The 230,686-nt window shown below is 58.9% G+C and carries 197 protein-coding genes, 3 tRNA genes, 1 other RNA gene and 4 pseudogenes (2 of these 205 only partly in view); 88 read left to right on the top strand and 117 right to left on the bottom strand.

Features of this window, described 5'->3' with window-relative positions:
- Positions 1-186: the end of a SirB1 family protein gene (locus ACZZ0A_RS01225; protein ID WP_007950287.1), read on the top strand. It extends 618 nt beyond the left edge of the window; the window shows 186 of its 804 coding nt (coding positions 619-804); its start codon lies beyond the left edge, outside the window; it ends in the stop codon at positions 184-186.
- A gap of 87 nt (positions 187-273) precedes the next feature.
- On the opposite strand, the gene ACZZ0A_RS01220 is transcribed toward ACZZ0A_RS01225, so the two are convergent.
- From ACZZ0A_RS01220 to hmgA, 4 genes are all read right to left on the bottom strand, one after another.
- Positions 274-1,629, bottom strand: coding sequence for an MFS transporter (locus ACZZ0A_RS01220; RefSeq protein ID WP_463542412.1), 1,356 nt, complete (start codon positions 1,627-1,629; stop codon positions 274-276).
- Positions 1,630-1,771: 142 nt separating this feature from the next.
- Complete coding sequence (maiA, locus tag ACZZ0A_RS01215) at positions 1,772-2,407, bottom strand: maleylacetoacetate isomerase (protein ID WP_463542411.1); 636 nt, start codon at positions 2,405-2,407, stop codon at positions 1,772-1,774.
- A gap of 12 nt (positions 2,408-2,419) precedes the next feature.
- Complete coding sequence (gene fahA, locus ACZZ0A_RS01210; RefSeq protein ID WP_447783680.1) at positions 2,420-3,724, bottom strand: fumarylacetoacetase; 1,305 nt, start codon at positions 3,722-3,724, stop codon at positions 2,420-2,422.
- A 3-nt stretch (positions 3,725-3,727) separates the two neighbouring features.
- Positions 3,728-5,032 carry a homogentisate 1,2-dioxygenase gene (hmgA, locus tag ACZZ0A_RS01205; protein ID WP_007914207.1) on the bottom strand — a complete coding sequence of 435 codons (1,305 nt, stop codon included), beginning with the start codon at positions 5,030-5,032 and terminating at the stop codon, positions 3,728-3,730.
- A 164-nt stretch (positions 5,033-5,196) separates the two neighbouring features.
- On the opposite strand from hmgA, the gene ACZZ0A_RS01200 reads away from it, so the two are divergent.
- Positions 5,197-5,976 carry an IclR family transcriptional regulator gene (locus tag ACZZ0A_RS01200; RefSeq protein WP_007914208.1) on the top strand — a complete coding sequence of 260 codons (780 nt, stop codon included), beginning with the start codon at positions 5,197-5,199 and terminating at the stop codon, positions 5,974-5,976.
- A gap of 41 nt (positions 5,977-6,017) precedes the next feature.
- Here ACZZ0A_RS01200 and ACZZ0A_RS01195 read toward each other — a convergent pair whose 3' ends face one another.
- The 4 genes from ACZZ0A_RS01195 to ACZZ0A_RS01180 form a co-directional block, all read right to left on the bottom strand.
- Complete coding sequence (locus ACZZ0A_RS01195; protein ID WP_463542410.1) at positions 6,018-9,482, bottom strand: dermonecrotic toxin domain-containing protein; 3,465 nt, start codon at positions 9,480-9,482, stop codon at positions 6,018-6,020.
- Positions 9,483-9,636: 154 nt separating this feature from the next.
- Positions 9,637-12,192, bottom strand: a complete 2,556-nt coding sequence (locus tag ACZZ0A_RS01190) for a LuxR C-terminal-related transcriptional regulator (RefSeq protein WP_463542409.1) — start codon at positions 12,190-12,192, stop codon at positions 9,637-9,639.
- Positions 12,193-12,331: 139 nt separating this feature from the next.
- Positions 12,332-13,699: a DUF1329 domain-containing protein gene (locus ACZZ0A_RS01185; RefSeq protein ID WP_007914212.1), complete on the bottom strand. Its 1,368-nt coding sequence runs from the start codon at positions 13,697-13,699 to the stop codon at positions 12,332-12,334.
- Between the two features lie 23 nt (positions 13,700-13,722).
- Positions 13,723-15,516, bottom strand: coding sequence for a DUF1302 domain-containing protein (locus ACZZ0A_RS01180; RefSeq protein ID WP_123375740.1), 1,794 nt, complete (start codon positions 15,514-15,516; stop codon positions 13,723-13,725).
- Between the two features lie 722 nt (positions 15,517-16,238).
- Here ACZZ0A_RS01180 and ACZZ0A_RS01175 point away from each other — a divergent pair.
- Both ACZZ0A_RS01175 and ACZZ0A_RS01170 read left to right on the top strand, forming a co-directional pair.
- Complete coding sequence (locus ACZZ0A_RS01175) at positions 16,239-18,377, top strand: S-type pyocin domain-containing protein (RefSeq protein ID WP_463542408.1); 2,139 nt, start codon at positions 16,239-16,241, stop codon at positions 18,375-18,377.
- Positions 18,374-18,631 (top strand): hypothetical protein, encoded by a 258-nt coding sequence (locus tag ACZZ0A_RS01170; RefSeq protein ID WP_016987012.1) that lies wholly within the window; start codon positions 18,374-18,376, stop codon positions 18,629-18,631. Before ACZZ0A_RS01175 ends, ACZZ0A_RS01170 begins: the two co-directional genes overlap by 4 nt.
- A 44-nt stretch (positions 18,632-18,675) precedes the next feature.
- Here ACZZ0A_RS01170 and ACZZ0A_RS01165 read toward each other — a convergent pair whose 3' ends face one another.
- The 5 genes from ACZZ0A_RS01165 to ACZZ0A_RS01145 all read right to left on the bottom strand — a co-directional run bounded on the left by ACZZ0A_RS01165 (position 18,676) and on the right by ACZZ0A_RS01145 (position 22,667).
- On the bottom strand, positions 18,676-19,587 hold the full coding sequence (locus ACZZ0A_RS01165) for an SDR family oxidoreductase (protein WP_095112658.1): 912 nt from the start codon (positions 19,585-19,587) through the stop codon (positions 18,676-18,678).
- Between the two features lie 201 nt (positions 19,588-19,788).
- Positions 19,789-20,691, bottom strand: coding sequence for an alpha/beta fold hydrolase (locus ACZZ0A_RS01160; protein WP_463542407.1), 903 nt, complete (start codon positions 20,689-20,691; stop codon positions 19,789-19,791).
- Positions 20,691-21,473, bottom strand: coding sequence for a class II aldolase/adducin family protein (locus ACZZ0A_RS01155; protein ID WP_007950070.1), 783 nt, complete (start codon positions 21,471-21,473; stop codon positions 20,691-20,693). Before ACZZ0A_RS01155 ends, ACZZ0A_RS01160 begins: the two co-directional genes overlap by 1 nt.
- A 131-nt stretch (positions 21,474-21,604) precedes the next feature.
- Positions 21,605-22,291 carry an LrgB family protein gene (locus ACZZ0A_RS01150; protein ID WP_463542406.1) on the bottom strand — a complete coding sequence of 229 codons (687 nt, stop codon included), beginning with the start codon at positions 22,289-22,291 and terminating at the stop codon, positions 21,605-21,607.
- Positions 22,281-22,667: a CidA/LrgA family protein gene (locus tag ACZZ0A_RS01145; protein WP_007914242.1), complete on the bottom strand. Its 387-nt coding sequence runs from the start codon at positions 22,665-22,667 to the stop codon at positions 22,281-22,283. Before ACZZ0A_RS01145 ends, ACZZ0A_RS01150 begins: the two co-directional genes overlap by 11 nt.
- 95 nt (positions 22,668-22,762) lie before the next feature.
- Here ACZZ0A_RS01145 and ACZZ0A_RS01140 point away from each other — a divergent pair, with 95 nt between their 5' ends.
- Positions 22,763-23,650 carry a LysR family transcriptional regulator gene (locus tag ACZZ0A_RS01140; protein WP_007914245.1) on the top strand — a complete coding sequence of 296 codons (888 nt, stop codon included), beginning with the start codon at positions 22,763-22,765 and terminating at the stop codon, positions 23,648-23,650.
- Here the strand turns inward: ACZZ0A_RS01140 and ACZZ0A_RS01135 are convergent.
- A complete protein-coding gene (locus tag ACZZ0A_RS01135; protein ID WP_007914247.1) occupies positions 23,640-24,095 on the bottom strand; it encodes a flavodoxin in 456 nt (151 codons plus the stop codon). The two genes, ACZZ0A_RS01140 and ACZZ0A_RS01135, sit on opposite strands and share 11 nt — an antisense overlap.
- Positions 24,096-24,248: 153 nt before the next feature.
- Between ACZZ0A_RS01135 and ACZZ0A_RS01130 the strand changes: the two genes are divergently transcribed.
- Complete coding sequence (locus tag ACZZ0A_RS01130; RefSeq protein ID WP_123375743.1) at positions 24,249-24,725, top strand: PAS domain-containing protein; 477 nt, start codon at positions 24,249-24,251, stop codon at positions 24,723-24,725.
- A gap of 54 nt (positions 24,726-24,779) precedes the next feature.
- Positions 24,780-25,385, top strand: coding sequence for a hypothetical protein (locus ACZZ0A_RS01125; protein WP_007914250.1), 606 nt, complete (start codon positions 24,780-24,782; stop codon positions 25,383-25,385).
- Between the two features lie 3 nt (positions 25,386-25,388).
- Here the strand turns inward: ACZZ0A_RS01125 and ACZZ0A_RS01120 are convergent, their stop codons facing one another.
- Positions 25,389-26,348 (bottom strand): MerR family transcriptional regulator, encoded by a 960-nt coding sequence (locus ACZZ0A_RS01120; protein ID WP_007914252.1) that lies wholly within the window; start codon positions 26,346-26,348, stop codon positions 25,389-25,391.
- A 213-nt stretch (positions 26,349-26,561) separates the two neighbouring features.
- Here ACZZ0A_RS01120 and ACZZ0A_RS01115 point away from each other — a divergent pair, with 213 nt between their 5' ends.
- The 6 genes from ACZZ0A_RS01115 (at position 26,562) to ACZZ0A_RS01090 (ending at position 29,622) form a co-directional block, all read left to right on the top strand.
- A complete protein-coding gene (locus ACZZ0A_RS01115; RefSeq protein ID WP_007914254.1) occupies positions 26,562-27,128 on the top strand; it encodes an antibiotic biosynthesis monooxygenase in 567 nt (188 codons plus the stop codon).
- Positions 27,129-27,261: 133 nt separating this feature from the next.
- Positions 27,262-27,972 carry a dihydromonapterin reductase gene (folM, locus tag ACZZ0A_RS01110; RefSeq protein WP_463542405.1) on the top strand — a complete coding sequence of 237 codons (711 nt, stop codon included), beginning with the start codon at positions 27,262-27,264 and terminating at the stop codon, positions 27,970-27,972.
- 21 nt (positions 27,973-27,993) lie between these two features.
- The gene (gene folE, locus ACZZ0A_RS01105) at positions 27,994-28,554 is read left to right on the top strand and encodes a GTP cyclohydrolase I FolE (RefSeq protein WP_007914261.1); all 561 of its coding nucleotides are present in this window, start codon (positions 27,994-27,996) and stop codon (positions 28,552-28,554) included.
- Positions 28,555-28,926 (top strand): dihydroneopterin triphosphate 2'-epimerase, encoded by a 372-nt coding sequence (folX, locus tag ACZZ0A_RS01100; RefSeq protein ID WP_007914273.1) that lies wholly within the window; start codon positions 28,555-28,557, stop codon positions 28,924-28,926.
- 68 nt (positions 28,927-28,994) lie between these two features.
- Positions 28,995-29,291 (top strand): DUF1244 domain-containing protein, encoded by a 297-nt coding sequence (locus tag ACZZ0A_RS01095; protein WP_007914276.1) that lies wholly within the window; start codon positions 28,995-28,997, stop codon positions 29,289-29,291.
- Positions 29,284-29,622, top strand: coding sequence for a HopJ type III effector protein (locus tag ACZZ0A_RS01090; RefSeq protein WP_007914278.1), 339 nt, complete (start codon positions 29,284-29,286; stop codon positions 29,620-29,622). The genes ACZZ0A_RS01095 and ACZZ0A_RS01090 overlap by 8 nt, the downstream gene beginning before the upstream one ends.
- 186 nt (positions 29,623-29,808) lie before the next feature.
- Here ACZZ0A_RS01090 and trxB read toward each other — a convergent pair whose 3' ends face one another.
- Positions 29,809-30,771, bottom strand: coding sequence for a thioredoxin-disulfide reductase (gene trxB, locus ACZZ0A_RS01085; protein WP_007912350.1), 963 nt, complete (start codon positions 30,769-30,771; stop codon positions 29,809-29,811).
- Between the two features lie 311 nt (positions 30,772-31,082).
- Between trxB and cysZ the strand changes: the two genes are divergently transcribed.
- Both cysZ and ACZZ0A_RS01075 read left to right on the top strand, forming a co-directional pair.
- Complete coding sequence (gene cysZ, locus ACZZ0A_RS01080; protein WP_095112665.1) at positions 31,083-31,835, top strand: sulfate transporter CysZ; 753 nt, start codon at positions 31,083-31,085, stop codon at positions 31,833-31,835.
- Between the two features lie 40 nt (positions 31,836-31,875).
- Positions 31,876-33,075: a glycosyltransferase family 4 protein gene (locus ACZZ0A_RS01075; RefSeq protein WP_095112666.1), complete on the top strand. Its 1,200-nt coding sequence runs from the start codon at positions 31,876-31,878 to the stop codon at positions 33,073-33,075.
- A gap of 135 nt (positions 33,076-33,210) precedes the next feature.
- Here the strand turns inward: ACZZ0A_RS01075 and ACZZ0A_RS01070 are convergent, their stop codons facing one another.
- From ACZZ0A_RS01070 to ACZZ0A_RS01060, 3 genes are all read right to left on the bottom strand, one after another.
- Positions 33,211-34,314, bottom strand: a complete 1,104-nt coding sequence (locus ACZZ0A_RS01070; RefSeq protein WP_007912361.1) for an NADH:flavin oxidoreductase — start codon at positions 34,312-34,314, stop codon at positions 33,211-33,213.
- 195 nt (positions 34,315-34,509) lie between these two features.
- On the bottom strand, positions 34,510-34,992 hold the full coding sequence (locus ACZZ0A_RS01065; protein ID WP_007912363.1) for a glutathione peroxidase: 483 nt from the start codon (positions 34,990-34,992) through the stop codon (positions 34,510-34,512).
- A gap of 123 nt (positions 34,993-35,115) precedes the next feature.
- A complete protein-coding gene (locus ACZZ0A_RS01060; protein WP_007912368.1) occupies positions 35,116-35,601 on the bottom strand; it encodes an FKBP-type peptidyl-prolyl cis-trans isomerase in 486 nt (161 codons plus the stop codon).
- Between ACZZ0A_RS01060 and ACZZ0A_RS01055 the strand changes: the two genes are divergently transcribed.
- The 3 genes from ACZZ0A_RS01055 to ACZZ0A_RS01045 are packed head-to-tail and all read left to right on the top strand — an operon-like array spanning position 35,570 to position 38,959.
- Entirely contained in the window at positions 35,570-35,896 is a 327-nt protein-coding gene (locus ACZZ0A_RS01055; RefSeq protein ID WP_081498742.1) for a DUF3565 domain-containing protein, read from the top strand. The genes ACZZ0A_RS01060 and ACZZ0A_RS01055 overlap by 32 nt on opposite strands.
- 60 nt (positions 35,897-35,956) lie before the next feature.
- Positions 35,957-38,056, top strand: a complete 2,100-nt coding sequence (pta, locus tag ACZZ0A_RS01050) for a phosphate acetyltransferase (RefSeq protein ID WP_007912369.1) — start codon at positions 35,957-35,959, stop codon at positions 38,054-38,056.
- Positions 38,057-38,959: an acyltransferase gene (locus ACZZ0A_RS01045; protein WP_463542404.1), complete on the top strand. Its 903-nt coding sequence runs from the start codon at positions 38,057-38,059 to the stop codon at positions 38,957-38,959. It abuts the gene before it with no gap.
- Between the two features lie 179 nt (positions 38,960-39,138).
- Here the strand turns inward: ACZZ0A_RS01045 and cysN are convergent, their stop codons facing one another.
- The 3 genes from cysN to ACZZ0A_RS01030 form a co-directional block, all read right to left on the bottom strand.
- A complete protein-coding gene (gene cysN, locus ACZZ0A_RS01040) occupies positions 39,139-41,037 on the bottom strand; it encodes a sulfate adenylyltransferase subunit CysN (protein WP_095112669.1) in 1,899 nt (632 codons plus the stop codon).
- A 9-nt stretch (positions 41,038-41,046) separates the two neighbouring features.
- A complete protein-coding gene (gene cysD, locus ACZZ0A_RS01035; protein ID WP_007912374.1) occupies positions 41,047-41,964 on the bottom strand; it encodes a sulfate adenylyltransferase subunit CysD in 918 nt (305 codons plus the stop codon).
- 246 nt (positions 41,965-42,210) lie between these two features.
- Entirely contained in the window at positions 42,211-42,969 is a 759-nt protein-coding gene (locus ACZZ0A_RS01030; RefSeq protein ID WP_095112670.1) for a Nif3-like dinuclear metal center hexameric protein, read from the bottom strand.
- A gap of 103 nt (positions 42,970-43,072) precedes the next feature.
- Here ACZZ0A_RS01030 and algW point away from each other — a divergent pair, with 103 nt between their 5' ends.
- From algW to ACZZ0A_RS01015, 3 genes are all read left to right on the top strand, one after another.
- On the top strand, positions 43,073-44,230 hold the full coding sequence (gene algW, locus ACZZ0A_RS01025; RefSeq protein WP_007912377.1) for a Do family serine endopeptidase AlgW: 1,158 nt from the start codon (positions 43,073-43,075) through the stop codon (positions 44,228-44,230).
- Positions 44,231-44,318: 88 nt separating this feature from the next.
- Positions 44,319-46,424, top strand: a complete 2,106-nt coding sequence (locus tag ACZZ0A_RS01020; RefSeq protein ID WP_463542403.1) for a TonB-dependent siderophore receptor — start codon at positions 44,319-44,321, stop codon at positions 46,422-46,424.
- A gap of 12 nt (positions 46,425-46,436) precedes the next feature.
- Positions 46,437-47,156 (top strand): DUF4198 domain-containing protein, encoded by a 720-nt coding sequence (locus tag ACZZ0A_RS01015; RefSeq protein WP_463542402.1) that lies wholly within the window; start codon positions 46,437-46,439, stop codon positions 47,154-47,156.
- 192 nt (positions 47,157-47,348) lie between these two features.
- Here the strand turns inward: ACZZ0A_RS01015 and hisC are convergent, their stop codons facing one another.
- From hisC to ACZZ0A_RS00965, 10 genes are all read right to left on the bottom strand, one after another.
- Positions 47,349-48,401 (bottom strand): histidinol-phosphate transaminase, encoded by a 1,053-nt coding sequence (hisC, locus tag ACZZ0A_RS01010; RefSeq protein ID WP_414916142.1) that lies wholly within the window; start codon positions 48,399-48,401, stop codon positions 47,349-47,351.
- Positions 48,402-48,404: 3 nt separating this feature from the next.
- Positions 48,405-49,742, bottom strand: a complete 1,338-nt coding sequence (gene hisD, locus ACZZ0A_RS01005) for a histidinol dehydrogenase (protein WP_007912383.1) — start codon at positions 49,740-49,742, stop codon at positions 48,405-48,407.
- A 124-nt stretch (positions 49,743-49,866) separates the two neighbouring features.
- Positions 49,867-50,502 (bottom strand): ATP phosphoribosyltransferase, encoded by a 636-nt coding sequence (gene hisG / locus ACZZ0A_RS01000; protein WP_007912384.1) that lies wholly within the window; start codon positions 50,500-50,502, stop codon positions 49,867-49,869.
- Positions 50,503-50,626: 124 nt separating this feature from the next.
- Positions 50,627-51,892 carry a UDP-N-acetylglucosamine 1-carboxyvinyltransferase gene (gene murA / locus ACZZ0A_RS00995; RefSeq protein WP_007912385.1) on the bottom strand — a complete coding sequence of 422 codons (1,266 nt, stop codon included), beginning with the start codon at positions 51,890-51,892 and terminating at the stop codon, positions 50,627-50,629.
- A 22-nt stretch (positions 51,893-51,914) separates the two neighbouring features.
- Positions 51,915-52,154, bottom strand: coding sequence for a BolA family protein (locus ACZZ0A_RS00990; RefSeq protein WP_007912386.1), 240 nt, complete (start codon positions 52,152-52,154; stop codon positions 51,915-51,917).
- Between the two features lie 115 nt (positions 52,155-52,269).
- Positions 52,270-52,575, bottom strand: coding sequence for an STAS domain-containing protein (locus tag ACZZ0A_RS00985; protein WP_042704933.1), 306 nt, complete (start codon positions 52,573-52,575; stop codon positions 52,270-52,272).
- Positions 52,572-53,219 (bottom strand): MlaC/ttg2D family ABC transporter substrate-binding protein, encoded by a 648-nt coding sequence (locus ACZZ0A_RS00980; RefSeq protein ID WP_038357539.1) that lies wholly within the window; start codon positions 53,217-53,219, stop codon positions 52,572-52,574. Before ACZZ0A_RS00980 ends, ACZZ0A_RS00985 begins: the two co-directional genes overlap by 4 nt.
- 11 nt (positions 53,220-53,230) lie before the next feature.
- Positions 53,231-53,698, bottom strand: a complete 468-nt coding sequence (gene mlaD, locus ACZZ0A_RS00975) for an outer membrane lipid asymmetry maintenance protein MlaD (protein WP_007912400.1) — start codon at positions 53,696-53,698, stop codon at positions 53,231-53,233.
- Positions 53,698-54,495, bottom strand: coding sequence for a lipid asymmetry maintenance ABC transporter permease subunit MlaE (gene mlaE, locus ACZZ0A_RS00970; RefSeq protein ID WP_007912402.1), 798 nt, complete (start codon positions 54,493-54,495; stop codon positions 53,698-53,700). Before mlaE ends, mlaD begins: the two co-directional genes overlap by 1 nt.
- Positions 54,495-55,304: an ATP-binding cassette domain-containing protein gene (locus tag ACZZ0A_RS00965; RefSeq protein WP_007912403.1), complete on the bottom strand. Its 810-nt coding sequence runs from the start codon at positions 55,302-55,304 to the stop codon at positions 54,495-54,497. Before ACZZ0A_RS00965 ends, mlaE begins: the two co-directional genes overlap by 1 nt.
- A gap of 275 nt (positions 55,305-55,579) precedes the next feature.
- On the opposite strand from ACZZ0A_RS00965, the gene ACZZ0A_RS00960 reads away from it, so the two are divergent.
- From ACZZ0A_RS00960 to ACZZ0A_RS00915, 10 genes are all read left to right on the top strand, one after another.
- Positions 55,580-56,554 (top strand): KpsF/GutQ family sugar-phosphate isomerase, encoded by a 975-nt coding sequence (locus tag ACZZ0A_RS00960; protein WP_007912405.1) that lies wholly within the window; start codon positions 55,580-55,582, stop codon positions 56,552-56,554.
- Positions 56,554-57,078: a KdsC family phosphatase gene (locus tag ACZZ0A_RS00955; protein ID WP_007912407.1), complete on the top strand. Its 525-nt coding sequence runs from the start codon at positions 56,554-56,556 to the stop codon at positions 57,076-57,078. The genes ACZZ0A_RS00960 and ACZZ0A_RS00955 overlap by 1 nt, the downstream gene beginning before the upstream one ends.
- Positions 57,079-57,086: 8 nt before the next feature.
- Positions 57,087-57,659 carry an LPS export ABC transporter periplasmic protein LptC gene (lptC, locus tag ACZZ0A_RS00950; RefSeq protein WP_007912413.1) on the top strand — a complete coding sequence of 191 codons (573 nt, stop codon included), beginning with the start codon at positions 57,087-57,089 and terminating at the stop codon, positions 57,657-57,659.
- Positions 57,646-58,191 carry a lipopolysaccharide transport periplasmic protein LptA gene (gene lptA, locus ACZZ0A_RS00945; protein ID WP_007912414.1) on the top strand — a complete coding sequence of 182 codons (546 nt, stop codon included), beginning with the start codon at positions 57,646-57,648 and terminating at the stop codon, positions 58,189-58,191. The genes lptC and lptA overlap by 14 nt, the downstream gene beginning before the upstream one ends.
- Positions 58,191-58,916: an LPS export ABC transporter ATP-binding protein gene (gene lptB / locus ACZZ0A_RS00940; protein WP_007912415.1), complete on the top strand. Its 726-nt coding sequence runs from the start codon at positions 58,191-58,193 to the stop codon at positions 58,914-58,916. The genes lptA and lptB overlap by 1 nt, the downstream gene beginning before the upstream one ends.
- A 187-nt stretch (positions 58,917-59,103) precedes the next feature.
- On the top strand, positions 59,104-60,597 hold the full coding sequence (locus tag ACZZ0A_RS00935) for an RNA polymerase factor sigma-54 (RefSeq protein ID WP_042704934.1): 1,494 nt from the start codon (positions 59,104-59,106) through the stop codon (positions 60,595-60,597).
- Positions 60,598-60,670: 73 nt separating this feature from the next.
- A complete protein-coding gene (gene hpf / locus ACZZ0A_RS00930) occupies positions 60,671-60,979 on the top strand; it encodes a ribosome hibernation-promoting factor, HPF/YfiA family (protein ID WP_007912419.1) in 309 nt (102 codons plus the stop codon).
- Positions 60,980-60,991: 12 nt separating this feature from the next.
- The gene (gene ptsN / locus ACZZ0A_RS00925) at positions 60,992-61,456 is read left to right on the top strand and encodes a PTS IIA-like nitrogen regulatory protein PtsN (RefSeq protein WP_007912426.1); all 465 of its coding nucleotides are present in this window, start codon (positions 60,992-60,994) and stop codon (positions 61,454-61,456) included.
- Between the two features lie 2 nt (positions 61,457-61,458).
- Complete coding sequence (gene rapZ / locus ACZZ0A_RS00920; RefSeq protein ID WP_007912427.1) at positions 61,459-62,316, top strand: RNase adapter RapZ; 858 nt, start codon at positions 61,459-61,461, stop codon at positions 62,314-62,316.
- A 15-nt stretch (positions 62,317-62,331) separates the two neighbouring features.
- Positions 62,332-62,607: an HPr family phosphocarrier protein gene (locus ACZZ0A_RS00915; protein ID WP_007912428.1), complete on the top strand. Its 276-nt coding sequence runs from the start codon at positions 62,332-62,334 to the stop codon at positions 62,605-62,607.
- 94 nt (positions 62,608-62,701) lie between these two features.
- On the opposite strand, the gene ACZZ0A_RS00910 is transcribed toward ACZZ0A_RS00915, so the two are convergent.
- From ACZZ0A_RS00910 to pmbA, 6 genes are all read right to left on the bottom strand, one after another.
- Positions 62,702-63,595, bottom strand: coding sequence for a ZIP family metal transporter (locus ACZZ0A_RS00910; RefSeq protein WP_007912429.1), 894 nt, complete (start codon positions 63,593-63,595; stop codon positions 62,702-62,704).
- A gap of 30 nt (positions 63,596-63,625) precedes the next feature.
- A complete protein-coding gene (locus tag ACZZ0A_RS00905; protein ID WP_042704935.1) occupies positions 63,626-64,237 on the bottom strand; it encodes a superoxide dismutase in 612 nt (203 codons plus the stop codon).
- 1 nt (position 64,238) lies between these two features.
- Complete coding sequence (locus ACZZ0A_RS00900) at positions 64,239-64,679, bottom strand: hypothetical protein (RefSeq protein ID WP_007912432.1); 441 nt, start codon at positions 64,677-64,679, stop codon at positions 64,239-64,241.
- A gap of 30 nt (positions 64,680-64,709) precedes the next feature.
- A complete protein-coding gene (locus ACZZ0A_RS00895; protein WP_463542400.1) occupies positions 64,710-66,086 on the bottom strand; it encodes a class II fumarate hydratase in 1,377 nt (458 codons plus the stop codon).
- Positions 66,067-66,474 carry a FagA protein gene (locus ACZZ0A_RS00890; RefSeq protein ID WP_447783619.1) on the bottom strand — a complete coding sequence of 136 codons (408 nt, stop codon included), beginning with the start codon at positions 66,472-66,474 and terminating at the stop codon, positions 66,067-66,069. The genes ACZZ0A_RS00895 and ACZZ0A_RS00890 overlap by 20 nt, the downstream gene beginning before the upstream one ends.
- Positions 66,475-66,725: 251 nt before the next feature.
- Positions 66,726-68,072, bottom strand: coding sequence for a metalloprotease PmbA (gene pmbA, locus ACZZ0A_RS00885; RefSeq protein ID WP_095112677.1), 1,347 nt, complete (start codon positions 68,070-68,072; stop codon positions 66,726-66,728).
- Between the two features lie 108 nt (positions 68,073-68,180).
- Here pmbA and yjgA point away from each other — a divergent pair, with 108 nt between their 5' ends.
- A complete protein-coding gene (yjgA, locus tag ACZZ0A_RS00880) occupies positions 68,181-68,705 on the top strand; it encodes a ribosome biogenesis factor YjgA (RefSeq protein WP_007915377.1) in 525 nt (174 codons plus the stop codon).
- A 51-nt stretch (positions 68,706-68,756) separates the two neighbouring features.
- Here yjgA and tldD read toward each other — a convergent pair whose 3' ends face one another.
- The 8 genes from tldD to mreB form a co-directional block, all read right to left on the bottom strand.
- Positions 68,757-70,199 (bottom strand): metalloprotease TldD, encoded by a 1,443-nt coding sequence (tldD, locus tag ACZZ0A_RS00875; RefSeq protein WP_007915374.1) that lies wholly within the window; start codon positions 70,197-70,199, stop codon positions 68,757-68,759.
- 4 nt (positions 70,200-70,203) lie between these two features.
- The gene (locus ACZZ0A_RS00870; protein WP_414894717.1) at positions 70,204-71,064 is read right to left on the bottom strand and encodes a carbon-nitrogen hydrolase family protein; all 861 of its coding nucleotides are present in this window, start codon (positions 71,062-71,064) and stop codon (positions 70,204-70,206) included.
- 125 nt (positions 71,065-71,189) lie between these two features.
- A complete protein-coding gene (locus tag ACZZ0A_RS00865) occupies positions 71,190-74,996 on the bottom strand; it encodes a YhdP family protein (RefSeq protein WP_447783614.1) in 3,807 nt (1,268 codons plus the stop codon).
- A 75-nt stretch (positions 74,997-75,071) separates the two neighbouring features.
- The gene (gene rng / locus ACZZ0A_RS00860) at positions 75,072-76,529 is read right to left on the bottom strand and encodes a ribonuclease G (protein WP_007915369.1); all 1,458 of its coding nucleotides are present in this window, start codon (positions 76,527-76,529) and stop codon (positions 75,072-75,074) included.
- A gap of 58 nt (positions 76,530-76,587) precedes the next feature.
- Positions 76,588-77,184: a Maf family protein gene (locus ACZZ0A_RS00855; RefSeq protein ID WP_463542399.1), complete on the bottom strand. Its 597-nt coding sequence runs from the start codon at positions 77,182-77,184 to the stop codon at positions 76,588-76,590.
- Between the two features lie 37 nt (positions 77,185-77,221).
- The gene (gene mreD / locus ACZZ0A_RS00850) at positions 77,222-77,713 is read right to left on the bottom strand and encodes a rod shape-determining protein MreD (protein WP_077571118.1); all 492 of its coding nucleotides are present in this window, start codon (positions 77,711-77,713) and stop codon (positions 77,222-77,224) included.
- The gene (gene mreC / locus ACZZ0A_RS00845) at positions 77,713-78,855 is read right to left on the bottom strand and encodes a rod shape-determining protein MreC (protein ID WP_081498748.1); all 1,143 of its coding nucleotides are present in this window, start codon (positions 78,853-78,855) and stop codon (positions 77,713-77,715) included. Before mreC ends, mreD begins: the two co-directional genes overlap by 1 nt.
- Before the next feature lie 141 nt (positions 78,856-78,996).
- Entirely contained in the window at positions 78,997-80,034 is a 1,038-nt protein-coding gene (gene mreB, locus ACZZ0A_RS00840; protein ID WP_002555108.1) for a rod shape-determining protein MreB, read from the bottom strand.
- 211 nt (positions 80,035-80,245) lie between these two features.
- Between mreB and gatC the strand changes: the two genes are divergently transcribed.
- The 6 genes from gatC to ACZZ0A_RS00810 all read left to right on the top strand — a co-directional run bounded on the left by gatC (position 80,246) and on the right by ACZZ0A_RS00810 (position 85,459).
- Positions 80,246-80,533 (top strand): Asp-tRNA(Asn)/Glu-tRNA(Gln) amidotransferase subunit GatC, encoded by a 288-nt coding sequence (gatC, locus tag ACZZ0A_RS00835; RefSeq protein ID WP_007915356.1) that lies wholly within the window; start codon positions 80,246-80,248, stop codon positions 80,531-80,533.
- 16 nt (positions 80,534-80,549) lie between these two features.
- Complete coding sequence (gatA, locus tag ACZZ0A_RS00830; protein ID WP_007915354.1) at positions 80,550-82,001, top strand: Asp-tRNA(Asn)/Glu-tRNA(Gln) amidotransferase subunit GatA; 1,452 nt, start codon at positions 80,550-80,552, stop codon at positions 81,999-82,001.
- A 10-nt stretch (positions 82,002-82,011) separates the two neighbouring features.
- Complete coding sequence (gene gatB / locus ACZZ0A_RS00825; protein WP_007915352.1) at positions 82,012-83,457, top strand: Asp-tRNA(Asn)/Glu-tRNA(Gln) amidotransferase subunit GatB; 1,446 nt, start codon at positions 82,012-82,014, stop codon at positions 83,455-83,457.
- Between the two features lie 145 nt (positions 83,458-83,602).
- On the top strand, positions 83,603-83,977 hold the full coding sequence (locus tag ACZZ0A_RS00820) for a septal ring lytic transglycosylase RlpA family protein (RefSeq protein WP_007915349.1): 375 nt from the start codon (positions 83,603-83,605) through the stop codon (positions 83,975-83,977).
- Between the two features lie 46 nt (positions 83,978-84,023).
- Entirely contained in the window at positions 84,024-85,085 is a 1,062-nt protein-coding gene (locus tag ACZZ0A_RS00815) for a calcium/sodium antiporter (protein ID WP_095112683.1), read from the top strand.
- Positions 85,082-85,459: a carboxymuconolactone decarboxylase family protein gene (locus ACZZ0A_RS00810; protein WP_007915345.1), complete on the top strand. Its 378-nt coding sequence runs from the start codon at positions 85,082-85,084 to the stop codon at positions 85,457-85,459. Before ACZZ0A_RS00815 ends, ACZZ0A_RS00810 begins: the two co-directional genes overlap by 4 nt.
- A gap of 83 nt (positions 85,460-85,542) precedes the next feature.
- Here the strand turns inward: ACZZ0A_RS00810 and ACZZ0A_RS00805 are convergent, their stop codons facing one another.
- From ACZZ0A_RS00805 to kdgD, 5 genes and pseudogenes are all read right to left on the bottom strand, one after another.
- A complete protein-coding gene (locus ACZZ0A_RS00805) occupies positions 85,543-86,484 on the bottom strand; it encodes an AEC family transporter (RefSeq protein WP_007915344.1) in 942 nt (313 codons plus the stop codon).
- A 252-nt stretch (positions 86,485-86,736) separates the two neighbouring features.
- Entirely contained in the window at positions 86,737-88,290 is a 1,554-nt protein-coding gene (gene garD, locus ACZZ0A_RS00800; RefSeq protein ID WP_077571106.1) for a galactarate dehydratase, read from the bottom strand.
- Positions 88,291-88,301: 11 nt separating this feature from the next.
- Positions 88,302-89,693, bottom strand: a pseudogene (locus ACZZ0A_RS00795) (MFS transporter); the annotation flags it as partial.
- Between the two features lie 117 nt (positions 89,694-89,810).
- On the bottom strand, positions 89,811-91,256 hold the full coding sequence (locus ACZZ0A_RS00790) for an aldehyde dehydrogenase family protein (protein WP_123375760.1): 1,446 nt from the start codon (positions 91,254-91,256) through the stop codon (positions 89,811-89,813).
- A 75-nt stretch (positions 91,257-91,331) separates the two neighbouring features.
- Positions 91,332-92,243, bottom strand: a complete 912-nt coding sequence (gene kdgD / locus ACZZ0A_RS00785; RefSeq protein WP_463542398.1) for a 5-dehydro-4-deoxyglucarate dehydratase — start codon at positions 92,241-92,243, stop codon at positions 91,332-91,334.
- Positions 92,244-92,540: 297 nt separating this feature from the next.
- Here kdgD and ACZZ0A_RS00780 point away from each other — a divergent pair, with 297 nt between their 5' ends.
- Both ACZZ0A_RS00780 and ACZZ0A_RS00775 read left to right on the top strand, forming a co-directional pair.
- Positions 92,541-92,921, top strand: a complete 381-nt coding sequence (locus tag ACZZ0A_RS00780; protein WP_463542397.1) for a hypothetical protein — start codon at positions 92,541-92,543, stop codon at positions 92,919-92,921.
- Positions 92,922-93,128: 207 nt separating this feature from the next.
- The gene (locus ACZZ0A_RS00775; protein WP_463542396.1) at positions 93,129-93,491 is read left to right on the top strand and encodes a hypothetical protein; all 363 of its coding nucleotides are present in this window, start codon (positions 93,129-93,131) and stop codon (positions 93,489-93,491) included.
- Between the two features lie 6 nt (positions 93,492-93,497).
- Here the strand turns inward: ACZZ0A_RS00775 and ACZZ0A_RS00770 are convergent, their stop codons facing one another.
- The 4 genes from ACZZ0A_RS00770 to ACZZ0A_RS00755 form a co-directional block, all read right to left on the bottom strand.
- Positions 93,498-94,244 carry a FadR/GntR family transcriptional regulator gene (locus ACZZ0A_RS00770; protein ID WP_176472316.1) on the bottom strand — a complete coding sequence of 249 codons (747 nt, stop codon included), beginning with the start codon at positions 94,242-94,244 and terminating at the stop codon, positions 93,498-93,500.
- Positions 94,245-94,435: 191 nt separating this feature from the next.
- On the bottom strand, positions 94,436-96,163 hold the full coding sequence (locus tag ACZZ0A_RS00765; RefSeq protein ID WP_007915329.1) for an ABC transporter ATP-binding protein/permease: 1,728 nt from the start codon (positions 96,161-96,163) through the stop codon (positions 94,436-94,438).
- 96 nt (positions 96,164-96,259) lie between these two features.
- The gene (locus ACZZ0A_RS00760) at positions 96,260-96,820 is read right to left on the bottom strand and encodes a response regulator transcription factor (RefSeq protein WP_003221630.1); all 561 of its coding nucleotides are present in this window, start codon (positions 96,818-96,820) and stop codon (positions 96,260-96,262) included.
- Positions 96,813-98,075, bottom strand: coding sequence for an ATP-binding protein (locus tag ACZZ0A_RS00755; RefSeq protein ID WP_038357512.1), 1,263 nt, complete (start codon positions 98,073-98,075; stop codon positions 96,813-96,815). The genes ACZZ0A_RS00760 and ACZZ0A_RS00755 overlap by 8 nt, the downstream gene beginning before the upstream one ends.
- Positions 98,076-98,392: 317 nt before the next feature.
- Between ACZZ0A_RS00755 and ACZZ0A_RS00750 the strand changes: the two genes are divergently transcribed.
- Positions 98,393-99,109: an SIMPL domain-containing protein gene (locus tag ACZZ0A_RS00750; protein ID WP_463542395.1), complete on the top strand. Its 717-nt coding sequence runs from the start codon at positions 98,393-98,395 to the stop codon at positions 99,107-99,109.
- A gap of 121 nt (positions 99,110-99,230) precedes the next feature.
- Here the strand turns inward: ACZZ0A_RS00750 and ACZZ0A_RS00745 are convergent, their stop codons facing one another.
- Together ACZZ0A_RS00745 and ACZZ0A_RS00740 are read right to left on the bottom strand one after the other, a co-directional pair.
- The gene (locus ACZZ0A_RS00745; RefSeq protein WP_007915314.1) at positions 99,231-99,392 is read right to left on the bottom strand and encodes a hypothetical protein; all 162 of its coding nucleotides are present in this window, start codon (positions 99,390-99,392) and stop codon (positions 99,231-99,233) included.
- Positions 99,393-99,733: 341 nt separating this feature from the next.
- Positions 99,734-100,090, bottom strand: coding sequence for a DUF6124 family protein (locus tag ACZZ0A_RS00740; protein ID WP_463542394.1), 357 nt, complete (start codon positions 100,088-100,090; stop codon positions 99,734-99,736).
- Between the two features lie 1,090 nt (positions 100,091-101,180).
- Here ACZZ0A_RS00740 and ACZZ0A_RS00735 point away from each other — a divergent pair.
- The 9 genes from ACZZ0A_RS00735 (at position 101,181) to ACZZ0A_RS00695 (ending at position 113,813) form a co-directional block, all read left to right on the top strand.
- Entirely contained in the window at positions 101,181-102,782 is a 1,602-nt protein-coding gene (locus ACZZ0A_RS00735; RefSeq protein ID WP_095114531.1) for an ABC transporter substrate-binding protein, read from the top strand.
- A gap of 260 nt (positions 102,783-103,042) precedes the next feature.
- On the top strand, positions 103,043-104,668 hold the full coding sequence (locus ACZZ0A_RS00730; RefSeq protein ID WP_095114532.1) for an ABC transporter substrate-binding protein: 1,626 nt from the start codon (positions 103,043-103,045) through the stop codon (positions 104,666-104,668).
- A gap of 300 nt (positions 104,669-104,968) precedes the next feature.
- Complete coding sequence (locus ACZZ0A_RS00725) at positions 104,969-106,567, top strand: ABC transporter substrate-binding protein (RefSeq protein WP_007917614.1); 1,599 nt, start codon at positions 104,969-104,971, stop codon at positions 106,565-106,567.
- Positions 106,568-106,742: 175 nt separating this feature from the next.
- Positions 106,743-108,158, top strand: a complete 1,416-nt coding sequence (locus tag ACZZ0A_RS00720; protein WP_007917616.1) for an OprD family porin — start codon at positions 106,743-106,745, stop codon at positions 108,156-108,158.
- A 78-nt stretch (positions 108,159-108,236) separates the two neighbouring features.
- The gene (locus ACZZ0A_RS00715; RefSeq protein WP_095114534.1) at positions 108,237-109,832 is read left to right on the top strand and encodes an ABC transporter substrate-binding protein; all 1,596 of its coding nucleotides are present in this window, start codon (positions 108,237-108,239) and stop codon (positions 109,830-109,832) included.
- A 73-nt stretch (positions 109,833-109,905) separates the two neighbouring features.
- A complete protein-coding gene (locus ACZZ0A_RS00710; protein WP_007917620.1) occupies positions 109,906-110,916 on the top strand; it encodes an ABC transporter permease subunit in 1,011 nt (336 codons plus the stop codon).
- A gap of 11 nt (positions 110,917-110,927) precedes the next feature.
- Positions 110,928-111,854, top strand: a complete 927-nt coding sequence (locus ACZZ0A_RS00705) for an ABC transporter permease subunit (RefSeq protein WP_414893475.1) — start codon at positions 110,928-110,930, stop codon at positions 111,852-111,854.
- Between the two features lie 10 nt (positions 111,855-111,864).
- Positions 111,865-112,833, top strand: coding sequence for an ABC transporter ATP-binding protein (locus ACZZ0A_RS00700; RefSeq protein ID WP_463542393.1), 969 nt, complete (start codon positions 111,865-111,867; stop codon positions 112,831-112,833).
- Entirely contained in the window at positions 112,833-113,813 is a 981-nt protein-coding gene (locus tag ACZZ0A_RS00695) for a peptide ABC transporter ATP-binding protein (RefSeq protein ID WP_007917625.1), read from the top strand. Before ACZZ0A_RS00700 ends, ACZZ0A_RS00695 begins: the two co-directional genes overlap by 1 nt.
- Positions 113,814-114,022: 209 nt before the next feature.
- On the opposite strand, the gene ACZZ0A_RS00690 is transcribed toward ACZZ0A_RS00695, so the two are convergent.
- Both ACZZ0A_RS00690 and ACZZ0A_RS00685 read right to left on the bottom strand, forming a co-directional pair.
- Entirely contained in the window at positions 114,023-114,286 is a 264-nt protein-coding gene (locus tag ACZZ0A_RS00690) for a hypothetical protein (protein WP_414893474.1), read from the bottom strand.
- 160 nt (positions 114,287-114,446) lie between these two features.
- The gene (locus tag ACZZ0A_RS00685) at positions 114,447-115,643 is read right to left on the bottom strand and encodes an MFS transporter (protein ID WP_463542392.1); all 1,197 of its coding nucleotides are present in this window, start codon (positions 115,641-115,643) and stop codon (positions 114,447-114,449) included.
- A gap of 269 nt (positions 115,644-115,912) precedes the next feature.
- On the opposite strand from ACZZ0A_RS00685, the gene ACZZ0A_RS00680 reads away from it, so the two are divergent.
- A protein-coding gene (locus ACZZ0A_RS00680; protein ID WP_202949549.1) for an IS3 family transposase occupies positions 115,913-117,096 on the top strand; the annotation gives its coding sequence in 2 pieces (ribosomal slippage) (positions 115,913-116,177 and positions 116,177-117,096; 1,185 coding nt in all).
- 657 nt (positions 117,097-117,753) lie between these two features.
- Here ACZZ0A_RS00680 and ACZZ0A_RS00675 read toward each other — a convergent pair.
- Positions 117,754-119,337 carry a peptide chain release factor 3 gene (locus ACZZ0A_RS00675; protein ID WP_007915312.1) on the bottom strand — a complete coding sequence of 528 codons (1,584 nt, stop codon included), beginning with the start codon at positions 119,335-119,337 and terminating at the stop codon, positions 117,754-117,756.
- 358 nt (positions 119,338-119,695) lie between these two features.
- On the opposite strand from ACZZ0A_RS00675, the gene ACZZ0A_RS00670 reads away from it, so the two are divergent.
- The 5 genes from ACZZ0A_RS00670 to ACZZ0A_RS00650 all read left to right on the top strand — a co-directional run bounded on the left by ACZZ0A_RS00670 (position 119,696) and on the right by ACZZ0A_RS00650 (position 124,933).
- Positions 119,696-120,385, top strand: a complete 690-nt coding sequence (locus ACZZ0A_RS00670; protein ID WP_169844036.1) for an ABC transporter permease — start codon at positions 119,696-119,698, stop codon at positions 120,383-120,385.
- A gap of 20 nt (positions 120,386-120,405) precedes the next feature.
- Positions 120,406-121,299 (top strand): glycine betaine ABC transporter substrate-binding protein, encoded by an 894-nt coding sequence (locus ACZZ0A_RS00665; protein WP_463542391.1) that lies wholly within the window; start codon positions 120,406-120,408, stop codon positions 121,297-121,299.
- 12 nt (positions 121,300-121,311) lie between these two features.
- Positions 121,312-121,965 carry an ABC transporter permease gene (locus ACZZ0A_RS00660; RefSeq protein WP_007915307.1) on the top strand — a complete coding sequence of 218 codons (654 nt, stop codon included), beginning with the start codon at positions 121,312-121,314 and terminating at the stop codon, positions 121,963-121,965.
- The gene (locus ACZZ0A_RS00655; protein ID WP_034154441.1) at positions 121,962-123,119 is read left to right on the top strand and encodes an osmoprotectant ABC transporter ATP-binding protein OsmV; all 1,158 of its coding nucleotides are present in this window, start codon (positions 121,962-121,964) and stop codon (positions 123,117-123,119) included. The genes ACZZ0A_RS00660 and ACZZ0A_RS00655 overlap by 4 nt, the downstream gene beginning before the upstream one ends.
- A 650-nt stretch (positions 123,120-123,769) precedes the next feature.
- On the top strand, positions 123,770-124,933 hold the full coding sequence (locus ACZZ0A_RS00650) for a type III PLP-dependent enzyme (RefSeq protein WP_007915304.1): 1,164 nt from the start codon (positions 123,770-123,772) through the stop codon (positions 124,931-124,933).
- Positions 124,934-125,186: 253 nt separating this feature from the next.
- On the opposite strand, the gene ACZZ0A_RS00645 is transcribed toward ACZZ0A_RS00650, so the two are convergent.
- Positions 125,187-125,939 carry a tetratricopeptide repeat protein gene (locus tag ACZZ0A_RS00645; protein ID WP_463542390.1) on the bottom strand — a complete coding sequence of 251 codons (753 nt, stop codon included), beginning with the start codon at positions 125,937-125,939 and terminating at the stop codon, positions 125,187-125,189.
- Positions 125,936-126,616: a Fe2+-dependent dioxygenase gene (locus tag ACZZ0A_RS00640; protein ID WP_007915302.1), complete on the bottom strand. Its 681-nt coding sequence runs from the start codon at positions 126,614-126,616 to the stop codon at positions 125,936-125,938. The genes ACZZ0A_RS00645 and ACZZ0A_RS00640 overlap by 4 nt, the downstream gene beginning before the upstream one ends.
- A 207-nt stretch (positions 126,617-126,823) precedes the next feature.
- Between ACZZ0A_RS00640 and ACZZ0A_RS00635 the strand changes: the two genes are divergently transcribed.
- On the top strand, positions 126,824-129,139 hold the full coding sequence (locus tag ACZZ0A_RS00635; protein ID WP_463542389.1) for a TonB-dependent receptor: 2,316 nt from the start codon (positions 126,824-126,826) through the stop codon (positions 129,137-129,139).
- Between the two features lie 214 nt (positions 129,140-129,353).
- A pseudogene (locus ACZZ0A_RS00630) lies at positions 129,354-131,881 on the top strand (PepSY domain-containing protein).
- A gap of 224 nt (positions 131,882-132,105) precedes the next feature.
- On the opposite strand, the gene ACZZ0A_RS00625 reads toward ACZZ0A_RS00630, so the two are convergent.
- The 4 genes from ACZZ0A_RS00625 to ptsP form a co-directional block, all read right to left on the bottom strand.
- On the bottom strand, positions 132,106-133,647 hold the full coding sequence (locus tag ACZZ0A_RS00625; RefSeq protein ID WP_463542388.1) for an alkaline phosphatase D family protein: 1,542 nt from the start codon (positions 133,645-133,647) through the stop codon (positions 132,106-132,108).
- 185 nt (positions 133,648-133,832) lie between these two features.
- Positions 133,833-135,566: a PTS fructose-like transporter subunit IIB gene (locus ACZZ0A_RS00620; protein ID WP_095114226.1), complete on the bottom strand. Its 1,734-nt coding sequence runs from the start codon at positions 135,564-135,566 to the stop codon at positions 133,833-133,835.
- Between the two features lie 11 nt (positions 135,567-135,577).
- Entirely contained in the window at positions 135,578-136,519 is a 942-nt protein-coding gene (gene pfkB, locus ACZZ0A_RS00615) for a 1-phosphofructokinase (protein ID WP_095114225.1), read from the bottom strand.
- Complete coding sequence (ptsP, locus tag ACZZ0A_RS00610) at positions 136,519-139,380, bottom strand: phosphoenolpyruvate--protein phosphotransferase (protein WP_095114224.1); 2,862 nt, start codon at positions 139,378-139,380, stop codon at positions 136,519-136,521. Before ptsP ends, pfkB begins: the two co-directional genes overlap by 1 nt.
- Positions 139,381-139,688: 308 nt before the next feature.
- Between ptsP and cra the strand changes: the two genes are divergently transcribed.
- Complete coding sequence (gene cra / locus ACZZ0A_RS00605; protein WP_095114223.1) at positions 139,689-140,684, top strand: catabolite repressor/activator; 996 nt, start codon at positions 139,689-139,691, stop codon at positions 140,682-140,684.
- A gap of 3 nt (positions 140,685-140,687) precedes the next feature.
- Positions 140,688-141,467 carry a TatD family hydrolase gene (locus tag ACZZ0A_RS00600; RefSeq protein WP_007915283.1) on the top strand — a complete coding sequence of 260 codons (780 nt, stop codon included), beginning with the start codon at positions 140,688-140,690 and terminating at the stop codon, positions 141,465-141,467.
- 226 nt (positions 141,468-141,693) lie between these two features.
- Here the strand turns inward: ACZZ0A_RS00600 and ACZZ0A_RS00595 are convergent, their stop codons facing one another.
- From ACZZ0A_RS00595 to ACZZ0A_RS00570, 6 genes are all read right to left on the bottom strand, one after another.
- Positions 141,694-142,155 carry a hypothetical protein gene (locus tag ACZZ0A_RS00595; protein ID WP_463542387.1) on the bottom strand — a complete coding sequence of 154 codons (462 nt, stop codon included), beginning with the start codon at positions 142,153-142,155 and terminating at the stop codon, positions 141,694-141,696.
- A gap of 340 nt (positions 142,156-142,495) precedes the next feature.
- Positions 142,496-142,885, bottom strand: a complete 390-nt coding sequence (locus ACZZ0A_RS00590; protein WP_463542386.1) for a hypothetical protein — start codon at positions 142,883-142,885, stop codon at positions 142,496-142,498.
- Between the two features lie 245 nt (positions 142,886-143,130).
- Positions 143,131-145,161, bottom strand: coding sequence for a methyl-accepting chemotaxis protein (locus tag ACZZ0A_RS00585; RefSeq protein WP_463542385.1), 2,031 nt, complete (start codon positions 145,159-145,161; stop codon positions 143,131-143,133).
- Positions 145,162-145,358: 197 nt separating this feature from the next.
- Positions 145,359-146,198: a regulatory signaling modulator protein AmpE gene (ampE, locus tag ACZZ0A_RS00580; RefSeq protein ID WP_007915275.1), complete on the bottom strand. Its 840-nt coding sequence runs from the start codon at positions 146,196-146,198 to the stop codon at positions 145,359-145,361.
- Positions 146,195-146,755 (bottom strand): 1,6-anhydro-N-acetylmuramyl-L-alanine amidase AmpD, encoded by a 561-nt coding sequence (ampD, locus tag ACZZ0A_RS00575; RefSeq protein ID WP_007915273.1) that lies wholly within the window; start codon positions 146,753-146,755, stop codon positions 146,195-146,197. Before ampD ends, ampE begins: the two co-directional genes overlap by 4 nt.
- A gap of 64 nt (positions 146,756-146,819) precedes the next feature.
- Positions 146,820-149,000, bottom strand: a complete 2,181-nt coding sequence (locus ACZZ0A_RS00570) for a DUF1631 domain-containing protein (protein ID WP_463542384.1) — start codon at positions 148,998-149,000, stop codon at positions 146,820-146,822.
- A 389-nt stretch (positions 149,001-149,389) separates the two neighbouring features.
- Between ACZZ0A_RS00570 and nadC the strand changes: the two genes are divergently transcribed.
- Positions 149,390-150,238 carry a carboxylating nicotinate-nucleotide diphosphorylase gene (nadC, locus tag ACZZ0A_RS00565; protein ID WP_007915269.1) on the top strand — a complete coding sequence of 283 codons (849 nt, stop codon included), beginning with the start codon at positions 149,390-149,392 and terminating at the stop codon, positions 150,236-150,238.
- Between the two features lie 51 nt (positions 150,239-150,289).
- On the opposite strand, the gene ACZZ0A_RS00560 is transcribed toward nadC, so the two are convergent.
- The gene (locus tag ACZZ0A_RS00560; RefSeq protein ID WP_064119459.1) at positions 150,290-150,589 is read right to left on the bottom strand and encodes a DUF6388 family protein; all 300 of its coding nucleotides are present in this window, start codon (positions 150,587-150,589) and stop codon (positions 150,290-150,292) included.
- A gap of 275 nt (positions 150,590-150,864) precedes the next feature.
- On the opposite strand from ACZZ0A_RS00560, the gene ACZZ0A_RS00555 reads away from it, so the two are divergent.
- Positions 150,865-151,359, top strand: a complete 495-nt coding sequence (locus tag ACZZ0A_RS00555; protein ID WP_007915265.1) for a hypothetical protein — start codon at positions 150,865-150,867, stop codon at positions 151,357-151,359.
- Between the two features lie 6 nt (positions 151,360-151,365).
- On the opposite strand, the gene ACZZ0A_RS00550 is transcribed toward ACZZ0A_RS00555, so the two are convergent.
- The 16 genes from ACZZ0A_RS00550 to rlmE form a co-directional block, all read right to left on the bottom strand.
- A tRNA-Thr gene (locus ACZZ0A_RS00550) sits at positions 151,366-151,441 on the bottom strand.
- 129 nt (positions 151,442-151,570) lie between these two features.
- Positions 151,571-153,676, bottom strand: coding sequence for a polyribonucleotide nucleotidyltransferase (pnp, locus tag ACZZ0A_RS00545; protein WP_007915263.1), 2,106 nt, complete (start codon positions 153,674-153,676; stop codon positions 151,571-151,573).
- A 193-nt stretch (positions 153,677-153,869) separates the two neighbouring features.
- Positions 153,870-154,139: a 30S ribosomal protein S15 gene (gene rpsO / locus ACZZ0A_RS00540; RefSeq protein WP_003177875.1), complete on the bottom strand. Its 270-nt coding sequence runs from the start codon at positions 154,137-154,139 to the stop codon at positions 153,870-153,872.
- A gap of 142 nt (positions 154,140-154,281) precedes the next feature.
- Positions 154,282-155,199, bottom strand: a complete 918-nt coding sequence (gene truB, locus ACZZ0A_RS00535) for a tRNA pseudouridine(55) synthase TruB (protein ID WP_007915261.1) — start codon at positions 155,197-155,199, stop codon at positions 154,282-154,284.
- Between the two features lie 4 nt (positions 155,200-155,203).
- Complete coding sequence (rbfA, locus tag ACZZ0A_RS00530; RefSeq protein WP_007915259.1) at positions 155,204-155,605, bottom strand: 30S ribosome-binding factor RbfA; 402 nt, start codon at positions 155,603-155,605, stop codon at positions 155,204-155,206.
- Positions 155,606-155,765: 160 nt separating this feature from the next.
- On the bottom strand, positions 155,766-158,297 hold the full coding sequence (infB, locus tag ACZZ0A_RS00525; protein WP_007915253.1) for a translation initiation factor IF-2: 2,532 nt from the start codon (positions 158,295-158,297) through the stop codon (positions 155,766-155,768).
- 27 nt (positions 158,298-158,324) lie between these two features.
- Positions 158,325-159,806, bottom strand: coding sequence for a transcription termination factor NusA (gene nusA / locus ACZZ0A_RS00520; protein ID WP_007915252.1), 1,482 nt, complete (start codon positions 159,804-159,806; stop codon positions 158,325-158,327).
- 47 nt (positions 159,807-159,853) lie between these two features.
- Positions 159,854-160,312, bottom strand: a complete 459-nt coding sequence (gene rimP / locus ACZZ0A_RS00515) for a ribosome maturation factor RimP (protein ID WP_007915250.1) — start codon at positions 160,310-160,312, stop codon at positions 159,854-159,856.
- A gap of 139 nt (positions 160,313-160,451) precedes the next feature.
- A tRNA-Met gene (locus tag ACZZ0A_RS00510) sits at positions 160,452-160,528 on the bottom strand.
- A 97-nt stretch (positions 160,529-160,625) separates the two neighbouring features.
- Positions 160,626-160,711, bottom strand: a tRNA-Leu gene (locus ACZZ0A_RS00505).
- A gap of 21 nt (positions 160,712-160,732) precedes the next feature.
- Complete coding sequence (gene secG / locus ACZZ0A_RS00500; RefSeq protein WP_016986497.1) at positions 160,733-161,119, bottom strand: preprotein translocase subunit SecG; 387 nt, start codon at positions 161,117-161,119, stop codon at positions 160,733-160,735.
- 4 nt (positions 161,120-161,123) lie between these two features.
- A complete protein-coding gene (gene tpiA / locus ACZZ0A_RS00495; RefSeq protein ID WP_007915248.1) occupies positions 161,124-161,879 on the bottom strand; it encodes a triose-phosphate isomerase in 756 nt (251 codons plus the stop codon).
- 65 nt (positions 161,880-161,944) lie between these two features.
- Positions 161,945-163,282 (bottom strand): phosphoglucosamine mutase, encoded by a 1,338-nt coding sequence (glmM, locus tag ACZZ0A_RS00490; RefSeq protein ID WP_007915247.1) that lies wholly within the window; start codon positions 163,280-163,282, stop codon positions 161,945-161,947.
- 16 nt (positions 163,283-163,298) lie between these two features.
- Positions 163,299-164,150 (bottom strand): dihydropteroate synthase, encoded by an 852-nt coding sequence (gene folP / locus ACZZ0A_RS00485; RefSeq protein ID WP_007915246.1) that lies wholly within the window; start codon positions 164,148-164,150, stop codon positions 163,299-163,301.
- A gap of 8 nt (positions 164,151-164,158) precedes the next feature.
- Positions 164,159-166,066, bottom strand: coding sequence for an ATP-dependent zinc metalloprotease FtsH (ftsH, locus tag ACZZ0A_RS00480; RefSeq protein ID WP_016986501.1), 1,908 nt, complete (start codon positions 166,064-166,066; stop codon positions 164,159-164,161).
- 202 nt (positions 166,067-166,268) lie between these two features.
- Positions 166,269-166,898, bottom strand: a complete 630-nt coding sequence (gene rlmE / locus ACZZ0A_RS00475) for a 23S rRNA (uridine(2552)-2'-O)-methyltransferase RlmE (RefSeq protein ID WP_007915237.1) — start codon at positions 166,896-166,898, stop codon at positions 166,269-166,271.
- A gap of 101 nt (positions 166,899-166,999) precedes the next feature.
- On the opposite strand from rlmE, the gene ACZZ0A_RS00470 reads away from it, so the two are divergent.
- Positions 167,000-167,308 carry a YhbY family RNA-binding protein gene (locus ACZZ0A_RS00470; protein ID WP_007915235.1) on the top strand — a complete coding sequence of 103 codons (309 nt, stop codon included), beginning with the start codon at positions 167,000-167,002 and terminating at the stop codon, positions 167,306-167,308.
- A gap of 9 nt (positions 167,309-167,317) precedes the next feature.
- Here ACZZ0A_RS00470 and ACZZ0A_RS00465 read toward each other — a convergent pair whose 3' ends face one another.
- From ACZZ0A_RS00465 to grpE, 8 genes are all read right to left on the bottom strand, one after another.
- Positions 167,318-167,722 carry a hypothetical protein gene (locus tag ACZZ0A_RS00465; RefSeq protein WP_007915233.1) on the bottom strand — a complete coding sequence of 135 codons (405 nt, stop codon included), beginning with the start codon at positions 167,720-167,722 and terminating at the stop codon, positions 167,318-167,320.
- A 28-nt stretch (positions 167,723-167,750) separates the two neighbouring features.
- Positions 167,751-168,227, bottom strand: a complete 477-nt coding sequence (greA, locus tag ACZZ0A_RS00460) for a transcription elongation factor GreA (protein WP_003221530.1) — start codon at positions 168,225-168,227, stop codon at positions 167,751-167,753.
- Positions 168,224-171,445 (bottom strand): carbamoyl-phosphate synthase large subunit, encoded by a 3,222-nt coding sequence (gene carB / locus ACZZ0A_RS00455; protein ID WP_007915231.1) that lies wholly within the window; start codon positions 171,443-171,445, stop codon positions 168,224-168,226. The genes greA and carB overlap by 4 nt, the downstream gene beginning before the upstream one ends.
- Before the next feature lie 126 nt (positions 171,446-171,571).
- Positions 171,572-172,708, bottom strand: a complete 1,137-nt coding sequence (carA, locus tag ACZZ0A_RS00450) for a glutamine-hydrolyzing carbamoyl-phosphate synthase small subunit (protein ID WP_463542383.1) — start codon at positions 172,706-172,708, stop codon at positions 171,572-171,574.
- A gap of 257 nt (positions 172,709-172,965) precedes the next feature.
- Positions 172,966-173,772, bottom strand: coding sequence for a 4-hydroxy-tetrahydrodipicolinate reductase (gene dapB / locus ACZZ0A_RS00445; protein WP_007915223.1), 807 nt, complete (start codon positions 173,770-173,772; stop codon positions 172,966-172,968).
- A 9-nt stretch (positions 173,773-173,781) separates the two neighbouring features.
- Positions 173,782-174,906, bottom strand: coding sequence for a molecular chaperone DnaJ (dnaJ, locus tag ACZZ0A_RS00440; protein ID WP_007915222.1), 1,125 nt, complete (start codon positions 174,904-174,906; stop codon positions 173,782-173,784).
- 297 nt (positions 174,907-175,203) lie between these two features.
- On the bottom strand, positions 175,204-177,120 hold the full coding sequence (gene dnaK, locus ACZZ0A_RS00435; protein WP_007915221.1) for a molecular chaperone DnaK: 1,917 nt from the start codon (positions 177,118-177,120) through the stop codon (positions 175,204-175,206).
- Between the two features lie 102 nt (positions 177,121-177,222).
- Positions 177,223-177,789 carry a nucleotide exchange factor GrpE gene (gene grpE / locus ACZZ0A_RS00430; RefSeq protein WP_007915219.1) on the bottom strand — a complete coding sequence of 189 codons (567 nt, stop codon included), beginning with the start codon at positions 177,787-177,789 and terminating at the stop codon, positions 177,223-177,225.
- A 240-nt stretch (positions 177,790-178,029) separates the two neighbouring features.
- Between grpE and recN the strand changes: the two genes are divergently transcribed.
- On the top strand, positions 178,030-179,703 hold the full coding sequence (gene recN / locus ACZZ0A_RS00425; protein WP_007915217.1) for a DNA repair protein RecN: 1,674 nt from the start codon (positions 178,030-178,032) through the stop codon (positions 179,701-179,703).
- A 75-nt stretch (positions 179,704-179,778) separates the two neighbouring features.
- Here the strand turns inward: recN and fur are convergent, their stop codons facing one another.
- Positions 179,779-180,183 carry a ferric iron uptake transcriptional regulator gene (gene fur / locus ACZZ0A_RS00420; protein WP_007915216.1) on the bottom strand — a complete coding sequence of 135 codons (405 nt, stop codon included), beginning with the start codon at positions 180,181-180,183 and terminating at the stop codon, positions 179,779-179,781.
- A gap of 97 nt (positions 180,184-180,280) precedes the next feature.
- Between fur and ACZZ0A_RS00415 the strand changes: the two genes are divergently transcribed.
- On the top strand, positions 180,281-180,808 hold the full coding sequence (locus ACZZ0A_RS00415) for an outer membrane protein assembly factor BamE (protein WP_007915215.1): 528 nt from the start codon (positions 180,281-180,283) through the stop codon (positions 180,806-180,808).
- 60 nt (positions 180,809-180,868) lie between these two features.
- Here ACZZ0A_RS00415 and ACZZ0A_RS00410 read toward each other — a convergent pair whose 3' ends face one another.
- Genes ACZZ0A_RS00410 through ACZZ0A_RS00400 form a run of 3 tightly spaced genes read right to left on the bottom strand, consistent with a single transcriptional unit; the run spans position 180,869 to position 183,021 of the window.
- Positions 180,869-181,183: an RnfH family protein gene (locus ACZZ0A_RS00410; protein ID WP_414893457.1), complete on the bottom strand. Its 315-nt coding sequence runs from the start codon at positions 181,181-181,183 to the stop codon at positions 180,869-180,871.
- Positions 181,176-181,610 (bottom strand): type II toxin-antitoxin system RatA family toxin, encoded by a 435-nt coding sequence (locus ACZZ0A_RS00405; protein WP_007915213.1) that lies wholly within the window; start codon positions 181,608-181,610, stop codon positions 181,176-181,178. The genes ACZZ0A_RS00410 and ACZZ0A_RS00405 overlap by 8 nt, the downstream gene beginning before the upstream one ends.
- Before the next feature lie 7 nt (positions 181,611-181,617).
- The gene (locus tag ACZZ0A_RS00400) at positions 181,618-183,021 is read right to left on the bottom strand and encodes a sodium-dependent transporter (RefSeq protein WP_463542382.1); all 1,404 of its coding nucleotides are present in this window, start codon (positions 183,019-183,021) and stop codon (positions 181,618-181,620) included.
- Positions 183,022-183,140: 119 nt separating this feature from the next.
- Between ACZZ0A_RS00400 and smpB the strand changes: the two genes are divergently transcribed.
- Positions 183,141-183,623 (top strand): SsrA-binding protein SmpB, encoded by a 483-nt coding sequence (smpB, locus tag ACZZ0A_RS00395; protein WP_007915208.1) that lies wholly within the window; start codon positions 183,141-183,143, stop codon positions 183,621-183,623.
- A 120-nt stretch (positions 183,624-183,743) separates the two neighbouring features.
- On the opposite strand, the gene ACZZ0A_RS00390 is transcribed toward smpB, so the two are convergent.
- Positions 183,744-184,511, bottom strand: a complete 768-nt coding sequence (locus ACZZ0A_RS00390) for an FCD domain-containing protein (protein WP_007915207.1) — start codon at positions 184,509-184,511, stop codon at positions 183,744-183,746.
- Positions 184,512-184,772: 261 nt separating this feature from the next.
- On the opposite strand from ACZZ0A_RS00390, the gene ACZZ0A_RS00385 reads away from it, so the two are divergent.
- From ACZZ0A_RS00385 to ACZZ0A_RS00320, 14 genes and pseudogenes are all read left to right on the top strand, one after another.
- The gene (locus ACZZ0A_RS00385) at positions 184,773-186,467 is read left to right on the top strand and encodes a lactate permease LctP family transporter (protein ID WP_122595216.1); all 1,695 of its coding nucleotides are present in this window, start codon (positions 184,773-184,775) and stop codon (positions 186,465-186,467) included.
- A 150-nt stretch (positions 186,468-186,617) separates the two neighbouring features.
- Entirely contained in the window at positions 186,618-187,442 is an 825-nt protein-coding gene (locus ACZZ0A_RS00380; RefSeq protein ID WP_007915202.1) for a (Fe-S)-binding protein, read from the top strand.
- Complete coding sequence (locus tag ACZZ0A_RS00375; protein ID WP_463542381.1) at positions 187,439-188,893, top strand: LutB/LldF family L-lactate oxidation iron-sulfur protein; 1,455 nt, start codon at positions 187,439-187,441, stop codon at positions 188,891-188,893. The genes ACZZ0A_RS00380 and ACZZ0A_RS00375 overlap by 4 nt, the downstream gene beginning before the upstream one ends.
- Entirely contained in the window at positions 188,893-189,564 is a 672-nt protein-coding gene (locus tag ACZZ0A_RS00370; protein WP_007949611.1) for a LutC/YkgG family protein, read from the top strand. Before ACZZ0A_RS00375 ends, ACZZ0A_RS00370 begins: the two co-directional genes overlap by 1 nt.
- Positions 189,561-192,371: an FAD-binding and (Fe-S)-binding domain-containing protein gene (locus ACZZ0A_RS00365; protein ID WP_463542380.1), complete on the top strand. Its 2,811-nt coding sequence runs from the start codon at positions 189,561-189,563 to the stop codon at positions 192,369-192,371. Before ACZZ0A_RS00370 ends, ACZZ0A_RS00365 begins: the two co-directional genes overlap by 4 nt.
- Positions 192,372-192,501: 130 nt before the next feature.
- Positions 192,502-192,780 (top strand): hypothetical protein, encoded by a 279-nt coding sequence (locus ACZZ0A_RS00360; protein WP_463542379.1) that lies wholly within the window; start codon positions 192,502-192,504, stop codon positions 192,778-192,780.
- Between the two features lie 96 nt (positions 192,781-192,876).
- Positions 192,877-193,265: a transfer-messenger RNA gene (gene ssrA / locus ACZZ0A_RS00355) on the top strand.
- Positions 193,266-193,452: 187 nt separating this feature from the next.
- On the top strand, positions 193,453-194,709 hold the full coding sequence (locus ACZZ0A_RS00350; RefSeq protein ID WP_463542378.1) for an integrase domain-containing protein: 1,257 nt from the start codon (positions 193,453-193,455) through the stop codon (positions 194,707-194,709).
- A 949-nt stretch (positions 194,710-195,658) separates the two neighbouring features.
- A complete protein-coding gene (locus ACZZ0A_RS00345; RefSeq protein ID WP_463544071.1) occupies positions 195,659-196,639 on the top strand; it encodes an integrase domain-containing protein in 981 nt (326 codons plus the stop codon).
- A pseudogene (locus ACZZ0A_RS00340) lies at positions 196,636-196,902 on the top strand (hypothetical protein); the annotation flags it as partial. The gene ACZZ0A_RS00345 and the pseudogene ACZZ0A_RS00340, both read left to right, overlap by 4 nt.
- A gap of 793 nt (positions 196,903-197,695) precedes the next feature.
- A complete protein-coding gene (locus ACZZ0A_RS00335) occupies positions 197,696-199,273 on the top strand; it encodes a class I SAM-dependent DNA methyltransferase (protein WP_463542377.1) in 1,578 nt (525 codons plus the stop codon).
- Positions 199,263-200,519, top strand: coding sequence for a restriction endonuclease subunit S (locus tag ACZZ0A_RS00330; protein ID WP_463542376.1), 1,257 nt, complete (start codon positions 199,263-199,265; stop codon positions 200,517-200,519). Before ACZZ0A_RS00335 ends, ACZZ0A_RS00330 begins: the two co-directional genes overlap by 11 nt.
- 56 nt (positions 200,520-200,575) lie before the next feature.
- Positions 200,576-201,262, top strand: coding sequence for an abortive infection family protein (locus ACZZ0A_RS00325; RefSeq protein ID WP_259639071.1), 687 nt, complete (start codon positions 200,576-200,578; stop codon positions 201,260-201,262).
- A complete protein-coding gene (locus ACZZ0A_RS00320) occupies positions 201,262-204,468 on the top strand; it encodes a type I restriction endonuclease subunit R (RefSeq protein WP_463542375.1) in 3,207 nt (1,068 codons plus the stop codon). Before ACZZ0A_RS00325 ends, ACZZ0A_RS00320 begins: the two co-directional genes overlap by 1 nt.
- 338 nt (positions 204,469-204,806) lie before the next feature.
- Here the strand turns inward: ACZZ0A_RS00320 and ACZZ0A_RS00315 are convergent, their stop codons facing one another.
- On the bottom strand, positions 204,807-205,847 hold the full coding sequence (locus tag ACZZ0A_RS00315; RefSeq protein ID WP_414893448.1) for a DMT family transporter: 1,041 nt from the start codon (positions 205,845-205,847) through the stop codon (positions 204,807-204,809).
- A gap of 216 nt (positions 205,848-206,063) precedes the next feature.
- Between ACZZ0A_RS00315 and ACZZ0A_RS00310 the strand changes: the two genes are divergently transcribed.
- The 4 genes from ACZZ0A_RS00310 to ACZZ0A_RS00295 all read left to right on the top strand — a co-directional run bounded on the left by ACZZ0A_RS00310 (position 206,064) and on the right by ACZZ0A_RS00295 (position 209,945).
- The gene (locus ACZZ0A_RS00310; RefSeq protein WP_463542374.1) at positions 206,064-206,987 is read left to right on the top strand and encodes a hypothetical protein; all 924 of its coding nucleotides are present in this window, start codon (positions 206,064-206,066) and stop codon (positions 206,985-206,987) included.
- Between the two features lie 239 nt (positions 206,988-207,226).
- Positions 207,227-207,601, top strand: coding sequence for a DUF6124 family protein (locus ACZZ0A_RS00305; protein WP_463542373.1), 375 nt, complete (start codon positions 207,227-207,229; stop codon positions 207,599-207,601).
- 248 nt (positions 207,602-207,849) lie between these two features.
- Positions 207,850-208,437 (top strand): ribosomal protein S5-alanine N-acetyltransferase, encoded by a 588-nt coding sequence (gene rimJ, locus ACZZ0A_RS00300; protein ID WP_447783517.1) that lies wholly within the window; start codon positions 207,850-207,852, stop codon positions 208,435-208,437.
- 68 nt (positions 208,438-208,505) lie between these two features.
- Entirely contained in the window at positions 208,506-209,945 is a 1,440-nt protein-coding gene (locus tag ACZZ0A_RS00295) for an ArnT family glycosyltransferase (protein ID WP_463542372.1), read from the top strand.
- 62 nt (positions 209,946-210,007) lie between these two features.
- Here ACZZ0A_RS00295 and ACZZ0A_RS00290 read toward each other — a convergent pair whose 3' ends face one another.
- Positions 210,008-210,829, bottom strand: a complete 822-nt coding sequence (locus ACZZ0A_RS00290; protein WP_463542371.1) for a phosphatase PAP2 family protein — start codon at positions 210,827-210,829, stop codon at positions 210,008-210,010.
- Positions 210,826-211,497 carry a lipopolysaccharide core heptose(II)-phosphate phosphatase PmrG gene (pmrG, locus tag ACZZ0A_RS00285; protein WP_463542370.1) on the bottom strand — a complete coding sequence of 224 codons (672 nt, stop codon included), beginning with the start codon at positions 211,495-211,497 and terminating at the stop codon, positions 210,826-210,828. The genes ACZZ0A_RS00290 and pmrG overlap by 4 nt, the downstream gene beginning before the upstream one ends.
- Positions 211,498-211,750: 253 nt before the next feature.
- Between pmrG and ACZZ0A_RS00280 the strand changes: the two are divergent.
- Together ACZZ0A_RS00280 and ACZZ0A_RS00275 are read left to right on the top strand one after the other, a co-directional pair.
- Positions 211,751-212,812: pseudogene (locus ACZZ0A_RS00280) on the top strand (methyl-accepting chemotaxis protein); the annotation flags it as partial.
- Positions 212,807-213,670 (top strand): methyl-accepting chemotaxis protein, encoded by an 864-nt coding sequence (locus ACZZ0A_RS00275; protein ID WP_371748303.1) that lies wholly within the window; start codon positions 212,807-212,809, stop codon positions 213,668-213,670. The pseudogene ACZZ0A_RS00280 and the gene ACZZ0A_RS00275, both read left to right, overlap by 6 nt.
- Positions 213,671-213,817: 147 nt before the next feature.
- Here the strand turns inward: ACZZ0A_RS00275 and ACZZ0A_RS00270 are convergent, their stop codons facing one another.
- The 8 genes from ACZZ0A_RS00270 to ACZZ0A_RS00235 form a co-directional block, all read right to left on the bottom strand.
- Positions 213,818-214,291 (bottom strand): helix-turn-helix domain-containing protein, encoded by a 474-nt coding sequence (locus tag ACZZ0A_RS00270; protein WP_463542369.1) that lies wholly within the window; start codon positions 214,289-214,291, stop codon positions 213,818-213,820.
- A gap of 53 nt (positions 214,292-214,344) precedes the next feature.
- Positions 214,345-214,698, bottom strand: coding sequence for a type II toxin-antitoxin system HigB family toxin (locus ACZZ0A_RS00265; protein ID WP_228759094.1), 354 nt, complete (start codon positions 214,696-214,698; stop codon positions 214,345-214,347).
- A gap of 156 nt (positions 214,699-214,854) precedes the next feature.
- Complete coding sequence (locus tag ACZZ0A_RS00260) at positions 214,855-216,228, bottom strand: DUF1329 domain-containing protein (RefSeq protein ID WP_123375801.1); 1,374 nt, start codon at positions 216,226-216,228, stop codon at positions 214,855-214,857.
- A gap of 163 nt (positions 216,229-216,391) precedes the next feature.
- Positions 216,392-218,350: a DUF1302 domain-containing protein gene (locus tag ACZZ0A_RS00255; protein WP_463542368.1), complete on the bottom strand. Its 1,959-nt coding sequence runs from the start codon at positions 218,348-218,350 to the stop codon at positions 216,392-216,394.
- Between the two features lie 46 nt (positions 218,351-218,396).
- Positions 218,397-219,686, bottom strand: coding sequence for a phospholipase (locus tag ACZZ0A_RS00250; RefSeq protein ID WP_463542367.1), 1,290 nt, complete (start codon positions 219,684-219,686; stop codon positions 218,397-218,399).
- Positions 219,687-219,914: 228 nt separating this feature from the next.
- Positions 219,915-221,483: an FGGY-family carbohydrate kinase gene (locus tag ACZZ0A_RS00245; RefSeq protein WP_463542366.1), complete on the bottom strand. Its 1,569-nt coding sequence runs from the start codon at positions 221,481-221,483 to the stop codon at positions 219,915-219,917.
- Between the two features lie 20 nt (positions 221,484-221,503).
- Positions 221,504-223,096: a glycerol-3-phosphate dehydrogenase/oxidase gene (locus ACZZ0A_RS00240; RefSeq protein WP_463542365.1), complete on the bottom strand. Its 1,593-nt coding sequence runs from the start codon at positions 223,094-223,096 to the stop codon at positions 221,504-221,506.
- A 5-nt stretch (positions 223,097-223,101) separates the two neighbouring features.
- The gene (locus ACZZ0A_RS00235; RefSeq protein ID WP_463542364.1) at positions 223,102-224,697 is read right to left on the bottom strand and encodes an FAD-binding oxidoreductase; all 1,596 of its coding nucleotides are present in this window, start codon (positions 224,695-224,697) and stop codon (positions 223,102-223,104) included.
- Positions 224,698-224,907: 210 nt separating this feature from the next.
- Between ACZZ0A_RS00235 and gliR the strand changes: the two genes are divergently transcribed.
- Together gliR and ACZZ0A_RS00225 are read left to right on the top strand one after the other, a co-directional pair.
- A complete protein-coding gene (gene gliR, locus ACZZ0A_RS00230) occupies positions 224,908-225,924 on the top strand; it encodes an AraC family transcriptional regulator GliR (RefSeq protein WP_463542363.1) in 1,017 nt (338 codons plus the stop codon).
- 516 nt (positions 225,925-226,440) lie between these two features.
- Positions 226,441-226,806, top strand: coding sequence for a DUF6124 family protein (locus ACZZ0A_RS00225; RefSeq protein WP_077570959.1), 366 nt, complete (start codon positions 226,441-226,443; stop codon positions 226,804-226,806).
- A 395-nt stretch (positions 226,807-227,201) separates the two neighbouring features.
- Here ACZZ0A_RS00225 and ACZZ0A_RS00220 read toward each other — a convergent pair whose 3' ends face one another.
- The 4 genes from ACZZ0A_RS00220 to ACZZ0A_RS00205 form a co-directional block, all read right to left on the bottom strand.
- Positions 227,202-227,570, bottom strand: a complete 369-nt coding sequence (locus ACZZ0A_RS00220) for a glyoxalase superfamily protein (protein WP_007911550.1) — start codon at positions 227,568-227,570, stop codon at positions 227,202-227,204.
- A 118-nt stretch (positions 227,571-227,688) separates the two neighbouring features.
- Positions 227,689-229,146 (bottom strand): N-acyl-D-amino-acid deacylase family protein, encoded by a 1,458-nt coding sequence (locus ACZZ0A_RS00215; RefSeq protein WP_007911552.1) that lies wholly within the window; start codon positions 229,144-229,146, stop codon positions 227,689-227,691.
- A gap of 1 nt (position 229,147) precedes the next feature.
- Complete coding sequence (locus tag ACZZ0A_RS00210) at positions 229,148-230,008, bottom strand: MurR/RpiR family transcriptional regulator (protein WP_095191405.1); 861 nt, start codon at positions 230,006-230,008, stop codon at positions 229,148-229,150.
- Positions 230,009-230,024: 16 nt separating this feature from the next.
- Positions 230,025-230,686, bottom strand: partial view of a GntP family permease gene (locus ACZZ0A_RS00205; protein WP_401394546.1) — the final stretch only. Its footprint extends 688 nt past the window's final position; 662 of the gene's 1,350 nt are visible here — the last part of the coding sequence; its start codon lies off the right edge, out of view; it ends in the stop codon at positions 230,025-230,027.

The following is a 230,686-nucleotide window of genomic DNA, read 5'->3' as shown; positions in this document are numbered from 1 at the left end:
CTCGAACTGGGTGACGCTGGCGCCGCTGATTACCTGGCCCGAGCCAGTCTTTATCAGCGGCTCGACTGCCCGAATGCCGAGCGCTTTGATCTGGAACACGCGCTGATGCTCAGCGATGACCCGATTCAGCGTCTGCGGCTGACTGAACGCCTCGGACACCTGCCGCCCAACTCAGTCGTCCATTAAAAGCAAAAGATCGCAGCCTTCGGCAGCTCCTACATTGAAATATGCATTCCCATGTAGGAGCTGCCGAAGGCTACGATCTTTTGCTCTTCAGGATTTGACAGATATCCCCACTCCAACTGCCGAATTTCCTTCGGAAGGCGAACGCACCTGAATAATCAGCAGCGCGGCGATGACCGCCGGGATCGCACAGAAGAAGAAAATCTGCGTCACTGGAATGTGCATCGCCAGCAGCAGGCTGCCAAACAGCGGCCCGAGAATCGAACCGAAGCGACCCACGCCCAATGCCCAACCGGTGCCGGTCGCACGCACATGCGCCGGGTAGAAATTGCTGGCAAACGCATTCAGCGTCAGTTGCCCGCCGATGATGCAGAACCCGGCGGCGAACACGCAGGCGACCAGATAACGCGGGTTGTCGTGATTTAGCCCGAGCAGAATCGTGCACAGCGCCGCACCGGCCAACACTGCGGACAACAATCGCACCTTGCGCTTCAAGCGGTCAGCGAACCAGGCCATGCAGATCGCGCCCAAGGTGCCGGCGAACAGAAACATCGACGTCACCAGATTGGCTTCGTTGAGTTTCAAGCCACTTTCCAGCAGCAGCGTCGGCAGCCAACTGATCATGAAATACAGCAGAATCAGGCTGACGAAAAACGTTGCCCAGATCAGCAAGGTCGGACGCGCGTAGCCATTACGGAACAATTCGACCACGGTCAGTTTGCTGCCCTGCTCACGTTCGCTCTGCTCGGCAGTCGCCAGCGGTGGTTGCCAGTCCGGCAGCATGCGCGCGGTGACTTTGCGCAGCCGCGTATACGGCGGTTCATCACGCAGCAAACGTGGCAGCGACTCCGGCAGCATCCACCAGAGAAACGGAAACAACAGCAACGGCGTAACGCCACCGGCGAGAAACACTGCTTGCCAGCCGAACTGGTCGATGAACCCGGCGGCGACGAAACCACCCGCCGCGCCACCGAACGAAAAACCACACGCCGCCAGCGTTACCATCAAGGTGCGCAAACGCGGTGGCGAATATTCCGACATCAATGCCATTGCACTGGGCATCGCCCCGCCCATGCCGATGCCACAAATAAAGCGCGCGATCATCAGCGTGTTCAACGAGTCGGCGAAGACCATCAGCACCGTCAGCGTGGCGTAGATCAGTACGCAGGCGAGCAGAATCCGGCGCACGCCAAAGCGGTCAGCCAGCGGCGTGACCGCCAAGGAACCGAGGGTAAGGCCTAGCAGGTTGGCACTGAACACAGGCCCGAACGCAGACTTTTCCAGGCCCCAGTCCTGCGCCAGCGCAGGCACGACGTAACCGAGCACCTGAGCGTCATAACCGTCGGTGACCAGCAGCAAGGCGAGCAGGATCAAGAGCAACCACTGATAGCGGGACACAGGACGGGCGTCGAGTGCCGCCCGAAAGCTGGCAATCTGGTTGTGCATCGCAAGGTACCTGTTTTGTTTTTATGATTATGCGAATGGCGATATTCCCTTGTAGGAGTGAGCCTGCTCGCGATAGCGGTGGGTCAGTCAGAAACTGAGTGACTGACACTCCCTCATCGCGAGCAGGCTCACTCCTACAGGGTTATGGGGTGTCTGGTTGATTGGCAGGATGCGCCTTGATGAACGCGGGATGTTCAGCCGCCAGTGTGGCGACCCGACGAATGTTCGGATACGCCTCAAGGCTGACATTGAACCGCTCAGCCGCATACAACTGCGGAATCAGGTACACATCAGCCACGCACGGCCACTCGCCGAAACAGAAACCCTCATCGCCAATCAACTGCTCCACCGTCGCCAGCCCTTGGCTGATCCAGTGACTGATCCACTCCACCACCTGCGCCTCATCGTGCCCCAACTGACGCAGGCGATTGAGCACACTGACGTTGTGCAGCGGATGCACATCGCAGCCGATCACCGCCGCCACACCCCGCACCTGCGCACGGGCAAGCAGATCTTCAGGCAGCAACGGCACCTGTGGATAACGTTCTTCCAGGTACTCAATGATGGCCGGCGACTGAATCAGCAAACCGCCTTCGTCAGTGCGCAAGGCCGGCACCCGGCCCTGTGGATTGATCGCCAGATACGCCGCTTGGCGATGCTCGCCACCCGGCGGTGCGATCAGATTGACCGGCAACGCCTGATAGTCGAGCCCCTTCAGCGCCAGCGCGATTCGCACCCGGTACGACGAGGTCGAACGGTAATAGGTATAGAGATCCATATGCCGCTCCTGTCAGCGCGCCGGCAACACTTTGCCGCGGCACTCGCCGAAGCCGATCGAAGCAAAACCATCGCGAGCGCAACGAGCGCGCAGAATGATTTCGTCACCGTCCTCGAGGAATTTACGCACCTCGCCAGACGCCAGTTCAATCGGCTTTTTACCGCCCTCGGTGATTTCCAGCAGGCTACCGAACTGACCGCTCTCAGGGCCGGACAAGGTGCCCGAACCGAACAGGTCACCGGCCTGCAACTGGCAGCCGTTGACGCTGTGGTGCGCGACCATTTGCGCGACGGTCCAGTACATGTAACGGGTGTTGCTCAGCGTCAGGCGATGAGCCGGCAGGTTCTGCTCGCGCATGGCTTCGGTGAGCAGCAACACTTCCAGTTCGATGTCGAAGGCACCGCCGTCCTGATCGCGCTTGTCGAACAGGTACGGCAGCGGCTGCGGATCACCTTCAGGACGCTTCGGTTGCGCGGTGCGAAATGGCTCCAGCGCTTCAGCGGTAACCACCCACGGCGAGACGCTGGTGATAAAACTTTTCGACAGGAACGGACCCAGCGGCTGGTATTCCCAAGCCTGGATATCGCGTGCCGACCAATCGTTGAGCAGGCAGAAACCGGCGATGTGATCAGCCGCGTCAGCGATGGCGATCGAATCGCCCATCTCGTTGCCCTGACCGATCCAGATGCCCAGCTCCAGCTCATAGTCCAGGCGTGCGCACGGACCAAACGTCGGCTCGGTCTGACCGGCCGGCAAGGTCTGGCCTTTCGGACGCCGTACGTCAGTGCCCGACGCACGCACGGTGGAGGCACGACCGTGATAACCGATCGGCACGTGCTTGTAGTTCGGCAGCAGCGGGTTATCCGGACGGAACAGTTTGCCGACGTTCTGCGCGTGCTCGATGCCGACGTAGAAGTCGGTGTAATCGCTGATGCGTGCCGGCAGATGCAGCTGGCAATCGGCGGCCAGTGGCAGCAATTTCGCGCCTTGGGCTTCGATGTTGCCACGGTGAGTGCTGCCTTCGCTGAACAGTTCCAGCAGACGCGAACGCAGAGCCACACGTGCCTCGCGACCGAGTTCGAAGAACGCGTTCAACTGGCCGCCGTGCATGGCTTCGACCGCACTGCGCGCGACGCCGTCGAACAGCCCGGCTTCCAGCGCCACTTGCAGATCGAAGATGTGTTCACCAATCGCCACGCCAGCGCGCGGCGCCGCACCGTTGCTGCTGAACACACCCAGCGGCAGGTTCTGCAGCGGGAAATCAGCGTGGCCGTTGGCCGAGGCAACCCAACTGCGGGTAATGGAAGTCTGAGTCATGGGTTATCTCCGGGTCGGGTCGAACGTCGCGGGCAGCGTGGCCCAGCAAGCGTCGTAAGTGGATTGCAGTTGCGGGCAGTCGAGGGCGAAGCGGCTTGGGCGCAGCACCTGGCTGGTCTCGAACATGAAGGCCATGGTGTTGTCGATTTTTGCCGGTTTGAGTTCGGCGTTGATCGCTTTGGTGCAGGTCTCGCCATCCGGGCCGTGGGCGCTCATGCAGCTGTGCAGCGACGCACCGCCGGGCACAAAACCTTCGGCCTTGGCGTCGTATTCGCCCTGGATCAGGCCCATGAATTCGTTCATCAGATTGCGGTGGAACCACGGCGGACGGAAGGTGTTCTCGGCGACCATCCAGCGTGGCGGGAAGATCACGAAGTCGAGGTTGGCCAGACCGTGCACGCTGGTCGGCGAGGTCAGCACGGTGAAGATCGACGGGTCCGGGTGATCGAAGCTGACGGTGCCGATGGTGTTGAAACGGCGCAGATCGTATTTGTACGGCACGTTATTGCCGTGCCAGGCGACCACGTTCAGCGGCGAGTGATTGAGTTCGGTGGCCCATAGCTGGCCGAGGAATTTCTGCACCAGCGTGGTCGGCTGCTGGAGGTTCTCGTAAGCGGCGACCGGGGTGAGGAAGTCGCGCGGATTGGCCAGACCGTTGCTGCCGATCGGCCCCAGATCCGGCAGGCGCAACGGCGCGCCATGGTTCTCGGCGACGTAGCCGCGTGCTTGCGGGTCGAGCAATTCGACACGGAATTTGAGGCCACGCGGCAGCACGGCGATTTCCAGCGGCGCCACTTCCAGCACACCGAGTTCGGTGGCGATGCGCAATCGACCGAGTTGCGGCACCAGCAGCAGTTCGCCGTCGGCGTTGAAGAACACCCGTTCCATCGAACGGTTGGCGACGTAGTTGTAGATGCTGATGCCGGACGGCTTTTCCGCGCCAGCGTTGGCGACCATGCTCACCAGACCGTCGATGAAATCGGTTGGCTCGGCCGGGATCTCCAGCGGATTCCAGCGCAGGCGATTGGGCGTCACTTCGCCCAAAGGACCGCCGGCCAGTTGTCTTTCCAGTTTGACGAAGGCCGGGTGATTGGCCGAAGGCTGAATCCGGTACATCCAAGTGCGCCGCGCTTCACTGCGGGTCATGGTGAACGCGGTGCCGGAGAACAATTCGGTGTAGAGACCGTACGGCGCTTTTTGCGGGGAATTCTGGCCGACGGGTAGCGCGCCGGGCAACGCTTCAGAGCTGAATTCGTTGCCGAAACCGGACTGATACGCCAGCGCCTGAGCGGTTGAATCGAGGTTCATGGAGCCTCCTGAACAGGGAGTCGGCAGTGGCCCATCGCTCTGGCTCAGAGGTTTCGGCACGCCGGGGTTGTTATTATCGTAATTCGATTACGCATAACGTAATTTGCTCGCTATCCAGCGTCAAGCTATAAAGACGCCCATTCGTTTCGGAACCCGGCCGCACCATGGAAAAAACCAGCGACAGCAACGGCAAACAGAAAGTCCGCTCCGCCGAAGTCGGCACCGACATCCTCAAGGCCCTGGCCGAGTTGTCGCCGTCCACTTCGTTGTCGCGTCTGGCCGAACATGTGCAAATGCCGGCGAGCAAGGTTCATCGCTATCTGCAGGCGTTGATCGCCTCAGGATTTGCCGAGCAAAACACCGCGACCAACCATTACGGCCTCGGCCGCGAAGCCTTGCGTGTAGGCCTCGCCGCACTCAACAGTATGGACGTGCTGAAAGTCGCCGCCCTGCCGTTGGCCGAACTGCGCGACGAACTCAACGAAACCTGCTTTCTGGCGGTGTGGGGCAACCAAGGCGCAACCGTTGTGCACATCGAGCCGGCGGTGCGTGCAGTGACGGTGGTGACGCAATTGGGTTCGGTATTGCCGTTGCTCAGTTCATCAACCGGGCTGGTATTCAGCGCTTATCTGCCACATCGCGAAACCGATGATTTGCGCGTTCAGGAGATTGCCGCTGCCGATCATCCGCTGAAGGACGAGAAGACTTACGTATCACTGTGTGAACAGATCCGCGAACGCGGTCTGCATCATGTGCATGGTTTGCTGATGCCGGGTGTGGATGCGTTGTCCGCACCGGTGTTCAACGCTGTCGGCCAGGTCGCCGCCGTGCTGACCATTGTCGGCCCGACCTCACTGTTCCACGCCGACGAAAACGGCCCGGCGGCGCAGCGGTTGCTGGCGGCGACGCGGGCCGTGAGTTGGCGGATGGGTTATGAACGATAAACGCTTTACGCATTGAGCGAGCAGCAAGTGCTCAAAAGCGGTCAATGAACGGTTGTTTTACTCAGTCCGGAACTGGCACTTTCCATCAATGTGTTGAAGAACTCGACCAGCATCTCTTTCAACTCTTCCTGGCCTGTGTAGTAAGTGACCAGCTCCGCGACCGTCCGCGCATCTTCGAACAAACTGAGCAAGGACCGTTGTGCATGGGTGATTTCCTTGACGGGGGCACCCGCAGCTGCGGCCTGGCCCAACGTCATCAGCCCGGTCAGCGCTTCCTGGACATGTCCCAGGGCAGCGCGGTAGTCACCTCGCTTGTCCGACTGTGAGGCGTCGTAGATGCTTTTCATCATCTGCACAGCCACCACGACAGTGCCCACGGGAGGCACCAGCAGGCTCACGATGTTCGCGGCCTTCAACAGGTTGTCATAAATAATACCGGTGATTATTTCATTGAGACTGGTGGTGCGTTCGTCGATATCGCTCAATACACGGCGCACTCGCTCGTCATGGAAAGTGAACAGATCAGGCAATAACGAACGCTGCTGCGTGCGAATGACCGGTTTGTTATCGGCGGTTGCAACCAGATTGTCGAAATAGTCGTTGATCACCTTTTGGTCGACCAGCAATATCCGCTGGCTGTAGTAATTCCTGAACGGGCCGTATCGAAAACGAATCGAAGGAATGAAATCAGCGATGGGCCGGAAGCTGACCAGATCCGGCGCGTCAGGCGTATAGAGCAAATCGAGCAACCCTGAAGACATCTTCAGTCGGAAAATATAAACGCCGCCAACCGTGCGGTCCCAGGCAGCCGTCAAACCCGGCTCGACGATGTTGAACTTATACAATCCGACGTCACCTTCGGCGACGCTATTCACAACTGACTGATAACCGCCACTTTCTTTCAGATTATCGATAGTCCGCTGGATAGCAGAGAAAGACTCTACTGACAGTCTGCCATTGGTAAAGTCGGCAAAAGCATTGCGGTACATTTCACAGCGGATTCTTCGGGCGTGTACCGCGCGCTTGAACGCGTAGTCAGGATGAGCGCTGTTCTGGTATTGCGCTTTCAGCATGGCGGTATATCTGTCGCCGGGACGGAAAGTTTTCGACAGTGAGGACAGGTCTCGGATATCCAGTTTTTCAATGCTGGGATGGCCATTCACCAAATAGTATTTCGGGCTGAATTTCGTTTCGTAGCCCGGATGCACGGCCTCAAAGGCGAGTCCCTCAAGCAAAACGTCAGTAACGCTCTTACGAAACTCTTCGGTTTGAATAATGATCTTGTCGGGATTGACCGAAACCTTGCTGCCACGAGTACGCAAAATGTCTTCTATCTGAGCTTTCACCGAGTCATAAGTGAACTGCTCGAATGTCGGAAAACCATTGTCTCGCGCATCAACTGTAGACAGTGCCTTGAGTTCGGTGGTCAGACGCGAATAGCGCTTGCGGCCTTCGATGCCCAGTGCTCGATAACCAGCCGGAGCAATGGCCTTGTGCAGGGCAACTTCGGCTCGGTAAGCGATATTTACGTAGTCTGCCAACGGAGCCTTGAGATTCAGGCCAAGATCGACCGGCCGGCCATCGAGCGTGTAGCGGTAGTTCAGTTTTGTGGGAGCGCTGCCGAGCAACTTACCTGCTTCGTGCAGGTAGTCTGGATGGATCAGCAATGCAGCGTATTCACGATCTGCGGACAATGCCGACTCCAGCCAGACGTTCGCCGCATAAACATCGGAAAATTTTTGCAGTTCAAATTCACCGCCAGGCGTTTTGACCAACATCAGCGACGGTACATATTCTCTGGCCGAAATGATCAGGACATCTTTCAACGCTGGTACTTGTGATTTGATTCCCAATCCCTGAATAGTCACCGTGGCGTCATTGGCCATGGCTCGCGCGATGATATTCGCATCGGTGGAGTCCAGCTTTCCAGAGTGGCGAGCAACAAAAACTGCAAACGCCATCTGGCTGAAGAGGTAGTTGCGATAAGCCTCTTGGTAACCAACCGAGGGCGAGGATGCAAGGCTGCTGGTAAATTCCAGTCGCAGGTTGCGACTCTCCAACCACTGCTCAAGCGCCACCGTCGTCAGCCGACTTGCGTCGGGAACGCCGATGATAGTCAGGGCGGCTTTATAACCATTGTCATGCAGACCGAAAACGATAAATTCTGTCAGCGTGCGGGTTTCTTCCTGTTCGATAGTACGTCCGGCAACTTGCAGAGTATACGAGCTATGGACACTTATCGCTTCTGGATCCAGGTGCTCACCGAGAACCCTGTCCGCCCATTCAGCGAACGTACGCACCACATAATCCTTAAACGAAAAACACGCATCGAACGCGCTTGAAAACGCAGCCTGGTATTGATCCTTGGATTCTTCAAGCTCGTTATATCGTTGTTGAATATCGCTACCAGCGCCATGGAGCCAAACCGGCCAGTCGGTGCGTTTCAACGCAGTCCGAAGCAGATAGAAGCGGGTGTTGATACCGTAGCGCAGAACATGCAGGCCTTGATTGTCCTGCAACACCGAGGTAAGCGGATTTTCCAGTTGTTCCCGACCACTGAACAAGGATGACACGCTTTCAAGCTGGCCTTTGAGATGAGTCTCTACACAAAAGGCGTGAGGACTTCGCGTACCCTTCAGGTATCTGATCTGGTCACTACCCAAGGACAATCGCTGCTGAAGTTTGCTGTGCAAATCGGTATTTTTTTCAAAAAACTCAAAGCCGTATTCCGGCGTGTGCACGAGATAGGACGTCGACTCGTTGAGCAGCGGCATTTCTGCATCCGGACGCTCGGCGTTGTCCAGAACGAAACAGGGCTGACGCGACAGAAGGTAATCCTGCGTCGGGCGCAGGTTGACTTCAAACGCTGCGCGACCGGAGTCTGCGTCAAGAAGATGAGCGAATCTCTCACCCAACAGGGCATCAAAATTGTTGGCCATGACCGACAGGGACAGCTCTGCACTCGTGACCACGGCGTACGCTTCGATGAAAGTCTGCTTATTCGACAGAGGTGCAGTGTCCGGGCGAATGGTTTTCGCTGGCGCCGCCCAGAACTTTGCGATCTCGGTTCGCAACGTTTTTTCCAGTCCTGCAGCTACAGCCGCGATCAGATCCTCGACAATAAACGTATTCAGAACATTGACTTTGAATTGCTCACTGAACGTGTCCGGCAGAAAAAACACACCATCGCCGCCCACTATGTAAGCGGGGCTGACGTTGTTATCCAGACAATGAACAGTGACGTCCCAAAGAGTGCCCGAAGGCCGGTTTTCATTGGCGGGAAAAGCAGGATCCGTATTGATATAGACTTTGTCGATATCGACCGTTTTACCCAAGCGCTTTAACTCACTCCCAAGCAAGTTGCGAAGAATATCCAGCACGCTTGGCATGGCGTCGATGATCTTGAATAGACCTGCTTTTGCCTGGCTGGCCTTTTTCCACTCTTCAGCCCACGTAACTTGCTCACCCAACGAACCACGCATCAAACTTTTAAATAACTTGGCCACAACACTTCCTTACTTGACTATTCAGAGCTGCGAGTGCAGCTATGCAGAGGGTCGCAAGGTAGTTTCTTTTTCAATCAACATGAAGTTCGAACAATTTACAAAACATGCCAACAAACAACCAAAATCATTTTCACCAGCAAAAAAAATTAAAACACTAAGCCAATATCCCCATCAACTTTGCTTTCGCCACCGCCTGAGTTCTGCGCTCCACCCCCAACTTCCCATTAATTCGTCTCGCATGTGTTTTTACTGTATGTAACGAAATAAAAAGTTGTTCTGCAACTTGCTGATTCGAAGCACCTTGAGCAATCAACATCAGCACTTCGCGCTCACGCCGACTGAGGCCCGACGCCAGATCAGGGTTATCGCATTGCCTGGCAGGAATCTGCTTGGCAGACACTGTTCCGAGACTGCCCCGGCGTAATTCCCACTCCCGCATGGCATGCTGCAATTGACAGCGCTCCACCAGCATTCCGGCGCGCTGGAAAGCTTGCTGCGCTGCCTCTGTGTCACCGTTCGATTCGGCCAACTGGGCGAAGGCCAGCAGCAACTCCGTTTCCGCCGTCAACATGCCTCTGGCCTGCGCCTGATTGAGCAATCGTTCAATGGTTGGCAGACAGCTTTCATCCGGATTCAACTGCGTATGCGCGCAGGCCAGCAGGTATTCAATGCGGATAATCAGCTCGAAAGTGGCGGGCGGCGCCTGGAGTGCAGAGGGTCCACGGTAATGCCTTAACAGCCGGCCCAACGCCTCTTGCACCAATTGCGGTCGCCCCTGCTGCAACCAGAACTGGCTGCTGACCTGAAGCACGACACCGCGATAGACCGTATTGGGAATCTGCCGCTGCTGCATGACCCTTTCGGCCTCGCGCAGGCGCTCGAAAGCGCAGGCATAATCGCCTCGATTGCCGGCCAGTTGAGCCTGCCCGAGGTAGCCATACAAGACCCGCTTGTCTTCACTGCGCAAACAATCTTCAAGGCCTCGGCTGAACAGATCCGCAGCCCGCTCTTCCAGACCCATGCACAGCGCCAGCCGACCTCGTCGCAGGGCAATTCGGCCCAGCAGCGGCGTGGGCACCAGGGTGCGCTGACGCAGCAAATGCTCAATGTCCACCAGCAGACTTTCGGCACGCGCGGGCGCTCCTCGCTGCTCGAGCCATTGCGCATGATCAAGCTCCAGCAACCCTTCGAACAACAGGGAGCCATGCGCGCGCGCCAGGCACAGCGCCTCGCGGTTGAGAGCATGGGCCTGATCGAGTTCACCGCACAGTAACGCCTGCTGCGTCAGTCCCGACAGACACATCAGACGGGCTTGCCAGGCATCGTCGGTCAACGCTGACAATGCCTCCTGAAAACAGGCGCGCGCCGGCTCCATTTGCCCCTGCAAGTGGCAGAGCCAACCTTGTTGCGCCTGCCAACGTGCCAGCAGTTGCTGCTCCAGATGCTTCGTCGGCTGCGGCATGAAGCGGACGAGATGAGCCATGCATTGCGCGGCCTGTTCGAATCGGCCGGCGAACAGCAATGCCCCCGTGACCAGCCCGATCAATTGCGGTGTCATCAAGGTCAGCTCGCAACTTTGCTGCTCATGCAAGCGCAACAGCAGGACGACCGTCTGGTCTTCCAGCAGATCCTCGAAGCTCAAATGCTGCAACAGGCTTACGGCCGTTTCGTACTCTTCGGCCAACAACGCTTGCTCGAACGCTGCTCGCCAATCCTGCACCGCAGTGAACCACTGACAGGCGCGCCGATGCCACGAACGCGCACACGGCCAATGCGACTCCTGCATGATTCGCGACAGCGGGCGAAAAACCTGCAGCCAATCGACGGACTCCTGCCAAGGCTCGATAAAGCAGCCCAGCACTTGCAGGTCATGCAACAGCTGTGCGCCTTCGCCGGGGCCGAACAAATGCTCGCATAATGGCGCGTTGAACCGCGGCAATTGGGCCAGAACACGCCATGCCTCATCCTGCTCTGGCGTCAGGTTGCTGAAGAGTTCGTGCTGCAGATAATCGAGCAGGGTGTCGACACGCTGTTGTGGCTGCAGCTTTTGCGACCAGTCGCACTTTTGCAGGAGCGCCATGCGCGCACCCGCGCACCAACCGCCGGTACGCTGGATGATACCGGCGGCGACACGGTCCGCCTGGTCTGGCGGCAAATGGCGCAACACCGGTACAAGCTCATCGTGGGTCAGTGCCAGGCTGGCGCGCTCGGATTCGTAGAGTTCGTCATCGAGCAACAGGCGCGGCCAGTTGCACTGTGGCCGGCGGCGAGTGCTGATCCACCAGGTGAGCGCCGGGCTGCTGACCGCCAACAAGCGATCCAGTAAAGCATCCAGAGCCGGATCCGGCAGACGGCTGTAATCGTCGATAAACAGCGAAGTTGTCCTGGACCAACGTGCCAGCTCCGCCATCAGTTGCGCAACGTCAAGGTCCTCGACCAGCCCGAGCACCTGAGTCAGACGCAGGCAAAACTCCTCGCAGCTGAGCGCTGCTCCCGCCAGCGGCAGCCAAATCGTCTCGCAGTCTGCACGCACCTGCAGAAGACATTCGCTGAGCAGTGCGGTTTTGCCACTGCCAGCGGGTGCGCACAACAGCCTGACCCGCGCGTTCGAAGCCAGAAGAGGCGCACTCAAGCGAGGGCGAGGCTGATGATGTGAAGAAAGTCTGGGCAGAAATCCGGGTCGATCCAGGCACGGGGTCATGGCGGTCATCGGGTGAGCCTTCTTATCGTTGTGCGCTCACCCTAGCCCTCTCCCGTGCGCTTGTTGACGAGTATTCAGCACGCTGATTGACGACCATAAAAAAGGCGACCATGCGGTCGCCTTTTGCGCTGCCGATGTATCAGAACCGTTACCGCACGCCCTCTGCACGCAAGGCCGATGGCGTGTAGTCAGCTGCCTTGGCTTCGAAGCCGAACTCGAAACTGTGCTTCTCTTCGTTCTTCATTCCCAGGGCAATGTAGCGACCGGCGATGATGTCGTAGAGCGCTTCGAGGGTATAGGCCTGCGCCTGGTGATCGTAGTAGTACTGAGCATGCCCTTCGGCGACACGCCACAGTTGCCCGCGACCGTCGTAGTGATCGGCGAGCGCCACCTGCCAGCTGTCCTCGTCGATGTACATGTGGCGCTTGGCGTAGATGTGCCGCTCGCTCGGTTTCACCGTGCCGATCACTTCCCAGACGCGGTGCAGTTCATAGCGGGTAAGGTCCTGATTGATGTGGCCAGCCTTGACGATGTCGTCGTATTTCAGGCTCGGCGAATCGAGTTTGTAGCTGTTGTAAGGAATGTACATTTCCTTTTTGCCGACCAGTTTCCAGTCATAGCGATCCGGTGCGCCGGAGAACATGTCGAAGTTATCCGACGTGCGCAGACCATCGGCGGCGGTACCCGGGCCGTCATAGGCCACTTGCGGCGCACGACGCACCCGGCGCTGGCCGGCGTTGTAGATCCAGGCCAGACGCGGCTCTTTCACCTGATCGAGCGTTTCATGCACCAGCAGCACGTTACCGGCCAGCCGCGCCGGCGCGGTCACCGACTGTTTGAAAAAGGTCAGCACGTTGGCGGCTTTTTCCGGATCGAGATCCTTCATCAGTTGCGGCACGGCGATCTCTTCTTCAAAGCGGATCGGCGTGTAGCTGCCGTTAGTCTGCGGCGTCACCTGGGTGATGATGCGCCGCAGGTTACCGCCGTGATATCGGGTGATGTGGTTCCACAACACCTCCACACCGTTCTTCGGAATCGGGAATGCGTAGTAGCGGTTGCCTGTGAAGTTGGCCAGGCCATTACCATCGTTGATACTGGTGACATTCAGCGCGCTGCGTTTGGCCGACTCATAGATCTCCGCTGGCACGGCGACGGTGCGATGGGTCGGGTAAACCGGGATTTTGTAGGTTTCGGGGTAACGTTTGAACATCGCCACCTGACCGTCGGACAGCTTGTCCTTGTACTTGTCGACGTTGGCCGCGGTGATCGTGAACAGCGGTTTCTCGTTGGCGAACGGGTCGGCGAGGAAGCCTTTGCTGTCCACCGCACCGGCGTTTTTCGGGATGCCACCGGTCCATGCCGGAATCGAACCGTCAGCGTTGCCAGCCTTCTCGGCGCCGAGTGGCGTCAGGCTGGTGCCAAGTTTGTTGGCTTCATCCGGCGACACCGCCGCCATCACATTGGCCGCCAGCAGACTCAGCGCCAGCACACCACATTGCAGAATCGTTTTGCGCATTGCAGTCATCCTTCTCGGGCAGATCAGAAGTTCACGCCGAAGCTCAGAGCCACGAAGTCACGGTCTTCGAGGACGTTGTAATCGCCACCGAAAAAGTCGGTGTAACTGAGGCTCGCGGTGTAGGTGTTGCGGTAGTCGGCATCGACGCCGACGCTGATCGCTTTCGCGCCTTCGTTGAACAGGCCGTTGGGGCCGTAACCGGCGACGTCATGCGACCACGACAGGTTGGGTTTGAGGTTGATACCGCCGATCACGTTGGCGTAATCGAGGATCGCCCGGGCGCGGTAACCCCACGAGGTCGAGGTGACGAAACCGTCGGTGTCGCCACCAAAACCGTACTGCCCGTAAACCGAATCACGGCCATAACGCAGCTTGTCGCGTGACTCCAGTCCGCCGACCCGCACCACAGCGGCTTCACCGACCAGGGTCAAGCGCTGAGCGCCCCAGACCTGATCGAAGAAGTGTGTGAGGGTGCTCTGGATTTGCGTGACTTCTTTGCGCCGATAGCCTTTGTTGTCCGCTCCCGGTGACGTCGCAAGTGGAGACGCCGTGCCACCCGCAATCGGGTTGAGCAGCGCCAGTGTCAGGTCGTTGGTGTTGACCTGCACCGGAGCGTTCGGACGGTAGCTGATCTCGCCGGTCCACGCGGTACCGGTGGGCAATGTGGTGGAGAAACTCGCGCCGTAGAGGCGAATGTCTTCCGGGTATTCAAGGTAATACCCACCGCGTCCGAGCATCACGCTCTGCGCCAGTCCGGAACCGCTGCCGGGTGCCAGGCCATTGGCGATCCCGACCATACCCGGCAATGCCGCCAGCGTCGACAGGCCGGCCGTGGTGGTGCCGACGGTCGGCGTACGACTGTGGTAGTTCATGAAATAGAGACCGTACTCGGTGTCGTCGCCGAGCCAGCGCAACGCCGTCCCCCACTGCCCGGAATCCCGCGCATCACGGTCACCACCACGAGGAATCACCACACCCTCACGGGTCACCTGAATCCCTTGGCCAAAGGCCTGGGTCAGCGGCACAAACGGCGCGATCGCCGGGTTGCCGACGGTGTAGCCGTTGTTGCAACCGTCCGCCGCCACATCGACACCGAAGAAGGTGCCGCAGTTGTCGAGAACGGTCTGGTCCCATTCCAGTTGGTAGAAGCCTTCAACGGTCAGTTGATCGGTCAGGCCTTGCGAGCCAAACAACATGTTGACCGGAATCAGGCCTTCCTTGATCTCCGCACCGGGACGACGAAACGCTGAAACGTCGATCGGGTTGATGCTGTTGATCGAGTTGCCGATGAAGGTACTTTCGCCCCAACTCACCACCTGTTTGCCCGCGCGCACGGTGCCCGGCAGGTCGGCGATGGAATAGTTGTGATAGACGAACGCATCAAGAATCTGCGCGCCGGAGGACTTCGCACCTTCCTTGCGTCCGCTGTCGCTGATCGGCTTGAACTCGCGGTCTTCGTCCTTCAGCTCAAAGTCATACCAGTATTTGCCACGCACGAAGACACCAGTGTCGCCGTACTTGAGTTCAAGGTCGTGAATACCTTTGAAGATCTTCGAGAAGGTCTCACCCTTCTTGAAATTCAAACGCCCGTCATCACCGGTCGAGGATTGCCCGGTCCCGCCATTGACCGTGCCGACCAGCGACTTGTCGGCATCGCGCATGCCCCAGCTCGCACCGATCGACAGCGACGAGTCGAAGGTGCCCTCGATCTCGCCAATGTTGAACGCAACCGCTTGCGCCTGGGCGCAGCAACCCAGAGCTACCGCGGCTGCCAGCGCCTGCGGTGTGAAGATGGCGCGCATTGTTGTTTTTGTCATGCGTCTTCCCCGGTGAGTGACAGAAGGCCCCACCCTACTGCCGGGCACCCGCGTCGATAAGCGCACCAAGGAGGTATTCGTGTTGTCGCTCGAAAGAATGAATGGCCTTGAACGACGGAGCTTTGCGCCGTTCATGGATCGGCTGGATGGAAGATCATCAGTGCCGCGCATGGTGCACATCAGCACATGGGACTGTTACGTGCCCCGCAACAGTGCATGTCCGGAATCGGTATTTTTCCTACGTGTTCAACACCTTATTCTGAACGCGCTTTCACGGGACACGCCGCAAAGCACGAAGCACTGGCCTTTGAGCGACTCAGGCCATTGCTGACAGATTTCAGATGAATCGAAGACTTCGGTTTATCGCCCCGGTGTTCACTGACGTTGATTTGTAGCTCCTTGATCCAACGTCTTACCTTGGCCGCTGCGTTTGCAGCGGCCTTTTTTATGGGCGTTGAAAACGTATTCCCTACTGCCTGCAAACACTTTCCGAGAACAACGTAGGACCTTTCCTGCGGCGCAGAAGAATTCTCCCTACTTTGTTATTAGCCTGCGAAACCCCTCTCGAAACAACGCCCTGTTACTTACGGGTTTCTCAGATTTTGTAACCGCAAGTCTGATGTAACTTGAAACACCTCAACCCCTCGCTGGTGACACGGACGTCACTATCGGCCGCGCTAACTTGCCAGCGAGCTATCACGCACATTCAAAAGGACATGAATATGCAAAGACCTCCATTCTTAGAACTGGATGAAACACGTATCGAGGCACCCGCCCCCGATAATTACGAGCCATTCAAAGAAAGCAATGTGGGTTACACCTACAGTGGAACGTTCGGACCTGCCGGCGCCAATGCGCAAACCCGCCAATTGATGTTCGAGACGCAAACCACCGTTGAACAAGAGTTCAACGCAAAATCCGTCTCAATACCTCAGTCCATCGAAGTGGAACTGGCGGCAATCAGACTGGAAGGCCCGACAAATCCTCTTCCGCCCGCTGCTGCACTGGCCCGCGAAGTGGGCGTCAGGAATACGCTGATTCACCGTAAGAGCGCAGAGTTTCAGAGGCAGACCGCGATCGCAAACCGCTTTTTTGGCAGCGACCCGCTGGGGAAAACCTTCCAGGATTACCTGAATCAGGCCTCCGCTATCCGCCGAATCAGCGGCGCGGGGGCGAGGAGTAGAGCGTTGTGGAGCGAGTCCTTCCGAGCGGCTCACGAAGCGCGTTTGCTTGGCCAGACACTGGCGCTTCTCAACCAGCAACAGGCCGACGTACTCAATTGGCTGGCCACCGTGCAGGCTCAGGATCAAGCTCAGGCGGCAGCGGCTGAGGCCCAGCGTTTGGCTGCAGAACACGCACGGATTGCCGCAGAACAGCAACGTCAAAGAGAAATTGCTGAAGCTGCACGTCAAGAGCAGGAGCAAATTCGTGCCCGTGAACAGGCGCGACTTGCCACGCTGGCGAAAAAGCAGGATCTGGATGCATACCTGGCAAAATACTCCGCCCAGTTGGCACGCATTCTTGCTGAAATGAGAGCTGAAGCTCAGGAACAAGCGCGAATCGCGGCATTGAAGAGCGCTTTAGCCGAAGCACAAGCAAAAGCTGAAGCAGCCGCACAGGCGTTTGCTGCCGAGCAGGCTCGTCTTCAAGCGCAAATGGAGCAGCGTGTAGAAGCGAACCAGCAGGAAGGTCATTCAGCAGAGATCCAGCATGTATATCCGGCTTCAGGAGCCGTGGCTTCAACTAGTCCGGTTTTGTCTTTTGCCTCCAAAACCATTCGTCTTCCTCCGGCATCGTCGTCCGGGATTCTCAGCGCAATGCGCACAGGATTACTGGCCGTGAGGGCGGCAGGCGCTGCGCTGATGAGCGGTCCGGTGCTGGTAGGTTTCGCGGCACTGTTAATGCCATCACGCTTGGGCAACGGCGAACGCTTTTCCATGAGCGTTCCACTTGCGGAGTTGTCGCCGGAGTCTCCTCAGACATTGCGCGAAATAGCGGATCGGCAAGGCACATTAGAGCTGCCCGTGGGATTGGGCGTAAGGCGGGTCGGGGCTGGCGCGGAAATCTTCGTCGCCACAAGCGATGACTTCCATATCCGCTCGAGTGTGCTGGTTCTGAATGCGGCCTATGACTTGCTGAATGATGTTTATGAAGTAGCGCTACCAGATTCGCCGACGGACTTTCTGACCTGGACACCCGCTATCTCGCCGGGTGACAGCTCGACTGAATCGCCCGCGGTTGATGCGGATTATCCAGCGTATTCAGGCGTTCCAATTGTTCCGATTGAAGGACGACTGGATCTACATCCCGTGCTGATTGAGGGCTGGGAACGATTTATCATCGTCTTTCCCGATGACTCAGGGATTGCTCCGCTTTATGTGGTGTTCAGCAGTCCTTATGCGGGGGCAACCACCAAGGGTGAATACAGTGGCCGCGATTTCAATCCAGAGCAGGCTGGTGGGCCAATACTTGACCTGGATTGGCGAACGGCTGTAATCACTCAAGCCGGAATTGATGCTGTGAAACTGCATATCGCGAGGCTTGACCAATCAGATGCCAACGAAATCATGATTCAACGCTTGGAAAAAATTCTAAGCGGGCACTGGGAGTTCACCGATACGGATTTACGCTATTACACTCATGAAGTACGCGAACTCGAGAGGTTTCGCGCGCTGGGACTGGGTGACGATTTCAAGCCAGACAGAGAGTCGCCTCTTTGGAACAATGCGCATACGGCCACGCTAGAAGATTTCAAGCTTCGCGACGATGAGTCTTTGCTCTATTCCCAAGACGCCATTGCCGCTGCAGACAAACAAGATGAACTGTTTTTCAAGAATCTGTTGAAAGGAGGTAAGCAATGAGCATCGTCGAGCAAATAGTAAAAAATGAATCTGTAGAAGATGTACTAACCGTGTTCGCACTCGGCTCCGCCATACCTTCCCTAGACAGAATGTTTGGGCGCTACAGGTACGAAGTTATTGCAAGCGGCGAACTTCTTGAAACCTATGCACGACTCTTCGAGCAAGGCGTTTTGGCCAATGGCAGCGGACCAGTTGCCGTCAAAGGGCCTAACTGGCGAGCGCCTAGGTTTATGACTGACAACACGTATTCTTAAGTAGCAATGCAGGCCACCAAGCCCAAGCTTGGTGGCCTCGTCACTTAAAGCGAATACTTCTGCAAATTCGCCATCATTTCCTTCAGCGCCTCAATATTGTCCTTCGGATGCGCCGCGCCTTCGAAATCGCAAATCTGCTGCCAGTGCGCCGCGACATCCTCCGGCGAGAAGCCCACTCGTGGATCAAACCCTGCACCGAGGCTGCGCTCCCAGCGTACCTTGCCCATCCAGCCGCCACCGACCTCAAACAGTCCGGAGGTTTCCTGGCATTGCTCGCTGGCCAGATACACCACCAACGGGCTGACCAGCTCCGGTTTGAGTTGCTCGAACACTTGCGGCGGAATGAGGCCCTCGGTCATGCGCGTGCCGCCGGTAGGCGCGATGGCGTTGACGAGGATGTTGTTCTTGCGACCTTCTATGGCCAAGGTGCGGGTCAGACCGTAAAGGCCCAGCTTGGCCATGCCGTAGTTGGACTGGCCGAAGTTGCCGTAGATGCCTGAGGTCGAGGCGGTGAAGATCACCCGGCCGTAGTTTTGCTCGCGCAGGTGCGGCCACGCGGCGCGGGTAACTTTGTAGGCGCCTTCGACGTGGACGCGGTAAACCAGATCCCAGTCGGCGTCGTCCATTTTGTGGAAGGTCTTGTCGCGCAGGATTCCGGCGTTGTTGACGACGACATCGACCCGGCCGAAGACGTCGAGGGCGTTTTGTACCAGTTTGTCGCCGTCGGTGACCGAGTCGTGGTTGGCTTCGGCGATACCGCCAGCCCCACGAATTTCCGCAACCACGCGATCAGCGGCGGAGGCATTGGCGCCTTCGCCCTGAGTCGAGCCGCCAAGATCATTGACCAGCACTTTGGCGCCCTGTTTGGCAAACAACAATGCGTGGGCGCGTCCGAGGCCGCCACCGGCTCCGGTGACGATGACGACTTTATCTTCGAAACGCACAGACTCATTCATCGCAGCAACTCCAGCAGGCCAGTATTGATCCTGAGTGTCAGGCACAGGGCTTTGGGTCACAACGAACACGGCTGAGGCTGAATGGTGCGCGATAAGGTTGGGGGATGATGAAGGCGTCAAAAGATCAAAAGATCGCAGCCTGCGGCAGCGCCTACATTGAATTTGTGTAGGCGCTGCCGCAGGCTGCGATCTTTTAACCTTTCAGGAGCAGGCCACTTTGCGCGGCGGCAGCACAAAACGATCGCGAAACGCCAGATAGTGCTTGAGCACCTGCACCGGCGCCTCGGTCTGGGGATAGTGACCGATCCCCGGCAACAGTACCGTGTCCGCGTCCGGGATCAACTCGCGATAGCGCTCGACCATGTGCGCCCCGGAAATCGGATCGACTTCGCCATCGATCACCCGCAGGGGGATTTCGCCACGCTGCATCGCGCTCACCCAACGATCACGCTGCACCCGGCGCTCGGGAATGTAGCTGATCAATTTGTGCATGATCCGTGGCCCGCGATTGCTGTCGACCAGGCTCCAGAAATCGTCCAGCTCGCTTTCGCTCGGCCGGGTTTGCGGGCCGAAGATCTGCCGGAAGCTTTTCACCAGAGCATCGCGAGTGAACGCACGACCGATCATCCAGCCCAACGGGCTGAGCAGCAGTTTCTGCATCAGCACCGGGCGATGGGTTTCCGGAAACAATCCTCCGTTGAGAAACACGCAACTGGCGATCTCGATCTTGTCTTCGTAGTGTCGGGCAAGCAGTTCTTGCGCAACGCTGTCACCGTAATCATGCGCCAGCACATGCACCGGTTGTTCGACCTGCAAATGCGCGAGCAAGGCCTGTTGCAGGTCAGCCTGTTCCAGCAGGCTGTAGGTGTGATTGAGCGGTTTGGCCGAATCGCCAAAACCGAGCATGTCGCAGGCAATCACCCGATAACGCTGGGCAAGTGGCTGCCACAGGTAGTGCCAATCCCAACTGGCGGTCGGAAAACCGTGGATCAACAACAGCGGCTCACCCTGCCCGGCCGTCCAGTAGCGAATCGGCTGGCCACGAAAGACAAACGTCTGGCTGCGTTTACGCCAGACACACAGAGGAATCTCGGCAAGAGGCATTAGAGTTTATATCCGGGGTCTTGTTTATCGAGTTTGCGCAGCAACGCCGGCCAGGCCAGCGCGCCACCCATGCCTTGAGCACTTTTGGTGACGCCAGCGATCATCGCTTTGGCGCCTGCCAGAATCTGCGGTTCGATAGCGATGAGTTCCGCGCCACCGGTTTGCGCCATGACCTGAATGTCGCACGCGCGCTGGAAGGTAAACATCATCAGAAAGGTATCGGCGATGGTGCCGCCACAGGTCAGCAGACCGTGGTTGTGCAGCATCAGGAAATTGTTCTCGCCCAGATCCGCCTGAAGGCGCGCCTTCTCTTCATGGTTCAGCGCCACGCCTTCATAGGCGTGATACGCCAGGCTTGACAGCACGAACAGCGACTGCTGGCTGATTGGCAACACGCCCTGCTTTTGCGCCGATACCGCGACACCTGAGGCGGTGTGCGTATGCAGCACGCAAACCACATCGTGCCGCACTTCGTGCACGGCGCTGTGGATGGTGTAGCCGGCGGGGTTGATCTCGTAAGGGCTGTCCATGAGTTTGTTGCCGGCCTGATCGACTTTCACCAGGCTCGACGCGGTGATCTCATGGAACATCAGACCGAACGGGTTGATCAGGAAATCTTCGGTGCCCGGCACCTTGGCGGAAATATGCGTGAAGATCAGATCGTCCCAGCCATGGGCGGCGACCAGACGATAACAAGCGGCGAGATCGACTCGGGTCTGCCATTCCGCAGCACTGACCTGGTCTTTGACATTAAGGGACGATTGGACGGGGGCTACGCTCACTGTATGCACCTCTGCGTTCTTATTGTTCTGCACGTGTCAGCAGTCTAGTCAGGCGCAGAGCATCGCGTAGTTGCATTAGCAGCCAGCTTGATGACTGAGCGGGTCAGCCAGGCAAACTCCTTGGATCCATGTCAAAGTAACGACGCCAACAAAGGCGCGGCAAACAGATTGAGCAATCCGGTCAGCACCATCACCAGCCCGGCAACAGAGCCTTCTTCGCCGCCGACCTCATGGGCCCGGCTGACCCCGGCACCGTGCGCGCCAACCCCGAACAACGCACCCCGCGCCAAAGCACTGCGCAACGGCAACCACTTCAACAACACGCCGCCAAGCATCGCGCCAAACACCCCGGTGAACATTACAAAAACCGCCGTCAACTCCGGCACGCCCCCCAGGTTCTGTGCCAGCGGCATGGCGAACGGTGTGGTGATCGAACGTGGCACCAGCGACATCGTCACCGAACTGTCGAGCGCCAGCGCCCTGGCCAGTCCGAACGAGGTGCCGATCGAGGCAGCACTGCCGGCAACCATGCCCAACAGCAGTGCCGACCAGTGCCGCATCAGCAAGCGCCGTTGCTGCCAGATCGGCACGGCGAAAGCCACGGTGACCGGGCCCAGCACCAGCATCAGCCAGTGGGTATTGCTGGAGTATTCGGCATAAGCCGTGTGCAACGGCACCGCGAGCGCCAGCAGTAACGCCGGCACCAGAATCAGTGGCGACAAAATGTAGCGCCCGGTGCGCCGATACAACCAGCGGCTGAACAGGTACGCCAACAGGGTGAAGGCCAGCCAGAACATCGGCATCCATTCAAGCTTCATGGGACCGCCTCATGCGCACGGCAAGCTCGACTGTGAAAGCCGTTACCAACATCACCATCAAGGTGCTGGCGGCAATCACCAACAAGATCCGCCAGCCGTCATTGCGCAACAGCGCGCCGTAGTCGAGCAGACTCATCAGCGCCGGAATGAAAAACAACAACATCTCGGCCATCAGCAAGCCCGCGCCCAATTGCAGCGCCGCCGGTTTCACCCAGCCAAAGGCAAATGCCAGCAGCAACAGCGCCATGCCGACTACGCCACCGGGAATCGGCCACGCCAGCCAGGCCGCCACTTGGCAACCGAGCAGGTAAAGGCCGAGCAATACCGCGAGTTCGGCGAGAAGACGAGACAGATGTTTGAGGGTGACGACGTTCATGATTTTGCTCCTGACAGGGGCATATTTTACGAAGCGCGCTGCCATCCCCGAAGCGAATTGTTAGACTCAATGCCATTCCAAAATGGAATCAGGCTATGGAACTCAAACAGCTGCGCAGTTTTGTCGAAGTCATGCATCAGGGCGGCTTCACCCAAGCCGCAAAAACCCTGCACATCAGCCAGTCAGCGGTGAGCAAACAAATCGCGCAACTGGAACAGAGCCTCGGCACGCCATTGCTCGAACGGCTCGGTTCGCAACTGCGCCTGACCGCCGCGGGCGGCGTGGTGCTGCAACGGGCCGAGAGCATGCTGCGCTTGCGCAATGAATTGCTCGCAGAACTGGATGATCTGAGTCATCTGGTGCGTGGAGAACTGCGCCTCGGACTGCCACTGCTGGGCAGTGACGCGCTGTTCGCCGGGCTGTTTGCCGAATACCGACGACGCTATCCGAATATCAACATTCAGTTGCTTGAGGGTGGCAGCCGCAATGTTGAACAAGCGGTGCTCAGCGGTGAACTGGAGTTGGGCGGCAGTCTGTTACCGAAGGATCCGCAATTCGACTGTCAGCCGTTCTGTGATGAGCCTCTCGACGCCCTGCTGCCGGCAGATCATCCGCTGGCAGGTCGGGGTGAGATCGGCCTGGAAGAATTGGCCGAGACGCCATTCCTGCTCTATCAACGCAGCTTCGTGCTCAACGACCGCTTGCTGCAGGCATGCCAGCAATTGGGCTTCACGCCGAAGGAAGGCGGACGCAGCGGTCAGGCGGATTTTCTTGCGGCGCTGGTGGCCGCCGGGCAAGGCGTGGTGCTGTTGCCCAGCGTGGTTGCACGCGGCCTGGTGCGGCCAGGCGTGGTGCGTCTGACCTTGCGAGCGCCGGATTATCTGCGTTGGGATATCGCGTTTATCTGGCGTCGCGGTGCGTATCTGTCGAAAGCCGCACAGGCGTGGCTGAGCCTGCTGCGCGAGCGGGCGATCAACCCTTGAGCGTGTCGATCAACTGCGCCAGCCAAGGCTCGGCATCGGTTTCCGGGGTGACGCTTTCGCTGGCGTCGATGCGCAGCATTTCTTGCACTTCACGCACACCCAGTTCGCCGAACAGCTCTCGCATTTGCTCGCCACCGCCGCAGAAGGTGTCGCCGTAACTGGCGTCGCCCAAGGCAATCACTGCGCCCGGCAAACCGCGCCATGCGGCTGGCAACTGGTCGCGAATCGCCGAATACAGCGGTTGCAGGTTGTCGGGCAATTCGCCCATGCCGGTGGTTGAGGTCACCGCGAGTAACGCTTCGGGGCCAAACGCCTGAAGGTCGGCGAGGCTGGCGCGCGAGTTGTAGAAGGTTTCAAAGCCAGCGTCTTTCAACAGGTTCTGGGCGTGGCGGGCGACTTCTTCGGCGGTGCCGTAGACCGAACCGGAGAGGATGGCGACTTTCATCAATCTGATCCTGAAACTGAAAAAAAGAGCGGCGATAGTAACAGCCTCCAATGCAAAGCTGCGACTGGATCTCAATTGGCGGTAATGGCCAGTAGACAGCGCCTACGGTTCTTCTAGAATGCGAGCCACTGACAACTCTGAAAGGATTCAAAGATGATCAACGCAAGCTTGTTGCAAATGGTGATCAACGCGTCGAACGACGGCATCGTGGTCGCCGAAAAAGAAGGTGAGCAGGACAACATCCTGATTTATGTGAATCCGGCCTTTGAACGTCTGACCGGCTATACCAGCGAAGAAATCCTCTATCAGGACTGCCGTTTCCTGCAGTCCGGGGATCGCGACCAAGAGAGCCTGGAACTGATTCGCGACACGTTGCGCGGCGGCGGATCGTGCCGGGAAATCCTGCGCAACTATCGCAAGGACGGCACGCCGTTCTGGAATGAACTGTCGCTTTCCACAGTAAAAAACGCCGATGACGGGCAGACTTATTTCGTTGGCGTGCAGAAGGACGTCACTGTTCAGGTCAAGGCTCAGCAACGCGTGGTGCAGCTGGAAGCGCAAGTCGCCGCACTCGAAGCCGAACTGGCTACGGTGAAAGCGACAAACGGTCAAAACAAAATCGCGAACTAAGTGTCATTAACTACAATCACCAATGACTTTGTAACTATATCTTTTGAGTTAGCCATGCAGCGCGACGCCCTCCTCACTCAGGATGAGCTGGATTTCATCCAGACCATGCAGCACAACCCGCAACTGAACGTGCGGGATGCGACGTCGAGTCTGCTGGTTAACGGCGGTTCACAGATCCGCGATTTGCTCACGCGCCTGGCCGCGCACGAGCAAGTGACCATTCAGGCCAACTTCGAAAACCAGCAGATGACCTTCCCGTTGCACCTGGTGGAAGATGAGTTTCACGCACTGCATCTGCGCCTCGGCGTGCCGAGTATTTACGAAGACGGCCCGATGGTACGGCCATGGCGCTTGACGCTCGAAGAGCCGGTAGCCCTGGAAAACGCCAAAGGTCAGCCAGGAATGTTGTGGGTACACGAGGTTTCGCACAAAGGTGTGCTGCTGGAAGTGCGCAACAAGACCAAACCGCCCAAACATTTCGCGTTGTGGTTCAGCCCTTCGGGTTACGAGCGGATTTCATTGCGCGGTAATTTCGAACGGGAAACCGAAAGCGGGTTCTACGCCTACGAGTTGAGCCAGACCGATACCGACGAAACCGAACGTCTGCGCCAGTTCATCCTGCAGCAACACCGCCTCACGCATCCTGCCCTTCACACCTGAGTTTCAGGTATCCAGATTGCCGGCCAGAAATTGCAGCATGCGTTGACGCATGTTTGCGCCTTCATTGCCCAGACAGGCAACAGAGGATCCGGCCAGGCTGTCCTGCGCCAGATCCGAAGCGTCGCCCGCCAGCATCAACTGACAATCGAGACTCAATGCCAACCGGTTCAAACGTCGAGGCAATTCGGTGCTGGGCGCGTGATTGGAAAACAGCACGAGTGCATCAGGTTTGATCTTTTCGCACACCAACGTCAGCTCATCGAACGGCTGACCTGTCGTCAGCACCCGAACACCGGAATTGCTATCGCTGAGAAACAGCGCCGCCACCAGCAATTCCAGCTCTCGACATTGCCCGGCCAGCGCGCTGACGATCACACGACGCGGTTGAGTGCCACGCAGCATGACGATCCGTTGCAACACCCGCGCTCGCAGGAACCCGTCGAAGAACAGCCACTCGCTGGTCTGCCCGAAAGCGTCTTGGCGCTGCAGCAATTGCAGCCACAGCGGCATGAGGATGTCCTGAAACACCACCGGCAATGAGTATGAAGAGAAAATCTGACCATAGACGCGGTCCAGTTGCTGGTCGTCGAACGCACTCACCGCCTGCTGGATCTGCTCCTGCCATTGCAGGTAATCGGCTTGCACCAAATCATCGGGGATGATGTGCGCCAGCACTTTCTTCGGTTCGGTTTTAGCCAGGATCTTGCCGACTTTACTCACGGCAACACCACGATCAATCCAGTCAACGATGCCGCGCACGCGCTCGATATCGGTCATCGAGTAGAGCCGGTGCCCACTTTCGGTGCGTGTCGGCTGAATCAAACCATAGCGTCGCTCCCAGGCGCGCAAGGTCACCGGGTTGACACCGGTGAGGCGCGCAACCTCGCGGATCGGGAACAGATCGGCGCGCTCGAGCGCAACAGATGCCTCCAAAGCAGGGCTTGCGTCGGTGATCACAGGCATATGGCGCTCAACTTCCATGTCGGTTCAATTGGATCCCATTCTAACGCTTATGTCCCATTGGGTTTCAAGTGATGAAATGCGACGAAAGTCGCTGGTTTATTCGCGAAAAAACGGAATAATCCTTGCTTGCTGAAAAACGCAGGCCTCTACCCCGGTCCTGCGTCAGGCGAAATTCCTACCCGGAGTGACGCACTCGAAATACGGAGATACAAAATGTCTACTTCCCCCGTCACGCTGATGGTTGCCCGTCGCGTCGCCGACGGCCGTTATCAGGATTTGATCGCCTGGCTGCGCGAAGGCGAACAACTGGCCACTGATTTCCCCGGTTACCTGGGCTCTGGCGTGCTCGCTCCGCCCCCCGGCGACAACGAATTCCAGATCATTTTCCGCTTTGCCGACGAACACACGCTGCATGCGTGGGAACATTCGGCGTCCCGCACCGCGTGGTTGAGCCGTGGCAGCGATCTGTTTGCCCACCCGAAAGAGCATCGGGTCAGCGGTATCGAAGGCTGGTTCGGCGCGGCCGGTCAGCGTCCACCGCGCTGGAAGCAGGCCGTCGCGATCTGGCTGGCGTTCTTTCCAGTGTCACTGCTGTTCAACTTTGTCCTCGGCCCGTTGCTTGCCGACATGAGTTTGTTGCCGCGCGTGCTGATCAGCACGGCGTGCCTGACGCCACTGATGGTTTACTTCTTTATTCCGCTGTCGACCCGCTTGCTGGCGAACTGGCTGAACAGCACGCCGGTGCGACTGCCTGTTTCGGCAGCACCTCAGAAACATTAAAGATCGCAGCCTCGTTGCACTCGACAGCTCCTACAGGACTGAATACAGACCAGAGTAGGAGCTGCCGAAGGCTGCGATCTTTTCAGGCTCGTCGCTGTTATAGTTTTTGCTCCAGCCGCGACGCGAGCCGTTCATGACCCTTTCTTCCGCTCCGATCCTCATCACCGGTGCCGGCCAGCGTGTCGGCCTGCATTGCGCGCAACGGTTACTCGAAGACGGCCATCGCGTCATCTTCACCTACCGCAGCGAACGCCCCGGCGTGCAAACGCTGCGTGATCTGGGCGCCATCGGCCTGTTCGCCGACTTTTCCAGCGAGGCCGGGATTCTCGCCTTTATCGAAGCACTGAAAACCCACACCGAGAGCCTGCGCGCCATCGTGCACAACGCTTCCGAATGGCTGGCCGAAACTCCGGGCAGCGAGGCCGAAGCCTTCACGCGCATGTTCAATCTGCACATGCTCGCACCGTATCTGATCAACCTGCACTGTGGCGAATTGCTGCAACGCTCGACGCCCGCCGACATCATCCACATCAGCGACGATGTCACCCGCAAAGGTAGCAGCAAGCACATCGGCTATTGCGCGACCAAGACCGGGCTCGACAGCCTGACCCTGTCCTTCGCCGCCCGCTATGCGCCGGCCATCAAGGTCAACGGCATCGCGCCAGCCCTGCTATTGTTCAATCCTGACGACGACGCGGCGTACCGCGCCAAGGCCCTGGCCAAATCCGCGCTGGGCATCGAGCCCGGCAGCGAAGTGATCTATCAGAGCCTGCGCTATCTGCTCGACAACCCTTATGTCACCGGTACGACCCTGACCGTCAACGGCGGAAGGCACGTCAAATAACACCTGCCTGCGAGGCTGCCCATGAGCCGCTCACTGCCCGAGAACTACCGCGAAATCCTCATCGGCCTCGGTGAAGATCCCGACCGCGAAGGACTGCTCGATACGCCAGTGCGCGCGGCCAAGGCCATGCAATACCTGTGTCACGGTTACGAACAGAGCGTCGATGAGATTGTTAACGGCGCGCTGTTTGCCTCGGACAGTGACGAAATGATCATCGTCGCCGACATCGAGTTGTACTCGTTGTGCGAACATCACCTGTTGCCCTTCATCGGCAAGGCCCATGTGGCTTATATTCCGACAGGTAAGGTGCTGGGCCTGTCGAAAATCGCGCGACTGGTGGACATGTTCGCCCGGCGCCTGCAGATTCAGGAAAACCTCACCCGGCAAATTGCCGATGCGGTGCAACAGGTCACCGATGCTGCCGGCGTCGCCGTCGTCATTGAGGCCAGACACATGTGCATGATGATGCGCGGTGTCGAAAAACAGAATTCGACCATGAACACCTCGGTCATGCTCGGCGCGTTCCGCGAGTCGAGCAACACCCGCCAGGAGTTCCTGCAATTGATTGGACGGAGCAAGTAAATGCCACAACTTCAGCCGGGAATGGCGCGCATCCGGGTCAAGGATCTGCGCTTGCGCACCTTTATCGGGATCAACGAGGACGAAATCCTCAACAAGCAGGATGTGCTGATCAACCTGACCATTCTGTATGCCGCGCAGGAAGCGGTGCGTGACAACGACATTGATCACGCACTGAATTACCGCACGATCACCAAAGCGATCATCGCCCACGTCGAGGGCAATCGCTTTGCGCTGCTTGAACGCCTGACTCAGGAATTGCTCGATCTGGTGATGAGCAACGGTTCGGTGCTGTACGCCGAAGTCGAAGTCGACAAGCCCCATGCGTTGCGATTTGCCGAGTCGGTTTCGATCACACTCGCCGCCAGCCGCTGAGTGCGTCTGGCGCATTGGCCGTCAGACTTTTATCATCCGCGCCACGAATTGACTGCACAGAGCCCATCATGACCGAGCAACAACGCCTCGAACTCGAAGCCGCCGCCTTCCGCCGGCTGGTCGCCCACCTGGACAGCCGCAAGGACGTACAGAACATCGACCTGATGAACCTCGCCGGGTTCTGCCGCAACTGCCTGTCGAAGTGGTACAAGGCCGAAGCCGACGAGCGCCAGATCGAGGTCAGCCTCGACGATGCTCGCGAAGTGGTTTACGGCATGCCATACGCCGAGTGGAAAGCCCAATATCAGCAAGAAGCCAACGCCGACCAGCAAGCGGCGTTCGCCAAAGGAAAAACCCATGAGTGATCTGAACACCCTGCGCACCAGCCTCAAAAGCGGCGAACACGCTTTCGCCGACACCCTGGCGTTCATCGCCGCCGGTTACGATTATCAGCCGCAAGCCTTCAACAACGGTGGTGTGGAAAACGCCGCCGGACAGAACGAAGGTTCGTGCAAGACTTTGGGTCTGGCGTTGCTGGAAGGTCTGAGCGATGAAGAAGCGCTGTTGGCGTTCGGCGAGCATTATCGCTCGGTAGTGGCGACGCCTGAGGGCAGTGATCACGGCAATATTCGCGCGTTGATCAAACACGGTCTGGCCGGCGTCAAATTCACCGCACAGCCCCTGACTCGCCGCTGATTCCAGCTGCAACGCCCCCCCCCCTGTAGGAGTGAGCCTGCTCGCGATAGCGGTGTATCAGTCGACTCATATGTTGACCGGTACACCGCTATCGCGAGCAGGCTCACTCCTACAATGAATTGCGTTGGAGCAGGAGTAACGGGCACAAAAAAACCGGCCGAAGCCGGTTTTTTTATGCCTGCGATCTTAGAACGAAGCGTTCTGCAGACCGTCCAGGTAACGCTCGGTGTCCAGTGCCGCCATGCAGCCAGCGCCGGCCGAGGTGATCGCCTGACGGTAAACGTGGTCAGCCACGTCACCGGCGGCGAAGATGCCTTCGACGCTGGTCGCAGTCGCATTGCCTTCACGGCCGCCGTGCACCACCAGATAACCGTCTTTGAGGGTCAACTGGCCTTCGAACAGCGAAGTGTTCGGAGTGTGGCCGATGGCAATGAACACGCCGTCAACGGTGATTTCATCGAAACTGCCGTCGTTGTTCTTCAGACGCGCACCGGTCACGCCCATGTTGTCGCCCAGGACTTCGTCGAGGTTGGCGTTCAACTTGAGGATGATCTTGCCTTCGGCGACGCGAGCGTTGAGCTTGTCGATCAGGATTTTCTCGGCGCGGAAGGTTTCGCGACGGTGGATCAGGGTTACGGTGCTGGCGATATTGGCCAGGTACAGTGCCTCTTCAACAGCGGTGTTGCCGCCGCCGACCACTGCAACAGGCTTGTTGCGGTAGAAGAAACCGTCGCAGGTCGCGCAGGCCGAAACGCCTTTGCCCATGAACGCTTCTTCCGAAGGCAGGCCCAGGTAACGCGCGCTGGCGCCGGTGGCGATGATCAGGGCGTCGCAGGTGTAGGTCGCGCTGTCGCCGGTCAGAGTGTAAGGCTTGGCAGCGAAGTCGACGGCGTTGATGTGATCGAAAACGATCTCGGTTTCAAAACGCTCGGCGTGCTCGCGCATGCGTTCCATCAGGGCTGGACCGGTCAGACCGTGGACATCGCCCGGCCAGTTGTCGACTTCGGTGGTGGTGGTCAGTTGACCGCCAGCCTGCATGCCGGTGATCAGCAGTGGCTTGAGGTTGGCACGGGCCGCGTATACCGCAGCGCTGTAACCGGCAGGGCCGGAACCGAGAATAATCACTCGCGAATGACGGACTTCAGACATGACCTGCTCCTGTTGACCGGGCCGAAAAACGGGCACGGATCGCCGGACTGCCGGCGGGAATAAAAAAGGACCGTGGAAAACCTTGGGGAAGGCTTGAGCTCGACAGTCCTGTAAAAAGTTGGGTGCAGCGTATCGAGGGGGGCAAGATTAAGGAAATACGGTTTAACAATCCAGCTCATAGGTGGTCTCTATGCCGTCACACTGACGAGATGGACGTCTTTGTTACAGTGAATGTCGATCGCTCTGCCGCGCTTTCACAGGCGTTGCAAAGTCGGTAAGGTCGGCGCGTTTTCCCTTGCTCGGAGCACCTTATGCCCGCCCCTGTTCTGTCCGGCCCGCAATACCTGCGCGAAGGCCTGAAACTGGTCCTCAGCCCAGGCCTGCGCCTGTTCGTATTGTTGCCGCTGGTGATCAACCTGGTGCTGTTCGTCGGATTGATCTATCTGGCCGGCCACCAGTTCAGCCTGTGGGTCGATACGCTGATGCCGTCGCTGCCGGAATGGCTGAATTTCCTCAGCTACATCCTCTGGCCACTGTTTGTCGTGCTGGTGGCGCTGATGGTGTTTTTTACCTTCACCATGCTGGCCAACGTGATCGCCGCACCGTTCAACGGCTTTCTTGCGGAAAAAGTCGAAGTGGTGGTGCGTGGCACCGATGATTTCCCGGCGTTCAGCTGGGGTGAACTGATTGCGATGGTCCCGCGCACCCTCGCCCGGGAAATGCGCAAGCTCGGCTACTTTCTGCCCCGCGCCATCGGTCTCTTCATCCTGTCGTTCATCCCGGTGGTGAACATCATCGCCGCACCGCTGTGGTTGTTGTTCGGCGTGTGGATGATGGCGATCCAGTACATCGACTACCCGGCGGACAACCACAAACTGGGCTGGAACGAAATGCTCGCCTGGCTGCGCCAGAAGCGCTGGCAGAGCATGAGTTTTGGCGGGATCGTCTATCTGGTGCTGCTGATTCCGGTGGTCAACATTCTGATGATGCCGGCGGCGGTGGCCGGGGCGACGTTGTTTTGGGTGCGTGAACGCGGTGCTGAGAATCTCGTCACTCAACGCTGAGCACGTCACAAATCCATCATCCGAACGTCACAAGCACGACATGGCCTCAGTCGACACTGAGGCCATGACGACAGCTCTACACATCACCCTGATCAGCGAAACCTTTCCACCGGAAATCAACGGGGTGGCCAATACTCTTGGCCGCTTGTGCGATGGGCTGCGCGCGCGCGGCCACCAAGTGGAACTGGTGCGCCCGCGTCAGGCCGGCGATCCGCAGCGCAGTGAAGACGACGCGTTGCTGTTGTGCCGTGGCTGGCCGTTGCCGGGATATCCGGGGCTGCAATGGGGGCAATCGTCGATGCACAAACTGCTGCGACGCTGGAAACGTCAGCGTCCCGATGTGCTGTACATCGCCACGGAAGGCCCACTCGGCTTATCGGCCCTGCGTGCGGCGCGGCGTTTGGGCATTTCGGTGGTTAGCGGGTTTCACACCAACTTTCAGCAATACACCAGTCAGTACGGCCTCGGACTGCTGACGCGAATGCTGACGCATTATTTGCGCTGGTTTCACAATCGCTCGGCCATGACTCTGGTGCCGAGCGTCAGCCAGCGACTGGAACTGGAGCGACGCCATTTCGAGCGCTTGGCGCTGTTGTCGCGCGGTGTCGACAGCCAGCTATTTCATCCAAGCAAACGGCTGAATGCCTTGCGTGAGCAATGGGGCCTGTCCGAGCAGGACATTGCGGTGATCCACGTAGGACGACTCGCGCCGGAGAAGAACCTTGGCCTGCTCAAACGCTGCTTCGAAAAACTGCGGGACACTTATCCACAGCGCAATCTGAAACTGATCGTGGTCGGCGACGGGCCGCAACGGCTAGCGCTGGAAAAGGATTTGCCCGAGGCGATTTTCTGCGGCTCACAGCGTGGTGAAGCGTTGGCGGCGCACTACGCGTCCGGCGATATATTTCTGTTTCCCAGCCTGACCGAAACCTTCGGCAATGTCGTGCTGGAGGCACTGGCCTCGGGGCTGGGTGTGGTGGCTTACGATCAAGCTGCAGCGGCGCAGCATATTCGCCATGGTTACAACGGCGTGCTGGCGATGCCCGGTGATGAACAGGCGTTCTGCGAGGCGGCGGCGTGGTTGCTGGAAGAGGATGAGGCGTTGCGCTGCGTGCGTTTGAATGCGCGGCAGCATGCGAGCCGCCAGGGATGGCCGGCGGTTATCGAGCAGTTTGAAAAGCATTTGCGCGGGGCTTGTGTGGGGGAGCAAGTGGTGCCGAATGCGCAGACATTGCCTTGAATTATTGTTGCGTTTGAAACCGCCATCGCTGGCAAGCCAGCTCCCACAGGGATTTCCAGTGACCACAGGTCGTGTGAACACCCATGAAACCTGTGGGAGCTGGCTTGCCAGCGATAGCGTCAGTAGGGGCGCTGGTTAAACCAGCGTCATCAACGCCTCACGGCTGAACGGCAAAATATCCTGTTCACGCCCTTCGCGGACTTTTTGCGCCCAATCCGGATCGACCAACAGCGCGCGCCCAACCGCCACCAGATCGAATTCCTCTTTGTTCAAACGCTCCAGCAGGTTCTCCAGACTGGCCGGTTGCGCGACCTTGTCGGTGTTGACCATGAACTGCAGGAACTCGCCATCGAGACCGACGCTACCGACGGTGATGGTCGGCTTGCCGGTGAGCTTGCGGGTCCAGCCTGCCAGGTTCAGCTCGGAACCATCGAACTCCGGCTCCCAGAAACGCCGCGTCGAGCAGTGGAAAATATCCACACCGGCGTCGGACAACGGCTTGAGGAATTCGCCCAGTGCTTCTGGGGTTTGCACCAGACGCGCGGTGTAATCCTGCTGCTTCCACTGCGAGAAACGGAAGATGATCGGGAAACCTTCGCCAACGGCCGCACGCACCGCTTGAATCAGTTCGATGGCGAAGCGCGAACGGTTGGCCAGGCTGCCGCCGTATTCGTCGCTGCGCTGGTTGCTGCCTTCCCAGAAAAACTGGTCGATCAGGTAACCGTGCGCACCGTGGATTTCCACGCCGTCCATGCCGATGCTTTGTGCGTCTTTGGCCGCTTGAGCGAAGGCTGCGATCACGTCCTGGATGTCTTGCTTGGTCATGCCGTGCACCACGACCTGACCGTCCTTGAGTTTTTCCGACGGGCCGTAAGCCGGCACGCTAGCGTCCGGCTCGGTGCCGATGCGGCGTACGCTGCCCACATGCCACAGCTGCGGAACAATCTTGCCGCCTTCAGCGTGAACGGCGTCGACGACTTTCTTCCAGCCGGCCAATGGCGCGTCACCAAAGAACTGCGGCACGTTCGGGTAACCGTTGGAGGCGATGTGGCCGACGGTGGTGCCTTCGGTGATGATCAGGCCGACACCGGCCGCTGCGCGACGACGGTAGTACTCGATGACTTTCGAATTAGGCACGCCGCCCGGGGAGAAGGAGCGAGTCATCGGCGCCATGACCACGCGGGTCGGCAGTTCGAGGGCACCGAGGTGGAACGGTTTGAACAAGGCTTGAACGGGCATCGATGGGCTCCACAGAGAAGGCTTTATGACGGCGATAATATGGAGACGTGAACCCTTTGAACAGCACTATTGATTTGGGTGATTAAGGATTAAAAGACGCAAAGCAAAAGATCGCAGCCTTCGGCAGCTCCTACATGGGGTTTTGAGGTCACCTGCAGGAGCTGCCGAAGGCTGCGATCTTTTGATCTTGCTGTTTCAGCTCAGCGCTTTTTCAATCGCATGCACAATGGTCGGATCATCCGGCGCCGTACGCGGCGAGAACCGCGCCAACACCCGGCCGTCCTTGCCGAGCAAAAACTTTTCGAAATTCCAGGTAATGTCACCGGGAAACTCCGCGCCCTCGCCCGCCAACAGACGGTAGAGCTGATGACGCTCGTGGCCGTTGACTTCGAGCTTGCTCGACAACGGAAACGTCACGCCATAGTTAAGGCTGCAGAAGTCCTGAATTTCTTTTTCAGAACCGGGTTCCTGACCGGCAAACTGGTTGCACGGCAGGCCCAGCACACTGAAGCCTTTGCCTTTGAATTGCTGATGGAGGTTTTCCAGCGCCGCGTACTGTGGGGTCAAGCCGCACTTGGAGGCGACGTTGACCACCAGCACGACTTGGCCCTTGAACGGCGCCAGCGGTAGCTCCTGGCCATCCAGGGCTGTCAACTTAAGGTCGTGAAAAGCACTCATGACGAACTCCAGGATTCCCATGTTCTACTCGAAACAGCCACTTGGCGAGGCCACCAAGGACAGCCGCGGACTAAAAAGGCGCCCGCAGGCGCCTCTCCAGTACTCGAAGCTTAGCGCAGAAAATCAGTGGTGATGGCCACCTTCGCCATGGACGTGGCCATGAGCGATTTCTTCCTGGCTGGCGTCACGGATGTCAACGATCTTCACTTTGAAGTTCAGGCGCTGACCGGCCAGTGGGTGGTTGCCGTCGACTGTTACGTCGTCGCCGTCGAGGTCACGGATGGTGACGATTTGCATCTGGCCGTCCGGCGCCGAAGCGTGGAACTGCATGCCGACTTCCAGCTCGTCAACGCCTTCGAACATGCTGCGGCTCAGGGTGCTGACCAGCTCAGCAGCGTATTCACCGTAAGCGTCTTCCGGCTCAACGGAAACTTCCAGCTCGTCACCAACAGCTTTGCCTTCCAGCGCTTTTTCCAAGCCTGGAATGATGTTACCTGCGCCTTGCAGGTAGACCAGCGGAGCGCCGCCGGCGGAGCTGTCGATGACCTCACCAGCGTCGTTGGTCAGGGTATAGTCGATGGAGACAGCCTTATTGGCGGCGATCAGCATGGGGCGAGACCTTTTGCATAAGAATATAGAAAGGCCAAGTTTAGCGAAGCAAACGCGCGAAAGCGAACACAACCCGGACAAACGGGTTTCAACGATCGCAGGCTTCCATCAAGACGAAGAAGGCCATTGGGTGGCCGAGCTTTCCTGTGGCCACACCCAACACCTGCGCCATCAGCCGCCCTGGCAATCACGTGCCTGGGTGCTCGACCCGGCGCAACGTATTGAAAAAATAGGCCAACCCTTTGCCTGCGGTTGGTGCGCACAAGGCTCGGTTAGCGATAACCTTGGCGACTGAATTTCGGCAGATTGTCAGTAAAAGATGATCGCCATTGCCATGCACCCTTAGAGAATTCGCATGCAAACTTTTTTTATCGCGCCCACCGATTTTGGCGTGGGTCTGACCTCCATCAGCCTCGGGCTGGTGCGTACGCTGGAGCGAGCGGGCCTGAAAGTCGGCTTCTTCAAACCGATTGCGCAGCCGCACCCCGGCGACACCGGCCCTGAACGTTCCACCGAACTGGTGGCGCGCACACATGGCCTGAAACCACCGCAGCCGCTGGGCCTGGCCCACGTCGAGCGGATGCTTGGCGACGGTCAGCTCGATGAGTTGCTCGAAGAAATCATCACCCTGTATCAGCAAGCCGCCATCGGCAAAGACGTGCTGGTCGTCGAAGGCATGGTGCCGACCCGCAGCGCCAGCTACGCCGCGCGAGTCAACCTGCACCTGGCCAAGAGCCTCGATGCCGAGGTGATTCTGGTTTCGGCGCCGGAAAACGAAGTACTTGCCGAGCTGTCCGGTCGCGTCGAGTTGCAGGCGCAATTGTTCGGTGGGCCGAAAGACCCGAAAGTCCTCGGCGTGATCCTCAACAAGGTCAAGACCGACGAGAGCATGGACGCCTTCGCCACGCGTCTGAAAGAGCATTCGCCGTTGCTGCGCAGCGGTGATTTCCGTCTGCTTGGCTGCATTCCGTTCCAGCCTGAACTCAACGCACCACGCACCCGTGACGTCGCCGACCTGATGGGCGCGCAAGTGCTCAATGCCGGTGACTACGAAACCCGGCGCATGACCAAAATCATCATTTGCGCACGGACCATGCGCAACACCGTCGAGCTGCTCAAGCCCGGCGTGCTGGTGGTGACACCGGGTGATCGCGACGACATCATCCTCGCCGTCAGCCTGGCGGCGATCAACGGCGTGCCGCTGGCCGGTCTGCTGCTGACCAGCGACACCTTGCCTGATCCACGCATCATGGACTTGTGCCAAGGCGCGTTGCAGGCCGGTTTGCCGGTGTTGTCGGTGAGCACCGGCTCTTACGACACCGCCAACCTGCTCAACGGCCTGAACAAGGAAATCCCCATCGACGACCGCGAGCGTGCGGAAATCATCACTGATTTTGTCGCCAGCCATCTCGACGCCAAGTGGCTGCACCAGCGTTGCGGCACGCCACGGGAAATGCGCCTGTCGCCCGCCGTATTCCGCTATCAGTTGATTCAGCGCGCGCAGGCGGCGAACAAGCGCATCGTCCTGCCCGAAGGCAGCGAGCCGTTCACCGTGCAAGCGGCGGCGATCTGTCAGGAACGCGGGATTGCCCGTTGCGTGTTGCTGGCCAAACCTGCAGACGTCGAAGCGGTCGCTCGCGCCCAAGGCATCGTGCTGCCGCCGGGGCTGGAGATTCTCGATCCGGATTTGATCCGCGAGCGCTACGTCGAGCCGATGGTCGCCCTGCGCAAAACCAAAAGCCTCAATGCACCAATGGCCGAGCAGCAGCTGGAAGACACCGTGGTGATCGGCACCATGATGCTTGCACTGGATGAAGTCGACGGCCTGGTCTCGGGCGTGATCAACACCACCGCCAATACCATCCGCCCGGCCCTGCAGTTGATCAAGACTGCCCCGGGCTGCACGCTGGTGTCGTCGGTGTTCTTCATGCTCTTCCCGGAGGAAGTGCTGGTTTACGGTGACTGCGTGATGAATCCGCACCCGAGCGCCAGCGAACTGGCCGAGATCGCCCTGCAAAGCGCTGACTCGGCGGCGGCATTCGGCATCACTCCGCGTGTGGCGATGATCAGCTACTCCAGCGGCGAATCGGCCACCGGCGAAGAAGTCGAGAAAGTCCGCGAAGCCACCCTGCTCGCCCACGAACAACAGCATTCACTGCTGATCGACGGCCCGCTGCAATACGACGCTGCTGCCAACGCCGACGTGGCCCGGCAACTGGCGCCGAACAGTCAGGTGGCCGGCCGCGCCACGGTGTTTGTGTTCCCCGATCTGAACACCGGCAACACCACGCACAAAGCCGTGCAACGCAGCGCCGATTGCGTCAGCCTCGGGCCGATGCTGCAAGGCCTGCGCAAACCAGTGAATGACTTGCCGCGCGGCGCGCAGGTCGATGACATCGTCTACACCATCGCCCTCACCGCGATTCAAGCCGCCAACCGACCTATGGATGTGTAAATGCTGGATTTTCTACCTGCACCGTTGCGCGGCGTGATTGCCTCGCTGCTGTTGGCACTTAATACGATTCTGCTGTGCTCGTTTCTGTTCTGCGTGGCGCTGATCAAAGTGTTGCCGTTCGATTTCGCCCGGCGAGCTTCGCTCTGGCTGATGAGCCATACCCATGAAGCGTGGATCAGCAACAACAAGGGCTGGATGAACCTGGTGCGCCGCACGCGCTGGCACATCAGCGGTTTGCAAGGCCTCGACTATCAACACTCATATCTGATCACCAGCAACCACCAGAGCTGGGTCGATATTCTGGTGCTGCAATACGTGCTCAACCGCCGTATTCAGCCGCTGAAATTCTTCCTCAAACAGGAACTGATCTGGGTACCGGTGATCGGTCTGGCCTGGTGGGCGCTGGGCTTTCCGTTCATGAAACGCTACTCCAAGGCGTACCTGGCCAAGCACCCGGAGAAGAAAGGCAAAGACCTGGAAACCACCCGTAAGACTTGCGCGAAGTTTCGTAATAACCCGGTGGGAATTTTCAACTTCGTCGAAGGTACGCGGTTCACTGAAGGTAAGCATGCGCAGCAGCAGTCGCCGTTCAAATACCTGCTCAAGCCCAAGGCTGGCGGAATTGCGTTTGTGCTGGATGCGATGGGTGAACAGCTGGAGTCGATCGTCAACGTGACGATCCACTACCCGGCCGGGCGTCCCGGGTTCTGGGACCTGCTGTGCGGCAATGTGCGCGATGTACTGGTGCACTTTGAGGAGCTGAAGATTCCGCAGCAGTTCATTGGCAAGAATTACGATCAGGACGGCGAATATCGATTGCAGTTTCAGGGCTGGATCAATCAGCTGTGGCTGGACAAGGATGCGCTGCTGGAACAGATGCACCGCGAATATCCAGCGAATTAAAGATCAAAAGATCGCAGCCTTCGGCAGCTCCTACAGGGTGTACGCCGATCCAATGTAGGAGCTGCCGAAGGCTGCGATCTTTTGACACTCTCAAAGCGACAAAAAAGCCCGCCGATGATCACTCATCGGCGGGCTTTTTCTTGCAGCTTGAAGCTAGAAGCCAGTCGCTGCTTCAGTGCTTAGATCGCGCCACGCTTGCGCAGCAGATCCAGCACTTGCTTGACGCTCTCTTCCACACTCAGCGTCTGCGTGTCGATCACCAGATCGGCATTCAGCGGTACGTCGTACGGGAAGGATTCGCCCGGGATGTTGTCGCCAGCGGCGGCATACAGACCTTGCGGATCACGCTCGGCGCACACGGCCGGCGAGGCCTGTACGTAGACCGTCAGCAGACGATCCTTGCCGATCAGATCCTTGGCTTGCTCACGCCCTTCAGCGCTTGGCGCGACGAACGAGGCCAAGGTCAGCAGACCCGCTTCGTTGAACTGACGCGCGACGTGCGCGGCACGACGCCAATTCTCGGTGCGACCGGCGCGATCCTGTGGCAGGCCTTTGTTCAGGTCCTGACGCAGGTTCTGGCCATCCAGCACAAACACCGCACGGCCCATGTCGAACAGCTTGCGCTCGACCGCGTAAGCCAGCGTGCTCTTGCCCGCGCCCGACAGGCCGCTGAACAGCACAGTGGCCGGTTGCTGACCGAAGCGCTGAGCGCGTTCTTCAGTGGCAACATGCGCCAGTTTGCCGTGATGGGTGGCGGTACCGTGGGTCACTGGCTGCGCGACGATCATGCCGGCGCCAACGGTACCGTTGGTCAAACGGTCGATGATGATGAACGCGCCGGTGGTGCGGTTGCTTTCGTAACCGTCGAGGGCGATCGGCGCGTCGAGCGCGATCTTCACCTTGCCGATTTCGTTGAGCTGCAACGCGCTCGCCGGGCCTTCTTCGAGGGTGTTGACGTCGACCTTGTTGACGATGCTGGCGATCGAGCCCGGCACGTAACTGGTGGCGCGTTTGATGTCGTATTTCTTGCCAGGCAGCATCGGCTCTTCAGCCATCCACACCAGCATCGCTTCGAAGCTGTCGGTGACCGGCGGCACGTTGTCGGCATGCACCAGCAGGTCGCCACGGGAGATGTCGATTTCGTCTTCCATGGTCAACGTTACCGCCTGACCTGGACCTGCGTGCTCCAGCTCACCTTCGAAGGTAACGATGGATTTCACGCGGCTACTCTTGCCCGACGGCAGCACCACGACTTCGTCGCCCTTGTGCACGATGCCGCTGGCCAGGGTGCCGGCGAAACCACGGAAGTTCAGGTTCGGACGGTTGACGTACTGCACCGGGAAACGCAGATCGGTGAAGTTGCGGTCGCCCGCGACTTCCACGGTCTCGAGGATTTCCATCAGCGACTGGCCGGTGTACCACGGCGAGCGCTCGGACTTGTTCACCACGTTGTCGCCCTTGAGGGCAGACATCGGCACGAAGTGCATGCTGGTCGGCTTCATCTTCAAGCCTTCGGCGAACTTCAGGTAGTCAGCCTTGATCGACTCGAACACGCCTTCATCGAAGTCCTTCAAGTCCATCTTGTTGATGGCGACGACGATGTGTTTGATCCCCAGCAGGGAGGCGATGAAGCTGTGGCGACGGGTCTGGGTCTGCACGCCGTAACGCGCGTCGACCAAAATGATCGCCAGGTCACAGGTGGAGGCACCGGTGGCCATGTTGCGGGTGTACTGCTCATGGCCGGGCGTGTCGGCGATGATGAATTTGCGTTTGGCGGTGGAGAAATAGCGGTAGGCGACATCGATGGTGATGCCCTGCTCACGCTCGGCCTGCAGGCCGTCAACCAGCAACGCCAGGTCGATGTCATCACCGGTGGTGCCGACTTTCTTCGAATCGCGGGTAATCGCTTCGAGGTGATCTTCGTAGATCATCTTCGAGTCGTGCAGCAGGCGCCCGATCAGGGTGCTCTTGCCGTCATCGACGTTACCGCAGGTCAAAAAGCGCAGCAGTTCCTTACGTTCGTGCTGGCCCAGGTAGGCGAGGATGTCCTCGCTGATCAAATCAGATACGTGCGACATGACAGCCCCTTAGAAATAGCCTTGACGTTTTTTATCTTCCATCGAGCCGGCGCCATCGTGGTCGATGACTCGGCCCTGGCGCTCGGAAGTTCGCGTCAGGAGCATTTCTTGAATGATGTCCGTGAGGCTTTCGGCCTCGGACTCCACGGCGCCCGTCAACGGGTAGCAGCCAAGGGTGCGGAAACGCACTTTCTTTTTGACGATGCGCGCTTTGTCTTCATCGGACAGGTGCTCGAGGATGCGCTCGTCGTCGATCATGATCAGCGTGCCGTTCTTCTCGATCACTTCGCGTTCGGCGGCGAAGTACAACGGCACAATCGGGATGCCTTCGAGGTAGATGTACTGCCAGATGTCCAGTTCGGTCCAGTTCGACAGCGGGAATACGCGGATCGATTCGCCCTTGTTGACCTTGCCGTTGTAGACGTTCCACAGCTCGGGACGCTGATTTTTCGGGTCCCAGCGGTGCTTGCTGTCGCGGAACGAGTACACGCGCTCTTTGGCACGGGATTTCTCTTCATCGCGACGGGCGCCGCCGAAGGCTGCGTCGAAACCATGCTTGTCGAGTGCCTGTTTCAGGCCTTCGGTTTTCATGATGTCGGTGTGCTTGGCACTGCCGTGGGTGAACGGGTTGATGTTCTGCGCCACGCCATCGGGGTTGATGTGGGTGATCAGGTCCAGGCCCAGTTCTTCGACCATCTTGTCGCGGAACTTGTACATCTCCTGGAATTTCCAGCGGGTGTCGACGTGCATCACCGGAAACGGCAGTTTGCCCGGAAAGAACGCCTTGCGTGCCAGGTGCAGCATCACGGCGGAGTCTTTACCGATGGAGTACAGCATCACCGGGTTATCGAACTCGGCGGCCACCTCGCGGATGATGTGGATGCTTTCCGCCTCCAGCTGTTTCAGATGCGTCAGTTTGTCGACCATGGCTACTCACGAAAACTTTCTTATGAACGGCCAGCGGGCCGTGTTCGAGCGGGGAATCCTAGCACAGCGGCCTCTTCTAATCAGGACGCCAACTAGATCGAAAGGGTATATGAATATGCCCACTCGTTTGGGCGCCGCCCCCTGTAGGCGCTGCCGAAGGCTGCGATCTTTTTGATCTGGTCTGTTAAAAAACAAGATCAAAAGATCGCAGCCTTCGGCAGCTCCTACACACGGAACGGCGTGAAATCAGATCGGGTTGGGGCAGTCGATGAAGATGTGTTCGACGGCAAAGCGTTTTGCCAGGTAGTCGCCCAGCGCCTGTACGCCATAGCGCTCGGTGGCGTGGTGGCCGGCGGCAATGAAGCTGATGTCGTTCTCGCGGGCACTGTGGAAGGTCTGTTCGGAAGCCTCACCGCTCAGATAGAGATCGACGCCTGCGGCGACGGCTTGATCGATATAGCCCTGACCGCCGCCGGTGCACCAGCCGACCCGGCGGATCATCGGATTACCTTCAATCAGCAACGGTTCGCGGCCCATGACTTCTTGCACCTTGCGGGCGAAATCGCGCGCGGTCATCGGCTCTTTCAAAGACCCGACCAGACCAACGATTTTAAGATTATCCGGATCCAGCGGGCCTTCAACAGTGATGTCCAATTGCCGAGCAAGCTGCACGTTATTGCCGACATCAGGATGCAAATCCAGCGGCAAGTGGTAAGCGAGCAGACTGATGTCGTGCTTGAGCAAGGTCTTCAGTCGACGCTGCTTCATGCCAGTGATGCAAGGGTTCTCGCCCTTCCAGAAGTAACCGTGGTGCACCAGCACCAGATCGGCCCCGGCCTCGACGGCGGCATCCAGCAAGGCCTGACTGGCCGTGACGCCACTGACGATGCGCATCACTTGCGGACGGCCCTCAACCTGCAATCCATTCGGGCAATAATCGGCAATTTTCGCACTGCCGAGGTAACGGTCGGCTTCTTCGACGAGGGTGCTGAGGGCAACGGCCATGAAAGACTCCTAAATATCCCGTTCAGAGGCGCGCGCGGCCTCGTATAATGCGCGACATTATGGGCGGTCTGACCCCGCCTGCAACTCTTCCAGGACGTGCTTAATGCTCAAGGCGCTGCGTTTTATGGGCTGGCCACTGTTGGCCGGCGTGCTTATCGCTCTGTTGATTATTCAGCGTTACCCGCAGTGGGTCGGGCTGCCGAGCCTCGACGTCAACCTGCAACAGGCCCCGCAAACCACCAGCGTGCAGCAGGGGCCGGTGTCCTATGCCGATGCGGTAACTATCGCAGCGCCCTCGGTGGTCAATCTGTACACCACCAAAGTCATCAACAAACCGGCGCATCCGCTGTTTGAAGATCCGCAGTTCCGCCGCTTCTTTGGTGATAACTCGCCAAAGCAGAAACGCATGGAATCGAGCCTCGGCTCCGGCGTGATCATGAGCCCGGAAGGCTACATCCTCACCAACAACCACGTGACCAGCGGCGCCGATCAGATTGTGGTCGCCCTGAAGGACGGCCGTGAAACTCTCGCCCGCGTGATCGGCAGTGATCCGGAAACCGACCTCGCGGTGTTGAAGATCGACCTGAAAACCCTGCCGGCGATCACGGTCGGCCGTTCCGACAACATCCGCATCGGCGACGTCGCGCTGGCCATCGGTAACCCGTTTGGCGTCGGCCAGACCGTGACCATGGGCATCATCAGCGCCACCGGGCGTAATCAGTTGGGCCTGAACAACTACGAAGACTTTATCCAGACCGACGCGGCGATCAACCCGGGCAACTCCGGCGGCGCACTGGTCGATGCCAACGGCAACCTCACCGGCATCAACACGGCGATTTTCTCCAAGTCCGGCGGCTCGCAAGGCATTGGCTTTGCGATCCCGGTGAAACTGGCGATGGAAGTGATGAAGTCGATCATTGAGCACGGTCAGGTGATTCGTGGCTGGCTGGGGATTGAAGTGCAACCGCTGACGCAGGAACTGGCCGAGTCGTTCGGTTTGTCCGGGCGCCCGGGGATTGTCGTCGCGGGGATCTTCCGCGATGGCCCGGCGCAGAAGGCAGGCCTGCAGTTGGGTGACGTGATTCTGAGTATCGATGGCGAGCCGGCCGGCGATGGTCGCCGTTCGATGAACCAGGTCGCGCGGATCAAGCCGACCGACAAAGTGACGATTCAGGTGATGCGCAACGGCAAAGAGATCAAGCTCACCGCTGAAATCGGCCTGCGTCCGCCACCGGCACCGGTGAAAGAAAAAGAAGAATAAAACTTTGCTCGCGCGGAATGCGCGGATAAAAGACATTCTCAACAGGCATGTTATATTGTTTCAATTCTAAGAATTGGAACAACATAACATGTCGTCTCGAACAAAGGTTTCCCTGCTCGGCCTGAGCCTCGGCTTGCTGGTCGATCCCGCCTTCGCCGAAGAACCCGAACCGATTGAACTCGACGCCATCAGCGTCATTTCCGACTATGAATCGCCGACCGGACCGGTCAAGGGATACCGCGCTACGCGCTCATCCAGCGCGACCAAGACCGACACCGCGATCCGCGATATCCCGCAGGCGATCAGCGTGGTGCCCGCCAGCGTGCTCAAGGATCTGGGCAGCACCAGTGTCGAGCGCGCACTGGATTTTGCCGGCGGTGTATCGAAGCAGAACAACTTCGGTGGCCTGACGCTATACGAATACAGCGTGCGCGGCTTCACCACTTCGGAGTTCTACAAGGACGGTTTCAGCGCCAATCGCGGTTATCCGAGCACACCCGACGCGGCCAGCATCGAGCGCATCGAAGTGCTCAAAGGCCCCGCCGCCAGTCTGTATGGCCGAGGCGATCCCGGCGGCACGGTAAACATCGTCACCAAGAAACCGCAGCCCGAAGCGTTCACCACCCTGCAAACCAGCGCCGGCAGTTGGGACCGTTATCGCACCGCACTGGACGTCAACACGCCGCTGGATGATCAGGGTGATGTGCTGTCGCGGATCAATCTCGCGGTCGAAGATAACAATAGCTTTCGCGATCACGTCGACAGCAAACGCGTGTTCGTTGCGCCCTCGATCAGTTGGCAATTGAACCCGGACACGTCGCTATTGGTGGAAAGCGAAATCGTCCGTCACAGCTCGACGTTCGATCGCGGCATCGTCGCGCCCAACAACAAATGGAGCGGTGTTTCGCGTTCGACTTTCCTCGGCGAACCCAATGACGGCAACATCGACAATCACAACAATCTTCTTCAAGCCACGCTGGAGCATCATCTCAACGACAGCTGGAAACTGCGCCTGGCCAGCCACTACAAGGAAGGCAAACTCTGGGGCGACGCCTCGGAACAACGGGCGCTGAACGCCGACGGCCACACAGTCAACCGTCGCTTGCGCGAACGCGATACAAGTTGGCACGACAGCATCACCCAACTGGAATTGCGCGGTCTGTTCGACCTCGGTCCTTGGCAGCATGAACTGCTGATCGGCACCGAGTATGAAAACTTCCGCAAGAACGAACGCGTCACCACCATTGCCGGCGGCCCTTACGCCATCGACATCTATAAGCCGATCTACGGCCAGCCAAAACCCAATGGCGCACGCTCGGGCACTGACTTCTTCGAACAGGTCGAAAGTCATGCGCTGAACCTGCAGGATCAGATCATCTTCACCGACAAATTGCGCGGAATGATCGGCGCACGTTTCGAACATTTCGACCAGCACATCGACGATCACAGCCGTAACGCCAAGACCAGTCAGCGCCATGACGCCCTCACCCAGCGCGCCGGCCTGCTCTATCAACTGACGCCGAACACCGGCCTGTTCGTCAACGCCTCGACCTCGTTCAAACCGAACAATGGCCTAGATGCCTCCGGCAAATCCTTCGATCCGGAAGAAGGCGTCGGTTACGAAGTCGGGATCAAGAACGAGCTGTTTGACGAGCGCCTGAGCAGCACCCTCGCCTTCTTCCACATCGACAAGGAAAACGTCCTCGCCCTCGACCCGGCCAGCGACACCAGCCGCGCGATGGGCAAGGCGCGCAGTCGCGGCTTCGATCTGCAAATCACCGGGCAAGTGACTGACGCAGTGCGGGTGATCGGCGCGTTCGCTTACATCGACGCCGAAGTGACCCAGGGTGACGCGGCAATTCCCACCGGCAGCCGCATCCTCGGCGTGGCCAAGCGCAGCGGCAGCCTGCTCGGGGTTTACGAGTTTCAGGATGGCCATTTGCGCGGCTCGGACGTCGGCGCAGCGTTTACCTATGTCGGCGACCGCTCGGGAGAGTCCGGCAGCGACTTCGAACTTCCGGCGTATCACACCGTCGACCTGCTCGCGCATTACAAGGCCAGCGACAAGGTCACCGTCGGCCTCAATCTGAACAACCTTTTCGACGAAAAGTATTACGAGCGCTCCTACAGCAACTACTGGGTCAACCCCGGCGAGCCGCGCAACTTCACCGTCAGCCTGACACTCAATCTGTAAAAGGACGTCACCATGCAATACGGCAAAACCCTTGTGCTCATCGCCGCGCTGTTCGCAGGCGAAGTCTCGGCTCATGGCCTATGGACCGAAGAGCGTCGCGGCAATATCGAAGTGGTCTATGGTCACGGCGCTGAGGACAACGCGTTCAAAGCGCAGAAGATCAGCGGCGCCTGGGCTTACGACGTTGCCGGCAAGATGATTCCGGTGAGCGTCGAGCGCCTGGCGGATCATGCTCGCCTGGAACCTTTGAAGTCGCCGGCGGTGATGGCCGTGGCATTGAACAATGGCATGTGGTCGCAAACGGCCGACAAGAAGTGGGTCAACGAAGGCCGCAGCAAAGTGCCGGGCGCTGTCGGGGCAACGGAGACGTTCAAGTACAGCCTGGCGATTTATCAGCCGGGGGCGAAGTTGCCGAAACTCGATCAGATCAAACTGCTGATTCTGCCGGAGGTTGATCCGCTGACGGTTGGGCCGGGCAAGTCATTACCGGTGCGGGTGTTGCTCGATGGCAAACCGGCGGCTGGGGTGAAGTTGATTGGTGATTACCGCAGCGCGCCGAACACATTGAGCACCGAGACTGACAAGGATGGTCGGGCGCAGGTGTTGGTGAGGAATGAAGGGTTGAATGTGATTGCGGCGCAGGTTGAGGTGCCGGTGAAGGACAGTGTGGATGTGGATAGTCGTGGGTTGTTCAGTTCGCTAACATTCCTTGGCGAACCGCATCACGAATAAAAGCACACCCTCACCCAGCCCTCTCCCAGAGGGAGAGGGAGCCGACCGATGTGCAGGGCGTCATGCATCGACCTGGAAGACCGAGTCGATTATGGATTCGGTAAAGCAGCATCAGGTCGGTGCAGTTCAACAGCATCCCCCATTCAGTCCCCTCTCCCTCCGGGAGAGGGCTAGGGTGAGGGGCTCTTGCTTTTATAGATCGCCAAGCCCATCGATCAGCGCCTGATTCTGCTCCGGCGTGCCAATCGAAATCCGCAGGAACTGCGCAATCCGCTCCTGCTTGAAGTGCCGCACAATCACACCCTGCTCGCGCAATTTAGCCGCCAGCCCCGCCGCATCATGCTGCGGGTGCCGGGCGAAGATGAAGTTGGCCGCCGACGGCAGTACTTCAAAACCCTTGGCCTGCAACTGTGCAATCACCCACTCACGGCTCTCGATCACCAGACGGCAAGTCTTGCCGAAATGCTCGCGATCTTCGAACGCCGCTGCCGCACCGACAATCGCCAGACGATCCAACGGATAGGAGTTGAAGCTATTCTTGATCCGCTCCAGTGCCTCGATCAGGTCCGGATGCCCCACCGCAAAGCCCACACGCAAACCCGCCAGCGAACGCGACTTGGACAGGGTTTGCGTCACCAGCAGGTTCGGATAACGGTCCACCAGACTGATCGCGGTTTCGCCGCCGAAGTCGATATAGGCCTCGTCTACGACCACCACCGAATCCGGGCTGGCCTTGAGGATTTGCTCGACCGCGTCCAGCGCCAGCAGGCATCCGGTGGGCGCGTTCGGGTTAGGGAAGATGATCCCGCCATTCGGCTTGGCATAGTCTGCCGGGTCGATCTGGAACTGCGCATCCAGCGGGACCGCATCAAACTCGATGCCGTACAAACCGCAATACACCGGATAGAAGCTGTAGCTGATGTCGGGGAACAACAGCGGCTTATCGTGTTGCAGCAAGCCGTGAAAAATGTGCGCGAGCACTTCATCCGAACCGTTGCCGAGGAACACCTGATTGCTCTGCACACCGTAATACTGGGCGACGGCGGTTTTCAGCAGGTCGCTGTTCGGGTCCGGGTACAGACGCAGGTTGTCATTCAGTTCGGTCTGCATCGCTGCCAAGGCTTTTGGCGACGGGCCGTACGGGTTTTCATTGGTGTTGAGCTTGACCAGTTTGGTCAGCTTCGGTTGTTCGCCCGGCACGTAGGGCACCAGATCCTTGACGAACGGGCTCCAGAATTTACTCATCGCTCAGTTCCCCTGCCCTTTTAGAAAGTCTTCGTCTTTGATGCGGTATTCGGCACTGCGTGCGTGGGCGCTCAGCGATTCTCCACGGGCCAATACCGATGCCGTTTTACCCAGCTCGGAAGCGCCGGCCTCGGAGCAGAAAATGATCGACGAACGCTTCTGGAAGTCATACACACCCAGCGGCGAGGAGAAGCGCGCGGTGCCGGAGGTCGGCAGCACGTGGTTCGGGCCAGCGCAGTAGTCGCCCAGCGCTTCGGAGGTGTGACGGCCCATGAAGATCGCGCCAGCATGGCGGATCTGCGGCAGCCAGGCCTGTGGGTCGGCAACCGACAGCTCCAGGTGTTCCGGGGCGATGCGGTTGGCGACTTCAATCGCTTGCGCCATGTCCTTCACGTGAATCAGCGCACCGCGGCCATTGATCGAGGTTTCGATGATGGTCGCGCGGTCCATGGTCGGCAGCAGTTTATCGATGCTCGCGGCGACCTTGTCGAGGAACTCGGCGTCCGGGCTGACCAGAATCGCCTGGGCGTCTTCGTCGTGCTCGGCTTGCGAGAACAGGTCCATGGCGATCCAGTCCGGATCGGTCTGGCCGTCGCAGACCACGAGAATTTCCGAAGGGCCGGCGATCATGTCGATGCCGACCTGACCGAATACGTGACGCTTGGCCGTGGCGACATAGATGTTGCCCGGGCCAACGACTTTGTCGACTTGCGGCACGCTTTCGGTGCCATAGGCCAGCGCCGCAACGGCTTGCGCGCCGCCGATGGTGAACACCCGGTCGACGCCGGCGATGCACGCAGCCGCCAGCACCAGCTCATTGATTTCACCGCGTGGCGTCGGCACCACCATGACCACTTCGGTCACGCCGGCGACCTTGGCCGGAATCGCGTTCATCAATACCGACGACGGATACGACGCCTTGCCCCCCGGCACGTACAAACCGGCGCGATCCAGCGGCGTGACCTTCTGGCCCAATACCGTGCCGTCAGCTTCGGTGTAGCTCCAGGAATCCTGCTTCTGTTTTTCGTGGTAGCTGCGCACACGAGCGGCGGCTTTTTCCAGTGCTTCGCGCTGTGCCACGGTGATGCGCGTCAGCGCCAGTTCCAGGCGCTCACGCGGCAGAATCAGATCGGCCATCGAAGCGACTTCGAGGCCGTCGAACTTCTGGGTGAACTCGACCAGCGCCGCGTCACCGCGTTCGCGCACAGCCTTGATGATGTCCAGCACGCGCTGATTGACCGAGTCGTCAGACACACTTTCCCAGCTCAGCAGATGATCCAGATGATGCGCGAAATCCGGGTCAGCAGCGTTGAGTCGGCGAATTGCAGTCGGTGCGGTCATAGCGAGAGCCTCATAGGAATGGCAAAAACTCAGGCGCCCGAAACTATCATTCGATCCGCTTGGGCACCTGAGAATTCTGGCTATGAGGCGGATAGACGGCGCGACTTGGGGTCGCGCAGGTAAATCAGCCGCGGTGTCGCGATTCCACTGCGTTGCGCAGGGTATCGATCAACGCCTGGATTCGGGCGTGTTGCATTTTCATCGAAGCCTTGTTGACCACCAGGCGCGAGCTGATCGTGGCGATCAGTTCCTGAGGTTCCAGGCCGTTGGCGCGCAGGGTGTTGCCGGTGTCGACCACGTCGATGATCTTGTCAGCGAGACCGATCAGCGGTGCCAGCTCCATCGAGCCGTACAGCTTGATGATGTCGACCTGACGGCCCTGCTCGGCGTAGTAGCGCTTGGCGACGTTGACGAACTTGGTCGCCACGCGCAGACGGCCCTTGGGCTCAGGCGCGCCGATCTTGCCGGCGGTCATCAGCTTGCACTGGGCGATCTGCAGATCCAGTGGCTCGTAGAGGCCCTGGCCGGTGTATTCCATCAACACGTCTTTACCGGCAACGCCGAGGTCAGCCGCGCCATGCTCGACGTAAGTCGGCACATCGGTGGCACGCACGATCAGCAGACGAACGTCGTCTTGCGTCGTGGGGATGATCAGCTTGCGGCTCTTGTCCGGATTCTCGGTCGGCACGATGCCCGCTTCGGCGAGAAGCGGCAGGGTGTCGTCAAGGATGCGGCCCTTGGACAGTGCGATGGTCAACATGGGAAACGTCAGTCCTTATCAAGGTACTCATGTCCGGTCGCAATCGGCGGCGGACACACATCGAGCCGGAAACCGGCTCGACTCTTAAAATCAGTGGACACGTCCCTGTGTCCCAATCCAGCAATCAGCCCGGAACGCGACGGATCTTGGCGCCCAGCATCTGCAGTTTTTCTTCGATGCACTCGTAACCACGGTCGATGTGGTAGATGCGGTCGATCAGCGTGTCACCTTCGGCAACCAGTGCCGAGATCACCAGGCTGGCCGAAGCACGCAGGTCGGTGGCCATTACTGGCGCGCCCTTGAGGACTTCAGTACCGGTAACGATGGCAGTGTTGCCTTCGACCTGAATCTTGGCGCCCATGCGGTGCAACTCGTACACGTGCATGAAACGGTTTTCGAAGATCGTCTCGATTACCGCACCGGTGCCTTCGGCAATGGCGTTGAGCGAGATGAACTGCGCCTGCATGTCGGTCGGGAATGCAGGGTACGGCGCGGTGCGCACGTTGACTGCTTTCGGACGCTTGCCGTGCATGTTCAGCTCGATCCAGTCTTCACCGCAGGTGATTTCTGCGCCGGCTTCACGGAGTTTTTCCAGAACGGCTTCGAGGATGGTCGGATCGGTGTCCTTGACCTTGACGCGGCCGCCGGTCACAGCGGCAGCGACCAGGTAGGTACCGGTTTCGATACGGTCAGGCATGACTTTATAGAAAGCCGAACCCAGACGCTCGACGCCATCGATGGTGATGGTGTCGGTACCGGCGCCGGAAACCTTGGCGCCCATGGCGTTGAGGAAGTTCGCCAGGTCAACCACTTCTGGTTCACGGGCGGCGTTCTGCAACACGCTGCGGCCCTTGGCCAGAGCGGCGGCCATCATGATGTTCTCGGTACCGGTCACACTGACGGTGTCGAAGAAGAAGTGCGCACCGCGCAGGCCACCTTCAGGGGCCTTGGCCTTGATGTAGCCGCCTTCGACGTCGATGACCGCGCCCATGGCTTCGAGGCCACGGATGTGCAGGTCGACCGGACGCGAACCGATGGCGCAACCGCCAGGCAGTGCCACTTCGGCTTCACCGAAACGGGCTACCATCGGGCCCAATACCAGGATCGAGGCACGCATGGTTTTCACCAGTTCGTACGGCGCGATCAGGGTCTTGATGGTGCGCGGGTCGATTTCGACGCTGAGCTTCTCGTCGATCACCGGCTCAATGCCCATGCGACCGAACAGCTCGATCATGGTGGTGATGTCGTGCAGGTGCGGCAGGTTGCCAACGGTCACCGGGCCATCGCACAGCAGGGTGGCAGCCAGGATCGGCAGGGCAGAGTTTTTTGCGCCGGAAATGCGGATCTCGCCATCAAGACGAGCGCCACCGGTAATAATCAATTTATCCATAAGAATCTCGACGCCCTTAGGCTCAGGTGCGCTCGGCCCAGGCCGCGCTGCTGAAAAATTTCATAGTGACCGCATGGATGCTGCCATCGGTGATCCATGGGTTCAAATGGGCATAGATCTGCTGCTGACGCTTCACCGGGCTCAACGCCGCCAGTTCATCGCTAATCACGTTCAGCTGGAAATTGCAGCCTTCGCCCTCAACTTCTACCAACGTTCCGGGCAGCTTTCCTTCAAGGAAGCTCTTCACTTCTACGGCCTGCATGCTCAACCTCAATCGGCGCCCTGTGCGCACGGGTCGGACATCATACAAAAAAGCCCCGCGCCTGCGAACCCCGCATGGCAGGACTCTGACGGGGGGCTTCTTTATAGATGTGGGTTCAGGGGTGCGCCAACAGTTCGGTCAGTTCACTGACCTGAGCAATTTCGCGCATGTCTTCGGGCATCGCACGGATGCTAACAGCCTTGCCGGCCGCATTCGCATCGCGCATGAAGCACAGCAGCAACGACAAACCGACGCTGCTGGACTTCTTCACCGCCGAGCAATCGATCACCAGCGAAGCAGCCTTGCTGGACTTGATCAGCGCCTGGCCTTCCTTGCGCAGGTCGGCACCGGTGCGATAGTCCAGCACGCCACTGAGCAGAAGCTCGTCGACATCACTCATACGAACTGCGGCCTCATTCATTGCGCGGGGTTCTTTTCGGTGGCTTCCTTGGCCTTGGCCACTTCCCCGGCCCAACCATTGATGGTCTTGTCCAGATCGTTGCCATTGCGCTGCATCGCGTCGGCGAACTGATCACGGAACAGCTTGCCGATGTTGATGCCGTTGATGATCACGTTGCGCAGTTTCCACTCGCCGTTGATCTTCTCGAGCGTGTACTGCACAGGATAGATCGCGCCGCTGCTGCCCTTGACGGTCATGTTGACGCTGGTGCGATCGCCCGATTCGTCCTTGGCAGGATCAACGGTAATGCCCTGATTGTTGTACTCAAGCAAGGCGTTACCGTAGAACTGAAACAGGCCTTTCTTGAAGTTTTCCTGAAAGGTCTGCATCTGCGCCGGAGTGGCCTTGCGCGAATACTTGACCGTCATGATGCTTTTGGAAATGCCTTCGGCATCCACTACCGGCCCGACGATGGTGTTGAGCGCCGCGTAGAAATCAGTCGGATCCTGCTTGTATTTCTCTTTGTTGGCAGCCAGGTCGGCCAGCAACCGGGTGGTCGTGTCCTGAACCAGATCATGTGCCGAAGTCGCAGCAGCCACGGCGTTACCCATCAACGGCAAGGCCGCCAACAGCACCAACAGGCTGCGTCGCAAGATAGAGATCATTCAAAAGCTCCTCATTTGGCGTCTTTGCTAACGGTATTGAGCAGGAATTTACCGATCAGGTCTTCCAGTACCAGTGACGACTGGGTGTCGTGGATGGTTCCGCCATCCTTCAGCGGCTTGTCTTCACCACCTACGCTGATACCGATGTACTTCTCGCCCAGCAGACCAGCGGTCAGGATAGACGCTGTGGAGTCGGTCGGCAGGTTGTCGACCTTTTTATCCACTTGCAGGGTGACCCGACCGGTGAAGCTGTCGCGATCCAGATCGATTGCCGTTACCTTGCCGATGGTCACACCGGCCATGGTCACTTTGGCTCTGACCGTCAAACCGGCGATATTGTCAAAGTAGGCATACAGTTTATAGGTGTCGGTGGTCGACGTCGGAGACAGACCACTGACCCGCAAAGCAAGCAGCAACAAAGCCAGGATCCCTGCCAGCAGGAACAGGCCGACACCGATTTCCAGGGTGCGGTTTTGCATCAGAAATCTCCAAACATCAAAGCGGTCAGAATAAAGTCCAGGCCGAGCACTGCCAGCGAGGCAAACACCACGGTCTTGGTGGTGGCACGGCTGATCCCCTCGGAAGTGGGCTCACAGTCGTAGCCTTGGAATACGGCGATCCAGGTCACTACAAAGGCGAAAACAATACTTTTGATCACGCCATTGAGCACGTCACTGGTGAAATTCACGCTGTTCTGCATGTTTGCCCAATAAGAGCCTTCATACACACCCAGCCAGTCGACAGCCACCCACGAACCGCCCCAGATGCCCACCACGCTGAAAATCATCGCCAGCACTGGCAGAGAAATGAAGCCGGCCCACAGGCGCGGGGCAATGATGTACTTGAGCGGATCGACGCCGATCATTTCCAGGCTGGAAAGCTGTTCGGTGGACTTCATGTTGCCGATCTCTGCCGTCAACGCCGAACCGGCACGACCGGCGAACAACAGCGCTGTCACCACCGGGCCGAGCTCACGCAACAGGGTCAGCGCAACCATCTGCCCCACGGCCTGTTCCGAACCGTAGCTCGACAGAATGCTGAAGCCCTGCAGCGCCAGCACCATGCCGATGAAGATCCCGGAAACGACGATGATCACCAGCGACATCACGCCGACTGAATGCAGTTGCTTGACCAGAAGGCTGAAGCCACCGCTGATCCCGCCACGCCCCAGCAAGGCATGAAACAGAAACAGCGTCGCACGACCGAACACCGCGACGGCGTCGATCGCCGCCTCGCCGAACCGGCGCACGCGTTCTATTAATGAAATTCTGCGCATCAGCGCTTCCCCAGAAGATCTGCGCGGTAATCCGTCGCTGGAAAATGGTACGGCACCGGGCCATCGGGATCGCCGGTCATGAACTGGCGGATCCGCGGCTCGTCCGAGTTCATCAACTCGTCCGGCGTACCCTGACCCAGCACCTGACCATCACCGACGACATAGATATAGTCAGCGATGCTCGCGGTTTCAGCCAGATCGTGGGACACCACGATACTGGTGATCCCCAGAGCATCATTGAGCAGACGGATCAGACGGACCAACACGCCCATGGCGATCGGATCCTGCCCGACGAACGGTTCGTCGTACATGAGGATCTGCGGATCGAGCGCAATCGCCCGCGCCAGTGCGACACGGCGCTTCATGCCACCCGACAGCTCATCCGGCATCAATTCGATGGCACCGCGCAGACCGACCGCCTGCAATTTGAGCAGGACGATGTCGCGGATCATTTCTTCCGGCAAATCGGTATGAACACGCAGTGGGAAAGCGACGTTCTCGAACACATCGAGATCGGTGAACAGCGCGCCGCTTTGAAACAGCACACCCATGTGCTTTCGCGCATCGAACAGATCGCTGCGCGAAAGCGCAGGCAGGTTCTGGCCGTTGACCCAGACTTCGCCGCTGGCAGGGCGCAATTGTGCACCCATCAATCGCAGCAGCGTGGTCTTGCCACACCCGGAAGGTCCCATGATGCCGGTGACCTTGCCGCGCGGGATGCGAATATCGACGTTATTGAAAATGCTGCGCGCACCGCGCTTGAAGGAGACTCCCTTCAGCTCGACCGCGTAGGCGTTATCGGCACTCATCTAAACTCCTTGCGATGCAGCCTCTCACTCGGACGCCTGTCTTTACTTAAAAAGCACGTACATCCCGGGCAGGCCGAACTGGCGGCGAACTATATCACTGCAAAGGCTAAGCGCCCAAGGCTTGTACCAGCCTGTGTTCGGCGATATGACAGGTGCGCAGGCTCTTTTGCCGGCTTTTGGTAACGAGGAATGACAAAGCACGACGAACTTGCGTGAGCCTTTGCAACATAACCGCTATAATCGCCGCCTTTTCATCGGGCTATACGATTTCTGACATGAGCCAATCCAGCGACCTGATTCAATCGGCACAACGCACCATCCAACTCGAAGTGGAAGCCGTACAAGGCTTGCTGCCCCATATCGACGCCGATTTCGTACGTGCTTGCGAGATGATTCTGGCCAGTAAAGGCCGTGTGGTCGTGGTTGGCATGGGCAAATCCGGGCACATCGGCAACAAGATTGCCGCGACCCTGGCCAGCACCGGCACCCCTGCATTTTTCGTGCACCCGGCCGAGGCCAGTCATGGCGACATGGGCATGATCACCCGCGACGACGTGATCCTGGCCCTGTCGAATTCCGGCTCGACCAATGAAATCGTGACTTTGCTGCCATTGATCAAACGTCTGGGCATCCAGTTGATCAGCGTCACCGGCAACCCGCAATCGCCGCTGGCCAAGGCGGCCGAAGTCAATCTCAACGTTCACGTCGAACACGAAGCCTGCCCGCTGAACCTGGCACCGACCTCGTCGACGACCGCAGCACTGGTCATGGGCGATGCGCTGGCCGTGGCACTGCTGGAAGCACGCGGCTTCACCGCCGAAGATTTCGCTTTCTCGCACCCGGGTGGCGCCCTCGGCCGTCGCCTGCTGCTGAAAGTGGAAAACGTCATGCACGCCGGACAAGAGTTGCCGCAAGTCCAACGCGGCACGCTGCTCAAAGACGCATTGATGGAAATGACCCGTAAAGGTCTGGGCATGACCGTTATCCTTGAAACGGACGGTAAACTCGCCGGGATCTTCACCGACGGCGACTTGCGCCGCACGCTGGATCGCAGCATCGACATCCGCAGCGCCACCATCGACCAGGTAATGACGGCCCACGGCAAGACTGCCCGCCCGGAAATGCTGGCCGCCGAAGCCCTGAAAATCATGGAAGATCACCGAATCAACGCATTGGTAGTCGTAGACGAGGAAGATCGCCCGGTCGGCGCCTTTAACCTCTCCGATCTGCTGCGCGCAGGAGTCATGTAATGAGCAACGATCTGCTGCAACGCGGCAAAGCGATCAAACTGGCGGTTTTCGACGTCGACGGCGTTCTCACCGACGGTCGCCTGTACTTCCTTGAAGACGGCAGCGAGTTCAAGACCTTCAACACCCTCGACGGTCAAGGCATCAAAATGCTGATGAACGCCGGCGTGCAGACCGCTATCATCAGCGGCCGCAAGACACCCGTCGTTGAACGTCGAGCGAAAAACCTGGGGATTCCCCACCTGTTTCAGGGCCGCGAAGACAAATTGGTTGTTCTCGACGGTCTGCTTGAGCAACTGGGCCTAAGCTATGAAGAAGTCGCTTACCTCGGTGACGATCTGCCCGATCTGCCGGTGATTCGCCGTGTTGGTCTGGGCATGGCCGTAGCCAACGCCGCCGATTTCGTCCGCGAACACGCCCATGGCGTAACCCGCGCCCGTGGTGGCGAAGGGGCCGCCCGCGAATTCTGCGAATTGATCCTGCGCGCCCAGGGCCGCCTCGATGCGGCCAACGCCGCGTACCTGTGAGCCAAACCATGTTTAGCAAAAAATTTCGCAACTTCCTGCTGTTCGGCTGTATCGCGGCGATATTTGCCGCGGTGGGCTACTGGAACATCAGTCCGGAACGCTTCCTCGACAAGCCACCGGTGACGTCGGTCGAAACGCCTATCGACTGGTATGCAACCAACACGCACACCCTGCAATACCTGCCGGACGGCAAAGTGCAGTATGAAATGACCTCCGACAAGGCCGAGCACGTCAAGGCTACCGATGTCACCCTGGTCACAAAGCCGGACCTGAACATGTATCGCGGCACCGACTTCCCTTGGCACGTAACCAGCGAACGCGGCGAAGTGAACTCGGGCGGTACCGAAGTTGAACTGATCGATTCGGTACGCGTACAGCGCACCGATGAGAAAAAACGCGGCACTCTGATCACCAGCACCCGCATGACCGTGTTCCCGCAGCAAGAATATGCGCAGACCGAGCAACCCGTTAGAATCGAGGGTGCTGGCGGTGTATCGACTGGCGTCGGAATGAAAGCGTACCTGAAGGAAAGCAGGATACACCTGCAATCGAACGTAAGAGGACAGTATGAGGCTCGTTAAAACCCTCCCTATTTTGCTCAGTCTGGGCGCAGCACTGGGAAGCGTGAGCGCCTGGGCTCTGCCGAACGATCAGCAGCAACCTATCCGCATTCAGGCCGACGACGCCCAACTGGATGACAAGAACGGCATCGCCACCTACAAAGGTGATGTGATCATCACCCAAGGCTCGATGATCGTTAAAGGCAACACGGTGACCATCACCCGTACGCCGGCTGGCGATATCGACGTCGTGACGTCGGTGGGCAACCTCGCCTACTTCGAACAGTTGCAGACTCAAGGTGATGCCAAGCCTGTACAGGGCTGGGGCGTAACGATCCAGTACCACGCCGCGCAAAACCGCGTTGTACTGATCGACAAGGCCAAGGTTGTCGACAAGGACAACAACACGACGCAAGGCGAGAAAATCGTCTATGACACCGTGAAGAAACTGGCCAGCGCCGGTCGCGCTACCGGCAGCAAGGTTACCGAGGCGCGTCCGCGCATCGACATGGTGATCCAGCCGAAGAAGAAAACCGACGAGAAAACCCAGTAATGGCAACTCTGAAAGCTCAGCACCTGGCCAAGGCCTATAAAAGCCGCCAGGTCGTGCGTGATGTCAGCCTGTCGATCGACAGCGGCCAGATCGTCGGCCTGCTCGGCCCGAACGGCGCCGGCAAGACGACCTGCTTCTACATGATCGTCGGCCTGGTACAGGCCGATCAGGGTCGCGTGCTGATCGATGATCTGGACGTCAGCCACCAGCCGATGCACGGTCGTGCCAAGGCCGGTATCGGCTATCTGCCGCAAGAAGCGTCGATCTTCCGCAAACTGTCGGTGGCCGACAACATCATGGCCATCCTCGAGACCCGCCAGGAGCTCGACAAGGCCGGCCGTCGCAAAGAGCTGGAAAACCTGCTGCAGGAATTCCACATCAGTCACATCCGCGACAACCTCGGCATGAGCCTGTCCGGTGGTGAACGCCGCCGTGTGGAAATCGCTCGCGCGCTGGCAACGGCACCGAAATTCATCCTGCTCGACGAACCGTTCGCCGGTGTCGACCCGATTTCGGTCGGCGACATCAAGCAGATCATCCACCACCTCAAGGCCAAGGGCATTGGTGTACTGATCACCGACCACAACGTCCGTGAGACGCTGGACATCTGCGAAACCGCTTACATCGTCAACGACGGTCAGTTGATTGCCGAGGGCGATGCAGAAACCATCCTGGCCAACGATCTGGTCAAGGAAGTGTATCTGGGCCACGAGTTCCGCCTGTAAGCGCAACAGTGCCCGGTGCGCCGCCCGGGCGCTGTATCGATTCAAGCAGGATTTAATACGCTTTAATTGTTACAGCGCTCTAGGCAAACACTTCAGTTTCAGGCATATAATTTGCTTAAGTTTGGCGCTTCGGCGCCCTGTAGTGGATGGCGCATAGCGCCGGCGAATAAGGTGTTAAGCCCCTGCCATGAAACCATCGCTAGTCTTGAGAATGGGCCAGCAGCTGACGATGACACCGCAGCTGCAACAGGCCATCCGTCTGCTCCAATTGTCGACCCTGGATCTGCAACAGGAAATCCAGGAGGCTCTGGAATCCAATCCGATGCTCGAACGCCAGGAAGAAGGCGACGACTTCGACAATTCCGACCCCATGGCCGACAACGCCGAACAGAAGCCCGCCACCGAAATCCAGGAACCGTCCTATCAGGAAACTGCCCCGACGGTGGACAACCTCGAGGAGGGCGAATGGAACGAGCGCATCCCCAACGAGCTTCCGGTCGACACCGCCTGGGAAGACGTCTACCAGACCAGTGCCAGCAGCCTGCCGAGCAGCGACGATGACGAGTGGGACTTCACCACACGCACCTCCGTCGGCGAGAGCCTGCAAAGCCATCTGCTGTGGCAACTGAACCTTGCACCGATGTCCGACACCGATCGCCTGATCGCCGTCACCCTGATCGATTGCATCAACAATCAGGGCTACCTGGATGAAACCCTCGAAGAGATCCTCGAGGCGTTCGATCCGGAACTGGACATCGAACTGGACGAAATCGAAGCCGTCCTGCACCGCATTCAACAATTTGAACCAGCCGGCATCGGCGCCCGCAACCTCGGCGAATGCCTGCTGCTGCAATTGCGCCAGCTGCCAGCCAAGACGCCTTGGCTGGCTGAAGCCAAGCGTCTGGTCAGCGATTACATCGACCTGCTCGGCGGCCGCGACTACAGCCAGTTGATGCGTCGCATGAAGCTCAAGGAAGACGAACTGCGTCAGGTCATCGAACTGGTGCAGAGCCTGAATCCGCGCCCAGGCTCGCAAATCGAGTCGACTGAAGCCGAATATGTTGTCCCTGACGTTATCGTGCGCAAGGACAACGAGCGCTGGCTGGTCGAGCTCAATCAGGAGTCGGTGCCACGCCTGCGCGTCAATGCCCAGTACGCCGGTTTCGTGCGTCGCGCCGACACCAGCGCCGACAACACCTTCATGCGCAATCAGTTGCAGGAAGCCCGCTGGTTCATCAAGAGCCTGCAGAGCCGCAACGAAACCCTGATGAAAGTTGCCACCCAGATCGTCGAGCATCAGCGCGGTTTTCTGGAGTACGGCGACGAAGCCATGAAGCCGCTGGTCCTGCATGACATCGCCGAAGCGGTCGGCATGCACGAATCAACGATTTCACGGGTGACCACACAGAAATTCATGCATACCCCGCGCGGTATTTATGAGTTGAAATACTTTTTCTCCAGCCACGTCAGCACCTCCGAAGGCGGCGAATGCTCGTCCACAGCGATCCGCGCGATCATCAAAAAACTGGTTGCAGCGGAAAATCAGAAAAAGCCGTTGAGTGACAGCAAGATCGCTGGTTTACTGGAGGCACAAGGCATTCAGGTGGCTCGCCGCACCGTCGCCAAGTACCGCGAATCCCTCGGGATCGCGCCTTCGAGCGAACGCAAGCGGTTGATGTAAGCCACGTTACAGCGTTCCAGTGGCAGGCTTTTCGGCCTGCCGCTTTATGCACTGGCAACGAAGGAGAAGCTGTATGCAAGTCAACATCAGTGGACACCAACTGGAAGTGACCCAACCTCTGCGTTCCTACATCGAGGAAAAACTCCAACGACTGGAGCGACATTTCGACAAGATCACCAACGTGCAAGTCACGATGTGCGTCGAAAAGCTGAAGCAGAAAATTGAAGCCACCTTGCATATACCCGGCAGCGAAGTGGTCGCTAACGCAGAAGATACTGATATGTATGCTGCGATCGACTCACTGACCGACAAGCTGGATCGCCAACTCAAAAAGCATAAGGAAAAGACCCAGAGCCTCCTTCAGGGCGCTACCGGTCGTTAACATCCCTAATCCATGATCCGACTTGAAACCATCCTGACCCCCGGCCGTTCCCTCGTGAACGTGCCGGGCGGCAGTAAAAAGAAAGCCCTCGAACAAATTGCCAACCTGATCGCCCGCGAAGTGCCGGATCTGGAGATGCAAGATGTCTTCGAGGCGTTGATTGCCCGTGAAAAACTCGGCTCCACCGGTTTTGGTAACGGCATCGCCATTCCTCACTGCCGTCTCAAGGGTTGCCAGTCGCCTATCAGCGCCTTGATGCACCTTGATACGCCAATCGATTTCGACGCCATTGATGGCGCTCCGGTTGACCTGCTGTTCGTACTGCTGGTCCCGGAAGCCGCCACCGATGCGCACCTGGAGTTGCTGCGTCAGATCGCCAGCATGCTCGACCGCAAGGACGTGCGCGATAAGCTGCGCAGCGCCGCGAGCAACGAAGCCTTGTATCAGGTTGTCCTGGACGAGCAGAACGGGCATTAATCATGCGCTTGATCATCGTCAGCGGCCGTTCCGGCTCGGGTAAAAGTACGGCTCTGGATGTCCTTGAGGACAACGGCTATTACTGCATCGACAACCTTCCTGCAGGCTTGCTGCCGGAACTGGCCGAACGCGCGCTGATTCACACTGAGCTGGCGCAACCGCTGGTGGCCGTGTCCATCGATGCGCGCAACCTGCCGAGCCACCTGACGCGCTTTCCGGAGCTGCTTGAAGATGTCCGGGGAAAGCACATCCAGTGCGACGTTCTGTATCTGGACGCCGACGAAGAAACCCTGCTCAAGCGTTTCTCCGAGACTCGCCGTCGCCATCCACTGAGCAACGCCAACCGCTCGCTGGCCGAGGCGATCCAGGATGAAACCGCCCTGCTCGGCCCGATTGCCGACCTCGCGGACCTGAAGATCAACACCACCAATCTGAACCTGTATCAGCTGCGCGACAGCATCAAGCTGCGCCTGCTGAACCAGCCGGAGCCGGGGACCGCATTTCTGGTCGAGTCCTTCGGCTTCAAGCGCGGCATGCCGGTCGACGCGGATCTGGTATTCGATGTGCGCTGCCTGCCCAATCCGTACTGGAAGCCGGAACTGCGCGCGCAATCAGGTCTCGATGCGCCGGTGGCTGAGTACCTCGCGGCGCAGCCAGAGGTCGAAGAAATGTTCCAGGACATTTTCACTTACCTGCACAAGTGGCTGCCGCGCTTCGCCGCGAGCAACCGTGCCTACGTCACCATTGCCATTGGCTGCACCGGCGGGCATCACCGCTCCGTCTACCTGACCGAACGCCTGGGTCAGGCCCTGCAGAAAACCCTGAAGAACGTCCAGGTTCGCCACCGCGACCTCACTTAAAGGATTCACACCGCGATGCCTGCTCTGGAAATCGAAATCATCAACAAGCTGGGCCTGCATGCCCGCGCATCGGCCAAGTTTGTTGGAGTGGCCGGGCAGTATCCGGATTGCACGATCAGAGTGGGTCGTACACCAGAGACCACGATTGATGGCAAAAGCATCATGGCGATGATGATGCTGGCGGCTGGCAAGGGCACCAAAATCTATCTGAGTACTGAAGGGCATCAGGAACAGGAAGCCCTGGATGCGCTGGTGGCGTTGATCAACAACTACTTCGACGAAGGCGGCTGACAGCCAAAATCATAAAGTCGCAGCCTGCGGCAGCTCCTACACTGGAATGCGTTCCCTGCAGGAACTGCCGCAGCCTGCGATCTTTTGCTCTGCTTCAACCCAACGCCGTATCCATCACCATCATCAGACAAAACCCGATCAGCAAACCAAGACTGGCCAGCTTGTCATGACCATTGCGTCGCGACTCGGGAATCACTTCGTGGGTCACTACCAGCAACATCGCCCCTGCCGCGAGCGCCAGACCTAACGGCAACAACACCTGCGCCAGACTGACCAGCCAGGCACACAACAGTGCAAACACCGGTTCAACCAGACCAGACGCCGCGCCGATCAGAAACGCCTTGATCCGCGACATCCCCGCCCCGGCCAGCACCAAGGCAATCACCAGACCTTCCGGTACATCCTGCAAAGCGATGCCCATGGCCAGACTGTCCGCATCCGGCATGCCGCCGCCGGCGGAAACGCCGACGGCCATACCTTCCGGGATGTTATGGGCAATGATGGCGAACACGAACAGCCAGATACGCGGCGCAATTACCGGATGCTCAGGTGTGCCGACCAACATTTCCGGCGAAGCTCCGGATAACTGACGATCAACCAAATACAGACCGAATGCACCGAGCATGATGCCGAAGCAAATCAGGCCGCTGGATGACCAAGGTGTCAGACCCAGATTTTCGGCGGCGGCAATGCCCGGCACGATCAGCGAAAACGCCGTCGCCGCCAGCATCACCCCCGCGCCAAATCCCAGCAAGGTGTCACTGAGTGCCTGCGGCATGCGCCGAATCACCAGCACCGGAACAGCGCCAAGCGCCGTGCCGAGGGCGCAGATCGCGCCGCCCTGAAGCGCCCGTGACAGTCTCGGTTCCAGATTCAGCCATTCCAGTCCGTGGGCAACCAGCAAGGTCATGCCCGCCAACAGCAATAGCGAGCCCACTGCGTAGCGAAACATACGCCCACTTCCGATCGCCAGTGTTTCAGTGCCCATAGTCAGCCTTGGATTGTTTTTATAAAAGACTTAAACCAGTGCGGCGTGATAGCGCGCAGCAACTTCAGGCCAATTGATCACGTTGTAGAACGCGCTGATGTATTCCGGACGACGGTTCTGATAACGCAGGTAATAGGCGTGCTCCCACACGTCGAGACCGAGAATCGGCGTGTTGCCGTTCATCAGCGGACTGTCCTGATTGCCGCTGCTCTCCACGATCAGCTTTTTCTCGGGCGTCACACTGAGCCAGGCCCAGCCGCTGCCGAATCGGGTCAGTGCGGCTTTGGTGAAGGCTTCCTTGAAGCTGTCGAGACCACCCAGTTGCTCATCAATCGCCTTGGCCAGCGCGCCATCCGGTTTACCGCCGCCGCTCGGCACCATCACTTCCCAGAACAGCGAGTGGTTGGCGTGACCGCCGCCCTGATTGATCACGGCCGCACGGAGTTTTTCCGGCAGATCCTTAACGCTGGCGACCAGTTTTTCTACCGGCCACTCCGCATATTCAGTGCCTTCTACGGCGGCGTTGAGGTTGTTGATGTAGGTCTGGTGATGCTTGGTGTAGTGAATCTCCATGGTCTGCGCATCGATATGCGGTTCGAGGGCGTCGTAGGCGTAAGGCAAGGCAGGCAAGGTAAAAGCCATTTCAATGGACTCCATGGTGATGTGGGACAGGCGCGCGGCGCGCATTGCCGGTATCCGGGTGCAGCAGGCGCTGGGTGCGCGGGTATTCGCCGTGTTCACTGATGAAATTCAGCAGCTCGACGTAGGTCTTGCTGCTCTGGCGCAGCGCCGCTTCACGTAATGCAAGGCGCTGACGTTCGTCCTGCATGGTCTGCAACAGCCGTTGGTGGATGGCGCAGAGGTATTCGGCACTCTCCTCCGGCTGGTTCAGGCGCAAGTGCAGATCCGCCAGGTTGTGATGGGAGATGACGCAGGCCGCCACCGCTTCGTCGGCATCGGCCCAGCGTTCGAACAACACTTGCGCCAGGGCCAGAGCTTGCAGATAAGCCTCACGGGCGTCGATCAATTCGCCCAGCATGAAGCAGCGATTGGCCCGTTCGATCGTGCGTTTCCAGTGCTCCATGGTGAGCCTCCTCCAAAGCGGTTGCAGGGTTTACACGCCGCCGGCGGTGAGTTTCTCGGGGTTGAGCAACTCTTCCAGTTGGCTGCGCGACAGGTCGGTGTGTTCCAGTGCGACGTCGATCACCGCGCGGCCTTCCTTGTAGGCCTGCTTGGCGATCTCGGCGGCTTTCTGGTAACCGATAATCGGGTTGAGCGCGGTGACCAGAATCGGGTTGCGTGATAGCGCCTCTTTCAGGCGCGACTCGTTGACCTTGAAGCTGGCGATGGCCTTGTCGCCGAGCAGACGGCTGGAGTTGGCCAGCAGTTCGATGCTGCTCAACAGGTTTTGCGCGATGATCGGCAGCATCACGTTGAGTTCGAAATTGCCCGACTGGCCGGCGACAGTGATCACCGAATCGTTACCGATGACTTGCGCGGCGACCATGGCGGTGGCTTCCGGGATCACCGGATTGACCTTGCCCGGCATGATCGACGAGCCCGGTTGCAGGGCTTCCAGTTCGATTTCGCCGAGACCGGCGAGCGGGCCGGAATTCATCCAGCGCAGGTCGTTGGCGATTTTCATCAACGACACAGCGGTGGCTTTTAGCTGACCGGAGACGGCGACGGCGGTGTCCTGCGAGCCAATCAGCGCGAACAGATCCTTGCCCGAGGTGAATTGCACGTCGGTCAGTTGGCTGAGCTGACGACTGAAACGCGCGGCGAATTCAGGATGTGCGTTGATCCCAGTGCCGACCGCCGTGCCACCCTGCGCCAGGGATTGCAGGCTTGGCAGCAAATCCTGCAGGTGAGCGATGTTGGCTTTGATTTGCTGCGCCCAGCCGTTGAGCACCTGGCTCATGCGCACCGGCATGGCGTCCATCAAATGCGTGCGGCCGGTTTTGACGTGATGATGCACTTGCCCGGCTTTGCGCTCGATCACTTGCACCAGGTGCAGCAGCGCCGGCAGCAATTGTTCGTGCAGGGCCAGCGCGGCGCTGACGTGGATGGTGGTCGGGATGATGTCGTTGCTGCTCTGGCCGCAGTTGACGTGATCATTGGCATTCACTGGCTCATCGAGCAGGCGACTGGCGAGAGTGGCAATCACTTCATTGGCGTTCATGTTGGAACTGGTGCCGGAACCGGTCTGGAAGATATCCACCGGGAAATGCCGCATGAAATCGCCTTCGAGCAGGCCTTGCGCGGCGTCGCTGATGGCTTTGCCCTGCGCGGCTGTGATCTGGTTGAGTTCAACGTTGGCGCGCGCGGCGGCGGCTTTGGCGAGGATCAGTGCGCGAATGAATTGCGTCGGCATCGGTTTGCCGCTGATCGGGAAGTTATCCACTGCGCGCTGGGTTTGCGCACCGTAGAGAGCGTCCACCGGCACCTGCAGTTCGCCCATGCTGTCGCGCTCAATACGTGTCTTGTTCATCTGAAAATCCTTGCACCAGTTCAATAAGAGGAATCGAGGGAAGCAGTTCGCAAGTGGCGAGCTGCCAGGTATAGCGTTGCCAGCGTTTGAGCCGGCATTTGCACAGGGACAGGCGTTCCATTTCACGCAATGGGCGCCAGGCTTGATCGAGACAGAGGCTACGCCAGTGCCACGGCAAGGCGATGTCGGTGGCCGTGTCGAGCAGAAGGCGGAAGGAGGTTTCAGCGATGGTCCAGGGAGAAGTGGCCGTACAACAGGCCAGATACCGGCCTTCGGCCAAGTAATGTTCGATCACGCGCGGCTCGTCAGGATCCATCGCGCAACGGATCTGGCGACTCATCCAGCGCCAGCTTTCGAGATACGGCTGCTCGTGCAAGGCAGAACTCATGATCCGGGGCTCATCCGATAATGAGATTTATTATTAGATGATAATGAGAACCAAAACAAGAGCTCCGATTTACGCAGAGTTCATTGTGGGAGCGAGCCTGCTCGCGAAGGCGTCCCGTCAGTCACCGCTGCGGTCGGCTGTTAAATCGCTTTCGCAAGCAGGCTCGCTCCCACAGGTTTTTGTGTGGAGCCAATAAAAAAGGCGCGCCACCCGGTGGGGTGGCGCGCCTTTTTAGTTCTGACGAATGAGGTTTAGCTGCCCGCCACCGTCATCCGCTCGATCAACACAGAGCCGGTGCGGATGTTGCTACGCAGTTCCAGGTCATTACCCACCGCAACGATCTGCTTGAACATGTCGCGCATGTTGCCGGCGATCGTCACTTCCTGCACGGCGAACTGGATTTCACCGTTCTCGACCCAGAAGCCTGCCGCCCCACGCGAATAATCGCCAGTGACCATGTTCAAGCCATGGCCCATCAATTCAGTAACCAACAAGCCACGCCCCATACGCTTCAGCAGCGCCGCCTGGTCTTCATCACCATGGGTAACGAACAGGTTATGCACCCCACCAGCGTTCGCCGTGCTTGGCATGCCGAGTTTGCGCCCGGAGTACGTGCCGAGGATGTACGACACCAACTCGCCCTTTTCGACGAACGGTTTGGCATACGTCGCCAGACCATCACCGTCGTACGAAGCACTGCCCATTGCGCGCATCAGGTGCGGACGCTCGTCGATGGTCAGCCACTCCGGAAACAACTTCTGCCCCAGGGTGCCTTCAAGGAACGACGACTTGCGATACAGACTGCCGCCCGACACCGCCGAGAGGAAACTGCCGAACAAACCGCCCGCCAGCTCTGCGGAAAACAGCACCGGCACCTCGCACGTCGGTACCGGGCGCGCGCCCAAGCGGCTCGCCGCCCGTTGCGCGGCACGCTGGCCGATGCTCACCGGATCGGCCAGAAGACTGCCCTGACGGTTCACGTCGTACCAGTAATCACGCTGCATCTGGCCGTCGGCCTCAGCGATCATCACGCAGCTCAGGCTGTGTCGGGTCGACGCATAACCGCCGATAAAGCCGTGGCTGTTGCCGTAAACGCGACAGCCCTGATGAGTGCTCAGCGTGGTGCCGTCGGCGTTCTTGATCCGCGCATCGGCGTCGAAGGCCGCTGCTTCACAGAGCAGGGCCTTCTCGATGGCCTGCTCCGGGGTGATGTCCCATTCGTGGAACAAATCGAAATCGTGCTGCTCCTTGGCCATCAACGCCGCATCGGCGAGACCCGAGGCTTCGTCTTCGGAGGTGTGTTTAGCGATGGCCAGTGCCGCTGCGACGGTCTCGCGAATCGCATCCGGGCCGGTTGCCGAGGTGCTGGCCGAGCCTTTGCGCTGGCCCACGTACAGCGTGATGCCAAAGCCCTGATCGCGGTTGAATTCAACGGTTTCGACTTCGCGCTGGCGCACCGACGTCGACAGGCCCTGCTCCAGCGACACCGCTACTTCACAGGCACTGGCGCCCTGACGCTTGGCTTCGGCGATGATCTGCTCGACTTGTTCTTGCAGTGCCGGCAATGCCTGCGGGCCGACGCTTTCAACTGCACTCATGCTCATCTCCACTCAAATTCTGCTTTCGGCTGGGGTCATCGAGCGACCGGGCCGGACAAGCGGCCCCCGACTGGTTATCATGGCGGCGTTTCTTTGCGGACTGCCACCATGGTTGATTCTTACGACGACTCCCTCGATACGGGAGAAAAAAGCAAATCTCAGGTCAAACGCGAGCTGCATGCTCTGGTTGACCTCGGCGAGCGCCTGACAACACTCAAGCCAGACTTGATCGCAAAACTGCCGCTGACCGACGCTATGCGCCGGGCTCTGGCCGATGCGCCCAAGCACACCGCGAACATCGCGCGTAAACGGCACTTGCAGTTCATCGGCAAACTGATGCGCGATCAGGACACTGACGCGATTCTGACCTTGCTCGATCAACTCGATGCCTCGACTCGTCAGTACAACGAGCGTTTCCATAACCTGGAACGCTGGCGTGATCGCCTGATTGCAGGCGACGATGCCGTGCTGGAGAAATTCGTCGTCGAGTACCCGGACGCCGATCGCCAGCAACTGCGTTCCCTGATCCGTCAGGCTCAGCATGAGGTTGCGCAAAACAAACCTCCTGCTTCCAGCCGCAAGATCTTCAAGTACATCCGTGAGCTGGACGAGACTCAACGCGGCCTGCGTTGATATTCGCCACCGGGTGGCCGCCCTGCGCGCCACCCGAAGCTCCACCTCTTCTTATGCGCCCGTGCCACCCACGGTGATCGCATCGATTTTCAGCGTCGGCTGACCCACACCTACCGGCACCGATTGCCCATCCTTGCCGCACGTGCCCACACCGCTGTCCAGCGCCAGATCGTTACCGACCATCGACACCCGGCTCATCGCCTCGGGGCCGTTGCCGATCAACGTCGCGCCTTTGACTGGCGCGGTGATCTTGCCGTCTTCGATCAGGTACGCCTCGCTGGTGGAGAACACGAACTTGCCGCTGGTGATGTCGACCTGACCACCGCCAAGGTTGGCGCAGTAGATGCCCTTCTTCACAGAGGCGATGATTTCTGCCGGATCGCTTTCGCCGCCGAGCATGTACGTGTTGGTCATGCGCGGCATCGGCAGATGCGCATAGGACTCCCGACGACCGTTACCGGTGCGAGCAACGCCCATCAAGCGCGCATTGAGTTTGTCCTGCATGTAGCCTTTCAGTACGCCATTTTCGATCAGCGTGGTGCACTCGGTCGGCGTGCCTTCGTCGTCGACGCTCAGCGAACCGCGACGGCCGCTCAAGGTGCCGTCATCAACGATGGTGCAAAGCTTCGAGGCAACCATTTCACCCATGCGACCGCTGTACGCCGAGCTGCCCTTGCGGTTGAAGTCACCCTCCAGACCGTGGCCGACCGCTTCGTGCAGCAGCACGCCAGACCAGCCCGAACCCAATACCACCGGCAAGGTGCCGGCCGGCGCCGGAATCGCTTCCAGATTTACCAGCGCCTGGCGCAGCGCTTCACGGGCATAGCCCATGGCGCGGTCTTCGGCGAGGAAATAACGATAGTCGGTACGCCCGCCGCCGCCATGCCCGCCGCGCTCGCGACGACCATTCTGCTCAACGATGACGCTGACGTTGAAACGCACCAGTGGCCGCACATCCGCCGCCAGGCCGCCGTCGGTGGATGCCACCAGAATGCGTTCCCAGACACCGGCCATGCTGACGCTGACTTGCTGGATACGCGGGTCGAGGGCACGGGTAGCCACATCGATGCGCTTGAGCAGCTCGACTTTCTCGGCACGAGTCAGCACTTCCAACGGGTTATCCGGCGCGTATAACTGTGCGACATCCTGCGTGGTGAACGCCTGCACCGTGCCATTCTGCCCGGCCCGGGAGATCGAACGCGCGGCACGGGCCGCTGCGCCGAGCGCTTCGAGGGTGATCGCGTTGCTGTAGGCAAAACCGGTTTTCTCACCGGACTGCGCACGCACGCCCACACCCTGGTCTAGGTTGAAGCTGCCTTCCTTGACGATGCCGTCTTCCAGCGCCCACGACTCGGAGATCTGGCCCTGGAAATACAGGTCGGCCGCATCGATACCAGGACCGGCCAGATCACCGAGCACGCCTTGCAGGCTCTCGATCGTCACGCCACCGGGCGCCAACAGGTGATCACTGACTGAGGACAACAACTCGCTCATAGGTTTACGCCTTAAATTCGTGTTCTGAAGCAGGCCGCTGTGCGCCCTGCGAGAAAAACCGCCGATGGCTCACCACCGGCATTCGCGCCCTGATGGACGCTTGTTCAATACTGTCGCGTTCGGCCAACAACACCGCTTCGCCTTGATCCTGACTCGCCAGCACGCGCCCCCACGGATCGATAATCGCCGCATGACCGAAGGTTTCTCGCGGTCCTGGATGGCTCCCGCCCTGCGCTGCGGCCAGCACATAACACTGGGTCTCGATGGCCCGGGCGCGAATCAGCACATCCCAATGCGCTGCTCCGGTTACCGCAGTAAAGGCCGACGGTGCGGTAATCAACTCGGCACCGGCGGCGCGCAACTCGCTGTAAAGCTCGGGAAAGCGCAAGTCGTAACACACGGTCAGACCAAGTCGGCCTACCGGCGTGTCGGCAACCACCACGCCACTGCCATAAGCATAGTCATCGGATTCGCGGTAACGGCCGCGATTGTCCGCCACATCGACGTCGAACAGATGCAACTTGTCATAGCGTGCAACGATTTCACCCTGATCATCGACCAGCAGCGAGCAGGCATTGGCCTTGGCCGTCGGTTGATCCACCGGCGGCAACGGCAAGGTGCCGGCCACTATCCATAACTTGAGGTCGCGGGCGGTCTGTTTCAACCATGGCAGGATCGGTCCTTCGCCCAATGCTTCGGCGCGGCCGATGTCAGCGATGTCGCGACGGCCCATGGCGGCGAAGTTTTCCGGCAGCACCGCCAGCTTCGCGCCGCCAGCAGCAGCCTGTTCGAGCAGGCGTCGGGCCTGAGCCAGATTGGCCAGCACGTCGCTTTGGCTGACCATTTGAATCACCGCTAAAGACATGGCCGCTCCTCGGAATCTGCACATAAATCTGTAGGAGCTGCCGCAGGCTGCGATCTTTTGATCTGACTCTTAAAACAAAAGATCGCAGCCTTCGGCAGCTCCTACCAAGGCGTAGTGTCTGCTAGTTAAAAAGGCTTGTCGAAGGTGATTTTCGGCTCTTTCCAAGGGCCTTTGACGGTGTACTTCACACTGGCGAAGCGCGCCACACGATCACCGATCAACTTGTCGATAAGGAACAATGCACCGCCAACCGCTGGTGCGCCAACGATCAGCGCAGCAATCGGCAGGTTGTTGGTCACCGGCAAGGTCACCAGCAACTTGGCGTCAACCTTGTCGCCGACCAGATCCAGCGTACCGTCCAGCTCAAGGTTGCTGGAAGGACCGGTCAGGCGAATCGGCTCGCGGGTGACATACACACCGTTGTTTGCCACCAGCAAACCTTTGACCCGGTCGTAGCTCAAGCCTTTGCCGAACAGATCAGAGAAGTCCAGACGCAAACGCCGGCCGATAGAGTTGAAGTTGAGCAGGCCGAACACCCGCAACGCCTGCGCGCCGCCCTCCACTTCAACGAACTGGCCTTTGTTCAGCGACGCATCGAGTGTGCCGGAGAAACGCTTGGTCGCCAGCCACGCCGGCGAGCCCGGCCAACGGCCATCGACGTCCATGTGGAATTCTTCGCTGGTTACGCTCGGGGCAAAGCCCCAGCCCTTGAGGACGTCGGCGAGGTTCTTGCCACCAATGCGACCTTTGAACCAACTGTTGGTCGCACCCGGCGCACCTTCCCAGCCACCATTGCCCTGCAACAGGATGCCTTTTAGACCCATGTCGAGGTTGTTCAGGGCGATGCCTTTGGCGGTCGGACGCACCTTGAGCGACCAGCCGCCGACCAGATCCGGGCCGAGGAACAGTTGATTGATGGTGATATCCAGTGCCGGAATCTTCGTCGGATCGACAGAGACCAAAGGGTCCGGCGAATTCTCGTCAGCCTGCACCGTCGGGTCCGGCGCCGGCAGTTTCACGTATTGCAGATTGACCGCGATCGGCACGCCCTTGGCGTCCGGCAGACTGGCCGAGCCTTTCGCCTGCTGGCTGTCGAGCGCCAGATTCCACGCGCCCGGCTTGCGGTTGAGCTGTACCGACGCCTGATCCAGCGTGGTCCCGAATGCGGTGAGCTTGCCGACCTTGAAATCAGCACTGTTGAGTAATTGCTTGGCGCTGCCGCCCGGATCCTGCCCGGCATATTTGTTGACCAGGTCCTGCCACGGTGCGACGTCCAGTTCCGAGAGCACACCGCGAATCCGCAAACCCTTGGCGCCCGGCAGCACTGCTTCGCCGGCTCCGAGGAACAGCTCGCCACGGCCCTCGGCGAAATTGGTCGGCGGTGCCGCAAAGGTGAAGTTGGCCAATTGGTCGTAATTGACCCAATAACGCCGTTCCTGCCCCTGCAATGTCATGCGGAACACGGTATCGCGCCCGACATCCGCCGTCATGCCGAACGGTGCCGGCAGATCCACGGCAACGCCTTTGAGATTGGAGCTGACCATCAACTGACTGTCGGCGCCATCCAGATTCAACTGCAGTTGATACGGAATCACCCCCGACACTGGCAATGGCTGCGTGACACCCAACCAGTCGGTGAGTTTCTTCACTTCGACCTGCCCGGATGCCGCCACCCGAGTCTTGAGCTTGCCGGGACTGCCATCGGCGAAGATCTGCGCAGTCACCGGTTTGTCGAATGCGCGCGCGGCGATGTTCTGCCCGCTCAGCCCTTTGGCGCTGTCAAAGCGGAAATCGCCCTTGAGCTGAGTCAGCTCCAGCTTCGGCTCAGCCAGCTTCAGGCGCCCATTGGCGGTTTTGAAGTCGACGAGGATTTTCGGCTGGTCGCCACCCTTGTCCAGCGGGATATCGAGCTTGAGCTTGCCTTGCAGATCCCCGGCCCCTTCCCAACCGGCAAAGGTTTCACCTGTGCCGATCGGTGCGTCCTGAAGAATTTTCAGTCCATCACCGAGGCCGCCGGCAAAGCCGCCATCGAGATACATGTGCGTGTGTTGTCCAGCCGGCACATGCGGGATATTGACGAACACATCGCTGACCTGAGTGTCGAGCAACTGCCCCTTGTCAGCCCAGATCCGCACGCCACTGTCTTCGATGAACACGTCACCACTGACCTTGCTGACGTGCGGCCAGCCCGGCTGGAAGGCCAGTTCAGCGTCATGCACTTTGAAGAACAGACTGATGCTGCGGTCGGCCTCACCGGCATTCTTGCTCAGCGAGCCCTGATACTGGAAGAAACCCTGGTCGACTGCACCTTTGAGGATTGCTGTACGCAGCCACTCGTCGAGCGCCGGGCTCAAGACTTCGGGCAGGTATTTGGCCGTGTAGCGACCATCGCCCTCGACCAGACCGACCCGCAGGTCCATGTAGTCTTCCTGGCTATGGTCGAAATGCAGGCGAATCAGGAAGTCGCCGGCAATCTTGCCCTCTTCGCCGAGCACCTTCAGGTACGGAGCGATCAAGGTGAAACCGTCTTTATCGAGTTTCCAGGTCAGACGGGCGTTGGCCTGAAGGTACTGCCATGGCTTGGCGAAAATCGGGTCGAGGTGCAGGACAAAATCCTTGCTGTCCATGCGCAGTTCGCCACCGTCGAGGTTGCCGCTGAGGCTGCCGCTGACATTTCGTGCCGCCGGCGCGCCGTGATAGGCGTCGAAACCGACGTTATCCAGGTTGGTGGCGAAACTGAATTTGTTGCCGTCGGTAGCGTTGGGGCGAAAATCCAGCAACACATTGCGCAGACCACCGGTGACTTTCAAATGATCAACGGCCGTAGCGAAACCTTGCGGTAACGGCCCCAACGCATTCAGCAGTGGCGTGATCGGGGTCAGATCGAGACGATCCGCCTGCAAGTGCCAGAGCTCGTCCACCTTGTCGGTCGCGCGCGTCTGCTTGAGCTGTACATGCGACTCCCAACGTTTTTCAGCGAAATTCATCGCCAGCGAATCGAGGGTGAGAGTCGCGCCCTCGGCACTGTTCTCGTAGTAGGCATTCAGCGCCAGATTATTGATCTGGATCGGCTTGCGATCGGCATAGGCGCCGGTCAGTTGCGGCGCGTTCAAACGGAGCGCTGCACTTTGCAGCGTGCCCTTGGCCCAATTGACCCAGAGCTCACCGCCGGCCTTGATCTCGGAAAAATTCCATTGTTGGGTCAGACGCTCCGGCAGCCACTTCGACCAATCGCTCTGCGGCAGGCTGGCGTAACCCTCCACCACACTGTCCTGCCATTGATCAGGACGAATTCGCGTGCGCAGGCTCAGCGCAACGGGCTGGCCGTCCGGCAGGGTCAGACGGGCATCGAGCCGCTGGCGGCTGGCGCCGGTTTTCAGATTGAGGCCGACATAGGTGAGCGTCAGCGGCGCGTGATCCTGCGGCTGCAAAGTCACCTGACTGTCGAGCACCGACAGTTGTTGAATCATCTGCGAGCGATTGAACAACTGCTGCGGATCGAGCGGCTGATCGTTCTGCACCGGCAAGCCTTCCAGTGCCCAACTGCCGTCTTCGGCCTCTTTCAGGCTGATCTTCAGACCATTGAGTTCCAGGTGGGCAATGCGCACCTCGCGAGCCAACAGACTGGCCCACAAATCCGGCACTACCCGCACGTGATCAAGACGCAATGCATTGGTACCGGCCCCGACCATCACGTCATGAGCCAGCAGGATCGGCGCAAAACCGCTCCAGTTCCCTTCCAGTTCACCAATCTGCAACGGCATGCCAAGGGCGGCGCTGGCCTTGTCCTCGATGTCGGCGCGATATTCGGCCACCAGCGGGGTCAGCTCACGGCCAAGACTGACGTACAACGCCATCAACACCAGAACCAACGCGCACAGGCCCAGCCCCCAGCGGGTGAGTGCGGCCAGAATGCGTGTCAGACGCTCCATGTCAGATGGCTCCCATGGCAAAAATACTGCGAAAAGCTGAGGCCAGCCGCGGTGGAATAAACGTGACGCAGGGGATCAGAGCAACACCACGTCATATTGTTCCTGGGAATACATGGTTTCCACCTGGAAGCGTATGGTGCGCCCGATAAACCCTTCAAGTTCGGCGACGTTACCGGATTCTTCGTCAAGCAGGCGATCGACCACTTTCTGGTTCGCCAGCACCCGATAACCCTCGGCCTGATAGGCCCGCGCTTCACGGAGGATCTCGCGGAAAATCTCGTAACAGATGGTTTCCGCGGTTTTCAGTTTGCCGCGCCCCTGACAACTGCTGCACGGCTCGCATAGCACTTGCTCGAGACTTTCGCGGGTGCGCTTGCGGGTCATCTGCACCAGACCCAACTCGGTGATGCCGATGATGTTGGTCTTGGCGTGGTCACGCTCCAGCTGTTTTTCCAACGTGCGCAGCACCTGGCGCTGGTGTTCTTCATCTTCCATGTCGATGAAGTCGATGATGATGATCCCGCCCAGATTGCGCAGGCGCATTTGCCGGGCAATGGCGGTGGCCGCTTCGAGATTGGTCTTGAAGATGGTTTCTTCGAGGTTGCGATGACCGACGAAAGCGCCAGTGTTTACATCGATGGTGGTCATGGCTTCTGCCGGATCCACCACCAGATAGCCGCCGGATTTCAGCGGCACCTTGCGTTCGAGGGCTTTCTGGATTTCGTCTTCGACGCCGTACAGGTCGAAAATCGGCCGTTCACCCGGGTAATGTTCCAGACGATCGGCGATTTCCGGCATCAATTCGGCAACGAACTGCGTGGTTTTCTGGAAAGTTTCCCGGGAATCGATGCGAATCTTCTCGATTTTCGGGTTGACCAGATCACGCAGGGTACGCAACGCCAGACCGAGGTCTTCGTAAATTACGCTCGGTGCGGCGATGGTTTTGATCTGCTCGTTGATCTGATCCCACAGGCGACGCAGATATCGGATGTCCATGAGTATTTCGTCGGCGCCAGCACCTTCTGCGGCGGTGCGCAGAATGAAACCGCCCGCCTCTTTGATGCCTTCTTTGGCCACGCAATCGCTGACAACCTGTTTGAGGCGCTCACGCTCGGCTTCGTCTTCGATTTTCAGGGAAATGCCGACGTGGGCAGTACGCGGCATGTACACCAGATAGCGCGACGGGATCGACAGTTGTGTGGTCAAGCGCGCGCCTTTGGAGCCAATCGGGTCCTTGGTGACCTGCACCACAAGACTTTGGCCCTCGTGCACCAGCGCGCTGATGCTTTCCACCGCAGGGCCTTCGCGCAGGGAGATTTCGGCAGCGTGAATGAACGCCGCGCGATCCAGACCGATGTCGACGAATGCGGCCTGCATGCCCGGCAATACCCGAACAATCTTGCCTTTATAGATGTTGCCGACGATCCCGCGTTTTTGCGTGCGCTCAACGTGGACTTCTTGCAGCACACCGTTTTCGACCACCGCCACGCGCGATTCCATCGGCGTGATGTTGATCAGAATCTCTTCACTCATGGCAGGATCTCGTTCAGGCATGTTCACGATAATGGCCGCATCTGGATTCGTACGACGCTCATTGCGCGTTCAGGTTTTGCCAACAGGGTATGCCGAAATGGCCTAACAGTTCTGCGGTTTCGCAAACAGGCAACCCGACCACAGCCGAGTAACTGCCATTGAGGCCGGCGACAAACACCGCGCCGCGCCCCTGAATGCCATAACCGCCGGCCTTGTCCCGTGGCTCGCCACTGGCCCAATAGGCGGCGGCTTCTTCACTGCTGATCGGGCGAAACCGCACCAGACTGCGCACCACCCGCGACTCGCAGCGCTCGTCTTCCAGCACAGCGATGGCGGTCAGCACTTCATGCTCCTTGCCGGACAACATCATCAGCATGGCGCATGCGTCGGCTTCGTCCACCGGTTTGCCAAGAATTTTGCCGTCCAGTACCACGGCGGTGTCGGCACCCAGCACGCAGAATGGCTGAGCAGACACGACGCTACGGCGCCCGGCCTCGGCCTTGCCGCGCGCCAAGCGCTCGACATAGGCCGACGGCGATTCTTCGGGTAATGGGGTTTCGTCGATATCCGCACTGATGGCGGAAAACGGAACGCCGATCTGCGTGAGCAATTCACGGCGACGCGGCGATCCGGAGGCGAGGTAAAGCGGCTTCATCAAAACATCTCCCTGTTCAGTGCCCTGCTTCACCGGCTCAATTGATTTTGTAGCGTCGGCGCAATCCGCGTAGGGCAAAGCTGACCCAAGGCCAGAGCAAGGCACTGACCAGCGCCGGAAGTACCAGCGCCAGGGTCGGCTGACGATTACCGGTCAACGCGCTGAGCCACAATTGCACCAGCTGCGCGAGGCCGAAAATCACCAGAATTACCAGGCATTGCTGCCACATCGGGAACATTCGCAGGCGTTGTTGCAATGAGAGCACGAGGAAGGTGATCAGTGTCAGGATCAATGCGTTCTGCCCAAGCAGCGTGCCGTAGAGCACATCTTCAGCCAGTCCGAGGCAAAACGCTGTGACCATGCCGACCGTTTGCGGCATGTACAGTGCCCAGAATGTCAGGAGCAGCGCCAGCCACAGCGGACGCAGAATTTCCATGAATTGCGGCAACGGCGAGACACTGAGCAACATGCCGATGAGAAACGTCAGCCAGACAATCCAGCCGTTTCGCGATGCGGTAGCCCCGACCATTATTCTTGTCTCCCGGTTGTCGCCGGTGCACTGACAGGCGGTTTGACCGCAGGTCGCGCAGCAGGCTGGGCAGCTGGAGGTTTGGTTGCCGCCGGCGTAGCTGCCGGTGGTTTAGCAGGCGCAGGCGGTTTACTGGCAGCGGGTTTGGCCGGTGTGGCGCTGGCTGCAGCGGTCGGTGCGGCAGGTGTTGCGGGCGTCGGAGCAGCCGCCGCAGGCACAGTCACGGACTTCGGCACAGTGGCCGGAATAATCGGACCACCGCCAAAGGCATCAAGATTTTCCTGCGCTTGCGCGGCATCGTTGGCGCGCTCTTCGGCGGTGCGGTTGTCGCTGAATACCAACAACAGGTAACGGCTGCGGTTGAGTGCGGCAGTCGGCACGGCGCGGACAATCGCGAACGGCTGGCCGGAATCGTGGATCACTTCCTTCACCGTGGCGACCGGGTAACCGGCCGGGAAGCGCTGGCCAAGGCCGGAGCTGACCAGCAGATCGCCCTCTTTGATATCGGCCGTGTCAGCGACGTGACGCAACTCCAGACGCTCCGGGTTGCCGGTGCCACTGGCAATCGCCCGCAGACCGTTGCGGTTCACCTGCACAGGAATGCTGTGAGTGGTGTCGGTCAACAACAATACACGGGAGGTGTAAGGCATCAACTCGACCACTTGCCCCATCAGACCGCGTGCATCGAGCACCGGCTGCCCCAGCACCACGCCATCACGCTCACCTTTATTGATGATGATGCGATGAGTGAAAGGGTTGGGGTCCATGCCGATCAACTCGGCCACTTCGACCTTTTCATTGACCAGCGCAGAGGAATTGAGCAACTCGCGCAGCCGAACGTTCTGCTCGGTAAGGGCGGCAAGCTTCTGCATGCGACCCTGATACAGCAGGTTTTCGGTCTTGAGTTTTTCGTTTTCGGCGACCAGTTCGGTGCGACTGCCGAATTGACTGGCAATCCCTTCCCAGAGCCGTCCGGGCAGGTCGGTAATCCAGTAGGCGTCCATCAACACCAGCGACGCTTGTTTGCGCGCGGGCTTGAGCAAGTCGAAGCGGGCATCGACCACCATCAGCGCGACCGACAGCACGGCCAGCACCAACAGGCGCACACCCAACGAAGGGCCTTTGGCGAAAAGCGGTTTAATAAGCCGCTCCTCCCAGGCAAATGTTCTGTTTATTCATACGGCATCAAACCGGCCTGGATGAAGACTGACAGAAGATAAACGCCAACAGGCAGCACTGCAAAGTGCTGCCTGCGCGCTCACCCACGTATTGCACTCGGCGACTTATTCGCTCGAGAGCAGATCCATGGTGTGCTTATCCATCATTTCCAATGCACGGCCACCGCCGCGAGCAACACAGGTCAGCGGATCTTCGGCAACGATGACTGGCAGACCGGTTTCCTGGGCCAGCAACTTGTCGAGATCACGCAGCAGCGCGCCACCACCGGTCAGCACCAGGCCACGCTCGGCGATGTCGGAAGCCAGTTCCGGCGGCGATTGCTCCAGCGCGCTTTTCACGGCCTGAACGATGGTAGCCAGAGACTCTTGCAGAGCTTCCAGCACTTCGTTGGAGTTCAGGGTGAATGCGCGTGGAACGCCTTCGGCCAGGTTGCGACCGCGAACGTCGACTTCGCGAACTTCGCCGCCCGGGTAGGCCGTGCCGATTTCCTGCTTGATGCGCTCAGCGGTGGATTCACCGATCAGGCTGCCGTAGTTACGACGCACGTAGGTGATGATCGCTTCGTCGAAGCGGTCGCCGCCAACGCGCACGGATTCGGCATAGACCACACCGTTCAGGGAGATCAGCGCGATTTCAGTGGTACCACCACCGATATCCACGACCATCGAACCGCGTGCTTCTTCGACCGGCAGGCCGGCACCGATCGCAGCAGCCATCGGCTCTTCGATCAGGAACACTTCACGGGCACCGGCACCGAGGGCCGATTCACGGATGGCACGACGCTCAACCTGAGTGGATTTGCATGGAACGCAGATCAGCACACGAGGGCTAGGCTGCAGAAAGCTGTTTTCGTGAACCTTGTTAATAAAGTATTGCAGCATCTTTTCGCAGACGCTGAAGTCGGCGATCACGCCGTCCTTCATCGGACGAATGGCAGCAATGTTGCCCGGCGTACGGCCGAGCATGCGCTTGGCCTCGGTGCCGACAGCAACGACACTTTTCTGGTTACCGTGTGTCCGAATGGCCACAACCGATGGCTCATTCAGGACGATACCGCGCTCGCGCACGTAAATAAGGGTGTTGGCAGTGCCCAGGTCAATGGAAAGATCGCTGGAAAACATGCCACGCAGTTTCTTGAACATGGGAAAGGGACCCTAGGCAACGCGTGGGTAAAAAAGTGCGGCAAACTCTAACAACGACAGGGATTTTGGGCAAGGCGCCAATATGTTAAATTGGCCGCTTTTCTGTGCACCAAGCCCCACAATCGCGGCCTTATGACCGTAGAAGTGCGGTAGTGTTCCGACAATCTAACACACGGACGCCGTCCGTTCTGTTTTCCACAGGAGAATCCCGATGGCGCTAGAACGCTCCGACGTGGAAAAAATCGCTCATCTGGCCTGCCTTGGCCTCAATGATGCCGATCTTCCACACATTACTTCCGCTCTCAACAGCATTCTCGGTCTGGTCGACGAAATGCAGGCTGTTAATACCGACGGAATCGAGCCTCTGGCCCACCCGCTGGAAGCCAGTCAGCGCCTGCGCGCCGACGTCGTGACCGAGAGCAATCACCGCGAGGCCTACCAGTCCATCGCACCAGCGGTCGAAAACGGCCTGTATCTGGTTCCGAAAGTCATCGACTAAAGGGAAAGAGCCTGCAATGCATCAAATGACTCTGGCCGAGATCGCCCGCGGTCTCGCCGATAAAAAGTTTTCCTCCGAAGAGCTGACCAAAGTCCTGCTGGCGCGCATTACCCAGCTTGATCCGCAGCTCAACAGTTTCATCAGCCTCACCGAAGAGCTGGCCATCGAGCAGGCGAAAGCCGCCGATGCCCGCCGCGCCAACGGTGAGAGCGGCGCCCTGCTCGGTGCGCCGATCGCTCACAAAGACTTGTTCTGCACCCAGGGCATTCGCACCAGCTGCGGCTCGAAGATGCTCGACAATTTCAAAGCCCCGTACGACGCTACTGTCGTCGCGAAGCTGGCCGCTGCCGGTGCCGTGACCCTGGGCAAGACCAACATGGACGAATTCGCCATGGGTTCGGCCAACGAGTCGAGCTGGTACGGCGCGGTGAAAAACCCGTGGAACCTGGAACACGTACCGGGCGGTTCGTCCGGCGGTTCGGCGGCGGCGGTTGCTGCTCGTCTGTTGCCAGCGGCGACGGCCACCGACACTGGCGGTTCGATTCGTCAGCCGGCGGCATTCACCAACCTCACCGGCCTGAAACCGACCTACGGTCGCGTTTCGCGCTGGGGCATGATCGCTTACGCCTCCAGCCTCGATCAGGGTGGCCCGTTGGCGCGCACGGCCGAAGACTGCGCAATTTTGTTGCAAGGTATGGCCGGCTTCGATCAGAACGACTCCACCAGCATCGATGAGCCGGTGCCGGATTACTCCGCAAGCCTCAACGAATCGCTGCAAGGCCTGCGCATCGGCGTACCGAAGGAATACTTCAGCGCCGGTCTCGACCCGCGCATCGCCGAGCTAATTCAGAACAGCATCAAAGAGCTGCAGAAGCTCGGTGCGGTGATCAAGGAAATCAGCCTGCCGAACATGCAGCACGCGATTCCTGCCTACTACGTGATCGCGCCGGCAGAAGCCTCCTCGAACCTGTCGCGTTTTGACGGCGTGCGTTTCGGTCATCGCTGCGAGCACCCGAAAGACCTGATCGACCTGTACAAGCGCTCCCGTGGCGAAGGCTTCGGCGCGGAAGTCCAGCGCCGGATCATGGTCGGTGCCTACGCGCTGTCCGCCGGTTACTACGACGCCTACTACCTGAAAGCGCAGAAGATCCGTCGCCTGGTGAAGAACGATTTCATGGCTGCCTTTAATGAAGTCGACATCATCCTCGGCCCGACCACGCCGAACCCGGCCTGGAAGCTTGGCGCCAAGAACAGCGACCCGGTCGCTGCCTATCTGGAAGACGTCTACACCATCACCGCCAACCTCGCCGGCCTGCCGGGTCTGTCGATGCCGGCCGGTTTTGTCGACGGTCTGCCGGTTGGCGTGCAGCTGCTCGCGCCGTATTTCCAGGAAGGTCGCCTGTTGAACGTTGCCCACCAGTATCAGCTCAACACTGACTGGCACACCCGCACCCCAACCGGCTTCTGAGGAGACACACATGCAATGGGAAGTCGTGATCGGGCTGGAGATTCACACTCAGCTCACTACCCGGTCGAAAATCTTTTCCGGTAGTTCCACCACATTCGGTTCCGAGCCGAACACCCAGGCCAGCCTGATCGATCTGGGCATGCCTGGCGTGTTGCCGGTGCTGAACCAGGAAGCGGTGCGCATGGCGGTGATGTTCGGTCTGGCGATTGACGCCGAGATCGGTCAGCACAACGTGTTCGCGCGTAAAAACTATTTCTACCCGGATCTGCCGAAGGGCTACCAGATCAGCCAGATGGAATTGCCGATTGTCGGCAAGGGTCACCTGGACATCGCCCTCGAAGACGGCACGGTCAAACGTGTCGGCATCACCCGCGCGCACCTGGAAGAAGACGCCGGCAAGAGCCTGCACGAAGAGTTCAACGGTGCCACCGGCATCGACCTGAACCGTGCTGGCACGCCGCTGCTGGAAATCGTTTCCGAGCCGGACATGCGCAGCGCCAAGGAAGCCGTGGCTTACGTCAAGGCGATTCACGCGCTGGTACGTTATCTGGGTATTTGCGACGGCAACATGGCCGAAGGCTCGCTGCGTTGCGACTGCAACGTGTCGATCCGTCCGAAAGGCCAGGTTGAATTCGGCACGCGCTGCGAGATCAAGAACGTCAACTCGTTCCGCTTCATCGAGAAGGCGATCAACTCCGAGATCCAGCGTCAGATCGAGCTGATCGAAGACGGCGGCAAAGTGATCCAGCAGACCCGTCTGTACGATCCGAACAAGGACGAGACCCGTCCGATGCGTTCGAAAGAGGAAGCCAACGACTACCGTTACTTCCCCGATCCGGACCTGCTGCCGGTGGTCATCGAAGAGTCGTTCCTCGGCGAGGTGCGCGCCACCCTGCCGGAACTGCCTCCGCAGAAACGCGAGCGCTTCCAGAGCCAGTTCGGTCTGTCGGCGTACGACGCCAACGTGCTGGCCACCAGCCGTGAGCAAGCGGACTACTTCGAGAAAGTCGCAGCCATCGGCGGCGACGCCAAACTGGCGGCGAACTGGGTGATGGTCGAGTTGGGCAGCCTGCTCAACAAGCAAGGCCTGGACATCGACGAGTCGCCGGTTTCCGCTGAACTGTTGGGCGGCATGCTGCAACGCATCAAGGACAACACCATCTCCGGCAAGATTGCCAAAGTGGTGTTCGAAGCGATGGCCAACGGCGAAGGCAGCGCGGACGAGATCATCGAAAAACGCGGCCTGAAGCAAGTGACCGACAGCGGCGCGATCTCGGCGGTACTGGACGAAATGCTCGCGGCTAACGCCGAGCAGGTTGAACAGTATCGTGCGGCGGATGAAGCCAAACGCGGCAAGATGTTCGGCTTCTTCGTCGGCCAGGCGATGAAAGCGTCGAAAGGCAAAGCCAACCCGCAGCAGGTGAACGAACTGCTGAAAAGCAAGCTCGAAGGCTGATTCCGGCCCGGCGCTCGGGGATCGTTCCCACGCTCTGCGTGGGAATGCCGCCCCGGACGCTCCGCGTCCATTGCGGTGTGACGCAGAGCGTCACGGGATGCATTCCCACGCTGGAGCGTGGGAACGATCACTTTGGAGTATCTGAATGAAACGTCTGCTCGGCGCCTGCGCCCTGCTCTCCTTGCTGGCCGGTTGCGCCAGCACCGACACCATCGACCCGCACGGTTACGACCAGACCGGCGTCGCCTCCTATTACGGTGCCAAGCACCACGGTAAACGCACCGCCAGTGGCGAGCCGTTCAACCAGAATTCCCTGACCGCCGCCCATCGCCAGTTACCCTTCGGCACACGGGTGAAGGTCACCAACCTGAAAAACGATGAATCCGTCGTGGTCCGCATCAATGACCGTGGCCCGCATACCCGTGGACGCCTGATCGACGTGTCCCGCGAGGCTGCCGAACAACTCGGCATGCTGCGCAGCGGCACCGCACGGGTTCGCGTGCAAGCCCTCGACGACTGATGGAGCGCTGACCATTTTCGGATTAGCCGACTTACCCCTGATCAGCGTGATCGAACTGCTCGCCGGCCTGTGCCTGCTGATCTTCGGCGCAGAGCTGATGGTGCGTGCGGCGGTGCGTCTGGCGGCGCGTCTGCATGTGCGGCCGCTGATCATCGGTCTGACCATCGTCGCCCTCGGCAGCAGTGCGCCGCAAATGGCCGTCAGTCTTCAAGCGGCACTGGCGCATAACCCGGACATTGCCGTTGGCAGCGTAGTCGGCAGCAGCATCTTCAACATCCTTGTCACCCTCGGCCTTTCCGCGCTGATCATTCCTCTGCGCGTTTCGCGGCAATTGGTGCGCCTCGATATTCCGCTGATGATCGGTGCCAGTCTGCTGGTGTTCGTATTGGCCTGGAACGAAGAGATCGGTCGCTTCGACGGCATCCTGCTGTTGGCCGCATTGGCGCTGTATCTCGGCTTGCTGCTGCGCCAGTCACGACACTCGACGCGGCCGCACACGGAGCGCATTGAAACAAGCCAAGCGTCGTGGATCGGCAGTTCGCTGATGATCATCGTCGGTTTGGCGATGCTGGTATTTGCCGGGCACCTTTTGCTCGGAGCTGCCGTGGTGGTGGCAACTGATCTTGGATTTTCCGAGCGTGTCATTGGCCTGACCGTTGTCGCTGTCGGCACCTCGCTGCCGGAACTGGCGACCTCGCTGATCGCCGCACTGCGCGGGCAACGGGATATTGCCGTCGGCAACGTGATCGGTGCCAACCTGTTTAATCTGCTCGGGGTACTCGGCCTGACCGCATTGATCGCGCCGACGCCGCTGTCGGTGTCGCCGAACGCACTGGATTTCGATCTGCCGGTGATGCTCGGCGTCGCCGCGCTGTGCCTGCCGGTGTTTTATTCCGGTTACCGCGTGACGCGAGCCGAAGGTCTGCTGCTGCTCGGTTTGTATCTGGCGTACGGGCTGCACGTGGTGTCGTTCACCACCGGCATGCCCCTGGCCGGCAAGCTTGAGCGAATGATGTTGTTTTATGTCCTGCCAACGCTGCTGACGTTCTTGTTGTTCACGTCGATACGCGCCTGGCGCCGCCAGCACCACAAGAGGGATATGCCATGACCGAATCGAAGAAGTCCGGGGTTGAAGTCCGCCGTCAGGTAATGGGCGATGCGTTTGTTGATCGCGCCTTGGGCAACGCCACCGAGTTCACTCAACCGTTGCAGGATTTCGTCAATGAACACGCCTGGGGCGGTGTGTGGAATCGCGAAGGTCTGCCGCTGAAAACCCGCAGCCTAATTACTCTTGCAGCGCTGACCGCATTGAAGTGCCCGCAAGAACTGAAAGGCCATGTGCGCGGTGCGCTGAACAATGGCTGCACGGTGGACGAGATTCGTGAGGCGTTGCTGCATTGCGCGGTGTATGCCGGCGTGCCGGCGGCGATTGATGCGTTTCGCGCGGCGCAGGAAGTGATCGACAGTTACGAGAAAAGCTAAAAGATCGCAGCCTGCGGCAGTTCCTACATGGAAATGCGGTCTCCTGTAGGAGCTGCCGCAGCTGCGATCTTTTGATCTTGCCTTTATATCCACCCACCCCACTGCAAAACAAAGATCCCGACATTGGTGGTGATCGCCGCCATCAACGTGGTCATCACGATAATCGCCGCCGCCAGTTCATGATTGCCCTGCGCCGCCCGGGCCATGACAAAACTTGCCGCCGCTGTCGGGCTGCCGAAGTACAAAAACAGAATCCCCAATTCCGCGCCGCGAAAACCCCACAACCACGCCCCTAACGTCGCCAGCACCGGCAACCCGATCATCTTCACCAGGCTGGAACTGAGCGCCATGCTGCCGCTCTTGCGCAACGCCGCCAGCGACAGCGTGCCGCCAATGCAGATCAACGCCAGCGGCAAGGTGGTCTGCGCCAGATACTGACCGGAGGTCTCCAGCCATCCCGGCAAACCGATCTTGAAATAGGCAAACGGCGCCGCCGCAATCACGCTGATGATCAGCGGATTGCTGAACACGCTTTTGCAGATGCTCCACGGATCGGACTTGATCACCGGGCTGTACACCGCCAACACGATGGTCGATAGCGTGTTGTAGAACAGGATCACCAGCGCCGCGAGAATCGCCCCGAGGGAAATCCCGTAATCGCCATACATGCTCGCCGCCAGTGCCAAACCAATGACGCCGTTGTTGCCGCGAAACGCGCCTTGGGTATAGATGCCGCGATCTTCGCGCGGGCAACGGAAAATCGCCCAGCCCCAGGCCAGGGCAAAGCTCACCAGCGTGGCGAGGGAGAAGTAGATCAGCAAGGACGGTTGCAACGCGGCGTGCAGATCGGCATGCAGAATGCCGAGGAACAGCAGCGCCGGCATGGTGACGTTGAACACCAGCGACGAAGCGGTGTGAATGAAGTTGTCGTTGATCCAGTCGATGCGCTTGAGCAGCACACCGAGAAACAGCATGGCAAACACCGGCGCGGTGATGTTCAGGGTTTCGAGGAAGATTGCCAGCATGCCGGGGAGCCTTGGGTGAGCGTCGTTAGGGGGCTAATGATAAGCCAAAAGCTTGAAAAGCCCCTCACCCTAACCCTCTCCCCGAGGGAGAGGGGACTGACCGAGGTGTTTTGCGGCATACATCGACCTGCAAGACCGAGTCGATTATGGATTCGGCAAAGCACTTTCAAGTCGATGTACTTCTAAAATATCTCCGGATCGGCCCCCTCTCCCCCGGGAGAGGGCTGGGGTGAGGGCCGAGCCGGTCACGCATCAAGTAATCGGCGCCGGGTTAAACAACGTAATGTCGTTATGCAGCTTGTGCTTCTCCGCCCACGTCTGCTGTTTGCCGCTGGCAACATCCAGGTAGTAGTGGAACAACTCCCAACCCAGTTCCTCGATCGTCGCGCGCCCGGTCGCAATCCTTCCGGCGTCGATATCAATCAGATCAGGCCAGCGCTGCGCCAATTCCGTCCGCGTCGATACCTTCACCACCGGCGCCATCGCCAAACCATACGGCGTACCCCGCCCGGTGGTGAACACATGCAAGTTCATCCCCGCCGCCAACTGCAACGTCCCGCAAACAAAATCACTCGCCGGCGTTGCACAGAAAATCAAACCCTTCTGCTTGAACCGCTCGCCCGGGCCGAGCACGCCGTTGATTGCGCTGCTGCCGGATTTGACGATCGAACCCAGCGACTTCTCGACAATGTTCGACAGCCCGCCCTTCTTGTTGCCCGGCGTGGTGTTGGCGCTGCGATCCGCTTCACCCTTGGCCAGGTAACGGTCGTACCAGTCCATCTCGCGCACCAGTTCCTCGGCGACGGTTTTGCTTTCGGCGCGTGAAGTCAGCAGGTAAATCGCATCGCGCACTTCGGTGACTTCGGAAAACATCACCGTCGCCCCTGCACGCAACAACAAGTCCGAGGCATAACCCAGCGCCGGGTTGGCGGTGATCCCGGAGAACGCATCGCTGCCGCCACACTGCATGCCGAGAATCAGCTCGGATGCCGGCACGGTTTCGCGGCGACGCTGGTCGAGCTTCTTCAAACGGACCTCAGCCAGTTCCATGATCTGTTCGATCATCTCGGTGAAGCCGTGACTGGAATCCTGCAAGCGATACAGCCACGGATCGCTGAGATCCACCGACGCATCGTCTTCGTGCATCACCTGCCCGGCCTGCAATTTCTCGCAACCGAGGCTGATCACCAACGCCTCGCCACCGAGGTTCGGATTACGCGCCAGATTGCGCACGGTGCGAATCGGGATGTAAGCGTCGGTGGCAGTAATCGCCACGCCGCAGCCATAACTGTGGGTCAGCGCCACGACGTCATCGACATGCGGGTACTTCGGCAGCAGCTCTTCCTTGATGCGTTTTACCGCGTGATCAAGCACGCCGGTGACGCACTGCACGGTCGTAGTGATCCCGAGAATATTGCGCGTGCCGACGGTGCCGTCAGCGTTGCGATAGCCCTCGAAGGTGAAGCCTTCCAGCGGTGCCTGCGCGTCCGGCACCTCGGTGGACAGCGGCAAGCTGTCCAGCGGCGGCGCGGTCGGCATGCGCAGTTGATCTTCCTTGACCCAACTGCCACGGCGAATCGGCTGCAATGCGTAGCCGATCACCTGACCGTAGCGAATCACCTGGCCGCCCTCGGGAATGTCTTCGAGGGTGACCTTGTGGCTCTGCGGCACAAATTCCAGCGTCACCAGGCCATCGGCAAACTCAGTGCCGGCCGGTGCGCCCTGGTCGTTGACCACGACCACCACATTGTCCCGCTCGTGCAGGCGGATGTGGCGCGGCGAGTCGGAATGTTCAATCAACTGCATGACGCCGCTCCTCAGGAATGCGCTTGGGACAATTTACCGCTGGCTTCAACACCGCCGTTGGTTGGCGGCTCTTTGAGTACCACACGTTTGATCGGGCCAACGATGACCAGATAGCTGAACACCGCGACCAGTGCGTTGGCACCGACGAACACCAGCGCCCATTTGAACGAACCGGTGGAGCTGATGATGTAGCCAATCACGATCGGCGTGGTGATCGAAGCAATGTTGCCGAAAGTATTGAACAGGCCACCGCTCAGACCGGCGATCTGTTTTGGCGAAGTGTCGGAAACCACCGCCCAACCCAGCGCGCCAACGCCTTTGCCGAAGAAGGCCAGGGCCATGAAGCCAACCACCATCCATTCCACTTCAACATAGTTGCAGGCAACGATGCTGCTGGAAACCAGCAGGCCGGCAATGATCGGCGCTTTGCGCGCGAAGGTCAGCGAGTGGCCCTTGCGCAACAGGTAGTCGGAAATCACCCCGCCGAGCACCCCACCGATAAAGCCGCAGATTGCCGGCAACGAGGCGATGAAACCAGCCTTGAGAATGGTCATGCCACGCTCTTGCACCAGATACACCGGGAACCAGGTCAGGAAGAAATAGGTGATGCCGTTGATGCAGTACTGGCCCAGATACACGCCGAGCATCATGCGATTGGTCAGCAGTTGACGGATGTAATCCCACTTCGGACCGTCGGACTTTTTGCCCTTCTGATCCATGTCGACCATGCCGCCGTTTTCAGCGATGTGTTTGAACTCGGCTTCGTTGATACGCGGGTGTTCACGCGGGCTGTAGATCACTTTCAGCCAGACCAGCGAGAAGATGATCCCGAGAATCCCCATAACGATAAACACGTGCTCCCAACCGAAGGAATACACGATCCAGCCCATCAGCGGTGCGAACAACACGGTGGCAAAGTATTGCGCCGAGTTGAAGATCGCCGAAGCAGTGCCGCGTTCAGCGGTCGGGAACCATGCGGCGACGATACGCGCATTGCCGGGGAACGAAGGCGCTTCAGCCAGACCGACGAGGAAGCGCAGCATGAACAGCGCAACGATGGCGGTGGACATGCCGAACTCACCGACAAAGCCTTGCAGCACGGTGAACAGCGACCAGGTGAAAATGCTCAGGGCATAGACTTTTTTCGAGCCGAAGCGATCGAGCAACCAGCCACCGGGAATTTGCCCGGCCACGTAGGCCCAACCGAATGCGGAAAAGATATAGCCGAGGGTGACTGCGTCAATGCCCAGATCTTTTTGCAGGCTGGAGCCGGCAATGGCGATCGTGGCACGGTCGGCGTAGTTGATCGTGGTCACCAGAAACAGCATGAGCAGGATCAAATAGCGGACGTGAGTCGGCTTGGACGATTGCATGTAGAGGTACTCCCACTGATTATTTTTATGCGCGGGTGAATCTTCTTTGGTCTTGCATCTATTCCCTGTAGGAGCTGCCGAAGGCTGCGATCTTTTGATCTTAAAAGATCGCAGCCTTCGGCAGCTCCTACAGGGTTATTGCGTTTATCAGGAACCGATGTAACTGGTCTTCACGACCGTGTAGAACTCTTGCGCATAACGGCCTTGCTCACGTGATCCATAGGATGAACCTTTACGGCCACCGAACGGAACGTGGTAATCGACGCCAGCGGTCGGCAGATTGACCATGACCATCCCGGCTTGCGAATGACGTTTGAAGTGGTTGGCGTACTTCAGCGAAGTGGTCGCAATACCCGCCGACAGACCGAACTCGGTGTCGTTGGCCATCGCCAGCGCCGCGTCGTAATCGGCCACGCGAACAATGTTGGCCACCGGGCCAAAGATCTCTTCGCGGCTGATGCGCATCGACGCTTCACTGTCGGCAAACAGCGTTGGTGCGAGGAAGTAGCCTTCGGTATCGCACGTCACCAGACCACCACCGCTGACCAGACGCGCACCTTCGGACTGGCCGATGTCGATGTACTTCATGTCCTGTTCAAGCTGTGCTTGCGAAACCACTGGACCGATGTCGGTGCCGGATTTCAGTGCGTGGCCGACCTTGATCGACTTCATGCGCTCGGCCATGGCTTCAACGAACTTGTCGTGAATCCCGGCGGTGACGATCAAGCGGCTCGACGCTGTGCAACGCTGGCCGGTGGAGTAGAACGCGCTCTGCACCGACAGCTCGACCGCTTGCTTGAGGTCGGCGTCATCGAGAATGATCTGCGGGTTCTTGCCGCCCATTTCCAGCTGAACCTTGGCTTGGCGCGAGACGCAGTTGACCGCGATCTGACGACCCACGCCCACCGAACCGGTGAAGCTGATGCCGTCGACTTTCGGGCTCTGCACCAAGGCATCACCGACCACACGGCCGCTGCCCATCACCAGATTGAACACGCCGGCCGGGAAGCCTGCGCGGGAGATGATTTCCGCCAGTGCCCAGGCGCAACCCGGCACCAGATCGGCGGGCTTCAACACCACGCAGTTGCCGTAGGCCAACGCCGGAGCAATCTTCCACGCCGGAATCGCAATCGGGAAATTCCACGGGGTGATCAGACCGACCACGCCCAGTGCTTCGCGGGTCACTTCGACGTTGACGCCCGGACGCACCGACGGCACGTAGTCGCCGGACAGACGCAGGCATTCACCAGCGAAGAACTTGAAGATGTTACCGGCGCGGGTCACTTCGCCGATGGCTTCGGGCAGAGTCTTGCCCTCTTCGCGGGCCAGCAAGGTGCCGAGTTCTTCGCGACGGGCGAGAATTTCCGTGCCGACTTTATCCAGCGAATCGTGACGGGCTTGAATGCCCGAAGTCGAGTACGCCGGGAATGCCGCGCGAGCAGCGTCGATGGCGGCGTGAACCTGAGTCAGGTCAGCCTTGGCATAGTCGCCGATGGTATCGCTCAGTTCCGATGGGTTGATGTTGGCCGAGTAGTCGGCACCGGCAACCCATTCGCCGTTGATGTAGTTGTCGTAGCGTTTTGCAGTTGTCACAGGGGCAGCCCTCAAATCTCAAAGCCTTCACGCAAAAAGCCGCTGATTGCTCAGCGGCCTCGCTTTTATCGGGTGTTACTGCGCACCTTGCTTGTCGATCAGCGCGGCGAGCATTTCGTACTCTTCGCCAGTCAGGTCGGTCAGCGGTGCCCGCACCGGGCCTGCGTCATAGCCGGCGATTTTCGCGCCTGCCTTGACGATGCTCACGGCATAACCGGCCTTGCGGTTGCGGATGTCGAGGTACGGCAGGAAGAAGTCGTCGATGATCTTGCCGACGGTGGTGTGATCTTCACGAGCGATCGCGTGGTAGAAGTCCATCGCGGTTTTCGGGATGAAGTTGAACACCGCCGAGGAGTAAACCGGTACGCCCAGCGCCTTGTAGGCTGCGGCGTAGACTTCGGCGGTCGGCAGACCACCCAGGTAGCTGAAGCGATCACCGAGGCGGCGACGGATCGACACCATCAACTCGATATCGCCCAGACCATCCTTGTAGCCGATCAGGTTCGGGCAGCGCTCGGCCAGACGTTCCAGCAGCGGTGCGTTGAGGCGGCAAACGTTGCGGTTGTAGACGACCACGCCGATGTTGACCGATTTACACACGGCTTCAACGTGAGCGGCAACACCATCCTGGCTCGCTTCGGTCAGGTAGTGCGGCAGCAGCAACAGACCTTTGGCGCCCAGACGCTCGGCTTCTTGAGCGTATTCGATGGCCTGACGAGTCGAACCACCGACACCGGCTAGGATCGGCACACTCGTTGCGCAAGTGTCGACGGCAGTCTTGATGATTTCCGAGTATTCGCTGGCGGCGAGGGAGAAGAACTCACCAGTGCCACCGGCGGCGAACAAGGCTGAAGCGCCATACGGAGCCAGCCATTCCAGGCGTTTGATATAGCCCGCGCGGTTGAAATCGCCCTGCGCGTTGAAATCGGTCACCGGGAAAGACAGCAGGCCGGCAGAGAGGATGGACTTCAGTTCTTGTGGATTCATTATTCGAACACCCTGGTAGCAACGTTTTTTGTGAGTTGATCGTTCAGCCTTCGCTGAAGTTGTAGGTCATCGTACAACTTAAAAGATAACCGTCAACTGCATTTCATCGTTGTGGGTGGTTTTTTGTCGGACAAAAGTGTTCGGGGCGTTGCCGAACTCGTCGCAAAGCCACGATTTTAAAGGGTTATAGCGCGGAAATGTCTGGTCAAGATTCGTTTACTGAGCGCTGGAGAAGCGCCGGGTAAGGTGTGACGGACTGCCACGAAGGATCGTGGCGGACCTTCGAAGGAAACCGAAATGTTTTTGAATTATGCTGCACCAACGCTCGCGCAAATCGCCTCTTCTGCCTCTGACACCCTCACCCTTCAGCTATCCGCGCTACCCGATGTATTGATCGTACAAGTCCCGGATTCCAGCGATTTTCCGGCGAACTGGAGCGTCTACCCGATTCTCGGCGGCGACCCGGAACAGCCGGAATGGATTGGTGAAGAAGTGGACACGGGCACTTGGGACGATGCCGAGGACGAGATGGAAAAGCTCACGGGGATCGAGTTGCAGATACCTAAAGAGGCGCTGCGGCCGTACCTGAACAGGGTGGTTGAACTGCGCTACAAGTTTTGCGACGAGTCGAGCATGGAGCCGTTTTCGCAAGTGTTGAGGTTGCGGATCGAAACTTGATCATGATTTTCGATTGACCAGCTCACAACGCTTTGGCACAGGCGCTTCGCGTGATAACCGTTCGTCGAGACTGGTATTTCTTACAGGTGCGTAAGAATGGGTATTCCTGAGCTAATGACTTCAGGAGATAACAAACCGACTCCGATCGTAGTGTGTCATCACTACGCGATTGCAAAGGTTTGATTGGTTATAAAAGGAATTTCGATCATGAATGTTCAAGTAAAAGCCCTCGCTACCCCCCGCCTCCGCGAAGCCATCGAGCACAATGGAGAGTTCACACTCTATGTTCACAACCTGGTTGATCCTGCCCACGGCGAAGTCCAGTCATATCCAAATGTTAGCAAGGGAGACAAGATCACATTCAAGGTCAGCACTTCCACAGGGAATGAATACAGCTGGGAACTTGCCGTAGGGTCACCCGCCGATGCTCCATTTGTATTCGAGATCCCGAAAAAGATATTTGCAGAAAAGCTCGTACCAAGTGCCACCGCTAAATTGAGTTATAGCGTGCAGACATCGTCAGGTAATACGGCTGAGTCTCCGGAGCTGCGGGTTTACCTCAAACACTAATAAATACTAACCCTGCGCCTGCGCCTCTTCATGGGCCTGGCGCAGTCTTTCACGGCTGTTGGTCAGGTGCAGACGCATCGCCGCACGCGCTGCATCGGAATCCTGACGGGCAATCGCGTCGTAGATTTCTTCGTGCTCACGGCTCAGGCGACTCATGTAGTGCTGTTGATCATCATGGGCCAATCGCGCCGAATTCAGCCGCGTACGCGGAATGATGCTGGTGCCCAGGTGGGTCATGATGTCGGTGAAGTAGCGGTTGCCGGTGGACAGGGCGATTTCCAGGTGGAAAGCAAAGTCCGACGCCACAGCATCACTGGCATGGGCAGCGCTTTCATTAAGCGCATCGAGCGCGGCGCGCATGGTCGCCAGTTGCTCGGCGCTGCGACGTTGCGCGGCAAGGCCGGCAGATTCGACTTCGAGGCTGATGCGCAATTCGAGGATGGCCAGCACATCACGCAGGGTGACGACGGTGGCCGGATCGATACGGAAACCGCTCGGACTTGGCGTGTCGAGTACGAAGGTGCCGATGCCGTGGCGAGTTTCCACTTGGCCGGCTGCCTGCAAACGGGAAATCGCCTCGCGCACCACGGTGCGGCTGACGCCATGGGCTTCCATGATCGCCGACTCGGTAGGCAATTTGTCACCGCGTTTAAGCAGGCCATCGCGGATCTGCTCGCTCAGCACCGTCACCAGTTCCTGGGCCAGGCTGCGGCGCTTGCGCGGGAGACGCGGGGTGTCGATCAGGTTTTCCATGGTGTGCATCTAGTCTCGAAAATTCGGCTTGTGGGCATCATAGCTCAAGCGGGTTGTACGATCACTTTCCATTTCCATACAAAACCTGTGGGAGCTGGCTTGCCAGCGATGAGGCCATACCTGTCGATGAAGATGTCGACTAAACCGACGCCATCGCTGGCAAGCCAGCTCCCACATGGGATGTGTGTTGATCAGGCAGTCACGGTCTGTTCAACCAAATGCCCGCTCTCGATCCGCACATGCCGTGGATGGAAGCGTTTCAAACTGCTGCGATGGCCGACGCTGACAATGCTCAGCCCCGGTATCTGATCAATCAACGCCTGATACAGCGTCGCTTCGTCTTCCTCGTCCATCGCCGAAGTCGCTTCGTCCATGTACAACCACTGCGGTGCGTAAAGCAGCGCACGGGCGAAGGCCAAGCGTTGCTGTTCACCCGGCGAGAGCATGCGTTGCCAGTGATTGGCCTCGTCCAGCCGCGCGACCAGATGCGGCAAACGGCAGGTTTCCAGCACTTGTGCATAACGTTCAGACGCGTAGGTGTCACCCGGTTGTGGATAACTCAGTGCCTCGCGCAGGGTGCCGATCGGCAGATACGGCTTTTGCGGCAGGAACAGATACCGCGCCGCCGGCAAGCGGATGTTGCCGTGCCCCGCCGGCCACAAATGCCCCATCGCCCGCAACAGCGTCGACTTGCCGCTGCCGGAACGGCCGCTGAGCATGACCCGATCACCCGGCTCCACGGTCATGTCGGCATTGGTCAACAGATGACGACCATCGGCCAGGTCCAGACCAAGGTTATGCACCTGCAGTTCGCTGCCCTGATTCTGCACGTCGATCGCCGGGGTGCGCTCTTCGTTGTCGGTCATGGCCTGGCGGAAACTCAGCAAACGATCACAGGTTGCGCGCCACGCGGCCAGATCCGAATACGCACTGATGAACCAGCTGAAATTCTCCTGCACGTTGCCGAATGCCGAGTTGATTTGCATCAGCTCACCCAGTTCGATCTTGCCCGCCAGATAACGTGGGGCCGCGACGATGAACGGGAAGATGATTGCGATCTGGCCGTAGCCGGAAGTGAAGAACGTCAGGCGCTTGGATACGCGCATGATGTCCCAGAAGTTGTGCCAGACCAGCCCGAAACGGCTGCTCAAACGACGATTTTCGTTCGGTTCACCGTTATACAAGGCGATGCTTTCAGCGTTCTCGCGCACGCGCACCATGGAGAAACGCAGGTCTGCTTCGAAACGTTGTTGCTGGTTGTTCAGGCCGATCAAGCGTCGACCGATCAGGTGCGTCAGCCAACTGCCGACGGCGGCATAAATCAGCGCACACCAGAACATGTAGCCGGGAATCTCGATGCCGAACACTTCGATGCTGCCGGAAACGCCCCACAAAATGATCGAGAACGACACCAGACTGACCACCGTGCGAATCAGCCCGAGGCCAAGGCTCAGGGTGTTGGCGGTAAAGGTGTTGAGGTCTTCGGAAATCCGCTGGTCGGGGTTATCGGTGTAACCGCCCTGCTCCAGCTGATAGTAGTTCTTGTGGCCGAGCCAGCGCTTGAAGTGGTTCTCGGTCAGCCACGCCCGCCAGCGAATCGTCAGCATCTGCGTCAGGTACAGGCGATACACCGCGCCGAGAATCGCCACCGTGGCGATGCCGCAGAAATACAGGATCAACTGCCAGAACGCCGCTTCGTCCTTCTTTTGCAGAGCGTTGTAAAAATCCTTGTACCAACTGTTGATCCACACCGAGATCGCCACGCTGAACAGCGACAACGCGATCACGGCAATCAGCAATGTCCAGGCCTTGCCCTTCTCTTCGCTGCGCCAGTAAGGCGTGGTCATCGCCCACACTTTACGAAAAAACTGCCCGCGCACAGCATCGTTGACCGCGGAATATTCAGCGTTCTGATTCATGGATAAGGCTCGATATAGAAAAGAACAGACACGCACCGATCATAGATGATCGGTGCGTTTTATCGCGAGGGCTGGCGATAGTCGTTCAGCGCAGGTTCAGCGACGAACCGGGCGCTTCTGCAGTTTGCGCTGCAGGGTGCGGCGGTGCATGCCCAGGGCACGGGCAGTGGCGGAGATGTTGCCTTCGTGTTCGGTGAGCACACGCTGGATGTGTTCCCATTGCAGGCGGTCAACCGACATCGGGTTTTCCGGCACCAGACTGTCGAGATCAGCATGCTCGGAGAGCAACGCGGCCAGCACGTCGTCGGCGTCGGCCGGTTTGCACAGGTAGTTGCAGGCGCCGCGCTTGATCGCTTCGACTGCGGTGGCAATGCTCGAATATCCGGTGAGAATCACCACGCGCATTTCCGGGTCCAGCTCCAGCAGCTTGGGCAGCAGCACCAGACCGGAATCGCCGTCCATTTTCAGGTCGAGCGCAGCGTAATCAGGCAGATCGGCCTGGGCGATGGTCAGGCCTTCTTCGGCGGAACCGGCGGTGCTGACGCGAAAGCCACGGCGAGCCATGGCACGGGCCATGACGCGGGTGAAGGTTGCGTCGTCGTCGACCAGCAGCAAATGCGGCAGTTCTTCGCCTTCGACTTGGATTTCGTCACTCATGTTGGTCTCCTCGGGCGCCGTGGGGCAGGCGCAGCTCGGTGAGCGTGCCGCCTTCCTCATGACTATAGAGTTTCACTGAGCCGCCGGCGCGTGTCACGCTGGCCTTGCTCAAAAACAGGCCCAGGCCGAAACCTTTGCCCTTGGTGGTAAAAAACGGTTTGCCGATCTGCTCGGCGATGGCCAGCGGCACACCGGCGCCGTGGTCACGAATGCTGATGGTCACCGTTTCCGCGTCCCAGTCCAGGGTCACCTTGAGGTTTTCCGGGCAGGCGTCGGCGGCGTTGTTGAGCAGATTCAACAGCGCCTGAGTCAGATCCGGCGGCGGCGCCATGCGCGGCACGGTGCCTTGGCCGAGCCGGTGGAAGCGGTAACTGGCTTCCGGACGCATCAGGTGCCAGCGGTTCAGCGCTTCGTCGAGCCAGTCGGTGACGTCCTGCATCTCGACGGCCAGACGCCGGTTGGCCTCGGCGGCCCGCACCAATTGCTGCAAGGTCTCCTTGCAGAGTTTGACCTGATCCTGCAGCACTTTCAGATCGTCCTGCAGCATTGGGTCGGGGTGATCCTGCTGCATTTCCTTGAGCAATACGCTCATGGTCGCCAGCGGTGTACCGAGCTCATGGGCGGCGCCGGCGGCCTGGGTGGCGACAGCGAGCAACTGCTGATCGCGCAGGCCTTCTTCACGGCGGATCGCACGCAATTCTTCCTGACGGCGCAACTCTTCAGCCATTCGTGCCGCGAAGAAGGTGATCACCGCCGCCGCGAGCGCGAAGCTCAGCCACATGCCGTAGATCTGCAGATTCTCGCGGGCGACCGGCAGGGTTTCCAGCGGATAGAAACGCGTCAGCATCACCGTGTACAGCGCCAGCGCGATGCCAGACAGGATCACCGAATAGCGCCACGGCAGTGTCACCGCAGCGATGGTCAGCGGTACCAGATAATAGGAAACAAACGGGTTGGTCGAACCGCCGGAGAAGTACAGCAGCGCACTGTGGATCACCAGATCGCAGGCCAGTTGCAGCGCATATTCGAGTTCGGTCACTGGCCACGAGGTACGCAAACGCACCGCGGTAAACACGCAGAGCAGCGTCGAGCAGCCAAGGGTCATTGCCAGTTGCACCCACGGCAACGGCAGCAGTTGCAGCCAGTAGGCCAAGCCTACAGAACCGGCCTGCGCGGCGAGCACCAGGGTGCGAATAAAAGTCAGCCGCCAGAGGTTCTGGCGAGTGGCGGAAGTCAATTGTACGGGGGCGAGCATGAGCTCTCCTGATGAGCGCTCCAGGCGGATCGCACGGAGTATAACCAAGCCACGGCCTTGAGAGGCGAAAGTGCGGCAAACGACCACATGGCGAAGACATCTTCGGCGGCTATAAGGGCCTCTTCGCGAGCAAGCTCGCTCCCACAGGGGGGAATGCATTTCAAAGGTGGCAGCGAGCCTGCTCGCGAAGGGCTGCACAGCTGACCCGCCGATGTGTATAGAAGTTGTAACTGGGCGAACCGGATCATAAAAGCTAGAGTCTGATGGTTTCACGCAGGCCCCCGAACCATCACCTGCGCCCTCATCAAGGAGCTTTCATGCACACATTCCGCCGCAGCGCCGCCCTTCTCGCCCTGACCGTCGGCAGCATTGCCAGCATTCCGGCCCTGGCCGCCGATGAGCTGCACTACAACCAGATTTCCCTGCGCGCCGAAGTCAGCACGGAAGTGGCCCGCGACCTGATGATTGTCACCCTCTACACCGAAGAGCAAAACACCGACCCGGCCAAACTCGCCGCCGACGTCAGCACCACCATGAACAAGGCATTGGCCCAGGCCAAGCAAGTCAAAGACATCACCTTGCGCCAAGGCAGCCGCAACAGTTACCCGATCTACGACACCAAAGGCCAGAAGATCACCGGCTGGCGTGAACGCGCCGAACTGCGCCTGGAAAGCGCCGACTTCGCCGCCCTGTCCAAACTCACCGGCGAACTGCTGGGCGACCTGAAAATGGGCGGCATGGACTTCGCCATCGCCGACCCGACCCGCAAGGCCAGCGAAGACCAGTTGCTCAAAGAAGCCGTGACCGCCTTCAAAAACCGCGCACAACTGGCCACCGATGCACTGGGCGGCAAGGGTTACAAAATCGTCAACCTGAACCTCAACAGCAACGGTTATCCACAACCGTACCTGCGCGCACCGATGATGATGAAAGCGGCGGCGATGGACTCGGCGCCAGTGACGCCGGAAGTTGAAGCGGGCACCAGTCAGGTCAGCATGACCGCTGATGGCTCGATTGAAGTGTTGATGCAGTGATCTGAAGAGGGCTGAATGAAAAACCGGCGATCAGAGCATGGTCGCCGGTTCCACCCTACAACCCCCGCAAAGCAGGCGACAACGTTGATAGGTCAGACAAGACTTCTACTGTTCTAGAGGTTTAAGTCCCAATCTCATCGACGATGCGCTGTGCATCTTCCCTCGTAGCGCATAACTGTGAATAAGGGGTTCCGTCCTTATAAAAAACTTGAAAGCGGGAGAAGCCCCATTCATATTCGTAAATCCTGAAGGCTTTGTAGTCAGTAATAATCGGATAACTCATGGTCAAGTCCTTATGTGTTTTCGTTCAAGCCTCGAAGTCGCTCCTTGCAGTAGCGAAACGTACTCGGCTTGAAGAAATACTCAGGCGCATTGGAAAGATTATCTACTGTCATAAATTACAGGTTTGCGGTGAGCTTCATATCGAATTGAAATAAGCCATTGAATCAAGCATTCATCTGCTTATGAAACCAAAAAACCGGGCCGTTACCGGTGATAATCACCATTCTTGTACCTGGATTTTTGGTGCATGAACCTGCTCCATAGCGAGCACGCTCGCGCCTACAAAGGGAACGCGTCCCAAATGTGGGAGCGAGCCTGCTCGCGAAGAACGATAACGCGGTCTCAGGTCTGCGGATCAACCCGATCCAGCGCCCGATTCACCGCCAACTCGGCCAGCATGATGATCTGCTGAATCGCCAACGCCGTACTACGCTCGGGCCGGCCCAACTGATCGGCAAAGTTACCGATAAGGGTGTTCGCCGACGCCAGTGATTCACAGGCATGCGCCAGCAGGCTTTCGGTGTCGATGTTTGGCTGGATCAGGAACATCGTGCTGGGTTGCCGGGGCTTGACCGGGTCGGGGCTGAGATAGAAATCCAGGGCGCGTTTGATGGCTTCGCGGGTTTTGATCTGGTCGTCGGCGCGGATGGCGTCTTCGAGTGGGGTATCGAGGGGTGGGTCAGGTATCAATTTATCCATGGAAAATTTCCTTGTTAACTGACGCCATTCATTTCCGATCTCACTCGAGAAATGAGGTGGCAACTATGTACGGAGTGAGATTACCGGTAAGGAAACCAACCCGGCCGGACAAAGTCCGCCCGTACATAGCCGCCATAAAAACTGCTGACAGCATGAGCTGGCGGCGATTATGGGGTGGCTTGTGCAGGTTTCCAAATTCAATAACCGGGAATCTCACCTCCCGATCGCCGAGTCTTCAGCGACGCCCAAAGACTAGAGAGCCCACGTCCGACGGACAACCTGAAAACCTTGTGGGAAGGTTCTGGTTATCTGACACAGATTTAAACAGCCAAAAGCCAACCCTCACCCTAGCCCTCTCCCAGAGGGAGAGGGGACTGACCGTGGTGTTGGGAGAGTTACGCCGACGTGCGATTGCCGTGTTGAACTCAGATTCTGAAACAGATCAAAAGCCCCTCACCCTAGCCCTCCCGAAACGTCGGAACGCCCGTAGGGAGAGGGGACTGACCGAGTTGTTTGGGAGAGTTACGCCGACGTGAAATACCGAGTCGAACTCAGATTTTGAAATGCCCAAAAATCGGCTCCCTCTCCCTCGGGAGAGGGCTGGGGTGAGGGGGAGCCACAACACAAATCAACAGCCGAACACCGCTTGGCTCTTCACCACTCAACAGGATGAGCGTTAGCTCGGCTGCAGCTCTTGATCTGTAGGGCGACGTCGGAAGGCTGAGTGGAGGGATTGATCCGGGCGAGGGAGCGCAGCGACCGTTTGGCGCAGCCAAACACAGCGAGAGGAGGTGCAGCGAAGCAAACCGTAGGCGCTGCGCCCGGATCGATCCCGCAGCGAAGGAACCCCGAGCCCTAGCGAGCGGGCCGTACGTAGGAGCAAGCGTTTTTGGTTACTTTTGAGGCGTTTGTCAAAAGTGACCCGCCGTAAGGGCGGAACCCTAAGCAGCCGTTACCGCAGCAACGGATATACACACAAGTGCTAGATATACCGAGATAGACGCTTCAACAGGAAAAACGATATTTCCGCCACCCCCCCCCGCCCCAGCTACTCTTCCACGATTACCACCGCCGATTCCCCGGGGACCCCATGCCAAGATCCACCCTAAAACCGCTCTTGATCTCCCTCGCACTAACCGCCATAGCCCCGATCGCCAACGCCGCCACAACCCTGGTCTACTGCTCCGAAGCCAGCCCCGCCGGCTTCGACCCCAGCCAATACACCAGCGGCACCGACTTCGACGCCTCCGCCGAAACCGTCTTCAACCGCCTCACCCAATTTAAACGCGGCGGCACCGACATCGAACCCGGCCTGGCAACAAAATGGGATATCTCCCCGGATGGCCTGCAATACACCTTCCACCTGCGCCAAAACGTAAAATTCCACACCACCGACTACTTCACCCCCACTCGAGACTTCAACGCCGACGACGTCCTCTTCACCTTCCAGCGCCTGCTCGACCCGGAAAACGCCTTCCGCAAGGCCTACCCCGCCGAATCCCCATACTTCACCGACATGGGCCTCAACACTACGATCAAATCGGTAGAAAAACTCGACGAGCAAACCGTGCGCTTCAACCTCAACAACGTCGACGCCGCGTTCGTGCAAAACCTCGCCATGAGCTTCGCCTCCGTGCAATCAGCCGAATACGCCAACCAACTGTTGAAAGAAGGCAAAGCCGCCGACCTCAACCAGAAGCCGATCGGCACCGGCCCATTCGTGTTCAAGCGCTACCAGAAGGACTCACAAATTCGCTACGCCGCCAACACGGCCTACTGGAAACCCGAAGACCTCAAAATCGATAACCTGATTTTCTCCATCACCCCGGACGCCGCCGTGCGCCTGCAAAAACTCAAGGCCGGCGAATGCCAGGTCAGCGGCTACCCACGCCCGGCCGACATCGAAGTGATGGAAAAAGACCCGAACCTGCGCGTGCTCAAACAGGCCGGTTTCAACCTCGGCTTCCTCGCCTACAACACCACCCACGCGCCACTCGACCAGCTCAAAGTGCGGCAGGCGTTGGACATGGCCATCGACAAACCGGCAATCATCAAAGCCGTCTACCAAAGCGCCGGCCAGTTGGCGCAAAACGCCTTGCCGCCGGCGCAATGGTCGTATGACCCGAACATCAAGGACGCACCCTACGACCCGGCAAAAGCACGGGTGCTACTGAAAGAAGCAGGGGTTGCGCCGGGTACAACCATCAACCTCTGGGCGATGACAGTGCAGCGCGCCTCGAACCCGAACGCGCGGATGTCGGCGCAGATGATCCAGCAGGATTGGGAGAAAATCGGCATCAAGGCCAACATCGTCAGCTACGAATGGGGCGAGTACATCAAGCGCGCGAAAAATGGCGAACACGACGCGATGATCTATGGTTGGACAGGTGACAACGGTGACCCGGACAACTGGCTTGGCGTGCTCTACAGCTGCGCGGCGGTAAAAGGCAGCAACTACGCCAAATGGTGCGATCCGGCCTACGACAAACTGGTGCAACAGGCCAAGTTGTCCACCGACAAAGCACAGCGGGTAAAACTGTATCAACAGGCGCAACTGATCCTTAAACAGCAAGTGCCGATCACACCGATTGCCAACTCCACGGTGTTTCAGCCGCTGCGCAAGGAAGTTACTGACTTCCGGATCAGCCCGTTCGGTCTAACCCCCTTCTATGGCGTGGGTATAAATAAGTAACACCGAGCCCCAAGGCGGCGCGCACAACGTGACCAACGCACCGTTTTGGGGCTTCATTTGCACCGTAAAAACCACCCGCAAACGGTCAAATGCGTCAGAAGTTATACAGATGCGACATTAAGGTACGTTCGTGCCACGCTTTGAGGCCGGCAGTCACTCTGGATCTTGCAATGGGTATGGCCCCTGCATAAGTATCCGCAGGCACGACTCACGAGGTCGTACCTCACAACTAAAAAATGACAACAAATCATGAGGCCAACATGCTTAAACACGCGGTCATTCCGTTTTTAGTCGGCGCAGGCTTGTTAGCCTCCGCACCTTTCGCATCCGCTGCGACTAACCTGGTGTTCTGCTCCGAAGGCAGCCCGGCCGGTTTCGACCCAGGCCAGTACACCACCGGAACCGACTTCGACGCCTCAGCCGAAACCATGTTCAACCGTCTGACCCAGTTCGAGCGCGGCGGCACCGCCGTGATTCCTGGTCTGGCGACCAAGTGGGACATTTCCGATGACGGCCTGACGTACACCTTCCACCTGCGTGAAGGCGTCAAGTTCCACACCACCCCGTATTTCAAGCCGACTCGTGAGTTCAACGCCGACGACGTACTGTTCACCTTCAATCGCATGATTAACAAGGATGACCCGTTCCGTAAGGCGTACCCGACCGAATTCCCGTACTTCACCGACATGGGGATGGACACCAACATCACCAAGATCGATAAAGTCGACGATCACACCGTCAAGTTCACTTTGAAAGAAGTGGATGCCGCGTTCATCCAGAACATGGCCATGAGCTTCGCCTCGGTACAGTCCGCCGAGTACGCTGCCCAGCTGCTCAAGGAAGGCAAGGCTGCCGACATCAACCAGAAGCCGATCGGCACTGGCCCGTTCGTGTTCAAGAGCTACCAGAAAGACTCCAACATCCGTTACACCGGCAACAAGGACTACTGGAAGCCTGAAGACGTGAAGATCGACAACCTGATCTTCGCCATCACCACCGACCCGTCGGTACGTATTCAGAAGCTGAAAAAGAACGAGTGCCAGGTCACCCTGTTCCCGCGTCCGGCCGACCTGAAAGCGCTGAAAGAAGACAAAACCCTGAAAATGCCTGACCAGGCTGGTTTCAACCTGGGTTACATCGCCTACAACGTGATGGACAAGGTCAAGGGCAGCAACGAGGCGAACCCGCTGGCAGACCTGCGCGTTCGTCAGGCGCTGGACATGGCCGTGAACAAGCCGCAAATCATTGATTCGGTTTATCAGGGCGCAGGCCAACTGGCCGTCAACGCCATGCCGCCGACCCAATGGTCTTACGACACCACCATCAAAGATGCCAAGTACGATCCTGAGAAAGCCAAACAGCTGCTCAAGGAAGCCGGCGTCAAGGAAGGTACCGAGATCGTGCTGTGGGCGATGCCGGTGCAGCGTCCGTACAACCCGAACGCCAAACTGATGGCTGAAATGCTCCAGTCCGACTGGGCCAAGATCGGCTTGAAAGTGAAGATCACTAGCTACGAGTGGGGCGAGTACATCAAACGCTCCAAAGGTGGCGAGAACCAGGCCATGATCATTGGCTGGAGCGGTGACAATGGTGATCCGGACAACTGGCTGAACGTGCTGTTCGGTTGCGACTCGCTCAGCGGCAACAACTTCTCCAAGTGGTGCGACAAGAAGTTCGACGGCCTCGTCAAAGAAGCCAAACGCACGACCGACCAGGCCAAGCGCACCGAACTGTACAAACAGGCGCAACACGTCCTCAAAGATGCAGTCCCGATGACACCTATCGCTCACTCGACGGTGTACCAACCCATGCGCGCCAACGTGCAGGATTTCAAGATCAGCCCATTCGGCTTGAATTCCTTCTACGGCGTCAGCGTCAGCAAATAAGGCACTGCAACGGCGACGTTTATAACGTCGCCGTTGTTTTACCTGCCGGGAAGTTAGGAAATTGCCTACAGCCAATTCCACTGTGGATTACCGCAGCGGTATAGGACGCGTCGCCTTTTCCTACGAGCTTTAAGGCATTTACGCATTTACTGCCAGAACCGCGGCCCCTACCGTCGGGTACTGACCAGTGTCTGCGTGGGCCACCGGTTTGCCGTACGCACTGGATTGAGCTCGATGCAGCCAAAACGTCTCCGGATGAGACGACGGCGCATTGAACAACACTAAAAAAGAGGGAGCGTCATGCGCCATACCTTGATTTATTCCGCATTGCTGGGGGCCGGCCTGTTGGCCGCCTCGTCCGCCAGTTTCGCCGCCAGCAAAAGTCTGGTGTTCTGCTCTGAAGGCAGCCCGGCGGGCTTTGATACCGCGCAATACACGACGGCCACCGATAACGACGCCGCCGAACCGATCTACAACCGACTGGTCGAGTTCGAAAAAGGCGCGACTAATGTCGTCCCGGGCCTGGCAACCACGTGGGATATTTCCGAGGATGGTCTCAAGTACACCTTTCACCTGCGTGAAGGTGTGAAATTTCATACAACGCCGTACTTCAAGCCGACCCGCGACTTCAACGCCGACGACGTGTTGTTCACGTTTAATCGCATGCTCGATGCACAGCAACCTTTCCGTAAGGCTTATCCCACCGAATTCCCGTATTTCAACGGGATGAGCCTGAACAAGAACATCGCCAAGGTCGAGAAGACCGGGCCGCTGACCGTGGAGTTCACGCTCAACAGCGTCGACGCAGCGTTCATTCAGAATATCGCCATGAGCTTCGCCGCCATCCTGTCCGCCGAATACGCCGACAAACTGCTGGCCGAAGGCAAGCCGAGCGACATCAACCAGAAACCGATCGGCACCGGGCCGTTCGTGTTCAAGAGTTATCAGAAAGACTCGAACATTCGTTACACCGGTAATAAACATTACTGGGATCCGAGCCGGGTCAAACTCGACAACCTGATCTTCGCGATCAACACCGACGCCTCGGTGCGCGTGCAGAAGCTCAAGGCTGGCGAATGCCAGATTACCCTGCATCCGCGCCCTGCCGATGTTGAAGCGTTGAAGGCCGACCCGAAACTGCAACTGATTTCCAAACCGGGTTTCAACCTCGGCTACATCGCCTATAACGTCCGCCACAAGCCCTTCGACCAGCTCGAAGTGCGCCAGGCGCTGGACATGGCGGTGAATAAACAAGGAATTCTCAACGCTGTTTATCAGGGCGCCGGTCAACTGGCCGTCAACGCCATGCCGCCGACCCAGTGGTCCTACGACGACAGCATCAAAGACGCCGCCTACAACCCGGAAAAAGCCAAAGAGCTGCTCAAGGCTGCCGGCGTTAAAGAAGGCACCGAGATCACCCTGTGGGCGATGCCGGTGCAGCGCCCGTATAACCCGAACGCCAAACTGATGGCCGAAATGCTCCAGGCGGACTGGGCCAAGATCGGTCTGAAAGTGAAGATCGTCAGCTACGAATGGGGCGAGTACATCAAGCGCACCAAAAATGGCGAGCACGACATCAGCCTGATCGGCTGGACCGGTGACAACGGGGATCCGGACAACTGGCTCGGCACGCTGTACAGCTGCGATGCCATCGGCGGCAACAACTACTCCATGTGGTGCGACCCGGCTTACGACAAGCTGATCAAACAGGCCAAGGTCGTCACCGACCGCGACCAACGCACCGTGCTCTATAAACAGGCCCAGCAATTGCTTAAACAGCAAGTGCCGATCACGCCTGTCGCCCACTCGACGGTCAACCAGCCGTTAAGCGCGAGGATCGAAGGGTTCAAAGTCAGCCCGTTCGGTCGCAACGTGTTCTCGGGTGTCGGTATCGATTAAACCAGATGATTAGCCGCAACGCTGGGGGGCGCTGTCTAGCCCCTCACGCAAGCGCTTTGCCGAAATTCGCCAATCCGGCTTTTTGCAAACGTTTGCGATGTGTGAACGAGTTCTAAACCAATAACCGGCATACCAAAAAAAGCCGGCATAAAAAGAAAGTAAAGGAGCTTCACCCATGAAACTGAGCAGCACCGCGATACTGGCTCTGGCCATCAGCAGCGTCACCGCCACGGCGTACGCAGAAACCCAAAGCCAGGCGTTCACTCCAGTAACAGTCAACGAGAAGAGCGCCCAGGCCGAGGCCACCGGCTTCCTCGAAGGTCAATCGATCAGCGGCTCGACCCGCAACTGGTACGCCAACGAGCAACTCAAGCGCGGCGGCAAGTTCGCCTATCGCAAGAACGGCCAATCGACCGAAACCGACCGCCGCATCAACTGGGTGCAAGGCACGATCATCAAGTACAACTCGGGCTTCACCGAAGGTACTGTCGGTTTCAGCACCGAAGTGGCGGCCTACAACGCCATCGCTCTTGAGCGTGACCGCGAGAACCTCGCCTCCAACAACGGCGGCGCACCGGGCACTCGTCCAGGCGCAGGCAACAACCGTACGCTGACCAAAGAAGGCGGTGACGCTCAAGGTCAATGGAGCAAAGTGGGCCTGGCCAACATCAAGGCACGTATCTCCAATACCACCCTGACCGCCGGCCGCATGAACTTCAGCAGCCCGCAGGTCGACGTGATCGGCAACCGTCCGCTGCCGTCGAGCTTCGAAGGTATCGCGATCCACAGCGAAGAGCTGAACAACCTCTCGTTCGACCTGGCAACGTTCGACCGCGTCTCGCCTCGTACCGAAGAGAGCCTCAGCAAGTTCCGCTCCGAATACGGCAACATCGACGCCGAAGCTGACCACGTGAATACCGCCGGTATCTCGTACCAGCCGTTCGCCAGCCTGACCACCAGCCTGTGGGGCACCCAGGCTGAAGACCTGTGGAACCAGTACTACTTCGGCGCCACCCACGTGCTGGGTGACAGCTCGATCCTCAGCCTGACCACCGGCCTGAACTACTACAAGACTGTCGACGAAGGCAAAAAACTGCTGGGCGACATCGACAACGACACCTACTCGCTGTCGTTCGGCCTGACTCACCTGGCACACACCCTGACCTTCTCGTATCAGGAAGTGAACGGTAACGAGTACTTCGACTACCTGCACGAAACCAACGGTATCTACCTGGCCAACTCCCTGCTCTCGGACTTCAACGGCCCGAACGAGAAGTCCTTCCAGGTTTCCTACGGCATCAACATGGCCGAATACGGTGTACCGGGCCTGAAGTTCAACATCTACCAGGCGCGCGGCTGGGGCATCGACGGCACTCACTACAAAGGTGGCGGCTACGACGGTGTGCAATCGATGGACGGCGAGCACCACTATGAATACGGCATCGGTGCAACCTATGCCGTACAGAGCGGGCCACTCAAAGCCACCACGATTCGCGGCACTTACACCGCTCACCGCGCCAGCGAAAACCAGGCTGACGGCAGCATCAACGAGTTCCGTCTCGTGACCACGATTCCATTCAACATCCTGTAAAAAACGCCAACCGACGGCTGACTCATGATGAGTCGGCCGTTCGGTTTTTTGTCTTCAACCGATTGCAGAGGGTTATCGATGAAAATGCTTCCCCTACGTGCGGCCATCGCGGCTGCGTTGCTGAGTGTCGCTGTTGGCGTCTCGGCCAAACCCTTGGTGGTCTGCACCGAAGCCAGTCCGGAAGGCTTCGATATGGTCCAGTACACAACTGCAGTCACGGCGGACGCTGTGGCCGAAACCATCTTCAACCGCCTGGCTGACTTCAAGCCCGGCACCACTGAAGTGATCCCGGCTCTCGCCGAGTCCTGGGACATCAGCGAAGACGGCCTGACCTACACGTTCCACCTGCGCAAAGGCGTCAAGTTTCACACCACCGAATATTTCAAGCCAACCCGCGACATGAACGCTGACGACGTGGTCTGGAGCTTCCAGCGTCAACTGGACCCGAATCACCCGTGGCACAAACTGTCGAGCGTGGGCTTCCCGTACTTTGAAAGCATGGGCTTCAAGGAACTGCTGAAGAATGTCGAGAAAGTCGACGACAACACGGTCAAGTTCACCCTGACCCGCCGCGAAGCGCCGTTCCTGGCCGACATCGCGATGGCGTTCTCCTCGATCTACCCGGCCGAATACGCCGACCAATTGCTCAAAGCCAACAAGACCGGCGACCTCAACAACAAGCCGATCGGCACCGGCCCGTTCATCTTCCAGCGCTACGCCAAGGATGCGCAGGTGCGCTTCAAGGCCAACCCGGAGTATTTCCGTGGCAAGCCGCCAGCCGATGCGTTGATCCTGGCGATCGCCACCGACAACAACGTGCGCCTGCAGAAGCTCAAGGCCAACGAATGCCAGATCGCGCTGTATCCAAAACCGGATGACATCCCGAGCATCAAGAAAGACGCCAAGCTCAAGGTCGATGAACTGAACGCGATGACCGTTTCGTACATCGCCATGAACACCCAGCACAAATACATGAGCGACGTGCGCGTGCGTAAGGCGATCGATATCGCCTTCGACAAAGCCGCTTACGTCAACGCGCTGTTTGGCCCGGGCAATGCGACCGTCGCGGTCAACCCGTACCCGGACACGCTGCTGGGCTACAACCACGACCTGAAGAACCCGCCGCGCGACCTCGACAAGGCCCGCGCCCTGCTCAAGGAAGCCGGGGTTCCGGAAGGCACCGTGTTTACCCTGTTTACCCGCAACGGCGGCGGCCCGACCAACCCCAACCCGATGCTCGGCGCACAAATGATGCAGGCTGACCTGGCGAAAGTCGGGATCAAGATCGACATTCGCGTGATGGAATGGGGCGAAATGCTCAAACGCGCCAAGGCCGGTGAGCACGATATGGTCTCGGCCGGATGGGCGGGCGACAACGGCGACCCGGATAACTTCCTGACGCCTATGCTCAGTTGCGAAGCTGCCAAGAACGGCGAAAACTACGCGCGCTGGTGCAACGAGAAATTCCAGGCACTGCTCGACGAAGCACGGGCTAAAGTAGATCCGGCCGAACGCGCGAAACTCTACGAGCAGGCTCAGGTCCTGTTTAATCAGGATCAACCGTGGATCAGCATGGCCCACACGCGGATGTTTACTGCAATGCGCAACAACGTAGAGGGCTATCACATCAGCCCTCTCACCACTAATAACTTCGCCACCACCCAGGTGAAGTAGATAAGAAACTCCCGGTGTTCCTGACCCCAGGGACACCGGGCACGCCTAACCGGCTGATGAGGTACCACACAAGATGTTTAGTTTTATTGCCCGCCGACTGGGGTTATTGATCCCCACGTTTTTCGGCATCACCTTGCTGACTTTCGCGTTGATTCGCATGATTCCGGGCGACCCCGTGGAAGTGATGATGGGCGAACGTCGGGTCGACCCCGAAATGCACGCTCAGGCAATGGAACGCCTAGGTCTGAACAAGCCACTGTATGCCCAGTATCTGGACTACATCGGCAAACTGGCTCAAGGCGACCTCGGCGAATCCCTGCGTACGCGCGAAAGCGTGTGGACCGAGTTCACCTCTCTCTTCCCGGCGACCCTGGAACTGTCCATGGCCGCCCTGCTGTTCGCCGGCATTCTGGGCCTTCTGGCCGGGGTGATCGCGGCACTCAAGCGAGGATCGCTGTTCGACCACGGGGTGATGGGCATCTCCCTCGCGGGGTATTCGATGCCGATCTTCTGGTGGGGCCTGATCCTGATCATGTTCTTCTCGGTGAGCCTGGGCTGGACCCCGGTTTCCGGACGGATAGACCTGCTCTACGACATCGAGCCGCGCACCGGTTTCATGCTCATCGACACGCTGCTGGCCGATGACGTCGGTGCGTTCTTCGATGCCCTGCATCACCTGATCCTGCCGGCCATCGTGCTCGGCACCATTCCGCTGGCAGTGATCGCGCGGATGACCCGTTCGTCGATGCTCGAAGTGCTGCGCGAAGACTACATCCGCACCGCCAAGGCCAAGGGCCTGTCGCCGTCGCGCGTGGTGTTCGTCCACGGCCTGCGTAACGCGCTGATTCCGGTACTCACCGTGGTCGGTCTGCAAGTCGGCACCCTGCTGGCCGGTGCGGTCCTGACCGAAACCATCTTCTCCTGGCCCGGCATCGGTAAATGGCTGATCGAAGCCATCGGCGCCCGGGACTACCCGGTTGTGCAAAACGGCATCCTGTTAATCGCCTGCCTGGTGATTCTGGTCAACTTCGTAGTGGACATCCTCTACGGCTTTGCCAACCCACGCATCCGTCATCAGCGCTGAGGTCAATAACCATGAGCACTCCAACATCCTCAGTAGCCACCGCCGCCGCCAACGCGGATCAAAGCCTGCTGTACCCGTCGCCGTACAAAGAATTCTGGCAAGCCTTCTCGAAGAACAAGGGCGCAGTTGCTGGCCTGCTGTTCATGCTGCTGATCATTTTCTGCGCGCTGTTCGCGCCGTGGGTCGCGCCGCATAACCCGAGCGAGCAATACCGTGACTTCCTGCTGACGCCGCCGGCGTGGCTGGAAGGCGGGCAGATGCAATTCCTGCTCGGCACCGATGAACTGGGTCGTGACCTGCTATCGCGCCTGATCCAGGGTTCGCGCCTGTCGCTGCTGATCGGTTTGTCGTCGGTAGTCATGTCGCTGATTCCGGGGATCCTCCTCGGTCTGTTCGCCGGGTTCTTCCCGAAGATGATCGGCCCGACCATCATGCGTCTGATGGACATCATGCTGGCCCTGCCGTCGCTGCTGCTGGCTGTGGCGATTGTCGCCATCCTCGGCCCTGGCCTGATCAACACCGTGATCGCCATTGCTGTGGTTTCGCTGCCGTCCTACGTGCGTCTGACCCGTGCCGCCGTGATGGGCGAGCTGAACCGCGACTACGTGACCGCCGCGCGCCTGGCCGGTGCCGGTCTGCCACGCCTGATGTTCATCACCGTGCTGCCGAACTGCATGGCGCCGCTGATCGTTCAGGCGACCCTGAGCTTCTCTTCGGCGATTCTCGATGCCGCCGCGTTGGGCTTCCTCGGCCTTGGCGTACAACCGCCAACCCCTGAGTGGGGCACCATGCTGGCCTCGGCCCGCGACTACATCGAACGCGCCTGGTGGGTGGTGAGCCTGCCTGGTTTGACCATTTTGCTCAGCGTGCTGGCAATCAACTTGATGGGCGACGGTCTGCGCGATGCGCTCGACCCGAAACTCAAGAACGCCGCCTGAGGAGATTCCCATGTCACTGCTAGAAATCAAGAATCTCAACGTTCGCTTCGGCGACAAGACCGCGACCCCGGTGGTCGACGGCCTCGACCTGAAAGTCGACAAAGGCGAAGTACTGGCCATCGTGGGCGAGTCGGGTTCGGGTAAATCCGTGACCATGATGGCGCTGATGGGCCTGATCGAGCACCCCGGCATCGTCACCGCCGACTCGCTCAGCTTCGACGGCAAAGACATGCTCAAGCTGAGCAACCGTCAGCGTCGGCAAATCGTCGGCAAAGACCTGTCAATGGTCTTTCAGGACCCGATGACCGCACTGAACCCGAGCTACACCGTCGGTTTCCAGATCGAAGAAGTGCTGCGTCTGCACCTGAAAATGTCCGGCAAGCAAGCGCGCAAACGTGCGATCGAGCTGCTGGAAAAAGTTGAAATCCCGGGCGCCGCGAGCCGTATGGACGCCTACCCGCACCAACTGTCCGGCGGTATGAGCCAGCGTGTTGCGATTGCCATGGCGATTGCCGGCGAGCCGAAACTGCTGATCGCCGACGAACCGACTACTGCGCTGGACGTGACGATTCAGGCACAGATCATGGATCTGCTGCTGGCGTTGCAGAAAGAACAGAACATGGGCTTGGTGCTGATCACTCACGACCTCGCGGTCGTGGCGGAAACCGCCCAGCGCGTCTGCGTGATGTACGCAGGGCAAGCCGTTGAAGTCGGTCAGGTACCGCAACTGTTCGACGTCCCGGCGCACCCGTACAGCGAAGCGTTGCTCAAGGCGATTCCCGAGCACAGCCTCGGCGCCTCACGCCTGTCGACCCTGCCGGGTATCGTTCCGGGCCGCTACGACCGTCCGCAGGGTTGCCTGCTGTCACCGCGCTGCCCGTACGTGCAGGACAGCTGCCGCACGCAGCGTCCAGGCCTTGATCCGAAAAGCAACAGCCTCGCGCGCTGCTTCTTCCCGCTGAACCAGGAGGTGGCGTAATGGCCGTCGTACTTACCGCCCGCGACCTGACCCGTCACTACGAAGTCTCCCGTGGTCTGTTCAAGGGCCACGCGACCGTGCGCGCACTCAACGGTGTGTCGTTCGAACTGGAAGCCGGCAAGACCCTCGCCGTGGTAGGCGAGTCGGGCTGCGGCAAATCCACCCTCGCCCGCGCGTTGACGCTGATTGAAGATCCGTCGTCCGGATCCTTGAAAATCGCCGGCCAGGAAGTCGCCGGCGCCGACAAAGCCCAGCGCAAGCAACTGCGCAAAGACGTGCAGATGGTCTTCCAAAGCCCATACGCCTCGTTGAACCCACGGCAGAAAGTCGGTGACCAGCTCGGCGAACCGCTGCTGATCAACACCAACCTCTCCGCCGCTGAGCGTCGCGAGAAAGTCCAGGCGATGATGAAGCAGGTCGGCTTGCGCCCTGAGCATTATCAGCGCTATCCGCACATGTTCTCCGGCGGTCAGCGCCAGCGTATCGCCCTGGCCCGGGCGATGATGTTGCAACCGAAAGTGCTGGTGGCGGATGAACCGACTTCGGCATTGGACGTGTCGATTCAGGCGCAGGTGCTGAACCTGTTCATGGATCTGCAGCAGGAGTTCAACACCGCGTACGTGTTCATCTCGCACAACCTCGCGGTGGTGCAACACGTGGCCGATGACGTGATGGTGATGTACCTCGGTCGCCCGGTGGAACTGGGTCCGAAGAACGACATTTACGAGCGTCCGCTGCACCCGTATACCCAGGCGCTGCTGTCGGCAACCCCGACCATTCACCCGGACCCGAACAAGCCGAAAATCAAGATCGTCGGTGAACTGCCTAACCCGCTGAACCCGCCACCGGGCTGTGCTTTCCACAAGCGCTGCCCGTATGCGACCGAGCGTTGCAGCACGGAAGAGCCAGCGTTGCGCCAGCTCGACAGCCGGCAGGTGGCTTGCCACTACGCCGAGCAGTTCCTCGACGGCGCGGCATAAGCAAATCTGGAGAGCGACACGAAACCTGTAGGAGCTGTCGAGTGAAACGAGGCTGCGATCTTTTCATTGTCAGAATCAGAATCAAAAGATCGCAGCGTGCCGCAGCTCCTACAGGGATCATGTTTATTCAGGGATAAAGTGTTGAGCAAACCCCTTCCACCTCGATTGCGCATCAGTCGAGGCCGAAGGGGTTTTCTTTTGCCTGCGATTTACGTTTGGCTATCGCCTTCGTCGTCCGGATCATCAGAGTCCGGCTCATCGGTGGTCGAGTCGTCGTCATCGGCGCTGCCACCCTGCCCCTGATCGCCCGGCTCGGATTCAGACTTGGCGAGCATCAAACCGCTATGCCCGGCCTGCCCGTTGAACGCCTGAGAATCGTGATCCTCGCACTCGGCCCAGGCCGTCGCGGTGCCGAGGGACAGCATGACCATCACTTTCAACAGCAATAAAACCCGTAGCAACCTGCTTTTCATAGCCGACTCCATCCATTTTCAGGTGAGACATTCGTGCCTGACTGGCGCTGTGTGAAATCTAGTTCCGATCCATCGGGTTCACCAGATAGGACGCTAACGAGCGCGCAGAAATGCCCTCGGCAGACAGATTGCTTTCGAATAATGCCAATAGCTGGATCAGCTAAGCGACCGGGCGCACGCGCGTGGCCTGCCAAGTCAGCGGGATGGAAATCAACACCATCAGCGCACTCGCCAGCCACACACTGTGGCCCCCGAATTGACCATACAACTGGCCACTAAGCACCGGTGACAACATCGCACTGGCGCTCCAGCTCATAAAGAACAGGCCGAAGTACTGACCGCTTTTGCCGCCCTGGGCAAAACGCATCGCCAGCACATTCAGCGGCGGCATGAAAAACGCCTCGCCCAAGGTCCAGATCAGCGTCGACAGGCAGACGTAAAACAGCCCGGAACCGAACGGCAACATGCCGAGCCCGCAGGCCAGCAACACACTGCCGAGCAGCATTTGTCGACGCATGCCCCATCGCTCGCCCCAATGCGACAACGGAATCTGCAGGGCGATCACCAACAACGCATTGAGGCCAAACTGCCAACCGATCGCTTCGGTGCTCAAGTGATAGTAATCACGCAGATAATTGCCCAGGGTGCTGTAGACCGTGTCGAACGCGATGCCAAGCACAGCCGTCGCCGCCAGCAACCAGAGGAACGGTTTGTCGCGATACGGCCCCCCGGAACCTGCGTCATCCGTGGGCCTTTCGTCATTGATCAGCACCGGACGCTGCCACGTGGTGCGGACAAACCACAGCAAGGCCAGCAACGTCATTGCCGCACTGGCGAAAAATACCCAGCGAAAATCAGCCTGCGCCAAAACCCCGCCCGCCACCCCGGCAGCGGCCATCCCGAGGTTGCGCGCCACCCGGCTCAAGGCCTGCGCACGCGAGCGCTGCGCCACCTCGCAATATTCCATGATCAGGCGCTGATGCAGCGTGCGAATGGCCCCATCGAGGGTTCCGCTGAGCAACAACAATGCCGCCAGCAACGGCACCTGCGTCACCAGCCCCAGCAGCAACAGCACCCACACCGAAACAAAGAACAACGCCGCCGTCAGCCGCGCCGTGCGCACATGATCACTGAGCCAGCCACCGAGCATCGAACCGACCAGCAAACCCGCACCGTACGCCGACAGCAACCAGCCAACCGTCTCGATCGCCAGCCCCAGCTCCTGACGCAGGTACAGTGCCATGAACAGCTTGACCATGCTGCTCAAGCGATTGATGAACAACAGCGCCGCGAGCACCCAGGCCATTACGCTGAAATAACCGTTGAGCCGCAGCAGTTGAGTCAGTCGACTCGTCATTCCATTGACCTCTCAAAGCGACTTGCGTGGAGCTGGAACACTAACGGCCAGCAGGCTGGTTGTCGCGTTCGAGAACAGCGAGATCACAAAAAACGGAGTCGTACTACAGCCATTGCGCACGATAAAACCGTGCCGAAGATCAAAAGCCCCTCACCCTATCCCTCTCCCAAAGGGAGAGGGGACTGACCGAGGTGTTTGGGAGAGCTGCAGTGGTCTAATTTCCCCGGACACCCCGATAGGTGGAAAATACATCTATCGAGGAGTTATTCATGACTAAAAAACGCAGGGCATTCGACGACAGCTTCAAGCTGCAAGTCGTGAAGATGATCAAGGATCAAGGACTGACCGTTACGCAGGTTTGCCAGGATCTGAACATTGGTGAGACAGCCGTTCGACGCTGGGTTCAGCAATACGAGGCAGAGCAACTGGGGCAGGCCGGAATCGGCAAGCCATTAACGGCAGAGCAACAGCGCATCCGGCAATTGGAACAGGAAAATCGTCAGCTCAAGGTGGACAACGACATCTTAAAAAAGGCTACCGCCTTCTTTGCCCGCGAGCTGAAGTAAGGTATCGACTGGTTCGGCAGCTGCAACAGAAGGCTTACTCAGTGGCACATGTCTGTCGGTTGCTGAGCATCAGTCGTTCAGGCTTCTATGAGTCTCAGAAGCGTGCTGATGCGCCTGTTCGGCAGAGTTGTCCTGTTCTTGTGCAACTCAAGGCGTCTTTCGCCGAGAGTGGAGGCTGCTACGGCAGCCGCCCTTTGCGCGACGCTTTGCGCGGTAAAGGCATGCTTGTCGGGCTGTATAAAATCCGTCGATTGATGCGGGCTAACGGACTGCGTTCAGCCTGGAAGCGCAAGTTTGTACACACAACCGATAGTAATCATGACCTGCCGATTGCAGAGAATGTACTGAGCAGAAATTTTGACCAAGTGGCGCCAAACAAGGCTTGGGTAGCCGACATCACCTATATCCGCACCCGCAGTGGCTGGTTGTATCTGGCCGTGGTATTGGACTTGTTTTCACGCAAGATAGTGGGCTGGTCGATGGCTCCGAACATGCCGGCAGAGCTGGTGTGCACTGCGATGCAACTGGCTATCGCGCAACGTCAACCGCCACCAGGCTTGATTGCCCACTCAGATCGGGGTAGCCAATATGCGAGTGCAGCTTACAGAGAATTACTGGCAAGAAACGACATGCAGCAGAGCATGAGCCGTAAAGGTAATTGCTGGGACAATGCAGTGATGGAGCGCTTCTTTTTGAGTTTGAAAATGGAGCGGGTATGGCGACGTGACTACGCGAACCACGCTGAAGCGATCCGCGACATTACCGAATACATCGTTGGGTTTTACAACAACGAACGGCTGCACTCGAAACTGGGATATCTGCCACCGACCGTTTATGAACGAGCGATGGCGTCAAAACCACCTATCGAGGTGTCCGGAATTAGTTGACCACTGCAAGCTACGCCGACGTGAAATACCGAGTTGAGCGCAGGTTCTGAAACAGGTCAAAAGCCCCTCACCCTAGCCCTCCCGAAACGTCGGACCGCCCGTAGGGAGAGGGGACTGACCGCGTGGGCTGGAAGAGATACGCCGACGTGAAATACCGAGTCGAACTCAGATCTTGAAAAGCCCACAAATCGGCTCCCTCTCCCTCGGGAGAGGGCTGGGGTGAGGGGTAGCCACAACACAAATCAACAGCCGAACACCGCTTGGCTCTTCACCACTCAACAGGATGAGCGTTAGCTCGGCTGCAGCTCTTGATCTGTAGGGCGACGTCGGAAGGCTGAGTGGAGGGATTGATCCGGGCGTGGGAGCGCAGCGACCGTTTGGCACAGCCAAACACAGCGAGAGGAGGTGCAGCGAAGCAAACCGTAGGCGCTGCGCCCGGATCGATCCCGCAGCGAAGGAACCCCGAGCTCCAGCCAGCGGGCCGCACGTAGGAGCAAGCCTTTTGGGTTACCTTTTCGGCGTTTGGAAAAGGTGACCCGCCGTAAGGGCGGAACCCTAAGCCGCCATCACCCAAAAAACGGATATACCCCCAAAACCAAAGCAAAAAAAGCCCCCTAGGCACACACCGAGGGGGCTTCGGACAAACCAACTCAGAGCTTAGTGATGCTCACGCGTCGCGCGGAATTTCACATCCGGCCAACGCTCTTCCATCAACGCCAGGTTAACCCGCGTCGGCGCAAGATAGGTCAGGTGCCCACCGCCATCGACCGCCAGGTTCTCCACAGCCTTGTTGGAAAACTCCTCAAGCTTCTTCTTGTCGCTGCACTCAATCCAGCGCGCGGAATACACAGTAATCGGCTCATACGAGCACTCAACCTTGTATTCCTCCTTCAAACGGCTGGCGACCACATCAAACTGCAGCACACCCACAGCGCCAAGAATGATGTCGTTGCTGCGCTCCGGGAAAAACACCTGCGTCGCGCCCTCTTCAGCCAACTGCTGGAGACCCTGACGCAACTGCTTGGATTTCAGCGGATCACGCAGGCGCACACGACGGAACAGCTCCGGCGCAAAGTGCGGAATGCCGGTGAAACCGAGGGTTTCACCTTCACTGAAGGTGTCGCCAATCTGGATGGTGCCGTGGTTGTGCAAACCAATGATGTCGCCGGCAAAGGCTTCTTCAAGCTGCTCACGCTCTGAGGAGAAGAACGTCAGGGCGTCGCCGATACGCACGTCCTTGCCGGTACGCACGTGGCGCATCTTCATGCCTTTCTCGTACTTGCCGGAGCAAATGCGCATGAAGGCGATGCGGTCGCGGTGCTTCGGGTCCATGTTCGCCTGGATCTTGAAGATGAAGCCCGAGAACTTCTCTTCCACCGGCTCGACGGTACGCTCGTTAGCGACACGGGCCAGCGGACGCGGTGCCCAATCAACGACGGCGTCGAGCACATGATCAACACCGAAGTTGCCCAGTGCGGTACCGAAGAACACCGGGGTCAACTGACCGTCGAGGAATTCCTGTTGGTTGAATTCGTGGCAGGCACCCTGAACCAGTTCCAGCTGCTCGATGAAACGCTCGTACTCGTCCCCCAGATGCGCACGCGCTTCGTCGGAGTCGAGCTTCTCGATGATCTTGGTTTCGGTGCGTTCGTGACCGTGACCGGCGGTGTAGACAATGATGTAGTCATCGGCCAGGTGGTACACGCCCTTGAAGTCGCGGTAGCAACCGATCGGCCAGGTGATCGGCGCGGCCTTGATCTTCAGCACGGCTTCGATCTCGTCGAGCAGTTCGATCGGGTCGCGGATGTCACGGTCGAGTTTGTTGATGAAGCTGACGATCGGCGTGTCACGCAGACGGCAGACGTCCATCAGCGCAATGGTCCGTGGCTCTACACCTTTACCGCCGTCGAGAACCATCAATGCCGAGTCCACCGCGGTCAGGGTGCGGTAGGTATCTTCGGAGAAGTCTTCGTGGCCCGGGGTGTCGAGCAGGTTGATCATGTGTTCGCGATACGGGAACTGCATGACCGACGTGGTAATGGAAATACCCCGTTGCTTCTCCATCTCCATCCAGTCGGATGTCGCATGGCGATCGGATTTACGGGATTTCACCGTACCGGCCACTGCAATCGCCTTGCCCATCAACAGGAGCTTTTCGGTGATCGTGGTTTTACCGGCATCGGGGTGGGAAATAATGGCGAAAGTGCGGCGTTTCGCGACTTCGGCGGCCTGGTTGGTCATGGGAAATCGCCTGGCGGTGATTCAAAAAAGGGCCGCGATTATAGCCCAACTCGATGCAATAACCGAACCGTTGAGCACATTAAGGGTGGCCAAATGCTGCCGCAGATGGGAACCTTTTGAAGCACGGAGACGTCCATCCCCTGTTACGAATTTTCGTCAGGGGCTGAAAAATCAGCAAGTTAGCCTGACGAGGCTGCGCTCATGGCTCGCTTTCAGACCGCTTTTTGCCGGTGCTGAGGGAGCTGCTTCTCGCGAACGTTTATTCCCGGCAGCCATGTATGGCATGCCACACGGGAGGGCGTTCGCCGACTACAAAAAAAGGAGTCCGCCTGTGGCTATCCGCTATGGCAAAGGGCTGATGGGAGGTGCGGTGGTGATCGCGCTCCTGGCCCTGCTGGTCCACTGGATCGGCATCAACACGATCGAACACTACCGCGACGATTTGTTGTTTTACCTGCAAGCTCATCTGATTCTCGTCCTCGCTTCAATGCTGGCCGCCCTGGTCGTGGGCATCCCCGCCGGCATCTTCCTCAGTCGCCCGACCATGGTCGGCCGCGCTGAACGCTTCATGCAGATCTTCAATATCGGTAACACCGTGCCTCCGCTGGCCGTGCTCGCGATTGCCCTGGGCGTCCTCGGCATCGGCAGTGGCCCGGCGATCTTCGCGTTGTTCCTCGCTTCCTTGTTGCCGATTGTGCGCAACACCTACGAAGGCCTGAAAAATGTCCAGGGCTCGCTGAAAGAGGCGGCCGTCGGCATCGGCATGACCCCGCGCCAGGTGCTGTGGAAAGTCGAATTGCCCAACGCTGTGCCGATCATTGTCGGTGGTGTGCGCGTGGCTTTGGCAATCAACGTCGGCACCGCGCCGCTGGCGTTCCTGATCGGTGCCAACAGCCTCGGCAGCCTGATCTTCCCTGGCATCGCCCTGAACAATCAGCCGCAACTGCTGCTCGGCGCCGCGTGCACCGCGCTGCTGGCCTTGCTGCTCGATGGCGTCGTCACCCTCGCCAGCCGTCTCTGGCTGGAACGCGGTTTGCGCCCGTCTTAAGGCTTTGTGAAGGAATACCTATGAAACGATTGAGCTTGATTCTGGGCTGTATCCTGCTGTTCGCAGGCGTCGCCCAAGCCGCTGAAAAACCGGTTATCCGCCTCGGCGCACGAGTATTTACCGAGCAGACCCTGCTCGCGGAAATCACCGCGCAGTACCTGCGCAGCAAAGGCTACGACGCGCAGATCACCGGTGGCCTGGGCAGCAACCTCGCCCGCAGCGCCCACGAAAGCGGGCAGTTGGACATGCTCTGGGAATATACCGGCGTGTCGCTGGTGGCTTACAACCATGTCACGGAAAAACTCGACAGCGCCCAGTCCTACGCCCGGGTGAAAGAACTCGACGCGAAAAAAGGTCTGGTCTGGCTGACCCCGTCGAAATTCAGCAACACCTATGCCCTCGCCCTCCCTAAAAAGGTCGCCGAGGAATATCCGCAGATCAACAACATCAGCCAGTTGAACGACGTGCTGCGCGCCGAGGCCAAGACCAATCACTTGGTGGCTTTGGATACCGAGTTTGCCAACCGCTCCGACGGTCTGATCGGCATGGTCGATCTCTACGGCATGAACCTGACCCGCAAAAATATCCGCCAGATGGACGCGGGCCTGGTCTACACCGCGTTGCGCAACGGCCAGGTGTTTGCCGGTCTGGTCTACACCACCGACGGTCGCCTCAACGCCTTCGGCCTGAAACTGCTGGAAGACGACAAGCACTACTTCCCCGACTACACCGCCGCGCCGGTAGTGCGTCAGGCCTACCTCGACGCGCACCCGCAATTGGCCGAGCAACTCAAGCCGCTGGCCGAACTGTTCGACGACGAAACCATGCGCCAGCTCAACGCGCGGGTCGACGTCGATCACGAAAGCCCTTCGAAAGTGGCCGCCGATTTCCTGCGCCAGCACCCACTTAACTAAGGAGGAAAAGTCATGGAATTTCTGAACGCCTTTTCCCACCTCGACTGGCAGCAGGTGATGCACCTGACCTGGCAGCACATCACCCTCGTCGGCATTGCCGTGACCCTGGCGATTGTCGTTGGCGTGCCGTTGGGCATTCTGATGACGCGGTTTCCGACTCTCGCCGGCCCATTGCAAGCCAGCGCCACGGTGCTGCTGACGGTGCCGTCGATTGCCCTGTTCGGTTTGCTGCTGCCGTTCTACTCCAAGTTCGGCCAGGGCCTCGGCCCGATGCCGGCGATCACCGCCGTGTTCCTTTATTCACTGTTGCCGATCATGCGCAACACCTACCTCGCCCTCACTGGCGTGGAACCGGGCATCCGTGAAGCCGCGCGCGGCATCGGCATGACCTTCGGCCAGCGTCTGCGCATGGTCGAGTTGCCGATCGCCGTGCCGGTGATCCTCGCCGGCGTGCGTACCGCCGTGGTGATGAACATCGGCGTGATGACCATCGCCGCGACCATCGGCGCCGGCGGCCTCGGTGTGTTGATCCTCGCTTCCATCAGCCGCAGTGACATGTCGATGCTCATCGTCGGCGCACTGCTGGTCAGTCTTCTGGCCATTTTCGCTGACCTGTTTCTCCAATGGCTGCAACGCTCGTTGACTCCAAAAGGACTGCTCAAATGATCGAACTTCAAAACCTCAGCAAAACTTTCCAAAGCAACGGCAAAGACGTCAAAGCCGTCGACTCGGTAAGCCTGACCGTCAATGAAGGCGAAATCTGTGTGTTCCTCGGGCCATCGGGTTGCGGTAAAAGCACCACGCTGAAGATGATCAATCGCCTGATCAAACCGACCTCGGGCAAGATCCTCATCAACGGCGAAGACACCACCGACCTCGACGAAGTGACCCTGCGCCGTAACATCGGTTACGTGATCCAGCAGATCGGCCTGTTCCCGAACATGACCATCGAAGAGAACATCGTTGTCGTGCCGAAACTGCTCGGCTGGGACAAACAGAAATGCCACGACCGCGCCCGCGAGTTGATGAGCATGATCAAGCTGGAGCCCAAGCAATATCTGCATCGCTACCCGCGTGAACTGTCCGGTGGCCAGCAACAGCGCATCGGCGTGATCCGCGCACTGGCCGCTGATGCACCGTTGCTGTTGATGGATGAGCCGTTCGGTGCGGTCGACCCGATCAACCGCGAGATGATCCAGAACGAGTTCTTCGAGATGCAGCGCGCGCTGAACAAGACTGTGATCATGGTCAGCCACGACATCGACGAAGCGATCAAACTCGGCGACAAGATCGCGATCTTCCGCGCCGGCAAACTGCTGCAGATCGATCACCCGGACACGCTGCTCGCGCACCCGGCGGACGACTTTGTCAGCAACTTCGTCGGCCAGGACAGCACGCTCAAGCGTCTGTTGCTGGTGAAGGCAGAAGATGCGGCGGACAACGCGCCGTCGGTGAGCCCGGAGACGCCGGTGGCTGATGCGCTGGAATTGATGGACGAGCATGACCGTCGCTACGTGGTGGTCACCTGTGCCGAGAACAAGGCGCTGGGTTATGTGCGCCGTCGTGATCTGCACCGTCAGACCGGCACCTGCGCGCAGTTCCTGCGCGAGTTCAATGCCACGGCAGCGTACGACGAACATTTGCGCATCCTGCTGTCACGCATGTACGAGTTCAATCGTTCGTGGCTGCCAGTGATGGATGCCGAACGGGTGTTCCTCGGTGAGGTGACGCAGGAGTCGATTGCGGCTTATCTGAGTTCGGGGCGTTCACGTGGGATGAAGACCAGTATTGTCTCGCCGGCTGAGGCGGTGGTCGCCTGATTAACCGGTAAAAACACAAAACCCTGTAGGAGTGAGCCTGCTCGCGATAGCGCAATATCAGTCAATGAAGATGTCGGCTGAAAAAAGTCATCGCGAGCAGGCTCACTCCTACTGGACCGGGGGTGTTACCAAGTCATTCACAAGGCGGAAAAGAATCTCAACACCTGAGAACCAGACAGCATGCGCTGGACAGCCGTCCAAACAGCCAAAATCCCCCTCACCCCCATCTCTCGCGGCCATCGTCGCCGATGTTGCGCCCATCACACTTACCCGCGAATTCGCCGACAAAATCCGCGAACGTGCAGGTATTTTTAACACTGGAAAATTCTCGGGGAACATCTGCCCGTCATCTCGGTCGGCTACAAAGAGTGATGAACGCGACGCACGTCAGAAGCGTGCAAAAACGCGACATTTTTAGTTGATCTCACGCCCCTCACGCCCTAAAGTTCGCGCCGAACGTCCATGCTGGAAACGATCCATCCGGCTCAAGTACTGACGACGAGACAGCAAGGCCAAGGGAAAGCTGCACATCACATGGCCTTTTTGCTTTCGGCGACATGCCTTGGGAAGTAGGCGAACCAAAGTGGGGATACGGAGGACGTTCATTTGCACCCATTGTTAATTTCAGTTTGCCAGTAGGAGTTCCCAGCATGTCGATCCAGGTCGAAGACTATTTCGCGCGCGCTACATTCGACAAAATGAAGGCGTTCGCCGACAAACAGGAAACCCCGTTCGTGGTGATCGACACCGCGATGATCGCCCAGGCCTACGATGACCTGCGCGCCGGTTTCGAATTCGCCAAGGTCTACTACGCGGTCAAGGCCAACCCGGCCGTCGAGATCATCGACCTGCTCAAAGAGAAAGGTTCGAGCTTCGACATCGCCTCGATCTATGAGCTGGACAAGGTGATGGATCGTGGCGTCAGCCCGGACCGCATCAGCTACGGCAACACCATCAAGAAATCCAAGGACATCCGCTACTTCTACGAGAAGGGCGTGCGTCTGTTCTCCACCGACTCCGAAGCCGACCTGCGCAACATCGCCAAGGCTGCCCCGGGTTCGAAAGTCTATGTGCGCATCCTCACCGAAGGCTCGACCACGGCTGACTGGCCACTGTCGCGCAAATTCGGCTGCCAGACCGACATGGCCATGGACCTGCTGATCCTCGCTCGCGACCTCGGCCTGGTGCCTTACGGCATCTCCTTCCACGTCGGTTCGCAGCAACGCGACATCAGCGTCTGGGACGCGGCGATCGCCAAGGTCAAAGTGATCTTCGAGCGCCTGAAAGAAGAAGACGGCATTCACCTGAAGCTGATCAACATGGGCGGTGGCTTCCCGGCCAACTACATCACCCGCACCAACAGCCTGGAAACCTACGCCGAAGAAATCATCCGTTTCCTCAAGGAAGACTTCGGTGATGACCTGCCGGAAATCATTCTCGAGCCGGGCCGTTCGCTGATCGCCAACGCCGGGATTCTGGTCAGCGAAGTGGTGCTGGTTGCACGCAAGTCGCGCACCGCTGTTGAACGTTGGGTTTATACCGATGTGGGCAAATTCTCCGGCCTGATTGAAACCATGGACGAAGCGATCAAGTTCCCGATCTGGACCGAGAAGAAAGGCGAGATGGAAGAAGTCGTCATCGCCGGCCCGACCTGCGACAGCGCTGACATCATGTACGAGAACTACAAATACGGTCTGCCGTTGAACCTGGCGATCGGTGATCGTCTGTACTGGCTGTCGACCGGGGCGTACACCACCAGTTACAGCGCGGTTGAGTTCAATGGCTTTCCGCCGTTGAAATCGTTTTACGTGTAAGCGCAGCTGCGAGTTTCAAGCTGCTAGCTGCAAGTGAAAAGCCCATGACGTGTCATGGGCTTTTTTGTGTCTGGCTTTGAGATTTGTGGTGTGCTTTCGATCTATCCCCCTCACCCCAGCCCTCTCCCCCAAGGGGGCGAGGGGGAAAGGGAGTAGATCGGGGGCCTTTCAAAAGCTGAGTTCGACCGGATATCTCAGGTCGGTGTATCCGGAACATCCAACTCGGTCAGTCCCCTCTCCCTCTGGGAGAGGGTTAGGGTGAGGGCTCTTGGCACCGAAGCGCATACCGCTCAGCCAACGCCTGAATCTTCGGATCTACAGCACTCGCCAGCGTCTGACTCGCCACCCGCAGAAAATTCAGATTGCCGCCGGCCAATGCTTTCTCAAGCCAAACAACCGCTTCATCAATCCGCCCCTCATCCGCTAAAACTGCAGCGAAACTGAACTGCCCACGAAAATCCCCACCCTCGGCCGAACGCCGATACCAATCGCGCGCCGCAACCGGATCCGCCGGGCACACCTGCCCTTCCTCCAGATACCGCCCCAGCAGATTCATCGACTTCGCATGGCCCAATTCAGCCGCGCGCCGATACAGCGCCAGCGCCTGTTGATGATCCACCGCCACTCCCCGCCCGGTCGCCAGCAGATTGGCGAGGTTGTACATCGCCCAATCCAGCCCCGCCTCCGCTGCGATCCGGTAATGCTGCGCAGCAACCGACGCATCCGCAGCAATGCCCCAACCATGCTCATGACAACGCCCGAGCATATTGCGCGCCATCAGATGCCCGCGCCCGGCGGCGATGCCGAACCAGCGCAGCGCCAGCGCTTGATCCTGGGCGATGCCTTGGCCGTCGAGCAGGATTTGTCCGAGCAACGCCTGCGCTTCAACTTCGCCCTCCCCCGCCGCCAGCAAAATCGCCTGCGCAGCACGGGCCGGACTTTCGCCGAGCATGACGCTGAGTTGTTCGCCGTCGAGGACTTCCTCGCGGCGCAGCTGGAAACTCATACCTCGACCCAGCGCCGCAGCAAGTTGTGATAGGTGCCGGTGAGGCGGATCAGCGAAGGGTGATCAGGCAGGTCTTGAGTCAGTTGCTGAATCGCCCCGTCCATCTCGAACAGCAACGCGCGCTGGCTGTCCTCACGCACCAGGCTTTGGGTCCAGAAGAACGATGCATAGCGAGCACCCCGCGTGACCGCATTGACCTTGTGCAGGCTGGTGCCCGGGTACAAGACCATGTCGCCGGCCGGCAACTTCACCCGCTGGGTGCCATAGGTGTCCTGGATTTCCAGCTCGCCGCCGTCGTAATCCGCAGGCTCGCTGAAAAACAACGTCGCCGACAGATCGGTGCGCACGCGCTCGATGCTGCCCTTGGGCTGGCGCACGGCGTTGTCGATGTGGAAATCGAAGCTGCCACCGGCCGTGTAACAGTTCACTAACGGCGGGAAGACTTTGTGCGGCAGCGCGGCGGACATGAACAGCGGGTTTTTCCACAGCCGTTCAAGCATTGCCGCGCCGATTTCCTTGGCCAGCGGATGACCTTCTGGCAGTTGCAGATTGTGCTTGGCCTTGGCCGATTGAAAGCCGGCGGTGATCTTGCCATCGGCCCAATCGGCCTGCTCCAGTGCCTCGCGGATGCGCTGCACTTCGTCTTTCGCGAACAGCCCGGGGATGTGCAACAGCATGGCAATGACACCTGATGGCAAAGAGGCGGCAATGGTATTGATTCTTATTGTCTCTGTAAAACCCGAGAGACGAATGAACTGGCAAAAACCGTAAGGTTAAATTGTAAAGAATGTAAATTCAGTGCGAATAACAATGTTTCGCAATTGATACGAATACCTGTTTACCCTATATTCCGCCGCCTCAAATCCTTGGGGAGGGGAATAAAAATGGCACGTCAATACGCACAATTACCGGTCAGTTCACCACGTCTGCTCGCCTCTGCAATCGGTGTGGCAATCACCGCCGGCTCCGCTGGCCAGATGGTCTTCGCCGCGGAAAAAACCGACAGCAAAGCCGCCGGCAATGCCATCGCCCTGGACGCCACCGCCATCACCGGCGAAGCCCAGGACTCGACGTCCTACCAGGTCGAAAAAGCCTCCTCGCCCAAGTACACCGCGCCGCTGGTCGACACGCCGCGCTCGGTCACCGTTATTCCGCAACAAGTGCTCAAAGACACTGGCGCCCTGAATATGCAGGACGCGCTGCGCACCGTGCCGGGCATCACCTTCGGCGCCGGTGAAGGCGGCAACCCACAGGGCGACCGTCCGTTCATTCGTGGTTTCGACGCGCAGGGCGACACCTACCTCGACGGCGTGCGCGACACCGGTTCGCAGAGCCGCGAGATCTTCGCCGTGGAAAACATTGAAGTCAGTAAGGGCCCGAACTCTGCCATCGGCGGTCGCGGCGCGGCAGGCGGCAGCATCAACCTGGTGAGCAAGAAAGCCCACCTGGGCAACTCGTTCGATGGTGGTTTCACCTGGGGTTCCGATCAGACCCAGCGTTACACCCTCGACGGCAATTACCAGTTCAGCGACACCGCCGCCGGCCGTCTGAACCTGATGAGCCACGAGAGCAACGTCGCCGGTCGCGACAAAGTCGATTACGACCGCTGGGGCATCGCCCCGTCCCTGGCCTTTGGCCTGGGCACCGACACCCGCGTCAACCTCGACTACTACCATCTCGAAAGCAACGACACCCCGGATTCGGGCGTGCCGTACACCATTCCTGCTGGCGGCTCCGCTGCACGCACCAAGTCCAATCCGGACAAGCCGTACGCCGGCGGTGACCACAGCAATTTCTACGGTCTGGATCGCGACTTCCGCAAGGGCCGCACCGACACTGCGACCTTCGCCATCGAGCATGACCTGAGCGATTCGCTGACGATCAAGAACACCCTGCGCCACGGCACCAGCATGCAGGATTACATCCTGACCCAGCCGGACGACAGCAAGGGCAACGTCAACAATGGCAGCCTCTGGCGTCGTGCCAATACGCGGGTGAGCAACACCGAAACCACCACCAACCAGACTGACCTGTTCGGCAATTTCTACGTCGCCGGCTTCAAGAACAGCTTCTCCACCGGCGTCGAGTACACCCGTGAGGAAAGCCAGAAGTCTTCGTATAACGTCAACACCGACACCACGCCGCGCACCAGCGCAGTGACCACTAACTGCAACCCGGGCCTGATCGGCGCAGCCAGTGGCTACAACTGCACCTCGCTGTCGAACCCGAACCCGAACGATCCGTGGAACGGCGCAATCTCGCGCAACTACGCCGGCACCGACACCCAGGCCAACACCTACGCGCTGTATGTGTTCGACACCCTGGAGCTGAACGAGCAGTGGCTGGTGAACATGGGCCTGCGTTACGACCACTTCGACACCGACTACAAGACCTACAACGCCGCTGGCACCACCACGTCCAAGGGCGATGACACCAGCGAGTTCGTCACCGGTCAGTTCGGCGTCGTCTACAAGCCTGCGGAAAACGGCAGCATCTACGCTTCCTACGCCACCTCGGCCACGCCACCGGGCAACACCTTGGGCGAAGGTCAGGAAGGCAACCCGTTGGGCGGCACCCCGGATCGCAGCGGCAACCTGCTGAGCAGCGACATGGAGCCGGAAACCACCAAGAACTATGAAATCGGCACCAAGTGGGATCTGCTCAACGATCGCTTGTCGCTGACCGCTGACATCTTCCGCACCGAGAAAGAAAACGCTCGTGTGCAAGTCGACACCACCTCGTACGAAAACGCCGGCAAGACCCGTGTGCAAGGTGTCGAGCTGTCGGCCAGCGGCAAGATCACCGACAAGTGGCAAGTGTTCGCCGGTTACGCCTTCATGGACAGCGAACAAGTCGATGGCGGTCCACTGGGCCGGGCCAACGATGGCAACGAGCTGCCTAACACGCCGAAAAACAGCGCCAGCCTGTGGACCACTTACCAGGTCACGCCGAAGCTCACTATCGGTGGCGGTGCGTTCTACGTCGACGACGTGTACGGCAGCGTGGCCAACACCACCATGGTTGACTCGTATGTTCGCTACGACGCGATGGCGGCTTACAAGCTGACCAAGAACGTCGACCTGCAACTCAACGTGCAGAACCTGACCAACGAAACCTACTACGACAAAGCCTTCTCGACCCACTTCGCCAACCAGGCGGCGGGCCGTACGGCATTGTTGAGCACCAACTTCCACTTCTGACCCTGTAGGAGCTGCGGCACGCTGCGATCTGTTGATCTTGCTTTTGATTCTGAAAAAAAATCAAAAGATCGCAGCCTTCGGCAACTCCTACAAAAAACAGCGGGCCCCGTTCATTCAATTGAACGGGGCTTTTGTGCGTAAGAAAGAACGCTTCTCGATAACCCACGGCATAATGCGCGCCGTGAAGACAATTTCCGAATGGACGGCGAGTGACGTGTTGAAGAAAACCCTGTTCCAGTTGCACTGGTTTTTTGGCATCACCGCAGGCCTCGTGCTGGCGTTGATGGGCATCACCGGCGCGGCCTATTCGTTTCAGGACGAAATCCTGCGGGCGCTGAATCCTTCCGTTCTGCAGGTGGAAAAACAAGTCGCCGGCGTGCTGCCGCCCGTCGAACTGGTCGAGCGCATCGAAGCCACGTCGGGCAAAAAGGTTTCGATGCTCTGGGTCGAAACCGACAGCGGCAACGCGGCGAAAGTCTTCTTCACCCCGCCCAAGGGTGAACGTCGCGGTGAGATGCGCTATTTCGATCCGTACACCGCCGACTTCATGGGCGATGCCGTCGGCCAGGATTTCTTCGGCCTGATGCTGCAACTGCATCGCTTCCTCGCCATGGGCGACACCGGTCGCAACATCACCGGCGCCTGCACGCTGATCCTGCTGTTCTTCTGCCTCTCCGGCCTGTACCTGCGCTGGCCGCGTCAATGGAACAGCTGGCGCGTGTGGCTGACGCTGGACGGGAAGAAAAAGGTCGCGCCTTCAACTGGGATCTGCACTCGGTGGCCGGCACGTGGTGTCTGCTGGTCTATCTGCTGCTGGCGTTGACCGGGTTGTCCTGGTCGTATGAGTGGTACAACAAAGGCCTGACCAAATTGCTCTCCGACGCGCCGCAAAACGAGCGCGTGCGCGGTGGTCGCGGCCCGGCGCCGGAAGGCCCGGCACCGACCGCCGATTACGCAGCGATGTGGAGCAGCATCTACAGCGCTGCCGGCCCGGGTCTGGCCGCCTACAACATCCGTATGCCGGCCGTCGCGGGCCAACCGGCAACGGTGTTCTACCTGCTTGACAGCTCGCCGCATGATCGCGCGCTGAACCAGATCACCCTCGACCCGGCCACCGGCATCGTCAAACGCCTCGACCGCTACGCCGACAAGAGCTTCAAGGCGCAACTGTTGACCAGCATTTATGCGCTGCACGTCGGCAGTTATTTCGGTCTGGTCGGGCGGATCATCATCACGCTCGCGGCGGTGTGCATGCCGCTGTTTTTCATTACCGGATGGCTGCTGTACCTCGATCGTCGACGCAAGAAAAAGCAGATCAAGGATGCGCGCAAATGTCTCGCTCAACCGGCGGGCGATGCGTCGGCCTGGCTGATCGGCTTCGCCAGCCAGAGCGGTTTTGCCGAGCAACTGGCGTGGCAGACCGCCGGGCAATTGCAGGCCGCCGGATTGCCGGTGAAGGTACAGCCGCTGGCGAATGTCAGCGAGCAGGATTTGCGTGAATCGAACAACGCGCTGTTTGTGGTCAGCACGTTTGGCGACGGCGAAGCACCGGACAGCGCGCGCGGGTTCGAGCGCAAAGTGCTGGGCAAGGCGGCAACGCTCGATAGCCTGAATTACTCGGTGCTCGGCCTCGGTGATCGTCAGTATCAGCACTTCTGCGGCTTCGCCAAGCGACTGCATCAGTGGCTGAGCGAGCACGGCGGCAAGACCCTGTTCGCGCCGGTGGAAGTCGACAGTGGCGACCCGTACGCGCTGCGCCATTGGCAAACCCAACTCGGCCTGCTCACCGGGCAAGCCCCCATCGATACCTGGCAAGCGCCGAACTACGACAACTGGACGCTGACACGCCGCGAACTGTTGAACCCGGACAGCAGCGGTGCGCCGGTTTACTTGTTGGGCCTGAGCGCACCGAACACCAGCAGTTGGCTGGCCGGCGACCTGGTCGAAGTACTGCCACGCAACTGCCCGTGGGCCATCGAACACTTCCTCGACGGCCTCGGCATTCGTGGCGAGACCACAGTAAAAATCAACGGCCTCGACGAACCTCTGGAAGTCGCGCTGGCGTCGCGGCAATTGCCCGAGCACCGCGCACATCTGGTGGGTTTGCATGCGCAATCGCTGGTCGATGCGATGGTGCCGCTGGCCATGCGCGAATACTCGATCGCCTCGATTGCCGCCGACGGTGTGCTGGAGTTGATCGTGCGTCAGGAACAGCATGCCGATGGCACCCTTGGCATCGGTTCCGGTTGGCTGACCGAGCATGCGCCGGTGGGCGGCAGCATCAGTTTGCGGGTGCGGCGCAACAGTGGTTTCCATCTGCCGAACGAACCCGTGCCGATGATTCTGCTGGGCAACGGCACCGGTCTGGCCGGGTTGCGCAGCTTGCTCAAGGCGCGGATTGCCGATGGTCAACAGCGCCAGTGGTTGCTGTTTGGCGAGCGTAATCGCGAACATGATTTCCTCTGCCGCGCGGAGCTGGAAGAGTGGTTGATCAATGGCGATCTGGAACGGCTGGATCTGGCGTTTTCGCGGGATCAGGTGGAGAAGGTTTATGTGCAGGATCGTTTGCGTGAATCGGCTGATGAGCTGAAGAGATGGCTGGCGGAGGGGGCGGTTATTTATATCTGTGGCAGCTTGCAGGGGATGGCTTCGGGGGTTGATCAAGTGCTCAACGATATCCTCGGCAGCGCCGAAGTGGAGCGGTTGATTGAGCAGGGTCGATATCGGCGTGATGTCTATTAAAGAGCCCCTCACCCTAACCCTCTCCCGGAGGGAGAGGGGACTGATTGGGGGAGATTCACGCAATACGCCGACCTGAACGTCCCTCACCGAATCCATAATCGAGAAAGGCTTTGTGCTGATCTCATAATCAACTCGGTCTTTCAGGTCGACGTACCTCTTCAGACACCTCGATCGGCTCCCTCTCCCTCCGGGAGAGGGCTGGGGTGAGGGTTAGCTTTTGATCTTCAAGCGGGCTGCAATTTTTTCTCAAAAACCGCCACCCCATTCAAATCCCGCAACACCACACTCATCTCCCCACTCCCCCCTTCAATATTCACCTCGCCAAAAAACTGAAACCCGGCAAACGGCGAAGTGTTCTGCGCTGGCGGTGCCTTCTCGAACACCACTTCCGGGCCAAAGGTTTTATCCAGCGGATTAGGCCCAAAGCTCCCGGCATTCAACGGCCCGGCGACAAACTCCCAGAACGGCTCGAAATCCTGAAACGCCGCGCGATCCGGGTGATAGTGATGGGCCGCGCAGTAATGCACATCTGCCGTGAGGAAGACAAAATTGCGCACCTGCTGCGCACGCAGATAGCCGAGCAACTCGGCGATTTCCACCTCGCGCCCCTGCGCCGGTCCCGGATCACCGTTAGCCACCGCTTCCCAACGCGCGACGCCCGGGCTGACCTCGCCATCCGGCACGCCAAGGCCGATCGGCATGTCGGCGGCGATGACCTTCCACTGGGCTTTGGATTTCTTCAAACCGCGCTTGAGCCAGTTCAGTTGCTCACGCCCCAGGAACGGTTTCGCCGCGCCGAGGTTGTCGTCATTGGCGCCGCGATAACTGCGCATGTCGAGCACGAACACATCGAGCATCGGGCCGTAACTGATCTTGCGATAAATCCGCCCGCCGCCGTCGGCAGCCTGCAAACGCATCGGCGAGTATTCCAGCCACGCCTTGCGTGCGCGCCCGACCAGGGTGTGGATATCTTTCTCCTGATAGCGCTCGTCGAGCTGCTTGCCCGGCGACCAGTTGTTGACCACTTCATGGTCGTCCCACTGCCAGATCTGCGGCACTTCGGCGTTGAAGCGACGGATGTTTTCGTCCATCAGGTTGTAGCGGTAGTTGCCGCGATAATCGTCGAGGGTCTGTGCGACTTTGCTCTTGGCTTCGGTGGTGAGGTTGCGCCAGATGCGACCGTTTTCAGTCGTGAGCTGCGCGGGTACGGGGCCGTCGGCATAGATGGTGTCGCCGCTGTGGATAAAGAAGTCCGGCAGGCGCAGACGCATGGCTTCATAGATGCGCATGCCGCCGATGTCCGGGTTGATGCCGAAGCCCTGGCCGACGGTGTCACCGCTCCAGACGAAACGAATATTGCGCCGCGCCATCGGAGCGCTGCGCAGATGACCCAACCATGGTTCGCTGGCGACGCCGGTGCGGGCGTCCTTGAAATACACGCGATAGAAAATCGCCTGATCGGCGGGCAGCCCGGTGAGCTCGACCCGAGCGGTGAAATCTGTGCGCGCATCGGCGAGCGCCGAGACCACTCGGCGGGGATGGCGAAACTGGCTGCGAGTGTCCCACTCGACCACCATATGCGCCGGGCGATCGCTGCGGCTCCAGATCATCGCGCGGTCGCCTTGCAGGTCGCCGGACTGCACGCCGTCGGTCAACTGCGGGCGATCCTTGACCGAGGCAATCACCGCCGGCGCCAGGCTTGGCATCAGCAGACCGGCACCAACGACTTGCATGACACGCCGTCGACCGGGGTTGAAATCGCTCATGGTGTTCTCCCTGAAAAAAGGAAAACTTAAGCACGCAATCATGAAACACACATGACACCAGACACACCGCAGAACCAATTGTAGGAGTGAGCCTGCTCGCGATAGCGGTGTATCAGCCGACACTCATGTCACTGACAGACCGATATCGCGAGCAGGCTCACTCCTACAGGGGTTTGCGGTGTCAGTCAGGCCTTGGCGGGTTCCAGCGCCAGCTCGACGGCTTCCGGGCGTTTGACCGTCGCATAGACCACAGCGGTCAACAAACTCCCCGCGACAATCGCCAGCAAATACAACAACGCATGGTTGATCGCATTCGGAATCGCCAACACAAACAAGCCACCGTGCGGCGCCATTAGTTTGCAGCCGAAATACATCGACAGCGCACCGGTCAGCGCACCACCGGCAATGCTCGCCGGAATCACCCGCAACGGATCTTTCGCGGCAAACGGAATCGCCCCTTCGGAGATAAAGCACAGCCCCAGCACCAGCGCTGCTTTACCGGCTTCGCGCTCAGTCTGAGCGAACTTGCGCCGCGCAATAAACGTGGCGATACCAAGCCCGATTGGCGGCACCATGCCCGCGGCCATGGTCGCGGCCATCGGCGCATAACTCTGCGACGCCAACAGTCCTACCGAGAACGCATACGCGGCTTTGTTGATCGGCCCGCCGAGGTCGACGCACATCATGCCGCCGAGCAACACACCGAGCAGAATCGCGTTGGTGGTGCCCATGCTGTCGAGGAAATGCGTGAGCGCCCCAAGCATGCCGGCGACCGGTTTGCCGACCACGTAAATCATCACCAGACCGGTGAACAGACTGGCGAACAACGGGATGATCAGAATCGGTTTCAGTGCTTCGAGACTTTGCGGCAAGGCGACATATCGACTGATCGCCTTGGCCGCATAACCGGCGATGAAACCGGCGACGATGCCACCGATAAAACCAGCACCCAACGTACTCGCGAGCAAGCCGCCAATCATCCCCGGCGCCAGGCCCGGACGGTCGGCGATCGAGTAAGCGATGTATCCGGCCAGCAGCGGCACCATCAATTTGAACGCGGTCTCGCCACCGATCTGCATCAACGCAGCGGCCAGCGTGCCTTCTTCCTTGAACGCGGTGATGCCGAACACAAACGACAGCGCGATCATCAAACCGCCGGCCACCACCATCGGCAGCATGAACGACACGCCGGTCAGCAGGTGTTTGTAGATGCCGGTCTTCTCTTGCTTCGCCGGAGCTTTGCCGTCAGCCGCCGCGCTTTCCACCGCACCTTCGGCCAAGGCTTTTTTCAGTGTGGCTTCGGACTGCTTCAAGGCGATCCCGGTGCCGCAACGATAGATTTTCTTGCCGGCGAAACGCTCGGTGGCGACTTCGATGTCCGCTGCCAGCAACACCACGTCTGCGTCGGCAATTGCCGCTGCACTCAACGGGGTTTTCGCGCCCACCGAGCCTTGGGTTTCGACCTGCAGTTCGTAACCCAGACGCTTGGCGGTTTGCTGTAGGGCTTCGGCCGCCATGAAGGTGTGGGCGACACCGGTCGGGCACGCGGTGATGGCGACGAGACGTGGCGCGCGCGGCGCATCAGCAACCGGTTCAGCAGCGCCGGCGACGTAAACTTCAGCCTCTTCAGCTCCACGACGCAGCACCGCTTCGACATCCTGCAGCGCTTGTGCCGGGGCAATCTGGAAAACCCGTTTACCGACAAAACGCGTCATGTCGACCGCGCCTGTGGCGACCAGCAAAACCCACTCGGCCGCTGCAATGGTCGCCGCCGACAATTCGCGTTCGGGGTGCGCCGCATCGACCACTTCAACGCTGGTGCTCCAGCCCTGACGCTGCGCCGCCGCATCGAGCAAACGCGCGCACAGCACACTGGTGACCATGCCGTTCGGGCAAGCCGTAACAATGGCTAATTTCATGACAAACCCTCTTATTGTTCTGTCAGGGGGCGCACGCGCACGCCCTGTTCGAGCTGCGCCAGTTGCGCAGCGTCGTTGATGCCAAAACCGATCTGGGTCACCGCCATCGCCGCAATCGCGGTGGCGGTGCGCAGGGTTTGTTCAGGCGTGTCGGCGCTGAGCAAACCGTGAAGCATGCCGGCCAACAGCGAATCACCAGCACCGACCGTGCTGGCGACGCTGACCTTCGGCGGCGTGGCGTGCAGTGCCGAACCGACGCTGAACCAATTCACACCGTCAGCACCGTGGGAAATCACCACGTGCTCGATGCCTTGGGCATGCAAACGCGCCGCCGCTTGCGCTTCCGCTGCGTGTGAAACCACGTCACAACCGAGTGCATCGGCGAGCTCTTCAGTGTTCGGTTTGATCAGCCATGGACTGGCTTTCAAAGCTTCGCGCAACGCTTCGCCGCTGGAGTCGAGGGCGACTTTCAGACCGAGCTGGTTGAGCCGTTCGATCAGTTCACGCAACCACTGCGCCGTGACGCCACGCGGCAAACTGCCGGCGACCACCACCGCATCGTGACCCGGTGCGATCTGCACCAGACGCTCCAGCAACGCCTGCTGCGCGGCGGCATCGACCACCGGTCCCGGGCCGTTGATGTCGGTGATGCGCCCACTCTGCTCCGCCACTTTGATATTGCTGCGCGTCTCGCCCGGCACACGGATAAACGCGTCGACAAATCCGCGTTTGGCGAACAGGGTTTCGAACGCTTGCAGATTGTCTTCGCCGAGAAAACCGCTGACCGTCAGTTGATGACCAAGGTCGGCCAGCACTTGCGCGACGTTCACGCCTTTGCCGGCGGCGTGGGTGTGCATCTCGTCGCTGCGATTGACCTGACCGGCCTCCAGGCGTGGCAGTTCGACGGTGAGGTCGAGCGCCGGGTTGAGGGTCAGGGTAAGAATCTTGGCCATTACAGGGCCTCCACTAATGCGCGCACTTCGTTCGCGCTGCCCACGGCCAGGGCATGTTGAGCAAGGGTTTGCGCCTGGGTCAGGCTGAGTTCGCGGATGCGCGCTTTCACTTCAGCAATGCTGCGCCCGGAGACACTGAGTTCGTCGACACCGAGACCGACCAGCACCGGCACTGCCAGCGGATCTGCCGCCAGTTCGCCACAGACGCCGACCCATTTGCCATGGGCATGGGCCGCGCGCACGGTGATGTCGATCAGTTGCAGCACCGCCGGGTGCAAGCCGTCCGCCTGTGCCGACAGGGTCGGGTGACCACGGTCGATCGCCAGGGTGTATTGCGTGAGATCGTTGGTGCCGACGCTGAAGAAGTCGACTTCCTTGGCCAATACCGGCGCGAGCAACGCGGCGGACGGCACTTCGATCATGATCCCCAGTTGCAGATCGGCGACCGGAATTTCCAGACGCAGACGTTCGGTCATGTCGCGGGCCTGACGCCATTCTTCGACGCTGCCGACCATCGGGAACATGATCCGCAACGGACGGTTATCCGCCGAACGCAGCAAGGCGCGCAGTTGCGCTTCCATGATCTGTGGACGCTGCAAGGTCAGGCGAATGCCGCGCACGCCGAGGAACGGGTTTTCTTCCTTGGCAATCGGCCAATACGGCAGCGGTTTGTCGCCACCGACATCCAGCGTACGCACCACCAGCGGTCGACCGGCGAGGCCATCGAGGACGCGGCGGTATTCGGCTTCTTGTGTGGCTTCGTCCGGTGCTTGCGGATGGGCCATGAAAATCAGTTCGGTACGCAGCAGACCGATGCCTTCGGCGCCCTGCTCCACCGCGCTGATCACGCCAGCGCTTTCGCCGATGTTGGCAAAGACTTCGACGGCGTGACCGTCGGTGGTGTGTGCCGGTTGATGGCGTTGTTCGGCGGCAATCTTCAGCCGTTGTTCGCGGGTATCGCGTTCTTCGGTGGCGCGTTGCAGAGTCGCGGCATCGGCGTCGACGTGCAGGCGACCGCGTTGGCCGTCGAGCAGCAATGGCGTGCCCGGTTGCAGCAGCAACACTGCCGCGCCAGCGCCAACCAGCGCCGGAATCCCGAGCGCTCGCGCAACGATTGCACTGTGCGCGGTGGCGCCGCCGCGTGCGGTGAGAATCCCCGCGACACGCGCCGGGTCCAGCCGCGCGACGTCGGACGGGCCGACTTCGTCCATCACCAGAATGTACGGTTGTTCAGGCTCGCTCGCGGTCTGCACGCCACACAGTTGCGCCAGCACGCGGCGACCGATGTCACGCAGATCCGCCGCACGCTCGGCGAGCAAGGCGTCCTGCAACGATTCCTGCTGTTTGGCCGCCGCTTCGATCACCGCCATCCATGCCGCTTCGGCGCTTTCGCCTTGTTTGAGGCGGGTGTCGACTTCGTCGGTGAGGTCCGGGTCGTCGAGCATTTCCTGATGGGTGATGAAGATCTCGCGGATGGCTTTGGCTTTGCTGCGCTCGATCAGGCCCTGAATATCGCTGCGCACATCGCTGAGCGCTTGCTTGAGACGTTCGCGTTCGATGGCAGCGGACTCGCCCCGCAGCGGATAATCGATGGTTTGCTGCACTTGGATGTGTGCCGGGCCGATAGCGATGCCGGGTGCCGCCGGGATTGCTTGCAACTGGCTGCCGGAGGCCGGGGCGAGCAGCACTTCGGCGATGTCGGCGATGACTTCGCGTTGCTGGCTCACCGCTGGCAGCGGCTCGACTTCTTCGCCGAGACCCTCTTCGATAGCGGCCAAGAGTGCCGGCAAAGCGTCGGCGGCAATGCTCGGCTCGGCGATCAACTCCAGCACCTGACCACGACGGGCGCCAAGGCTGAGCAGTTTGCTCAGACTCTTCACCGACACGGCGCTGTCCTGACCGTCGACGATGCGCACGCGAATCTCGCCATCAAAACTCTTCGCCAGTTGCGCGAGGATCTTCGCCGGGCGCGCGTGCAGACCGTGGGCGTTGGCCAGGGCAATACGCGCGCTCGGCCAGTCGGCGGGCAATTCACCGCCGAGCACTTCGAGAACTTTGCGACTGCTGGTAGCGCGGCCCAATTCATGGCCGCGACCTTCGATCAGCAACGCACACAGGCGTTCAAGCAACGCTTGATGTGCCTCGCCGAGGCTGGCCAGGCAGAACAGACCGCTAAGCGGCTGACCGAGGTAGCGCATCGGTTTGTCCGGCGTAACAAACGCCAGGCCCGGACGCTTCACCGTTTGCTCGCTGTGCAGCCACCACAAACCATCGCCCAGCGGCAGCGCTTCGACCTGCTGCAACACACCGGCAAAACCGTTGCTCACACAATCGGCCTGACGCAGCAGACGCGCGCCACGCCAGACCAGTTCTTCGAAATCGTCGGCCGAGACACCGAGGCCAATCATCTGCGCATCGAGCGCCAGTTCCTGCGGCGCGCCTTGCAGCAATTTCAGCAGCGCCTCAGGTGAACTGGCGCGACGCAGGGCCTGGCCCAGATCGGTCTCGCCGAGGGCACGGGTCAGCAGTTGCAGCAGGCGCAGGTGTTCGTCGGATTTGGCGGCAATGCCAATCGCCAGATAAACGATCTGGCCATCGCCCCAATCCACGCCTTCCGGGAACTGCATCAGGCGCACGCCAGTGGCGAACACCTGATCGCGGGTTTCCGGGGTCCCGTGGGGAATGGCAATACCTTGACCGAGAAAGGTCGAGCCCTGGGCTTCCCGTGCCTGCAATCCAGCGAGGTAACCGTCGGCAACCAGACCATCGGCCACCAGGTGATTGGCGAGCAGTTGCAGGGCAGCGGGTTTATCCACAGCCGATTGGCCCATGGATATCTGCTCTATAGTGAGCTCGAGCATGCGATCTCCTTTTTGGCGCTTTATGAGTGCCAGGTATTGTTTTGGATGGTTTGCAGCTTAGGCGCTTTACCGCTTTGCTTTTCAGCGGCAGTTTTGGCGGTTTCACGGCAGAACCGGCCAAAGACGTCTAAAACGTAGAAAATACGCTTGCTGAAACGTTTAATCTAGATTGATCGGCACGTTACTCGATAATGTCCCATCCTTGAAGTCCAACTTGTCGGATGCGCTGCGACAATAGTCGCCTGCCCTAATCGGGTAGGATTGGCGAAAATGTCGCGGCAAGCTCGAAAAAACAAGGAAATCCCGGGTTGAAACTCAGTGATATCGCGCGGTTGGCCGGAGTGTCCGTGACCACCGCCAGCTACGTCATCAACGGCAAGGCCGAACAGCAACGCATCAGCAACGCCACCGTCGAGCGGGTGCGGGCGGTGGTCGATCTGCACGGCTTCACGCCAAACCCTCAAGCGGCCGGGCTGCGCAGTCGGCATACGCGCACGCTGGGCTTTATTCTGCCGGATCTGGAAAACCCCAGTTACGCGCGGATCGCCAAGCTGCTCGAACAAGGTGCGCGAGCGCGCGGCTATCAATTACTGATCGCCAGCTCCGACGATGCGCCGGACAGCGAGCGGCAGTTGCTGCAACTGTTCCGCGCGCGTCGTTGTGATGCGTTGATCGTCGCCAGTTGCCTGCCCGCCGGCGATGACAGCTATCGGCAGTTGCAGGCCAAAGGGCTGCCGATCATCGCCATCGACCGGGTCATGGAGCCGGAACATTTCTGCTCGGTGATCAGTGACGACCGCGAAGCCAGCCTGCACCTGACCCAGAGCCTGCTCGATCCGCAACCGAAGCAGATTGTGCTGCTCGGCGCGCGCCCGGAACTGAGCATCAGCCAGGAACGTGCCGCCGGTTTCAAAGAGGCGCTGGTCGACTTCAAAGGCGAAGTGCTGGTCGAACACGCCGAATCCTTCAGCCGTGAGTGCGGCAAGCAACTGATGGAAGAACTCCTGCAACGTCTGGGACATTTGCCCGACGCGTTGGTGACGACTTCCTACGTGCTGCTACAAGGCGTGTTCGATGCGCTGCATGACTTCCCGCTGAAATCGCGGCCGCTGCGCCTCGGCACCTTCGGCGATACGCAGTTGCTGGATTTCCTGCCGCTGCCGGTCAACGCCATGGCCCAGCAACACCAGTTGATCGCCGACAAGGCGCTGGAACTGGCGCTGGCCGCTGTCGAGCAGTCGGAGTACAAGCCTGGCGTGCAGGCCATTGCGCGCACCTTCAAGCAGCGTATTCACCGGGACTGAGCCGTGGAGCTGATCGACAGCCACACCCACCTCGACTTCCCCGACTTCGACGCCGACCGCTCGGCGTTGCTCGCCGAAAGCCGCGCCCTCGGGGTGCGGCGGATGGTGGTGTTGGGTGTCCATGAGGGTAATTGGCAACGGGTGTGGGATCTGGTGCAGAGCGATGCGGATTTATACGCGGCATTCGGTCTGCACCCGGTGTATCTCGATCAGCATCGCCCCGAAGATTTGTCGGCACTCGGAGATTGGCTGACGCGATTGCGCGGTCATCGGCAGTTGTGTGCGGTGGGCGAGATCGGTCTGGATTACTTCATCGAAACCCTCGACCGCGAGCGGCAACAGGCGCTGTTCGAGGCGCAGCTACAACTGGCCGCGGATTTCGAATTACCGGCATTAATCCACGTTCGCCGTAGTCATGCGGCAGTGATCTCAACGCTCAAACGCTTCAAGCTCAAACGCGCGGGAATCATCCACGCCTTTGCCGGCAGCCGTGAAGAAGCGCGGGAGTACATCAAACTGGGTTTCAAACTGGGTCTGGGCGGCGCGCCGACCTGGCCACAGGCGTTGCGCATGCATCGAGTGATTGCGCAATTGCCGCTGGAGTCGATCGTGCTGGAAACCGATTCGCCGGACATGGCGCCCGCGATGTTTCCCGGTCAGCGCAACAGCCCGGCGCATTTGCCGGCGATTTGTGAGGTGCTGGCCGAGTTGATGAGCATCACAACCCAGCAATTGGCCAGACAAAGTACCGCTAATATCGAGGAATTATTTGATTGGCATTAGACCATATCGGGTTCAGCTCTTGTAAACGCGAATAGCCTTGAATGCCCCAACCATTAACCTTAAAAGGCCCGCGACTCTAACAAAAACTTTATAAAAATAAAAAACAAAACGAACGACTGCTTCGACACCACAAACCCAACAACAGCCGCTCGCATACCTGACTGCTTCCTTACATATCGAGCAAGACAACCAGACTTCGACTTACCCCTCACACAGTATATTGCTGTCAAGGGTACGTATAATAAATGGAGTTTTCTCCACTCACATCTGCGAAGGGAAGGTCAAAAACGAATCTGACATAAACGCGGGCTCGTCTATTTGCCCCTATATAACCTCCGACGCGCCAAGGATTCCATTGATTGTCTTGGCGCATGCTGTCTGGAGAGTCGATTCCCCACCACTGGTTTGAATCAAAACTGAAATGGATGTTCGCCTTATGCCGGCTAAAACCGTCTGGATCATTAATGGTGTAGTGGGACGCATAGCAATAAAACATTCCGCCGTCATTACCCCACCAGTAAGTATATTTAATTTGCCCACGATAGACTCTATTATCCGCAATCAAAACCCCCTCGTAGGTTTTTGCACCTTTGGATAACTTATCAATCTCCTCGCTCGTGAGAATATTTTTCTCAGTGACGTTCTCGATGTTTTTTGTAGAGCCGGGAGTAGCATCTTTATCTTTCATGATCGCTCCATGGATCGGGATCAACAATAGTCGAAATATAAGTGCAGCCTTTGTTAGGCCAACATTAGTAAATCTGACTATTTCATCATGCTCTACTGTCAAACCTGACAGTCCCGACAAACGGCTATCGCTGATCTTGCGGTGTTTTTTATACCTGATCACATAGCGTTCAACTGTTCCCGTTGCCAATTATTTCCTGCCGATAACATTCACTCAGCCCACCGATAGCGTTGAGGTGGCCGCAGGCGTTACGCATGCATCGAGTGATTGCTCTTTTGATCCTGGCTTGAAGAAAAGATCAACAGATCGCAGCCTCTTTTCACTCGACAGCGCCTACAAATCAGTCGGCGTGCGCCTTGGCGGCCTCCAGAACCAGCGTCAGATGCTGACGCTGGCGCGCGTAACGGACGACCACGAAGTACACGAAGATCGTGATCAGTGATGCGTTCAGTTGCTCGGTGACGCTAAGCAATCCCACCCATTCCATCACCAACGCCATCAGCAGCGCGGTGCAGACTGTTACTGAAGCGCTGAAACGCAGTAGCGCCAGTGAATCGAGGGACTTGAAGCGCTTGATCTGTTGCGGGCAACGCAGCTCCAGCGCTTGGTGGCAATGCTCGCAGCTGAACGGTTCATTGATCGAGATGGCATTGAGTTGCCACGGTTTGAGCAGCAGCGTGGCCTGGCAATGAGCACAACGGCCCTGGACTCCCAGAGTTGCGGCAGACATGAGCGGCCTCCTCTACCGAACGATTGGGTATGGATACTGGCTCATTGCAGGGGAAATGCCAGAGTCTGCAGAGAAACAGGATTGGGCTTACGGGCCGAAGTGAAAAAGTACTACAAAAGGTTCTGATAAAACCCAGAACCCGGTGGGAGCGGGCCTGCTCGCGAAGGCGATGTGTCAGGTGACAGAGATGTCACTGACAGATTGCATTCGCGAGCAGGCTCGCTCCCACAGGTTTCGTGCGTGCCTCAGACGCGGAAGGCGCTGATCAGCTGTTTGAGTTCTACCACCTGGGCCGACAACGCCCGGCTGGCATCTTCGGTCTGGTGCGCACCTTGCGCCGTACGTTCGCCGGCGCGGTTGATCTCGACAATGTTCTGGTCGATGTCGTGGGCCACCGCCGTTTGCTGTTCAACCGCAGCGGCGATCTGCTGGTTCTGATCGACGATCATGCCGACCGCACCGAGGATGTTTTCCAGCGCCTGCTGGACCTTCTCCGACTGCCCGACCGTGCCATTGGCCATCTGATGGCTGACGCCCATGGCTTTCACCGCCGCGCCGACACCGCCGTGCAGTTTGGCGATCATCTGTTCGATTTCTTCGGTCGATTGCTGGGTGCGTCTGGCCAGGGTGCGCACTTCGTCGGCAACCACAGCAAAACCGCGTCCCTGCTCGCCAGCACGGGCTGCTTCGATCGCGGCGTTGAGCGCGAGCAAGTTGGTTTGTTCGGCGATGCTCTTGATCACTTCCAGTACGCGACTGATCGCCTGGCTGTCACTGGCCAACTGGTTGATCACCAACACCGACTGATCGATTTCGCTGGCCAGCGCGGCAATGCTGCCCTGTTGTGATTCGACCAGACCGCGACCGCTGATAGTCTCGTCATTCACACTGTGGGCACTGCTCACCGCTGCGGCGGCACTGCGCGCCACCTCCAGTGAGGTTGCCGACATCTGATTCATCGCCGTCGCCACTTGCTCAATCTGCGTGCGCTGTCCGGCGACCGCCTGGTTGCTTTGCGCCGAGACGTTTTCAACCTGCCCGGCCTGGCGCTCCACCTCGGCGACGGTCTGCCCCACGCGCTCGATCAAGTCATGAATCTTGCGCACCGTGCCATTGAACACTTCGCCCAACTCACCCAATTCATCGCGACTGTTGGCCTTGAAGTTGACCGTCATGTCGCCGGCCGCGACCTTGTCCATCATCGCGCCCAAGCGTTTCAGCGTGGTGCGGGTCGAGGCGTAGAAACCACCATAGAGGTAGAAAATCAGCACAAACACCACCGACAGCGCCACCGCCTGCAAGACCATGTGCGTGCGGTTTTGCGCCAGACGTTGCTGCAATTGAGTGTCGAGGAATTTCAACGTGGCTTCGTTGAGCTGGTAAGTCCGGTCGATCAGCCCGGTGACCTGATCGTAAAACGCCTGCCACGGTGCATCGAGCGTGTCAGCCATCACCACTTGTTCTTCGAACAGTTCGCTGGCCTGTTTCAGCGAGCCCTTGCTGCTCTCGGCCGCCGCGCTGAGGTTTTCCCGCGCGGCTTTGCTGGAGCCGAGGGCGTCCTGCAGCTTCAGGCCGTATTCGGCCTGGAGTTTTTCGATCTGCACCATCAGCTCATCAAAACGCGTGCTCGACGAACTGTTAAGAAAACCCTGGCCCAATGAATACGAACCCATGGCCCGGCCTTCGCCGAGGGTTTGCGTGACGGTCGGCGTGATCAGGGTGACCAGTTCGCTGAGCTGACGGATATCGCTCTGATTATCGCGGCTGAGTCCGGCCTGACTGCTGATGATCTGGCTGAAAATCTGCGCACTGGCCAACAATTTGCCGATCAGCGCGCTTTTGCTTTGCAGCGAGTTTTCCGTTTGCTGGGCCTTGAACGCGACGATCATTTCATCGCGTTTGCCGTCGAACACCTGAATCTGTTCGGGATCGTCGGTCATCGCCGTCAGCCCTTGCAAGCGCGTCAAAACCGCTTGCTCGAGGGTGGTGATCTGCGCCTCGACATTGCCGGCCTTGCCGGACTGGCCGAGGGTGACGTTGATCTGCACCAGATTGTTGAGGGTTTCCAGATCCCGGCGCAGGGCCAGGCTGCTGCCCAGCAGATCGAGGCTTTGCAGTTCGACCCGAGTGCCCTGGAATTCGCGATAGGAATCGCGCACCAGATAGAAATTGGTCACCAGCATCGGCACCAGGAACAGCACGCTGATCAGGCTGAACTTCATGCCGAAGCTCAGACGGTTCATCAGCGAGACGGCGGGATAGAGCAAGCTCTTCACTGGAAGTCTCCCTTGGTTTTTCTTGTTTTTATTGGCAGGCGCGGGGCGACAGCAGATAGCCACTATCGGGCGCCATCTCTGTATAGCTCAAATCGAAGGGAGGTTTTGTAACTTAAGGTTAACGACATCGCAGCCCGCGACACACAGACCTCCTCGTAGGAGCTGCCGCAGGCTGCGATCTTTTGATCTTTCCTGAATCAGTGAACCAGAACCGTCCACAAGGCAAACCCGGCATACCACAGCACCGCCGCGCGCAGCAGCAGTTCCCACAGGCAATCGAGGGTGTTGATGCCGTCCGGCCCGACCACGGGAGGTGGAATCTCCCCCGCCGCCAGACCGACCCGGTTGATCAGTTGCGCCGCGCTGATGTTCCAGTTGAGCAATTCATGCAGCATCACCCGACTGACCGCGACAAAGTTGCCGACCAGCGCCAGACTCGCCGCCAGCAAGCGTACCGGCAGCCAGTCAAAGGCATGCCGCAGTTGCGCGGCACGCTCGACCAATGCCGGGTTCTGCCCGTGTTCCTGCGCCAGCGCCAGCAGGCGATACGCCAATGCCGCCACCGGGCCGAGCACGAAATACCAGAAGATCACCGCAAAAAAGCTCTGATAAGCCTGCCACAGCAGATGCCCCTGCACGCTTTCAAGCAACTGCTCGCCGCTGTCGGCGCAAATGTTCAGATCGCGTTTGGCCACATGTGCCGCCGCTTGCAGATCCTCGCGGCGCCAGGCATCGCGAAACGGCCCAAGACCGCCAAGCAAGTCGCCGCGCCCCAGACTGTAAATCACCACCAGCAAATGCACCGGCAACGCCAGCAAGCCGTAGGCCACCGGTTCCAGCACCACTAGCAACAGCGCCAGCAACGCCACCGGAAACAGCACCAGAATCGTCAGCACCAGCCAGGGCTGTTTGGCCAGCCGCGCGCTGGTTTCGAGTTTGTTCAGTTCGCGGATCCATCCGCCATCGCGTTGAACCCGATGGCGCAGGGCCGAAAACTTCTCGATCCACAACGCCAGCAGTAACACCAGAAAACTCATTGTCCTTCCTCTTGTGCCAGGGCTGCGCGATAACGCGCCCAGTCGAATGCCGGGCCAGGATCGGTCTTACGCCCGGGTGCTATATCGCTGTGCCCACAAATGCGGGCGCCGGTGATGGCCGGAAATGCGCTTTGCAATTGGCGGGTCAACGCCGTCAACGCCTGATACTGCGCGTCGGTGAACGGTAGATCATCAGTGCCTTCGAGCTCGATGCCCACGGAAAAATCGTTACAGGTTTCCCGTCCTTCGAAGACCGACACGCCGGCATGCCACGCCCGCTCAAGACAGGAGACAAACTGGGTGACCTTGCCGTCACGTTCAATCAGGAAATGAGCCGAGACGCGCAGGTCAGCGATCCCTGCAAAGTAGGGGTGTTCGGTGACATCCAGACGATTCTGGAAAAACTCCTGCACCTTGCCCGTGGCAAACTGCGCCGGCGGCAGGCTGATGTTGTGAATGACCAACAGGGAAATTTCGCCCGCCGGGCGTTCATTGAAGTTGGGCGATGGGCAGACCTGCACCCCGTGACACCACCCGCTAGCGGGATCCAACTGCATACCGATTCCTTCAACGCCGACTGTGTAGGCGCCCAGTATGCCGCGATCAGCCCCCGGCGCGCGATCACTTGCCGCGATTGAGTCGCCGCAGATTGCCCAGCACCGACTCCAGCGCGCGGTCGAACAGCAAGGTGTCATCCAGCGCACGTACCGCGCCGCGCTCGAATTCCACGGCCAGCGCGCTGCAGCTGCGCTCCAGCACCTTCATGCCGGTGCGATCGACAAATACATACTTGCCGGTGGCTTCGATGATGGCCGCCAGTTTGCAGCGCAGACTGTGTTCATCGTCTTCCTGAAACGCCACCCAACTGCCCAGGCGCAGTTGCTCGACCTGGCGCAGACCGGCGGCATCGTGGGGCAAGCGTACCGACGTCAATGCCATGCTGCTGTCGTCGGCGGTTTGCAGCACGATCTGCTGCGACACCTCGATCATGGGCGCGGCCTGATCAGCCGCAACGGAACGCTCCAGCACCTGCACATGCAGGGCTTCCAGTTCACTGAAAAACTCGCTGGTGGCAAAGGGGTCAAACGCCGAACTGCTCAGACCATCACGCAGCGACTTGAGCAACCCCGGCACCAGTGCCAGCAAGCGCAAGCTGGATTCAGCGTCTTCATGACGCTGCACACTCCAGATCAATTGCTCCATGGTCTGCACATCGGCCTGCCATTCGGCTGACTGATCACCATGCTTGAGGCACGTCAACAGCAATACTTTGCTCCAGGCGTCCTGTACGAAGGTGACCACGGACGGTGGAAGTACTTTACCCAGCAGCGCTTGATTCAACGCCCGCTCGACCCGGCGCCGCGCCAGCTCGGTTTTCGCTCGCCCCTCTTCGGCGTCACGCAGGCGCTGTTCAAGCAACTCGCTGCGGCGGCGCTCATCGCTGGTGAAGGCGAGAAAATCAGCCAGTAACTCGGAGAAAATCGCCGGATCATCGACAAAATCGGTCAGCAGACGCTGCACCACTTGTTCGATACGCAGGTACAAGCTGTCGCGCGCCTCACCGTCGCAGCCGCCCCAGCCCATGGCCGCCTCGGCGATTTCGTTGAGCAGGCGCCGCGCCGGATGACTGCTGCGGCTGAAGAAACTCTTGTCGAGCACCGCGACCTTGAGCATCGGGATCTGCAACCGGGCGATCAGCGCCTTGAGCGAATCCGGCACATTGCGATCTTCAAGAATGCAGTCGAAGACCATGGCAATCAGATTGATCACGTCTTCGTCCGCATCGCCCACGATCCGCGATTTGCCACTTCTGACGCTGACCCGGGTCAGCAGTTGTTCGAGCTGATTGCGCAGATCGAAGTCATCCTGAGCCGCCAGCGTCGGCACGTACTGTTGCAAGTGCGAGAGCAGGCGCAGCAGGTCGCGAGTGGAAATCGGCTGCGCCGCAACGCTGGATTCCAGCGTCGGCGCGACACTGCCACGGACGTGCGCGAGCAGTTGCTGCAGTGCGGCGAAAACCTCCTGCACGCCTTCGTCGACGGGCGGCGTGTCGTCGCTTTCATCGCTGTTCACATTGGCGATCGCACGATCAATCGCACGGCGCGCCGGGGCCGCTTTCAGCTCGGGCAACACTCCGGTGGCGAGCAGCAATTGATTGGCTTCGGCGTAAAGCTGCTCGGTGTCGGTCAAGACATAACGCTCGAAGAGTTTGAGCAGGATCAGCTTGACCTTGATCTCCACGCCCAGGTTTCGCCCGGCCTGCAGGAAAAACTCGCAAAGCATCGCCGGGCCAAGCGGGTTGTGTTGATCGTCGAGGGTGTTGCCGAGCAGCGCGTTAAGCCGCGCGGTCAGTTGATCGAGCGCGAAGCCGTCACGCTTGAGTACGCGACCGACCATGGTCTCGACCGCCACGCTGCGCTCCATGTCGTCGCTGCGGGGGGCCAACTCGTCGTATATCAAGGCATGGGGCAGCGTGTTGTGCGTGGGATCGTATTGCGTCAGACCGACGAAGGCTTCGAAGAATTGCTCAAGAAAGCCGCGCTCGATGTTTTTACGCTTGAGACGCAGGTCGCGCATGGCTTCGAAAAAGATGTTCTGCTCAATGTCGTTGCGCGCCCGGTCGGCCATTTCAAACAGTGTGTCGTCGGCGTTATCGAACAGTTCCTGCAAACCGTGACGCAGTTGCTGGGCAGCCTTGTCGCGAACCTGAAGCAGAATCACAGGCAGGCGGGCGAGCGGCGAATGATTCGCCTGATCGGTAGCAACCTTGTGCAAAGGCACTACTTTCCCGTCGTTGTGCATCCAAGCCTCCTGAAACGGTGATTCGTTCGGTCACTTTCAACATAAGCCTCCTGTGGGAGCGAGCTTGCTCGCGAAGGCGATCTGTCAGTGACATTGTTGGTGACTGACACTGCGCTTTCGCGAGCAAGCTCGCTCCCACAGGTCTCAACAACTTTGGCCGCTCTGCACGTCAAAGCTATGACGTCAAATGCAAGGCGAATTATCTTTCATAACTTGCACCCGGCGCCATAGCCGTCAGGGTTTCCCCTATACCGCCCCTTTCAGTGACCACGCCTGGCCGGTTTTGCTCAAAGAAAATCGACCGGATGCAGGCTGCCACGCGCGTTCTCGCCTTGGGTTGGCTCGCGCCATGCCCCTATAATCGAACCACTTTGTTTGTGGAGCCCGTTATGCCGAATCTACGTCTCGCCGATTTGACCGCCGAAATCGAAGCCAACGTGCGCCGTGCGTTGCTCGAAGACATCGGCAGCGGCGACATTACCGCGCAACTGATCCCGGCCGAACGTCTGGCCAAAGCCACCATCATCACTCGCGACGCGGCTGTCATCTGCGGCACCGCTTGGGTCGATGCAGTGTTTCGCCAGCTTGATCCGCGGGTCGCGGTGCACTGGCAAGTGATCGATGGCGAGCGGGTAAAGCCCAATCAACCGCTATTTCATCTGGAAGGCCCGGCCCGTTCGCTGCTGACCGGTGAACGCAGTGCGCTGAACTTCCTGCAACTGCTGTCCGGTGTGGCCACGCGCGCGCAGTACTTGGCCGATTTCGTCGGCACCACTCAGGTCAAGTTGCTCGACACCCGAAAAACCCTGCCAGGCCTGCGGCTGGCGCAGAAATACGCGGTGACCTGCGGTGGCTGCCACAACCATCGCATCGGTCTGTACGACGCGTTCCTGATCAAGGAAAACCACATCGCCGCCAGCGGTGGCATCCCGCAGGCCATTGCCGCCGCGCACAAGATTGCGCCGGGCAAGCCGGTGGAAGTCGAAGTGGAAAGTCTGGAGGAGCTGAAAGAGGCACTGGCCGCCGGCGCCGACATCATCATGCTCGACGAACTGAGCCTGGATGACATGCGCGAAGCCGTGCGCCTGAACGGCGGCAAGGCGAAACTGGAAGCCAGCGGCGGCATCAACGAAAGCACACTGCTGCCGATCGCCGAAACCGGGGTGGACTACATCTCGATCGGCGCGATGACCAAGGATGTCAAAGCGGTGGACCTGTCGATGCGCTTGAGCCTCTGAAGGATTTACGCAATAAAAAACGCCAGCCCGGTTGAGGCTGGCGTTTTTGTTTCAGACCACCAGATTATTCATCTCGCAGTACTCGTCCCACTCGACACCCAGCACTTCGGCCGCCTCTTTGTGCAGCACGAGGCGCTGCGCCTCGAACTCTTCCGGCGTGCTCGTGTACTTGAGGGTCAACTCCCACGGCTGCAAGCCCTGGGCTTCGGCTTCGTCTTCGAAGGCCCATTGGATCTGGTCTTTCTGATCGTCGGGACTGAGATCCTTGATCTCTTCCAGCAGCTGCGGCGCGTCGAGTTTGTACTTTTCCAGCGCTTGTTCGTGACGTTGCTCTTGAGTTAATTCGGTCATGGCGTTCTCGCTGATCGTAAGAATGGAGGATGGATCTGGATCATCAAGGATCTCTCTGACGCGGATTTGTCCGGCCTTCGGAACCATTCGGGATCATCTGAAAACTGCTGGGCGATGCTCATGCAGGCACCGAATATAGGACGTTTGCATGACGAATTACACGGCTCTTTACATCTCTCGCACAAAAAGTTGACCTGCGGAACATAAATGCGGATTTCGAGTCATAGCGATGTGCCACTTCGGCACGTCTCCGCTGTTCACAAGGAAAACCAGTGATGCGCAGCTTTTCGAAGATTCTCTCTGTTGTGCCCGCTACCGCGCTGATGGCTGTTCTGGCCCTGCCTGCAAACGCAATGGCTGTCGAGTTGAGCAGTAGCAGTTCCTCCTACGGCGACAAGGTTGCCCTGATTCACAACGATTACGGCAAAGATGTCGTCATCAGAAGCGACATCAGCGTCGACGAACTGCAAAAAATGCGCGACACGATCAGTGACCAGTCGCGGCAGATCGAAGAGCTCAAACGCAGCAACGGTTCGAACTCCAGCTCCAGCGGCAAGGAAATCGATGATCTGAAAAACAAGGTCAAAGACCAGGACCGTGAACTGGACACGCTAGGTCGTCAGGTCGAAGACCTCAAGCGCAACAGTGGCTCCAGTTCCAACTCGAACAGCAGCGAGATTTCGAATCTGAAGCAGAAAATCAACGATCAGGATCGGGCGATGGATCAGCTCAAACGCACCGTCGAGGATCTAAGCCGCAAGGTGAAATAAGAGAGGTGGTGCCCGAGACAGGAATCGAACCTGCGACCTTCGCGTTACGAGTGCGCTGCTCTACCGGCTGAGCTACACGGGCGGTGGGCTAAACCTAGCACCGGTCTTGAAGTCCGGCAACTTCGCAGAATGTCCGGGTATTTCACAGACAAAAAAATGCCCCACCGTTTTCACGGCGGGGCATTTTTATTGCGCTAACGCTTTGGGCTGATTAAACGCCCGAAGCCTTGGCCGCTGCCACGTCTTTGATGGACAGCTTGATACGGCCGCGGTTGTCCACGTCCAGTACCAGCACTTCCACTTCCTGGCCTTCTTTCAGGATGTCGGTCACTTTCTCTACGCGAGCGTCGCTCAGCATCGAGATGTGCACCAGACCGTCCTTGCCCGGCAGGATGTTGACGAATGCGCCGAAGTCGACGATGCGCTCAACCTTGCCCACGTAGATCTTGCCGATCTCGGCTTCAGCGGTGATACCCAGAACGCGCTGACGCGCAGCTTCAGCGGCTTCCTTGGTTTCGCCGAAGATCTTGATCGAACCGTCGTCTTCGATGTCGATCGAAGCCTTGGTTTCTTCGCAGATCGCACGGATGGTCGCGCCACCTTTACCGATAACGTCACGGATCTTGTCGGTGTCGATTTTCATCGCGATCATGGTCGGAGCGTTGGCCGACAGTTCGGTACGCGACTGGCCGATGATCTGGTTCATCTGACCGAGGATATTCAGGCGCGCTTCCAGGGCTTGGCCCAGAGCGATCTCCATGATTTCTTCGGTGATGCCCTTGATCTTGATGTCCATCTGCAGCGCAGTAACGCCTTTGGCGGTACCGGCTACTTTGAAGTCCATGTCGCCCAGGTGGTCTTCGTCACCGAGGATGTCGGTCAGGACGGCAAATTTCTCGCCTTCTTTAACCAGACCCATGGCGATACCGGCAACCGGCGCCTTCATCGGCACACCAGCGTCCATCAGGGCCAGGGAAGCGCCGCAAACGGAAGCCATCGAGCTCGAACCGTTGGATTCGGTGATTTCCGAAACCACGCGGATGGTGTACGGGAACACGTCAGCGGCTGGCAGCATGGCCGAAACCGAACGACGGGCCAGACGGCCGTGACCGATTTCACGACGACCAGCGCCACCCATGCGACCACACTCGCCCACCGAGAACGGAGGGAAGTTGTAGTGCAGCATGAACGGGTCTTTTTTCTCGCCTTCCAGGGTGTCCAGCAGCTGTGCGTCACGGGCGGTGCCCAGAGTCGCGACTACCAGAGCCTGGGTTTCACCACGGGTGAACAGCGCCGAACCGTGAGTCTTCGGCAGAACGCCGACTTCGATGTTCAGCGGACGTACGGTTTTGGTGTCGCGACCGTCGATACGTGGCTTGCCGTTAACGATGTTTTCGCGAACGGTGCGGTATTCGATTTCGCCGAAAGCGGCTTTGACTTCGCTGGAAGAAGGCTGGCCTTCTTCACCGGACAGCTTGGCAACGACTTGATCCTTCAGCTCGCCCAGACGCGCATAACGGTCGGCCTTGACGGTGATGGTGTAAGCCTGGGAGATCGCCTCGCCGAACTCGGCACGGATAGCGCCCAGCAGTTCGGTGGCTTCTGGCGCAGGAGCCCAGGTCCAGGTTGGCTTGGCAGCTTCGGCAGCCAGTTCTTTAACCGCGTTGATCACAACCTGGAACTCGTCGTGAGCAAACAGTACCGCGCCCAGCATCTGGTCTTCGGTCAGCTCTTTGGCTTCCGATTCAACCATCAGTACGGCGTCGGAAGTACCGGCAACGACCATGTCCAGGCTCGAAGCTGCTTGCTGCTCGTAAGTCGGGTTCAGCAGGTAGCCGGTGCTTTCGTGGAAAGCTACGCGAGCGGCGCCGATCGGGCCGTCGAACGGAATGCCCGAGATGGCCAGGGCAGCCGAGGTACCGATCATCGCAGCGATGTCCGGATCGGTCTTTTTGCTGGTGGAAACGACGGTGCAGACAACCTGCACTTCGTTCATGAAGCCTTCTGGGAACAGCGGACGGATCGGACGGTCGATCAGTCGGGAAGTCAGGGTTTCTTTCTCGGAAGGACGGCCTTCACGCTTGAAGAAACCGCCAGGGATCTTACCGGCAGCGTAAGTCTTTTCCTGGTAGTGAACCGACAGAGGGAAGAAGCCCTTGCCTGGATCGGCTTGTTTTGCACCGACTACAGTCACCAATACGCTGACGTCGTCGTCAACGGTGACCAATACTGCGCCGGAGGCCTGACGGGCGATACGGCCAGTCTCGAGGGTAACGGTCGATTGACCGAACTGGAATTTTTTGATTACCGGGTTCACGGTGTCCTACCTTCTTTGTGGCTCTTGGGGGAACTGGTTTCTTGCGAATTCTTGGGCAATGTCGGGAATCGGCCCGACGCCTGTCCAGGGTAAAACGTGTATCCAGATAAAACTTGAGGCTGGGAGCCTGCAAGCCGTCGGCGGTAAACCGCAGACGTCCGACAGACAACCAACCTCATAGCGCAATCGCTGATTAGCGACGCAGACCCAGGCGACCGATCAGAGTCTGATAACGACCCAGATCCTTGCCTTTCAGGTAGTCCAGCAGCTTGCGACGCTGGTTTACCATGCGGATCAGACCACGACGGGAGTGGTGATCCTTACCGTTGGCCTTGAAGTGACCTTGCAGCTTGTTGATGTTGTGGGTCAGCAGTGCAACTTGCACTTCTGGCGAACCAGTGTCACCAACAGCTTGCTGGTAGTCAGCAACGATTTGAGCTTTTTCTTGAACGTCGAGAGCCATGAGGCAATCCTTTTATCAGGAAGCTGTTTCAAAGAAACAACTTCAACAGGCCAGGGACAAATCCCTGTATCTATAAATGAGTAGTGACCGTGCCTGTTAACAGCCACCCTCGCCAGCCTGCTTTGACACAGACCGGTTTCGGTCATTCCGACCGAATCAGTCGACGTGGCGCAATGCGCCCGTCTTCGCTCACTTCACCGATACCGATGAAGCGACCATTGTGATCCTGTACCCGCACCATGCCGAACTTCGGAGCATCCGGGGCACGCACCGGCTGGCCGTTGAGCCAGTAGAACGCGCTCGCTTCCGAGAAGTGCAGCAGCGGCCAATCCTGCAGGCCGCTGTCCGATGGCATCAGGAAGCGATCAACCGCTTCGTTGCCGCCTTCGGCATGAACCGCTTCAAGCTCTTCGAGGGTCACGGTCTGCGCCAGGGTGAAAGGCCCGGCCTGGGTACGGCGCAATTCAGCGACGTACGCACCACAACCGAGTTGCTCACCGATATCCTCCACCAGGGTGCGAATATAGGTGCCTTTGCTGCAATCCACCGCAAGTCGCGCAGTATCGCCTTCGAAGGCCAGTAATTCCAAGCGCGCAATAGTAACAGAACGCGGTTCGCGCTCCACTACTTCGCCTGCACGCGCCAACTTGTACAGCGGCTGGCCATCACGCTTGAGCGCCGAGTACATCGGCGGTATCTGACTGATTTGCCCACGAAATTTCGGCAATGCTGCCTCGATATCGGTGCGACCAACGGTCACCGGGCGCTCCTGCAAAACTTCACCTTCGGCATCCGCCGTGGTGGTGGTCTTGCCCAGCTGCGCCAGGGTTTCATAAGCCTTGTCGGAATCGAGCAGGTACTGCGAGAACTTGGTGGCCTCACCAAAGCACAACGGCAAGACACCGGTGGCCAATGGATCGAGGCTGCCGGTGTGACCGGCCTTCTCGGCATTGAGCAGCCAGCGAACCTTCTGCAACGCGGCGTTGGAAGTGAACCCCAACGGCTTGTCGAGCAAGATGATACCGCTGACGTTACGACGGATACGTTTGACCTGAGCCACCGAATTACTCCTTGGTGTCTTCAGGTTCAGCAGCGACCGGATGCTGATTGTCTTCAGCCACGGCACGCTCGATCAGGGCCGACAGGTGCGCACCACGGACAACGGATTCGTCGTAGTGGAAGTGCAATTGCGGCACGCTGCGCAGTTTCATTTCACGGGCCAGTTGCATCCGCAGGAAACCTGCGGCGGCATTCAGCACCTTGATGCTTTGCGCGATATCTTCGGCGTTGTCCTGGCCCATCACGGTGATGAAGATCTTCGCGTGACCGACGTCACGGCTGACTTCTACTGCGGTAATGGTGACCAGGCCGACGCGCGGGTCTTTGACTTCGCGACGGATCAGTTGAGCCAGCTCGCGCTGCATCTGATCGCCGATACGTTGGGTACGGCTGTATTCTTTTGCCATGATTTTGTTACCTGTTACTGCCCCGCGGCGAAACCCGCAAGGTCTGAAAGCGGCAAACGCCCGGCCTGACAAAAGCCAGACCGGGCGTTGCGTTTAGAGTCCGGGTGATGCGCCACACTGTTGAGTGCGGCCGACCATCACGGCTCCTGAAGTGCGCGAGTTAGAGGCTGCGAGCAACCTGAACCTTCTCGAAGACTTCGATCTTGTCGCCGACTTTGACGTCGTTGTAGCTCTTCACGCCGATACCGCATTCCATGCCGGCACGTACTTCGGAAGCGTCATCCTTGAAGCGGCGCAGGGATTCCAGCTCGCCTTCGAAGATAACGATGTCTTCACGCAGTACACGGATCGGACGGTTACGGTGCACAACACCTTCGATCACCATGCAACCAGCGATCGCGCCAAACTTCGGCGAACGGAACACGTCACGCACTTCGGCCACACCCAGGATGTTCTCGCGAACATCGCTGCCGAGCATGCCGGTCAGGGCTTTCTTGACGTCTTCGATGATGTCGTAGATCACGTTGTAGTAACGCATGTCCAGACCTTCCTGCTCGACGATCTTCCGTGCGCCAGCATCGGCACGCACGTTGAAGCCGAACAGTACAGCGTTGGAAGCCAGTGCCAGGTTAGCGTCGGACTCGGTGATACCACCAACGCCGCCGCCCACTACGCGCACTTGTACTTCGTCGTTGCCCAGGCCATTCAAGGCACCGTTCAACGCTTCCAGCGAACCACGGACGTCGGACTTGAGGACGATGTTGAGCGTCTTCTTCTCGGCCTGACCCATGTTTTCGAAGATGTTTTCCAGCTTGCCAGCATGAGCGCGAGCCAATTTGACTTCGCGGAACTTGCCTTGACGGAACAGAGCCACTTCACGGGCTTTCTTCTCGTCGGCAACCACGCTCATCTCGTCGCCAGCGTCCGGAGTACCGTCCAGGCCGAGGATCTCGACAGGGATGGAAGGACCGGCTTCCTTGATTGGCTTGCCGTTCTCGTCGAGCATGGCACGCACACGGCCATAGTTCGAACCGACCAGGACCATGTCGCCTTGGCGCAGGGTACCGTCTTGAACCAGAACGGTTGCAACCGGGCCACGACCTTTGTCGAGACGCGATTCAACCACAACGCCACGGCCAGGAGCCGATGGAGTTGCTTTCAGTTCGAGAACTTCAGCTTGCAGCAGAACGGCTTCAAGCAGCTCGTCCACGCCAGTACCGACTTTCGCCGACACCGGTACGAACGGCGTATCACCGCCCCACTCTTCGGAAGTCACGCCGTGAACCGACAGCTCGCTACGGATGCGATCAAGATCGGCGCCCGGCTTGTCGATTTTGTTCACTGCAACAACCAGTGGAACGCCAGCCGCTACTGCGTGCTGAACAGCTTCAATGGTCTGCGGCATCACGCCGTCGTCCGCTGCAACCACCAGAATCACGATGTCGGTCGCCTTGGCACCACGAGCACGCATTGCGGTAAACGCAGCGTGACCCGGGGTATCGAGGAAGGTGACCATGCCGCGTTCGGTTTCAACGTGGTATGCACCGATGTGCTGGGTGATACCACCGGCTTCGCCAGCAGCTACCTTGGCACGACGGATGTAGTCGAGCAGGGAAGTTTTACCGTGGTCAACGTGGCCCATTACGGTCACGACTGGCGCACGGGAGAACGACTCACCTTCAAACTTCAGGGACTCGGCCAGGGAATCTTCCAGAGCGGTGTCGCTGACCAGGGTCACTTTGTGGCCCAGTTCTTCGGCTACCAGTTGAGCAGTTTCCTGATCAAGCACCTGGTTGATGGTCGCTGGAGTACCCAGTTTGAACATGAACTTGATGATTTCAGCAGCCTTGACCGACATCTGATTGGCGAGATCGCCAACAGTGATGGTCTCGCCGATCTGCACATCACGCACGACAGGGCCGGTTGGGCTCTGGAAACCGTGGGCGTTGCGTTTCTTCAGCTTGGCCTTGCCGCGACCACCGCGACGGAAGCCATCGCTTTCTTCGTCGGTAGTGCGTGGCGCCACACGTGGAGCCGGCGCTTTTTCTTTGACCGATGCGCGATGCGGAGCGTTTTTGCGCTCGCCATCACCACCACCGCTGCGACGATTGTTGTCGTCGGCACGCGGCTTGTCAGGACGGCGCTGTTCGTTCTGCTTGTTGCGAACATCAGCAGACGGAGCTGGAGCAGCGGCAACCACCGGCGCGCTTTCGCGAACAGGTTCGGCAGCTGCAGCCGGCGCCGCAACGGCGTCGCTGGTAGCGGTCTGCGCAGCAGCAGGCTGGCGGCGCGCTTCTTCTTCGGCGCGCTGCTTGGCTTCTTCTTCAGCCTTCTGACGAGCAGCATTTTCTACTGCGCGACGCTCATCCAGTTCACGCTTGCGTTCGGCTTCGATTTCTTCCGGGCTACGCTGTACGAAAACTTTCTTTTTGCGAACTTCTACGCTGATGCTTTTGCTACCAGCCACACGCAGGGTGCTGGTGGTTTTACGCTGCAGCGTGATCTTGCGTGGTTCTTCCACTTTCGCCTTGTGGCTGCTTTTCAAGTGAGTCAGCAGGGACTGCTTCTCACTGTCAGTCACATTTTCTTCGGCGGCGGTGTGCGGCAGACCTGCCTCACGCATCTGCTGCAACAGGCGCTCTACCGGTGTTTTGACCTCATCGGCCAGTTGTTTCACCGTGACTTGCGTCATGCACTTCTCTCCTCAGGCCGCGCCTAATTACTCGAACCAGTGGGCTCGGGCGGCCATGATCAACTTGCCGGCACGATCATCGTCAATGCCGTCGATGTCGAGCAGGTCGTCAATAGACTGCTCGGCCAGGTCTTCGCGGGTAATTACGCCGCGCACCGCCAGTTCCATCGCCAAATCCTTGTCCATACCCTCAAGCGAGAGCAGGTCTTCGGCCGGATGGGCGTCTGCCAGCTTTTCCTCAGTAGCGATGGCTTTGGTCAACAAACGATCCTTGGCACGAGCGCGAAGCTCGTTGACGGTATCTTCGTCAAAGCCGTCGATGTTGAGCATTTCTTCCAACGGTACGTAGGCAATCTCTTCCAGGCTGGTGAAGCCTTCATCTACCAGCACCTGTGCCAGGTCTTCGTCGACTTCCAGCTCGTCGATGAAGTTGCGCAGGATGTCGCCGGTTTCTGCTTGCTGCTTAGCCTGGATGTCCGATTCGGTCATCACGTTCAGGGTCCAGCCAGTCAATTGGCTGGCCAGACGCACGTTCTGACCACCGCGACCGATGGCCTGAGCCAGATTGTCTGCGCCAACGGCGATGTCCATTGCATGGGCATCTTCGTCAACGATAATTGCCGCAACCTCAGCCGGGGACATGGCGTTGATCACGAACTGAGCCGGGTTGTCATCCCAGAGGACGATATCAACACGCTCACCGCCCAACTCACCCGACACTGCCTGGACGCGCGAACCGCGCATACCGATGCAAGCGCCCTGCGGGTCGATGCGTTTGTCCTTGGAGCGGACGGCGATCTTGGCGCGCGAACCCGGATCACGGGACGCTGCCATTACTTCGATCAGGCCTTCGGCAATTTCCGGCACTTCGATGCGGAACAGCTCGATCAGCATTTCCGGCGCGGTACGCGACAGGATCAGCTGCGGGCCGCGGTTCTCGGTGCGGATTTCCTTGAGCAGCGCACGCAGACGCACGCCGACACGGAAAGTTTCGCGAGAAATGATGTCTTCACGGGCCAGCAACGCTTCAGCGTTGTTACCCAGATCGACGATCACGTTGTCGCGGGTGACTTTTTTCACGGTGCCGGAGATGATTTCTCCCAGGCGCTCGCGATAAGCGTCGACCACTTGAGCGCGCTCGGCTTCGCGAACTTTCTGCACGATGACTTGCTTTGCAGTCTGCGCAGCGATGCGGCCGAACTCGATGGATTCGATCTTTTCTTCAACGACGTCGCCAACCTTGGCACCTGGATGCGTTTCAGCAACCTTGGTTGGCCAGGTTTCGATGGCCGGATCGTCGAGATCATTCTCTTCGACGACCGTCCAGCGACGGAAAGTTTCGTAAGAACCGGTGTGGCGGTTAATTTCCACACGCAGGTCAACTTCGTCTTCAAAACGCTTTTTGGTAGCAGTGGCCAGAGCCAGCTCCAGCGCTTCAAAAATTACGCTCGCCGGTACGCCCTTTTCATTGGATACCGACTCAACAACCAGCAGTACTTCTTTGCTCATCGTACGCCTCGCCTTTCGCAAGCCATTGGATCCGCGGGATCCGCGTCTCAGTCAAAACTGGGAATAATGTTGGCCTTGTCGATCATATCGATCGGCAACAGGAACTCATGGTCATCTACCTGCACCACGACATCCTGTTCTTCTACACCGCGCAGAAGGCCCTGAAAGTTGCGTCGACCTTCAAAAGGCGAGCGCAGCTTGATCTTCACTTGTTCACCGGCAAATTTTGCAAACTGCTCAAGAGTGAACAGTGGGCGCTCCATGCCAGGCGAGGAAACTTCGAGGGTGTATTCAACGGAGATAGGATCTTCAACATCCAGTACACCGCTGATCTGACGGCTGACAATGGCGCAATCGTCCACCAGCACGCCGCCCTCTTTATCGATATAAACGCGCAACATCGAGTGACGACCCTGAGCCGAAAACTCGATACCCCAGCATTCATAGCCCAGGGCCACGACCACCGGGGCCAGCAAGGCCTGCAACTCTTCTAGCTTGCTCGACACCTGAACCCCCTAGTGCATGATATGTGCATGCTTTGCAAAATAAAAAAATGGGCGAAACGCCCATCCTTGAAACGCCGTCGAACAGCGGCGTTGAAAGTGTCCAGCTAACAAAAAGCCCCTTAAAAGGGGCTCCTTAAACTGGTTGCGGGGGCCGGATTTGAACCGACGACCTTCGGGTTATGAGCCCGACGAGCTACCAGACTGCTCCACCCCGCGACAAAGCTGGGGCGGAAGTATACGACCGATCCCTTATAGGGTCAATGTAACCTTCCACCTGCAAGAAAGCCCGCAACAGCGGGCTCTCCTGACTAATTGGTACCGAGAAGGGGACTCGAACCCCTACACCCTATGGGCACAACCACCTCAAGGTTGCGTGTCTACCAATTCCACCACCTCGGCAAAACTACGTTTGAAACCTTCTTACTTCTGCTCTTGAGCTGGAGGTACGTCAGTCGCTGGAGTAGCCGACTTTTGCTCTTGAAGCACCGGGACATCATCAGAAGCCGGTTGTTGTTGCTTAGGCACTTCCAACACTGCTGGATTTGGGAGACCTGCCTGAGTCAGCTGATGAGCCTTCTCTTTAGCAAAGTAACCTAACCCCAAGCTGGTTATGAAGAAACCGGCGGCAAGTATAGCAGTAAACTTACTAAGAAAGGTAGAGGAACCTTGGCTTCCGAACACAGTATTTGAAGCACCTGCTCCGAAAGACGCGCCAGCGTCCGCACCCTTACCCTGCTGCAGCAAAACCAGAGCAACTACGCCCAATGCACCCAGCAGATGAAAAACGACTACGACTGTTTCCAGCATTTTTTCAGTTTCCCGCGGCGCGACAGATCGCACCGAACTCATCTGCATTCAGGGAAGCTCCACCAATGAGCCCCCCATCGATATCCGGCATGCCGAACAGTTCGACCGCATTGGCCGCCTTCACGCTGCCGCCGTATAGAAGCCGCACACCTCGTGCGACTTCAGAATTCTCTGCCGCCAACTGCTCGCGAATGGCTTTATGCACATCCTGAGCCTGTTGCGGCGTTGCAGTCAGTCCGGTACCAATGGCCCAGACAGGCTCGTAAGCAATGACTGCCTTGGCAAAGGCACCTACACCCAGCTCCTCAATGATACTGCCCAGCTGACGCCCGACAACCTCAAGAGTTTTACCGGCTTCGCGCTGCTCGAGAGTCTCCCCTACGCACAACACCGGAATCAAGCCGCATGCCTGTGCCGCTGCGAACTTGCGATTCAGCATACCGTCTCGCTCGCCCATTATCTGGCGGCGTTCGGAGTGCCCGACAAGTACCAGGGAACAACCTGCATCCACCAACTGACTCGGAGCAATTTCACCGGTCAATGCACCTTGCATGGCTTCCACCGCAGAATTCTGCGCACCGACCGAAATCGATTTGCCTTTCAAGCCATCAATCACTTGATTGATATACAAGCAAGGCGGGAATACCGCGACATCAACACCGCTTGGCAAGGCCAGATGACGAAGGCCGTTGATCAGCTCAGCGACGCTGGCGCGGGTACCGTGCATCTTCCAGTTACCAGCTACCATAGGGCGACGCATGCTGTACCTCGTCGGTCAAAGTGGGCGCAGATGTTACCCAACACAATCATGGCTTGCAAGCCGAATCAGGCAGAAACTTCAGTTACCAGTTTTGCCAGCTCTTCGGCGTAGTTGCGAACCTGGGTTTCGTCCTCGCCTTCGACCATTACGCGCACCAGAGGCTCTGTCCCGGACTTGCGCAAAAGCACGCGTCCGCGTCCTGCCATTGCCTGGGTGACGCGCGCACTGGCTTCCTTGACAGCCGGGTGTTCCAGCGGACTTTCGCCACCACCGAAACGCACATTGATCAGCACCTGAGGGCACTTGCGCAAAGCCTGACGTGTTTGCGCCAGTCCTTCATTGCGGGCCTTCAGTGCCATCAGCACTTGCAAAGCTGCGATGATCGCATCACCGGTTGTGGTGTGATTGAAGCAAACGATATGCCCCGAATTCTCGCCACCGACCAGCCAATTGCGCTCAAGCAGTTCGGCGATCACGTAGCGGTCGCCGACATTGGCACGAATGAACGGAATCGAAAGATCGGCCAGCGCCAACTCCAGACCCAGGTTGCTCATCAATGTACCGACCACGCCGCCCTGCAATTTGCCACGCTCATGCAGATCACGAGCGATGATGAACAACAATTCGTCGCCATCAACGATGGCGCCCGTGTGATCGACCATCAAAACCCGATCACCGTCGCCATCAAAGGCAATACCTAGATCAGCATGTTCAGCCAGTACCGCCGCCTGCAACTGCCCCATATGGGTCGAGCCGCAATTCTCGTTGATGTTCAGACCGTTAGGCTGGGCCGACAGTACGACGACTTCTGCACCCAGCTCCCGGAAGACACTCGGAGCCACTTTATAGGTCGCGCCGTGCGCACAGTCGATGACTATTTTGAGGCCGGAGAAACTGGTACCGGTTGGCACACTGCTCTTGCAAAATTCGATGTAGCGACCCGATGCGTCGTTGATCCGCGAAACCTTGCCGATTTTGCTCGACTCGACCACGGTCATCGGAGTGTCGAGCAATTCCTCGATCATCAACTCCAGCTCATCCGGCAGCTTTGTGCCCTTACCGGAGAAAAATTTGATGCCGTTATCGTCATGCGGATTGTGCGAAGCACTGATCACGATACCGGCCTCAGCCTGGAAGGTGCGCGACAGATATGCGATAGCCGGCGTCGGCATAGGGCCTAGCAGCATCACATCAGCGCCCGCCGATGTCAGGCCGGCCTCGAGTGCCGACTCGAACATATAACCGGAAATCCGCGTGTCCTTGCCGACCAACACCTTGCAGGCGCCCATCTTGCGAAAGGCCATGCCGGCCGCCCAGCCGAGCTTGAGCATGAAGTCAGGAGTAATCGGGTATTCACCGACTCGACCACGAATGCCGTCAGTACCAAAGTATTTCTTGCTCATAAGTGCTCCATCATTCTTATTCGGCTGATTCCACGGCCGCGATCATCCGCACCACGTCTACCGTTTCCGCCACGTCATGGACACGCAAAATTCGCGCACCTTTTACCGATGCCAATGCCGCCAATGCCAATCCACCGTGCAGCCGTTCGCCCACAGGACGATTCAGGGCGTGGCCAATCATGCTTTTTCGAGAAACACCAACAAGCAGCGGCCGACCCAACGCATGCAGGGCTTCCATGTGCTTGAACAAGCTTAGATTGTGCTGCAGGGTTTTGGCGAAACCGAAACCCGGATCGAGGATGATGCGCTCGGCAGGAATACCTGCCGCCGCACACTGTGCCATGCGCTCAGCGAGAAATTCGCCCACTTCGCGCGTGACATCCTGATACTGCGGATTGTCCTGCATGTCACCGGGCTCACCGAGCATATGCATGAGGCACACCGGTAAACCGGTAGCTGCCGCCGCATCCAGCGCACCATCGCGCTGCAGCGAGCGCACGTCGTTGATCAGCCCGGCGCCCAACCGCGCAGTTTCGCGCATGACGGCAGGAGTAGACGTATCCACCGAGATGATCACATCAAGCTCGCGATTGATCAGCTCAACGATCGGCGCGACGCGCTCAAGCTCCTCAAGCGGAGAGACAGCTCGCGCACCGGGACGCGTGGATTCGCCACCGACATCAATCAGCGTCGCACCGGCTGCAACCATAGCTTCGGCGTGACGCAAGGCCGCATCCAGCTGACTGTATTGGCCGCCGTCGGAGAAAGAATCGGGGGTGACATTGAGAATGCCCATGACATGCGTCTGGGCCAAATCAAGAACCCGGTTGCCGCAAGGCAACCGGGTCAGGGACTGTACAGAAGTCATTTCAAACCTTAAACGTCAGCAGCCGGACCGCCAATCGGTGTTTCCGGACGCTCGTCCCGAACCACTGGTGGTGGCGGAGTACCTGTGCCACCCGACCAGTCGCGAGGCTCGCGAGGTGTACGACCTGCCATGATGTCATCGATCTGTTCAGCATCGATCGTTTCATACTTCATGAGGGCATCAGCCATGGCGTCGAGCTTGTCACGGTTATCCGTGAGAATCTGTTTGGCCGTGCCGTAGCACTGATCAATGATGCTGCGCACTTCGGAGTCGATCAGCTTGGCTGTCTCACCGGAGAAGCTGGCAGCCTGCCCACCACCGCCACGACCGAGGAATACTTCACCCTCTTCTTCGGCATACATCAACGGACCGAGTTTTTCCGACAAGCCCCACTTGGTCACCATGTTCCGCGCAATCTGACTGGCACGCATGATGTCGTTGGAAGCGCCGGTAGTCACACCGTCGAAGCCCAAGGTCATTTCTTCCGCAATACGGCCGCCGTACAGCGAGCAGATCTGACTGATCAGCGCGCGCTTGGACAGGCTGTAGCGGTCTTCTTCCGGCAGGAACATCGTCACACCCAGCGCACGACCGCGCGGAATGATCGACACCTTGTAGACCGGATCATGCTCAGGGACGACGCGACCAACAATGGCATGGCCAGCTTCGTGATAAGCGGTGTTCTGCTTTTCTTTCTCGGACATGACCATCGATTTGCGCTCGGCGCCCATCATGATCTTGTCTTTGGCCAGTTCGAATTCTTTCATTTCAACGATGCGTTTGCCGCTGCGCGCAGCAAACAGCGACGCTTCGTTGACCAGGTTGGCCAGGTCAGCACCCGAGAAGCCCGGAGTACCACGCGCGATTACGGCCGGAGCGACGTCGTCACCCATTGGCACCTTGCGCATGTGAACCTTGAGAATCTGCTCGCGGCCACGGATATCCGGCAAACCGACCACGACCTGACGGTCGAAACGGCCCGGACGCAGCAGCGCAGGGTCGAGTACGTCTGGACGGTTGGTTGCAGCGATAACAATGATGCCGTCATTCATCTCGAAGCCGTCCATCTCAACCAGCAATTGGTTGAGGGTCTGCTCGCGCTCGTCGTGACCGCCACCCATGCCGGCGCCACGATGGCGACCGACGGCGTCGATTTCGTCGATGAAGATGATGCAAGGCGCGTGCTTCTTCGCCTGCTCGAACATGTCACGAACACGACTGGCACCGACACCGACGAACATTTCGACGAAGTCAGAACCGGAAATGGTGAAAAACGGAACCTTGGCTTCGCCGGCAATCGCCTTGGCCAGCAAGGTTTTACCGGTACCCGGAGGGCCGACCATCAGCACGCCACGAGGAATGCGGCCACCCAGACGCTGGAACTTGCCCGGATCACGCAGGAACTCAACGAGTTCGCCGACTTCTTCTTTGGCTTCGTCGCAACCAGCAACGTCAGCCAGAGTGGTTTTCACCTGATCTTCGGAGAGCAGGCGCGCCTTGCTCTTGCCGAAGCTCATCGGTCCGCCCTTGCCGCCGGCACCGCCCTGCATCTGGCGCATGAAGAACATGAACACCGCGATGATCACCAGGATCGGGAAGCTGGCTACCAGCAACTGGGTCCAGATGCTTTGCTGCTCAGGCTGCTTGCCTTCAACCACAACGTGGTTGTCGACCAGATCGCCGATCAGGCCATTGTCCTGGATTGCCGGACGAATGGTCTTGAAGCTGTCGCCGTCGTTACGCTTGCCGGTAATCACATAACCATCAACGGCTACGCGCTCGACCTTGCCATCCTTGACCTGCTGGATGAAGTCGGAATAGTTGAGGGTCTGCGGCTCGTTAGGGCTGGAGAAGTTGTTCATCACCGTCACCAGGACAGCCGCGATGATCAACCACAGGATCAGATTCTTTGCCATATCGTTCAATTAACTACCCTCTGAAGCAAGCTCCGCTACTGGCGCGCGCTTCGCATGATATTCACCGGCCTAACTTACTACATTACCTACGACTCTGGCAGGCGCCGTCTGTAACCCTTTGTGAAACACTTTCTACACAATATTCGTTAATGCTAGCCGGGCGAAATACTAAAAACCTATCACCCCGCACAAAAACCTCGTTTTACTCGCTACGCCCGCGATAACCCCAAGCCAGCATGTATTGCTCGCGGGAGCTGCCACGAGAGGAGTCCGGCTTGATCATCTGGATCTTGTCGAACTTCTTGCGAGCATCCTTCAGGTAAACATCAAACCCTTCACCCTGAAAAATCTTGATCACGAAATTACCACCCGGCTTGAGTATCCGTTCAGCCAGATCAAGCGCCAACTCGCAAAGGAACATGGCTTTTGGCATATCCACTTCAGGCGTACCACTCATATTGGGGGCCATATCGGAAATCACAAGGTCCACCTGCGAATTACCCACAGCCTCAAGAATCCGCCCGAGCACTTCGTCCTCGGTGAAGTCTCCCTGAATGAAGGTCACGTCAGGGATACTGTCCATTTCCAGGATGTCCGAGGCGATCAGACGCCCCTGACCACCGATCAGCCGGCTGGTGACCTGCGACCAGCCACCGGGCGCTGCACCCAGGTCGACCACGCTCATGCCGGGACGGATCAGCTTGTATTTCTCCTGGATCTCCAGAAGCTTGTAACTCGCACGCGAGCGGTAGCCATCCTTCTGTGCTTGTTTCACATAAGGATCATTGACATGTCTTTTCAGCCAACCAAGGCTTGTCTTGGAACGCGCCATTGGGCACCTCGTTGATAAGGGTCGTGATTAATTGGGCGGATCCACGAGCCCTCGGGTAAAATGGCCGCCATTTTACAGAATCCAGACGAAAGGGTCAGATTATGCCGCTCACTCCAGAGCAGAAGAAACAGTACAAATCCATTGGCCACCACCTGAAACCGGTTTTGACGGTGGCTGACAACGGTTTGACTGAAGGTGTTTTAGCCGAACTTGAACGCGCCTTGGCGGATCACGAGCTGATCAAGATCAAGCTCAACATCCTCGATCGCGAGTCGCGCCTGGCGCACATCGCAGAACTGTGCAAGGTTGGCAAAGCGGACCTGGTGCAGGTCATCGGCAAGATGGCACTGATTTACCGCAAGAACTTCAGCGTCAACAAGCAGCTGTCGAACGTTCATCGCTTCAAGTGATGAATGGGGTCAAGGGTGTGCCTGGCGCACCCTGCCACTCCATCCCGGCACAGGCTGCATCACCAGCACCAGCCCGGAAAACCCCAGAACCAGATAACTGAATACCTGCCAGCGCTGCGCATCCGGCCAGCCGACACGCACTGCGACAAACATCGCACACGCGTACATCGCCATCAACAGAACCTGTCCGCGAAAATCTCGCCATAGACTAGCAAGGCCCTCGGCCTGTACCAGCACCAAAGCCTGAAAAATAACGCATGCGGCGGAAAACCCCACCACCAGCACTTCAAATGCACTGGCGACTTCATCGATCAGCAACGGTGCCAGGCCAATCTGGCCCAGCGCCGGCTGCAAACCGAGATGAATCAGCCATAGACCGCCGACCCAGAGCATCTGAGTCAGCTGCCAAAGCATGGCGCCCGCATGCAGCGGGCGCCCTTTTTCAGATGTGACGGACTTCGACAATCTCGTACTCGATCACGCCGCTTGGCGTTTTCACGGCGACCACATCGCCCTCTTCCTTGCCAATCAAGGCACGGGCCAAAGGCGAGCCGACCGAAATCTTGCCGAGTTTGAAGTCAGCCTCATCCTCACCCACGATGTGGTAAGTGACGCTTTCATCGGTCTCGACGTTGGCGATTTCGACGGTGGTACCGAAAATCACTTTGCCGGTGTGCGGAATAGTTGTGACATCGATGATGACCTGATTCTGAATCCGGCCTTCGATGTCGCGAATCCGCGCCTCGACCATGCCTTGCTGTTCGCGGGCGGCATGGTATTCAGCGTTCTCTTTCAAGTCACCCAACTCGCGGGCCGTACCGATGTCCTGGCTAAGCTTCGGACGGACGACCTTGGTCAGGTGAGCGTGTTCTTCTTCCAGGGCTTTAGCGCCCTGGACAGTCATTGGGTATTTGATCATGCCTTCAATCCTGCGTGTAGATCCTGCAAGCGGCGCACGGTCTTTTCCGGACCGAACTTCAGCGCTTCACAGATAGCTTCGCCAGCAGCAATGGTGGTGGTGCAATAGATCTTGTGCTGCAAGGCATTACGACGAATGGAGTACGAATCAGCGATCGACTGACGACCTTCGGTGGTGTTGATGATCAGGGTGACTTCGTCATTCTTGATCATGTCGACCACGTGCGGACGCCCCTCGGTCACCTTGTTCACACGGCGCACTTTCAGGCCTGCGGCTTCGATCAGCTTGGCAGTACCGGCAGTGGCAACCACTTCGAAACCCAAGTTGATCAGATCGCGGGCTACGCCTGCAACCAGTGGCTTGTCGTCATCGCGCACGCTGATGAACGCAGTACCGCCGGTCGGCAGCACTTCGCTGGCGCCCATCTGGGCTTTGGCGAATGCTTCACCGAAGGTGTCGCCGACGCCCATCACTTCACCGGTCGACTTCATCTCTGGGCCAAGGATCGGGTCAACGCCAGGGAATTTGGCGAACGGGAACACCGCCTCTTTCACGCTGTAGAAGTTCGGGATGATTTCTTTGGTGAAGCCGATTTCTTTCAGAGTCTTACCGGCCATTACGCGGGCAGCGATCATCGCCAGGGAGACACCGATGCACTTCGATACGAACGGTACGGTACGGGAAGCACGCGGGTTGACTTCGATGACGTAGATGTCTTCGCCTTGCAAAGCCAGCTGCACGTTCATCAGGCCGACAACGCCCAGTTCCAGGGCCATTTTCTTGACCTGTTCGCGCATCTCGTCCTGGATATGCGCCGGCAGCGAGTACGGCGGCAGCGAGCACGCGGAGTCACCGGAGTGAACGCCAGCCTGTTCGATGTGCTGCATGATCGCGCCGATTACCACGTCTTTACCGTCGCAGACCGCATCCACGTCCATTTCGATGGCGCAGTTGAGGAAGTGGTCGAGCAGCACCGGACTGTCGTTGGACACTTGCACTGCATCACGCAGGTAACGCTTGAGCTCGTCTTCCTTGTAAACGATTTCCATCGCGCGGCCGCCCAGTACATAGGACGGGCGCACCACCAGCGGATAACCGATTTTCGCGGCAGCGCGAACCGCTTCGTCTTCGCTACGCACGGTGGCGTTAGGCGGCTGACGCAGGTTCAGGCGCTCAACCATTTGCTGGAAGCGCTCACGGTCTTCAGCACGGTCGATGGCGTCAGGGCTGGTGCCGATGATTGGCACGCCAGCGGCTTCCAGAGCGCGAGCCAGTTTCAGCGGAGTCTGGCCGCCGTACTGAACGATCACACCTTTCGGCTTCTCGACGCGGCAGATTTCCAGCACGTCTTCCAGGGTTACCGGCTCGAAGTACAGACGATCGGAAGTGTCGTAGTCGGTGGAAACGGTTTCCGGGTTGCAGTTGACCATGATGGTTTCGTAGCCGTCTTCGCGCAGAGCGAGGGCAGCGTGAACGCAGCAGTAGTCGAACTCGATGCCCTGGCCAATACGGTTCGGACCACCACCCAGAATCATGATCTTGTCGCGACCCGACGGTGCGGCTTCGCACTCTTCCTCGTAGGTCGAGTAGAGGTAAGCGGTGTCGGTGGCGAACTCGGCGGCGCAGGTGTCAACGCGCTTGTAGACCGGGAACACTTCCAGCTTCTGGCGGTGCGTACGCAGGTTCTTCTCGGTCACACCCAGCAGCTTGGCCAGACGCTGATCGGAGAAGCCTTTGCGCTTGAGCTTGAACATCAGGTCGCGGTCGATAGCGGACAGACCGAGGGTCTTGACCTTCTCTTCTTCCTTGATCAGATCTTCGATCTGCACCAGGAACCACGGATCGATCATGTTCATGCCGAAGATGTCTTCGACCGACAGGCCGGCGCGGAAAGCATCCGCCACGTACCAGATACGCTCAGCGCCCGGCACGGTCAGTTCACGCTTGAGCACGCTCATGCTTTCCGGGTTGCTCAGGTCGAGCTTCTCGTCCAGACCGCAAACGCCCACTTCCAGACCGCGCAGAGCTTTCTGCAGGGATTCCTGGAAAGTACGGCCGATGGCCATGACTTCACCAACCGACTTCATTTGCGTGGTCAGGCGTGCGTCGGCCTTGGCGAATTTCTCGAAGGCAAAACGTGGCAGCTTGGTCACGACGTAGTCGATCGACGGCTCGAAGGACGCCGGGGTCTTGCCGCCGGTGATGTCGTTCGACAGTTCGTCAAGGGTGTAACCCACAGCCAGTTTGGCCGCGACTTTGGCGATCGGGAAACCGGTGGCTTTCGAAGCCAGTGCCGAGGAACGCGATACACGCGGGTTCATTTCGATCACGACCATGCGGCCAGTGTTCGGGCAGATACCGAATTGAACGTTGGAACCGCCCGTCTCGACGCCGATCTCGCGCAGTACCGCCAGGGAGGCGTTACGCAGGATCTGGTATTCCTTGTCGGTCAGGGTTTGCGCAGGAGCCACGGTGATCGAATCACCGGTGTGCACGCCCATCGGGTCGAAGTTTTCGATCGAGCAGACGATGATGCAGTTGTCCTTTTTGTCGCGGACAACTTCCATTTCATATTCTTTCCAGCCGATCAGCGATTCGTCGATCAACAGCTCTTTGGTCGGCGACAGGTCCAGACCACGGGCGCAGATTTCTTCGAACTCTTCACGGTTATAAGCGATACCGCCACCGGTGCCACCCATGGTGAAGGACGGACGGATGATGCACGGGAAGCCGAGGGTTTCGAGAACCGCGTTGGCTTCTTCCATGCTGTGGGCGATACCGGAACGCGGGCACGCCAGGCCGATGGATTTCATCGCCTTGTCGAAACGCGAACGGTCTTCAGCCTTGTCGATGGTGTCGGCGTTGGCGCCGATCATTTCTACGCCGAACTTCTCCAGAACGCCTTCGCGCTCCAAGTCCAGGGCGCAGTTCAGAGCGGTCTGGCCGCCCATGGTTGGCAGCACCGCGTCCGGACGCTCTTTTTCGATGATCTTGGCAACGGTCTGCCACTTGATCGGCTCGATGTAGGTAGCGTCGGCCATGTCCGGGTCGGTCATGATGGTGGCCGGGTTGGAGTTCACCAGGATGACGCGGTAACCCTCTTCGCGCAGGGCTTTACAGGCCTGGGCGCCGGAGTAGTCGAATTCGCAGGCCTGGCCGATAACGATCGGGCCAGCGCCGAGAATCAGGATGCTTTTAATGTCTGTACGTTTTGGCATGGGTTTGTCACTCAAATCCGCAGGTCAGTCGGCAAGCCGTCTTGATCGATTTCTGAAGTCTCGAGGGGGCCGCCGGTGTCGGGGCCGCCCTCGAGGGGCTTCTCTCTACAGTCTCAAGGCGAACGCTTAGCGTCGCTTGGCCATCTCGTTGATGAAGCGGTCGAACAATGGCGCAACATCATTCGGGCCCGGGCTCGCTTCAGGGTGACCCTGGAAGCTGAACGCGCTCTTGTCGGTGCGCTCGATGCCTTGCAGGGTGCCGTCGAACAGCGATTTGTGGATCGCACGCACATTGGCTGGCAGGGTTTCTTCGTCTACCGCGAAACCGTGGTTCTGGCTGGTGATCATCACGACGCCAGTGTCCAGATCCTGCACCGGGTGGTTGGCACCATGGTGGCCGTGGCCCATTTTCATGGTCTTGGCGCCTGAGGCCAGTGCCAGCAGTTGGTGACCGAGGCAGATGCCGAATACCGGAATTTCGGTTTCCAGGACTTCCTTGATCGCCTTGATCGCGTAGTCGCATGGCTCCGGATCACCAGGGCCGTTGGACAGGAACACGCCGTCCGGCTTCAGCGCCAGTACATCGGCAGCTGGAGTCTGGGCAGGCACCACGGTGACGCGGCAGCCGCGCTCGACCAGCATGCGCAGGATGTTGACCTTGACGCCGTAGTCGTAGGCAACCACGTGGTACGGCAGCTCGGAAGCGTCGATGGTCGCGTGGCTGTCGGTTTTCAGATCCCAGACAGTCGAACGCCATTCGTATTGAGTCTTGGTGCTGACGACTTTCGCCAGGTCCATGCCCTTCAGGCCCGGGAAGCCTTGCGCAGCGGCGATTGCCGCTTCTTCGGAGATGTTGTCGCCGGCCATGATGCAGCCGTTCTGTGCGCCTTTTTCACGCAGGATGCGGGTCAGGCGACGGGTGTCGATACCGGCGATTGCCACAACGTTGTTGGCTTTCAGGTAGTCGGACAGGGACATCGTGTTACGCCAGTTGCTCGCTACCAGCGGCAGGTCACGGATGACCAGGCCAGCGGACCAGACGCGATCGGACTCGGCGTCTTCCGGCGTGGTGCCGGTGTTGCCGATGTGCGGGTAAGTCAGGGTAACGATCTGTTGGGCGTAGGAAGGATCGGTAAGGATTTCCTGATAGCCGGTCATTGCGGTGTTGAACACCACCTCACCAACGGTTTGACCGTCGGCACCAATGGCTTCGCCGCGAAAAATGCTGCCATCAGCAAGGGCAAGTATGGCTGGCTTAGTCAAGAAGACCTCCCGTAAATAACGCATGAAAGGGCGATCGCAGGTTGTAAAAAAGCGGAGTGACGTATGGACACGTCACCCCGCTTCTTCACTGAATTATTCTGCGCGCTTTTAGTGGACACACTAAAGCTGTAGCTTACAGAAAAAGGCTTTTTTGGTCCACCGCTAAAGAGCCTAAAAGGCCGGAGAATGCGACAGGTCGTCGCCAAGCGGAGAAAAACCAGCGCAAACAGGGCGTTTGCGCTGGGTTCAGCAGTGTATCAACGCAGGTCGAGCACGTCTTGCATGTCATACAGGCCAGGCTCGCGACCATCCAGCCACACCGCCGCACGCACCGCGCCCTTGGCAAACGTCATGCGGCTCGACGCCTTGTGCGTGATCTCCAGACGCTCACCTTCGCAGGCGAACAGCACGGTGTGGTCACCCACCACATCACCACCACGCACGGTGGCGAAACCGATGGTTTCACGCTCACGAGCGCCGGTATGACCCTCACGACCGTAGACCGCGACTTTCTGCAGATCACGCTCCAGCGCACCGGCGATCACTTCACCCATGCGCAACGCCGTACCCGAAGGCGCATCGATCTTGTGACGGTGATGAGCTTCGATGATTTCGATGTCGGCATCATCACCCAGCACACGCGCTGCCATATCGAGCAACTTCAGCGACAGATTGACACCAACACTGAAGTTGGCCGCGAAGACGATAGGAATGTCCTTGCCCGCCTCGACCAGCAACTGCTTCTGCGCAGCGTCCAACCCAGTAGTGCCGATAACCATGGCCTTGCCTGCCTTGCGGCAGAACGCCAGATTTTTCAGCATCACTTCCGGCAGCGTGAAGTCGATCAATACGTCGAACTCTTCAGCCACAGCTTCGACATGCCCGGACAACGGCACGCCGATGCGACCCAGCGAGGCCAGCTCACCGGCATCGACGCCGATCAGCGTGCTGCCAGGACGAACCACCGCGGCGGTCAAACCGGTCAGCGGCGCACTCTGCTGCACGGCCTCGACCAGAATCTTACCCATGCGCCCAGCAGCGCCCATCACAGCTATACGTCGCATGCCGACTCCTTAGAGATCGCCGAAGAAGCGCTTCACACCATCGAACCAGCCAGTGGTTTTCGGCGAATGACTGTTGTCGTCTGCCAGCGAACTGCGGAACTCCTCCAGCAGCTCGCGCTGACGACGATTCAGATTGACCGGCGTCTCGACCGCCACACGGCACATCAAATCGCCCGCACCGCCGCCACGTACCGGCGCCACGCCTTTACCACGCACGCGGAACTGCTTGCCGGTCTGAGTACCCTCAGGGATTTTCAGTTTGACGCGACCGTCGAGGGTCGGGATTTCCAACTCACCACCCAGTGCTGCGTCAACGAAGCTGATCGGTACTTCGCAGAACAGATGCTTGCCATCGCGCTGGAAAATGTCGTGCTCGCGGACGTTGATGACTACATACAGGTCGCCCGTCGGACCACCTTGCGTACCCGCCTCGCCTTCGCCGGACAGACGAATGCGGTCGCCGGTATCGACACCAGCCGGCACTTTGACCGACAGGGTTTTGTACTCTTCAACGCGACCGTCACCATGACAGGAATCGCACGGATCGGAAATGATCTTGCCTTGGCCATGGCAACGCGGGCAGGTCTGCTGCACCGAGAAGAAGCCCTGCTGCATGCGCACCTGACCGATGCCACCGCAGGTCGGGCACGTCGATGGCGACGAGCCTTTTTTCGCGCCGGAACCATCGCACGGTTTGCAATTGACCAGCGTCGGCACACGGATATTCACGGTGGTGCCGCGCACCGCTTCTTCCAGGTTCAGCTCCAGGGTGTAGCGCAAGTCGCTGCCACGCTGAGCGCCGCCACGGGAACCGCCGCGACCGCCACCGAAGAAGTCACTGAAGACATCACCAAAGATGTCCGAGAAGTTCTGACCACCGAAGCCGGCGCCACCACCACCCATGCTCGGGTCGACGCCGGCATGGCCGTACTGATCGTACGCCGCACGCTTGCTCGAGTCGGACAGCACTTCGTAGGCCTCATTGGCCTCTTTGAACATTTCTTCCGACGCTTTGTCATCGGGATTACGGTCCGGGTGGTGCTTCATCGCCAGACGACGGTAAGCCTTCTTCAGGTCCGCATCGCTTGAGCCGCGCTCAACACCCAACACTTCGTAATAGTCACGCTTTGCCATAAGTCTTCTGCACTCTTGAGGACGTTCGGCAAACCCCTCCTGAGGATGGCCAAACTCGTTGAGCCCCAATACAGGCCCGGACCCAACTCACGTCAATTCAACGATCCTGGTCTTTGTTTCTTGCGGTACTTTCGGCACGAAAAGCAGGAGCATTCCCGGCCATACCGCCAACATCCGAACCTTGTCGCATGCTGTAAAAATTCGCGTATTCCAGATACGCCAACGCGGGAGCTAGCTCCCGCGCGGCGACATCCTACCAGTCACTGCCTGAAGGCAGTCAACCGGCCGACCAACAACTTACTTGTGGTCTTTGACTTCTTCGAACTCTGCATCGACAACGTCGTCAGCCTTCTCAGCCGATTCGCCTTGCGGGGCCGCGCCATCAGCTGGCTGAGCCTGTTCGGCGTACATCTTCTGAGCAACCGGAGCGGAGACTTTCGACAGCTCTTCAACCTTGGCTTCGATAGCAGCTTTGTCGTCGCCTTTGACAGCGGCTTCCAGAGCAACCACAGCAGCTTCGATCGCAGTCTTCTCTTCAGCGGTGACTTTGTCGCCCGCGTCGGCAATCATCTTGCGAGTCGAGTGAACCAGTGCGTCACCCTGGTTACGGGCAGCGGCCAGCTCTTCGAACTTGCGGTCTTCCTCAGCGTTAGCTTCGGCGTCACGCACCATGCGCTCGATTTCTTCGTCGGACAGACCGGAGTTGGCCTTGATCACGATCGACTGGGTCTTGCCGGTCGCTTTGTCTTTCGCACCAACGTGCAGAATGCCGTTAGCGTCGATGTCGAAGGTCACTTCGATCTGCGGCACGCCACGTGGAGCTGGTGGAATGTCGGCCAGGTCGAACTTGCCCAGGGACTTGTTCTGAGTGGCTTGCTTACGCTCGCCCTGCAGCACGTGAATGGTCACAGCGCCCTGGTTGTCGTCGGCAGTCGAGAACACTTGCGATTTCTTGGTAGGAATCGTGGTGTTTTTCTCGATCAGCGCAGTCATCACGCCGCCCATGGTTTCGATACCCAGGGTCAGCGGGCTAACGTCGAGCAGCAGAACGTCTTTCACGTCACCGGCCAGAACGGCGCCCTGAATCGCAGCACCCATGGCAACAGCTTCGTCCGGGTTAACGTCTTTGCGAGCTTCTTTACCGAAGAAATCGGTAACCAGCTTCTGTACCAGCGGCATACGGGTCTGACCACCGACCAGAATCACGTCGTTGATCGCGCCAACGTCCAGACCGGCGTCTTTCATGGCGATGCGGCAAGGTTCGATGGTGCGCTGAACCAGGTCTTCAACCAGTGCTTCGAGCTTGGCACGCGAAATTTTCACGTTCAGGTGCTTAGGACCGGTCGCATCTGCAGTGATGTACGGCAGGTTGACGTCGGTCGACTGAGCGGAAGACAGCTCGATCTTGGCTTTCTCAGCGGCTTCTTTCAGGCGCTGCATGGCCAGCGGATCACCTTTGAGGTTCATGCCGCTTTCTTTCTTGAATTCGTCAACGAGGTAGTCGATCAGACGAATGTCAAAGTCTTCACCGCCGAGGAACGTGTCACCGTTGGTGGCCAGTACTTCGAACTGGTGCTCACCATCAACTTCAGCGATCTCGATCACGGAAACGTCGAAAGTACCGCCACCCAGGTCATAAACGATCACGGTGTGATCGCCCTTGGCCTTGTCCATACCGTAAGCCAGAGCAGCTGCGGTTGGTTCGTTGATGATACGTTTTACGTCCAGACCCGCGATGCGGCCGGCGTCTTTGGTCGCCTGACGCTGGCTGTCGTTGAAGTAGGCCGGAACGGTAATCACCGCTTCGGTCACGGTCTCGCCGAGGTAGTCTTCGGCGGTTTTCTTCATCTTTTTCAGAATTTCAGCCGAGATTTGTGGCGGTGCCATTTTCTGGCCGTTCACTTCAACCCAGGCGTCGTTGTTGTCAGCCTTGACGATCTTGTAAGGGACCATCTGGATGTCTTTCTGCACAACTTCTTCGTCGAAACGACGACCGATCAGACGCTTTACCGCGTACAGAGTGTTGTGCGGGTTGGTCACAGCCTGACGCTTGGCCGACTGACCTACCAAGATTTCGCCATCGTTGGCGTAAGCGATGATCGACGGCGTGGTACGCGCGCCTTCAGCGTTTTCGATAACTTTTGCTTTGCCGTTTTCCAGCACGGAGACGCAGGAGTTGGTAGTCCCCAGGTCGATACCGATAATTTTGCCCATGTTAACTCTCCCGAAACTTTGGATTTTTTTGCCGCAGCAGTGGTGGCTGTCTGCGGTAATACTTAAACGCTTGACTTCTAAATGGGGGCCTTGCGGCTAATTTCAAGCCTTCTCGTCAATCGAAGGCGAAATTGGCGCAGGCGCCTTGCTGACCACAACCATGGCCGGGCGCAACAGGCGACCGTTGAGCTGGTAGCCCTTCTGGAACACCTTCAGAACGCTGTTCGGTTCTACGTCGGCGCTTTCCTGCATGGCCATCGCCTGATGTTGAACGGCGTTGAACGGTTCGCCATGCGGATCGATCGCTTCCAACTGATAACGCTTGAGGGTGTCGTGGAACATTTTCAGCGTCAGCTCGATGCCTTCGCGCATCGGGCGGATGCTTTCGTCGTCCGGGTTCGACAGCTCGAGGCCGCGCTCCAGGCTATCGACGATCGGCAGCAGGTCGCCGGCAAATTTTTCCAGGGCAAACTTGTGCGCCTTCTCGACGTCCTGTTCGGCACGGCGACGGACGTTCTGCAGATCGGCAGCAACACGCAGAGATTGATCCTGCGCGGCGGCCAATTGCTCTTCGAGCACTTGTACACGGGTCGCCAGGTCATCACCCGAACCTTCGGGCGCCTGATTGGCTTCTGGGTTTTGCGTATCTACTGTCTGTTCGTCAGCCATAGAATTCTCCTTTCAATTTCGTCCGCGAGCCTGACTCGCGCTTCTGCCCCGATATATGGGGCCGCAAAATCAGGCTTCAAGGGCCTTCAAGCATTAACCCTACAAAAAAGTGTCGAATATTCATTCCTCAATGCGCTAAGCAGATTTGACCTTCAAGCAAATCGAGCTAAGGGCGGGCATTGTCAGCCTGAAACAAAACACTGTATAAATAACCAGACCTAAAGCTTGGGAGCGGCCTTTATGCTGGTGCACCTGTCCGTACATAACTACGCCATCGTTGAACATCTCGATCTCGAACTCGATCGCGGGATGAGCGTGATCACGGGTGAAACCGGCGCCGGCAAGTCGATCATGCTCGACGCGCTGGGCCTGACTCTAGGTGATCGTGCCGACAGCGGCGTGGTTCGCCCCGGCGCCGACAAGGCCGACATCCTCGCGACCTTCGATCTGGCGGACATCCCTGAAGCCAGCGCATGGCTGGCCGAGCGCGACCTGGAAACGGATGGCCCGTGCATTCTGCGCCGGGTGATCACGTCGGAGGGTCGTTCGCGTGGCTACATCAACGGCACCCCTTGCCCACTCGGTGACCTCAAGTCGCTGGGCGAATTGTTGATCGATATCCACAGCCAGCATGAACACCAGTCCCTGCTGAAAACCGATACCCATCGTCGCCTGTTGGACGAGTACGCCGGCGCTACCGACCTGGCCCGCCAGGTTCAGCTCGCCGCCCAGCGCTGGCGACAGACTCGCCAGGAACTGGAACGCCTCTCCAATTCCGGCGACGAACAACGCGCGCGCCACCAATTGCTGAGCTATCAACTCGAAGAGCTGGAAAATCTCGGTCTCGGCGATAACGAACTTGAGCAACTGGAGCAGGAACACAAAAACCTGACCAACGCCGAGACGCTGCTGGGCATTTGCCGGCAAGTGGTCGAGCAATGCAGCGAAAGCGATTCTGGCAATGTATTGAATGCACTGACCGCCAGCCTCAACCGCCTGTCGAGCGTGAATAACTCCGTCGGCGCACTGGGCGAAGCCAGCAGCCTGCTGACCAGTGCGCAGATCCAGGTCGAAGAGGCCGTTGGCGAACTCAATCGCTTCCTCGATAACTTCGATGCCGATCCGGCACGCCTGCAGTATCTGGAAGAACGCCTCGACGCGATCTACACCCTGGCGCGCAAGCACCGGATCCAGCCGACCGAAGTGGGTGAGATGCAGCAGAAGTTGCTGGATGAAATCGAAACCCTCAACGCCAATGATGAATCCATCGAGCGCCTCGGTGAAGAGCTGGCCTCCTATGCCCGCCACTATCAAGAGAAGGCACGGGAACTGAGCGATTTGCGGCATCAGGCTGCCGGCAGTCTCGCCAGCGCGGTTGAGCAGGAGATTCAGCGACTGGGCATGCCTGGCGGCCGATTCACTATCGAATTGAAGGCTAACAGCAGCGATGAGTTGCTGCCCAACGGGCTGGAACAGGTCGAATTGCTGGTCAGCGCCAACCCGGGCCAGCCGCTGAAGGCACTGGCAAAAGTCGCTTCCGGTGGTGAGCTGTCACGGATCAGCCTGGCAATTCAGGTGATCACCGCACAGACCTCCCGCGTTCCGACACTGGTGTTCGACGAAGTGGACGTCGGCATCGGCGGCCCGACGGCTGAAATTGTCGGCCAACTGTTGCGCCGTCTCGGCGATCGCGGCCAGGTATTGACCGTGACGCACTTGCCACAAGTAGCAGCGCAGGGTCATCAGCATCTGTTCGTGCACAAGGTGCGCGGTGAAGAGGCAACGCACACCGCCGTCTCCAAACTGAGCAAGAACGACCGTATAGAAGAAGTGGCGCGCATGCTCGGCGGCATCGATCTGACCAAAGAGTCCTTGGCTCACGCGAAAAAAATGGTCGTTACCGCCAAGGTTTAGGAACGACAGAAAGCACGAAGGCGACCCTTGGGTCGCCTTCGTTCGTTTCGCGAATGTGAAATTCGCGCGACATGCTTACTTTTTCTTGCGGATGTACAGCACCAGATTGTGATCCACCAACTCGACACCGTGCTCCTCGGCAATTGCCTTCTGGAGCTTTTCGATTTCCGGGCTGACGAATTCGACAACCTCACCGGTTTCCACGTTAACCATGTGGTCGTGGTGACCACTGTCGGCCAACTCAAAAACCGCGTGGCCGCCGTCGAAGTTGTGACGGACCACGAGGCCAGCCGCTTCGAACTGGGTCAGAACACGGTAAACCGTGGCCAGACCGACGTCCTCGCCAGCTTCCATCAACGCCTTGTAGACGTCCTCGGCGCTCATGTGACGCTGCTCTGTAGAGTCGAGCATTTGCAGGATCTTGACCCGTGGCAGGGTCACTTTAAGGCCGGCTTTGCGTAGTTCGCTATTTTCAACCATGGTCAGCTTTCTCGCGATGCTGCTTCGCAGCTTCTCTTAATGCGGGTATGATCGGCGTTTACGTTGTCCCAGCCAAGATAGTGGAAGTCGCCCACCGATGCAAAACACCAAGCTCTTGCTAACCAGTTTCACCTTTGTGGGACTGCTCGCACTCGCCGGTTGTTCATTCCCCGGGGTTTACAAAATCGACATCCAGCAGGGCAATGTCGTCACGCAGGACATGATAGACCAGTTACGCCCGGGAATGACCCGGCCGCAAGTACGGTTTATCATGGGTAACCCTCTGCTTGTCGACACGTTCCATGCCGATCGCTGGGATTATCTGTACAGCCTGCAACCGGGTGGCGGTGAACGCCAACAGGAACGCATCAGCGTTATTTTCAACTCAAACGACCAGCTTGTCAGCCTGTCCGGTGACTTTATGCCGGGCGTAAGCCGTGACGAAGCCATTCTCGGCAAGGACAGTGGCACTACGGTGACCGCTCCTGCTGAAAACGCCGAGAAGCCAACACCGGAAAAACCGGTCAAGCCAGGTTCCTTGCTGGATCAGATCCAGAAGGACGTCGATGGGGTAGAAACCGTTCCGGTTCCAACACCAGAGCCGCTGGACACCTCGCCGCAATAATTTGCGACGCAATAAAAAACCCGGAAATTCCGGGTTTTTTATTGCCTACAATTTGTCTTTTTACGCGTTTCGAGCCTTGGCTTCCGCAGCCTTGGCAGCACGCAAACGTCGAACTTCTTTGGGGTCGGCAAGCAATGGGCGGTAAATCTCGATGCGATCTTCCGCCTGAATTACCCGCGTATCCGGATCAGCCACTACTTTGCCGAAGATACCCAACGGGCACTCCGCCAGATTCAGCTCAGGGAATTCGCTACCGATACCTGACGCCAGAACCGCAGCGCGAACCGTCGCGCCCTCTTTCACGCTGACAGTGCGTAAAACCTGACGGTCCACGGCGGCGTAAACGACCTCTATCTCAATCACCGGCTCAACCATGCATCTGCTTGGCGCGCTGACAGAACGCGTCCACCAGCGTGTTGGCAGCCTGATTGAACAGCGGCCCCAACGTCGCGCGTACCAGTGGCCCGGCGTAATCGAACGAAAGATCCAGACTGATCTTGCAGGCCTTCTCATTCAAGGCCTTGAACACCCAGACGCCGTGCAATTGATTGAACGGACCTTCTTCCAGGTTCATCTCGATCGACTGTCCCGGCACCAGCGTGTTGCGCGTCACGAAATGCTGGCTGAGACCGCCCTTGGCCACGCCAACGCTGGCGCGCATATGCTCCGGCGAACTTTCCAGCACTTCAGCGGCTGAGCACCACGGCAAAAATTCCGGGTAACGCGCCACGTCGTTGACCAGGTCGTAGAGGAATTGCGCCGGGTACGGCAGTAATGCCGATCGTTGAATATGTGTCGTCATGTGAGCGTTACTTCCAGAGCTGAGCGGCAAACACTACAAGAATGCCGATGGGCGCCACGTAGCGCATCAAAAACAAAGACAGGGCGAACAGTGCCGGATTGCGGATCGACAACTCGTCGCGTACCGCTTCACGCCCCATCACCCATCCGGCAAACAGCACAAAACACAGGCCACCGAGCGGCAACATGATCCGCGAGGTGAAGAAATCGATCACGCCAAAGAAGTCCAGACCGCTCGGCGCACCCCATTGGTAGAGGTGGAACATCCCGCCTTCGTTCACGAAAAATTTGGCTTCCTTCCAGATATTAAAGGAGAACACCGTGCCCAGACCGACGAACCAGCAGATGAACGCCAGCCAGAACGTCACCCACGCGCGACTGACTTTCGTGCGCTCAACCAAATAGGCAACCATCGGCTCCAGAAGCGAGATCGCCGAACTCCAGGCCGCAATCGCCACCAGCACAAAGAACACCACGCCCATCAGTTGCCCGAAAGCCACGTTACCAAAGGCAAATGGCAGGCTGACGAACATCAAGCCAGGCCCTTCGCTAGGGTTCAGGCCGCCGGCAAACACAATCGGGAACAGAGCCAAACCGGCGACCAGCGAAACAAAGGTATCGAGCAGGGCCACACCGACAACCGTGCCGGACAACGACGAACTCTTCGGCATGTAAGCGCCGTAGATCATGATCGAACCGACACCGACGCTCAGCGAGAAGAACGCGTGCCCCATCGCTGGTAACAAGCCGTCGAGGACTTTTTCCGGGTGGAAATCGAACATGAAATGCACGCCTTCCATGAAATGCCCGGTGGTCATGCTGTAACCCAGCAACACCAGAATCATCACGAACAGCAGCGGCATCATGATGCGCAGGCTGCGCTCAAGCCCGGCGACCACGCCTTTGGCGATGACGAAGGCCGACAGCAGCATGAAAATCGTGTGCCAAAGTGTCAGGCGCCATGGATTGGAGATGACATTGCCGAAATAAGCACCGACCTGATCGGCCGTGGCGCCCTGAAAGTCGCCGCGACCCATGTCGACGATGTAGTCCAGCGACCAGCCGCCGACCACACTGTAGAAAGACAGGATCAGCAATGCCGTGATCATCCCGGCAAATGCCCCCCACGACCACTTGCCCGAGTGCCCGGCTTCCAGCGCCAGCACCTTCAAGGCGTTCGCCGGACTTTGCCGGGCGCGCCGGCCGATCAGGGTTTCAGCGAGCATGACCGGGATGCCGATCAGCGCGATGCACGCCAGAAACATCAGCACAAAGGCGCCGCCGCCGTAGACCCCGACCATGTAGGGGAACTTCCAGATGCTACCCAGTCCCACGGCCGAACCGGTCGCGGCGAGTATGAAAACCCAGCGGCTAGCCCAACTGCCGTGGACAGAAACCTTGTCTGTCGACATCGTTTATCACGCCCAAGCGTTAGAAAAAGAGGCCGCATTGTCCGGGATTCACTCAACCTGCTCAAGCACGCAGCATCACCGTAGCCGACAGCCGTTTATCTCCATATAATGCCGCCCCTATGGCTAAACAGAAGAAACACCCAACAGGGACCATCGCGCAGAACAAAAAGGCGCGACACGATTACTTCATCGAACATAAGTTCGAGGCTGGTCTGGTCCTGGCCGGCTGGGAAGTAAAAAGTCTGCGGGCAAGCAAGCTACAGCTGGTCGACAGCTATGTGCTGCTCAAGGATGGCGAAGCGTGGTTGCTCGGCAGCCACATCACGCCTCTGATGACCGCAAGCACCCACGTCATCGCCGACCCGGTGCGCACGCGCAAATTGCTGCTCAACCGCCGCGAGCTGGAAAAACTCGCCGCCGCTGTGCAGCAAAAGGGTTACGCCTGCGTCTGCCTGTCCTGGTACTGGAGCAAGCACATGGTCAAGTGCGAGATCGCTCTGGGCAAGGGCAAGAAGGAATACGACAAGCGTGATACCGAGCGCGAGCGCGATGCCGGTCGTGAACTGCAGCGCGCGGTGCGCAATAAGGGCAAGGAAGACTGATCTTCCGACCTTGAAAGCAAAGATCGTCCGATCGCGGCCCGAGCCTTCGGCAGCTCCTACACTGGGATTCGCATTTCCCTGTAGGAGTTGCCGCAGGCTGCGATCTTTTCCTTTAAAGAATCACATTCCCTTGCGCCGCTCTGCCCGAGCCATGCGCTGAACCTCCTGCCGCACCTCCTCCAGCACTTCCTGCACATACAAAATATGTCGGCTGGAGACTTCCCGTGCCTGCTCCGCGCGACCTTCAATAATCGCCAGATACAATTCCCGATGCTGGGTTATCAGCATGTCACGGGTTTCCGTGCGCTGCTTGTACATGCCGCCGATGTTGGTAACCACGTTGCGCTTGAGCAGATCGAACAGCCCGCGAATGGTGTGCAGCAACACCGCGTTATGGCTGGCTTCGGCAATTGCCAGATGAAATTTCGCATCCGCCGCGCCCTCCTCCGCCCGGCTGACTTCATCGTGGCGCGAGTAGCAATCCTGCAACTCTTCGAAGGCTGCGGTGAGCCTTTCACGATCAACATCAGTTGCGCGCAATGCCGCGTAATAGGCGCACGATGCCTCCAGAGTGTGGCGAAATTCCAGTAGATCGCGCTGCGCCTCGGGATTGCTTTCGAGCAATTGCAGCAGCGGATCACTGAACGTCGAGCCCAGGCTTTCCACCACATAATTGCCGCCGCCCTGGCGACTGACCAGCAGCCCTTTCGCCGCCAGTTTCTGAATCGCTTCACGCAGAGATGGCCGTGATACGCCAAATTGTTCGGCCAGCGTGCGCTCCGCCGGCAGCCGTTCGCCGGACTTCAGCGTGCCCTCAAGGATCATCCCCTCAAGTCGCTCGACAATATCGTCAGACAAACGGCGCTGACGTATCTGATCAAACCCCATAACTCATTTCTCCACGATCCCGACCGCTCGCCGGGCTCTCTATTCTGGCCTATCGGCGCCTTCTCGACACCTACCAGACGCCAGTTGCCGAAACCGGATCAGATGCGATCTGCACCGCTTGTTCGACAAAAGTTTTAGGGCGGCAAATTGACACACCGCCATCAAGGCTTTTACCCTAGCCAACAGCGATTGTAAATTGGTCTTACCAATTATCCAAGAACGCTGACAGTGCCTGACCAACAACAATTAGGGGCCACCCATATGCAAACCTGGCAACAGCTCTACAGCCCGCTCGGCAGTCTCGGCGTGTCCGCACTTGCGGCCGTCATTCCCATCGTTTTCTTTTTCCTCGCGCTGGCGGTGTTCCGCCTCAAAGGCCACGTGGCCGGGAGCATCACCCTCGCCCTGTCGATTGCCGTAGCGATCTTCGCGTTCCAGATGCCGGTCGACATGGCGTTCGCCGCCGCCGGGTATGGCTTTGCCTACGGTCTGTGGCCGATTGCCTGGATCATTGTCGCGGCGGTGTTCCTCTACAAACTGACGGTGAAAAGTGGTCAGTTCGAGGTCATTCGCAGTTCGGTGTTATCGATTACTGACGACCAGCGCCTGCAAGTGCTGCTGATCGGTTTCTGCTTCGGTGCGTTCCTGGAAGGTGCCGCCGGTTTCGGCGCGCCCGTGGCGATTACTGCCGCGCTGCTGGTCGGCCTGGGCTTCAACCCGCTGTACGCCGCCGGCCTGTGCCTGATTGCCAACACCGCGCCGGTGGCGTTCGGCGCCTTGGGGATTCCAATCATTGTTGCCGGCCAAGTCACCGGCATCGACGCGTTCAAGATCGGCGCTATGACCGGTCGCCAACTGCCACTGCTGTCTTTGTTCGTGCCGTTCTGGCTGGTGTTCATGATGGACGGCCTGCGCGGCGTGCGTGAAACCTGGCCGGCTGCATTGGTCGCGGGCCTGAGCTTCGCCGTCACTCAGTACTTCACGTCCAACTTCATCGGCCCAGAGCTGCCAGACATCACTTCGGCACTGGCCAGCCTGATTTCCCTGACCCTGTTCCTGAAAGTCTGGCAGCCGAAACGCGCCGCCGGCCAACACATCGCCGGTGCCGTTTCCGCCTCGGTGGTGACTGCCAGCGTCGGCGGTTTCGGTCAAAAGCGCACCACCGTGGCTTCGCCATACAGCCTCGGGGAAATTTTCAAAGCGTGGTCGCCGTTCCTGATTCTCACTGTGCTGGTGACCATCTGGACACTGAAACCTTTCAAAGCGATGTTCGCCGCCGGCGGCTCGATGTACAGCTGGGTGTTCAACTTCGCGATCCCGCATCTTGACCAACTGGTGATCAAAACCGCACCGATCGTGGCTGCTCCAACAGCAATACCCGCGGTGTTCAAACTCGACCCGATTTCCGCGACCGGCACGGCAATTTTCTTCTCCGCGCTGATCTCGATGCTGGTACTGAAGATCAATTTCAAAACTGGTCTTACCACTTTGAAAGAAACCTTCTACGAACTGCGCTGGCCAATCCTGTCGATCGGCATGGTGCTGGCGTTCGCCTTCGTCACCAACTACTCCGGCATGTCTTCGACCATGGCCCTGGTATTGGCCGGAACCGGCGCGGCATTCCCGTTCTTCTCGCCGTTCCTGGGCTGGCTCGGCGTGTTCCTCACCGGCTCGGATACCTCGTCCAACGCCCTGTTCAGTTCGCTGCAAGCGACCACCGCACACCAGATCGGCGTCAACGACACCCTGCTGGTGGCGGCGAACACCAGCGGCGGCGTGACCGGCAAGATGATCTCGCCACAATCGATCGCCGTGGCCTGCGCCGCGACCGGGCTGGTGGGCAAGGAATCGGATCTGTTCCGCTTCACCCTCAAGCACAGCCTATTCTTTGCAACGATTGTCGGTCTGATCACCTTGGCTCAGGCTTACTGGTTCACCGGCATGCTGGTGCACTAAACCTACAAGAAACACAGAAAAAACCGACGCCGGTTCGTGATGCCGGCGTCAGCAATTCACAACCCGGTCTGTAAGGCTGCTGAAAGCAACGCTCTCTATATTCAGCAGCCTCAGCGGACGGATAACCGGGACCACCCGGAGACACGCCTGATGAGCGAGCTTTTTTATAACGCCGTGCCAAACGCGACCCGCGTGGCACCGCCACTGCCCGAACCTCGGCAATATCCCAGCGAGAAACCGTCGCGGGTCTACCTGTTTGGCACGTGCGTGGTCGACCTGTTCTACCCCGAAGCCGGGATGGACGCGATCCACTTGCTGGAGCGTGAAGGGATCCGGGTCGAGTATCCGCAAGGGCAGAGTTGCTGCGGCCAGCCGGCCTACACCTCGGGTTACACCGAGCAGGCACGGACGGTAGCGCGCTCGCAACTGGCGCTGTTTGCCGGAGATTATCCGGTGGTGGTGCCGTCGGGTTCCTGCGCCGGCATGCTGCGCGAGCATTACGCCGACTTGTTCAAGGACGAGCCGGAGACGTTAAAACAGGTTCAGGCCCTCGCGGCCCGCACCTATGAACTGGCCGAATTTCTGCTGTTCGTCTGCAAGGTGCAGCTCAAGGACAGCGGCGAACCGGTCAAAGTCGCGCTGCACACTTCGTGTTCGGCACGTCGCGAAATGAACACCCACCTGCACGGTCGCGAGTTGTTGGCGCAGTTGAGCAACGTGGAACGGGTCAACCACGACCACGAAAGCGAATGCTGTGGCTTCGGTGGGACATTCAGCGTCCGTATGCCAGACATTTCCGGCGCGATGGTGGCTGACAAGACCAAAGCGTTGAAGGATTCCGGCGCGCACAAGGTGTTGAGCGCCGACTGTGGCTGTTTGATGAACATCAACGGCGCATTGGAGAAACAAAAAGAAGCGCTACGCGGGCAACATCTCGCCAGCTTCTTGTGGCAACGAACCGGAGGTGCGCAATGAGCACTTCCGCGATTATCCCTACGGTCGCCGTAGAAGAAGATTTCCGCACCCGGGCACACAATGCCTTGGGTGATCAGCAGCTGCGGAACAACTTCCGCACTGCCATGGACTCACTGATGGCCAAGCGGGTAGCCGCTTTCAGTGATGCCCACGAAAGAGAACATTTGCGCGCACTGGGCAATTCGATCAAGGCCCGCGCGCTCTCCAAGCTGCCCGACCTGCTCGAGCAACTGGAACAGAACCTGACCCGCAACGGTGTGACAGTGCACTGGGCGGAAACGGTGGACGAGGCCAATGGCATCGTCTTATCGATCATCCGCGCTCACGAGGCACGGCAAGTGATCAAGGGCAAATCGATGGTCAGCGAAGAGATGGAGATGAACCATTTCCTCGAGGCTCGGGACATTGAATGTCTGGAGTCCGACATGGGGGAGTACATCGTCCAGCTCGACCACGAGAAGCCTTCACACATCATTATGCCGGCGATCCACAAGAATGCCGGTCAGGTCGCGTCCTTGTTCCACGACAAACTTGGCGTGGAATACACCAAGGACGTTGACCAACTCATTCAGATCGGTCGCAGAGTCCTGCGGCAGAAATTCTTCGAAGCGGACATCGGCGTCTCCGGCGTCAACTTCGCCGTGGCCGAAACCGGCACCCTGCTGCTGGTGGAAAACGAAGGCAACGGGCGCATGACCACCACCGTGCCACCAGTGCACATCGCCGTCACCGGCATCGAAAAGGTTGTGGAAAACCTGCGCGACGTGGTGCCGTTGCTGTCATTGCTGACACGTTCGGCGCTGGGTATTCCGATCACCACTTACGTCAACATGATCTCCGGCCCGCGCAAGGCACACGAACTCGACGGCCCTCAGGAAGTGCACCTGGTACTGCTCGACAACGGTCGCAGCCAGGCTTTCGCCGACAGTGAATTACGCCAGACGTTGAACTGCATCCGCTGCGGCGCCTGCATGAACCATTGCCCGGTCTACACCCGCGTCGGTGGTCACACCTATGGCGAGGTGTATCCCGGGCCGATCGGCAAAATCATCACCCCGCACATGGTTGGCTTGGCCAAGGTTCCGGATCACCCGAGTGCCTCTTCGCTGTGCGGTGCCTGCGGTGAAGTCTGCCCGGTAAAAATTCCGATTCCGGCGATCCTGCGGCGTCTGCGCGAAGAGAACGTCAAAGCCCCGGACAGCCCGAATCAAGTGATGCGCGGTCAGGGCAGCAAATATTCGCGCAAAGAACGCTTCATCTGGAACGCCTGGGCGAAACTCAACAGTTCTCCGACGCTGTATCGGTTGTTCGGTTTCTTCGCCACGCGCCTGCGTGCGCTGACCCCGAGCAACGTCGGCCCGTGGACGCAAAATCACAGCGCGCCGAAACCCGCCGCGCGCTCACTGCACGACATGGCCCGCGAGCATCTGGCCAAACAGGGAGACCGCTGATGAGCGCCAAGCAAAATATCCTCGGCAAGCTGCGGAAAAGTCTGACTGGCACCACGCCGATTGCCGACAACTTCGATGTCGATCTGGTGACGCAGCCCTACACCTACACCGCCGAACAACGCATCCCGCAACTGCGCAAATTGATGGAAGCGGTGCACACCGAAATCCACCTGACCTCGGGCGAAGCATGGCCGGCGTTGCTTGCGCAATTACTGCGCGACCGTCAGTTGCCGAGCCTGTTGATTGCACCGACTACCGCGCACGGGCAGAAAATCACACAGCACTGGGCGAACAATCCTGATCTGCCAGCACTGAAATCCTACGACCGGCCGATGGAAGAGTGGAAAGCCGAGCTGTTCAACGACACTCCGGCGAGTCTCACCGGCACCCTCGGCGCGATCGCCGCTACCGGCAGCTTGATCATGTGGCCGACCCGCGAAGAACCGCGTTTGATGAGTCTGGTGCCACCGGTGCATTTTGCCCTGCTCAAGGCCAGTGAAATCCGCGACAACTTTTATCAGGTGCAGCAGGAATTCGAATGGGCGCAAGGCATGCCGACCAACGCGTTGCTGGTGTCCGGCCCGTCGAAAACCGCCGACATTGAACAAGTGCTGGCCTACGGCGCCCACGGTCCGAAAGATCTGGTGGTTCTGATTCTGGAGGACCAATGACGCTTCCGGCTAATTTCCTGCGTGATGCGCAGCAACTGATTCCGGCTGAACGCCGCTTTGACGATCCGTTATCGACTCTGGCCTTCGGCACCGACGCCAGTTTTTATCGACTGATTCCGCAACTGGTAATCCGCGTCGAATCGGAGGACGAAGTCGTGGCCCTGCTGAAGCTGGCTCAGCGCGACCATGTTCCGGTGACGTTCCGCGCGGCCGGCACCAGCCTGTCCGGTCAGGCGATCAGTGATTCCGTTTTGATCGTGCTTGGGGATAACTGGAACGCGCGGGAGATTCGTGGCCAAGGCACGCAAATCCGTCTGCAACCGGGAGTGATAGGCGCACAGGCCAACGCTTGGCTAGCACCGTTTGGACGCAAGATCGGCCCGGATCCGGCCTCGATCAACGCCTGCAAGATCGGAGGCATCGTCGCCAACAATGCCAGCGGCATGTGCTGCGGTACTGCGCAAAATACCTATCACACGCTGGCCGGCATTCGGCTGGTGCTGGCCGATGGCACGCGACTCGATACAGAGGACGCTGCGAGTGTCGCGGCATTTCACACCAGCCACGGTGATCTGCTCGAACGCCTGGCGACGCTGGGCCGCGAGACCCGCGCCAATGCCGAACTGGCTGCACGAATCCGCCACAAATACCGTCTGAAAAATACCACCGGCCTGTCGCTCAATGCCCTGGTGGATTTCGATGAGCCTGTGGATATCTTGAGCCACTTGCTGGTCGGCTCCGAAGGCACCCTCGGCTTCATCAGCGCGGTGACTTACGACACGGTGATCGATCACCCGAACAAGGCGTCGGCGCTGATCGTCTTCCCGGATGTGGAAACCTGCTGCAACGCCGTCACCGTACTGAAGAGCCAACCGGTATCCGCCGTAGAACTGCTGGATCGCCGCAGTTTGCGTTCGGTGCAGGACAAACCGGGCATGCCTGCTTTCGTACAGCAGCTGTCGAACAATGCCTGCGCGTTGCTCATCGAATCCCGCGCCGCGTCTTCTACTTTGTTGCAGGAACAACTGGCGCAAATCATGGCGTCGCTCAGTAGCTTCCCGGTGGAAAAGCAGGTCGACTTCAGCGAAGACCCTGTGGAAAATGCCAAGCTCTGGGCCATCCGCAAGGACACCTTCCCCGCTGTCGGCGCGGTGCGCAAAACCGGTACCACGGTGATCATCGAAGACGTGACTTTCCCCGTCGAACAACTGGCCATCGGCGTGAATCGCTTGATCGAGTTGTTCGACAAACATGCCTACGACGAAGCGATCCTTTTCGGACACGCGTTGGAAGGCAATCTGCACTTCGTCTTCACCCAAGGCTTCAACAACCCGGAAGAAGTCGCACGCTATCAAGCGTTCATGGACGATGTCGCGCAACTGGTCGCGGTGGAATTCGGAGGCTCGCTGAAAGCCGAACACGGCACCGGGCGCAATATGGCGCCGTTCGTGGAACTGGAATGGGGCAGCGACGCTTATCAACTGATGTGGCAACTCAAACGGCTGCTCGATCCGAACGGCATTCTCAACCCGGACGTGGTGCTCAGCGAAGATCCACAGATCCATCTCAAGCATCTGAAACCGCTGCCGGCGGCCGACGAGATTGTCGATAAGTGCATCGAATGCGGTTTCTGCGAACCGGTCTGCCCGTCGAAAGGACTGACCCTGAGCCCGCGCCAGCGCATCGTCATCTGGCGCGATATTCAGGCGAAAAAACGTGCCGGTGTCGATACCCGCGAACTGGAAAAAGCCTACGAATATCAAGGCATCGACACCTGCGCCGCGACGGGGCTGTGTGCGCAACGCTGTCCCGTAGGCATCAATACCGGTGAGCTGGTGAAAAAGCTCCGTGGCCGACACGCGACGCATCAGAAAACCGCTGACTGGATCGAAGGAAATTTCGCCAAGACCCTGCAAGGCGCACGCTTCACTCTGCACGTGGCCAACGGCGCGCGGATGATGCTCGGCGCACCGCGTCTGGCAAAACTTTCGGCAACGATTACGCGCCTGTCCAAGGGCCAGGTGCCGTTGTGGACGAATGCGATGCCGCAACCGGAGAAAGCGATTCGCTTCAGCCCCAGCGTGTCGGACGAACGTCCGCGTGTGGTGTATCTCGCAGCGTGTGTCTCGCGAGTCATGGGTCCGGCGGCGGGTGATAAAGAGCAAATGTCGCTCTACGACAAAACCCGTGGATTGCTGGAAAAGGCCGGCTACCAAGTGGTCTTCCCGGACAATCTGGACAACCTTTGCTGCGGTCAGCCCTTCGCCTCCAAGGGCTACGCCGAACAGGCCGAGCACAAGCGTCAGGAGTTGATCAGCGCCCTGTTGCACGCCAGTCGCGGCGGACTTGATCCAATCTATTGCGATACCAGTCCGTGTACGTTGCGCCTGGTTCAGGACGTAGGAGAAACCCGTCTGGATCTGTACGACCCGGTGCGCTTCATCCGTACGCACCTTCTTGATCGACTGGACTTCACTCCGCAAGACGCACCGATTGCCGTACACGTGACCTGCAGCACGCAGCATCTGGGCGAAAGCCAGGCGTTGATCGATCTGGCGCGCAAGTGCAGCAATAACGTGGTGATCCCGGAAGGCATTCACTGCTGTGGGTTTGCCGGCGACATAGGCTTCACCACGCCGGAGCTGAACAGCCACTCGCTGCGCACGCTAAAGGATGCGGTGCAGCATTGCAGCGAGGGGATTTCCACCAGTCGCACCTGTGAGATCGGCCTGACGCAACACGGCGGAATCGACTACCACGGGCTGGTCTATCTGGTGGATCGCGTGACCCGGGCGAAGGCCTGCTGAAGAAAAATAGAACCCTTGAGTTCGACTGTAGTCCACAGAATAACCCCGACTGATCGGGGTTTTTCTTCCATACGGTTGCCCGTCCTGACGGCCAGCGAAGTCTGGACCCACTCGGTTCAAGGAGATACACATGAAACGTTCTGTACTGTTAGGTCTGTTCGTTACTGCATCGATGATGGTTTCCACTTCGTTCGCCGCGGACAAGCCTGCTGACCTGTGTGATGCGAATATTCAAACCATTCAAAGTGGCAAGGCGCAGTTGTCTGCGAACCCAGAACTGAGCCAGCGCGCTGAAGCCAGTGTGACCAGAGCCCAGTCGCTCAAGGCCGAGGGCAAGATCGATGACTGTGTTGCGGAAACCTCGCAAACCATCGTAGAACTGCGCAAAGCCACCGGCACCAACAACTGATCAGCGTCCCGGCCAACCTTCGGGTTGGCCTTGCGGGCTGATTGGCGTACACTGCGCAGGCTTGTTGCTCAAACAGATGTACTGAGCAATGAGTTCGGGGCCGTTTAGGATTCGACGCCGGTTGCGAAACTTTAGGTGCATGCCGACTTGGTAACAGAAGTCGTAAATCCACTGTTGCAACTACTTATAGTTGCCAATGACGACCAATACGGTGTTGCTCTCGCTGCTTAATTGCAGCTGACAATGCTCCTGGTACCTTCGGGTCCAGCAATCATCAGGGGATGTCTGTAAACCCAAAATGATTGTCATATAGAACAGAATCGCCGTGCAGTACGTTGTGGACGAAGCGGCTAAAACTTACACAACTCGCCCAAAGCACCCTGCCCTTCGGGTCGCTGAGGGTTAACTTAATAGAAACGGCTACGCATGTAGTACCGACAGCGGAGTACTGGCGGACGGGGGTTCAAATCCCCCCGGCTCCACCAAATGATCAATCAAAGACGTCCACGGACGTCTTTTTTTGTGTCTGCGATCCAGCAAATACGCGGTCTCCAGCGCTTTTGCGGTCTTTTGAGAGTTTTTGAGTTCCAACCGTTCGGGTATTCCAGGAGGTATTCCACCTCACCCGGTGCTAATCTTTGGAATACCGAATCAGTGCCTGAGGAGAATCTCATGCCTGCTCAAAACCTCCGCCTCTCCGATCGACAGCTCAAGGGAGTCAAACCCGCGTCCAAGGATTATGTCCTCACGGACGGTGACGGTTTGCAGCTCCGCGTACGCAGCAACGGCTCATTGCTGTGGAATTTCAACTACCGCGAACCGGTGACCAAGAAGCGCATCAACATTGGCTTCGGGACCTATCCCGAACTGTCACTGGCGAATGCACGAAAGCTGGCAGTCGATGCGCGCGAGCTGCTCGCCCAGGGCATCGATCCGAAGGTGCAGCGCAATACGTTGAATGAAGCCAAGCGCGCAGAAACGGAACACACCTTCGAGAACGTGGCCACCGCCTGGTTCGAGCTCAAGAAAGACTCGGTCACCCCGGCCTACGCCGAGGACATTTGGCGGTCGCTCACGCTGCACGTGTTCCCCGACTTGAGAACGACACCACTTACGAAAATCACCGCGCCAATGGTGATCGCATTGCTTCGTCCAATCGAAGCGAAAGGCAGCCTGGAGACGGTCAAACGTCTTAGCCAGCGGCTGAACGAGATCATGACCTACGGCGTAAACTCCGGACTAATCTTCGCCAACCCGCTCAGCGGCATCAGGGCAGTATTCAAGAAGCCCAAGAAAGAGAATATGGCTGCGCTTCCGCCCGAAGAACTCCCCGAGCTCATGCTGGAGATCGCGAACGCCAGTATCAAACGGACCACCCGTTGCCTGATCGAATGGCAGTTGCACACGATGACTCGCCCCGCCGAGGCGGCAACTACTCGCTGGACAGACATCGACTTCGAAAGGCGTGTCTGGACAATCCCTCCAGAGCGGATGAAGAAGCGCCGCCCACATAGCATCCCGTTGAGTGATCACGCTGTCGCACTGTTGGAGTCACTGAAGACTCACAGCGGCCACCGCGAATACGTCTTCCCGGCAGACAGGAATCCACGCACTCATGCCAATAGCCAAACGGCCAACATGGCGTTGAAACGCATGGGCTTTCAGGACCGCTTGGTCAGCCACGGCATGCGCTCTATGGCCAGCACCATCTTGAATGAACATGGGTGGGACCCGGAGCTCATCGAAGTGGCACTGGCGCACGTCGACAAGGATGAGGTGAGGAGCGCCTACAACCGAGCCGACTACATCGAGCGCCGGCGCCCGATGATGGCTTGGTGGAGTGAGTACATCCAGAAAGCCGCCACCGGCAGCCTGCTCGCCTCAGCGTACGGCCAAGTTAGAGACAAGAACGTGGTGCCGATCCGCTAGCTCTGTGCAGGCGCAATAATTGCCGCAACTACTGAACGTTCAAAATTCGGGGCAAGCAGCCTCGCTTATCCGCTTCTCAGCACGGGTCCTTCCAAACAGGGCTGCAAAGCCGCCCTGTTTGGAAGGACCTCACTTTGAAGAGCTAAAAGCAATCACGTTGTCCGGGGTTTGCCACGGAATTCCAGCGGTGGATAACCGCTCTTAAAGTCCAAAGTGGCGCTGAATTTCGAACCTTGACCGCGTTTATCCACAGGCGTAGAACTGGCCGTGCGAACGCTGTCGATGACAGCAACCCAGGTGGCCCGAACCTTGAAGGCCACGCCGCTGTCGCGGTGGTTCTCCCCCAAATGGCGATTCGCATCCGGCAGCTCGCCCGGTCACCTCCCCGGTGATGGATGCCTACTTCACATCTTGGCCCTCGTGCGCCAGACAACACCTCCTACTTCGCTGCCCTGCAGCAACTTATCCGCTTGGCCGAATCTTGCGCCAACCTGTGCCCGTCTCTTTCTTCTGGAAAGAGACGGGCACTTCTACCACTGCTGCAGCCCTCATCGCACTTGGTTTTGCGGCAATCCCCCTCGTGACAATCGGCGTGACAAACGCCGAGTCACCAGCAACAGCGCTGTAGATGATGGTGCCGCAGACCAAGGAATGGACTGCACCTGACTGACAGTCAGGCATGCCCCGGTCATCGCATTGCTGCGTTCACCCGGCTCAGGATCTTCAGGCGCTGGTCTCGTCAGCCAGTGCAGCCTCCACCCGCCCACCGGTAACGGTGCTCAGGAGGCCAGATCATGAGATGCCCTTGCTCCCGGTCGTAAGGAGCCGCCAGTCCCGCGTCAGTGGACACCCTCACAGGTCGCAGGGGCCTTGATCCCTGATAACACTCAGCATTCTTGGCGGGATGACGTGGGGCGAGGATAGGAGAACGAGCGATGAGGTGACCGACATGGCATTGGTGGGTAGACGCGATGGCCGGAATTTCGGCTACGGCAGACAACTGAGCTATGCAGGACCACAGGCACTGAAAGATATGTTTGGCGGTGGCCACTACGGCACGGTCAAGGCGCACTGTGATCGGTGGCAGGCATTCGTCAAATGGTGCCGTTCCGAACAGGGGCCCGGCATCAATGATGCGCGGCAAATTAATCGTAAGGTATTAGCGGACTATGCGGCGTATCTGCGCGACGTGGTTGGACGCGGTGACCTCGCCGTCAGCACCGCACAAAATCGGCTATCCAGCCTTAACAGAACCATGGCAGCACTTCGCGGTGATCAGTGCGTGAAATTGCCAAGTCCGAGCCAGGCGTTGGGTATGCAGCGCACCGGGGTTCGTCATTCGGTTCCGCAAGGCCAAGATCGCGAACAGGTTAAGCAGATCGTCGATGCGCTTTGCAACCAGCATCAGCTACGGGCCGCCGCGATTGTTCTGTTGGCGCGAGCTACCGGCATGCGCCTGCGTGAGGCCATCTTGGCGGAGCTACCACGGTTAAGTCGTGAAGCCGAACACTTAGGCAAGATCAACATCCAAGACGGCACCAAAGGTGGCCGGGCCGGTGCTTCGGCGCCTCGGTGGATTAGGGTAGATGAACACATTCGAGATGCCTTGGCATTTGCAGCGCAGGTATCGCCGGCGGATAGCCGCAACCTGCTTGCGCCTACCGAAAGCTATCGGGACGTTCTGCAAGGAATCGCCCGGCTCGCTCGGGAGGTCTTGCACGCTAACAACCTGAAGGGATTTCACGAGCTGAGGGCAGCTTTTGCATGCGAGCGCTATGAGCAGGTCACCCAGCATTCTGCGCCTATCAATGGTGGGCGGTGCCACGTCATAGAACGGAGTCTTGACTGTGAGGCTCGCAAGCAGATCAGCCGAGAGCTCGGGCATGGCCGGATCGATGTGGTTGCTGCTTATATTGGGGGGCGGGTATGAGCAAAGAGTTTGATATGGAGGTTTTCTTGGCTGGCGTGTTGATTGGATCGTATGCGACACGGCAGCGGCATTTGCGACAAGCAAGGGTTATCCAGGCTGCAATAGCTGAGCGGTGGCAGCGGGAAACACCTTAGGGTTGGAAGCGGAAGCATTTGGAATGGTTCCTCAAGCATCGCTTGGAGCAGCATAGTGGGATCACTCGATATTATTATCTGCTCACCGTCAAATTGATCGTTCGGCGCTTGAAAGCGTCATGGCAGTTCGTCCTTTGCGCACATGTAGCTCCCATCGAGATCGAATACCATCAACGTAAGCTGCCCGCCAAAAAGTGCAGTAACCGGCACTAAACAGTCATCGCGGATCTGTAAAACCGAAGGCGAGTCATCTATACGAAACACACGTTGCGCTGGCTGGCTCAGCACACATGGATGCAGCGCCAGCAGATCAATCTCACAGGCCTTGCTCGCAGGACATCAGAAGGCTCTCAGATCGTCGCAGAAAGCCTCATGGCCTCCGAAATATCGGATGCAAGCGCTAATCGCCGCCCGGCTCTATTCCGACTACTTGCAGCGATCCCGCTTAGGGCCGTCAGCACCGACTACTTCCCGAGGACGACGATCGTTACTTAGGCGCATGATTCTTCTCCATTTCTGGCATCATGATTGTATATGGCCACAGCTATGGCCGGTGCACCAGATCATTCGAATCCAGTGACCGCTATGGCACTGGTCCCATAGCCTTGCTATTAACGTGCCCTGACTCAGAAGTAGGGCAAGCCTTGCTCGACTCATGGCAGTAGGCATTGCTGCTAGCTTATTGCGCTTGTAAACCACCCCCCAAACAGCTCAAGGGCATGGAGGATAAGGCGATACGAGCATAAATTTCGCCGTAATCACGCTACACGCTGATGCGTTGATAATGAGGGCAGCTCACTCGACCATCGCACCAAAAACTGCCATTCCCGCCATGCCTCAGCGACCCACTAGCGCTGTACGGCGTTGAGAACATAAAGCTCGCTGGGGGCAGTCAAGACATTACGCAACGGATAAGATCTCGATGGCACAGAACGACACTGCTAAAAACAGCAACGGTGGCAACCTCGGTTTCGAGGCTAATCTTTTCAAGGCCGCTGACAAGCTGCGCGGCAATATGGAACCAAGCGACTACAAACACGTCGCTCTCGGACTTATCTTCCTGAAGTACATCTCCGACGCCTTCGAGGCCAAGCACAAGGCGCTGCTGGCCGAAGACGCACAGGCCGCCGAGGACAAGGACGAGTACCTCGCGGACAATGTGTTCTGGGTACCGAAGGAGGCACGTTGGTCGCACCTGCAGGCCAACGCCAAGCTGCCCACCATCGGTACTTTGATCGACGACGCCATGCGCGCCATTGAGAAGGACAACGAGTCACTCAAAGGTGTGCTGCCCAAGGACTACGCCCGACCCGCCCTCAACAAGGTGATGGTAGGTGAGCTGATCGACCTGATTTCCGGCATTGCGCTGGGCGCGGAAAGCGACCGCTCCAAGGACATTCTCGGGCGCGTATACGAATACTTCCTTGGCCAGTTCGCAGGCGCCGAAGGCAAGCGCGGCGGCGAGTTCTACACCCCTCGCTCAGTTGTGCGTGTGCTGGTTGAAATGCTCGAACCGCTGCCTGATCCCGCGCGGGGCGTGGCAGGCCGCGTCTACGACCCCTGCTGCGGCTCGGGCGGCATGTTTGTCCAGTCGGAGAAGTTCGTTCAAGAGCACGGCGGTCGCATAGGCGACATCGCGATCTACGGGCAAGAGTCGAACTACACCACCTGGCGACTGGCCAAAATGAACCTAGCGGTGCGGGGTATCGACTCCGACATCCGCTGGAACAACGAGGGAAGCTTCCATAAGGACGAACTCCGCGACCTCAAGGCCGACTACATCCTCGCCAATCCCCCGTTCAACATCTCGGACTGGGGCGGTGATCGCCTGCGTGAAGACGTGCGTTGGAAGTTCGGCACCCCGCCCGTGGGCAATGCCAACTATGCGTGGCTTCAGCACATCTACCACCACCTCGCACCCAACGGCACGGCGGGCGTGGTTCTGGCCAACGGCTCGATGAGCTCTAACCAGTCGAGCGAAGGCGACATCCGCAAAGCGATGCTCGAGGCCGACGCAGTGGATTGCATGGTCGCGCTGCCCGGGCAGCTCTTTTACTCCACGCAGATTCCCGCCTGCCTGTGGTTCCTGGCCCGCAACAAGAACCCCGGCAAGGGTCTGCGCGACCGGCGCGGGCAAATACTGTTCATCGACGCCCGCAAGCTGGGCGTGCTGGTGGATCGCACCCGGCGTGAACTCACCGACGAAGATGTCCAGAAAATAGCCGACACATACCACGCTTGGCGCGGTGAGGACGGTGCTGTGGAGTACGCCGACTTGGCGGGTTTCTGCAAGTCTGCATCGATGGAGGACATCCGCAAGCACGACAATGTGCTGACACCGGGGCGCTACGTGGGCACGGCCGAACAGGAAGATGACGGCGAGCCCTTTGAAGAAAAAATGCTGCGGCTGACTGCGCAATGGTGTGAGCAGCGGACGGCAGCGACCAAGCTGGATGCAGCGATTGAGGCCAACCTGAAGGAGCTTGGGTATGGCAAATGAGTGGAAAGACTGTTCGCTCGGCGATGTAGTCGAGTTGAAGCGTGGTTACGACCTGCCGCAAAAAGAACGCTTGCCCGGTGACGTTCCGCTGGTCTCGTCTTCCGGCGTTACGGACTCCCACGCAATAGCAATGGTCAAGGGCCCGGGGGTAGTTACCGGACGATACGGAACATTAGGGCAAGTGTTTTATGTTGAGCAGGATTTTTGGCCGCTCAACACCACGCTTTACGTACGCGACTTCAAGGGGAACGACCCCCGTTTCATCAGTTACTTCCTGCGCGACATCGATTTCTTCGTCTATTCAGACAAGGCTGCTGTTCCCGGTTTAAATCGCAATCACCTGCACCAGGCTAGGGTTCGGATTCCGACCGATCCCGCAGAACAACGCGCCATCGCCCACATCCTCGGTACGCTGGACGACAAGATCGAACTCAATCGGCGCGCGAACGAAACGCTGGAGTCGATGGCGCGCACCTTGTTCAAGGCGTGGTTCGTGGACTTCGAACCGGTGCGCGCCAAGATGGTAGGCCGCTGGCAGCGCGGACAATCCCTTCCTGGTCTACCTGCGCACCTCTACGACCTCTTCCCCGACCGACTCGTCGAATCGGAGTTGGGGGTGATTCCGGACGGGTGGCGTCACTCTACGATTGGCGAAGAAGTGAAGGTCTGCGGCGGGTCCACGCCCAGCACCAAGGAACCGAAGTTTTGGGAAGGTGGACAGCACTGCTGGGCAACGCCGAAAGACTTGTCCGCCCTGAAGTTTCCCGTTTTGCTAGGCACGGCTCGAAAGATCACGGACGCCGGCCTTGCAAAGATCAGTTCTGGCCTCTTGCCAGTCGGCACGGTGTTGCTCTCTTCACGGGCACCAATCGGATATTTGGCGATTGCCGAGGTTCCAACGGCAATCAATCAAGGCTTCATCGCGATGAAATGTGAAGGCGTTCTGCCGAATGTCTACGTGCTGCCGTGGTGCAGGGAAAACATGGATGCCATCGTCGGCAACGCTAATGGCTCGACTTTCCAGGAAATCAGCAAAAGCAACTTCCGGCCACTTAGCGTAGTAGTTCCTTCCGACGCAGTGCTGACAAGTTTCACAAGGTTTGCTGAATCTCTTTATCGACAGTTGGCAGAAAACGAACATGAGTCCCGCTCCCTCGCCAAGCTGCGCGACACGCTGCTGCCCAAGCTGATCTCTGGCGAACTGCGCATTCCGGACACCGAGCTCATCGTCGGAGCAACGGTATGACCTTGGATTGGTGCCCTAGTATTCGCAAGGCATGCGGCCATTGGCGCGACGCTCCGATGTTGCAGCAAACCTTCGAGGCGATGGAGCGCAATTTGGAGCAGAACAACGACACGTGCATCGACTGCGCTAAAACCATTGTCGAGGTAGTCTGCCGCGTGGTAGTGGACAGTTTCCACACACTTCAAACCCCGCTCAAGCCTGTGCAGGAAACTCCTTCGCTTTCGGACTGGCTGACCGCTGCAATCCGTGCGCTCAAACTAGGCGATGTGCGTGATGACCGGTTCAAGAAGCTGGTGTCCAGCCATCACAAGTTGGCCGACGCACTGAACGATCTTCGTAACAAGGCAGGTCCCGCCAGTCACGGCAGAGATCCATATTTGGAACGGTTAGCAGAGCACCACCGCCGCAGCGCAGTTCTGGCTGCCGATGCAATCGTGGCATTTCTGTATCAGGCCTACCTGGATGCGCAGCTCGATCCGATCAGCTCCCGCGAGCCGTGGGAGCGATTTGCGGAAGAGAACGCCCTGATTGACGCGCGCGTCGGGCTGGCGGTGGATGCAGAGAGCGGCGATTTATGCTCATTGCTTTTTATGCTGCCGGGGCGCAATGAGGTGCCGATCACGATCAATATCGAGGTTAGCCGCTTGCTGTACCAGCTTGACCGAGACGCCTATGTCGAGGCGCTGAACGCAGCGCGCGGGGCTCCGGCGGTGGAGCCTGTCGAAGAACAAGGAGAATCCTGATGGCGTTTCTGTCTGAAGCTGCCGTGGAGCAAGCGCTGCTGGATCAGCTGCGCGCGCTCGATTACCGCATCGAACTTGAGGAGGACATCGGCCCCGATGCTGACGTTTCCAAAAGCAAGCGACCGGAGCGCGAGAGCCACGATGAGGTCGTGCTCAAGAAGCGGTTAGAGGACGCGGTAGCGCGCCTAAACCCTGGACTCCCATTGGAGGCGCGCCAGGATGCGATTCGGAAGGTGACGCAAGCCGAGCTACCCTCATTGCTCGAAGAGAACCGACGTCTACACCAGCTGATGACGGAGGGTGTAGACGTCGAATACTACGCCCATGACGGCACGCTGACAGCTGGCAAAATCGCGCTCATCGATTTCGAGCGTCCGGAACTAAACGACTGGCTGGCGGTGAGCCAATTCGTTGTGATCAACGGCCAGAACAAGCGGCGGCCCGATGTGGTGGTGTTCGTTAACGGCTTGCCGCTGGGTGTGATCGAGCTAAAAGCGCCGGGCAGCGCGGGGGCGCATCTGCTGGGCGCTTTCAACCAACTGCAGACCTACAAGCAACAGATTCCGGCGCTGTTCCACACCAACGTTTTGCTGGTCACCTCGGACGGCATTGCGGCGCGGGTAGGTTCGTTGTCAGCAGACCTAGAGCGCTTCATGCCATGGCGCACTACGGACGGCACAAACGTTGCCCCGAAAGGCGCGCCTGAACTCTCAACGCTGATTGAAGGTGTGTTCGAGCATCGCCGCCTGCTGGCCCTGCTGCGCGATTTCACTGTATTTGGCGAAACAGGTTCGGGGCTGACCAAGATCATCGCGGGTTACCACCAGTTTCACGCGGTGCGTCATGCAGTGGCATCGACTATTCGTGCTTCGGCCTCCGTGCAGGGCGTGGCGGAAGACCCTTCCTACTACGGTTTTCCGAGCGTGAAAACGCAGGGAAAAGGTGACAAACGCGCCGGGGTAATCTGGCACACTCAAGGTTCCGGCAAGAGTTTCCTGATGGCGTTCTATGCTGGGCAACTGGTGAAACATCCGGCTATGGCCAACCCGACGCTGGTGGTGCTGACCGATCGCAACGATCTCGACGACCAGCTATTTGCGACCTTTTCGATGTGCCGTGACCTGATTCGCCAGACTCCGATTCAGGCCGAGAGTCGAGAAGATCTGCAGAAGGTCTTGAGCCGGGCATCGGGAGGCGTGATTTTCACGACCTTGCAGAAGTTCGGCGAGATCGCCGAGCCACTCACTACGCGCCGCAATGTAATCGTTATCGCGGATGAGGCACACCGCAGTCAATACGGCTTCAATGCCAAGGTGGACGCGAAGACCGGTGAAATTTCCTACGGTTTTGCCAAATACATGCGCGACGCACTGCCGAACGCGTCCTTCATTGGCTTTACCGGCACGCCCATCGAGGCTGACGACGTCAACACGCCGGCGGTGTTCGGCCACTACATCGATGTCTACGACATCAGCCGTGCGGTCGAGGACGGCGCGACCGTACCGATCTACTACGAATCGCGGCTGGCGCGCATCGAACTGGACGAGGAAGAAAAGCCAAAGATCGACACTGAGGTTAACGAATTAACCGAGGAAGATTCAGAGGCCGATCAGGAGCGCTTTAAGAAGAAGTGGTCAACGGTCGAAGCCCTAGTCGGCAGCGACAAGCGTCTGGCTCTGGTGGCCAAAGATATGGTCGCCCACTTTGAGGATCGCGTGGCAGCCCTCGACGGCAAAGCGATGGTGGTGTGTATGAGCCGCCGCATTTGCGTCAAGCTCTATGATGAGATCGTCAAGCTGCGGCCGGACTGGCACAGCACCGATGACAACGCGGGCGCAGTCAAGATCGTAATGACGGGCGCAGCGAGCGACCCGCAAGAATGGCAGCAGCACATAGGCCAAAAAGCCCGACGCGATCTGCTGGCCAAGCGTGCCCGTGACCCCAAAGACCCGCTCAAGCTTGTGATCGTGCGCGATATGTGGCTGACCGGCTTTGATGCACCTTGCATGCATACGATGTACGTGGACAAGCCGATGCAGGGGCACGGACTGATGCAGGCGATTGCACGAGTGAATCGCGTGTTCCGCGATAAGCCTGCGGGGCTGATTGTGGACTACATCGGCATTGCGCAAAACCTGAAGTCTGCTCTGCAGCAGTACTCCAAGAACGACCAGGAAAACACTGGCGTCGACGAAGCACAGGCCATTGCAGTGATGATGGAGAAGTATGAAGTCGTGCGGGACATGTACCACGGCTACGACTACGTCTCCGCAATGAACGGCACGCCGCAGCAGCGTCTGGCGATGATGGCAGGAGCCATCGAGTGGATTCTCGACCTGCAACAGAAGCTGGCTGAAAAAGAGGAGACTAAAGAGGGCAAGAAGAACGCTCACCGCCGCTATCAGGACGCTGTGCTGGCTTTGTCCAAGGCATTCGCCCTGGCATCCGCCTCCGACCAAGCCCGCGACATTCGCGAAGACGTCGGCTTCTTCCAGGCCATCCGTGCCGCGCTGGTCAAGAGCAGCACGGGCTCCGGAGTGACTCAGCAAGAACGCGAATTGGCCATCCAGCAAATCGTAAGCCGCGCGGTGGTTTCGACCGAGATCGTGGACATCCTGGCTGCTGCGGGCATCAAGAGCCCGGACATCTCCATCCTCTCGGACGAGTTCCTCGCGGAAGTGCAGCATATGGAGAGGAAGAACCTTGCACTGGAAGCCTTGCGCAAGCTGATCAACGACGGTATTCGCTCGCGCAGCAAGACGAACGTGGTGCAGACCAAGGCGTTTTCGGAGCGGTTAGAGGACGCGGTGGCGCGATACCACGCCAACGCCATCACCACCGCCGAAGTGCTGCAGGAGCTAATCCAACTGGCCAAGGACATCCGCGCGGCACGCCAGCGTGGCGAAGAGTGCGGTCTGTCAGATGAAGAGATCGCTTTCTACGACGCGCTGGCCGAGAATGAAAGCGCGGTGCAGATGATGGGTGACGACAAGCTCAAGCTGATCGCCCACGAATTGCTGATGAGCTTGCGCGAGAACGTCTCGGTTGACTGGGCGCATCGGGATTCAGCCCGCGCCAGAATGCGAGTGCTGGTAAAGCGCATTCTGCGCAAGTACGGCTACCCGCCAGACCTCCAAGACATGGCAGTGCAAACGGTGCTGCAGCAGGCTGAGGCTTTGTCTTCGGGATGGAGCGTTTCGAGGTAACGGATGCACTAATGGCTTAGAAGAAGCCATTGAAAAGCAAAACCCGGCAGACCTTTCGGTAGGCCGGGTTTCTTCGGGAGCTGGACGGATAGGGAATCTAACTTTGAGCTCAAAAAAAGCACCGTCCATCGGAATCCAGACCACACAGCGTTCCAACTGGTATTCCAAGCAGGTTGAACAATAAATTATTACCTAGATAAAACAGATAGATACCGACTTGTTTCAGATTACCCCGGCCCACCAACTCTCAACGACAAAGCCCGCCAAGTGCGGGCTTTGTCGCATCTGGCCGTCCCATCCAGCCCCTACCGCCAAAAACCAATCCCTCCCCACACACCTCAATGCTCATGCCGATGATGCACATCCGGAAAATGCGCATGCCGGTGACGCATCGGCGTATGCACATGCGGATGACTGTGCGGCTCCGTTCCATCCCAGTCAGCCCCGTGCGTATGCTGGTGATGCTCGTCGTGGGTATGGCGATGCTCATGTTCGAGCCGTTCGTGCTGATGCTCATGACTATGGTTTTCCATCAGGTGAATCCACACCCCCACAGCCATTAACGCTGCTGCGAGCAGGAACATCAGCGACACCGACTCGCCCAGCAGCAGAATCGAGATAGCTGCGCCCAGAAACGGCGCGGTGGAAAAGTACGCGCCGGTGCGCGCACTGCCCAGCCCGCGCAGGGCGAGGACGAACATCACCAGGCTGACGCCGTAACCGAGAAACCCGACCAGCAGGATGGGCACCAGCGAGTCGGCTGCGGGCAGTTGTTTGCCGATGAACAAGGCGAGGCCGCAATTGACCAACCCCGCCACAAGACCTTTGCTGCCCGCGATAAACAGTGCATCCGAGGCAGACACTTTACGCGTCAGGTTGTTGTCGATGGCCCAGCAAAAGCAGGCGAAGGCGACGGCGAGCGGCCCTGTCCAGTCCTGCGCCGACACGGCCTCCTGCGGCCATGACAACACGACACCGCCGGCCACGATGGCGAGCATGCCGATCACGATTCGCCGATCGGCGTTCTCCTTGAACACTACCCACGCCAATAGCGCCGTGAGCACTGATTCCAGATTGAGCATCAGTGACGCGCTCGCGCCGGACGTTCTGGTCAAACCGAACATCAATGCCACTGGCGCCAGTACACCGCCGAAGCCGATGGCGCCGACCAGCCACGGCCATTCGCCGGTGCCGAGTCCGGAGCGCTGCCAGCCTCGATCGCGGGCAAAACGCAGGACGGTCAAACCCAGCCCGCTGCCCAGATAGAGCAACCCGGCCAATAGAATCGGTGAAATCTGTACCCCCAACAGCTTGGCGAGTGGCGTGCTGGCGCCAAACAATGCTGCCGCAACCAAAGCGTAGAGAACGCTCACATTCATGACGGAATCACTCACTCGGGCTGATGGAATGCCGGTGATGATCATGGCAGAACTCAGGTGAGAATTATGTGAACGGTTTCCTGATGGATCGAACATCCAACGCTGGCCGCCCCTTCAAGCACACGCTCAAATCCAGCAACATTTAATCCTCGCACTTCATGACGCTGGCTCGACGCAGCCTCTATGCTGCAAACATCGAGATGAATGGAGTTGAAGATGAAGATCTGGATCGCCGCCACGCTGGCGGCACTGATTTCCCTGCCTGTCCACGCAGCAGATGCTGGCGCTGTGCGCGTCGAACCGATCGCTTTCACAACCAGCGCGGACAGTGTCCAGCGCAAACAGTCGATCAAGGGTGACCAAACGGCGGAGTACCGATTCAACGCCAGGACCGGCCAGATGCTCACCGTCGATTTCAAACCATCCAACACCTCCGCTTACTTCAACATTACTGCCAAGGGCGCGGATTACGCACTGTTCAACGGCTCGATCATGGGCAATCACTTTTCCGGCACCTTACCTTCCGATGGCGAGTACACCGTTCAGGTATACCTCATGCGCAATGCGGCACGGCGCAATGAAGTCGCCAACTATGCGTTGTCTCTGAGGCTCGCCACTGCCGATGCGGTGGACGGGACGAAACCGTTCGAGCAGACATTGGAATTGCAGGGCATCCGCTTTCATGTCAGCCGTGAACAGGGCGATGGCCAAGCCGTTTTGCGCATTGAACCCAAAGGCCTGGAAATCGACAACAGCGCGATCACCCGGCCGCTCAAGGGCGATATCGTTCGCGCCGAGATTGGCGACCTGAACAACGACGGCTCGCCCGAAATCTACGTTTTCACCCGCATTCCCGGACGCGGTATGCCGGGCGATCTGATTGCCTATTCAGCCAACAACAAGAAATCCCTGAGCGAAATCTACCTGCGCCCGGTCAGCGACAATCCGAAAATCGCCGAGGGCTATCAGGGCGAGGATTCGTTTGCGGTGGTGGAAAACGCCTTGGTGCAGCGCTTCCCGGTGTATGACAGCACTGATGCAGGCGCAGGCCGCACGGGGAAGATGCGCCAGGTTCAATACACGTTGGTGACGGGCGAGGCCGGGTGGGTTCTGCGCGAAGATAAGGTGGCGGAGTATTGAGTTCCCGTCCGGACCACACGTCTTGAAAGGACTATCCGTGATCACCGCGACTGCCGTTTGGTTTTATCGCTACGCCCGCCTTCGCACATCGAACGTCCTAGGAAAATTCCTGCAACACGCGTCGACTTTGATGAACTGGTGCACAGTTCCTCAGGGCGTTACGCTCCACGACCACTGCCATCCAGCGGACGGTTTGGCAGCCGCAATTGCAGTGAATGTTCACTCCACGGAGCTACGTCATGAAGAAAATTCCCCGTCTTTCGCTGGTTGGCCCGGCACCGTCCGACGCGCCAACGTCCAGCACCCAACCGCAATCGAGTAACAGCGCACACAGCGAAGCGCACAAACGGCGCCGTAGCATCCCGCTCAATCAACTCATCAGGGTGCGCGACGATGTCGACACCCTGACCCTGCTCACCCACGCCAGCGAGATCCTCGATTCCCTCGCGGCCATCAGCGCAACCTTTGCCGATGAGTTCGACGGCTCAAAACGCCATGTGGCGGTGGCCATGAAGCAATTGAGCGCACTGGCCGAGATCCTGATTTGTCGGGCACGGGACAATCTTGATCCGCAGAAACCGCTGAACACTACCGGGCCTGAAACCCGCCATTGACGGGCGAAACCCCGGCGCTCGGTTGCGCATCGGACTGCATTGGGGCCGCCCATCGAGATGAATTTTTCTTCACTGCAGCTGCGCGGCCAACCCTTGTACAGTCCGCTCGCTCATTCAAGAAACTACGGTTCGCCCGCGCTCCTGCGGGCTTTTTTTTGCCTGAAACAAAGTCCTGTCTTCGCCACGACTTGCCGTAACCCCGGTGATTGCGCGACTCTGCCTGCAGACCCCACAAGCCGGAGCGCCCGATGCCGCTGTTGACCCTGCCCTGCCAACGCCTGACGCTCGCGATACTTTCACCGGAGCAGGCCGAGTTGGAAAGCGAGTTCTACCGACGCAACCAGCGCCACCTCGCGCCATGGTCTCCGATCCGCACCACTGAGTATTTTTCCACCGAGCAGATTCGCCGGCGACTCGACGTGCAGGCCAGCGCATTCGAGGCCGGGCTGGCCATGCATTTTGCGCTGTTGACGCCGGATGGCCAGCAGATGATCGGCGCGTGCAACTTCAGCGGCATCATTCGTGGTGCCTTTCAGGCGTGTTATCTGGGTTATCACATCGATGAGGCCCAACAGGGTCAGGGCTTGATGCAGGAAGCGCTAGAGGCTGGCATCGCTTACATGTTCGATACCCAGAACCTTCATCGGATCATGGCCAACTACATTCCCGGCAACGAGCGCAGTGAGCGCTTGCTTGAACGCCTGGGCTTCGAACGTGAGGGTTACGCCAAGGCGTATCTGAACATTGCCGGACGCTGGCAGGATCATGTGCTGACGGCGCTGGTCAATCCGCTGTTCGAAACGCCGGAGAAGCGTTGGTCACGACAACTGGCCTAGCTTCACAATTTGTTCAGGATTGCCGACGTATGCTCAGGCCTCCCGCCCCTTCCGGTTGCCTGAACCCCATGTCACGTGCCGTCACTTCGCTGTTTCTGCTTGCCGTCCTGCTGTTTTTCTTCGCATTGGGCGGCCATCAATTGCAAGGCTCCACCGAGGCCCGCGTGGCTGGCATCGCCATGGAGATGCATCTGGACGACGACTGGGTGACACCTCGCTTGTTCGGCGAACCGTTTCTGGAAAAACCACCGCTGAGCCTGTGGCTGGATGCGGGCGCCATGCGTGTGTTCGGCGTTTCACCGTGGGCCGTGCGGCTGGCGTCGGCAGTTGCCGGGTTGCTCAGCGTGATGCTGCTGTACGGCATGTTGCGGCGTTTCGAGCGGCCGAAAATGATTGCCTGGACCGCAGGCATTCTGCTCGCGACCATGGCCAGTTACTGGAGCAACGTGCGCGGGGTCGGTGAGGATGCATTACTCGCACTCGGCGTGACCACCGCGCTGCTGGCCTTTTATCAGGCGCAGCGGGCATCGACTCTGGGCAACTCGCTGCTGTTTGTCGTCGGGATCGCCATCGCCACGTTGAGCAAGGGTGTGCTGGGGCTGGCCATGCCGGGCGTGGTGATTTTCGCCTATCTGCTGGCCGACAACCTGATGGACAAGCGCCTGAAAATCGCCGACTGGTTACGCCCGGGTTTACTGACACTGGTCGGTTTGATTCCGCTGCTGATCTGGCTCGTCATCCTCTTCCAGCACGGCGGTGCGCAGGCCGTCAAAGAGGTGCTGCTGACCAACAGCGTCGGGCGCTTCAGCGGTTCGTTCGTCGAGGCTGGGCACTATGAACCGTTCTATTACTACTTGGCCAAACTGCCGGAAGCCTTCCTGCCGTGGAATATTCTGGTGTACCTGGGGCTCTGGCATTTCCGCAAACACCTGAAGGCCAATCGTTACCTGCTGTTTTTCAGCCTGTGGATCGTGGCGCAGTTCATCATGCTGACGTTGGCGTCGAGCAAACGCACGGTGTACCTGATGTCGATGACACCGGCCGCCGCGGTGATCGCAGCGGAGTATGCAGGCGTGCTGTTCGAGCGCTTGAAGCAGTATGAATCCGGTAATGGATTCGTAGGCCGAATCGCCCGGCAGCGTCAGACACTGGCAGTCGGTGTGCTCACGCTGGTGATCGGCAGTTACCTCGCGGCCGCGCAGTGGGCACTGCCTCATGCCGATAAAAAGCTTTCGTTCCTGCCGTTGAGCGCTGAAATTCAGACGCTGCAAACCGCTGGGCATCAAGTCGCGCTGTTTCAGGCCAATGAGCGGGTCGGTGGCGCTACGGTCTTCTATACCCAGCAAGTGCTCAAAGGCCTGGATACCGAAGTGCAGTTGCGAGATTTCCTCGCGGCCTCGCCATCCCATGTCGTGGTGATGGCTGGCGACAGCGAACCCGCCGCCCCACTGAAAGTGCTCAAGACCATGATGGTCGGACGACAGGCGTATTACTTCGTCGGCTATTGAGACCTGCGCAGGCTCATAAAAAACCCGCCGTGATGGCGGGTTTTCATTTCATCTGAACGGGTTCAGAGAGAACCCTCAGGCTGCGCACTGAAAGCTTTCTGTTTGCGCTTGCCCAGCACCGGCACATCCAGCCGCGCCCGCCCGTAGAAGGCCAACGCCGTCAGTAAACACGCCAGCCACACGAAGATTCCGGCCCAGAACGTGTGGGACATGTAGTGCCAGCCTTGCAGGACGCGAGTAGTGCCATAAACGAACCCCAGCAACAGCGAGCCCCACAAGATGGCACTGGAAAAACGCCATTGATAACGTCGCGCCACGAAATACAGCGCCAGCATGGTGAAGCCGCCCGACGCATGACCACCCGGCCAGCACCGGCCACTCCCGGCTTCATGGAACAGTTGAAAATTGCTGTACCACTCAACGTGAGCCATTTTGCCGCCGTACAACGTGGTCTCGATCGGGCAGTAAACGCTGGTGTGGGATTTGAGGAAATGAATCACCCCGGTGCAGACCGCAAATGCGACCACCACAAACAGAAAATCCCTACGGTGATCAGCGGCAAATCGCAACACTGGCGCGACTTTGCTGCGCTCCAGCATTGCACCGAGTCGCGGACGTTTCTGCGGATTGACCAATGGCCAGACCAGCGATAACAGCGCGCCGATCAGGGCGATTTCTGCCGTCCAGTTGGGAATGATCCGCGCCCATTTATGCGTGAGCTTTTCGAAGAAGTGGATTTTGTCGAGTGGGAAGGTCTGCGTCAGCGGATCGAACAGCAGGTTGCTGAAGGCGATGTCGATCTTGGTCATGTCGAACATCAGGAACACCAGCGCCGCACAGGCCAGCGGAATACCAAAGTTGTAAGCGTAGAAGCGGGATTTCATCGGGTATTCACCGTGCGCCAGTCGGAGGCTTCAATGAAGCCGAGCATCTTGGGAGCCGCTGGGCTGGCAGCGGAAACAAACAATGACGAGCCGTAACCCACGTCCGAGGTCGGCACTTTGAGGTCTTTCTCGATTTGCGCCATGCATTCGCTGTGGGTCACCAGGACCAGATTGCGACCGGGCAGCTTGTGGGCCAGCGCATCCTGCAACATGCGCCCACGGCAGTTGATCAACCAATCGTCACCGCTGGCGGCATGGTTGAACATGTAACCGGCGGTCTGCACCGTGCGCATCGACGGGCTGTTATAAATGTCGGCGTTGTTCAGGCCCAGTTGTTCGAACTGTGCACCGACCGCCACCGCGACACTGCGCGAGCGATCGGTGATGCCGTCATTGCCACTCAGGCACGCGGCTTTGGAGTGATCGCAACGTTCAACGTGCCGCACCAGAACGATCATGTCGCCCTTGGCCCAGCCCGTCGCCAACACTTGCGCACCCGCCACGTTGCCGTGGGCCAGGTCCGGCACCGCCGCCGGCGCCAGCAACCAAAGAGTCAGCGGGATCACCAATACCGATGCCGCCAACACCACCCAAGTGTTGCGAAAACGCGCCAAAAAGCTCAGATCGATCGAGCGTTTGACGCCGAACAGACTCAGTCTCAATTCCACAAAAACCGCCTCGCCACTCTGCATCACGGGTTCATTCGATGCGGCGAAGGTACAGAGGCGGGCGTGGGCAGCCAGTGAAACCCATGTGAAAAAAGTCTTGGGATCCGATGTTACAAATTCCGTAGGACAAAATCCTTTCAGCTCTGGGAAATGCGGCCGATACAAACCTGCTAACACCCTTGCTGGCTCAAAAAAACAACAATCTTCCAGCCTAACTGACGACAAGAAACCCAACGTTTCTGGAGGATTTTTGATGAATAGCTGGTTCGGCAACATCAGCGTGAACATGAAATTGGGCCTGGGCTTCGGCCTGGTGCTGGCCCTGACCTGCGTGCTGGCCCTGACAGGCTGGACCAGCCTCGGTGGCCTGATCGACCGCAGCAACTGGATGAGCGATATCACCCAGCTCAATGCCGGTCTGACCAAACTACGCGTGGTGCGCCTGCAGTACATGCTGACCAATGGCGATGAAACCGCCGCGCAGAATGTGCAGACCACCCTCGAAAGCTTCGCCGCGCAGCAACAGAAGCTGATCAACAGCTTCAAGAGCCCGGAAAACGTCAAACTGCTCAAGGAGCAGGCAGCGACCATCGCTGAATACCAGACGTCGCTGAACAAAATGCGTAACGCCTATCGCACCGGCAACAGCGCCCGCGACAGCATGAGCGTGAGTGCCGAGACCGCGTACAACCAGATCGAATCGATCAGCAAACGCGTGCAGCAGATGGACATGAGCGAGCAGCGTTTCGAACAGTTCCAGGCGATCACCGCCGCCAAGGAAGCGTTCATCCTCGCGCGCTACGAAGTGCGCGGTTACACCGCCACCACCAACGCCGAAACCGAACAGAAAGCCGTCGGCCAGATCGACGCGGCCATCGCCAGCCTCAAGTCATTGAATGCGCAATTTGCTGCGACTCAGCAGGATGCCTTGCGCCAATTGGAATCTGCGTTGACCAGCTATCGCAGCGCGTTGATGGCGTACAAGAACGCCAACACCGATGCCGTGCAGGCGCGTAAGGAAATGACCGACCAGGGCACCACCATCGTCGCCCTGAGCGAGCAGCTGTATCAGATCCAGCTCGATCGCCGTGACGCGGAAAGCGCCCAGGCGCGTACCTTCCAGTTGATCAGCACCCTGCTCGCCCTGCTGGTTGGCGTGATTGCTGCGGTAATCATCACCCGTCAGATCACCCGTCCGTTGCAGGAAACCCTGGCCGTGGTCGAGCGCATCGCCAGCGGCGACCTGACCCAGAACGTCACCGTCACCCGCCGCGACGAACTCGGCGTGCTGCAACAAGGCATCGCCCGCATGGGTGTGACCCTGCGTGACTTGATCAGCGGCATCCGCGACGGCGTCACCCAGATTGCCAGCGCCGCTGAAGAACTGTCGGCCGTCACCGAGCAGACCAGCGCCGGTGTGAACAGCCAGAAAGTCGAGACCGATCAGGTCGCCACCGCCATGCACGAGATGACCGCCACCGTGCAGGAAGTCGCGCGCAACGCCGAAGAAGCCTCGCAAGCTGCTGCCGCCGCTGACGGCGAAGCCCGTGAAGGTGACAAAGTGGTCAACGAAGCCATCGCGCAGATCGAACGTCTGGCCAGCGAAGTGGTGCGTTCCACCGAAGCCATGAGCGTGCTGCAACAGGAAAGCGACAAGATCGGCAGCGTCATGGACGTGATCAAGGCCGTTGCCGAACAAACCAACCTGCTGGCCCTCAACGCTGCAATCGAAGCCGCGCGTGCCGGTGAAGCCGGACGTGGGTTCGCCGTGGTTGCCGATGAAGTTCGTGGTCTGGCCCAGCGTACGCAGAAATCCACCGAAGAAATCGAAGGCCTGGTCGCCGGTCTGCAGAACGGCACCCAGCAGGTTTCAGCGGTAATGAGCAACAGCCGCGCCCTGACCGACAGCAGCGTGGCGCTGACCCGCAAGGCTGGCGCCTCACTGGAAAACATCACCCGCACGGTGTCGAACATCCAGTCGATGAACCAGCAGATCGCCGCAGCGGCTGAACAGCAGAGCGCCGTGGCCGAAGAGATCAGCCGCAGCATCATCAACGTACGCGACGTGTCGGAACAGACCGCAGCGGCGAGTGATGAGACGGCAGCGTCGAGCGTTGAACTGGCGCGTTTGGGTGGTCAGTTGCAGCAGATGGTCAGCCACTTCCGCGTTTGATCTTGATTCAGCGCTGACGCTACAACCGCATCGCGAGCAGGCTCACTCCTACAGGTAACGCGTCGATCACAGATTATGTGGGCGACGCCAATTTCCCTGTAGGAGTGAGCCTGCTCGCGATTGCGTTAGACCTGTCACGGCATCCCGTCAAACCACACCGTGCATAAAAAACTCAACCGGTACTTTAAAGAACTCGGCGAATCCCTTTATCTGGGCAACGGTCATTTTTCGCTTGTTATTCAATATCTCTGAAACAGCACTCTGGGTCGCAATCTCAGACAAGTCCTTCTGTTTAACGCCTCTTTCCGACAGCAGAAACGCCAGCGCTTCAGATTGGGACGAATAAGCAATCAACACCGTTTCATTTTCGTACTCATAAACCCGATCAGCCACAAACTCCGCAAACCGTGCCGCAGCATGATCCTCGGTGTTCGAGTGGGAATAAAGCTCATCAATCAGGGCCATTCGCACTTGCAGATCGTCATCATTTTTTATCGGATCATGGCAGGCAGACAACAACTTGGACAAAGTCGCTAGCTGATCGCCCAGCCCCTCAAGCATGGGTGAAATATCGGCTATGAAGGAATCCAGTCCTGTCGCTTCGACTTTATTACGCTTCATTGAGATCACCTTTATTTTCGTTAAACATAAATAGCGTATTTCATTCTGGCCAACTACTTGACATCACCCTTCCACCATTTGTCATATCCGGCATGGGGAAGAATGTCCTTGATATAGATAGTGCCAGTCTTCGTGTTGATCCACGTAATGACACGGCACTCGTTTTTCTTGATATCAAAAACGTAAATATCAAGCGGACCTTTCTTGCTCGTCAGCCTCAGCTTCGAGTGAGGGATACGATCAACGTTCCAACCTGAGGCGCTGGCCCAGTCTTGACGAAGCTTCTCAAACGACTCGAAGCGCAGCGATGCTCTGTCGAAGATGGTTAGCCACAAGGTGAGAGGATCTCTCCACTGGCCATGAGTCTCAATGGCCCGCGCAACCGCCGCTTTTGTGATCACTCTCATACAATTTTCGGTTCTGGTATCCCTACATGCGGCCAAATTATCTCAAATACAGATATCTGTAAAGTAGATATTTCTAGCTTCACAAAACAAACCCGAAGCCAAATGTATCAGTGGCTTCGGGCTTTTTCTGTCAGTGATGGACTTAGACTTCGGCCATCACCGCGTACCCCGCTGCCGCAACGCCGACGGCATAAAATACGCATCCTCCGGCACCGGTTGCGCGAAATCGACAGTCTCCGCTTCTTCGTTATCAAGGTTCTGCACGTAGTAACGCCGCGCCTGCAAATCGTGGAAAACATCCAGCGCACTCCACGTCGTCGGCAGGTCATAAAAGTTTTTCAGGTAAGCCATCGACACCCGCCACAACTCCCCTCGCCCGTCGTATTGATCAACCAGTGCCGCGCCCCAGCTGTCTTCATCGAGAAACAGCACACGCTTGGAATAGATGTGCCGCGACCCGGGTTTCAGGTTGCCTTCCACCACCCAGACCCGGTGCAACTCGTAGCGGGTGTATTGCGGATTGAGGTGGCCGGGGGTCAGCAATTGCGCGTATTTCACCTCGGGGCTGGCGACTTTGTAGTTGTTGTAGGGGATGTAGATTTCCTGTTTGCCCTTGAGCTTCCACTCGTAGCGATCCGGTGAGCCGTTGAACAGGTCGGTGTCGTCGGCGGTGCGCAGGCCATCGGAGGATGCGATCGGCGTGTCGTAAGCGAGGTTCGGTGCGCGGCGCACGCGGCGTTGGCCGGCGTCGTAGATCCAGGCCTGGCGTGCGTCCTTGAGTTGATCGAGGGTTTCGTGCACCAGTGCAGCACCGCCGGCCAGTCGCGCCGGGCTTTTCACGAAGGCGAGGTAGTAGAACAGGATGTTTTTCAGGTCGGCGAACTGGCCGTTCGGGCGGTAGTAGTTGAACAGCGCTTCCTGCTGCGAGGTCACCAGCGCGAAGCTGCCGTTGCGCTGCACCGGTGCTTCGGAGGCGCGGCGCACGACGTAGATGCCGCGATAGCGAGTGATGTGGTTCCACAACACTTCAACGCCATCCTTGGGCACCGGAAAAGGTACGCCGCCGTAGGCATCGGAGAAGCCACTGCCGCCTTCGAGCAATTTTGCTGAGGTGGCGTTTTTCAGGGTGTTGTCGTACAGCCATTGCGGCGCTGAGCCGGAGCGGCGGGACGGGTAGACCGGCATCTGAAAGGTGTCGGGATAGCTGTTGAACAGGGCGATCTGACCGGGGCTGAGGTGGGCCTTGTACTGGTCGAGGTTGGCTTTGGTGATAGTGAACAGCGGTTTGTCGGCCGCGTATGGATCGGGGTGATGCTGGCCCGGTTTGTAGCCGGCTGGCACCTGGGTGATACCACCGGTCCACGCAGGGATGGTGCCGGCTGAGTTACCCGCGCGCTCGGCGCCCATGGGGGTCAGCGTGGTTTTCAGTTGTTCGGCTTGTTGTGGGGTAATGGCGGCCAGAGCGGAGCTGGCAGCCAGGCCCAACACAAACCCTAGCGAAGCCTTGGTCAATCTTGAAGTGTGAACCATGATCAATCTCCGAAACGGGAGTGAGGTCTGCAAATCACCGTAGATCCCCTGTAGGAGTGAGCCTGCTCGCGATAGCGGTGTGTCAGACAACACCTACAGCGACTGACAATCCGCTATCGCGAGCAGGCTCACTCCTACAAGGGGTACACCTGTGTTCTGGATATCAAAGGAAATACTTGAGGTTGAACCCGACGTTGTCGCGGTCGCGAATGCCGTTGTTTTGCCCGCCGCCATAGAACTCGGTGTATTGCAGTTCGGCTTCGAGCTTGTTCTGGTAGTTGGCCTTGATCCCCAGCGTGTAGGCCTTGCGCCCTTCGATGGTGTTGCCGGCCTGATAGCTGTTGCCCTCGAAATCGTCCTTGTAGACGATGTACGGCGAGACGTTGACCCCGGCATACACGTCGTTCCAGGTGCCGTTGAGCATCGCCGTATAGCTGTAGGAGTTGCGATTGACCTGATCGTCGCGATCACCGCCGGAGACATAGGAATAGTTACCGGTGCCGGCGTAGAAGCGACGGCTGCCGTCATACGCGGTGTATTGCAGACTGCTGCCGCGCAGGTGCTCCGAGGCCAGTTCGAAGATACCGAACAGCGAGTCGAACGAAGCGGTCGGGCCAAAGTTGTAAATGGTGCCGAGCGAGGTGTTGAACGCTTCGACGCGTTCGGCGTTGTTGATCTCGCTGTTGAGATTGACCATCTGCCCGCCGACGTTGATCGACCGCCCCGTCACCGCCACTGCCGCACCGTTGGCCAAATCACCAATCAAATCATTAGTGGCCGCGACACCGATCGGCAGGTTCGGCCGATAAGCAATTTCACCAAACACCGAAGCCTCACCCAACGTGGTGTTGAAGCTGAAGCCGTACATGCGGATGTCTTCGGCGTAGCGCCGATGCGCCTGAATATTGCCCATCACATCGGCCGTCGCCAGACCGTTGGCCAGCGCCCCGGCCTGACTGCCGGCGACACCGGACAACAGGTTGGTCAGCGCATCCATGTCGATGCCTTTGTACCCGCCCAGATCGGCAGCGATGGTCGGTTCCTTGGCGTGGTAATTGACCATGTACAACCCGAACTCGGTGCTGTTGAGCTGCTCGGCGATGTAGCGAAAGGCAAAGCCGAACTGGCCATCGTTGCGCGCGTTGTAGTCCTTGCCGATGCTCGCCACTTTCAACGTATTGCCATAGGCCGGCGTCACGCCGTTGGCGTACAGGCCAGTGGTTTGCAGGGCGGAGCTCAGTAACGGGTTATTGCCCAACGCGCTGTACAAACCGATGACGTTGCCAAACCCCGGAACCGGCGTGTCGAGCGCTGTGCCGCTGAAGTTGTTGTAACCGGTGTTGCCACCGTCAGCGAACAAGTCGGTTTGCGAGTAGAAGGTGCCGACCGGATCGATGCGGGTTTCCTTCCAGTTGGTCTGGTAGAAACTCTCCAGGGTCAGCGAGTCGGTCAGGCCGATGTTGAAGCTCAGCGCCTCGACCGGCACCAGCACTTCCTTCACTTCCGCGCCAGGCAAGCGGTACTTGGCGGCGTCCACCGGGTTGGTGGTGTTGATCCCGCCGCGATAGAAAATCCCCTCGCCCCAGTTGAACACTTGGCGACCAACACGCGCCGTCACCGGCATCTGCGCAACGTCCCAACTGCCGTGCACATAGGCGTCGAGCATCTCGATGCGGCTGCCGGCGATGTCGCGGGTCTGACTGGTGAAATGATCGTCCTGCGGGTAGCTCTGGCTCGGTTGCGACGGGCTGTTGTTGTCGTAGTAGTCGTTGCGCTTGTCCATCAGTTGCGTGTCGTAGAACGCGGTGCCGCGCACAAACAAACCGTAATTCTGATAGTTGGCTTCAAGCTCGGAGGTGATCTTGTACACCTCGGAAACCAGCCCGGTGTCGAAGTTGCGATTGCCGTCGTTGGTGTTGACGTCATCGTTAGTCTTGTCGCGGCCCTGCACCCGCCATAAACGGCCGTAGGACAAGGTCGTGTCGAGGGAGCCGGTGACCTGCTTGTCCATCAGGCTGAACTCCACCGCGTGCGCCGCATCGACTGCGCACAACTGCAGCAGCCCGGCCAGGCCGACACCGGGGAGCGCGGCGCCCGTCAGGCGCAATCGAGAGTTGATCATGTGTTCCTCCTTCCCTGTTTTTATTGTTTTGGTGTTCGTTACCGCGCTACGGCGCCAATCCCGCGCTGACGTAAATCCGGCTGTGCGCGCCGAAATGCCCTAGCAACTTCAACAGCTGCTGATTGAGTGCCGGGTGATCGAAATCTTCGCTATGAAGTTGATTGCCGCTGCTGAAATCACTGCTGACGGGCGCGGTTTCCAGCCACTGGCCGATGGCCTCGTCGAACGCTGCGGAATCGTTGACCGACTCGGCACTGACCACTTCGCGCAGGTAGTCGACCGAGTACGGCGGGTAGGTTTTGTCCTGAGCCACATCGGCGTAAGCCGCCAGCATCGGGTGCGGCTGACCGGCGCGCAGTACGCGACGCAGCCAGGTCGACTGATACTTCTCCACTTCCATGTGCCGGGTGGCGACGCGTTCGATCGAGGCTTGTTTGTCCTCAGCGAAACCGGCGATTGCCTTGCCTTCCAGCAACAGAAGACTGGCCAGGTCGACACCGGGCAACGGCTTGGCGTGATACGGCTGGGTCAGGTCCTGAATGTGGTGCAGGCCCCAGCCGAGAAAGCGATAACCCCAATACGGATGACCGCTGGCAAACGCCAATCGCGCCAGGCCCATGTATTGATAGGCGCGCCAGTCCGGCCAACTGCGTTCAAGGAAACCAGCAGCGGCATACACCACCGCGCTTTCATGGAAGAAGCCCATGTGGAACGGCGCCTGCGAGCTGTACTGGAAACGCGCGTCGCCGAACGGCTGCGGGCCGAAGCCATAGACCGCGCCGACTGCGCCGGGGTTGTCGCTGAACAGGTTGATGTCGTGGCCGTAATCCGGTTCGTCGGCGGCGCTGGCGAGCACCACGAGAGGCGCGACTTTTTCGTGCTCGGTAACGACGATGAAACGCTGGCGATTCCACGGTGACAGGGTTTGCTCGACCATGACTTGATTGGCCTGCAAGTGCTCACGCTCGGGCAGGTCTTTGCCGGGCAATGGCTGGATGACCATTGCCAGATGTATTTCGGGATTGATGCGCAGCGCCGTGAGGAAGTCGTGGCGCAGATTGTCACTCGGCACTGCGGGCAATTTCAGATTGTCGGGGCGTGGCGGGTACTGAGTGAAGTGCGCGCGGGCGAAGCTTTCCTGTTGCTCCAGCAGCGCCAGCACGGCCGGGTATTGCTCGGTGAGAAACCGCTCCAGCGGCTCGACTTCAACCTGCGGTGCATCACGCAACGCCGGCAGATCCTGCAACGCCAGATAGCTGCCGACCGTATGGTTCGACCAGCCCCAGGCGCTCGGGGCTGTTGCACAAAGCAGCAACAGGAGGAAGGTCAGCTTCATTGCTTGTCGTTCTTATTGGCGGTGCCGAGGGGGATGAGCCTAACAACCGACCCCGGCGCTGACACTGTCCGATCTCACCAGAAAAGTTCTCCGATGGCGCCACATCGAATCGCAATACGCTCCCTGTAGGAGCTGCCGAAGGCTGCGATCTTTTGACGTTGATCTTAAAAAACAAGATCAAAAGATCGCAGCCTTCGGCAGCTCCTACAGGGGATTGATGGTGTTCTTTCAGGCGGGGTATCCGGTGATTTTGCGGATGCTTTGATACAGCGGTTTCAGCTGGCGGTACATGCGCAGGTAGACCTCTTTGTACAGTTGCTCATAGATTTTCCGGGCCTCGGGCTGCGGTGTGAAAACCGCGCCGACCCGGGTCATCGCCGCGATGGCCGTGGGGAAATCCGCATGCAGCCCCAATCCCACCGCACAACAAATCGCCGCGCCCAGACCCGACGCTTCATACACATGCGGACGCTCCGCCGGCAGGCCGAAAATATTCGCCGTGAGCTGCATCGCCGCATCACTCTGCGAACCGCCACCGGCAACGCGTAGACGCTTGACCGAGACCTTCGAACGCCGCTCGATATTCTCCATGCCCTGGCGCAAGGCATACGCCAGTCCTTCCAGAATCGCCCGGTAAATATGCGCGCGGGTGTGCACGTCGCCGAAGCCGATCATCGCTCCTTTCGCCTCGACACCCGGCTCGCGAATCCCCGGCGACCAGTACGGTTGCAGCATCAAACCCATCGATCCCGGTGGAACGGCATCGACCAGTGCATCGAACAACTGCTCCGGCTCGATGCCCTGTTCTTTGGCCTGCTGCATTTCACGCAACCCGAACTCGTTCTTGAACCAGCTGACCATCCAGTAACCACGATAAATCATCACCTCGCAGTTGAACTGATCGGGCACCGCTGACGGGTACGGCGGAATCAACGGGACGATTTCCAGATAGCGCGAGCGGGTGCTGGTGATCGTCGCCGTAGTGCCGTAAGACAGGCACACCGTGCTCGCATCAACCACACCGGCACCGACCACTTCGCAAGCCTTGTCAGCCCCCGCTGCAATCAGCGGCAAGCCTTCGGGAATACCGGTGTGGCGAGCCGCTTCAGCGGTGATGTAGCCAAGGGTTTCACCGGGTTTTTGCAGGCTCGGCAATTGCTCGGGGCGCACCGCCAGCGCCTGCCATTTCCAGTCACTCGGCGCAGCCCATTTCAGCCGTCTGAAATCGAACGGAAGATAGCCGACGCAGCAACCCACCGAGTCGACAAAGCGCCCGCACAGGCGATGCGTGAGAAACCCGGACAACAGCAAAAACTTATCCGTCGCCGCCCACACTTCTGGCTGATGCTGAGCGATCCAATTCGCCTCTGCCTGAGCGCGAAAATAATCCACGGTGCCTTGCGCGCCGACCAGTTTGAACAACCAGCCCCACGGTCCTTTGATCCCGCCTTCGACTTCGCTCTGCCGTTGATCGAGCCACAGAATCGCCGGGCGCAGCGGTTTGCCCTCGGCATCGACATTGATCACCGTGCCGCGCTGAGTGGTCAGTGACACCCCGGCAATCTGCGAACGATCAATGCCGGTCTGCGCCCACACTTGCTGGCACGCCTCGCCGAGTTTCGCCCAGTAATACTCCGGATCCTGCTCGGCCCAGCCCGGCTGCGTCGAGTAATACGCCTGCAACTCGACCTTGCCTTTGCCGAGCAGATTGCCCTGCAAATCGAAAAGCAGCGCGCGCACGCTCTGGGTGCCGTTGTCGATGGCCAGCAGGTAACGCTTGTTCGGGTGGTTATCCATGGAGCTCTCTTCAAGGGGCATCAAGGCGTGGCATCCGGCAAACCGTGATGGCGTTGCCACAACGCCCGATAACGCTGTTCTTCCTGCTGCCAGTGTTCGTCGCGCCAGGCCAGTCGTGGCTGGCAGAGTTGGCGAATGGCGGTGAAATATTCTTCGCCACCGCGCGGCAACAGCAGGCCCAGACGCGTGCGGCGCAGGAGCAGATCGTCGAGGTGCAAAACCATTTCCGCTTCGCAGGCGAAGGCCAATTCCGCCCACAAGGTGTCCGTGGCGCCGACCGTGGCGTGACCGATTTCTTTGATTAATTGCGCCAGCCTTGGCAGTTCTCGGCCATGCCGTCCGGCCAGACGTCGCCACTGTTGGCTGCTCAATTCAGCAATCGACAGCGCAGGCACAGCAGCAAACACTGGCGCGGCGTCATCGACAAACGTGCGACCCAGCATGCTCGCGCAGGCCTTGAGCACTTCGATGGCTTGCGGGCGAAACGTGGTCAGCTTGCCGCCGGCCAACGTCACGCAACCGGGCTCCTGCCACAGCACATGCTCGCGGGTTTCGTTCGACGGCTTGTCTTGATGCGCACCCGCGCTGCCCACCACCGGACGTACGCCGGACCAGGTCGACAACACATCCGCCGCGCTCACTTCGGCGCCGGGAAACTGTTGTGTGCAGGCCGCCAGAAGATAGCCGAGTTCTTCAGCGCTGATGCTCGCGCTCTGATCCAGATCGTCGCGATGGTCGAGGTCTGTAGTACCGACCACCGTCGCGCCCTCCCACGGAAAAACAAACACCGGACGCCGATCGCGCTCATGCAGAAAAGTGAACGCCTGCGCCACCGGCAAACGCCAACCCGGCAGCAATACATGACTGCCACGCAATGGGCGTAATTGCCGTGGTGCCTCAGTCGGCCGCAAACGCTCAGCCCACGCACCAGTCGCCACAGCGAGCACACCGCAGCGCAATTGCAGGGTAGCGCCGCCCTCGCAATCTTCGATTTCAACGCCGCACACTCGGCCGTTTTCACGCAGCAGATGTTCGACGCGCACACCATTGACCACGACAGCGCCATCGGCCCGCGCTTCGCTCAACACACGCATCACCAGCCGCGCATCATCGGTCAGCGCATCGACAAAACAGGTGCCACCGAGCAAGTAGTTTTCCTTCACACCCGGCGCCAGATAACGCAGTTGTTGCGCATCATGAAAGCGATGGCTGCGCCGTCCGGCCAGGGCGTCGTAAACGCTCAGCAAGCCACCCAACACCCGAGGCCCGGGAAAGCCGCCGCGATAGTGCGGCATCATAAAGCTCATCGGCTCGACCAGCCCCGGCGCTTCGTCGAGCAAGCGCTGACGTTCACGTACCGAATCACGAGTCAGGCGCCACTGGCCCTTGGCGATGTAACGCAAACCGCCATGGACCATTTTCGACGATCGGCTAGAGGTGCCCCAGGCAAAATCACGCTGTTCCAGCAGCAGACAGCGCCAGCCTCGACGCGCGGCTTCCCGCAGGATTCCGGCGCCGCTGATGCCGCCGCCGATGACGATCAGGTCCCAGCTTTCCTCGGCCAGCGTCGGCAGAATCTGCTGACGCCATGCGGCGTTCCAGTCCGGATTCATCGCCGTCACTCCGGCAGCAGCGTGCCGGGATTGAGGCGCCCGGCCGGATCAAAGTGTTTGCTCAACGCCTGCAAGGTATCCATCGCCAATGCGCCCTTCTCGCTTAACAGGTACGGCGCGTGATCCTTGCCGACGCCGTGCTGGTGACTGATGGTGCCGTGGTTGTCGACGATGGTCTGGCTGGCCGCGTGTTTGAGCGCTTTCCAGCGTGCCAGCGTCGCCGGGTAATCCGCCGCCGGGCGAAACACGTAAGTGGTGTAGATGCTCGAACCTTCGCCGTAGACGTGGGACAGGTGGGTGAACACATGGACACGCTCGCCCTCAGCGGCCAAGGCCTCGCGCAGGCTGTTTTCGATAAGGTTGAGCAGGTTGTCGACGTTGCTCCAGTCGGTAGCGGTTTCGAGGGTGTCGACCACATAACCGGCGTTCCACAGGTTCTCGCGCAGGTAGGGGAACCGGAAGCGGTTCTGCGCCCATTTCTTGCCGAGCAAGGTACCGGTGAACACGCCGCCGAACGCCTTCAGATGCTGCCGCGCCTGCGTCAGCGACAATGCGTTTTGCCGGCGATTGCCGGTGACGCCGAAGGTCAGCAGGCATTTGCCCTCTGCCGCCCCCCTTAGCTTCAGGTACTTTTCCAGCCAGGCGATTTGTTGCGGATGACCGGCCAGCGCCAGTTGCGTTTCGGTTTCCACGGCGTTGGACAGGCGCAGCATCGACAGCGGTACGCGTGCCTGGGCCAATTGGCGGATCGCCCTTAGCGCTTGCGGCCAGTTGGGTAGAAACACGCCGTAGAAACGCTCATCAGCAGGCAATGCGCTGACCCGCACCTTGACCTCGGAAATGATCCCGAAACGGCCCTCGCAACCGAGCACCACCTCGCGCAGATCAGGCCCGGCGGCAGAGGCCGGGAAGGTTGGAATTTCCAAAGGCCCGGCAAAGGTTTCCAAGGTTCCGCCCGCAAACAATTGCTCGATGCGGCCATAGCGCAACGACTGCTGACCGCTCGAACGGCTGGCCACCCAACCGCCCAGCGTCGACAACTCCCAAGACTGCGGAAAATGCCCCAGGGTGTAGCCCCGCGCCCGCAGCTGACTTTCCACCTGCGGCCCACTCGCACCGGGACCAAACGTCGCCAGCAGGCTCTGTTCGTCGAGGTCGATCAGGCGACTCATACGCGCCAGCGACACCGTCACCACTGGCCGCGCCGAATCCGGCGGATTGATGTGCCCGGCCACCGACGTGCCGCCGCCATACGGGATCAGGCACAGGTCCTGCTCGTGAGCGAGCGCCAGCAATTGGCGGATGTGCTCGGCGGTCTCGGGGAACGCCACCGCATCGGGATAATTGCCCAAAGCACCTTCACGCAACGCCAGCCAGTCCGGCAGGCTCTGGCCCCGCGCATGCAGCAAACGGTCATTGGCATCGACGCTGTACAAGGTATGTGCTTGCAATCGCGATGTAGGCACGCGCGCCAATGCGGCCTCAAGCGAAGCATCGGGCAGCGCGCGCCCCTCGCCCAGTCGCTCATGAAGAAATTCCGCGCCCTGGGCCGGCAGTTCGACCACCGTGGTTGCATCTCCCCAGCCGTTCCAGCGTCGCATGCGTGTGTCCTTCTAACCGTCGGATCAGTGATATTTCAGGCCCCCATACTAGCCAGCGGCCGCAAAGTGTCACGGTCGCATCCGGCCAGTTCGTGTAGCCAATTGAGTCAAACGTCGCGCAAGCGTCAGCCATTTACTTTAGTCGGGGTTTCAAATTACCTTTCAGGCTATTCGTCAGCCTCCGCCGCCATTGATCAAAGGAATGGGATCATGCAATCGCTTGGCTTCACCTCGGTTCCGCCGCTGCTCAAATACCTGCGCCACGCCGAACAGCTGGGCATGGCCATCGAGCCGGCGTTGGCGGCAGCGGGTTTGCAGGCGCAGCAGTTGAGCGACAACACCCTGCGTTTGCCCGGTGAGGCGCATGAACGGTTGCTGGATTATTTCTGCGAACACTCGGGCGATCCGCTGTTCGGGCTTAACGCGGCGAATTTCGTCCTGCCCAATTCGTGGAGCGTGCTCGGTTACATCACCATGAACTGCGCGACGCTGGGCGATGCGATGAGCCGGATCATGCCGTTCGAGAAACTGGTGGGCGACATGGGCGTCAGCCGCGCCGAGGTGCTGGATGGCCACGTGCATCTGATCTGGACGTGCCGGTATCAGCGTCCACGGATTCGTCGGCATCTGGTGGAAAACGTGTTGGGGTCATGGCTGCACTATGCGCGCTGGATCGCTGATACGCAGATGTCGCCGGCCGCAGTCTGGCTCGAACATCCATGCCCGGCCGAGGCCACGCCAGCGCAGTACGAAGGGTTTTTCGATTGCCCGGTGTTGTTCGATCAGCCGTATTCGGCGCTGGTCGTGCCGCTGGCGTATTTGCAGTTGCCGTTGCGTCAGGCCGATGCGCAGTTGCTGCGCACGCTGGAAGAACATGCGCTGGGCTTGATGGCAACGCTGGAGGATGCGTCGCTGGAGCAGCAGGTGAAGAACATCCTGCGGCAGTTGCTCAAGGAAGGCTTGCCACGCAAGGAGCAGGTCGCCGAACAGCTCGCTGTTTCCGTGCGCACGTTGCAGCGGCAGTTGCATCAGGCGGGGACGTCGTATCAGCAGATTCTCGATGATCTGCGTCAGGAGTTGGCTGAGCATTATTTGCTCAACAGCACGTTGCCGATTCAGGACATTGCGCAGTATCTGGGGTTTACCGAACCGAGGTCGTTTCACCGCACGTTCAAGAGCCGACGCGGGATGCCGCCGGGGGAGTTTCGGCAGATGCATCGGGGGTGAATGTTCTGGCCCCTTCGCGAGCAGGCTCGCTCCCACACTTGATCTCGGCTGCTCACAAATTCGATGTTCACCGCGGACCCAATGTGGGAGCGAGCCTGCTCGCGAAGACGTCAGTCGCAGCACCCAATTCCTACAGGTAAATCCTCGATACTTGAGCGCAATAAACATCCCGCACCACAGGTGTTTAAAGACACTCAGCGTTACGCGAAACAGCCCACAAATCCTTGCGCCGCTGCCTACGCCTGCGCCAGAATCCGCCGGCTTGTGCGCCCTGAGCATGCTGCGTAACTTGATTGCGTCACTGATTCCCAGTGATCGAGCTTAGCGGCTCGGCTACATTCGCTCCCCGCTGCACGAGTATCATCCAGTCAGGTATTTGCCTGCGCTTAATGGTAGCTGTGCGCATGGCACCTTCGGGTGCGCCGGGGTGGGATGCGACCGGTCCGCTAACTTGCGCACAGCTGCCTCCCTTTTGCTTAGCGGCGAAATGGATGCGGCTTTAAAAGGTACGCTCCCATGTTCAAAGTAACGCCAAACCCGCCGGTCACTGACCCGGCCTCCCCCTACGAATCCGCCGATTCGAAGAAATTCCACGAAGCCGCCGAGCGCGCGCTCGACCATTATCTCGCCCCACCCACCGCGCAGATCATGGCCACGCCTTACCAACCCAACCGCCTCTACATGGCCAACCCGGCATCCGCGACTGAACCCTTGCTGGTCGACGCCTGCGAAACACTGGGTTCTGCCTCGGTGATGCTCAACGACTTCGCCGCCGTGCTCGAAGGTTCGCACCGCAAGACCCTGCAAGGCATCGCGCAAGTGGTGATGGTGGCGGAAATGGCCGTCAATCAGGTGCTCGATAAGTTCGTGCCGACCGAGTAACGAAAAAGCCCGCGACCCAAACTGTGATGGTTAGGTGGCGGGCTCCTTTTTTCGGTGGGCCATTTTCCCCTCACCCCAGCCCTCTCCCAAAGGGAGAGGGGGCCGACCGAGGTGTCTGGCGCTATACATCGACCTGAATGACCGAGTCGATTATGGATTCGACCGAGCAGGTTCAGGTCGGTGTATCTCTCAAGCATCTCCGGATCGGTCCCCTCTCCCTCCGGGAGAGGGCTAGGGTGAGGGCCGACCGTGGGATGTTCACTAGATACACCGACCTGAAAGTGCTGCCGTAAATCCATAATCGCTGCAGATCTTTCAGGTCGATGTACAGCGCCAGACACCTCGGTCAGTCCCCTTTCCCTCTGGGAGAGGGCTAGGGTGAGGGGCTGTTCAGTTCAGAGACAGATCGCGTTGGTAAACACCAGCCGATTACCAAACGGATCAACGATCGTCATGTCCTGACTCCCCCACGGCATCGCCTGAATGCCCGGGTGCGAAAACTTGTAATCCTTGGCCACCAACTGCTGCTGAAACGCCTCCAGCTCATCCGTCTCGATCCGCAGCGCCGAACCCGGGCACGCATCGCCATGATGCTCGGACAAATGCAACACACACTCCCCACGCGACACCTGCAGATACAACGGAAAATTCGCCTCGAAACGATGCTGCCAGTCGATCTTGAAACCCAGAAAATCGACGTAAAACTCGACAGCTTTGGCTTCATCGAAGATCCGCAGGATCGGGGTGGTTTTGCCGAAGCTCATGGGGTGCTCCCTGACTGATTGGCCCCACAGTGTAGACGGGGTGGATATCAGCAATTCGGCCTGTTGATGGCTTTCTTTAGTCGCAATGTGCCACCACTGTGACGCAGTCCGCGAAACCTCAGTGAAAGTTGTCGCGCAGATCACCGTGGCGAGCGAGAAACCGCCCTTCCCTGCGACCATTCGCCTGTCCGTTGCGATAACTCAAAACACCGTTGATCCAAACGCCGTCGATGCCCTGCGCGGCCCGTTGCGGCTCATTGAAATCCGCGACATCACGCACCGTCGCCGGATCGAACAACACCAGATCCGCCCAATACCCTTCACGAATCTCACCGCGTTCCTTCAAACCAAATCGCGCCGCCGACAGACCGGTCATCTTGTGTACGGCGGTGTGCAGCGGAAACAGCCCGATATCACGACTGAAATGTCCGAGAACCCGTGGGAAAGCACCCCACAGGCGCGGATGCGGGAACGGGTCTTCCGGCAGTCCGTCAGACCCGACCATCGACAACGGATGAGCGAGGATTCTTCGTACATCCGCCTCGTCCATCCCGTAATACACCGCACCCGCCGGTTGCAGGCGTTTCGCGGCATCAAGCAACGGCAGATTCCATTCGGCAGCGATGTCGATCAGGTCTCGGCCGCTGACTTCCGGGTGCGGCGTCGACCAGGTGATTGTGATGCGATGCGCATCGGTGACCTGCTTCAAATCCAGTGTCGATGAACTCGCCGCGTACGGATAACAATCGCAGCCGACCGGATGAGTTTTGGCGGCCTCTTCCAATGACGCGAGCAGTTGCGGACTGCGCCCCCAGTTACCAACGCCGGCACATTTGAGGTGGGAAATGATCACTGGCGATTTCGCATGTCGACCGATCCGAAACGCCTCGTCCATCGCCTCTAGAACCGGGGCAAATTCGCTGCGTAAATGCGTGGTGTACACCGCGCCGAATGCCGTCAGCTCTTCGGTCAGTTGCATCACTTCATCGGTGGAAGCGTTGTAGGCGCTGGCGTACGCCAGACCTGTGGATAAACCCAACGCACCGTGCTCAAGGCTTTCGCGTAACTGCTCACGCATCGCAGCGATTTCTTCTGGCGTCGCGGTGCGGAACAAGTCATCGAGATGATTGCTGCGCAGCGCCGTATGGCCGATCAGTGCCGCCACGTTCAGAGTGGTATTGGCCGCTTCGACCGCCGCGCGGTAGTCGCTGAAGCGTGGATAAACGAATGCCGCCGCCGTGCCGAGCAGGTTCATCGGGTCCGGCGGATTGCCCTTCAATGTCACGGGCGAAGCGCTGATCCCGCAGTTGCCGACAATCACCGTGGTCACGCCCTGGCTGAGCTTGGGCAGCATCTCGGGTTGGCGAATGACCACAGTGTCGTCGTGGGTGTGTACATCGATGAAACCCGGCGCCAGCACGCGCCCGGCCGCGTCGATTTCCTCGGTCGCAGTGGCATCGTGCAAGTCGCCGATACGCTCGATGCGGCCATCGCGAATCGCCACGTCCGCGTGGTAGCCGGGCACGTTGCTGCCATCGATGATCAGGGCGTTGCGAATCAAGGTGTCGTACAGCATGTCAGTCTCCCAGCGGCAGGTGATCGTCGCCGCCACGGTATTCGTCGAGGGCGAGTTTGATCCGCCGCAGACGCTCTTGATTGTCTTCAGGATTGGCCAGTGCCAGCTCGGTCGCCAGCACATCGATGGCGAGCAGCATGCCGTAGCGGGCCGCCGTCGGTTTGTAGATGAACGAGGTTTCTGCACCTTGCAGCGGCAGGACGATGTCGGCCAGTTCTGCCAGTGGCGAGTCGGCGCGGGTGATCGCCAGAATGCGCGCGCCGTAGTTGCGCGCCAGCTCGACAGTCTCGAGCAATTCCGGGGTGATGCCGGTCAGCGAACAGACGATAAGCACTTGTTCGGCGTTGAGGCTGGCGGCGGTGACGCGCATCATCACCGCGTCATGACACACCGCAATCGGGTAGCCGAGGCGCACCAGCCGAACCTGCAATTCGTCGCTGCAAAGCGTCGAGCAACCGCCCATGCCGAAGGCGTGAATCATCCGTGCCTGACCGAGCAATTTCACCGCATCGGCGAAGCGTGACTCGTCGAACCCGGCCAGGTGCTGGCGCAGCGTGGTTTCGATATCGCCGACGATCTGCCCGTAAAACGCCGACTGCTCAGGCGTGCCCGCCGGGTCGAGAAATCGGCTGCCGACGCCGCTCGCCTGGGCCAGTTGCAGGCGCAGATCACGCAGGTCGCGGCAGCCCACGGTGCGGGCGAAACGCGACAGCGTGGCGGTGCTGACTTCGGCGCGTTGCGCGAGGTCTTCGAGGCTGGCGCTGGCGGCGAAACCAACGTCATCGAGCATCAAACGGGCGATGCGGCCTTCACCGGCGCTGAAGGAATCCTGGCGGGCGCGGATCTGGTAGAGGATGTCCATGGGCGGCGGGCTCCGGTTACAGCAGATAAGAAAGGCCGACGGTCAGGCCGAATGCGACCAGCGAGATCAACGTCTCGAGCACGGTCCAGGTCTTGAACGTCTGCGCGACCGTCATGTTGAAGTATTCCTTGATCAACCAGAAGCCGCCGTCGTTGACGTGGGAAAAGATAACCGACCCGGCACCTGTCGCCAGCACCAACAGCTCAGGGTGTGGATAACCCAGACCAATGGCCACTGGTGCGACCACGCCGGACGCGGTGGTCATGGCCACGGTCGCGGAACCGGTGGCGACGCGCATTAACGCCGCGAACAGCCAGCCCATGATCAGCGGCGACAGGTGGAATTCATGAGCGAGGCCGACGATCTGATCGGTCACGCCAGCATCGACCAGAATGCGGTTCAAGCCACCACCGGCACCGACCAGCAAAGTGATGCTGGCAGTCGGCGCCAGACATTCGTTGGTGAACTTGAGGATCGATTCGCGGTTGAAACCCTGGGCGATACCCAACGTCCAGAAACTCAACAAGGTCGCCAGCAGCAAGGCAATCACCGAGTTGCCGATGAACAACAGGAACTGGTTGAAGCTGCTGCCCGGCGTGGAAATCAGGTTGGCCCAGCCGCCGATCAACATCAACACCACGGGCAACAGTATGGTCGCCATGGTGATGCCAAAACCCG

The sequence above is a fragment of the Pseudomonas sp. AC242 genome, from assembly GCF_979258655.1.
Note: the sequence above shows the minus strand (reverse complement) of the source record. Positions and strands in the feature narration are given on the sequence as shown.

Coding starts and splice junctions, on each gene's coding strand:
- ACZZ0A_RS00225 (WP_077570959.1), top strand. CDS start 226,441: ATGTTCAAAGTAACGCCAAACCCGCCGGTCACTGACCCGGCCTCCCCC.
- ACZZ0A_RS00780 (WP_463542397.1), top strand. CDS start 92,541: ATGTTTTTGAATTATGCTGCACCAACGCTCGCGCAAATCGCCTCTTCT.
- ACZZ0A_RS01115 (WP_007914254.1), top strand. CDS start 26,562: ATGTCTACTTCCCCCGTCACGCTGATGGTTGCCCGTCGCGTCGCCGAC.
- ACZZ0A_RS00235 (WP_463542364.1), bottom strand. CDS start 224,697: ATGCGACGCTGGAACGGCTGGGGAGATGCAACCACGGTGGTCGAACTG.
- smpB (WP_007915208.1), top strand. CDS start 183,141: ATGGCTAAACAGAAGAAACACCCAACAGGGACCATCGCGCAGAACAAA.
- gatB (WP_007915352.1), top strand. CDS start 82,012: ATGCAATGGGAAGTCGTGATCGGGCTGGAGATTCACACTCAGCTCACT.
- nadC (WP_007915269.1), top strand. CDS start 149,390: ATGCCGAATCTACGTCTCGCCGATTTGACCGCCGAAATCGAAGCCAAC.
- ACZZ0A_RS00380 (WP_007915202.1), top strand. CDS start 186,618: ATGAGCGAGCTTTTTTATAACGCCGTGCCAAACGCGACCCGCGTGGCA.
- rbfA (WP_007915259.1), bottom strand. CDS start 155,605: ATGGCAAAAGAATACAGCCGTACCCAACGTATCGGCGATCAGATGCAG.
- ACZZ0A_RS00220 (WP_007911550.1), bottom strand. CDS start 227,570: ATGAGCTTCGGCAAAACCACCCCGATCCTGCGGATCTTCGATGAAGCC.
- tldD (WP_007915374.1), bottom strand. CDS start 70,199: ATGAGCGAGTTGTTGTCCTCAGTCAGTGATCACCTGTTGGCGCCCGGT.
- ACZZ0A_RS00685 (WP_463542392.1), bottom strand. CDS start 115,643: ATGACGAGTCGACTGACTCAACTGCTGCGGCTCAACGGTTATTTCAGC.
- rapZ (WP_007912427.1), top strand. CDS start 61,459: ATGCGCTTGATCATCGTCAGCGGCCGTTCCGGCTCGGGTAAAAGTACG.
- ACZZ0A_RS00710 (WP_007917620.1), top strand. CDS start 109,906: ATGTTTAGTTTTATTGCCCGCCGACTGGGGTTATTGATCCCCACGTTT.
- ACZZ0A_RS00240 (WP_463542365.1), bottom strand. CDS start 223,096: ATGAATCCGGACTGGAACGCCGCATGGCGTCAGCAGATTCTGCCGACG.
- lptA (WP_007912414.1), top strand. CDS start 57,646: ATGAGGCTCGTTAAAACCCTCCCTATTTTGCTCAGTCTGGGCGCAGCA.
- ACZZ0A_RS00810 (WP_007915345.1), top strand. CDS start 85,082: ATGACCGAATCGAAGAAGTCCGGGGTTGAAGTCCGCCGTCAGGTAATG.
- ACZZ0A_RS00805 (WP_007915344.1), bottom strand. CDS start 86,484: ATGCTGGCAATCTTCCTCGAAACCCTGAACATCACCGCGCCGGTGTTT.
- ACZZ0A_RS01120 (WP_007914252.1), bottom strand. CDS start 26,348: ATGCCTGTGATCACCGACGCAAGCCCTGCTTTGGAGGCATCTGTTGCG.
- algW (WP_007912377.1), top strand. CDS start 43,073: ATGCTCAAGGCGCTGCGTTTTATGGGCTGGCCACTGTTGGCCGGCGTG.
- kdgD (WP_463542398.1), bottom strand. CDS start 92,243: ATGAATCCACAAGAACTGAAGTCCATCCTCTCTGCCGGCCTGCTGTCT.
- ACZZ0A_RS01185 (WP_007914212.1), bottom strand. CDS start 13,699: ATGCGCAAAACGATTCTGCAATGTGGTGTGCTGGCGCTGAGTCTGCTG.
- ACZZ0A_RS01220 (WP_463542412.1), bottom strand. CDS start 1,629: ATGCACAACCAGATTGCCAGCTTTCGGGCGGCACTCGACGCCCGTCCT.
- ACZZ0A_RS01030 (WP_095112670.1), bottom strand. CDS start 42,969: ATGGCCGTTGCCCTCAGCACCCTCGTCGAAGAAGCCGACCGTTACCTC.
- nusA (WP_007915252.1), bottom strand. CDS start 159,806: ATGAGCAAAGAAGTACTGCTGGTTGTTGAGTCGGTATCCAATGAAAAG.
- ACZZ0A_RS00765 (WP_007915329.1), bottom strand. CDS start 96,163: ATGAATCAGAACGCTGAATATTCCGCGGTCAACGATGCTGTGCGCGGG.
- ACZZ0A_RS00350 (WP_463542378.1), top strand. CDS start 193,453: ATGCCTGCTCAAAACCTCCGCCTCTCCGATCGACAGCTCAAGGGAGTC.
- ACZZ0A_RS01075 (WP_095112666.1), top strand. CDS start 31,876: ATGGCCTCAGTCGACACTGAGGCCATGACGACAGCTCTACACATCACC.
- ACZZ0A_RS00555 (WP_007915265.1), top strand. CDS start 150,865: ATGCGCAGCTTTTCGAAGATTCTCTCTGTTGTGCCCGCTACCGCGCTG.
- ACZZ0A_RS00910 (WP_007912429.1), bottom strand. CDS start 63,595: ATGGGCACTGAAACACTGGCGATCGGAAGTGGGCGTATGTTTCGCTAC.
- cysN (WP_095112669.1), bottom strand. CDS start 41,037: ATGTCGCACGTATCTGATTTGATCAGCGAGGACATCCTCGCCTACCTG.
- fahA (WP_447783680.1), bottom strand. CDS start 3,724: ATGACTCAGACTTCCATTACCCGCAGTTGGGTTGCCTCGGCCAACGGC.
- ACZZ0A_RS00305 (WP_463542373.1), top strand. CDS start 207,227: ATGAAGAAAATTCCCCGTCTTTCGCTGGTTGGCCCGGCACCGTCCGAC.
- trxB (WP_007912350.1), bottom strand. CDS start 30,771: ATGTCTGAAGTCCGTCATTCGCGAGTGATTATTCTCGGTTCCGGCCCT.
- garD (WP_077571106.1), bottom strand. CDS start 88,290: ATGCAGTTGATTGAACATTCCGACTCGCCGCGCCACATCCGCCTGCAC.
- ACZZ0A_RS00900 (WP_007912432.1), bottom strand. CDS start 64,679: ATGGAGCACTGGAAACGCACGATCGAACGGGCCAATCGCTGCTTCATG.
- ACZZ0A_RS00560 (WP_064119459.1), bottom strand. CDS start 150,589: ATGACCGAATTAACTCAAGAGCAACGTCACGAACAAGCGCTGGAAAAG.
- ACZZ0A_RS00965 (WP_007912403.1), bottom strand. CDS start 55,304: ATGAGTGCCGATAACGCCTACGCGGTCGAGCTGAAGGGAGTCTCCTTC.
- hmgA (WP_007914207.1), bottom strand. CDS start 5,032: ATGAACCTCGATTCAACCGCTCAGGCGCTGGCGTATCAGTCCGGTTTC.
- ACZZ0A_RS00760 (WP_003221630.1), bottom strand. CDS start 96,820: ATGAGTGACGAAATCCAAGTCGAAGGCGAAGAACTGCCGCATTTGCTG.
- folM (WP_463542405.1), top strand. CDS start 27,262: ATGACCCTTTCTTCCGCTCCGATCCTCATCACCGGTGCCGGCCAGCGT.
- ACZZ0A_RS01150 (WP_463542406.1), bottom strand. CDS start 22,291: ATGAAGCTTGAATGGATGCCGATGTTCTGGCTGGCCTTCACCCTGTTG.
- tpiA (WP_007915248.1), bottom strand. CDS start 161,879: ATGCGTCGCCCTATGGTAGCTGGTAACTGGAAGATGCACGGTACCCGC.
- ptsP (WP_095114224.1), bottom strand. CDS start 139,380: ATGCTCGAGCTCACTATAGAGCAGATATCCATGGGCCAATCGGCTGTG.
- pta (WP_007912369.1), top strand. CDS start 35,957: ATGCAAACTTTTTTTATCGCGCCCACCGATTTTGGCGTGGGTCTGACC.
- ACZZ0A_RS00715 (WP_095114534.1), top strand. CDS start 108,237: ATGAAAATGCTTCCCCTACGTGCGGCCATCGCGGCTGCGTTGCTGAGT.
- ACZZ0A_RS00210 (WP_095191405.1), bottom strand. CDS start 230,008: ATGGACATCCTCTACCAGATCCGCGCCCGCCAGGATTCCTTCAGCGCC.
- ACZZ0A_RS00250 (WP_463542367.1), bottom strand. CDS start 219,686: ATGAAGCTGACCTTCCTCCTGTTGCTGCTTTGTGCAACAGCCCCGAGC.
- ACZZ0A_RS00700 (WP_463542393.1), top strand. CDS start 111,865: ATGTCACTGCTAGAAATCAAGAATCTCAACGTTCGCTTCGGCGACAAG.
- rlmE (WP_007915237.1), bottom strand. CDS start 166,898: ATGGCGCGTTCCAAGACAAGCCTTGGTTGGCTGAAAAGACATGTCAAT.
- ACZZ0A_RS01065 (WP_007912363.1), bottom strand. CDS start 34,992: ATGAGTGCTTTTCACGACCTTAAGTTGACAGCCCTGGATGGCCAGGAG.
- ACZZ0A_RS00385 (WP_122595216.1), top strand. CDS start 184,773: ATGCAAACCTGGCAACAGCTCTACAGCCCGCTCGGCAGTCTCGGCGTG.
- hisC (WP_414916142.1), bottom strand. CDS start 48,401: ATGAGTAAATTCTGGAGCCCGTTCGTCAAGGATCTGGTGCCCTACGTG.
- ftsH (WP_016986501.1), bottom strand. CDS start 166,066: ATGGCAAAGAATCTGATCCTGTGGTTGATCATCGCGGCTGTCCTGGTG.
- yjgA (WP_007915377.1), top strand. CDS start 68,181: ATGGTTGATTCTTACGACGACTCCCTCGATACGGGAGAAAAAAGCAAA.
- folE (WP_007914261.1), top strand. CDS start 27,994: ATGAGCCGCTCACTGCCCGAGAACTACCGCGAAATCCTCATCGGCCTC.
- ACZZ0A_RS00655 (WP_034154441.1), top strand. CDS start 121,962: ATGATCGAACTTCAAAACCTCAGCAAAACTTTCCAAAGCAACGGCAAA.
- grpE (WP_007915219.1), bottom strand. CDS start 177,789: ATGGCTGACGAACAGACAGTAGATACGCAAAACCCAGAAGCCAATCAG.
- ACZZ0A_RS00470 (WP_007915235.1), top strand. CDS start 167,000: ATGCCGCTCACTCCAGAGCAGAAGAAACAGTACAAATCCATTGGCCAC.
- ACZZ0A_RS00705 (WP_414893475.1), top strand. CDS start 110,928: ATGAGCACTCCAACATCCTCAGTAGCCACCGCCGCCGCCAACGCGGAT.
- ACZZ0A_RS00640 (WP_007915302.1), bottom strand. CDS start 126,616: ATGCTGTTGCACATCCCCGGGCTGTTCGCGAAAGACGAAGTGCAGCGC.
- ACZZ0A_RS00625 (WP_463542388.1), bottom strand. CDS start 133,647: ATGAGCGATTTCAACCCCGGTCGACGGCGTGTCATGCAAGTCGTTGGT.
- ACZZ0A_RS00370 (WP_007949611.1), top strand. CDS start 188,893: ATGAGCGCCAAGCAAAATATCCTCGGCAAGCTGCGGAAAAGTCTGACT.
- ACZZ0A_RS00775 (WP_463542396.1), top strand. CDS start 93,129: ATGAATGTTCAAGTAAAAGCCCTCGCTACCCCCCGCCTCCGCGAAGCC.
- ACZZ0A_RS00890 (WP_447783619.1), bottom strand. CDS start 66,474: ATGAGTTCTGCCTTGCACGAGCAGCCGTATCTCGAAAGCTGGCGCTGG.
- ACZZ0A_RS00375 (WP_463542381.1), top strand. CDS start 187,439: ATGAGCACTTCCGCGATTATCCCTACGGTCGCCGTAGAAGAAGATTTC.
- ACZZ0A_RS01095 (WP_007914276.1), top strand. CDS start 28,995: ATGACCGAGCAACAACGCCTCGAACTCGAAGCCGCCGCCTTCCGCCGG.
- ACZZ0A_RS00415 (WP_007915215.1), top strand. CDS start 180,281: ATGCAAAACACCAAGCTCTTGCTAACCAGTTTCACCTTTGTGGGACTG.
- ACZZ0A_RS00650 (WP_007915304.1), top strand. CDS start 123,770: ATGTCGATCCAGGTCGAAGACTATTTCGCGCGCGCTACATTCGACAAA.
- mlaE (WP_007912402.1), bottom strand. CDS start 54,495: ATGCGCAGAATTTCATTAATAGAACGCGTGCGCCGGTTCGGCGAGGCG.
- ACZZ0A_RS00915 (WP_007912428.1), top strand. CDS start 62,332: ATGCCTGCTCTGGAAATCGAAATCATCAACAAGCTGGGCCTGCATGCC.
- ACZZ0A_RS00985 (WP_042704933.1), bottom strand. CDS start 52,575: ATGAATGAGGCCGCAGTTCGTATGAGTGATGTCGACGAGCTTCTGCTC.
- mreB (WP_002555108.1), bottom strand. CDS start 80,034: ATGTTCAAGAAACTGCGTGGCATGTTTTCCAGCGATCTTTCCATTGAC.
- mlaD (WP_007912400.1), bottom strand. CDS start 53,698: ATGCAAAACCGCACCCTGGAAATCGGTGTCGGCCTGTTCCTGCTGGCA.
- ACZZ0A_RS00465 (WP_007915233.1), bottom strand. CDS start 167,722: ATGCTTTGGCAGCTGACTCAGATGCTCTGGGTCGGCGGTCTATGGCTG.
- ACZZ0A_RS00275 (WP_371748303.1), top strand. CDS start 212,807: ATGGGTGTGACCCTGCGTGACTTGATCAGCGGCATCCGCGACGGCGTC.
- greA (WP_003221530.1), bottom strand. CDS start 168,227: ATGATCAAATACCCAATGACTGTCCAGGGCGCTAAAGCCCTGGAAGAA.
- ACZZ0A_RS00695 (WP_007917625.1), top strand. CDS start 112,833: ATGGCCGTCGTACTTACCGCCCGCGACCTGACCCGTCACTACGAAGTC.
- recN (WP_007915217.1), top strand. CDS start 178,030: ATGCTGGTGCACCTGTCCGTACATAACTACGCCATCGTTGAACATCTC.
- hpf (WP_007912419.1), top strand. CDS start 60,671: ATGCAAGTCAACATCAGTGGACACCAACTGGAAGTGACCCAACCTCTG.
- gliR (WP_463542363.1), top strand. CDS start 224,908: ATGCAATCGCTTGGCTTCACCTCGGTTCCGCCGCTGCTCAAATACCTG.
- ptsN (WP_007912426.1), top strand. CDS start 60,992: ATGATCCGACTTGAAACCATCCTGACCCCCGGCCGTTCCCTCGTGAAC.
- ACZZ0A_RS00345 (WP_463544071.1), top strand. CDS start 195,659: ATGGCATTGGTGGGTAGACGCGATGGCCGGAATTTCGGCTACGGCAGA.
- ACZZ0A_RS01180 (WP_123375740.1), bottom strand. CDS start 15,516: ATGACAAAAACAACAATGCGCGCCATCTTCACACCGCAGGCGCTGGCA.
- dapB (WP_007915223.1), bottom strand. CDS start 173,772: ATGCGACGTATAGCTGTGATGGGCGCTGCTGGGCGCATGGGTAAGATT.
- ACZZ0A_RS01090 (WP_007914278.1), top strand. CDS start 29,284: ATGAGTGATCTGAACACCCTGCGCACCAGCCTCAAAAGCGGCGAACAC.
- ACZZ0A_RS00620 (WP_095114226.1), bottom strand. CDS start 135,566: ATGAAATTAGCCATTGTTACGGCTTGCCCGAACGGCATGGTCACCAGT.
- ACZZ0A_RS00265 (WP_228759094.1), bottom strand. CDS start 214,698: ATGAGAGTGATCACAAAAGCGGCGGTTGCGCGGGCCATTGAGACTCAT.
- ACZZ0A_RS00960 (WP_007912405.1), top strand. CDS start 55,580: ATGAGCCAATCCAGCGACCTGATTCAATCGGCACAACGCACCATCCAA.
- ACZZ0A_RS00935 (WP_042704934.1), top strand. CDS start 59,104: ATGAAACCATCGCTAGTCTTGAGAATGGGCCAGCAGCTGACGATGACA.
- lptC (WP_007912413.1), top strand. CDS start 57,087: ATGTTTAGCAAAAAATTTCGCAACTTCCTGCTGTTCGGCTGTATCGCG.
- ACZZ0A_RS00635 (WP_463542389.1), top strand. CDS start 126,824: ATGGCACGTCAATACGCACAATTACCGGTCAGTTCACCACGTCTGCTC.
- ACZZ0A_RS01200 (WP_007914208.1), top strand. CDS start 5,197: ATGGAAAAAACCAGCGACAGCAACGGCAAACAGAAAGTCCGCTCCGCC.
- ACZZ0A_RS01070 (WP_007912361.1), bottom strand. CDS start 34,314: ATGCCCGTTCAAGCCTTGTTCAAACCGTTCCACCTCGGTGCCCTCGAA.
- ACZZ0A_RS00335 (WP_463542377.1), top strand. CDS start 197,696: ATGGCACAGAACGACACTGCTAAAAACAGCAACGGTGGCAACCTCGGT.
- rimJ (WP_447783517.1), top strand. CDS start 207,850: ATGCCGCTGTTGACCCTGCCCTGCCAACGCCTGACGCTCGCGATACTT.
- ACZZ0A_RS00245 (WP_463542366.1), bottom strand. CDS start 221,483: ATGGATAACCACCCGAACAAGCGTTACCTGCTGGCCATCGACAACGGC.
- ACZZ0A_RS00745 (WP_007915314.1), bottom strand. CDS start 99,392: ATGAGTTATCCGATTATTACTGACTACAAAGCCTTCAGGATTTACGAA.
- ampE (WP_007915275.1), bottom strand. CDS start 146,198: ATGAGTTTTCTGGTGTTACTGCTGGCGTTGTGGATCGAGAAGTTTTCG.
- ACZZ0A_RS00750 (WP_463542395.1), top strand. CDS start 98,393: ATGCACACATTCCGCCGCAGCGCCGCCCTTCTCGCCCTGACCGTCGGC.
- folX (WP_007914273.1), top strand. CDS start 28,555: ATGCCACAACTTCAGCCGGGAATGGCGCGCATCCGGGTCAAGGATCTG.
- ACZZ0A_RS00895 (WP_463542400.1), bottom strand. CDS start 66,086: ATGAACAAGACACGTATTGAGCGCGACAGCATGGGCGAACTGCAGGTG.
- ACZZ0A_RS00730 (WP_095114532.1), top strand. CDS start 103,043: ATGCTTAAACACGCGGTCATTCCGTTTTTAGTCGGCGCAGGCTTGTTA.
- ACZZ0A_RS00865 (WP_447783614.1), bottom strand. CDS start 74,996: ATGGAGCGTCTGACACGCATTCTGGCCGCACTCACCCGCTGGGGGCTG.
- ACZZ0A_RS00770 (WP_176472316.1), bottom strand. CDS start 94,244: ATGGAAAACCTGATCGACACCCCGCGTCTCCCGCGCAAGCGCCGCAGC.
- ACZZ0A_RS00690 (WP_414893474.1), bottom strand. CDS start 114,286: ATGAAAAGCAGGTTGCTACGGGTTTTATTGCTGTTGAAAGTGATGGTC.
- ACZZ0A_RS00400 (WP_463542382.1), bottom strand. CDS start 183,021: ATGTCGACAGACAAGGTTTCTGTCCACGGCAGTTGGGCTAGCCGCTGG.
- ACZZ0A_RS00955 (WP_007912407.1), top strand. CDS start 56,554: ATGAGCAACGATCTGCTGCAACGCGGCAAAGCGATCAAACTGGCGGTT.
- ampD (WP_007915273.1), bottom strand. CDS start 146,755: ATGCAGTTGGATCCCGCTAGCGGGTGGTGTCACGGGGTGCAGGTCTGC.
- ACZZ0A_RS01015 (WP_463542402.1), top strand. CDS start 46,437: ATGCAATACGGCAAAACCCTTGTGCTCATCGCCGCGCTGTTCGCAGGC.
- hisG (WP_007912384.1), bottom strand. CDS start 50,502: ATGTTGACCATCGCACTGTCCAAGGGCCGCATCCTTGACGACACCCTG.
- ACZZ0A_RS00665 (WP_463542391.1), top strand. CDS start 120,406: ATGAAACGATTGAGCTTGATTCTGGGCTGTATCCTGCTGTTCGCAGGC.
- ACZZ0A_RS00410 (WP_414893457.1), bottom strand. CDS start 181,183: ATGGTTGAGCCGGTGATTGAGATAGAGGTCGTTTACGCCGCCGTGGAC.
- rng (WP_007915369.1), bottom strand. CDS start 76,529: ATGAGTGAAGAGATTCTGATCAACATCACGCCGATGGAATCGCGCGTG.
- ACZZ0A_RS00735 (WP_095114531.1), top strand. CDS start 101,181: ATGCCAAGATCCACCCTAAAACCGCTCTTGATCTCCCTCGCACTAACC.
- mreD (WP_077571118.1), bottom strand. CDS start 77,713: ATGGTCGGGGCTACCGCATCGCGAAACGGCTGGATTGTCTGGCTGACG.
- ACZZ0A_RS00670 (WP_169844036.1), top strand. CDS start 119,696: ATGGGAGGTGCGGTGGTGATCGCGCTCCTGGCCCTGCTGGTCCACTGG.
- ACZZ0A_RS00320 (WP_463542375.1), top strand. CDS start 201,262: ATGGCGTTTCTGTCTGAAGCTGCCGTGGAGCAAGCGCTGCTGGATCAG.
- ACZZ0A_RS01060 (WP_007912368.1), bottom strand. CDS start 35,601: ATGCTGATCGCCGCCAATAAGGCTGTCTCCATCGACTATACCCTGACC.
- ACZZ0A_RS00255 (WP_463542368.1), bottom strand. CDS start 218,350: ATGATCAACTCTCGATTGCGCCTGACGGGCGCCGCGCTCCCCGGTGTC.
- ACZZ0A_RS00590 (WP_463542386.1), bottom strand. CDS start 142,885: ATGTCTGCCGCAACTCTGGGAGTCCAGGGCCGTTGTGCTCATTGCCAG.
- ACZZ0A_RS00295 (WP_463542372.1), top strand. CDS start 208,506: ATGTCACGTGCCGTCACTTCGCTGTTTCTGCTTGCCGTCCTGCTGTTT.
- ACZZ0A_RS01055 (WP_081498742.1), top strand. CDS start 35,570: ATGGAGACAGCCTTATTGGCGGCGATCAGCATGGGGCGAGACCTTTTG.
- rpsO (WP_003177875.1), bottom strand. CDS start 154,139: ATGGCTCTCGACGTTCAAGAAAAAGCTCAAATCGTTGCTGACTACCAG.
- ACZZ0A_RS00905 (WP_042704935.1), bottom strand. CDS start 64,237: ATGGCTTTTACCTTGCCTGCCTTGCCTTACGCCTACGACGCCCTCGAA.
- ACZZ0A_RS00570 (WP_463542384.1), bottom strand. CDS start 149,000: ATGCACAACGACGGGAAAGTAGTGCCTTTGCACAAGGTTGCTACCGAT.
- ACZZ0A_RS01165 (WP_095112658.1), bottom strand. CDS start 19,587: ATGAATGAGTCTGTGCGTTTCGAAGATAAAGTCGTCATCGTCACCGGA.
- ACZZ0A_RS00260 (WP_123375801.1), bottom strand. CDS start 216,228: ATGGTTCACACTTCAAGATTGACCAAGGCTTCGCTAGGGTTTGTGTTG.
- ACZZ0A_RS01135 (WP_007914247.1), bottom strand. CDS start 24,095: ATGAAAGTCGCCATCCTCTCCGGTTCGGTCTACGGCACCGCCGAAGAA.
- ACZZ0A_RS00290 (WP_463542371.1), bottom strand. CDS start 210,829: ATGAAATCCCGCTTCTACGCTTACAACTTTGGTATTCCGCTGGCCTGT.
- ACZZ0A_RS00315 (WP_414893448.1), bottom strand. CDS start 205,847: ATGAATGTGAGCGTTCTCTACGCTTTGGTTGCGGCAGCATTGTTTGGC.
- ACZZ0A_RS01020 (WP_463542403.1), top strand. CDS start 44,319: ATGTCGTCTCGAACAAAGGTTTCCCTGCTCGGCCTGAGCCTCGGCTTG.
- ACZZ0A_RS01160 (WP_463542407.1), bottom strand. CDS start 20,691: ATGCCTCTTGCCGAGATTCCTCTGTGTGTCTGGCGTAAACGCAGCCAG.
- ACZZ0A_RS00870 (WP_414894717.1), bottom strand. CDS start 71,064: ATGTCTTTAGCGGTGATTCAAATGGTCAGCCAAAGCGACGTGCTGGCC.
- ACZZ0A_RS00215 (WP_007911552.1), bottom strand. CDS start 229,146: ATGCTGTACGACACCTTGATTCGCAACGCCCTGATCATCGATGGCAGC.
- infB (WP_007915253.1), bottom strand. CDS start 158,297: ATGACGCAAGTCACGGTGAAACAACTGGCCGATGAGGTCAAAACACCG.
- ACZZ0A_RS00270 (WP_463542369.1), bottom strand. CDS start 214,291: ATGAAGCGTAATAAAGTCGAAGCGACAGGACTGGATTCCTTCATAGCC.
- ACZZ0A_RS00645 (WP_463542390.1), bottom strand. CDS start 125,939: ATGAGTTTCCAGCTGCGCCGCGAGGAAGTCCTCGACGGCGAACAACTC.
- ACZZ0A_RS01175 (WP_463542408.1), top strand. CDS start 16,239: ATGCAAAGACCTCCATTCTTAGAACTGGATGAAACACGTATCGAGGCA.
- ACZZ0A_RS00365 (WP_463542380.1), top strand. CDS start 189,561: ATGACGCTTCCGGCTAATTTCCTGCGTGATGCGCAGCAACTGATTCCG.
- ACZZ0A_RS00675 (WP_007915312.1), bottom strand. CDS start 119,337: ATGACCAACCAGGCCGCCGAAGTCGCGAAACGCCGCACTTTCGCCATT.
- ACZZ0A_RS01125 (WP_007914250.1), top strand. CDS start 24,780: ATGCAGCGCGACGCCCTCCTCACTCAGGATGAGCTGGATTTCATCCAG.
- folP (WP_007915246.1), bottom strand. CDS start 164,150: ATGACTTCTGTACAGTCCCTGACCCGGTTGCCTTGCGGCAACCGGGTT.
- ACZZ0A_RS01145 (WP_007914242.1), bottom strand. CDS start 22,667: ATGAACGTCGTCACCCTCAAACATCTGTCTCGTCTTCTCGCCGAACTC.
- ACZZ0A_RS00855 (WP_463542399.1), bottom strand. CDS start 77,184: ATGAAGCCGCTTTACCTCGCCTCCGGATCGCCGCGTCGCCGTGAATTG.
- cysD (WP_007912374.1), bottom strand. CDS start 41,964: ATGGTCGACAAACTGACGCATCTGAAACAGCTGGAGGCGGAAAGCATC.
- hisD (WP_007912383.1), bottom strand. CDS start 49,742: ATGACCGCACCGACTGCAATTCGCCGACTCAACGCTGCTGACCCGGAT.
- ACZZ0A_RS00980 (WP_038357539.1), bottom strand. CDS start 53,219: ATGATCTCTATCTTGCGACGCAGCCTGTTGGTGCTGTTGGCGGCCTTG.
- ACZZ0A_RS00310 (WP_463542374.1), top strand. CDS start 206,064: ATGAAGATCTGGATCGCCGCCACGCTGGCGGCACTGATTTCCCTGCCT.
- fur (WP_007915216.1), bottom strand. CDS start 180,183: ATGGTTGAAAATAGCGAACTACGCAAAGCCGGCCTTAAAGTGACCCTG.
- ACZZ0A_RS00820 (WP_007915349.1), top strand. CDS start 83,603: ATGAAACGTCTGCTCGGCGCCTGCGCCCTGCTCTCCTTGCTGGCCGGT.
- maiA (WP_463542411.1), bottom strand. CDS start 2,407: ATGGATCTCTATACCTATTACCGTTCGACCTCGTCGTACCGGGTGCGA.
- ACZZ0A_RS01190 (WP_463542409.1), bottom strand. CDS start 12,192: ATGACCGCCATGACCCCGTGCCTGGATCGACCCGGATTTCTGCCCAGA.
- ACZZ0A_RS01045 (WP_463542404.1), top strand. CDS start 38,057: ATGCTGGATTTTCTACCTGCACCGTTGCGCGGCGTGATTGCCTCGCTG.
- ACZZ0A_RS00325 (WP_259639071.1), top strand. CDS start 200,576: ATGTTGCAGCAAACCTTCGAGGCGATGGAGCGCAATTTGGAGCAGAAC.
- secG (WP_016986497.1), bottom strand. CDS start 161,119: ATGCTGGAAACAGTCGTAGTCGTTTTTCATCTGCTGGGTGCATTGGGC.
- gatA (WP_007915354.1), top strand. CDS start 80,550: ATGCATCAAATGACTCTGGCCGAGATCGCCCGCGGTCTCGCCGATAAA.
- carB (WP_007915231.1), bottom strand. CDS start 171,445: ATGCCAAAACGTACAGACATTAAAAGCATCCTGATTCTCGGCGCTGGC.
- pmbA (WP_095112677.1), bottom strand. CDS start 68,072: ATGAGTGCAGTTGAAAGCGTCGGCCCGCAGGCATTGCCGGCACTGCAA.
- dnaJ (WP_007915222.1), bottom strand. CDS start 174,906: ATGGCAAAGCGTGACTATTACGAAGTGTTGGGTGTTGAGCGCGGCTCA.
- lptB (WP_007912415.1), top strand. CDS start 58,191: ATGGCAACTCTGAAAGCTCAGCACCTGGCCAAGGCCTATAAAAGCCGC.
- pfkB (WP_095114225.1), bottom strand. CDS start 136,519: ATGGCCAAGATTCTTACCCTGACCCTCAACCCGGCGCTCGACCTCACC.
- cysZ (WP_095112665.1), top strand. CDS start 31,083: ATGCCCGCCCCTGTTCTGTCCGGCCCGCAATACCTGCGCGAAGGCCTG.
- ACZZ0A_RS00725 (WP_007917614.1), top strand. CDS start 104,969: ATGCGCCATACCTTGATTTATTCCGCATTGCTGGGGGCCGGCCTGTTG.
- ACZZ0A_RS01170 (WP_016987012.1), top strand. CDS start 18,374: ATGAGCATCGTCGAGCAAATAGTAAAAAATGAATCTGTAGAAGATGTA.
- ACZZ0A_RS00720 (WP_007917616.1), top strand. CDS start 106,743: ATGAAACTGAGCAGCACCGCGATACTGGCTCTGGCCATCAGCAGCGTC.
- ACZZ0A_RS00330 (WP_463542376.1), top strand. CDS start 199,263: ATGGCAAATGAGTGGAAAGACTGTTCGCTCGGCGATGTAGTCGAGTTG.
- ACZZ0A_RS00360 (WP_463542379.1), top strand. CDS start 192,502: ATGAAACGTTCTGTACTGTTAGGTCTGTTCGTTACTGCATCGATGATG.
- ACZZ0A_RS00660 (WP_007915307.1), top strand. CDS start 121,312: ATGGAATTTCTGAACGCCTTTTCCCACCTCGACTGGCAGCAGGTGATG.
- ACZZ0A_RS00405 (WP_007915213.1), bottom strand. CDS start 181,610: ATGACGACACATATTCAACGATCGGCATTACTGCCGTACCCGGCGCAA.
- dnaK (WP_007915221.1), bottom strand. CDS start 177,120: ATGGGCAAAATTATCGGTATCGACCTGGGGACTACCAACTCCTGCGTC.
- gatC (WP_007915356.1), top strand. CDS start 80,246: ATGGCGCTAGAACGCTCCGACGTGGAAAAAATCGCTCATCTGGCCTGC.
- ACZZ0A_RS00755 (WP_038357512.1), bottom strand. CDS start 98,075: ATGCTCGCCCCCGTACAATTGACTTCCGCCACTCGCCAGAACCTCTGG.
- ACZZ0A_RS00390 (WP_007915207.1), bottom strand. CDS start 184,511: ATGGGGTTTGATCAGATACGTCAGCGCCGTTTGTCTGACGATATTGTC.
- ACZZ0A_RS00595 (WP_463542387.1), bottom strand. CDS start 142,155: ATGAAAGATAAAGATGCTACTCCCGGCTCTACAAAAAACATCGAGAAC.
- murA (WP_007912385.1), bottom strand. CDS start 51,892: ATGGATAAATTGATTATTACCGGTGGCGCTCGTCTTGATGGCGAGATC.
- ACZZ0A_RS01140 (WP_007914245.1), top strand. CDS start 22,763: ATGGAACTCAAACAGCTGCGCAGTTTTGTCGAAGTCATGCATCAGGGC.
- ACZZ0A_RS00740 (WP_463542394.1), bottom strand. CDS start 100,090: ATGGATAAATTGATACCTGACCCACCCCTCGATACCCCACTCGAAGAC.
- ACZZ0A_RS01130 (WP_123375743.1), top strand. CDS start 24,249: ATGATCAACGCAAGCTTGTTGCAAATGGTGATCAACGCGTCGAACGAC.
- glmM (WP_007915247.1), bottom strand. CDS start 163,282: ATGAGCAAGAAATACTTTGGTACTGACGGCATTCGTGGTCGAGTCGGT.
- ACZZ0A_RS00990 (WP_007912386.1), bottom strand. CDS start 52,154: ATGCAGGCCGTAGAAGTGAAGAGCTTCCTTGAAGGAAAGCTGCCCGGA.